Genomic DNA, 230686 nt, shown 5'->3' with positions numbered 1-230686 from the left:
GCTTAAAAGTTCTGGTATATTTTTTAACAGGGAGACGTAAGACATAGCTTTTATCGTTCACTCGGCTCGGTTGCAGTTGACTAGCAAAAAATTTTATTTTGATGGCAATAAATGCGCCCTTTTAAAAATAATAACTGTCTACGATGGCACTCAAATCACAAGAATTGCCTCTTTTTTAACTCTTTAATTTCGATGATTCACTCAGAGTTTGTCAGTAGCAGATATAAAAATATCTAATCAATTGACAAAACTGCCGTTCTTTGAATTTGGTGATTTTCAGTATCAACTCACTGCTCCTAATGAGTTGCACCATCCAAACTTACACATAAGGTAGTGAGTAGTAGGAGCGATCGCATCAGTCTAAATGGGTATATATCAGCAGACAGAATTCATTCTACTTTAGTGCCATAAAATCAACCCACCTCTAATGACCCCATACACCCTTAATTTCCTCAAGTCTTGGCAAGCCGCGCTATCCTACCACATGAGTCTATTCTAAAAATGTGGCCTGCTTTGCTATTTCTTGCAGCGCTCATGGCTAATTATTTCCCACCCAACAACCTTAGCTGAAGATGCCATTACCCACAGTCATTGTACCGGGATATTTAGAAAGTGCGATCGCCTATCAGCAACTAACCCAATCATTAAAACAGTTCGGTTTTCCCACAGTTACAGTACCCTTACTGCGGCGTGATTGGTTCCCGTTAATTGGCGGTAGATCAGTCACACCGATTGTGCAGCAAATAAATCACACTGTTAAACAAGCCTTACAAGAACATAACACCACTCAAGTTAACTTGATTGGTCACTCTGCTGGTGGCTGGATTTCTCGCATTTATTTGGGAGAAAAACCTTATGCTGCCAAAGGTCAGATACTATCGTCTGTATGGAATGCTCATCCTCTAGTGGCCACTCTCGTCACTCTCGGCACACCCCACATTAGCCAAGAACGCTGGACACGCTGGAATCTAGATTTTGTCAACAACAATTATCCTGGTGCTTTTTACCAAAATGTGCATTATGTTTGTGTCGCAGGCAAAACTATTCTTGGAGAAAGGCGACGCGGTTCTTGGCTGGCTTACAGTAGCTATCAATTGACCTGTGGTACAGGTAATACTTGGGGTGATGGTATTACACCCATAGCAGCAGCTCATCTAATTGGCGCAACAAATCTCGTGATTGATGGAGTACGCCATTCTCCCCGCAGCCCTGGGATTTGGTATGGTTCACCAGAACCATTGAAGAATTGGTTGGAGTATTTAGCTTGAAAAAGAGTGGGGGATGTGGGTTGGGTGAAACGTTGTACAACTCAAGACTTTGATTTATTGGGGAATTTAGATTAAAGAAATCAATTATTTTTATGAGAAATACAAATATATTAATATTTCTTAAGTTAAAATTTAATAAAAATACATACTAAGCCAACAATGGGAGGGGTGAGCTATGCAAAGCACCCAATTTGATAGAATTCTGCGACGAATAGCAACGATATTATCGGTCGTAATTCTTTCCCTGTGCCTGATCTATGTGTCTACGGGAATTTTATTATCTTTCTATTACGAACCGACGGCAGGCGGAGCTTATAGATCATTAAAAATGATTGATACACAAGTAGCCTATGGTTGGTTATTCCATAGAGCGCATGATCTGGCGGGAAATGCCATGATTGTCATAGCCCTGGCACAAATTGTTGTCATGTTCTTGGGTAGACAATTCCGTAAAAGTTGGTTGATTGCTTGGGTAAGTGGCATTTTGTTTACCCTAAGTGCGATCGCTCTTGATTGGACAGCAATGATTTTAGACTGGACTCAAGAAGGATACTGGCGTTTTAATATCGAGTTAGGCAATATTGAAGCGATTCCTCTCATCGGTACACAACTGCGAGATATCATCACAGGTGGTGGAGCTATTAGCAGTCTCACAGTTCTGCATCTAGACACTTTACATAATTACCTGATTTCCCCTGTTGCCATAATTTTGGCAGTGATACATTTAGCAGCCTTAATTTGGCAAGAACGGCAAATGTATACAGAAGTCATAGAGGATCTGGATCAAATTCCTGGAACCTCACTAGCGGAAAGTTGAGGTAATCTTGCCAAAGGTCGTTCTTCCACTTCTGGCAACTTTTCTAGAACTAGCGGTGTGGATTGACTAGCACCAGATAGACGTTTTAATAAATTCGGTCTGGGATCGTGTAACAAGTAGATAATGCGATCGCCTACTTCCCAGTCTTGGTTGGCTGGTAAAATTTGTAGGCGTTCTGCCCTTTCTACCAACAAAGGCACTAATACCCCAGCCCGAATTTTGTCTTGGATATGCCCCTGTTGACTAGCAAATTCCGATGCGTTGAGGGTAGTTGTACCCAATTTCACCCGTCCATCATTTACATATTCATTCCAAGTTTTAATCGCTAAATCTGAGACAAAAGCTTGCTGAATTTTACTATTAGCAGCACCATTCGCTTGGGGATCACGGGGAAAAACAGCTAAAACTCGTGGGGGATTAAATTCCTCAGATGCTCGTTCTGCTAAGACAAAATTGACCTCACCATTACTAGTCATCGCTAAAAAAGTTCCCATAGAAGCTAGTCCCGCCTCTGCTAAAACCTCACCATCCAAGGCACTACTGGCAATTATGCGAATGTTTTGCGCTTCCGCTTGGGCGACACATTCAGGATCAGTGTCAATGAGGACAACATTTTCCCCCCGTTCTTGAAAGAATCGCGCAATCAACAAACTCAACGGATTGCAACCCACAATCACAGCCCCTTTAGCTTGTTGTGACGTGATTTGCAAGCATTTTGCCACCCAACCTGCTGTCAGTCCTTGACAAACCACCGTCATAATAATGGTCAAAAAGACCAAAGCTTTGATCGCATCACCACCATTGATCCCACGCTGGGTTAACAAAATCGCAAACAAAGAAGCAACCGAAGCCGAAACAATCCCTCTAGGGGCAACCCAGCTTAAAAATAGCTTTTGTCGCCAGTTTAAATCACTATTCCAAGTACACAACAAAATATTGATCGGGCGAACCACCATCATCAGCACTAAAACCGTCCATAAACTCCCCCAACCCAAAGCAAACACACTAGCAATTGACAAATCAGCCGCCAGGAGAATGAAGAGTACAGAAACACCTAGCGTCGTCAATTGACCTTTAAAACTACGTAAAGAACGTTCCTCCGGCACAGAGGAGTTAGCAAATACAATCCCGGCAACCACAGTTGTCATCACCCCCGCTTCCGAACGAATCATTTGCGCCAGAGTAAACAGACTCCACAAAACAGCCAAGACCACCAAATTTTTCAACTCAGATGAGAGAAAATTAGCGCGTTTGAAGATTAGACTCATGAAATAACCTCCAGCCGCCCCAATCGCCGCCCCAACCCCCAACCGCATGATCAGACCTATAATCGCATTAACTGGGTCTGCATCACCGTTAACGATGGTATCTAGGACAACGAAAGCGAGGATAGCCCCTACAGGGTCAATCAGCACACCTTCCCCTTCTAACAGCGTCGCCACTTGCCGATCAACATTAATTTGTTTCAGCAGAGGGCTGATCACCGTAGGCCCTGTCACTACGACGATAGAAGCGTAGAGAAAAGCAATATTCCAAGGAAACTCACCCAACCAGTGAGCCGCCATACTCCCTCCCAGGAGAGTAATCAACGTTCCCAAGGTGACGAGCAATTGTAGACTCAGAGAAACTCTACCCAACTCTCGCAAATCTAAATTTAGTCCACCCTCAAACAGAATGATTGCCGTTGCTAGAGCAACAATCACTTCTAGCCCCGTGCCTAGCAATTGGGGATGTAACAATCCCACCCCATCAGCACCAAGCACAATACCCAACAGCAGCAATAAAACGATACTAGGTACACGCAAATACGCCGCCAAAACTTGTGCGCCAATGCCTGCAAACACAGCGATCGCTATCTGTACAGTGACTTCAAATGATGCTTCCATAGGGGAGATTTTGAGCTATTCCTTTCAAAATCCTTTGTAAAGAACAGTAAACAACATTTTTACAGGTTACAACATTAGACCATGTATACCTGGAAAAATTTAGACGTTTTTTCATACCTAGTTGTTCACAACACTACATTTGTAACTGATTAGCCAGAGAAAGTGAAGATAATAGATGGTCAATGGTCAATAGTCATTAGTCAATGGTCATTAGTTATTGGTCATTGGTCAATAGTCATTAGTCATTTGCCTTGTCTCCTTGTTCCCTTATCCCCTTGTCCCCTTCTCCCATTTTGAATTTTGAATTTTGTTAGCGCAGCGTTAGCGAGTCCGCGATAGCGCAGCGTTAGCGACGCAGGAGCGTCGCGTCATTTTGAATTGATTTGACTCCCTCCCTCCCCCCGTCCTGCTGTTTTTTTCACCAAGGCTATTGACACAACCTAAAAAATCCGTTAATTTATAAAAGGTCTGAGATTGATGCCCCCATCGTCTAGAGGCCTAGGACACCTCCCTTTCACGGAGGTAACGGGGATTCGAATTCCCCTGGGGGTATTTAAAAACCTAATAGCAAAACGCAGAAAACTTACAAACCTCCTTTCATCTTCTGCGCTTACCTCAGCATGCCTCTGCGTTTAAAAAAAGCTCCCTCAAATCATTTTGAGGGAAACTTAAACCTAAACACTGATCTGAGCTAAATGCTCAACACGCCGATAAATCGCCAGCAAGTTAGCCTTTAAATCAGTACTAAGACGACGCTCAACAATAGCGATGGGCATAGTCATCCTTGGCCAAACTTGAATGGTGTAGCAGAGATTAGTCCCACTCACCTCACCAACTCCCAGAGGTTCCAGACACCAACTCCCCGAAAAACCCTTAAAATCTCCTTCTACCATCTGGAAATTAATTGCGTTTGGGAAGCATTCTTGCAAATCCAGAACCACGCGGGCGCAAAAATTAAAATTGAGTAAACGCTGAGAGCCGATTTGTTCGAGTCGGATACCGCCGTTGGGATGATCTAGTACACAACTCTTAGCCAAGTTGGGAATAAATTCAGCTAAGGCTTCATAATCCGTCAATACCTTCCAGACTTGTTCCACTGGTTGAGGAATGTGGACTCTGGCAGTAATCTGCCGTTGTCGTTCGGCAATTTTCTCCACTTGGATTTCTACAGATGGCAAATTATCTGCATCTAATTCGCCATCGACATCAGAGTTAAATTCCAAGTCTTCTGTGGTGTTGTATTGTTTAGTCACTTTCAGAATATGGTTTGCTTTCATCAGAAAACTGGGGCAAAGTCAGAGTGAAGCAGATTTCGCTCAGTTGAGAATTAGGGATAGGGGTACTCTCAACAGCGATCGCTCCATTTAAGTGCTGCACCAAGGACTTCACTAAAGCTAGTCCCAGTCCTGTCCCTGGAGTCCAGCGACCTCCTCTACCGCGACGGAACCTATCAAATATGTAGGTAGCCTCTTCTTCGGAGATGCCACGTCCTGTATTCGTCACTTTGATCATAACTTGATCGACAAGTTGATTAACTTGGTGACTAGTGTGCAGGTGAATGATAGTATCACGCTCTGAGTACGTATGAGCATTATTTAATAACTCTTGGAGGATGCGGTCAACACTCTCCAATTCTGTTTGCAGCTTTAACGGCTCATTTGTAATGTCTAAATTTATGGTTAATCCTTTACTTTCCAGTCTTGGAGCTAAAGAATTGCTTATTTCTTTAATTCTGGTATTTAAATCAATAGTTTCAAAGCGTGGTGGTTCTTGCTCTGACTCTAACTTTTGCAGCATCAGCAAGTCATTGATTAAATTAATTTCCTTAGTACATTCGTTTTCGAGAATATCTAAGTATCTTCCTTGGCGTTCTGGAGTAATTCCCGGTAAACGTAAATTCTTAATCGACATCCGCATATTTGTCAGGGGATGACGCAAGCGATCGCTGATATTGCTGATAAATTCATCTTTAAACTGGTTCAGTTCCCGGAGTTGTTCTACATATTGCTTTGTTCTTTCACGCAATCTGTTTTGTAATTCCAGGCTACTTTGCAATTTTGCTGTCCGTTCGTCTACTAGAGTTTGCACTTGCCGCAACGTTTTTGATTGAATAATGGCATTGCTGACTTGAGCGCAAACCATTTCTACTAAGTTGAGTTCGGCTGTTTGCCAGTTACGTGCCACAGATTGCTGTAGCACTAAAAAACCGAGGATTTTACCTTGATTTTCCAGTGGCATTAACAATACAGCTGGCAATTGGGTAATAGAAAACAGTGGGGCTACTGTAGAAGTATCTTGTAGATGAGTGTAATCGTTAATAATAACTGGTCTTCCCGGCTCGACAAACACCCGTTGACATAACCCACAATCAGCCAAGAAGAAAGATTCAGATGAGATATCAGAGGAATTAGTTTTTTCCCGTCGCCACTCACCGACAACATCAGCTTTGGCTTGGGGAATTTGTCTTCTCGCTGGAGTTCTAAACAATGGATCTGTATACTTCAACAGGATGAGTAAACCCCGATCTGCTTGTAAAGATTCGGCTGTAGATGCTATTGCCAGTTGGAGCATTTGATTTAACTCCAAGTTGCTACGACTTAATACAGTTAATTGTCGAATTAAACTTTGGTGTTGGTTGCTCTTTTGTAAATATTGTTGCTGAGAAGCAATCAACTGTGCTTGTGTCACTTGAGAGAAAGCGATCGCACAAGACGATTCGATTGTCTTGAGGATTTGTTTTTCTGACTCATGCCAATCATAAGGTTGGAACTTAATCAGACTAATTACACCATTATTTATCCCACCAAATTGAGTCGGTATGGCTAAAACTGCCTTGACTGGTAAAGGTAAATTTTGACATCCAATGGCTAAACTCTCGCGGATGACAGAAATCTCATCGATACTGCGTGGTTCTGCTGCACATTGCAAAACTAGTAATTCCATGAGAAATCGTTCCATTGAGAACATTTCATGGGGAAGCGGTATTCCTAGATATTCATCAGAACACCAACTAGCGGTTGTAGGTTCGGTTGATTCATCGTTAGTCACTGTCACCAAGCAGCAACAATCTACATTTGCGGCAAGCCCTACCAATTCGGCAATTTCTTGCAGCATCAATGCCGTTGCTCGACTATTAGCAATGATGTGATTAATCTTGTGTGCCAACTCTGGGGCTGTTTGTTCCTGATGCTGCATCAGTTTGACTGGGTATGGTTTTAGTCGCTCTGGGTGTTCGGGGGACTGTGGCGGCAATAATAAACGCTTTTTCATTTCTAATATGCTCTTAAATAATGACCCCATTGTTTATGCACCCAACTTTTTGGCATATTATTCACCGTTAGTTGTGTAGCTGCACCTGATAGATGGGAAATTTTTGATGAAAATTTTCTACCATCTGTTATAGCCCCTTTCTATCCCAGATGACCAAGTTACCAGTGTATTAAACTAATTTATACATAATCTATAATTGTTTTCCAAGTTTACCAGAATGCCTTAGCCAAAGGATATTTGGCTGGATAGTACAGAACCGATAAAATGACTTGGAATCAGAATATCTTGTTTATAACTATACATAAACCGTAATTTCTCTGGATTTCAGACCCTAATAGCGTTTCGACTAACCGCATTAGTACTGTTGAAGGAACATGGGTTTAGGGGTGTAGGGGAAGCAACAGTGGTGCTTTCATTTATTTTTTGAATAGAATAGAGATAATTAATAAAAAAATATTATTTTAATATTTAATTTCATTGGCTTGATATCAGATGAAGTGGTAGACGCAGCGTAATTACTATGTTCAATTACGCTACATCTACCTGAATCCAGAACTAGCCAGCTAAACTCTCGACACTTAAAGGAACCATATCGCCATTTCTGGTTAGTCCTAGTAACATTGGTTCTTGGGGTTGGATTAGTTGACCTGTAAGTACACAACGTTCTTCTTGTTGAGCTGTGGCGGCTATACTTGCTCGAATATCGGCTCGGGAAAATCGCGGTTTCCACTCACCTGATTTTTGCTGCACATAGTTCCAGAGGATATCGCGGATGAGTGCCTGATATCCCTGATTGCCAGCTATTTCTTTGAGTTTTTCTTTGAGTTCTCGCTCTAAACGGATGCTAGTAACTTCCATATCGGTGGTTGGGGTGCGAGCGATCGTGTGCATGATTTTTCTCCTTGAAGTATGGACAGGATAGTAATACAAGTGTAGTATGTTTAAAGGAATGTTCAATAGGTGAAATTTTCTGTGAAACCCATTTACTCAAACTCTACTTCTTTGCGCCCCACCAACTACCGAGCCAGTTGGGAATCAAGCGCTGTGGGAGTGGAGTATTTATTTATGGGCGATGGTAGCCAAAATATTGGGCAAATCACATATGAGAATCATGACTTTATATCGGTCATTATTGATGGGCTGAATGCCAAACCACAACTAGACACAAGAAGCGGGAGGTACAGACAGAGAGATGCTGTACCAAAATAAGACCGAAAAACTGTTAGGTCAATTTTTCACCCCCGCTTCACTCAAACCAGAAGCGGGGGTTTTTTATTCAGGAGTGAAAGTAAAGCTGTGGCTATCGCAATGCCAGTGTTAGAGCAATCTGTGGTGGTATTTTCGCAAAATTACTTACCACTGTGTCGAGTCAATATCAAGCGAGCGATCGCACTATTAATTACCAACAAGGCTGAACCTTTAGTTGGTTCTACAGACAAGGGATGGCGAGTTCATTCACCTAGTTTGATAGTTGATGTTCCAAAACATATTCGCTTAACAATCGCTTCTATTGAACGGACATGGAAAGTTCCACCTGTGAATCGGCGGGAGGTTTTGCGACGAGATCATCATAGTTGTCAATATTGCGGTAGCAATAAACGTCTGACGCTAGATCACGTCATTCCTAAGTCTAGAGGTGGTTCTCACACTTGGGATAACGTAGTTGCAGCTTGTGCTAGATGTAACTCACGTAAAGGCGATCGCACTCCCACAGAAGCGGGGATGCCATTACGTCACAAACCGAAAGCACCAGTCCATCCGGCGGTAGCCTTTGCAGTTAGTGAAGCTTGGCGTGACAGTGCCACACAGTTCTGGATCGATGTGCAAGCAAACCTGGAATAACAGGAGAGCAGAAGGAATGCTGAAATTAATTTACACGGAAAACAGCTTTTATTTAGAGTGTTCAACAATGTCCCTAGAGGAATGGGTAGGACAAAGAGTCATCTTAGCACTACGTCTTAGTCAAAATTTATGTGTTGCACCTAGCACCGCGTCCTTTTTGCTACCTGTGGATTTACCAGGAATTGAAGCACTCAAGGCAGAAGCTAAACGTGCTGACAGTGAAATCATTGATCTGTCGGTTTGTGATCCTGAGTATCTAGAGGTTACTCTGCGTGGTAGTTGGCTATCAGATGGTGCAGAAGATGCTGATGGTGTGTTCGTCACGATGATGAGCGATCGCACAGAGTTCTTCTTACATAAACTATGGCAAGCTGCTCAAGCTTGTGCTTCAGTGATCAGTGAATAAGGATAAGTCCGTGCTGAGTACTGAGTGAGGATCTTCACTCGTAACTCAGCATTAATTACACCAAACGAAAAATAAACGGATAGCGATACGGCACATTCGGCTCATTGAGAACTTTGATAATGGCGATGATTGGCATGATAATACTGATCACTCCTAAGCCAATCAACAGAAAAAAGCCAATGACTACGAAAATCAGCAAAGCAAAAATAATTCCGTAGATGTAAAGGTTGATGTGAAAATTCAACGATTCTTTAGCATTAGCTTTGACAACAGAATCTTCACTCAGCAACAAAATGGCAATAGGTATACCAATAGACACTATCGTCGAACTAAAAAATATCGCCCCATGACTCAGTGCAGATAACAACTTGCGTTGCTCTAAGCTTTCCATACCATAACCCCTCTGTGAATCACAATCAGTGACCATATCAACTCAATCATAATTCTCTAGTCTTAATTACGAATTGAGACAACGCACTTAAACCAAATAATAAAGGGGTCAACCAATCCCCCCAACGCACGTATAAAGTTTGTGTTTGGCGGCGATAAATAGTTGCTGCATGAGTTGCGTAAACATTGTATCCAGACATCCACAAAGTTTTACCGTGGGGATCAACAAAAGCTGAATAGCCTGTATTTGTTGCCCGCACTGACCATCTATCAGTTTCAATTGCCCGCATGATATCCTGAGCATGGTGCTGGAATGGCATAGCCGCACTGTAATGAGCATCATTGGACGCACTCAGGATAAATTCTCCACCAATTGCTGCTTGCCGACGAAAAACTTGGGGAAAAGCAGATTCGTAACATATCCCCACAATCGCCCGACCAAAAGGCGTGTCAAAAACTTGATTTGGTGAACCGGGAACTTGATGTTCATCCAGTGGAGACAAGCGCTGAATCAAGCCACCAATAATTCCTTCAAAGGGAATATATTCTCCTAAAGGTACTAGTTTGGCTTTATCATAGCGGCTAATAACTTCGCCTTTACTGTTGATAGTAAATAAGCTGTTGGTATAACTGCGTCCTTTTTCACCAAAAGCTCCTACCCAAGCAACGATGCCTTTTTTCTGAATAGCCGATACTAGAGGAGTTGTAGCTAAATCACGTTGAAAAAAAGGTAATGCTCCTTCTGGTGTTAAAACTGCCTCTACGCCTTGATTTACCAAAGTTAAATACCCTTCTGTGTAACCTGTAATCGCCCGGCGAACTCCTTGGGGCAACAGCTTCATTTTGTTGGGGATATTGCCTTGAACAATACCCACTTTTAAAGCTGTAGCTGGGGGTTGGGCAATCGGACGAGTGTATAAGATAAAACCAATTAGATGTAGAGTAATTAATAATCCTACCGCTACTGCTAAATATTTATTCACTAGGCGAATGGGTGCGGCATCTTGACGATTGATCCAAGCTTCAGCAATTAAACCATTGACACTCACCAGTGCTGCTGTGACAAAATTCGGCCCGGATAGTTGCCCAAGGTGTAAAATGACTAAGTTGTGAGGAGATTGGGTATAAGCTAGGGAACTCCACCACAAAGGCCCCGCACTCCAAAGGCTCTCTAATCCGCACCATATAGCTGTAGCCACAAGGATACGTGACCAGGTTTTTTGCTGGGCAAGACGCACCAAACAAGCTGCCCAAATAGCAACGAATACTCCTCCGTAAAGGCTGACGAATGACCAGCAAAATCCTGTGATGGCCAAGCTTGGCCACCAGGGAACGCCTAGCCAATCCATAGGATGAATGCCAGTGATCCAAAATAGGGCAACGCTGTGATAACCGATACCCCAGAGTAGGCCAAGGAGAAGGGGAGGGGGAGATGGGTTTTTTCTCTTGGCGGAAATAACTATGAATATCCACAGGGGAGTTAGGGCAATCCACGCTAGGAACCATGCGCCAAAAGGGGCTACGGTTAGCCCCATGAAAATGCCACTAGTTAAGGCAATTAGAGCAGGGAGTAAGGATATTAGCCGATCTCCCTGATATTTATTCAGCTTCTGCCGCATCGCCTGTATCGGGGGGAACTATTGCTACTCCGGTAATTGCATCGTCTTCGTCGAGGCGTTGGACTCTTACACCAGTGGCCGATCGCGATTGGATAGAAATTGCATTCACAGCTTGCCGAATAATGATCCCCCGATTTGTCACCATCATGATTTCATTATCGTTGTTGACGATACCGAGAGTGGCTAATTGGTCTTTAGTTTTGCGGTTTTTAAATTTGGTAGCCATCAAACCTTGACCAGCTCGATTTTGTAGGCGGAATTGCCCAACCGGTACGCGCTTACCGTATCCTCCTGTTGTGATTACCAACACCCAAGGGCCACCACTATTGTTATCGGCAACTTCTGCCACTTCTGCAGTTTCTTCGGTGGTTTCGATCTCTTCGGTTTCCATCTCGTCGATTTCTACTTCCTCGGTGTTCAAGGTCTCTAAAATTGCCGCCGGGAGAATATCCATCCCCACTAATTCATCACCTTTTTTCAGTTTCATGGATTTTACGCCACGAGTCGCTCTACCCAGAGGACGGAGTTGTTCGTGGGTACATCTAAAGTGAATGGCCATACCTTGACGAGAACCAACAATTATGCTGTCTTCGACTCTGGCACGACGTACCCACCGCAGTTGATCACCTTCTTCTAAAGAGATAGCAATTAAGCCGTTGGCGCGAATATTACTAAAGGCTGCTAATTCTGTTTTCTTAATGTTGCCGCCTTTGGTGAGCATGACCAGATATTCTTCACTGGTAAACTCATCCACAGGGACGATGGAGGTGATTTTTTCCTCTTTGGGAATGGGGAGTAATTGGACGATGGGTGTACCGCGACTGGTGCGAGAACTAACGGGGATTTGATAGGCTTTCAAGCAGTAGACGACACCGCGATCGCTAAAGAATAAAACGCTGTCATGATCGCAACAAGTCAAGAAATGTTCAACAGTATCATCATCTTTGACTTTGGCGGCGGCTTTGCCTCTGGTGGCACGGCTTTGAGCTTCAAAGGTGTTGACAGGCATCCGTTTGATGTAACCTTGCTCTGTCACCAAAATTATGGCTTTTTCGTTAGCAATTAGGTCTTGATCATCGATGTCGCCTTCACCATGAGTAATGACTGTCCGCCGAGGTGTGGCAAAGCTAGTTTTGATTTGGGTAATTTCGGTTTCAACAATGTCTAATACCCTTTCCCGTCGTGCCAAAATATCTTGTAAATCGGCAATTTGGTTTTGTAAATCTTCGTGTTCTTGACGGATTTTGTCGGCTTCTAGAGCAGTTAACCGCCGTAGCTGCATTTGTAAAATGGCATCGGCTTGCACTTCCGACAGTCCGTAGGTGGTAATTAGCTCCCCTTTGGCTGTGGGTGCATCGGGTGCATGACGAATCAAATTAATGATTGCGTCTAGCTGTGCCAGGGCAATTAATAAACCTTGTAAAATGTGGTCGCGTTCTTCCGCTTTCCGCAGTTCGTAACGGGTACGCCTGTTGATGGATTCGATCCGGAAGTCGAGGAAGACTTCTAAGAATTGCTTGATGGTGAGGGTTTGGGGTTCACCGTCCACGAGGGCCAACATATTCGCCCCAAAGTTGGCTTGGATTGGTGTTTGCTTGTAGAGGTTGTTCAACACCACACGAGGATAAGCATCGCGCTTGAGTTCGATGACGATACGCATCCCATCGCGATCGCTTTCATCACGGATATCTGCAATTCCTTCAATTCGCTTGTCGTTCACCAACTCGGCAATTTTTTCGATCAGGGCAGCTTTGTTGGTTTGGTATGGTAATGCTGTAACAATGATGGCTTCTCTATCTGGCCGTCCCCGTTGTTCCACTGTTTCAATATTAGCGACACCACGCATGGTGATCGAACCGCGTCCGGTGGTGTAGGCTTCTTTAATCCCGGCTGTCCCCAAAATCAATGCCCCTGTCGGGAAGTCTGGCCCGTGGATGTGTTGCTGCATCAACTGGATATCGGTGATTTCTGGATTATGAATCAGTGCTACTAATCCATCAATCAATTCGCCTAAGTTGTGGGGAGGAATATTGGTTGCCATACCCACAGCAATCCCAGAGGAACCATTGAGTAGTAACTGGGGGATGCGGGACGGTAGAACTGTTGGTTCTTGTTGGGAACCGTCGAAGTTGTCAGCAAAATCTACTGTTTCCGATTCGATGTCTTGCAGGAGGGCAGCACTGGTTAAGGCTTGCAAGCGACATTCTGTATAACGCATCGCCGCCGGGGGATCGTTATCTACAGAACCGAAGTTACCATGTCCGTTAATCAGGGGCGATCGCATGGAAAAATCCTGCGCCATCCGCACCAAGGCATCATACACTGCTGTATCGCCGTGGGGGTGATATTTACCCAACACTTCCCCCACCACACGGGCGCATTTCCGAAACGGGCGATCGTGAGTTAATCCCAGCTCGTGCATAGCGTAGAGGATGCGACGATGCACAGGTTTTAGACCATCCCTGGCATCTGGTAGCGCCCTACCTACTATCACACTCATGGCGTATTCCAGATAAGACCGGGACATTTCGTTCCGCAGATCAGTTGGGATAATCCTCTCCTGTGAGGTTGTCATAACCTAAAAAACTCCAAAAAATTTAGATTTTAGCCTTCTCACTTGACAAAGCGCAAAATTATGCCAAATTTCTCTTGAATAATTGCCATATTTTGCTATAATTCTAACACAATATTGCCGTAGTCTGCCGGGTTAGTTCCTCATCAAAACCGTCAAAAATGTTGTTGTAATTAAGTTGATTGTGTTTACTTAATTACAATTAAAAATTAAAAGACTTTTTTGTCTGTAAAATTTTATTTTTCTACTTCTTCAAAATATTGCTGTGTCTTGAGTTGAGATGCTATTAAAGGAGCTTTTGGCGCTAGAAAAAATCCCACTAAGCTAGCAAAAAGGATTGGCGTGAAAGGATGAAAATTAGTCAATTTTGCTAACAATAAAGTTGTACTTATTGGTGTGCGGGTCACGGCTGCATTAATAGCCGCCATTGTGCAAATCATCGCCAGTGCTGGATTCAGTCCCGGAACTAAAATTGCTACGGCTTTACCAATACAAGCACCAGTGAAAAATAAAGGGATAATAAACCCACCACGCCATCCACCAGTGACTGTCACACTGATGGCTGTCATTTTACCCAACGCTAGAACTAAGAGAAAAACTCCAGAAAAACTAGTAGTCAGAACTGCATCTAATTCTTCATGTCCAAAATAACGAGTTAAGGGTAATAAAGCTGCTAAAATCCCTAATCCTAATCCTGCTACAGTAGTACGTACATATACAGGGCTGGGAATCATCGTCAACAGTCTGTCACAGCCACGAAAAATTACCATAAACACCCATCCGGCGATCGCCCCTACAACCCCCAAGAGAACTGCCACAATAAAATCATCGACATTTTCTAAACGGTATTGGGGAAAGTGCCAAGTGGGCGCAATTCCTAAGTGAGTGATCAAAGCAAATACCAGATAACTAGCACAACTCGATACGATAGCTGGCATCAAGGCTTCGTAGTACTCGACAATATGCTGATGGTGCAGAATCTCTAAGGCAAACATCGCCCCACCCAAGGGTGAACCAAACAAGGCAGTAAAGCCAGCCGCCATCGCCGCTAAACTCATGGAGCGAAAATCTTCGCCTTGGAGTTGCAAGCGATCGCCTACCCACGTCCCAAAAGAACCCGTAACTTGTACCAGTGGCGCTTCTGGGCCGGCGCTTCCTCCAGCCGCTATACTCACCAAAGAAGCCAGAAGCATGGCCGGGTTTTTACGCGCATCCAAGCGCCCACCGCGAAAATGGATATTATCGACAATCACAGCAATTTCCCCTGGATTGCCTAAAAAATGAATTACCAAGCCAATAATTAATCCTGCTATTGGCATGACAATTAGCAGACTCACACCCTCAAATCGTTGCAGTTGGTGAGTCATGAATTCCAAAATATTCCAGTACAAACCAGCAAATAAACCACAAACAATCCCTACCACCACCCAGCGAAACACCCACCGCGAAATTACCAAAGGATTACGCCTTACTAGTCCAAAAAGTTGCAAAAACTTCCAGCGTTGAGGTTGATCTGGGCGATCGCTATTGTTTGGTAGCACTACTGATTTCCTAACGTAATAAATTAAATGTTACGGATTCTTGATATTTCTTATGGTAATACTCTTTAACCTGGATACAGTATCTTTAGCCTCAAGATAGTGAGTTGATCAGCCTTCAGACAGTGTGTGTCAGCAATACCAAAGTTTAAGCTAGTGCGTGTATGTTTGAGTTAATAATCATGAATCAAGAGACTGTTCCGAGCCAAGCACAGAACATGAATCCAGATGACTCACAATTAAGTCCAGAAGTCTTGGACAAAATTAAGCATCCTGCAAAAATGGATGATGTAATTCGAGAACAGCCTCCCGAAGAACGCAAAACTAACCCAGCGTTAGTACCAGAAATGTTGGATGAACCAAATGATGAGATGACTGGTTTCGCAAAAGAGTAGTAAGGATACAATGTCATTCAGTATCTTGCTGCCAATCTCCCACTTATGCTACCAGTCATTTATTCTGATGAGTTTTTAGATCATAAAACTGGAAACTACCATCCAGAAAAACCAGAACGTTTGACAGCAATTGTTTATGCCCTAAAGAATGCTGTCTTTGCTAAAAAAATTGCTTGGTATGAGCCGACACCAGCACTAGAAAACGCCTCTCTCATGCCGCTTTTGGTAAAAGCTCATAGTCCAGGATACATCAATAAGGTCAGGGAAATCGCTACTACTGGTGGTGGGTATTTGGATGGTGATACTCCCATATCTCCTCGTAGTTATGATGTGGCGTTACTCGCTGTGAGTGCTTGGTTAGATGGAATTGATACCGTACTGACAACAGCAAATTCGGCTTTTGTTCTCGCACGTCCACCAGGACATCATGCTGAAAGTGATGCAGGGATGGGGTTTTGTTTATTTTCTAATGCGGCGATCGCTGCTTTTTATGCCTTAGAACAACCAGGAATCAATCGCGTTGCTATTCTCGATTGGGATGTACATCATGGTAACGGTACTCAGGCGATCGTGGAAACTCACCCGCAAATTGCCTATTGTTCTCTCCATCAATATCCCTGTTATCCTGGTACTGGCAGAGCTACAGAGCGTGGTTTTCATGATAACGTACTGAATCTACCCGTACCGCCTGGTAGTGATATCTCAGTCTATCAGCCATTGTGGGAAAAAAAGATTATCCCATTTTTAACTGATTTTCAACCAGATTTACTCATTGTTAGTGCTGGTTATGATGGCAATGCTGATGATCCTCTAGCCAGTGTTAATTTGCAACCAGAAGATTATGGTTTATTCACTAATTATTGTTTAGGAATAACGCGAAAAATTTTATTTGGTTTAGAAGGTGGTTACGATTTTCACACACTAGCAAAGTCGATTTTAGCTACAATTGAACCTTGTTTAGGTTAGCAATTCATCTTTTACATAAGTTAAAAGTCATCTATGTCTTAAACTCTAATTTTCCCTGTGATCAACAATTTGATTCAACTCAGATTTATTAGTATCCACAGGTGAGGAGCGAGGATTTTCTAGAGGCAATAGCTGTTCTTGAGTTTTTATTGTATCTGGAATACCTTTTAAGATACTACTTGGAGACATTAGGCTTTTATGAAATAAAAGTCTGATTTCTGCTTCAAACTGTTCTCTACCCTGGCTAAAAAAGTTTGGTTCTCTGGGAAGTAAACCATTAGATATCTGTGGGTTATCAATAGCAAATACGGGTGTATTGACTATCAAAGCCACAAAATAGATTCCCCAAGACACAGATATACTTGAAAATATTGTGTTAAAAATGCTTTTCATTTTTTTATATCAATAATCAAGTTTACTTAACTGCTGTCTAAATCTTGTGCATTTGCATTGACAAAAGCTGCTAGTTTAGCTCTGGCATTGTCTAGTAAGGATTTTCATTCTCTACTAAAAAATCTTTAGGGTTCTTGTTCAAGTTGCGATCGCAGTCTTTGTTGTAATACTAACACCACTTGAGTACAAGCCTCATATGATACATAAATGAAAAAAGTTACACTCGAATCTTGCAACAAAGGTTTTTGAATCTCATTGCTAAAAAACATGAAGTTTGATACTTCAGTTTTACACACTTATTTTAACTCCCCAGGCCGGATTCGAACCAGCGACCAATCGATTAACAGTCGATCGCTCTACCACTGAGCTACTGAGGAAAGTTTGCTCTCACGATTTATCATATTAACGTAGGTCATAGAATTTGGCAAGTACTTGAACGATCTTTTTTGCCAATGCTGTTTTGTCTGGAATATTGCAGCCAAAATCGTCTCTGATGAGAGATTCAAGATTGTTGAATGCTAGTATCTACTTAAATCCCATCCGCAATTCAGCTAGTCGTTGCCGTGCTTGAGCATCGATGGCACTAGCCAAAAATCTGCTCTTAGATTGTTTGCGAGTTTGATATTTTTGCCGCATCCGACAAACTGTAGTTTCCACTTCCCCACAGAGTTGTTGTGCTGACAACCATTCAGCCCCATACCCTTGTACGGTTAACTGCTGTGCGCGATCTGATGTAGCAACAATAACGCGAAAAATCCTCTGTGAGGACATTTGAGGGCGCAAAGACGCACAAATTTTTTCAATATAGGTATCTGCGGTTTGTCCAAAATCTGTGTAATGGACTGAAACTAATTCTGTAATAACTTCCTTATTACTGCCAGTGTTTTGGTAATGAGCATCAAAAACTATTTGCGTCTCATAACCTTGAAATGAGCTGTAGCTGGTCATTGCTTCCACAAGTTCCAAACGTGCAGCCTCTAAGCCATCTTTATCACGTGTTTTTTTCAGACAAGGCCAAGCGCCTATTATATTGTAGCCGTCTACCAACAAGACGGCTGGGAATGAGGAACGGGGCATGGTTTTCAATCACGATTTTATAGAGTTAACAAGATCCATTCATAAGTTTTATAGTAATTGAAGCATTAGCTGTAACACTATGTTACAAATAGCTAAAAAACGCAATTTTATTGCAAACTTTACGCTAAAAAGCTCTAATCACAACAAACGCGCCATCAAGCAGCGCGTTGCAGTTGTTATAAATTACTGATTAATAGTCAATGGTCAATGGTCAATGGTCAATGGTCAATAGTCATTAGCAATTCTTACTCACTCCCTTACTCAGCACGGGCTGCATCGCCCCGCTACCGCTAACAGCACTCAGCACTACCTCACTCTCTCACTTGTTCAACTTCCATCAAGCGTTGTTTAAGGCGTTGGGGTTCGCCTTGGTCTACTAAACGGCCTTTTTCTAACAAGAAAGCGCCATCACAGTAGTTTAATTCGTCTAAGCGGTGAGTAACCCATAACGCTGTGATACCCCTACTTTTCACAAGGCGGCGGACGCTAGCGACTAAATCCAGTTGGCTATCTGGGTCAAGTAAGGCTGTGGGTTCATCTAATAAGAGAATCTCACAGCGACGAGCGATCGCACCAGCAATAGCAACACGCTGTTTTTGTCCTCCACTCAAGGCATAAATTGGACGTAGCTGGAGAGCGCTCAAATTGACTGCACTCAAAGCCTCATCTACTCTGGCTCTCACCATCGTCACTGGCAGTTTTTCTTCTACCAGTCCAAAAGCCACATCAGCACCAACAGTCGGCATCACCAATTGGTGATCAGGATTTTGGAAGACAAAACCCACGGGATGTAAAACCTTAATTTCTCCAGATTGAGGAGCCAAAAGCCCAGCTAAGAGTCGGAGTAATGTAGATTTACCACTGCCATTAGTCCCCAAAAGCATCCAGAATTCACCTTGAGGTACTTTCAGAGAGCAAGATTGAATCGCTATCTCACCATTAGGCCAACTGAAATTTAAATCTTTGACAAAAATGCCCACGTCCGCCATTTGTCTACCTTGGGTTATTCACCAGCTAGAGCAAAAAATCCAGGTGGTCTACCACTGCTTGTGGTAACACCATCTTTCTGAGTAATCTGTACCCCAGAAATTTCACTAGCACGGACAGCAATCTTTTTCTCTGTTTTGCCCTCACATTTCAGTTCCACAATGTCAGGGTTGCCAGAACGGATGGCTGCCAAGATAAGCTGATAAACAGCCTCCGCGTCCTCTGCTGTCTTACGTTGCACTGATATGGGGAAAGCAGTATTTCTGATGCTCAAGTCAATGTTAAACATTTAGCAGTAATCACATATAACTGTAGGACTCATTTTAGCGTTATGAGAATAGAGAATGGGGGAGTGCTGAGTGCTGTTAGCGGTAGCGGGGCGATGCAGCCCGTGCTGAGTAAAGAGTGAGGGTGTGAACAGTGAACAGTGAACGTTTATTAACTGGTAACTGATAACTGTTAACTGGTAACTGATTTGGCAGGGGTGCAGGGTTGAAGAAGAAATGCTAATGACCATTGACCATTGACCATTGACTAATGACTAATGACCATTGACCAATGACTCCTCATCCACTGATCTTCGATAATTTTCGTATTCCCAGATTAAATTTTCCAGAATATTTACTGGAAAAATTAGCGATTTGCATCTAGAATTATTAGAGTCAGTAAAAAATTGTAAACTAGATTGACAATCTAGTTTGTTTTCTGTATGTGATCGGGTGTTAACGCCTGTCTATCTACAGAGCAGTACTTATAATATCTGGAGATTTTTTGTAATGACCATCGCAGTAGGACGCGCCCCCAGCAGAGGGTGGTTTGACGTACTAGACGACTGGTTAAAGCGCGATCGCTTCGTATTCGTAGGCTGGTCAGGAGTATTACTATTCCCCTGCGCCTTCCTAGCACTAGGCGGTTGGCTAACCGGCACAACCTTCGTCACCTCCTGGTACACCCACGGACTAGCATCATCCTACCTAGAAGGAGCCAACTTCCTGACAGTAGCAGTATCAAGTCCAGCAGACAGCATGGGACACTCGCTATTGCTGTTGTGGGGACCAGAAGCCCAAGGAGACTTTACCCGTTGGGTTCAATTGGGAGGATTATGGCCATTCGTAGCGTTACACGGAGCCTTTGCATTAATCGGGTTCATGCTCAGACAATTTGAGATTGCGCGGCTAGTAGGGATCAGACCATACAACGCCCTAGCATTCTCAGCACCCATCGCGGTATTCGTCAGCGTCTTCTTGATGTACCCATTGGGACAATCGTCATGGTTCTTCGCCCCCAGCTTTGGAGTCGCAGCCATATTCCGGTTCTTGCTATTCCTGCAAGGGTTCCACAACTGGACACTCAACCCCTTCCACATGATGGGCGTAGCAGGTGTCCTAGGTGGAGCGTTACTTTGCGCCATCCACGGGGCAACAGTAGAAAACACCCTGTTTGAAGACGGCGATGGTGCAAACACCTTCCGTGCCTTCAACCCCACCCAATCAGAAGAAACCTATTCCATGGTGACAGCTAACCGATTCTGGTCACAGATATTCGGGATTGCTTTCTCCAACAAACGCTGGTTGCACTTCTTCATGTTGTTCGTACCAGTCACAGGTTTGTGGATGAGTGCTGTCGGTATCGTCGGTTTGGCACTCAACCTGCGGGCTTATGACTTCGTATCGCAAGAATTGCGTGCGGCAGAAGACCCCGAATTTGAAACTTTCTATACCAAGAACATTTTGCTGAATGAGGGTATCCGCGCTTGGATGGCTCCTCAAGACCAGCCTCACGAAAAATTTGTATTCCCCGAAGAGGTACTACCTCGCGGTAATGCTCTCTAAGCATGATTTAAGATTCATTGCTTGCCATTGTGTTAAAAGCCTCCGCGTTTTGGCGGAGGTTTTTCTTTTTTTGGTTATTGTCTCCAAATTTGTATGTTATATTAATCGAAGGCTCAAGCCCAGAGATAAATTCTCTGCCTTTTTGAAACTAAGACCGTTTAGGCAACAAGGAGGTGATGCCCATGATAGAAAGTAGTATAACCATGGGTCATCAGGTTGCAGTTAGCCGGCTGTGCGCCGGGGCTGTTCTCTAAAAGTTAGCCTTAGTCTTTTGGACTAAGTTAGCTCAAAAGCTAGGCTAAAGCTCGGAGTTCCTTCCGGCAGTCTGGTTGCAACCTGAAGACCCGCTAGACCGCTCTGACTTAGATTACCTGATCTAAATCAGAGCGGATAGTTTTTTGTAGGCAAATTCCAATTTTTATTGATAGTCATATCAAATTCGTGTCATTGCATATTTTTCTCTCAAAAGAAAGAAAATATGCGCAAAGTGTAAGCGGAAGATACACGAATATGTAAATAGGAGATGGCAATGGCTCAACTACTAAGTGATGCAGAAATCCAAGCCCAATCTGGTCATTTGTCTGGGTGGACGGTAGAAGGTTCTAAGTTGCAGACTACCTATAGATTCAAAGACTTTATTACAGCGATCGCATTCGTTAACAAGATTGTAGAACCTGCGGAGTCAGCAGGCCATCATCCAGACATAGAGATTTCTTATAACAAAGTCAAGGTATCACTAACCACTCATGATGCTGGTGGTTTGACACAAAAAGATTTCGACCTGGCTGAGATCATTTCTCAAATCAACTAAGTTATCTTCTGGTAAGAGGAGACTATTTTGTACTCGATATTCGAGCAAATATCACAATATCTTGTGACAGTTGATGAGGCGATCACTGGTTGCTTGCCATCTGGTTGAAATACTCTATAATAATAAGCTATATGGGTATGTTTTTGCATAAGTTAATTGCATCGATTTTTAACATAAAGTTAATCAGTTGTTAGCTTGGCAAAAACTAGAATTGTAGTAGTGGTAACTACCCCTCATCAAAAGATGTCTATCAGATGTCAGATTTTTGAGAACAGTTGCAACGAAAACATTTGTCTATACAAGGTGTGAGGAGAAAAGTAAAAATGTCTAATCTCTTGTGGAAATCCCTGGTGGTTAGCCCGGCAGTTTTAGGAGCGTTATTAGTATCGTCAGGTGCGATCGCTGCTCCCAGTACTAGCCCAGAAGTATCAACCAATGAAACAGTAGTTCCGACCGAAGTTGCTCAACAACCAGAATTTGTAGCTCAAGCAGCTCCAATTACTGATGAGACAAAGGTTATCGACCAAGTTAACCGCTATAGCAACGAAGGTAGAAATACCACCCAAGGTCAAGTTACATCAGTTTCTCAGTTTTCTGATGTCCAACCTACGGATTGGGCATTCCAAGCATTACAGTCCTTGGTTGAGCGTTATGGTTGTATCGCTGGTTATCCCAACGGTACATATCGTGGGAACCGTGCTTTAACCCGTTATGAATTCGCTGCTGGTTTGAATGCTTGTTTGGATCGAGTCAATGAATTGATCGCTACAGCTACAGCAGACTTAGTAACTAAACAAGATTTAGCCACCTTACAACGCTTACAAGAAGAATTTTCAGCTGAACTCGCCACCCTACGCGGTCGTGTAGATGCTCTAGAAGCGCGGACTGCGGAATTGGAAGCTAACCAATTCTCTACCACCACCAAACTAGTCGGTGAAGCGATCTTTGCTGTTACTGATGCTTTTGGTGATGATGCAGGTGACAGAAACAATACAGTATTCCAAAACAGAGTCCGTTTAAGCTTGCAAAGCAGTTTCACAGGTAGAGATGTGTTAACAACTCGTCTGTCTGCTGGTAATGCGCAAAACTTTAACTTGGGTGACGACAACCTGGGTAACACTATTGGTTCTGGTGACAGTGGTGAAGGTCTACAAACTTTCCAAGTTGGTAGCACTGGTAACAACTCTGTCAGAATAGACAGATTGACATACGAAGCACCCATCGGCCCAGCCCAAGTTTACCTTGCGGCTGCTGGTGGACAACACAGCCAATACGCTGCCGTTAACAACCCTTACTTCTTTGATAAGACTGACGGTGGTAACGGTTCATTGTCTACCTTCTCCTCAGAAAACCCAATTTATCGGATTGGTGGTGGTGCAGGTATTGCTGTTAACGTACCTTTTGGTAAAGGTGGCGGTATTTTACGCCCCAGTTCTGTAACTCTAGGTTACTTGGGTTCAGAAGCCAATAATCCTGGTGTTGGTGCAGGGTTGTTTAACGGTAACTATGCAGCATTGGGTCAATTGAACTTTAGTGTAGGCGATCGCCTAGCTTTAGCAGCAACCTATGTTCATGGTTACAGTGGCGGAGGTAGCACCCTATTTGATGGCGGCAATATCTACAATACTGGTAACGCCTTAGTTGGTACTAGAATCGCTAATGAGCTAAATAGCGCATCATCTACTAACTCCTACGGTTTGTCGGCGGCATTCAGACCCAGTGATAAATTGTCAGTGAGTGGTTTCGTTTCTTACACTGATGTCACCAGTGTTGGCCCAAACAACGACAAAGAAGTTTGGAGCTATGGTGTAGGGGTAGCTTTACCTGACTTTGGTAAGAGAGGCAACGTTTTAGGTATTTTCGCAGGCGCTCAACCTTACGCGCTTGGTGTAGAAGCTGGTTCTAACGAAGTTCCTTACCAAGTTGAAGGCTTCTACAAGTATCGCGTTTCCGATAACATTTCCATTACTCCTGGCGTTATCTACTTGACAAATCCTGGTCAAGATGGTAGTAACTCAGATGCGTTTATCGGTACTCTGAGAACCACCTTCACTTTCTAGGACTGGCAAAACTCATTCAAGATTCTTAAATAAGCAAAACCCCGTTTAATAGCGGGGTTTTTTGCTGGCAAGAGTACTAATCTTAAAACCCCAGTCATGAACCGGAGTATACTGGAGAAAGTTAAGACTACTCATATTTTTGCTTGTGGAACTATCTTGTAAATCGGAATATGCCATTCTTGCCTTATTAGAAATGGCGACGCATTATCAAAGTGGCGAACCAATGCAAATTCGCCAAATCGCTGCCCAACAAAATATACCTGATCGCTATTTGGAGCAACTATTAGCAACTTTGAGGCGTGGGGGTATCCTCAAAAGTCAACGGGGATCAAGAGGTGGCTATTTTTTAGCGCGAGAACCTCGAAGAATTAGCGTTTTTGAGATATTAGAATGTTTAGAAGGTTTAGATGCTCAAACTGGAAATGAAAATGCCAAGTCTCAGACTTTAGATGTTGCAGTTATAGAAGAAATTTGGTGTGAAGCTAATCAGGCAGCAAAATCGGTGTTGCAAAATTATAGCCTTCAGGATCTTTGTGACAGGAGAGATTCTCGCAAGCAGTTAGATGTTATGTATTACATTTAGTCGAGAGGGAGTGAGGGAGTGAGGGAGTGCTGAGTGCTGAGTGATGAGTGCTGTTAGCGGAAGCGGGGCGTTCAGCCCGTGCTGAGTGAGGGAGTGAGGGAGTGAGTGAGCAAGTGAGGGAGTAAGAATTGCTAATGACTAATGACTAATGACTAATGACTATTGACTAATGACTATTGACTATTGACTATTGACCATTGACTAATAACTAAGGAAAAATTATGCGGGTTGCTCGTAATATTACAGAACTTGTTGGTCGTACCCCTTTAGTACAGTTAAATCGCATTCCTCAAGCTGAGGGATGTGTGGCAGAGATTTTGGTGAAGTTGGAGAGTATGAACCCATCCTCGTCGGTGAAAGACAGAATTGGGGTGAGTATGATTAATGCGGCGGAGAAAGAAAAGCAGATTACTCCCAGCAAGACAGTATTGGTAGAACCAACATCGGGAAATACTGGTATTGCCCTGGCAATGGCAGCTGCAGCGAAGGGTTATCGGTTAATTTTAACTATGCCAGAAACGATGAGTGGTGAACGTCGAGCCATGTTGCGGGCTTATGGGGCAGAATTAGAACTGACACCAGGAATGGAAGGAATGAGTGGGGCTATACGGCGCGCGCAGGAGATAGTTAACACTACGCCTCATGCTTATATGTTGCAGCAGTTCCGCAATCCGGCTAATGCGAAAGTGCATAACGAAACCACCGCCGAAGAAATTTGGGAAGATACTGATGGCAAAGTGGATATGATTGTCGCTGGGGTGGGTACAGGTGGTACGATCACAGGTGTAGCGGAAGTAATGAAAGAGCGAAAACCTGATTTTAAGGCGATCGCTGTGGAACCTGCCAATAGTCCAGTTTTATCTGGAGGTAGGCCAGGCCCCCACAAAATCCAAGGAATTGGGGCTGGGTTTGTCCCGCAAGTACTTCAGTTACAATTGATTGATGAAGTAATTACAGTCACTGATGAAGAAGCGATCGCTTATGGACGGCGTTTAGCCAGAGAGGAAGGGTTGCTATCTGGTATTTCTACCGGGGCTGCTTTATATGCAGCAATTCGTGTTGCACAACGTCCCGAAAATGCAGGACGATTAATTGTGATGATTCAGCCTAGTTTTGGTGAAAGGTATTTGAGTACTCCGTTGTTCCAAGACTTAGAAGCAAAGATCACTGCTAGCATTAGCTAACGATAAATTTTAGATGAATGGTCGATTCTCAGCAAAATTCCAATCACTACGAAACTCTCAATGTCAAGTCTGACGCAAGCCAAGCGGAAATTAAACAAGCTTATCGCCGCTTGGTAAAATTATTTCATCCTGATAGTCAGCAGGAAACAGCTAATCACGAAGAAATTATCCGCATTAATGCTGCTTATGAAGTTTTAGGTGATAATCAAAGTCGGCTTAATTATGATCAAAAACTGCTAGATCAATCGCAAACATTTAATAGCGATCGCCTAAAACGCACAGCATCAGCCGGGAAAAATTATCAATCAAAACGTAAGAGTGGTAAAGATGTAGATGAGCAGATAGAAGAATGGCTACGCCTAGTTTATCAACCAGTTAATCGCCTACTAGGAAATATTCTTGATTCCTTGGAAGAACAAATCGAAGAACTTGCTGCCGATCCTTTTGATGATAAATTATTAGATGAGTTTCAAGAATACTTAACAGCCTGTAGAGAAGATATCAAACAAGCCCAAACGATTTTTCGTTCTCGTCCCAATCCCCCCAGTCTAGCGAGAACTGCGGCTCACCTATATTACAGCCTAAATCAAGTCAGCGATGGTTTAGATGAGTTGGCTTACTTTCCATTGAACTACGATGAGCGATATTTACACACAGGTCAAGAATTATTCCGCATTGCTACAAGATTGCACTATGAAGCACAAGTGTCTGTAAATAGTCAGTAGTTAATTTAACGTAAGTTCGATGATGACTGTTTTGACCTCACCCCCAACTCCTCTCCGACTAAGGGACTTCCAACTAGAAAAATATACAATCACTTTGGTGAGTAGGGGAGGTAGGGGAAGCAGGAGAGGAAAAATCCCATGTTCATATTTGCTCTCACCCATTGAATATTTTATTTTCTGGAAGTCCCTAATTAATAATTAGCAATTAAAAGAAATTCCTACCCGTGACCCATAATTTAGGAAAATAGATATTGTCCAATTTCCGGTTGTTGACGACGCAGAATATTCATAGCTTGTTGCTGGATTTGGCGAACTCGCTCTCGACTGACATTTAGCTGTTCTCCAATCTGGGCTAAACTTCTCTCCTGATTATCCAACAGTCCGAATCGCAAAATTAGTACTTCACGCTGCACGGGTTTAAGTGATGCTAACAAATTATCTAAATCCTGACGCAGCATTTCTTGAGTGATATGTTCGTTGGGTGAAACGCCTTCATCGCTGAGAAGTTCACTCAATTCTGTATCTTGGTTATCTCCCACCTTTAAATCTAGAGAAATTGTCCCACTAGCAGCTCTCAAGTATTCTCGCACTTGACTAGATTCTAGGCCTAATTCTTGAGCAATTTCTGTGACAGTAGCACGACGACCTAATTTTTGAAATAATTCGCGCTGGATCTTCTTAATTTGATTGAGTTTTTCGTTCACATGAATTGGTAGGCGAACAGTGCGAGATTTTTCAGCGATCGCTCTTGTGATAGCTTGAGTTATCCACCAATATACGTAAGTTGATAATTTGTAACCCCGATTGGGGTCAAACTTCTCTACACCCCGTTGTAAACCGATGGCTCCTTCTTGAATCAAATCCAAAAATTCCAAATTGCGACGCTGATACTTTTTGGCAACGGAAACCACCAGCCGCAGGTTGGCTGTCACCATCTTTTGTTTTGCTCGTTGACCAAGCTGAAGTATTTGATTGACTTCAGTTTCACTCTTATGTACATGAGTCGCTAATTCTGTTAACGTTGGTTGCCGATGCAATTCTTGACAAAGCGCAGCTTTGTCTCGCTCAATGGCAATCATTTGCTGTACTTGCCTGCCATAAGTTATTTCTTGGTCTGATGTTAATAAGGGGAACTGACCAATTTCTTGTAAATAAACGCGCACCATATCGGAACTTAGGCTAGACATACAACTTTAACATTTCTCCATAATCAAACGAATCTAAAAGTATAAATCAAATAGCTGCATAAATCTCCTTAATTTCGATAGTGGGAAAAATTAGCCTCAAACTACGACTAGCAAAGAAGGTTATCTCACAAAAGTGATTAGACAAATTAGTTGACAAACGAGATTCAGTAAGATAACACAATAAAATCAAGGATAAGATTGTCAACAGTCAAAAGTAATAAGTACTCACTTTGTTACGTACCCTACGGGAAGGCTTGTGCCAATGCAATGACAAATGTATATTTAATTTTGCACGACTACTTAATTTGGTCAATGATAAACTAATGACTGATGACATTCATTTACTCCAACTTACTCACCAGTTTAGCGATACACTAAGAAAAATTCCTTGAGGAAGCATGAATGGCAAAGTCAAACGGAGTTAAAATTGAAACAACTACACAGGAATCATCTGTGGTTGATACTGAAGATACAGGAGAAACTCAAGATTCATCAATACAAGTTGAAGATGTTCAAGATATTGATGAAATACTCAACTCACTTAAAAGCCTACTAAGTAGTGTCGAGAAGTTGCAAAAAGTTCGCCAAGAAATAGGTGATATCAAACCGATAGTTGAGCGCATGCTAGATGGGGAGTTGGTAGCAGGTGTCGAACTTGAGCAACTGAAGACAGGGGTAAGTAGTCTTTTACGCCTAGTTCGTGCTTATAGTGATCATCAAGCAGCTTTAGCTAAAGCACAACCTGCCAGAAACCTTTTAGATCAAATTCTCAAATAGTTTCTAGATGAGTCAAACACTTAACCCCTAATGGGACGTTTTCTGGAGAGAAAACCAATTATGCCCAGTAAAGCAGCGCCAAAACCAGATAGCGGTGTTGGTTCTGGGACAGTGATCAGGGTTGGTGTCGTCGGTGTTGCAAAGACAAAATCATCGGTAGCAACTAGATCAATACCATTTGCTAAATCTTCACCACCAAAGGACTGGATAGTTGTACCATCAAAGCTAAACAGTGCATTAGTGCCAACAGTCAATTGTACTTCGGTGACGATAGGGTTGTCGAAAAGAACTCCCAGAAACTGTGGCTCTCCGGATGCACCTACAGGAACGAAAAATTTACCCAGACTGATTTTTGCGCCACTAGTTGTTGTGCCAAAGTATTCGATACTGCTGCTGTCGGAATTTTCTGTATCAACGAAGATAGCACCAAAACCTCTTGTCCCAGCAGCAATGTTAGCTCCAGGTAAGACGAAGCTTTGCTCAATGAAACGATCATCGAACTGGCCGGAGTTGAAATCGAACATCACAAAGGTATTTTGCGGACTGAAAGCGGGAAACTCTCCTGTGGTGTCTGGATTGACGCTAGCAAACCCATCGCCACTTACTGCATAAGGATCAGCAAACAGCGCACCTGCACCCAGGAAGCGATCAACTGGAATTGCCACTGTTTTCCCAGGGTCAATTACTTGAGTGTTAGGGTTAACATCCGTACCATCAAGACGGACAGCATCCCAATTTATCCGACTGCCACCACCGATCGCTGTGCGAAAATCATTGAAAGCATTAGTGGCTGTCGTTCCTGATCCACTAAATACCAGAGTAGATGCTTGTGCTGATTCGGCAGCAGTCGCTAGTAAGCTCAATACTATGCTGCTGGCAATTGAAGTGACAATTCCATGTCTAAACATAACTTGTGTTCCTATAGCTGTTAGTGATTATTGGGTAAAGTTGAGAACTCAGAGGTGAAAATCCAGGTAACTCCCAAAAAAAATCAAGAAGTCATGATGACTCTTGTTTTATTCACAACATGAAGCTGGAATATCACAGTGATCTATAGATTTATCGGATGATTATCAGAAAAATATGCAATTAAATAAATTGCTGTCGAACTCACATTAAAGCAATATGAACTAAGCTAAAACTCTTATTCCTCCTGCTCTTCATCTAAATTGAAATCTTCTTCTGTGAGTTCTTGGTGGGGAATGGCAGCGATAATTGCATCTATGACTTTGGAAACTGGAAGAATTTCAATGTTCAAGTTGGGGAATTTTTGCCCCTTGGGAACGATCGCTCTTTTAAATCCTAATTTAGCTGCTTCTTTTAACCGCAGTTCCATCTGAGAAACGGCTCGTACTTGTCCACCCAAGCCGACTTCACCAATTAATACTGTACCAGGATCAACGATGCGATCGCGGAAACTGGCAACGATGGCGATCGCAATTCCTAAATCTACGGCTGGTTCGGCGACGTTCAATCCTCCCGCCGAGGCGACGTAGGAATCTAGTTTGGACATGGGAATCCCGACTCGCTTTTCTAATACCGCTAAGATTTGCACTAGACGGTTATAATCTATACCTGTGGCAGCCCGGCGCGGTGAGGGATAACTGGTGGGACTGACTAAGGCTTGTAATTCCACAACAATAGGACGTGTACCTTCACAAGCTACGACAATTGCTGTCCCAGGAGCCGGATCATCACGGTTGCCTAAAAATAACTCACTGGGGTTGGGGACTTCCCTTAGCCCGTGTTCTACCATTTCAAAGATGCCGATTTCGTGTGTCGCGCCAAAACGGTTTTTGACGGTACGTAACAATCGATGAGAGGCAAAGCGATCGCCTTCAAAATACAGTACTGTATCTACTAGGTGTTCTAAAACTTTCGGCCCGGCGATCGCCCCTTCTTTGGTTACGTGTCCGACAATTAGCATGGTAATATCTTCGTGTTTTGCCACCTTCATTAAGGCGGCTGTGCATTCTCTTACCTGAGCGACTGAACCAGGTGCTGAGGTCAAAGCAGGAAAAAACACGGTTTGAATACTATCGATGACTGTCACATTTGGCTTGAGAGAATCTACTTCTCGCAGGATTTCTTCTAAATCTGTTTCCGGTAATACGTATAAATCAGAACCTATAGTCTCAACAATTTCCGGTACTGATGCCTCTGTGACTGTTGTTTCATTCTCATCACTAACAACATTGAGAGGCTTGGAAACACCCAAGCGAGAAGCCCGCAATTTTACTTGTTGTCCTGATTCTTCACCTGTGACATATAAAATGCGATATCTTTGCGCCAGTTGGTTTGATACCTGCAATAGCAAAGTAGATTTACCGATACCGGGATCACCACCAATCAGCACCATTGAACCAGGAACCACACCACCCCCTAACACTCGATCTAGTTCACCGTAACCAGATTCCCATCGAGCAATTTGGCGATCGGTAATTTGATCAAATGTGAGGGAAGCCCTTGGTTTAGCTGGCTTTGCCCCAGGTTTACCATTACTTTGACTTTGCCAACCACCCACACCCCGACTAGGCACATCTACTGAGGATTGAATGGTAATCTGTTCTTCTAAAGAGTTGTAAGTACCACAAGCGGGACACTTACCAAACCACTGGGGAGATTCTGAGCCACATTCGTTACAAATGTAAAAGGTTTTGGGCTTTGCCATTCTTAAATCTTAAGTAATATTAAATATCTTAATTTTTCTTTAATGATTGCTCAAGTGAAAAATCCAATTAATAGCCATATTTAGAGCATTTTCCAAATCATTTGTGGGAATGATATCTTAATATTATGGTATTAAAAATTAATCATGAAAAATTTTAGTTAAGGAGCGTTGAGAAACTTGGAAAGTCATAAAGAAAAAATTCTGGTAGTAGATGATGAAGCCAGCATTCGCCGGATTTTGGAAACACGCCTGTCGATGATTGGCTACGATGTAGTCACAGCTGGCGATGGCGAAGAAGCTTTAGAAACTTTTCGCAAAGCCGATCCTGATTTAGTAGTTTTGGATGTAATGATGCCAAAGCTAGATGGTTATGGTGTTTGTCAAGAATTACGCAAGGAATCAGATGTCCCTATTATTATGCTAACAGCCTTGGGGGACGTAGCCGATCGCATCACAGGATTAGAATTGGGTGCTGATGACTACGTAGTTAAACCATTCTCCCCCAAAGAGCTAGAAGCGCGGATTCGCTCAGTGCTGCGTCGGGTAGACAAAACAGGTGCTTCCGGTATTCCCAGTTCCGGCGTGATTCATGTTGGTAACATCAAAATCGATACCAACAAACGGCAAGTCTACAAAGGTGATGAGCGCATCAGATTAACAGGTATGGAATTTAGCCTGTTGGAATTATTAGTGAGTCGTTCAGGAGAAGCTTTTTCTCGTTCAGAAATTTTGCAAGAAGTCTGGGGTTACACACCAGAACGTCACGTAGATACCCGTGTCGTTGATGTACATATCTCCCGTTTACGAGCAAAATTAGAAGATGACCCCAGTAATCCAGAATTAATCCTCACCGCACGCGGTACTGGTTATCTATTTCAACGCATCATCGAACCAGGAGAAGAGTAAAAAATGGGGAGCAGGGGAGGTAGGGGAGAAGAAGAAATGCTAATCCCGAATTTCTCACGAAATTTATCAAACCGAAGTCCAGAGACTGTAGGGGCGGGTTAACCAGATATTCGTGAATGATTGAAGCATATTTGTGAACCCGCCCCTACCGTTTTGTGAGAAATGCAGGTAATGACTAATGACCAAACCTGATCCCAATCGAGTTTTGCGGCGTTTACCCTTAGTAGTAGGTGGGTTAGGCGCTGTTCTTTTGCTGATTAATCGCTTACTGACACCTCAACTTACAGATTCGCAAGCGCGAGGTGATGTACTGGGAGTAATTTTGAGCGCTGTGCTAATTTTAACTGGTTTAATTTGGCAACAGGTGCAGCCGCGATCGCCTGATGCAGTAGAACTGATTGGGGAAGAAGGTTTTGTGTTAGCAGAGGACTTACCCACAGCCGTGAAAACAGAATTAGCCTGGGCATCTCATTTATTATTGACGAACACGGTAACGCGATCGCTAGTAATTTATTATCAAGGCAAAGTTTTGTTACGTCGCGGCATTCTGGGTTCTCAAGCAGAAGTTATCCCCGGTGCAATTGTCAAACGGGTTTTGGAAAAACAACAACCTGTTTATTTAGTAGCTCTATATGTCTACCCTGGCAGAATTGAATTTGATTATTTACCCGAAAATACTCAAGGGGTAATCTGTCAACCTCTAGGCAATCAAGGAGTACTAATTTTAGGCGCAAATGCCCCTAGAAGTTACACAAAACAAGATGAAAACTGGATAGCCGGAATTGCTGATAAATTAGCAGTAACACTCCAAGAAAATTTATAAACTTGAGGCTATAATCTATATAGAAAAATGGCTAAAGATGTTTTTCATCAACAGGTAAAAAAAGCATTAATAAAAGATGGCTGGATAATTACTCACGACCCTTTTACAATTCGTATTAGCGAAGTGGTTAAATTACAAATAGATTTAGGTGCTGAAAATGCGATCGCCGCAGAACGTAACACAGAAAAAATAGCAGTTGAAATTAAAAGTTTTATTGCCGATTCAGATATTAGTGAATTTCATACTGCACTTGGGCAATATCTCAATTACCGTCAAGCATTAGAAGAACAAGAGGTAGATAGAATAGTTTATTTAGCAGTTCCTATCGAAACATATACAGATTTTTTTCAACTTTCCTTTATCCAAGGCGCTCTTCATCGTTATCAAGTTAAGTTAATAATTTATGATCCCAAACAAGAGGAAATTCGATTATGGATAAAATAGAACTTTATCGACAATTAATCAAACAAATTTTAAGCGAACATCAGCAAGAACAATCTCATACTGATACTGTTCAATCCCAATTAATTTTAGACCATGAAAATGACCACTATCAATTAGCTTATGTTGGTTGGCAAGGAGACAAGCGGGTATTTGGCCCCATCATACATCTTGATATTAAAAATGGGAAAATATGGATTCAATATAATGGTACAGAAGAATCTATTGCTGAACAATTGGTAGAATTAGGTGTTCCTCCCTCAGATATTGTGATTGGGTTTCATTCTCCTTTCAAACGCCAATTTACCGCTTATGCTGTTGAATGAAAATTAACTATGCCAAATACAAGTCATTCATCCAGGTGGGTCTCGTTTAGTGCTGCACTTTACTAATCTATGCCTAATATATTTTTCTTGTTATGCAAATAGTCTATTGGTTGCTGATTGCTGTAATGATTGTGGGTGTGATTGGTGCTGTAGTTCCGGCTATTCCTGGAACCAGTTTAATTTTAATTGCCATCATTATCTGGGGAATTGTCAGTAGTTCCTTTGCGGCGATTAAAATTCCGTTGGTAGTGACAGTTATTGTTTTAATTTTAAGTATTGGTGTTGATTTCCTAGCTGGTTACTTGGGAGCAAAGCAAGCAGGCGCTAGTAAATGGGGACAAATAGGTGCGTTTGTCGGTTTAATCTTAGGATTTTTCGGATTATTACCCGCTTTGCCTTTTGGTGGCCCTCTGTTAGGGATTTTACTAGGCCCATTATTAGGAGCGATTATTGGTGAGTATATTTACCGCCGAGAACTTTGGCTGGCTGTGAAGGCTGGTATCGGTATTGTTGTCGGTACATTAGTCGGGAATTTGATTCAAGGCGTGCTAGCGATCGCTGCTGTAGCCGTATTTATTTTTACAACTTGGCCACAAGTATTTGGTAATTAAACTCATCATCCATGTCATTTGATAATCTTTGTAAACTGTTATCAGAAAAACATCCCGAAACCTTTGCCAGTTGGGTGTTAGGAACACCACAAACTGTCGTCAAAGTCCTGAAAACCGAATTGAGTATCGAACCCATACGCGCGGATTACGTCACATTCCTACAACTAGAAGGACGCATTCTGCATCTAGAATTTCAAACCCAACTCGAATCCACACCACCATTACCACTGCGAATGCTGGATTATTGGGTGAGATTGTATCGGCTATATCGTCTACCAATTACGCAAGTGGTAGTACTATTACTTCCACCCGCACCAGGAACAATCATCGAAACAGCATTCACAGTCGAAAACACCCGTCATGAGTATCGAGTGATTCGGATGTGGGAAGAAAACCCAGAGATGTTTCTCAATGAGCCAGCATTGTTACCCTTAGCACCACTCACAGCAACAACTCAACCACAACAATTACTCCAACAAGTTGTGCAACAAGTAAATCAAGTTGAACCCAGACAACGACCAGAAATATTGGCTTATACGCAAATATTGGCAGGGTTAAAATATAGAAAAGACTTGATCAGACAACTATTTCGGGAGGGTATGATGCGCGAGTCAGTTATTTATCAAGAAATTCTCTCAGAGGGTGAGCAAATCGGTCAGCAACGTGGTGAGCAAAGAGAGCGATCGCTGATTCTCCGATTAATAAAACGACGAATGGGAGAATTACCACAAGATATCAGCGATCGCCTAAATACTCTCTCCCTAGAACAATTAGAAAATCTCGGTGAAGCACTGTTAGATTTTACCAGCTTGGCTGATTTAGTCTTATGGTTAGACACTCACTAATAAAATATTTCTGAGTCTAAGTTGACGAGATGCGATCGCCAACTCATCACAGCAACTTAAGTACCAGAAAAACAGGATAATAGTCAAGCTGCATTAAACTGACACTCATCATCAATGTCATTTGATAATCTTTGTAAACTGTTATCAGAAAAACATCCCGAAACCTTTGCCAGTTGGGTGTTAGGAACACCACAAACTGTCGTCAAAGTCCTGAAAACCGAATTGAGTATCGAACCAATAAGAGCTGATTACGTCACATTTCTACAACTAGAAGGACGCATTCTGCATCTAGAATTTCAAACCCAACTCGAATCCACACCACCATTACCCCTGCGAATGCTGGATTATTGGGTGAGATTGTATCGTTTATATCGTCTGCCAATTACGCAAGTAGTCGTCTTATTACTTCCTCCCGCACCAGGAACAATCATCGAAACAGCATTCACAGTCGAAAATACCCGTCATGAGTATCGAGTGATTCGGATGTGGGAAGAAAACCCAGAGATGTTTCTTAATGATCCTGCATTGTTACCCTTAGCACCACTCACAGCAACAACTCAACCACAACAATTACTACAAAGAGTTGTCCAACAAGTGAGTCAAGTTGAACCAACACAACGACCAGAAATATCGGCTTATACGCAAATATTGGCAGGGTTAAAATATAGAAAGGATTTGATTAGACAAATATTTCGGGAGGGTATGATGCGCGAGTCGGTGATTTATCAAGAAATTCTCGCTGAGGGTGAGCAACGTGGAGAAGAACGCGGACTGCAACGTGGTGAGCAAATCGGTCAGCAAAGAGAGCGATCGCTGATTCTCCGATTAATAACACGAAGAGTGGGAGAATTACCACAAGATATCAGCGATCGCCTAAATACTCTCTCCCTAGAACAATTAGAAAATCTCGGTGAAGCACTGTTAGATTTTACCAGCTTGGCTGATTTAGTCTTATGGTTAGACACACACTAATTGATAACATATCTTAAATACTTAACTCTCAAGACGGATATCATTTTTCGATACAATCAATAATCCGCGCTTCCTCATTCAATCTCTTATGCTAAACCCCAATCTGGATGAAATCCAGTTGACTAAAGACGACTACGAACGCTACTCACGCCACCTAATTTTACCGGAAGTGGGCGTAGAAGGGCAAAAACGCCTCAAGGCTGCTAGTGTGTTGTGTATTGGTACGGGTGGACTGGGTTCACCATTACTCTTGTATTTAGCAGCCGCAGGTATTGGACGTATCGGGATTGTCGATTTTGATGTTGTTGATACTTCCAACCTCCAACGCCAAGTGATTCATGGGACATCCTGGGTAGGTAAACCCAAAATTGCATCAGCAAAAAACCGGATTCATGAGATTAATCCTTACTGTCAGGTTGATCTTTATGAAACTCGTCTCAGTTCGGAAAATGCCCTAGATATTGTGAAAGATTACGATATCGTGGTGGATGGGACAGATAACTTCCCTACTAGATATCTTGTGAACGACGCTTGTGTGTTGTTGAACAAACCTAACGTTTACGGTTCTATTTTCCGTTTTGAAGGACAAGCAACGGTATTTAACTACGAAGGTGGGCCGAACTACCGCGACTTGTACCCAGAACCACCACCACCAGGAATGGTTCCTTCCTGTGCAGAAGGTGGAGTTTTAGGGATTCTGCCAGGAATTATTGGTGTGATTCAAGCCACGGAAACTGTGAAAATTATTTTGGGCAATGGCAATACTTTAAGTGGCAGGCTTTTACTGTACAATGCCTTAGAGATGAAATTCCGGGAGTTAAAGCTGCGTCCTAACCCCATCCGCCCAGTCATTGAAAAGCTGATAGACTACGAACAATTCTGTGGTATCCCTCAAGCCAAAGCCGCAGAGGCGCAACAGCAGCAAGAAATTCAAGAAATGACTGTCATTCAGTTAAAAGAATTGTTGGATAGTGGCGCTAAGGATTTTGTCTTACTAGATGTTCGCAACCCCAACGAGTACGAAATCGCCAAGATTCCTGGTTCTGTGTTAGTACCTTTACCAGAGATTGAAAACGGTACGGGTGTAGCGAAGGTAAAAGAAGTACTCAACGGTCATCGTTTAATTGCTCATTGTAAAATGGGTGGGCGATCAGCGAAAGCCCTGGCAATTCTTAAAGAATTTGGAATTGTGGGGACAAATGTTAAAGGTGGAATCACAGCTTGGAGTCGAGAAGTAGACTCATCTGTTCCCGAATATTAAGCCGGAAAAGTGCGAATATAAAATATAAATAGTTTAGAGGGGAAAGATAATTCTACAGAATTAACCCCTCTATTTTTATGATGAACGGTTTAAAGTTATCGTCAAATATTTTATGGGTTCGGGTTTGGGTATTAGCCGGATTACAGGCAGCAATTACCCTTTGTTGGTTAGTTTATCATGCTTATCTACCCCAGCTTCTCGTTCAGTTTGGTTTTCCCCCATCTTTAGCCGTCAGTTTGTTAGTCATTGAAAATGCCTTGAGTGTGATTCTAGAACCACTCATGGGTGGACTTTCTGAACAAAACCAACGTTGGGTAGGTAGTCGATTTCTCTTTATTTCCGCAGGTGTGATCCTGTCAGCGACTTTGTTGATTGCCATACCATGTATTGTCACTTTTGTGGAACCGAAATCTGTTTGGCGATCGCTCTTACCAATCACCTTAGTCGCTTGGGCGTTAGCCATGACAATATTTCGTAGTCCAGCGATGGCTTTACTTAATAAATACTCCACACCTGCTGAATTACCCTTAGCATTTAGCGTTGTTACCTTAGCTGGGGGAATAGTTGGGGCTTTTCGACCGATCGCCAATAAGTTTATCCTCAGTTTAGGCTCAATATTTGCCTTTTTGATCGCTTCTCTAGTCTTACTGGCGACTGCATATGTGTTGCGATTAGTCAACTATCAAGATCCACCAGTTGATGAATATCCCAAAAAAACCGTATCCCTACCTTGGTTTAAATTGAGTCTAATTTTGACTACAGGTTTTAGTGTGGGGTGGGGTTCTCGGTTGCTGATGGGTGTTTTAAGCCAGATTTTACTTACCCAGTTTCCTGGTAATGATTGGTTGATGGTGTGGGTAGGATTAGCGATCGCCATTGCTAGTTTACCTGCTGGGTGGTTGAGTGTGAAGATAGGCGATCGTCAAGCCATGCTGCTGGGTATTGGTATCACCCTGATTTCACTGCTAGTTATGGTTTTCGTCAGTTTGCAAGTTCCTTTTCTGTGCCTGCTCATATTCGGCTTTAGTCTCATCATCAACGGCACAATACCTTTTGCTTTCAAGTTAGTATCTCGTCCTTGGGAAGGTTTAGCAATAGGCACATATTTTGGTGGTTTTGCTTTAGCAATGAGTATATTTGGGGCAATTTTCCTCCAACCCCAAGCAATTACACCGATTGCAGGTACATTGGGTGCGACATTGGCGTTTTTGCTAACGGGTGGATGTATTTTTGCTGGTGGGAATACTAAATAGGAGTTGTTAAGCCAGAAAACAGTTTTTCCCAATCAATCACAGATGGCCTTGTACCTTGATTGATTAACTCAAAAACTTGCCCTGTACTAGATGGATAAAAGATAGATTCCACGCAAGCTGCGGCGACATCAATTCGACTAGCATCACCTGCAATAGTATCACCTTGACCCAAAACTACATCCAGCTTACCGCCAGTTGTCGCCTTCAGCAGAGTATTGAGGTCATAAGAAGTGTAAGGGCCGTCAATCAAGCGTCCTGGACGGATAATAGTGTAAGGTAATCCCGAATTGATCACAACAGTTTCACCCTTTTGTTTGGCATCCAGCACACCAAACCCATTGAGAATCTTAAACGGTAGCTGATGTTTGCGGCGAATGCCTAAAGAAGAAACAAACACAAACCTTTTTAAATTACGTGGTGCGGCGGCGACTAAATTACTCACACCATCTGCATCAAGCTTGGCTGGGCTATTCTTGGCTTGCGCTTCCCTATAATCAGAATCGAGAAAAAATTTCCCCCATTCTAATAAATTAGGTTCTGGCTCAAACTCCCATCTAGCTGAGGGAAAAGCGGTAGTGCCAGTACAAGATATGATGTGAGTCACACCGTTTACTGCTGCGGGGAGTGTATTGGGTTTGCGGATATCACCAACCACAACTTCCACTTGATTGGCAAACATCTTTGTTGCTTTTTCCACACTCCGCGTCAGGATGCGAACCTTCACATTTTTTTCCAACAACTTAGCTACTACCAGTTGTCCTACTCCACCAGTAGCACCAACAACCAGCACCAAATCTTCACTGTTCACAAAAGTCATAACTGCCCTAGAGATAGCCTGTTGTTAATCTACTCAAAAATGTGAGTACACTGTTTGCTACTACAGGCAGATATCAAAGCCAAAAGCCCAGTTTTTATAACCGGGCTTTGGTGAAAGCAGTGGGGATATCCCCCAGAGGGTTCATTATAGAGTTTCTGTATAATTCGCTGTACTGATAAGTAATACCACGGCGCTGTTGGCAATTCCGGAAAACTAGCAGAAATTTTTTATGATTTCAATGAGGAATCTACTGATAGCGGCAAGGCGTAAGATAGAGGATAGAGAAGATTTTGTGGTGATTTGCCGCATTTTTACTGATGAATAATTTATTGACTAACTGGCAAGAGTGGTTAACTGTATCAGCTTATTTAGGGTTGACGGTTTTTGTCATCTGGGGTTTGTTTACTGCCAAGAATCGCCAAGGATAAGTAGTTGTGCAAAATAAATTATCTAGCTGAGAGAGGCAATAGGCAATAGCAATGAGATACAGCGATTTCAGTATTGTTGAAAAATACATAAATACTTATGCGTAGGTACTTAAACTTTGGCAAACCAGAAATGAAGAAGAATTCAGCAAGTTTGGCGCAGGAGTTACTGAAATCAATTCACTTAGCACCTATGCTGCTGTTGAGAGAAACTTGTTTATTTCTAGTCCTGCGTTTGCGTTGCAGCGACAAACTATGCTATTTCGCCAACTTTTCGACCAAGAATCAAGTACCTATACTTACCTGATTGCTGATTCAGAAACTAAGGTGGCTATTTTAGTTGATCCGGTGATCGAACAGGTAGAACGTGACTTACAGGTACTGCGAGAATTAGGACTGACTTTGCAATATTGTCTAGAAACCCATATCCACGCCGATCATATCACTGGTACAGATAGACTCAGGGGGCTGACTGGGTGCTTGGGTGTTGTACCAGAGAACGCCGCCGCTAGTTGTGCCGATTTTGCGCTGGGGGATGGTCAGAGATTAAGATTGGGGAATGTAGAGATTCAAGTGATCGCTACTCCTGGTCATACCAATAGTCATTTAGCTTATCTCGTCAATGGTACGCACTTGTTAACCGGAGATGCTCTATTGATTCGTGGTTGTGGTCGTACTGACTTTCAAAGTGGCGACCCTGGAGTATTATACGATGCTGTCACCCAAAAATTATTTACCCTACCAGAAGATACATTAGTTTATCCTGGTCACGATTACCAAGGGCAGACAGTTTCTACCATCGGTGAAGAAAAACGTTGGAATCCCCGGTTTGCTGGACGCGATCGCTATGAGTTTATTGAGTTGATGAATCACCTAAATTTGCCCAAACCCAAGAGGATGCTAGAAGCTTTACCAGCGAATCAACAGTGCGGTAAAGTATAGATGGTATGAGACTATCAAATTTGAACGTAAAACTATCCAAACATATCGCCTTAATACTACTATTAATTGTCTCAAACACTATTGCATCTCCTGCTTTTGCTCAAGTATGTCGTAACTATCAAGGTCATCGGATTTGCATAGTTAGCATTAATCGTAGTGCTAAAAATTATTGGGAATATAGAGCAAGTGTGAGTGTTGATGGCAAACAAACTCCCATTGAACTTTATAACTGTCGTCAAAAAGTCAAGGTGCAAAAAGATGGTACTGTAGTAGCATTTAAAAACCAAGATCCTGGTGAATTAATCTGTAAGTTTTTTAAAAATTAACTAAGACAAAAGGGGGCATACAAATTTTTATTTTTTAACAAGATAATAAAAAAAAGTGAGATGCTCCCGAACAAAACTCTTATACCTATTGTCTATTGCTGGCAATCTTAACTGTGATGAATTGTGATACCTCGGCTTTGCATAGCTTGGATAAATAAATCTGTCGATAGCGCTGATTCTACTGCCCAAACTCCTGGTTTTTGCAACTTACCTTCTAATAAAAATTGAGCAATACTACCTGTACCACAACCAGACGCTACTGCTGTATTTTCATGTACTAAAGTTGAGCAATAAATATCCTTTTTACCTGCTTTTATACCTGTAACTTCCGAGCGTACCGCAACACCAATCCCACTAAAAGGATTAGTCACATCTGTCATGAAATGACTCACATGAGATAAGAATTCAATCGCCCCATGACGTTGCATTAACCATTTAGGAAAAATATGTGCAGCAATCCAAGTTAAGTGATTATAAAAATCGGGGACTGAGCCAAATTTAGTGATCACAGTTTTCACTGTGGGGAAAGCTGCGGGTAGAGTAAAAGTTTCTGGCATATCAAACCAATAAACCCCAGTGTTTCCATAGGGTGAAGGAAAATTCACCACTTCTCTTTGACTATAGGGTTTAACTGTTTGCCATTGACCATCCAACCAAGCCGTAAAAGGATATTGCAAACCGAGAAATGTAGTCCGCATGACTGTAATTCCCGCACCACCAGAACCAGCTACTAAATAACTTAAATGAATCTTTTCTGGCTCGTCAAATTGCTCAACTCCCTGACGTACCATACTATTAGAAATACCAGGAAAAATCCCTGTATTGACTATTGCCGTTACACCCGCAGCAACGGCTTGCTGATGATATTTTAAAGCCTTACTAGTAAAAGAACGATGATCACTAACATCTAAATAGTTAACGCCTTGTTCAATGCAGATTTTCAGAACATTGGCATCTCGATAGTGAAACGGCCCCGCACAATGAATAACTAGATTAGAGTTGGCGATCGCTTCCCGTAATTTGTCAACCTCAGCCAAATCTAACACCAAAAACTTCGCTCTCTCTCCCAAATCCCAGCTACTACTTTTAGCAGTTTGTGGAGAACGTCCCGTAATAGTAATCTGCGCTTGGGTATAGGTGGCTATATCTTGAGCAACACTACCACCAATTCGCCCCCTGCCTCCAAGAATTAATACGCGATCTGTCATTACTCCGGTGTAAGCAACGTTACTTCTATTTGACCAGCTTTTTGTCTTCTTGGCATCAGTTTATGGGAAGAGTCAATGGTCAATGGTCAATGGTCAATGGTCAATAGTCAATAGTCATTAGTCATTAGAAACATAGTGAAAATTTACTCATCACACCCTTCGGGAACGCCAAGGGCGAACAGCACTCAGCACTCCCTCACTCCCTCACTCAGCACGGGCTAAACGCCCCGCTTCCGCTAACAGCACTCAGCACTCCCTCACTCTCTGACTTAAAAATTCTCATGGGGTAGGTTGTAGCGATCGCACTGGGACTTCAGCGTTTAACCAATTGAGAAAACTTTGATTCACGGCTACAGGTGAAATTTCAGCCATAAAATTAGTATAGGTAATATTTTCTTGAATCACTTGCTCTATTTCTAAAGCATAACCATCTTGAGTCTTGACAATCAGAACTACTTCTGCTTCTTCAGTAATTTCTCCTTGCCAATTATAAGCACAAGTAATTGGAAACCAGTTGACACAAACTGCTAACTTACGCTCAAGTAATGTGCGACCAATTTTTCGTGCTTCATCTGTATTATTTAAAGTTATATAGTAAATTTTCATCACTATCTCCTGGTTGTCATATGAGGTTAGTCTGGGTATTTAGGATGGGAAAGGCATGGTAAAACCTAGTAAGCGTCTTTCTCCCACCGATAATCGAGGCAAAAATTCCCAAGCTTCATCATTCGCGGAGCGTTTTCAAAGAAAGGTGGGTGTTCTGCGATCGCATCATGTCCCAATTATCTCCAAATTTATCACTTGGGCAGCAACACCTAAAGGTCTGTCATTGATTATCCACGGCAAGATGGCATTTAAAATGGGTGTCGCTGCTGCACTGGCGCTTGTAATTGCCCAAAAGTTGCAATGGGAATATCCATTTTATGCAGTGATTGCGGCAATTATTGTTATGTCATCTACCCACGGTAGTACTTTTAAGCAAGGTGTGCAGCGATTAATCGGAACGGTGACTGGGGCTATCGCTGGTGTCATATTTGTTTCTGTTTTGGGGAGTAATTTTTGGTCATTAGGAATATGTGTATTTATTACTTTATGGCTGGCTTATTATTGGCAATTTAACGAAGCAGCCAAGTTAGCAGGTTATGTATCAGCGATCGTGATTTTGAGTCATAGTAGTTCACCTTTAATATATGCTTGGCATAGATTTTTAGAAACTCTTTTAGGTATTGCTGTTGCCTTACTCGTTAATAATTTAATTTTTCCTGCTCATGCGGATACAGAACTGAGGCGTTGCTTATCGCAAATCTTGGTAAACTTGCAACAATTTTATCACCTAGTTATAGAATGTGCGTTAACAGGAACATATGATCGCCAATCTGTAGATGCTTTGAAAATAACTATCATCACGTCTCTAAGAACAAGCAGAGAACTCTGGCAAGAAGTTAAACAGGGACAAACAAATGAATCATCAGAAACACAGCTTAATGAAGCTGGGGAATTTCTCATCCGCAGAATTTGGGAACATATTTTGGCGATGGAGCATACAGTATTAGCCAGAAAACAGGATACTTTTTGGCAAATGTTATCACCCCAAATTACCGCACTATCAAATGAAACACAAAATTCTCTCCTCACCTTAGCAATGGCAGTTAAATCGAGGGAAACTCACATATCTTTAACAGAAATAGATGTTGCTCTTTTTCAAGCTACAAAGGAATTGGAACAACTCAAAACCATACCGCAAACAGACTATTCCATAGATGAACTACTCAGATTTTTTACCTTCTTTTATATAATGGAAGAAGTCGCTAGAAAACTGCAAAGAATGGCAGGTATGATATAATTCAGTAATGACTTTCGATTATTCTTTGGATTATCAAAATATCAATTTTCGCCAACATCCTGAACTTTATCGAGTCGGTAAAGGTGAACAAGGTGTACTTTTAGTAGAGCCATATAAATCAGAAATTCTTCCCTATTGGCGCTTTAAAACTCCTGAGATTGCTAGAGAATCCAGTGAAAAAATCTACCAAATTTTTCTTGATTATTTAGAAAAAGATGACTTTATTGGTGCAGATATGGCACGGAAGTTTTTACAAATGGGTTATACGCGATCGCGTCGTTATGCAAATCATAAAAGTGGTAAAAAGTATGAGCGATCGCCTGCCACTGATCAGAAAGAAATCCTACCCTATGATGTAGATCCAGTCAAGGCTGAGTCAGCAGCAATATTCAAAGCCAAGTGGATAGAAGCAAAAACAAATGCAACATACCGTCAGCTTTTAGCTAGGCATAAACAAATTTACGAAACAGCCAATAGATAAATTAAATCACTTTTGATGCGATCATACCAATCAAGACGGCAAGACCTAGCGCTCTACGAAAATAATTAACGCCTTGAAATAATTCCATCCACGCCCAAGTAAATAGGGAGCCATTTGCCACAAAATCTAAGACTGCATTAATCTTGCCATTTGTCAAAACTAAACTTAGTAAACTAGCCACTACCCACACAATTAGTGGTGGGTTAGGCATCTGAGCGATGACTATATTACCATCGCTGTCACGAAAGGTTTTATCAACTAATGTATTTTCCATCATTTTTCATTGCCACCATTTAATATATCAAAACATGAAGATAAATCTCATTTCCAGCATCTAATAGCTGAGATTGGATAGGAAAAACATATTCATATAGAACTATATCTAGAGACAGACACACAATGGAAGAAGTTGCTAGAAAACTGCCAAGAAGAGCCAATATGTTATACCATTTCACTAAAAAAATGATAAAAATAGTTAAATCAGAAATATGAGTAGAAGTTCATGGCTGGAGTCACAAAAGTAAAAATACAAGAGTCAGCAGAAGAATTACGTGAACTGCTGAAAAAACAAAAAACTGTATTAGGGAAAGAACGTATTCAAGCATTGTATTTACTGAAAATACAGCAGGTAAAGACAATCCAAGATTTGGCAGTAGTGAAGGGATAAGGAAGTGCCACAGTGCAAAGGTGGTTAAAGGCTTATGCAGAATCGGGAATTGACACTCTGGTATCAAGAAAAAAAGGTTCAGGGCGACCACCAATTATTAACACAGATGTTCAAGAGCAACTTTCAAAGGAACTAGAAGACCCCCAGGGATTTAAAAGTTATGAAGAAATCCGAACATGGTTAAAAGCGGTAGAGGGAGTAGAAGCTTCATACAAAGTAGTACACGATACAGTGCGTTATCGAATGAAAGCGAAGCTAAAAGTACCGCGTGCAGTAGGTATAAAACACCAACCAGAAGCGGAAGAGGAGTTTAAAAAAAACTTCCACAATACATAGAAGTAATTCAGAAATATGTCATACCACCAATAGATAAGCAAAGAAGAATTAGATACTGGTGCGAGGATGAAAGCCGTGTGGGGTTGAAGACTGAAGCGGGTAGATTAATTACCAACTTTGGGACTAAACCTATCGGTATCATGCAATGGAAACGGGAGAATTTTTATTTATACGGATTAGTAGAACCGTTAACGGGCGAATATTTTATTTGGGAGTTTTCTCATTTAAATGCGGCTTGTTTTCAGATTTTTTTAGAAAAATTCTCTGCTACTTATTCCCAAGATATACATATTATTCAATTAGACAACGGTGCTTTTCATTTTAGCCAACATCTTCAGATACCAGAAAATATAATTTTGTTATTTCAACCCCCACACACACCGCAAGTTAATCCAATTGAGCGGTTATGGGAAGAAGTTAAAAGACATTTGGCTTGGGAAAGTTTTGCCACGTTAGATGAATTAAGACACTTTATCTGGAAACGTTTGGAGAAATTAAACACATTAACCGTTGCTTCTATAACAGGGTGGGATTTTATTCTTGATGCTTTATTTGAATCAAATTTTTCGTGAATTGGTATTAGAGGGTGTTGGAAAAGTTTCAGTAGGTATAAAAATGTCATTCTGACTGGAGCGGAGCGTCAGGAAGAATCTAGGTTTTGTGGCACATACCGAGATGTTTCATTCCGCTACGCTGCATTCAACATGACAAAGAAACAGACTTTTCAAACGTCCTCTTAAATGGAGTGGAGAAAGTGCGAAAAATTAGTTTATTTATTGCTTCTAGTCTTGATGGATATATTGCCAGAGAATCAGGAGATATAGATTGGCTTTTCACTGATCAAGATTATGGTTACACTGAGTTTTTAGCCAAAGTTGACACTATCATTATGGGGAATAAAACTTATCAACAAGTCCTCAGTTTTGGTGATTACCCATACCATGAAAAGGAAGTTTTTATTTTTTCTCAAACACAACAACAAGAACCTAGCAACAATGCTAAATACGTGAGTAGTAATTGGCAAGATTTTATTAATGACCTACGTCAATCAAGCGGTGGTGATATTTGGTTAGTTGGTGGCGCACAGATGATTTATTTTTTTCTCAAACACAATTTTATCGACGAATTAATTCTTTCAATACACCCCATTATTTTAGGTAGTGGCATTCCCTTAATCTTTAGCGATCGCACTCTAGAAACAGCACTAGAGTTAAAAAATATGGAGACTTTTAACACTGGCTTAGTGCAATTATCTTATAACCTAAAAAGTACCGGAAAAACAAAAAGTAAGTTGAGTGGAATATAGTAGAACCCAACATCTATATTGCCAGAAATATTGTTACAGCAGTTAAGAGTCAGATGAGTTACAGTCTACTCTCTAGCCTCTAAATTCAACGAAATGTACTTCACTAAAGCGAGAAACGCTATATCTTTTCAGATGAATAAAAGAGTGATTCAATCATCCATCAATATAGATTACGGTAAGAATCTATCTAAGGCAGCTTTTAATTGTTCCATTTCTGCATCTATGTTACCTTCCTTGGCTGCTCTAGCAACACACTCAGTTAAATGCTCATCCAAAACAATTCTGGCTACTCGATCTATTGCACCCCTAACAGCCGCAATTTGTAACAAAACGTCAGGACAAGGGCTACTTTGTTGCACCATTGTCTTGATACCACGAATATGACCTTCTATACGTGACAATCGATTAACAATCTTTCTTAATGATTCTTCAGAATGAATGTGAGAATGAACCGTATTGATCTCCCCATGCGTATGACCTGAGAGGTTATATTCATGATCATGATCGTGGTCATCTTCCATTTTTGGCGATACAGGCAAAGGTTCTTGATCTAATCGGTTTGATCCATTCATGGGTAAATACTAAAGACTGATAATACTTCAGATCCTAGCCTAGAGAGGGTCAATCGGGATGGAGTGAGAGAGTGAGGGAGTGCTGAGTGAGAGAGTGCTGACCACTGACTATTGACTAATGACCATTGACTAATGACTATTGACTAAATAATGGGTAAAACCCGAACCTTGGAAGTAGAAATCTCCATAGTAGCTATTGGGCTAAATATTCAATTAATTTTAATTACAGATGGTTTGTTTCAGGTGTAGGAGAGAGATTGCGGTATAAATGGCGAAACTTCAGGTAGGAAGCCAACGTCAATATCGGGGGATTGTCAGCAAATTTGTCAAAATAACAATGGATACCATTGTCATCAACAAGTAAAAATTAGGCTTTTAGATTAGGTTGTAAATATGCGATTCTCCAAAGTACGACGGTCTATACGCCAACTCGGTACTCATGTATTAGCAATAATTATAGGAGTGGCACTGACGGTTAGCACTCTGCGTGTGTTGCCATCACAAGCGGAACCTGCACCCAATCCTAATACAACTGTAGCTGTGCCAGAACTAGTTGCTCAAAAACAATCACCAGCAACGGTAGCTGTAGGTAACAATAGCTTTGTCACAGCAGCAGTCAATCGTGTTGGTTCAGCAGTAGTCAGAATTGACACAGAACGGACGATTACTCGTCGTGTCGATCCTGTTATGGAAGATCCTTTTTTCCGGCGCTTTTTTGGTGATAGCTTCCAAGGGCAATTACCACCAGAACAAATGCGGGGACTGGGTTCTGGATTTATTATTGATAAAAATGGCTTAATTTTGACCAACGCTCACGTAGTTGATAAAGCCGATCGCGTGACAGTTCGTCTTAAGGATGGTCGCACTTTTGATGGCAAAGTTCAAGGGATTGATGAAGTCACAGATTTAGCTGTGGTGAAAATTAACGCTGGGAATAATTTACCCGTGGCTTCCTTGGGTTCTTCCAACAATGTGCAAGTGGGAGATTGGGCGATCGCTGTTGGTAATCCTCTGGGTTTTGATAATACTGTTACACTTGGTATTGTCAGTACTCTCAAGCGTTCTAGCGCTCAAGTGGGAATCACTGATAAGCGTTTGGACTTCATTCAAACTGACGCAGCTATTAACCCTGGTAATTCTGGCGGCCCCTTATTGAATGACAAAGGTGAAGTCATCGGGATTAACACCGCCATTCGGGCTGATGCTATGGGTATCGGCTTTGCTATTCCTATTGATAAGGCTAAAGCGATCGCAACTCAATTACAACGTGATGGTAAAGTTGCTCACCCCTACTTGGGTGTACAGATGGCAACTTTAACACCCCAGCTAGCTAAACAAAACAACACTGATCCTAATTCTGCTTTCACTATCCCTGAAGTCAACGGGGTTTTAGTCATCCGAGTTTTACCAAATTCCCCAGCTGCAAATGCTGGTATCCGACGCGGAGATGTGATTCTGCAAATTGATGGGGTAGCAATCACTAGTGCAGAACAGTTGCAAAACATTGTAGAAGATAGCCGTCTGGGGCAAGTTTTACAAGTGAAAGTGCAACGGGGTAATCAAACACAACAGTTGTCAGTACGTACGGCTGAGTTACAGAATGCCAATTCGTAATTCGTAATGACGCGACGCAGGAGCGTCGCTAACGCTGCGCTATCGCGGACTCGCTACCGCTACGCTAACGTAATTCAACGTTAGCCTCTATTTTGACCAAGGTTGGGACGGTCTACTACTTCTCTTAAGATACAAGGTTGGGTTGTAGCTTGCTTCCCGAAGGGTACGAAGTGAAACCCAACAAATCCGCGAAAAGGTTGGGTTTCGTTCCTCAACCCAACCTTTGGTGAGCAGGGGAGGCAGGGTAAGCAGGGGGAGCAGGGCAGGAAAAATTCCATGATCATGCTTGCTCTCACCCATTGAATATTTTATTTTCTGGAAGTCCTGGAACAACTTGATATTTAAGGCTTGCTCCTAAATAAATTATTCATCTTGTAGAGTGATGAGGATAGGCAAGATGCCCATCCTAAAAGGTAAACTCTTAACTTACCAAATCAGGAAATACCTCTTGCACGGCGGGATGTACTAGGTGATGATTCTGGACGTTGACACCTTTAGCAAGAGCAGAGTTAATATCTAGTGCTTTAATTCCCTGATTTGCCAACTGCACAACATAAGGTAATGTACTGTTATTTAAGGCTTGGGTAGCTGTCCAAGGTACTGCTCCCGGCATATTGGGAACACCGTAATGTACAACACCCTCTTCTATGTATATCGGGTTAGTGTGGGATGTGGCGTGTAGGGTTTCTACACAACCACCTTGGTCAACAGCAACATCAACTATTACTGAACCAGGGTGCATTTGTTTGACTAATTGGCGGGATACTAGAATTGGCGCTCTCCGTCCTAGTACTAAAACAGCACCGATAAGCAAATCGGCTTCTTGGACAGCTGCTTCAATGTGGGCAGAATTACTATAAACTAATTCAACTCTAGAACCAAAGAGAGTTTCTAAGTAAGATAAGCGTTCCACATTTACATCGAGAATTTGCACAGCAGCACCCATACCAACAGCGATTCTGGCCGCTTCTGTACCAACTACACCACCACCTAAAATTACTACTTTGCCTGGTTTGACTCCAGGGACACCACCCAACAGCACACCTCTACCGCCTTGCTGACGTTCTAAGTATCTAGCACCAAATTGGACTGCTAGCCGACCAGCAATAATACTCATGGGGGTAAGTAAAGGTAATTTATTCGCCCCTGATTGCTCTACGGTTTCGTAAGCGATCGCACACGTGCCACAATCAATTAAATGCTCCGTGAGTTTGCGATCGGCTGCCAAATGCAGATAGGTAAACAATATCTGCCCTTTCTGCAAAAATTTGTACTCGCTACTTAGCGGTTCTTTAACTTTAACCACTAATTCTCGGTTCCAAGCTGACTCTACCGTCGGGACAATTTCTGCCCCCGCACTGCGATAATCATCATCTGTAAACCCTGCACCATTACCTGCTTGAGTCTCCACAAAAATGCTATGCCCATTTTCTTGCAATACCCGCACGCTGGAAGGACTCAACCCTACTCTAAACTCTTGGTCTTTAGTTTCTTTAGGAACGCCAATTTCCATGTAACGCCTCTGATAAATTTTTTTGTTTAATTTAGACTGCCAGTCTCTGACTGATACTTCCGTATTATTGATAGCTATCTAAAACTTTAGTTCTCCGGACTTTAATTGAATATCTCAACCTCAAACACTTATCCTTGACTATTGGCCTAGTACCTCTACAATGTATAAAGAATAATTAAAATTTGTTAAACAGCCTTTGCTGAATCACTTAGGCATAAGCCAATAACCCAAACAGTTATTTTGGTATTCCAGCCTAACACTTAGTTCAAAATTTGTTATCAAGTCCCGTTTGCCAAAAAGAGGTTTTTTCCCAATGTCACAAACACAACCAACGGTTACACCCAAACTAGAAGAGCCAAAATTTGGCTTCAACGAATACGCTGAACGCTTGAATGGACGGGCTGCCATGATTGGTTTTTTGTTGATGGTATTAATTGAGTACGTCACTAATCAAGGCGTTCTCTCTTGGCTCGGACTTAAGTAAAGAGGATTGGGGATTGGGGATTGGGGATTGGGGAAGAATTACAACTCAGCACTCCCTCACTCAGCACTCAAAAATGCCCCATATCCAATTCCCACTCTAAAGTTGTAAGCTAGTAGTTACATAGACTTAAGACCAGCTGGAATATCTAGCTGGTTTTGACAATATGGATTTACAGGAACTACATCACAAGATTTACCTTCGACAGCTTTGGGTCAGACTAGAAGACTAAAAAGTGTGAGTTATGTCTTAAACTTGCAAAGACTTTATGTAAGAGAGTTAAATACTACACGGAAAATACCTGCTAAAAAAATTATAATCTACCTAAGCTGCCTCTGATCTGAAAAAGGCAATTCTCAAGTGAAGTATTCTTAAGTAAATTAACGCAAAAGGTGATTTGGACAAATCAAGCTGTGATGAACGCTGTATTACCCCGTTTTTTAAAGTCAGCCTACAGGAAAGAACCCATAATTAGTGTATTGATCACCATGGGCGTGGTGGATGCTCTAATTGGTGGGTTAGATGATAGCTGGTCATTGTTCGCTGTTGGTTTAGGAACAGCAGGTGTTAGCCTTGCTTTTAAACTGTGGCGCAGCAATCAGCAGCGCCGCCCCATAGCGGAAGAGCCTGTAGTGCAACATTACTTACCCTCTCGCTCATCTAGTCCGACTTTACCCATGCTGACTGTGAATAAGAAAAAACCACCTTATTAGAGAGTGGGGGAGTGAGGAACAAGGGGACAAGGGGACAAGGGGACAAGGGGACAAGGGGACAAGGGGACAAAGGGTTGGAAGCTATAACCTAATTACGCATAGGCGGCAAGGACAAGGGGACAAGGGGAAAATAATTTTGACTGTTGACTAATGACTATTGACTATTGACCAATGACTATTGACTAATAAATTGAATCAGGTGAGGAAAAACAGTGGGTAGTGTGGGAAAAGGTGGGGGCTATATCTGGGTACGCCCACATTTTATTGTGGCATTGCTAGCAGCGATCGCTCTGCCACTAAATCTAGGGCCAGGGTTAAAAGTCACAGCTGCTGATGCACCACAGGTAGTCAATAGCACCAGCCAAACAGGAGGGTTTGCTGCTTCTCGCCTACTGTATAGCCTCGCAGCCCATCCAGGGACTGTAAAATCTTTGGCTTTTAGTCCTGATGGCAAAACTCTTGTCAGTGGTGGTGCGTATAACGATGGTATAATCCGTATCTGGAATCCCTTGACTGGGAAGAGATTGGCAACAATCAACAAAGCCCAAAAGACGGCGGTGGAATCTTTGGTAATTTCCCCAGATGGCCAAACTTTAGTTAGTTGTGGTAACGATAATATTATCAATCTCTGGAATCTGAGGAATAATAAATTCACACGCTCTTTTGTGGGACATACAGCGAGTGTATTGTCTTTAGCGGTGTCTCCTGATAGTAAAGTTTTAGTCAGTGGAGCTTTGGATGGTATTCGCGTTTGGGATTTACTGCAACAACGCCCATTAGCTACCTTAGTCCGCTTTGATAATAGAATTTATACATTAGCATTGAGTCGTGATGGTCAGACTCTAGCCAGTGGTGATAAAAGAGGTGTGATTAAACTGTGGAACTTAAGCACAGGTAAATTCATTCGGGGATTTGCAGCTCATAGTGGTGCAGTTACAGGTATTGCTTTTACTCCCGATGGGCAAAATTTAGTCAGTTCTAGTAGCGATCGCACAATTAAAATTTGGAATATATCATCGGAACAACTCATCCGTACCCTCACAGGACATAGTAATTGGGTAAATGCGATCGCCATTAATCCCGATGGCAAAACTCTCGCTAGCGCCGGCAGAGATGGAATTAAGTTGTGGGATTTAACCACGGGTGAATTATTAACCACATTATATGGACATAGTGATTGGGTAAGTGCGATCGCCTTCAGTCCAGATGGGCAACTTCTCGCCAGTGGTGGATTTGATGGCCGAGTTAATATTTGGGGTAATCCAGCCACCACAGTCCGCAGGTAAGACACATATTTTTCCGAATTACGAATTTGTATTACATCTTGTAAGAAAACCTGAAATGGTACAGATTCCTGCCACTACTCTAAGTCTAAACGAATTCCTCAAACTGCCAGAAACAAAACCAGGCAGTGAGTACATTGACGGGCGTACTATCCAAAAACCGATGCCACAAGGAGAACATAGCGCCATTCAGACTGAGTTAGCACCTGCCATCAATTTAATTCTCAAACCCAAACAAATTGCCAGAGCTTTTTCAGAACTGCGTTGTACTTTTGGTGAGAGATCAATCATCCCTGATATTTCTGTGTTTTTGTGGCATAGAATTCCACGACAGGAAAATGGTAGAGTTGCTAACGTCTTCTCCATAGCCCCAGATTGGACAATCGAAATTTTATCTCCTGATCAAAGTCAAACTAAAGTCACCAAAAATATTCTCCATTGCCTCAAATATGGAACTCAGATGGGGTGGTTGATTGATCCCCAAGAACAATCTGTATTTGTTTACCCACCAGATCAGCCAACATCTTTTTACGATCAGCCAACAGCAGTATTACCAGTGCCAAAATTCGCCCAAGATTTCACCCTCACCGTAGAAGGATTGTTCAGTTGGTTATTGAGATAGATAAGAGGAGTGAGGGAGTAAGGGACAAGGGGACAGTGAGATAAGAATAATGACCATTGACTATTGACTATTGACTATTGACCATTGACTATTGACCAGACTTTTGGTCAACAACCAAACTGGGAGGGATTTTTTCAATGGGGATGAGTGCTTCCATCACAGACTTGACAATTGGCGCTGCAACAGTAGAACCATAGGCATTTGCGCCCTTTGGTTCATCTACTAGAGCTAAAATTACGTAGCGGGGTGATTCAACTGGTAAAATAGCCACAAAACTAGTGATTCTCGCACCAGCGATATAGCCGCCGTTGGGACTAGCTTTTTGGGCTGTACCAGTTTTACCAGCGATGCGATAGCCAGCAATTTGGGCAGGTTTACCAGTACCTTCGGTGACTACAGTTTCCATCATTTCTACGACTTTATGCGCTGTTGTCGCAGAGAAAATTTGCCTGGGTGCTGGACGAGAGGGTGTGTAGTGCATTTGTCCTTTGGTATCAATTAGTCCTCGGACAACATGGGGTGTGACTAATTTACCACCGTTAGCTAGCGCTCCCTGCATTTGGACTAGCTGTAATGGTGTCAGAGAAAAACCTTGTCCAAAAGAGGTAGTTGCAGGTTCAATTGGCGAGTTGATAAATTCTTCTTGACTTTTGAGTCTACCGCCAACAGCAAAAGGTAAATCTGTATCTAGCGGCTGTCCTAGTCCCAAACGTTCTAGCCAGTTGTAGTAAATTGAAGGCTTGAGGCGTTGGATGATTTGCACCATGCCAATATTGCTAGAGTTTTGCAAAATTTGCGCGATGTTGATCCGCCCGTAACCGTTGCGTTGAGCATTTCTGATAGTGTAGTTAGCTACTTGAATTGAGCCAGGATCATTAAATACATCATCTGATTTAATCACACCATTTTCAAGTGCGATCGCCACATTTAAAGGTTTAAAAGTTGATCCTGGTTCATAGAGATCCGCTACTGTCCAGTTTTTGAACAGTGAGATATTAGCTTTGGAATATTCATTAGGATTATAGGTGGGCTGAGAAGCCAGTGCGAGGATCGAGCCATCCATCGCATCCATCACAATCACTGCTCCCCGTTTCCCCCCAAACTTATCTAGTTGTTGTTTGAGTGCTGTACGAGTAGCCCGTTGCAAACGACTATCAATAGTCAATTGCATCCGCAAATCATCAGAATTCAAAAAACCTTCAGGAGCATAATCTGGCATCAGCGCCCCATTACCAGAACGACTCAGTCGGACAGTTTTGACAGAGCGTTCTAGCCATTTTTCCTGGCTATATTCCACACCAGCTTGACCGCGACGGTCAACATTGACATAGCCTACCACATCGGCTACTAAATCATCTTGGGGATAATAGCGGGAGTATTTGGGAATTAATTCTAAACCATCTAAGTTTAATGCCTTGACGCGATCGCTAATTTCTTCAGGTAAAGATGCAGCTAAGGTAATTCCCGTTTTTTGACTTTGAAAAATTTTGACTAAATCAGCAGGATTTCTATTAATGATAGGTGCTAAAAGTTCAGCGATCGCTTCATTAGTCTTTTTAAACAGCTTCGGGTGAGCATAGACAGTAAATACAGGACGGTCAACAGCTAATACATTATCATTGCGATCGACCACCAAACGCCGGGGCATATATGGACGCAAATTTACCATTTGCTGATTGCGGGCTTTCTCAGTCAGCTTTGAACCTTGGACAATCTGCAAATTATACAAATTAATCGCCAGTCCTACTCCAGCCGTCATTAATATACCCCAAACAATCAAAAGTCTGCTTCTCGGACTAGATACTTGCTCTTGGGGGTTAGACGCAATTGTCTGATTAGGGATTCTTCTAGAATTCCTTTGCCGCCTCGTAAAATCTGGCTTTTGAAACTTTCTGAACTTTAATCTACTTGGTGACTTTTGCATTACCCTGTTCAGTGTTAATGGTCATTGGTCAATAGTCATTAGTCAATAGTCAATAGTCAATAGTCATTAGCATTTCTTCTTCTCCCCTGCTTCCCCTGCTTCCCCTGCTTCCCTTGCCTCCCTAACTCCTTCCCTAATATCCCAATGCTGAAGAGGCTGGCTGTTGGGGTTGAGAGGTTGGTTTAATGCTGAGTGGTGCTACTTCAGCAGTTTTGGGTACTGGAGAGAGGAAGATAGTTCTAGAAGGAGTTGGTGATACTAATCCTGCTGATTGGCGCTCTGCTTCCTCCGCCATTTTGTTGGTTAATATGGCGTTAGTTGTGGTGATTTGCCGTTCATCACGTTGTAATTTTTGTAGTCTATGGTAGCTCTGACTCCATAATTCTTGGGTGTATACAGTGAATCCATAAACAGCCAAAGTTGTGGTGACTAGAGCAAAACCTGCAATTGAGGAATAACGATGTATGGCGTAAAGTCGCTGCAACCACAAAGGTGTTGTCTTAGCAGTAGAAACAACAGATGTGTTAGGAAACTCTGACTTAGGATTTTTCTGTTGTTGACTTGCCTTGACTTTAGCCTGAGAAGTTTTTTGTGTATCTTTCGAGAACGGACGTTGTCTTGTTGATGCGCCAGATGGAGCCTTAGAGGCAAATATAGAAGCATTGCCCACTCCTGATTCTGGACGTACTCGTCTTTTCTTGATGGATGGGCGAGAACCTCTTTGAAACCAAGTGCCAGAAGCAGAAACATGGGATGTGCGAACAGCAGCCATAAGTTTTTTAAAATAGAAAATACTGTATTTTAGACTGATTATTTGATTTTGCTAAGATCCAGTTCGTATTTTTTGTAATAAATATATCTAAGCTTCTATTCGTTGTCCAGTACCTCTGTGTTGAGGCTTTTTAGAGCGAAACAGTGTAAATTAGAACTAATTTACATAACTTTGAGCCTTAATTGAGCCATATTGATATTTAAAGCGGTTTTTGTGTCGGTATACCAACAGTACGAGGAAATTTAGTGGGTGTATTCCTTATTTTTCGTAAATACAAACAGTGACGAACACTATTAGTTAAAGGCGTTGTGAATTGTTGTATTAATTCGACTTCACCACCCAACTGTTGTACAGCATTTGATAAAGTTATAGTCTCTGCCTCTGTCCAAGTGCCTCGGTAGATAATGGCTAAACCACCTTGTTTGAGCAATGGTAAAGTATATTCGGCACAAGCAGATACATTACCAACGGCCCGGATTAAAGCTAGGTCATATTTTTGTCGATGCTGGGTTTGTTGTCCGATTTCTTCAGCTCTACCAACAAGGGTTTTGACATTAGCTAAAGCTAGTTCACTAACAACTTGCTCAAGAAAATTGATTTTTTTTCGAGTTGAATCTAAAAGCGTAATTGTCGAGTTAGGTGCAACAATAGCGATGGGAACACCAGGAAATCCCGCACCTGTACCAATATCAACGACAGATGCACCAGCTACAAGAGAAGAAATAAATTGTTGCTGTGGTATGATTCCACGCAAGGAATCCCAAAGATGTTTTTCCCAAAATTCTTGAGGTTCGGTGATGCGCGTCAAGTTTAACTGACGATTACCTTCTAGGATTAACTCATGAAGCTGCTGAAATTGCGTTTGTTGTTCGTCAGTTGGTTGCCATTTCAGGGTTTGCTGCCAAATTTGTGCCATTTCAGGCAATAGGTTAGTCATTAGGCATTAGTCAATAGTCAATAGTCAATAGTCAATGTTTCTATACTCAGCACTCAGCACTCAGCACTCAGCACTCTCTATTCTTTGATTTCAAACAGCTGGTAGGGGTTCTCTGATTTTTGCTTCTAGTAGTGTTGCTGGTTCTACTGATTGTAGTTCACCGTGGTTGAGTGTCCAACAACGATCTGCGATCGCTAACAAATCCCCGGCATCATGTGTTACTACTAATAGTGTCCAGTCTTGTTTGAGTTTGGCTAATAAGTTTACTAGTTGCCGACGCATTGACCAATCTAATCCTGCTGTCGGTTCATCTAATAACAATATATTTGGTTGACGAATTAATTGTACTGCTAAAGCTAATCTTCTTTGTTGACCGCCACTTAAGGCATAAGGTGCGGCGGAGAGGGATAAATGTTCTAGTCCGACTTCGCTTAAGGCTTGTCTGACTCGTTCTGTTCCTAACTCTGGATGCCCTAAACGTAATTCTTCTAAGATTGTACCGCCACAAAAGTGTCGCTCTGGAAACTGAAATACTAACCCAGCCAATTGTTGTATTTGTTCTGCAATCAGTTCTTGTTCTCGCCAGAAAACTGCACCGGATGTTGGTTCAGCCAAGCCAGATAAAATTTCTAGTAATGTACTCTTACCGGAACCGCTAGGGCCGATAATTAATCCCATCTGTTGTGGTGCTAATTCTAAGTTGATGGATTTGAGGATTGCTGTTGGGCAGGCTGTAGGATGATAAATCAAATTTCGGAGATAGAGCATTTGTTAAGATTACCGATGGGGCATGGGGCAGTTTTTGGTATTGAGTATTTTTTACTCTCAACTTGGTACTCAGCACTAACTTGTCTCTAGTGAGAAAGCAATGATTCTTGTTTCATTGTGACAGAATACCCGTGAACAATGGCTACAACAACTTGAGGAACTAGAAATTCTGATCTAAGTCTAAATGTGTGGAGTATTTTAGCTATGAAATATAGAGATTATCATCAGTTTTTTTATATTTTAGGTAATAGATATCACTGTTGTAACCGTAATTACTCTAGGGCTGACAATGAATAAAAGTTTTTTCTCTCCTCACTCAATCATATTTTCGCTATTGACTAAGCTTGCTCCGGCGACTTTTGGTTTGGCGATCGCATTTTATCTGGGTATCACCCCATCTTTGGCTGGTGATCCGTTTCGCACCAGTGAACAGCGTAAAATTGGTGACAAAACAGAAGCAGCTTTTAAAGCAGTTTTTCAACAGGGTGATTATCCAGCAGCCGAGCGTTACCTGAATCAAGCCATATCTAGCGAAGCAGATGAACCGCTAGCTTATGCTATGAAAGCATCCCTAGCATACATTAATCAAGACTTGAGCGCACTGGATAAATATAGCCAAAAAACGCTAGAAACTGGACAAAAGTTAGTTGCTACTGATGAATTACGCGGCAATATATACACGGCTGTCGGGCATTTTCTAGAAGGGGGAGCAGTTTTGACTCGTCAAGGTACACTCAAAGGCGCACCCCAAGCTTTGAGTCGGTTACGGCAAGTTTACGATTATTTAGATAAGGCGGAGGCTATTTCTCCCAGAGATCCAGAACTGAACTTACTCAAGGGTTATATGGATTTGATGTTGTCTGTGAGTCTACCTTTTGCTAATCCTGATGATGCTATCAACCGCTTGGAAGCAAACGCAGCGCCGCAGTATTTAACAAATAGGGGTATTGCTTTAGCCTATCGTGACTTAAGACAATACTCTCAAGCTCTAGATTACACAAATCGTGCCATCAAAGTTGCATCAGATAATCCAGAATTGTATTATCTGAAAGCGCAAATCTTGAAAGAACAGGGTAGACAAGAAAAAAGTCAGCAACTAATTCAAGATGCGATCGCTAATTTTGACAAAGCCTTAACGAAAAGATCCCAACTTCCCAAAAATTTAGTCAGACAAATTGAGCGTGAACGCAATAGTGCGGTTAATAGTCTTAATAGGCAATAGGCAATAGGCAATAGAAATAAGGGTTTTAGCTTAGAAATGTAGGTAGAGCATGAGACATTTATTATATGTTCATGCTCTTTTATAACTGAGTTAAAGTGCAATACGGTTCAGCTAGCGTTAAAAACCTTAAATTGTGTAGCGATTGTATATTTTTTTAGTTGGAAGTTCCTCCAGTAGTTCAGTCCTATGAAGTATAGTATATAAAAAAACAACTAATCTTCTTAATTACGAATTAAGAACTACGAATTATTCTTACATGGACGCTTTTGCTCCCATCCCGCCTGAATGGACAAATAAGGCAGTTCACGCTTATGAGTTTTGCTGTCCTAGCTGTCATGCTAGTAGCTTAGAGGCTTTACAAGTTTGGATTAACCGGCGATCGCCTGTACTAACAGAAGACCATCGGCGCAAATGGCAGGAATTTTACCACTGCCAATGTGGTAGTGTGTGGTGGGCATGGAGTAGCGATCGGCCTCCATCAAATTTATCTAATCAACATGACTAGGACTTACGCACTCAACCAATAAACCCTTCTAAGGGTGGTCAATAGTCCATAGTCAATTGTCAAAATCAAGTTTTCTGGGACTGTTGACTATTGACTGTTGACAAAAAGCCAGAAAATTTAGTGACACCGAATAAGTCCTAATAGATATTTTGTCAACAAAAACCCGCCTGAAGGCGGGTTTTTGTCTATTTAACTGTTATGGTACTTACGCAAGATTTGGCGAAAAATCTTATGATTACGTAGTGGTAATTCATGAATTACCGCTACTTTCGTGCTGTTTTGCGTAAGTCCTGTGTTATGCAAACAGTCTGTCAGCACCCCTTCTTAGAAGGTGAAGGTGGTACGCAGAGTACCTACGTAAACTGTGTCATTGTTATCGTTGTGTTCAGGATTGAAGATTACCAACAAACCAGGTGTTACTTGAATGTTATCAGTCAACTGGATTTTGTATAAACCTTCTAGGTGGTAAGAAGTATCATTATCTTCTCTAGCACTGATATCGTTGCTGGTAACTTTGGGTGGTTGACCAAATATCACACCTAAAACGTTACCTTCTCTACCAAAGTCTTTCAACCCAAGACTAGCAGCCCAATACCAAATATCTGCATCTCTACCTTTGTTTGGACCAGACTCAGAAGTGGCAGTAGTGTAACCTGCCCATCCACCAATTGTAAACTTGGAGCTTGGTTGGAAGCTAGCTTGAATACCGTAGTTATTAGCTGAAACAGCGTTACCGTTACCAAATGGGCTGTTGGCAAAACCACTTCCTGTGCTACCAAATAAGTTGATGTTGTTAGGACTATTTTGATAGGTGCGCGCGTAGGCAAAAGCAACGTTAAACTTTGAGCTTGGCTTGAAGGCTACTTGACCGAAGATGGTATTGGCACCGTTGAACAGACCATTATCATCATTAGGGTTATTAGCTGTATTACCCAAGTAAGCAGCAGACAGTGTGAGAGGGCCAGTTGGATTCACAGTCACTGTTACACCAGCACCACCTTGACCTTGACGATAGATGGGGCTGAAGCGTCCGTAACGGGAAAGCGCACCTCTACCAGAGCTAGCAAAGTCAGGGTTGAAGGTGTTGACGTTTTCGTACAATTCACCACCAGTTGCATCAACTTTCACTCGAATTGCATCACTGAAGTTGAAAGCGTAGTTGACTTTATCTATGGCAACAGCGTTGGTAGTATCAGATACATCAAATCCCAAACGGGTCATGTTAGTACCTGAAACACCAGCATTGGAAACAAGATTACCTGAGTTCAACCGAATTTGTAGTTGGTCTTTACCTGTGAAGCTGCTGTACAGGTTCAAGCGCACCCGGTTAGAGAAGGTGGTGTTACTTTGTAAATCGGCGTTGTTGTTGGGGTTGTTGTCTGTATCAGCTCTTGTATCCCCAAAAACTTGAGAACCTACAAAAATTGCTTCCCCAACTAACTTGGTAGTTGTCGAGAATTGGTTTGCTTCCAACTCAGCTGTGCGCGCTTCTAGAGCATCGACACGACCGCGCAGGGTAGCTAGTTCCGCAGAAAATTCTTCTTGTAAGCGTTGTAAGGTAGCTAGGTCTTGCTTGGTTACCAAATCAGCTGTGGCTGTGGCAATTAGTTCGTTAACTCTGTCTAAACAAGCATTCAAACCAGCCGCAAATTCATAACGGGTTAAAGCCCGGTTACCACGGTATGTACCGTTGGGATAACCTGCAATACAGCCGTAGCGCTCAACTAGTGATTGTAAAGCTTGGAATGCCCAATCTGTTGGTTGTACATCAGAAAACTGTGAGACGGATGTTACTTGACCGATGTCTTGAGATTGAGAAGCTTGAGTTAACTGAGCAACGCTGGTTGCTGGTTCATTTGCTTCAGCCGCTAACACGCTATTGGTAGCCAATAGTGTCGCTGCAAAAACAACTGGACTAACTTTTAAAGCGTTCCAGAATAGTTTTGTCATAGTTTTACTTTCACTCACACCAACTAGTTCACTCTCATGGTAAAATCTCTAACTTTAGTATTAGTAAGGAAGTTTACACATGATTTTCAGTACCGATTATACATCTTTGACATTACTTAGCACAAGACAATCAATAATCTTTTGAACTCTTATTCATAATTTTTTTATTTGTTAAACATAGAATAATTCGACGTTTGTATCTGACTAGCATTCCTTCTGTTTCAAATTGCTGTAGCAATCGCGTCACTGTGACTCTTGTCGTGTTCAAGACTTCAGCAATTTCTTGATGGGTAATGTGGATCTCGATTAAGTTACCTTGTTCTACATTCCGTCCGAATTTTTCACTTAACCACACCAAAAATTGCCACAAACGTAAGGCGATGGGTTTACGATGAACTATGCTTAAAAGCTCTTCAGAATGTTGAATATGAGAAAATAAATTATTAATATACTGATGCCAGAGATGAGGAGGTATGATACTAGCCTCGACGCTGGTTAAGCATTCAATTTGATACGGTTTAACTCTGGATAAGGGATAGCCAATCACATCTCCTGGCCCCCAATAACCCAAGGTGATATATGTTCCGTCTTCACTCCAAGTTAAGGTACGAACAGCACCACGCTCGATCTGCCAAAGCACATCATTTTTTGGGGGAATGATTTCTCGTCGAGTAAATAGTTTTTGTACTAACTGTTCATTGAAGTGAGAGTCATTCAAGATGACAGAAGTATTTTCTGTGAAAATTATAGAAGACATTATGGAAGAGTTTTTGAGTGTGGTAGTTGTGTATTTAGAAATTGATTACAGATAATTGATGTTTTTCATGATTGATTGTGGGAAATTTATATGCGGTACAAAATTTATTGCTTATTCGATAATTTCATTGCTAATATGTAGTACTTTTACTCTCAATTAAGTTATGTAGATTTTATTAGGAAACTTGGATGATATTTTAATATGAATTGATGAATAACCCTAATAATACTATTCCTAACATTCTAAAATTGAGATATTCTAATAACAGCCATGAGGTTGCAATTGTGATTCTAAATGTTGTAGCTGTATTTGCGACTACTATTTAAGTCAGGACAAATCCAACGTTTGTTAGAAACGCTCCACTGTATTAATTGATATTTAATGCTATATAAATACTACTAGACTAGGTGATGTTTTTATCTACCTATATGACAATCTAATTGTCTAAGTTTAAGAAAAGGTAAACCTTTTGTAAAAAATAACTATGATTAATTAACTTTTAATTATTTACAAATTGTGAATGTGATTAATAATTTTAATGTATCAGATGTCGCTAGAGCAGAGCGTAACCCAAGACCCTAAACTACCAGGACTTACTTGTTATAGAGGCGTTAGGGCAAAGGTCAAAAAAACTTGTCGAACTCACGTCACGTTAAATTAGCACTTTGGTGAAGTAACAATCTAGCGTTTCCCAGTTGAGTGAGGTACATATTTTTAGTCAGCAGAGGCTACCCACATTGCTTACAAGCAGTAGGGGCGGGTTAATACAGTTATCAGTTATCAGTTAACGCTGATTCAATTATATTGACTGATAACTGTTCACTGTTAAAGTGGGAGACTTAAACCCAATTATCTTGACTGATAACTGTTTACTGATAACTGATAACTGATTTAACCCGCCCCTACGACCTCTGGACTAGACAGGTGTACTTCATCGGCATGAAAATCGCCATACATCACCAGAGTAATTTTAAAAATGCGATCGCCTAATTAACCCTCTTTAATCACTCTTGCCAGATAAAAATCTAAACCTCTTATTTTTCAAGACTAGGGTTAAGAACGTTGACCTGTGACGATATACGCTACTCTCTGACCGATGTTAGTTGCATGATCTGCCATGCGTTCGAGACAGCGAATTGCCAGTGCTAGTAATATAATCGGCTCAACTACGCCTTGTACATCGCGTTGTTGAGCTAAAGTTTGGTAGAGGTGATCGTAAGCATTATCGACAACATCATCCAAATGCTTGATGTTGCGTCCACCGGCTTCATCTAAGTCTGCCAAAGCTACTAAGCTAGTTGCTAGCATAGCTTGAGCATGGTGAGACATGACTGCTATTTCTGGTAAAGATGTGTGAATGGGATAGGGAAAGAGTTTCACGGCGATTTCGGCTAAATCTTCGGCATAATCACCAATGCGCTCTAAATCTCGCACCAACTGCATAAAAGCACTCAAGCAGCGCAAATCTTGTGCTGCCGGGGCTTGTAATGTCATGATAGCAGTACAGTCTGATTCTATTTGTCTGTAAAAGCGATCAATCTTTTTATCTAATCGGGGCAGTTCCTCAGCAGCTGTCAAGTTGCGGGCAAATAACGCTTGATGGCTGAGGCGAAATGATTGTTCTACCAAAGCTCCCATGCGTAAGACATCCCGTTCTAAGCGCCTAATGGCGCGTGCTAAATGGGGACTTTCGGGGTTGGGACTATAAACAACGGCTTTCACACTTGTAGTCTCAAACGTGAAGATATCTCTAACTATAGTCTTGGCATGAGGAGTTTGCCATAACTTCGGGAATTTGTAATTGTATCCATGCACCTCCGGTTTCTGGGTGATTCATGGCTTTGATCGAACCACCGTGAGCGAGAATTATCTGGCGAACGATCGCTAAACCCAAACCATTACCAACAATATTATGATCTTTTAAGGCTGAATGAGTCCTGGCTTTATCTCCCCGGTAAAATCGCTCAAAAACATGGGGTAAATCTTCGTCAGCGAAACCCTCACCGGCATCAATCAGATTAACTTCGATGATAGGGGGTTCATGGTTTGAGGGAGAGATTTTGGCTTGGATGTGAATACTGGTAGCGGGAGAACTATACTTGATGCTGTTGTCTAATAAATTGAGAAATACCTGATAAAGTCGGGCAGGATCAGCTTTAATCCAGAGATTTTCTGGGCCAGAATAAGCAAAAGACAGATGTTGACGCTGTGCTAAAGGTTCTAGGGTTTCCCAGACTGAAGTGATGAGCGATCGCAATTCTACAGCTTCAGCTTGCAATTGCATTGTGGGATTTGCTTCCATTTGCGTCAGTTCTAACCAACTTTGGACTAAATTTACTAGTCGGTCAACTTCTTGCATCAAGCGGTCTACCCAACGATTTAAAGGCGGTTCTAACCGATTTTGTAGGGTTTCGACAACTAACCGAATGGAAGTTAGGGGTGTTCTCAACTCATGAGCTAAATCGGAAAATGATCGTTCCCTGACTTGATTCATATCCAGTAGAGGTTGGCGATTTTCTAAAAAAACGCCCACTTGACCATCAGGTAAGGGTAAGCTAGAAGCCCGCAACATCAAAGACTTGATTGTCAGCAGTTCTGCGGCGTTATCGCAAGAGGGATGAAACACCCATTCTTTAGTTTGTGCTTTTTGGCGATCGCGTGTTTGTTCAATTAACTGATCCAGTTCATAAGAGCGTACCAATTCTAGCAACAGACGTACCTGTCCTGGTTGCCATCTTTGTAAGTACAAAATGGTTCTGGCTTGCTGATTACACCACAACAGTTGATTTTCTTCATCAACTTGCAAATATCCCACAGGTGCATAGTCCAGCAAGTCTTGGTGCGTTTGTAAAGACTGCTGCAAATCTTGCCTCTGCTGCTTGAGAGTGGCAATTTCTCGGCGCAAACGAGGCAGCAATGGCAAAGCCACCTTCATTTTAGAAGGGCGAGAATTGAGAGGTTGGAGTAATCGCTCCAGGTAGCGGTTTAGTTGAACCTGTTGCCAGATCCAAAACCCAATGCCTACGGTTAAACCCAGCAGAAATCCCAATAAAAGCATTTGAGTTTGAGTTGTTAGTTGCAAAAGGTCTAATAAAAACTAACAACTATCTCAATAGATTATCCGAACCGATAGCCAAATCCTCTGACAGTCACAATATATTCAGGATGACTGGGGTCTTGTTCCAGTTTTTCCCGTAACCAACGAATGTGAACATCTACAGTTTTGCTATCACCGACAAAATCTGGACCCCACACTTGGTCTAGTAGTTGCTCCCGTGACCATACCCGGCGAGCATAACTCATAAATAATTCCAATAAACGGAATTCCTTGGGTGAAAGATTTACTTCTTGCCCACGTACTAGCACTCGACACTCTTGAGGATTTAAGGTAACTTCTTTATACTTCAGTACTGGTAATTGAGGTAAGGTACTCAAGCGCTGGCGACGAAGTAAAGCACGACACCGAGCTACTAATTCCCGCATACTAAAGGGTTTGGTGAGATAGTCATCTGCACCTACTTCTAAACCTAACACGCGATCAGTTTCACTGCCTTTAGCACTGAGCATCAAAATCGGTACTGGGTTGCCTTGATGACGTAGCAAGCGGCAAATATCAAGGCCGTTGATTTGCGGCAACATCAAATCAAGAATTACTAAATCGAAGGGAAAATCACCCCCATTCGGTTCAAAACTTTTGAGATACTCTACAGCTGATCTCCCATCAGCCGCAGTCACCACCCCATATCCTTCTTCTTCTAGGGCGACTACTAGCATCTCTTGAATAAGCTCTTCATCTTCAACTACCAGAATCCGACTTGTTTGTCCAATCTCGGTTCTGGCCGAGTACTTGATTGATTCGCTGGTGTACATTGATATCACAAAAGTCTGACCCTGTGGTTGTATCAACTATTTTTGTTAAGTTAATTGTCTATTTTTGCTGCATCCACACTTTTGCTTTTGCTTTGGCGATCGTGGATAGTTTGGCAAAAAGTAATATATGTAACGATGCTCAATATATCATAGATCACTCTCGTTGCACGTTTGCATTAATTTCTCTAGCAACTACTATACAAAACTCAAAATACCTTAGAAGATGCACATAATGCTACAAAGTTCCAAAAGTTTACAGGATCTCATTGCTTTATACCATTTCACGTTAATCATGATACACATAAATTATGTAGAGACGTTGCAATGCAACGTCTCTACTGTTCACTAGCATTTCTGCATCCTTCATCTGAAGAGCGTAGCCTGCGCTTACGCATACAAAACTCAGTACACCTTTATTCTTTCTTCCCAGTCCCCATTGCCCCTTATCCTCAGAGGGGGTTCCGAGTTCCCCAATTCCTTACCTCTAGGAGTGATTCAGAAATCAAATCGGATTACTATATACTCATCAAGTCTGCTGCTTCTTGTAAAAGCTCTTTTTGTTCCTGTTGAATTATCTCTAAGCGGCGAGAAATTTCTGTTAATCTTTGTTGTTTATCGGTATAAATAGTTTGAGGACTTGTAGCGATTAAATCTGAATGATCATCTAGCTTTTGATGGTTAGTCATTTTTTGTAGAGCAAAATTGCTCACTTTCTTCATAGATAAAATACTAACTTTAATTAACGCCTGGATTAATTTTAAAGGGACTTGCAATATTGACCAGCTAGCTGTCTCAATCAAACGCACCATTGTTTTGATAAGATTCCCCAAGAGAGCTATGGCAAATAGCAAAATTATTAAGCTGATGATGGGATGATTAGTAGCCCAAGCTAATATTTGTACTAACCGTAAAAACGTCGGGTGTTGTACTAACCAATCATTGATAGATGAAGAAATAGCTGTTTTGACAGCAGCAGATGTTGTACTCTTAACCTGTTCAGCTGTTTGCCAACTTTGTTGTAATGTTTGTGTAACTACATCAATGGTCTGATCAGTTGTGGTATTGGCTGTTTCCTGTAATGATTTACCAAATTGGTGTGCTGAGTTGGTGAGAGAACTCACTTTTTGACTAACCTGATCTTTGACTATTTGCCAGTTTCGGAACAACTCTTCAAGCAAGTTTACGTCTGTTGGCGGCATCATAGAAAAATTTTACCGATGCTAGAACTAAATCAGCAACAATCCTTGTTTCTATTTTGGCAAAGGTTCATCAAAAAATTGTAGGACTAATAGGTAATGGGGTAATAAACATCTGGTAGAGATTTATGCTGCGTTACCGAAAATCCTTGTAAAGACGTAGCAATGCTACGTCTCTACTTTTGCGGAAATGAGTAATAATTTTCTCCCGATGATCAATTCACCATTACCAATTACTGCGACCAGAGACTACATATAAATCAGCTAGTAACTTGAGTTATTGGGGGAACAAGTCTAAATCTGTAACAGCACCGAGACTACTAGAAGCCACTAACTTAGTGTATTTCGCTAGTATACCTTGAGTGTAACGGGGTGGACGGGGTTGCCAATTGGCACGACGATGAGCTAATTCTGCATCAGAGATATTTAGCTGTAACAAGCGTGCATGAGCGTCGATAGTAATACTATCACCTTCTTCTACCAGAGCGATCGCCCCACCCACAGCTGCTTCTGGGGCGACGTGTCCGACTACCATGCCGTAAGTACCGCCAGAGAAGCGTCCATCGGTAATTAAGCCGACGGAATCACCCAAACCCGCACCAATAATGGCTGAGGTTGGTGCTAACATTTCTCGCATACCGGGGCCGCCTTTGGGGCCTTCGTAGCGGATGACAATCACATCACCAGCTTGAATTTTCCCTGCTAAAACTGCATCTAAACAGTCTTCTTCCGATTCAAATATTCTTGCTGGCCCAGTAATCACAGGTTTTTTCACCCCAGTAATTTTGGCCACAGCCCCTTCTGTCGCTAGATTACCTTTGAGGATCGCTAAGTGACCTTGGGCATATAATGGATGATCCCAAGGACGAATCACATCTTGGTCTGGGGATGGTGCATCTGGGATATCTGCTAAAACTTCAGCAATGGTTTTACCTGTGATGGTGAGACAGTCACCATGCAGCAAATCATGCAATAATAACATTTTCATGACTTGGGGAATACCGCCAGCTTTGTGCAAGTCGGTAGCGACATATCTACCACTGGGTTTTAAATCGCACAAAACCGGCACACGTCCCCGAATTGTCTCAAAGTCATCTAAGTTTAGTTCTACACCAGCAGCCCTGGCGATCGCCAGAAAATGTAGTACGGCATTTGTAGAACCACCCACGGCCATAATCACCGAGATGGCATTCTCAATAGATTTACGGGTGATAATTTGTCTGGGTAAGAGTTGATGACGAATGGCTTCTACTAAAACTTTTGCTGATTCTTCTGTACTATCGGCTTTTTCCTCATCTTCTGCTGCCATTGTGGAAGAATAAGGTAAACTCATACCCATCGCTTCAAAGGCAGAAGACATGGTATTTGCGGTATACATCCCTCCGCAAGAACCAGCCCCAGGACAAGCATTGCGTTCTACGGCTGTGAGTTCGGCATCATCAATTCTGCCTGCACTGTATTGTCCGACCGCTTCAAAGGAACTGACTACAGTTAGGTCACGGCCGTTGTAGTGTCCGGGTTTAATTGTGCCACCATAAACAAATATAGCCGGGATATTTAACCGGGCGATCGCAATCATTGCCCCTGGCATATTCTTATCACAACCACCGATGGCAATCACCCCATCCATCATCTGTCCATTACAGACTGTTTCAATGGAGTCAGCAATCACTTCCCGTGACACCAGGGAATATTTCATCCCTTCGGTTCCCATAGAAATCCCATCACTAATGGTAATTGTGCCGAATATTTGCGGCATAGCCCCAGCGTGTTTAATCCCGATTTCTGCTCTTTGTGCTAGTTTATTAATCCCCATGTTGCACGGGGTAATGGTGCTGTAGCCATTGGCAACACCCACAATGGCTTTGGTAAAGTCTGCATCTTGAAAACCTACTGCCCGCAGCATAGCTCGATTAGGCGATCGCTGCACCCCTTGTGTGACAACTTTACTTCTGAAATTTTCTGACATTGTTTTTCCTTCAGCGCCTGCATCGCTTGTATGGCGATTGTATTACTGATTGTCTCATGCCGATGCGGCAATGAGAGATGAGGGATTTGTAAACAGTCAATAGTCAATAGTCAATAGTCAACAGTGACCAGTTAATCCCCATCAATAAATTGAGGGGCTTTGTATAACAGTGAACAGTAAACGTTTATTAAATACGTCTGATGTGAATTACAAAAATCAACGATATGTCGAGGATTCTGGTGCGGTAGAGACGTTGCATTGCAACGTCTCTACAACGATAAATGTAGGGTTTTCGTCTTTAATACACATTAGGCGTTAAATGGTAACTGGTAACTGATAACTGTTAACTGATTTGGTCATGTACTTGGTCTGAGTCTTTCTCGCCAGGACGGGGTAGGTGCGGTAGAATTACCAGAACCAGAACTAGTTCCTGGGGATGTAGACCGTCGTGATCTCCGGGGGGTAGTAACTTCCGAGTCTACAGTTTGTCGAGACTGCCTTCTTCTGCGAGGTGTTTCATCGGTTTGCTCTGAAGTAGATACTTCACTCCGATAGCGTCGTCTTCTTCTGGGTGTATCAGATGACGTGTTTTCATCTGATTGTTGGTAGCGTCTTCTACGCCTTGTCGATGACCTAGTTTCCTGGTTTGATTCGTCATCATCATTAGAGTCGATGACACCGTTGACTATTTTTCCGGGCTTGATGGGTTTTGCTTTGATACTACCTTTACGTCCTTCGAGTTTGGGTCTTTCGGGAAACTTTTCTACAGGCATTCCCTCCACGGCTTTTTCCATAAACTCATGCCATGTATAAGCGGCACTACCACTACTACCATAGGTAGGACGATTGTCATCATTGCCTAACCAAACTCCGCCGACCACTTGGGGAATGTAGCCAATAAACCACAAATCACGGGCTTCGTCAGATGTACCTGTCTTGCCGGCTACAGGACGATTATCTAGTTGGGCTGCTGCACCGGTTCCCGCTTCGACGACGTTGCGTAGCATCCAAGTCATGATAGCAGCGCTGTCGGCATCAAGGACTCGCCGAGACTGAAAATTAGCTGACCAAATTACTTGTCCTTTACGGTTCAGGATGCGGCGGATACCATGAGCTTCATTGTATAAACCTTGGGTGGCAAAACTCCCGTAAGCATTGGTCAATTCTAAAAGATTGACTTCATTGGAGCCAAGTGCTAAAGAATACGTTGGTTTCAGTTCCGACTTGATCCCCATGTCACGGGCTAGTTTAATTGTTGGCTCAAATCCCACATCCAGCAATATCTTCAGCGCCACCACATTCACAGAACGGGTCAGGGCTTGACGCATATTGATCATCCCCCGGAAAGTTTCACCGTAGTTTTTGGGTTCGTAGCCATCAACTACAAAGGGGGCATCTAAATAAGTATCATAGGGGCTTTTGCCTGTGGCGATCGCTGCCGCATAAACAAAACCTTTAAATGTTGATCCTGGTTGCCGTTTGGCTTGGGTAACACGATTAAATTGGTTTTTACTAAAGTCTTTACCCCCTACCATGGCTTGAATTTCACCATTGCGGGGGTCAATTGCCACTAAGGCGGCTTGTTTAAAGTTTTCCCATTGACCTTGATTACGCAGGGTTTTGGCGACTGCGGCTTCTGCGGCTACTTGCCAAGTTGGGTTTAAGCTAGTTTCCACTGTTAAACCCCCGGCGGCTAACACATCAGGGGCTACATATTTTGGTAATTCTTGTTGAACGTAACTATTAAAGTAGGGAAATTGTACTTGTAAGCGCTTGGGGGGACTCGGTTTGAGCGCTAGGGGTTCTTGAATTGCGGCTTGTCTTTGGGCTGGGGTGATGAATCCCTCTTTTTCCATCCGTTGCAAGACTAAATTTCGTCGTTGTTTGGCAGCATTGGGATTTTTATCTGGTGCGTACAAACTAGGCGCAGGTGGTAAGCCAGCAATAGTTGCCATTTCTGCTAGAGAAAGTTTATCTACTGGTTTACTGAAATAGACCCAAGCTGCATCCGCTACACCATAAGCGCCAGCACCCAAATACACCAGATTCATATAACGTTCTAGTATCTGGTCTTTGGTCAATTCTGCTTCCATTTTTTGCGCCAGACGCGCTTCTTTGAGTTTGCGCCAAACTGTGCGTTCCTGTTTCAAGAACAGAATTCGCGCTAACTGTTGTGTGATAGTGCTACCACCTTCTACCACATTTTGCGATCGCAAATTATTAAATATTGCTCTGACAATTCCTTGAGCATCAACACCATTATGTTGCTTAAATCTGCTATCTTCAGCCGCAATGAAGGCTTGTTGTAAAGTATCCGGGATCTGTTCTAAATTAACTTGTTCTCTGGTCGCTTCTCCTTGCTGTTGTAATATACTGCCATCAACAGCTTTGATAGTTAATGTTTGCTCACGAACAACAGCTTGTAATTCAGATTTATCCGGCAAAGTTCTATCTATTTTGCCTAAAAAATAGTTGAAGGCGATGATTCCGCCACCTACACTTAAGCCAGCCCAAAACCAGACACGGCGATAAAGTGGTTTCTCGCGGCTCGTAAACCTAGTAATGATCCCAGACGTTACACCACCTATTTGGTTGAGTAACCGCTTGGGTTTTACCTCTGTTGTTGGAGGCAAGCTCTCAACTGTCGATTCTTCATGTTCATACTGATTACTAGGCGGCAAGTGGGGTTCCTCCTTGTCAGAGTCACTCAAGTTAATTACTCATTGCTAGAACCAGGAGGTAAATTTCTCCAAATTAGTTCTTCGCTGCATATTTTGTCATCATCCTGAAACAAGATATTCCAGGTGAGAACAATACATTCGTGTTAGTATAATATCTCATAAACAATTAACTGAATTCATTGCTACTCAAAAATGTTTTTTAGTAGTTAAAATATACTTTCAGTAAAGAAAAATACAACATTCAATTGATATATTGAGAGTAATCAAACTATTAAAAGTTACTCAGGAAAGCAGATAGTTAAAGGTAGTGCCATTGCCCTTGGTAGTAATTTGGGTGATTCCTTGGCAATACTCCAAGCTGCCACAACAGAATTAGCAGCGATCCCCGGCATTCAACTAGATGCCATTTCTAGCTGGTATAAAACTAAAGCAGTCGGGCCACCACAGCCAGACTACCTCAACGGCTGTGTGACATTACAAGTAGACATGAGTCCCCAGCAGTTGTTAGCAACTTTGCTAGCAGTCGAGCAAAAATTTGGGCGCGTGCGTCAACAACGTTGGGGGGCGCGATCGCTAGACTTGGATTTGTTATTGTATGATGACTTAATCTTGAATACACCGACTCTTCAGATCCCCCATCCGCGAATGTGCGATCGCGCTTTTGTATTAGTACCCCTAGCAGAGATTGCTCCTGACTGGGTAGAACCAGTTTCCGGATATGTGATTAAAGAGCTGGTAAAACAGGTAGACTGTTCTGATGTACATTTGTTAAAGGGCAGTTAAAACCATTACCCATAGCAGAAAACACGGGTACATCAAATTAATTGCGTATTGTCACCCATTGTTTATCTGCACTATTTAGACAAAACTATTTAACTATGCCACTAGGTAGAGAATTACCACAGCTTTTAAAACAACGCCTGTTCCATAAAGGGCGCAAGTTTGATTTTGAAGTCAATCGCTTGCGTTTACCCAACAAAGTCGAAGGTGAATGGGAGTGCATCCGTCACCCCGGCGGCGCTCTAGCTGTACCCGTGACGGCGGAAGGTAAACTAGTACTTGTACGTCAATACCGTTTTGCTGTTCAAGGACGAATACTAGAGTTTCCCGCAGGCACGTTAGAACCCAGTGAAGATCCTTTAGCGACAGTCCAGAGAGAAATTGAAGAAGAGACAGGTTATAGCGCCCAGAAATGGGATAAGCTAGGGGAGTTTTTCTTGGCTCCTGGTTATTCCGATGAAATTATCTATGCTTTTTTGGCAAGAGATTTAACAAAGCTAGATACACCACCCCAGCAAGATGAAGACGAAGACATTGAGACTATCTTGTTAACTCCCGAAGAACTAGAAAAAGCCATTCTGGAAGGAGAACCCATAGATGCTAAATCAATCACCAGCTTTTTCTTAGCACGGCCTTTCCTAATTTAAGGATAAGAACAGTTCAGCAAACTTCATAGCTGTTCCAACTTCAAGTTGCATATCTTTATTTCATGGAGCAGAATTGAAATTTCTGCTCCTTTTGTGCATGAATGTGTAACTGACTACCTTTGCTAATTTTTCTACGAGCTTCAAGTCAAGGGAAAACTCTATCTTTATTTGTAATATGGCGAAAAATGGCGTTACTTTGTTAACGCACATATTCACAATTTTTGACTCAACAAAACAACACTTGTGCCTTGAGGTGGACATTGCCGATTGTTTTAAGCTAAAGTTGTAATGAGTTTGTTTTAGATGAAGGTACGGCGAGTAATCCCCCAAAAAGACTAAAATATATCTCCTCATACTGTGGTTTCCCCAGCATTTACCAATCGGCCAGAGGTGACATGGTGATATATAGGATTCTGGCATATACAAAACAGCAATAACCATCAAAACGGGAAAAATCCCTCATAGTAAATAGACTTAAATATGCAACAACAGGCAGTATCGACAAAACCCATTCGTTCTCTAGAAGATGCACTTGAGCGCTGTCAAATGCTGGGTATGCGTGTGAGCCGCCAACGCCGCTTTATTCTAGAGTTGCTATGGCAAGCTAATGAACATCTTTCTGCTAGAGAAATTTACGATCGCCTTAACCAACAAGGCAAAGAAATCGGACATACATCTGTATATCAAAACCTAGAAGCGTTATCCAGTCAAGGGATTATAGAGTCTATCGAACGCTGTGATGGTCGTCTTTATGGTAACATTAGCGACTCTCATAGTCATGTCAATTGTCTCGACACTAACCAAATCCTCGATGTACATATCGAACTCCCAGAGGATTTTGTCAGGGAAGTTGAACAAAGAACAGGAGTGAAAATTACTGACTACAGTATTAACTTCTATGGCTACCGCCATCCCCAAGAAGATATTTGAAGTAGGGGAGGCAGGGGAGGCAGGAGAGGCAGGGAAGGCAGGGGAGGCAGGAGAGGCAGGAGAGGCAGGGGAGGCAGGGGAGGCAGGGGAGGCAGGGGAGGAAAAATGCAATGATTATATTTGCTTTCACCTATTGAATATTTTATTTTTTGGAAGTCCCTAACTTATGTGATTGTTTCAACACAAAAACACAAATTTGCCTAAAACCCTTATATACACGTAGAGATGCAGAGACGTAGAGACGTAGCACTGCTACGTCTCTACCATTACCAATTACCCATTACCAATTACCCATTCCCTACTCATCATAAGAATAATTACCGCTAATTGTAGAGACAATTGGCTCACCCTCTAAGCTTTCCATTAAGGCAATATCAGCAGAATTATGTTGCCAAACACTAGTATTATCTGTTGTCTTGGAGACACTAAAATGTGATTGCTGAGATAGCAGACCTTTCATTTCTTGGAATTGTTCTACAGAAAATAACGCCCCGTTGAGCGCTGCGATTTCTCTCTCCGACTCAGTTAAAATAGCATCAGATAAACAAGCATTCGAGAGATTGACAGTTTCTAAATTCACACCAGTCAAATTAGCGCCAGTTAAATTAGTACAAGTTAAATTAGCGCCAGTGAGATTAGCATGGGCTAAATTAGCATTTACTAATATGGCGTAGGATAAATCTGCTTGTGCAAAATTTGCCCCAGTTAAAACAACTTGTGATAAGTTTGCGCCTTTGAGATTGATTTTAGTTAAAGATTGGGGACAAATGCAGTTCATGACAATGTTATTTGGTAACAAAGATGCTTTAGTAATGAGTGTCAACATTGCCTGGGGATGAAATTCTGTTAAATTAACAGGATTACCACAAGGATAAAATGGTGTAGCAATTTTCTGGGAAATAGCAGCCATTAATAAAAATATATTTACTCCCACATTTGTATTTACCTGTTCAACATTTACCGGATTTTGTAAGGTGTGAAAATTAGGTAAAACATTGTGAGCAATTCCCATATCTAACCAACGCCCTTGATACCAATCATGCCAGCAAGATGCTAGACGCTGGAAAAGAGTTTTTTGAGAAAAATCACTTTTAGGCTGATGTTGAAAATCGGCAATTAATAACTCGGTGATTTCTGGAGTGAGAATCCCATAACCGAGTAAATGATAGAGGTGTTGAGCGACTTGATGAGGAGTATTTAAGATAAAAGTTGCTACTCCATAAATATCTTCTTGGCACTGTGTTAATATTTGCAATTGTTGAGCCAAGGCTCCCGCAAAGAGGTAATTGCCTAATTTGGGATGAGAAAATTCAATTTTGCTGGTAAAACAACGAAAATAAAAAGCGGGTAAAGTATGGGCATTTAATCCTTCAGGAATGATAACTTGATGACGATCGCTATGCAATATTTTGAGTGCGATCGCTTGCATTTGGGTAATTAAATCTTGGGGGTGATGAGCTGCGAGTAAATTGGCGATCGCTTCTGATGTACGATGGATATGAGCCGAACCGGGACGATATAAGGTTGTTTTTATATTCCCATCTAAGGGATAACCCAACAACCACAAATTTAAGCGTCGATAAATCTCTCCAATGAGAGATTGATGAGAATTTTCTGGGTTTTTAACGGCTAATTGTAATAGTTCATGATCTAATAGTCCGTCGCGGTGTAAAATGCCCAACAAATAGAGCATTAATGGTTGACGGACTAGATGAGAGATTTCTGGTAACTTGGATGGATTATTAAAGCAACCTGATTGTTTGAGGAATGTAAAAAAGTTTTGCGCTACAGGTAACGACTGGACTAATGCCCATTGTTGAAACCAATTTTTTAACTCATTCACTTCCCAAGGCAAAATAGTAATTCTTTGCCATTGTAGAGATATTTCTGAGCTAATTTCTGAGAGAGTTTCTCTACGACTAGTCAACACAACTTTATGTTTTAGCTCAGACTGAAATTGTAATAGCTGTTCCAGAAAAATTTCCTTGTGCCTACTTACTAGATTTGTTGGTGGCAATTCATCCAGTCCATCCAACAGCAATACACATCGGCTATGCTCTTTATTTAGCCAAGCTGCTAAGTTAAAATCAATAGGAAATGCGAAACCAGAATTGAGAGTTTCTAGCAAATTTTTGCCATACTTAATATCTCGCAAACGAATGACAATTGGCATCCAATCGGGATACAGTTCCCAGGCTATTTCTGCTGCCCAAATCTGACAGAAACTAGTTTTGCCATAACCAGGTTCTGATTCAATCACAGTGATAGATTCTAAATCAGTTAATTGTTGTGTTACCCATGTTTTTAAATCCACTGGTTGACTATGATTAGCTGCTTGTGGCACACCCATTAAGGGAATATAAATATCTTTCAGCGCAAAAGATTCTATCAATAATGGTGTACTCAGAGATTGTATTAAACTAGCTCGATACTTTTCTTTAGACAAATCAATAGTTGAGATTTCCCCCAGACTTCCCAAGTGGAAGAACTTTTGCAGTTGGGCTAGAGGTGCAGCATTTTTGGCAATCACTGTTAGTAAATATCCTGGCAAGGAATGCTGTAAACGTTGAGTTAATAATTTAGCTTCAAATTCTTCCGCACCATTGGCAACTAACCAAGCTACAGTAGCATTGTTCATCTGCTGCACTAGTAAGGAATCACCAACTACAGACAGGGCTTGTTCAGCTTGAGTATCAGTTAGTTTACCAGGGGAAAGGGTTTTCAATAGTCCTTGCAGTTGTGTATCTTGAAGAATTGTTACTGTTTGGGAAGGTATTCTGGCACGGTTCAGCCAAGGTTTTTGTAAGTCGTCTTCCTGGTGTAAAACTTGTTCTAACGCCAAAATATAAGCAATTTGGAATGTTAACCATGTACCCTCATTGCGTTTCAGAGCTTTTTTTTGACTCAGACTATTGAGGAGGTGTTCAGTCAAGGAAGCAATAATCTTAGCTTCTTGCTCAACTTTGTCTAGGGGTAGTTGCAGTAGTTCTGCTAAGGTACAAATATCCAAAGGCATCAGGCTTTTAACTTCCATATCCTGAACAATGCGATAGGAAACACCTGCTAATTGCCCAAGTGTAAAGCTTTTGATGTGGCTAATTTCTATCTGGCGTTCTGCCAACCAATGCCGGATACTGAGATTCATTTAATCTAATGGTGAACTGCTGCCTATGGCAATTATGATTCATTTATTAGCTGACGCAAACAGGTAAAAATCAGGAGGACGGAAACTTTCACCAGATGCAAATCAGACGGTGCTGATATACGTGATTAAATTATGAGCGATCGCCCTCTAAAATTATTACTAGTAGACCAAGATCCCATTTTCCGCTTAGGATTACGGGTAGCATTGGATGCAATACCTGATGTGCAAGTGGTATCAGAAGCCATAACCGATACAGCCGCCTTGCAAATACTAGCAGAACTGCAAAATGAAGCTAATTCAGTCAACCTAGTAGTGCTGGAATTGGGCAACAGTCGCTTTGCCAACAGTCAACAGCAAGGTTTACAACTCTGTCAGCAACTCAAAGTTTTATATCCCACACTGCCGATTTTGCTCCTCAGTTCGATTCAAAAACCAGAACTACTGATGGCAGCTAGAGTTGCTGGTGTAGATGGCTACTGTCCTAAAGGTACTGCTGTGAGCGAATTAGTCACCGTCATGCAAGCAGTCGCTGCTGGTAATGCCTACTGGCTGACTGATAGCTTAATCACAGACAATCCTACCCCTATTGCACCACCCCGCAATTTTCTCACTAGATGGCAACAAAATTTACGTTTATCAGGCACTAATTATATTAATACTACTCTGCAAGAAGTCACAGCCCAACTCCAAATCCCTGGTTTGCCAATATTAGATAGAGCTGTGTTAGCTGGGAAAAGAAGAGAACTGCTAGCTAGTCGTTGGCTACTCCAACAACTATTAACCTCATCAGCCGAACAGCCAGAAATTATCTCATCTGTGCCTGTCATCGTATCACCCAGCCCTCCCATTGTCACGACTTTGCCACCATCATCAAGTCCCAGGGCGCTGCAATCTACTTTGTTTGCTACTTGTATTAATAAACTGCAATTTTCCTTAAAAAATGTTGCCAATATTCCTTTAGAAATTGACATATTAAATGAAGACAAGAAACGAGAATTACTCTATTTAATTTTGCAAAAACTAGCCCAACAATTAGATGATATTCGGACATCGCAAATTACAGTCAACCAATTGGCTAGTTTGCAGTCGAGAATCTTACTAGATTTATGGCAATCAGCGACTACAGATTTTTTTGGTAAGTTTTCTAGAGTCCGTATTGCCAATCAAGACGTGGAAATTGTCAATGTAATATTACATAATCCTCAAATTATCCAGACAGCAATATTGAATAAAATCCCTTTGGTATTAGAACTATTATCTTATTTACTATTTAAAACAGATTTACAAGTAGAAAATTCTACATACCCAGCAAATAGTTCTGAAGCCAACTCACAAGCAGAAATGTTGCTAGAAAATTTATTAATTCAGATAGCCAATGCTGTATTACAACCATTATTAAATAATTTAGCCGACGTAGAAACAATTAAGCAAAACTTTTATGATCGCACATTAATTTCTACCAGAGAAATTGAACGCTTTAGAAATGAATTATCCTGGAAATATCGTTTAAATAATTACGTCAACGAAGCCAAAGCAATTTTTGAAAGTCGCTATGAACTATGGGTATTTGCACCACGAGGTATTGCTCAAATCTCAATTTATGCCCCCCGTAACAACGAATTAGCCCAACTTTCTGGTTTACCCTTAGCAGTCACACTATTACTCGAATTTCGAGATGCGATCGCTCCCCGTCTCCAATCAATAGTATCCTTTATAGGTAGTGGCATTGTCTTTGTACTGACACAAATAATCGGTAAAGGTTTAGGTTTAATCGGTCGGGGAATTCTGCAAGGTATTGGTAGTGTATCCTTAGACAAAAATTTTAAACGCAACAATGAACGACAGAAGTAAGGGGGAAGAGTCAATGGTCAATGGTCATTAGTCAATGGTCAATGGTCAATGGTCAATGGTCAATGGTCAATGGTCAATGGTCAATAGTCATTAGTCTTATACTCACTACTCCCTCATTCATCAGTCATCACTCAGCACTCTCTCACTCATCACTCATCACTCAGCACTCAGCACTCAGCACTCCCCCACTCAGCACTCAGCACTCCCCCACTCCCTCACTCCCAAGTAGCCACATTTCGCAGCAAATCAGGAATCTCTCCTTGGGATAAAGGAAACTCCAAGATGGTTTCTCGATAACCCAAATACCCAGACTCAGCAAACGACAACAGCATTCGTGCTAGTGCTAGCCAGACTTCTGGTTCATACTCCCAATCACGATAGCGTGAAGCGCGACCAGCAATGGAACGTAGCGCCCAGAAATAAGAATTTCTGACGACAGAACCACCCTTTTTAAACTCTGGTAAATCTTCGTGATTTAAACACAGTACTTGATTTTCAATTCTGGCTCTCATTTATCAGATAGTAGCTAAAATTTCTTGCGATCGCTCAATATTTTTGCGTACAGATGCGGCAGAATGATGCAAAGCTATTCTTTCATCTTCAGTAATATTTAATTCCAAGACACTTTCAATTCCACTTAATCCCAACCTGCAAGGAACACCAATGACAACATCATTTAAACCATATTCACCTTGCAGATATGCGGCTACAGGTAACAACCGTGATTGATTCAACAAAATCGATTCCACCATCACACTTGTCGCTGATGCTGGGGCAAAAAATGCCCCACCAGTCTGCATTAGTTCTACAATTTCAGCACCGCCGTTGCGGGTTCTTTCTACTAAGCGTTCGATTGTAGCTGTATCCAATAATTCTGTGATGGGGATACCATTAACTGTGGCATAACGAGACAAGGGAACCATCAAATCCCCATGACTACCTAATACCATTGCTTTGACATCAGCAGGTAACACGCCTAATTCCAAAGCGATGAAAGTTTCAAAGCGTGCCGAGTCTAACACACCAGCCATGCCCATAATGCGATCGCGTGATAACCCGGTAGCTTGCCAAGCTAGATAAGTCATCACATCTAAGGGATTGGTGACTACGATAAAAATAGCATGAGGAGAATAGGCGATCGCTTGCTTGGCTGCTTCCACAACAATCTTGGCATTAACTTTTAACAAATCATCCCGACTCATCCCTGGTTTACGAGGTAGTCCAGCTGTAATCACTACAATTTGCGAACCGGACGTATCAGCATAATTATTCGTACCAATAATCTGACGATTATGTAGTTCAATTCCCCTAGCCTCTAGCAAATCCAGTGCTAATCCTTGAGGCATTCCCTCAACAATATCTAATAACACCACATCAGCCAGATTTTTCTCAGCAATACGTTGGGCGAGAGTACTACCAACCCTCCCAGCACCAATGATAGCTACGCGGGGTAAACGACATAGATTCGGGGAGTCAATAGAGGAAGACATACATTTGCCAAGAATGCAACCTTATACAACTTAGATTAGCAGCTGGGAATAATTCGTAGAGGTCTAATGAGTAATGACTAATGATTAATTTACGGTAAGTACTTCTGCACCACACTCCAGCCAGTGAGTGATACCCAAGCTAAACCCAAAAATAAAATTATATTTAAACTAATATGTAAAGGTCTAGCCCAAAATCTTCTAGCACTAATTTGCGTGGCACTCAAAGCAGACAGCAAAACTAATCCAACAACAATTAATCCAGCCCATAAATGAGACGATTGACCCAAAGTACCAAAATGACCCAAAGTCCCAATAATACCGATCGCTAGCAATAATAGTACCAAACTTACCATACTAATACCCATCAGATAGTGAAGCGATCGCACCTCTGTCCCACTCCACAGCAAAAAACTAGGTGCTTGTCCCGAACTCCTCAATCGCCACATCCAAAAACCACTGATAGCCAACAGCAAATACGCCACCAGCGCCAACCCCATCGACCACGCAGCTATTTTCCACAACCAAAGAAATGATGGTAAGTTCATAAGTATTTATTATAGTGCTGAGTGAGGGAGTGCTGAGTGCTGAGTGAGGGAGTGCTGAGTGAGGGAGTGCTGAGTGCTGAGTGAGGGAGTGATGACTAATGACTAATGACTAATGACTATTGACTATTGACTATTGACTATTGACTATTGACTATTGACTATTGACTATTGACTATTGACTATTGACTATTGACTATTGACTATTGACCAATGACTAAAAAGGCTGCTGAACCCAGCAACCTTTTTATTTTAAGAACATTGTTTTTTTATTCAACGGATGCCAGACTAGCAACTGTTAAGGGTTTTGTTGTATCACCGGATTTTGTATTATTTGACTGGACAATGGGTTTTGTACTAATAGGGTCTGCCCCGATGGAGCTTGTATTAAAGTCGTAGCTGCTAGGCTCGTCCATGACAAGGCGATCGCACGGAATGGTATCCGACAAAATTGCACTTGCCATCATGCCAGTATGAATCTCCATGTGAGCTTGAATTGGAGCTTCAAAAACGAGGCGTTGTCCAGGAAAAACCACCCTTTCAAAGTACCAATTGGGGATATTGGAGATGCGAGCTACCTGGATTTTGCTCGTGGCATTGATGTAGCAGCAGAGAGATTTTCCCGATTGCTCAGGTGGTAGAGGGTCTAATATTTGAGCCATAACTGCTGAGGAGCTTATCGCCACAATTTTACATTACAACAGCAAAGTTAACACCGGCTGATCCCCAGATGCTGTAACTCCGACTACCAACTGAAATTTTCTACGCTATTTCTATCTAAAGTTATGTTCAAGTTATGAAATTTTTATAAAAAATTTACTTTTCATAAAATTATACACTATGAAGGAATTTTTTGAAATTTTCCCCTTAATAGATTAACTATTGACTTCATCAGATCATCGTCTTTCACAAGCACTAGGCGATCGGCAATTTCCCACATTTCAGCCACAAGTGAAATTTTTGAGTTCATCTATCCCTAGACTTGATAGTAGGGATCATCGCTGAAGGAATGAACTCAATGTTATGGTAAAGATATGTGAAATTTTTCTTTATCAAGGAAATCTATATTATCTGATGTCAATAAGCTGTGAATATCAAGAATCTACCTCAATGTCAAGCTAGATACCCACAGGCTATTCCCTACAAAGAAAGTCCGCAAAACTTTCTGTTCTAGTCTCTAATTTCCAGGTAGCTGGTAATAAATACCTAAATTCCCACAAACTTAACAAATCAACTATATTCTTTAATTTCTCCAACACACGGCAAGATGGAAGTTAAAACCCCAATGATGGACAATCGAATTCTCTATGTTCGCCTTCCTTGTAACCCCATCTTTCCTATTGGGGTCGTTTATTTGAGCGATCATGTTCACAAAATGTTCCCTCATATCGAACAACGGATTTTTGATTTGGGAACAGTTCCACCTCTGGATTACGCCTCCGCCCTAGATCGTTGTATCGACGAGTTCAGACCTACATTGTTGGTATTTTCTTGGCGAGATATTCAAATATATGCCCCAGTTGGCGGACGTGGTGGTAATCCCCTGCAAAATGCCTTTGAATTTTACTACGCCAAAAATCCTCTAATTAAATTACGTGGCGCATTAGGGGGATTGCGTATCTTCATTGCCTACTACGTAGAGTTGTGGCGCAACTTGGGCTTAATCAAACGTGGCTTGAAGCGTTCCCAAAAATATCATGCTGATGCGCGTGCGGTTGTTGGTGGTGGTGCAGTTAGCGTATTTTATGAACAATTGGGTAAAAGCTTGCCCAATGGCACAATCATTTCTGTAGGTGAAGGCGAAACCCTACTAGAAAAACTCTTGAGTGGTAAAGAATTTCGAGACGAACGCTGCTATGTAGTAGGAGAAGCCAAACCCAGAACCCGCTTAATTCACGAACAACCAACCCCACTAGAAAAAACCGCCTGTAACTACGACTATATTGAGAATATCTGGCCAGAGTTTAACTACTACCTACAAGAACAAGACTTTTACATCGGCGTACAAACAAAGCGCGGTTGCCCTCACAACTGTTGTTACTGTGTTTACACTGTAGTTGAAGGTAAACAGGTACGCATTAACCCCGCCGATGAAGTTGTAGCAGAAATGCGCCAACTATACAATCGTGGCATTCGTAACTTCTGGTTCACAGATGCCCAATTCATCCCCGCACGCAAATTTATTGATGATGCTGTCGAACTGTTACAGAAAATCGTTGATTCTGGGATGACAGATATCCACTGGGCAGCATACATCAGAGCCGACAACCTGACACCAGAGTTGTGTGACTTGATGGCAAAAACCGGCATGAACTACTTTGAAATCGGTATTACTAGTGGTTCTCAAGAACTCGTGCGCAAAATGCGGATGGGTTACAACTTGCGGACTGTCTTACAAAACTGTCGTGACTTAAAAGCTGCTGGTTTCAACGATTTAGTTTCTGTCAACTACTCATTTAACGTTATTGATGAACGTCCAGAAACCATCCGCCAAACCATCGCCTACCACCGCGAATTAGAAAAGATTTTTGGTGCAGATAAAGTCGAACCAGCTATCTTTTTCATCGGACTACAACCACACACCCATTTAGAAGAATACGCTTTCAAGGAAGGCATTCTCAAACCAGGTTATAATCCCATGAGTTTGATGCCGTGGACTGCCAAAAAACTCCTCTGGAACCCCGAACCACTTGGTTCGTTCTTTGGCGAAGTCTGCTTACAAGCTTGGCAACAAAACCCCAACGACTTCGGCCGGGAAGTCATGAAAATTCTAGAAGAGAAACTGGGATGTGCCGATTTAGAAGCAGCACTTTCTGCACCAATGGACACTAAAGATAAACAATTAGTAGGAGTTTAGGTAATTCGTAATACCCTACGGGAAGGCTTGCGCCTACGTAATTCGTAATTCGTAATTGTCTAAGTCAATTACGAATTATTCTTAATAAAGTTGTTTAGTTGCTCGTTCTGACTCTATTGTTCTCTGAATTCCTGACACCATTGTTTTTGAAATTGCTCTTGAATTTCAACACTTACAGGCTCTACATCATCACTAGTTTTAAATATATCTACACGAGTTAATTGGCCATCTTCACCAACTTTATAAACTTTTCGTCCCAATGCCATATCGATTGCCATACCCGTTATTATGATTTTTCTATTTGCTCCGTAGCAAATAGGTAAAAGACCGTGTAAAGCAAGTTTCTCTCGAACCCGCTTAAAAGACTCAAAAAAATGCCAATCTGTGTCTTCGATTACACCGTTAGCCCACTGTAATTTAATACGACATTCGGTGCGTCGTCCACCAACTTCAGTCCAATCTCGGCAACCTAATTCAATCTTTGCTGGAAGCAAATTATTATCTGCATCTTTCAAGAAGATTTCATACTCACCAACAGCCTTTTCTGGTGCTTGTGACATTTAACCTTCCGAGTTTAGGTTTTCAATAATCTCTTGAAGCCATTATCGCGCAATCAAGGTGCGTGGTTGGGGCTATCTATAAAAATAAATATTTATACTTATTGCTCGAATCAAGAAAAAAACTGTTATATTGTATGTGAGGTTAAATGCCGTACATAATTGACGGTGTTAATTGTTAAATTACTCAGAGTTCTGAAAAGTTAATGTCTGGCAGTGTATAACTAGCTAGACACTTGCATGATTATTACACTTTTATCAAAGTCTATCATTCTAATTATGTAGAGGTTATTATGACCGTTGCAGTGACTAAAAGCTCCAAAGTAAATTCAGAGCGCTCCAAAGCTGAACGTTTGGAAGCTCGTGTCACAAAAGAGCAAAAAGAATTGTTTCAGCGTGCTGCTGATATTCAGGGTCGAACACTAACAGATTTTGTTGTGAGCAGCGTTTTGGATATTGCCAAAAAAGTTATTATGGAACACGAAAATATGATCTTAACTAAGCAAGATCAAGAAGTTTTTGTTGCGGCATTGTTAAATCCGCCAGAACCAAGTACAAAATTACGAAATGCAGCCCAACGTTATCAACAAAAAATGGATGTATAAGTGACGTTCTCAAATAATTCTGATACTTCTATTAATTATTTAATACAGCCGCTTGCTAAACAAGACCGAGCGGCTTTTTCTTGTGGAGTTGAGCCACTGGATCTTTATTTGAAACAACAAGCAGGGCAGGATATTCGTAAGCGTATGGCTGCTATCTTTGTTTTAGTTGAAGAAGGTTCTAATGCAATCATTGGATATTATACTTTGTCTTCAACTAGCATTATATTTAATGAATTACCAACTGAGATAACTAAAAAGCTCCCAAAATATCCAAATGTTCCTGCAACTCTTTTAGGTAGATTAGCCGTTGACCAAAGATATCGCAAAAAAAGATTAGGAGAAATGCTTTTAATGGATGCGTTATACCGAAGTCTTCAGAATGAAATAGCTACAGTAGCTGTAGTCGTTGATGCTAAAGATGATAAAGCTCGTTCGTTTTATGAGTATTATGACTTTATTCAGTTTCCTAATTTTCCTTATCGACTATTTTTATTAATGGATACTATTGCCAAACTTTTTAAGTAAATACTTTATAAAACTATAATTTTCAGCACTTAATTTCTTACAAGAGTTATGACAATCAATCTATAGCAATGATTTTGAGAGACACTTATTCGCATCTCTATTGCTTTCGCTCATCGTTTGCTTTCAACCCCTGCTCAAATTCATCAATAGCCTGAATTGAATCCGAAATTGTCAGACATTGTTCTAGCAAAGAAATATCTAATTCTAGCAATATCTCACTTCTAGAGATTGCTTCATACCCATAAGTATCAGGGTAAACAGTAGCTTGTTCTTTCTGGGAATTGTCTCGTAAATGGTATAGCTTGAACTGGTTTCTCTCCCAAAACCAGACTTCTGCAACTCCTAATCTTCGGTAGATTTCCAGTTTGCTGACACTACCACTTGTCAAAACTACTTCTATAGCTAAATCTGGTACTTTTTTCTCTTCGCCTATGCAGTAACACTCGTCTGGTTCTGCACCAGCTTTTTTTGCTTTGTTTTTAAAAGTAGAACTTCCCATAGGTACAAACCGAATGCGCTGGCTATAGAAAAAACGCTCTAACAGCATCCCTAAATTGGTTTTGATTTTTTCATGTCTGATTGATGGCGACACGATTTCTAATATTCCATCTAAATAATTAACATGGTAATGAGAGTTGTTTTCTAGTTTTGTCAGTAGCGATTCATAGCTTTCCCAACTCACACCACTACTGATAAACTTTTCTTCTGGGTCGTTACCATGACCCAATTCTGGCTCATCAATTAGTTCTTTAAGGCTGCTGACCATTGTCATCTCTCCTGTTAATTTTTGAGATAAAGGTGAGTTGTGCGTTTATTTCATACTGATTTCTCCATCACATCTGTTTAGATATTATCGCGAAATAAAGCGATCGCCCTTGGTACGACCGAGCAAGGAAGTTGCGACATAATGGCTCTTAAAAGGTTTATAAATAAAAGTTCTGAATAATTTGGAATTTCTTTGCTTAGTTTTGTTTCTTACTTAGACTTTATAACATCAATAATATCTTTTCTGTGGGCAACCCACTTGATATCACAATTGAGCAAAATTTTCAACCGTCCATTTAATAATATTTAGGTAATTCGTAATTCGTAATTGTTAAGTCAATTACATAATGATTCAGTTTGTAGTTAAGAGGTTGTTTGAAAAGTCTAAAAGTATACTAAAAACCCCTCTCCATAGAGCGAAGCTCTTCTCGTAGAGTACCTCTCCCCGAAACGGAGAGAGGCTTTGAAACCCTGATTTTCCTGTTCCCCTTCCCTCTCTTCGAGACGCTGCGCGAACGTAGGGAAGGGGTTAGGGGTTAGGTTTTTGAGATTTTGGTGTTACGCATGATACTTTTCAAACATCCTCTAAGGCACTAGGCAAGGATGGGAAAAAGCGATCGCCTCAAGATAGTACATAGTCACAATGCGAACTATTGCCCAAAAGTAACAAAATTTAGAACAGCCAGTATCCGCCAAGATAACAGTAATGTTATACGCCACTTCCCCAATACTGTAACCGACCATTCTCCTTATAACTGTCTCCAAGACGCTGCTAGTGTTAGTAGAGAAGTATATCTCCTTCTTTCTTATCCCGTTCACTTACTCTGGGGTATAGCATAATTCATCCGACAAAAGTACACTAAATAATATTCAGAAACAATTTATATTCTTATCCCTCTATCCAGCGCTTGTGCGTTTCACTTAACCAAACCCCATGTTAGAAGGTTCAATTCTACAACAGCTAGAAGCATCTCATCGCCATAGTACCAGACCAATTCGATTGGGAGTATATTACAAGAATACCCTGGTTGCTCTTTGTCATGCTTTAGAAGATCATATACTGACTGATGACAGTACACCCCTGGTAATTACTGCCTTCCAACGGGGGAAATGGTATTTGCAAGAAGCAGAAAGATATGCAGATATCGCCAAGTGTAGCCAGCAAATTGTGATTATGGCAGCACCTGATACAGGTTTTGCTGAACATCCTACCAGCCAACTAGCAAATGTAGATTTGATAGAACTAGAACCAGCTGATTCAGTAGCTCAGGAATGGCACTTAATTATCTTGTCACCAAAATACACAGCGATGGTGCTTTGTCAAGAGTTATCTGCGGCTGATTATGGTGTAGGTGGAGTACCGACTGCTGATTTAGAACGGAAATTTTATGGGTTATGGACATTCGAGCCAGAATTAGTCAGAGAAACAGCAGAGTTAGCGATCGCTCACATCCAAAAATATAATCCAGAACTAGCCCAAAAACTCATTACTCATCAACAGCAAATTCCCAACGCCGACATCACATCAGCAGACCTTAGTCAAGTCGTCTCTCGCGTTGTTGATTACCTCAAAACAGGGCAAGAAAAACTAGATATCCCCGTAGCACTCCGTCAACAGGCTCTAGATAATAACTTGGTTTCTAACGAAATTCAAGCATTTTTACGGATGGCTCAACTAATGGACTTGGCTGATGTCAACAACCCCAAAGCCGCCGCCGAAGTAGCCGCCCTAGCCGAGACAATGGCACAGCTATTAGATTTACCCGCATGGCAAATTAAAAGATTAAAATTGGCTAGCTTATTACATCGCATAGACCCTCTACAACCAGCAGCAAGCATTTTTACCCCTAGCGTACCTCAACATGATCAAGAATCAGCTCCCAGTTGTCCCCTAACTTGTTCTCTAGTCCCAGGGGCGCAAGTCTTACGCAAAATGTCTAGACTCCGCGCTGTAGCTCAAATTATCACACACCAAACTGAATGGTGGGATGGTACAGGAGAACCAGCAGGATTAGCTGGTGATGAAATCCCTTTAGAATCGAGAATCCTGGCGTTAGTGACGGATTTTCAATGGCAAGTCAACCAGAGAAAATCTTCTGTGCAAAATCGGCAAGAAATATTTGTGCAAGCTTTAGAACAGTGTAGGCAACAATCAAACCGTTTTGACCCTAAACTAATAGATGCCCTAACTTTATTAGTCATGGGCTTACAACAAGGATTAGACTTACCCTTAATGACACCCAAGGCCAGCACTGGAATATGGCTACTTGATTCGCGGTGGGATAGCCACAGTAAGACTAGTGAACAGATGAGTAGTTACCTCCAATGAATATCGAAGCGATTAGACTAGGAAAACTTAAACAACTTCCAGGAGCGAATTTAGAAGATGAGGAACTCTCGCAACTTGATTTAAACCGCATCAATCTTGCTGGGGCTAACCTTGTCGGTACTAACTTTGTCGGTTCTAAACTGGAAGGTGGGCATTTAGAAGGTGCAAATTTAATGGGAGCAAACCTTCAAGAAACTGACTTGCGGGCAAATCTGATGGGAGCCAATTTAATGCAAGCAGATTTAACAGGTGCGGACTTAAGAGGTAGTAACCTGCGTGGGGCTAACTTAATGGGAGCCAGATTAATCGGTGTATCTTTAGTCGGTGCTTTCTTGAGTGGTGCTAACTTAATGAACGTCAATTTACAAGGCGTTGACTTGCGTGGTGCTGATTTGCGTGGCGTGAATTTGACAGGAGCAAATCTGAAAGGCGCAGACTTAAGCCGTGCGGATTTACAAGGAGCATCTTTAAGTGAGACAAATTTAGAAGAGGCCGACTTACGCGGTGCAAATCTAGCAGGAGCGAATTTGACAGGAGCAAACTTACTTTGTGCAGAATTAGAAGGGACAAATTTAAGTGGTGTGAAATTAGATAAAGCTTGTATGGTCGGTACAGTACTAGAGACAAGTTTGTAAATTAGCAATGCTACATTTTGTAGCTGACACTTATACAGTCATCTGGAACATTTTTAGTGATTTACGAGTAGCGATAATTAGTCTCGACGGCAAAATTCGCCTGTCTAGTGTAAATACCATTTGGTAAATAATCAAGTGATTAAACTGACTTTATCAACCAGTCTTTATACTGGATGTTTAAGATTCTGTCCTCGCATCCATAGTGCCAACACACTCATAAACAATACTCCCATTACTCCTTGTAAGGGATTATTATTTACCCCAGTCACCCAATCAGGAACTTGCCCAGAATGTTGAACTAATCCTCCCACATTAATAATGTAGTAACCCCAAACCAAACCACCATGCAAACCCATTGGTAAACCCAACCGTCCCCTACGCCAACGCTTACCCCATACCTGCGTTAACCCCAACAACACTAAAGCCGGAAATTGTGGCAGAGTGTGAATAATTGCTGCTAAGGGCTTGACAAAATGCAAAGCAGCAAATGCAGTTGCATCTATTCCTAACGCTACAGATTTACTGTAATCTCGTTGCAACTCATCCAATAGCCAACCGCGAAATAACAATTCTTCAGCAAAGCCTACACCTAAGCTGACAATAAAACCTTCTAAAATAATTTTCCAGAAAAAAACTTGTGGCTGTTGCCATACTAGCCAACCCAAAAGTCCTTGTATCCCAAACAGAATAAAAATATTAATCAGCCCCATCCCCAGACCGCACAACAGCTCTACACCGTTGCGTCGAGTGAATTCTAAGCCATAATGGTGAAATATCTGGGGTTGGTGGTAAACATTTTTACCCCATAGCCTGAGCAGAAAGATAAACTCTAAATATAGCAGAACCATTGTTATGATACTTACCAAGTTAGCATCTCGCACTAGTAAGTAAATGGGTGCAGCTATGGGCAACCACAATAACAATAAAATGAAAATAAAATAACCCAGCCGAACAGGGGCAGGGCGTTTAGATAGAGTTAGAAGTCTGTCTTGCATTTTCAGTCAGAAGTCATTACTAAAAATTATGACTCATGACAGATGATTTAGCGCATCGCCATTGTTCATCACAAATTATCTTGCTTATTCATCAGGTTCTATTGTGCTACTTAGACCGTGAGTTTTTAAAGTTTCACAATAAAACTCTGCGTGTTCTTGAGCGCAGGTAATCACCAAGGCTAACCCATTAGTATGGGCTTCCATCATGATACTAACAGCTTGAGGCTGTGTGAGACTCGGCACTGTGGTGATTAATACTTGTACCACATACTCCATAGAGTTGTAGTCGTCATTATGGAGCAAAACGCGATACCGAGGCGCGAGCTTGCGGGATGTGGAACGCTTCTCAATGGTTTCGACTGACACAACTTTTGCTCTTTGATGGTTGAGTTACTACAACTGAAATTCTGTTAAGCGATCGCTTAACGGTTGTTCATCCATTTTAGGGTATTTTCATCAAAATTCTATGGCATAAAAAACTTTTTGCCAATACTGATGAGACCATAACAACACGGTTAAGCCGCAAATCTCATAATTTTTTTAGCATAACCCCACTGAGAATATCCCACTTTCACTTTTAAAATAAAGGTATACAAAAAACTGCACCCACAAGTGCATGAAACTTGTGGATGAGAATTTAATCTAAAATCCAGGCGTTAAATTGCCTTATGCCCTAACTGATTATGGACACGACTTTTAACTTTCAACCAGGACAAATTGTGTCTTTAGAGCATGGCAACATAAATTTGTATGCAGAAGTCATTCAAGTGGTAATTTCCCGTCATTTATGCTGGGCGCGTCCTTTGCTACTGGTTAATAGTAATCAGGAACCACCATCAGTTACAGACTTACGAGACAGTTCAGACTTACTCTGGCCTAGCCAGTTATTTAGACCAGCCTTAGATACAGAAGTAATTGATTTACTCAGTCAAATTTTAATCAAAGAACCAAAGCCAGAACTAGACCAACTAGCTAAACAGCAGCTTCATCACTTCATTCACCAACTGTGGCAAGCTTATCAGCAAGGGTTGGATGGAGATGTAGGGGTTTAAGGGTTTAAGGGTACTGGGGTACTGGGGTACTGAGGTATAGAGGAGAAAACCTTAGTCATTAACTCAGCACTGTCAACTAATGACTAATGACTAATGACTAATGACTAATGACCATTGACCATTGACTATTGACAACTCAACAATAACGAATACCTGAATCCTGCATTCGTTGAATGGCTTCCGCTAATCTTTCATCAGCAATAGTTAAAGCAATACGAAAATAACCTTCACCCGATGCACCGTAACCGTTCCCTGGGGGAACTAGTATACCGCATTTGTCTAGAAGTAAAGTAGCAAACTCAGTGGAAGAATATCCAGCAGGGACAGGAACCCAAACGTAAAGAGTAGCTTTTGGTGGTGCAATTGGCCATCCTAGAGATTGTAATCCTTTAACAATAATGTCACGACGATTTTGGTAAACTGACATGACAGCTTTTAGTTCTGCTTCATCAGTAGAGTATGCGGCGATCGCTGCTTTTTGAATAGCTTTAAATACTCCAGAGTCCACATTTGTCTTTACCTGACTCAAACCACTGATGGCATAAGCATTACCCACCGCAAAGCCAATGCGCCAGCCAGTCATATTATATGACTTTGATAAGCTATGAAATTCTATCGCTACATCTTTTGCACCAGGAATTTGCAAAATACTCGGCGGTTTGTACCCGTCATAAGCCATTTCTGAGTAAGCATGATCATGGCACAGTAAAATATCATACTGCCGGCAAAAAGCCACTAATTCTGCAAACAACTCCCATGTAGCTAAAGCCCCAGTCGGATTATTAGGATAATTAATCCATAACATTTTCGCCTTGCGCGCAATCTCTTCCGGAATTATACTTAAATCAGGGAGAAACTGATTCTCTGCTTTTAAGGGCATGGTAAAAGGTTCGCCCCCAGCAAAAATCGTCGAAGTGCGATACACAGGATAGCCAGGATCAGGTATCAATGTATAATCGCCAGCTTCCACAAAAGCTAAAAAAGTATTATGTATGGCTTCCTTGGAACCAATAGAACAAACAACCTCTGTATTTGGGTTTAATTCCCTCACCCCAAACCGACGTTCCATCCACCTAACTACTGCTTCTCGGAATTCTTGTGTACCCTGATAGGGTGGATAGTTATGATTTGCCGCGTCGTCAATTGCCTCACGCATTGCTTGAAGAATACTAGCAGGAGTTGGCTTATCAGGATCACCCACTGCCATATTGATAATGTCAACTCCTTGGGCAATAAGTTCTTCCCGTTTGCGGTTAAGTTCCGCAAATAAATAAGGAGGAATTTTTTCTAAACGTTTAGCAAGCTGCATGACGACTGGTTACTAATGCAAATGTGAAGGCTCATTAGCACAGTTTACGTCACACCAGTACCACGAGGCGGAATTTTGAGAGCAAAATTTAGACTGAAAAAATTAGAAAGTGTCTGACTACCAGACTTAATATCCTAATCCCAGACTGGGAACCAACTGAATACGTCCAGCATCCATCTCTGCCATCAGTAATTCTAAAGCTTCATAGTCAACATCAGAGATGTGACCCATTGCTGTCAGTTCTGAGTTGATTTCGTTTTCGATTTCTGGGGTCAATTTTTTTATATCCAACGCTTTTTCTACTAATTGACGAATTGCATACCTAGTTCTCATGGTTTTAATCAACCTATAACCTAGTTTCAGTGATATTAAATTATCCAAGATAGAGTTAAGTATAAAATGTGATCCAAACACAGGCATAATTGTGATTTAGATCACAATTGAACTAAGTAGATATTTCCTGGGTCAATTGGCAACTAGCCATGAATATGAATAATGATTGCGGTACTGCACACACTGTAGACTTTAGCTCTATTCCTTGACCCAGACTCAAGGTGAAGTTATCACCACAACTCTAGATAATTACTTTAGCTCTTGGGTTTTCCTTGTCAATCTTTTTTTAACTAAGATTAAAAAAAAGTATATATAAATACATTTCACCCGGAAATTATGAGAATCTTTAAACATCCCCTGGAAAAAAATAAAGATTCAGCAAAGAGGGTTAGGACATATGGTCGATGTGGAACCAAAAAGTTTATGTTCTAATAAATTCAAGCTTTCAGGTTCAGTCACTCTAATTAGGATTTTCAATATGCAAGCAGTACTGAAGTGTGCAAAAATTCAGGTTGTTCATCCGCAGGGTTGCCTGAATGCTACCAATGCTTTGGAATTGGAACGGGACTTAACGACAACTTTGACACAGGATGAGGTGTCAGGTTTGCTATTGGATTTAGCCAAGGTAGAATCTATAGACAGTGCTGGACTAATGGCTCTAGTATCCGCACTCAAAGTAGCCCAGACTTTAGGTAAGAGTTTTCAGCTTTATTCAGTTTCCCCAGCCATTAGGATTATTTTTGAATTAACCCAACTTGATGACATTTTTGAGATTTTTGTAGATCAGCCAGAGTTGATTTTAACGTAATTATAGAAAATAGGGATAGATATAGCAGCATATAAAGTAAATAAATACCAACATCCTGTAAAAGAGTTGTAAGTTGCCAAGATAAACCCTGTGAAAATAGCTAATCAATGCTAATCTTGGAGGTGAGTAACTGTAATTAAAGTAGCTCAAAGTTAGCACAGTGGTTGTTGCATTTGAAAAATTAGTCACACCGGATATTCTCAAGCCAGCGCGTTATCTCGGTAACGAGCGCCTAGCAGTACACAAACCTTGGGATACCGCAGTCATACGCTGGGTGTTAACCTACCCCGAAGTGTATGAAGTCGGCTCTTCTAATTTAGGGCATATCATTTTATACAACATCTTGAATGCCCAACCTGGACAATTATGCGATCGCGCTTACCTACCAGGCACAGACTTAGCAGCCAAACTCAGGGCAACTCATACACCCTTGTTTGCTGTTGAGTCTAAGCGATCGCTCACAGAGTTTGATATTTTAGGTTTTAGTCTCAGTTATGAACTGGGAGCGACCAATATCCTAGAAATGTTAGATTTAGCTGGAATTCCTCTGACATGGCAAGAAAGATCACAAGGGAATTATCCGCTAATTTTTGCTGGGGGACAAACAGCCACATCCAATCCGGAACCCTACGCCGATTTCTTTGACTTTTTTGCCTTGGGAGATGGTGAAGAACTCTTACCAGAAATCGGTTTGGTTTTGGCAGAGGGGAAACAAGCAGGGTTGAACCGAGAGGATTTACTTCTTGATTTAGCACAAATTCCCGGTGTGTATGTGCCACAATTTTACGGCATCACATCAGATGGTTCAGTCCAACCCTTGCGTCCAGATGTGCCAAAACGGGTTTTGCGGCGAGTAGCTACCCCCATACCAGCGTATTCCATCGGCTTAGTTCCCTATGTCGAAACTGTACATGACCGTCTAACAATTGAGATTCGCCGGGGTTGCACCCGTGGCTGTCGCTTTTGTCAACCAGGAATGCTGACTCGTCCAGCTAGAGATGTAGAACCAGAACAAGTAGTTACCGCTATTGCCGAAGGAATGCGGGCAACTGGTTATAATGAGTTTTCCTTGTTGTCTCTGAGTTGTTCTGATTATTTATCTCTACCAGCTGTAGGGATGGAAATTAAAAATCGGTTAAAAGATGAAAATATCACCCTGACTCTCCCTAGCCAACGAGTAGATAGGTTTGATGAAAACATCGCCAATATCTTGGGAGGCACAAGACAAGGTAGTTTGACCTTTGCACCGGAAGCCGGAACCCAAAGAATGCGGGATATTGTCAATAAAGGCTTAACAAATGAAGAATTATTAAGAGGTGTGAAAACTGCCTGGGAACAAGGCTGGGATAAGATTAAGTTATACTTCATGATTGGTTTACCAGGTGAAACAGATGTTGATGTGGTGGGAATAGCCGAAACAGTCAGTTGGTTACAGCGAGAATGTCGAGGACAAGGTAGAAGACCACTCAACTTCAACATCACAATTTCTAACTTCACACCTAAACCTCACACACCTTTTCAATGGCATTCAGTAGCCACTGGGGAATTTAAACGCAAGCAAAATTTACTCCGGCAAGAATTTCGGCGACTTAGGGGTGTAAAAGTCAACTTTACCGATGTTCGCATATCGGCCATGGAAGACTTTATTGGTCGGGGCGATCGCTCTTTAGGTAAAGTAGTGCGTAGAGCCTGGGAACTAGGCGCAGGAATGGATTCCTGGTATGAAAATCTAGACCAAGCTTTCAGTGCTTGGGGAAATGCGATCGCCCAAGCCGGACTAGATTGGAAATACCGTCTAGTGGAAAATGGCGAGTGGAATTTGTTTTCTGGCGAGGAGTTTTTGGAGGACAAGGAGACAAGGGGACAAGAGGACAAGGAGACAAGAAGAACAGAAAATTCTTTCTCCCCATCTCCCACTCCCCCCATCTCCCACTCCCTCGATGCTCCTCTCCCCTGGGATCATATAGATACAGGCATTGATAAAAAATGGCTACAAGCAGACTTAAAACGAGCGCTAGAGGCAGCGATCGTTCCGGACTGCTCTTTTGAGGGGTGTTCTCATTGTGGTGTATGTGGAACTGATTTTGGCCACAATATTGTCATTGAGCCACCGCCAATTCCAGCATTTGCTGGTAATTTTGTTCCCAACACCACCAAATCACAACGCTTACGAGTTTGGTTTGGCAAACAGGGGGACATGGCTTTAGTTAGCCATCTGGATTTAATGCGATTGTTTGATCGAGTGATGCGGAGAGCCAGCTTACCCGTCGCCTTTACTGGTGGCTTTCATCCCAATCCCCGGATTGCTGTAGCTAGTGCCTTAGCTTTAGGCGCAACTAGCACTGGGGAAATTGTGGATTTTGAATTAACTCAGCCAATGGACGTGGCTATATTTCAGCAAAAACTAGTGGCCGAATTACCTCCAGACATCCCCATATATTCTGTAGAACAGATAGATTTAAAATCTCCATCTGCTAACCAAGTGTTAGAGCAAGCCGAGTATGTGATCACTGTGGGAACCTCAAGTGATGTCACATCTGGACAATGGCAAACTTGTCTAGATAACATTCTCTCAAAAGACGAAATTTTCTTAGAACAAACAACCAAGTCTGGCAAGATTCATTTAGTAAATCTGCGCTCGCGGTTGTTTGAGTTAGAATTAATTGCCGCCAACAACAGTGAAACTGCATCCCAAGCTGTTTTACGTTACGTCGGTAGCTGTCGTCCGGATGGGTTGCTGTTGCGTCCTGAACAAATGCTATCTATGCTGGAGATAGTTGCTGGGGAAATTCTCATAGACTTTACAGAAATTCATCTTCTGCACATTCACCGCAATCGGCTGATTTTAGCAGTATAATCCCTAAAGGGTGACTTGCTAGTAGTCACCATCTTACGGTACATCGTGGGAATTGATTTTTAGCAAGGTTGCGTTAGAATGGGATGAAGAGAAATTTTCTGACGCTGCATTTGACAAACTAGTTCACTCTTACCCTGATCATCAGGGAGCAAAGATAAAGATATTAGAGTGGGAATTCTAGGATTTTATCCCAGACAAACTCAGACAGACTAAAGAACACTCTCTTTATAGCTACCTTGTGAACTAGTGATTAACAGCAGGCTCCGTCGGCAACTCTTAGTCTATGCTTTTAAAACAACTGCTGAATGCCCAATCCCTAGATGGTGAAGGTGTAGCATGAAAAATCAACCACGGACGGTTGATTTATTTGCTTAAACAGTATGCAGCCGTTCTGGAATAATCAGGCGTGTCAACGCAAATCTCTAGTCAATAGCTCTTTAACTTTGAAGCGCAGCTTCACAATTTTTATTACCAGCAGCGTCTTTGGAGGCTGGCAGGGGCGAGAGGCATACAAACTTCCAAGCCTGTTGACGCTGCCGATTTTTGAGGAAATTGAATGCCAAAACAAATTATTATCGCGGAGCAGCATCAAATTGCTGCAGTTTTTTCGGAAGATCAAATACAAGAACTCGTTGTTGCCACAGGCCATCACCAAATTGGTGATATCTACTTAGGTGTAGTAGAAAATGTGTTACCTGGGATAGATGCGGCTTTTGTGAATATTGGTGATCCAGAACGGAATGGTTTTATCCATGTTACAGATTTAGGCCCTTTAAGGCTCAAGCGCACAGCCGCAGCCATCACCGAACTATTAGCACCACAGCAAAAAGTGCCTGTACAAGTGATGAAGGAGCCAACGGGAACAAAAGGCCCCAGGCTCACAGGTAATATCACTCTGCCCGGACGCTATGTGGTGTTGATGCCTTATGGTAGAGGGGTAAATTTATCTCGGCGGATTAAAAGTGAAACTGAGCGTAACCGCTTGCGGGCGCTAGCAATTTTAATTAAGCCCGCAGGTATGGGTTTGCTAGTACGTACAGAAGCAGAAGGCAAGCCAGAAGAAGCCATTATTGAAGATTTGGAAGTGCTGCAAAAGCAATGGGAAGCCATTCAGCAAGAAGCACAATCTACTCGTGCGCCAGCCCTACTCAACCGAGATGATGACTTTATCCAGCGTGTGTTGCGGGATATGTATGGTGCGGATGTAAACCGAATTGTGGTAGATTCCAGCACCGGGCTGAAGCGAGTTAAACAGTATTTACAAAACTGGAGTGGTGGACAAACACCACAGGGATTGTTGATTGATCATCACCGCGATCGCTCTCCCATTTTAGAATATTTCCGGATCAATGCAGCGATTCGAGAAGCCCTCAAACCTAGAGTAGATTTACCTTCTGGCGGTTACATTATCATTGAACCCACAGAAGCATTAACTGTAATTGATGTTAACTCAGGTTCCTTCACGCGATCGGCCACAGCTAGAGAAACAGTGTTGTGGACAAACTGCGAAGCCGCAACAGAAATTGCCCGTCAACTGCGTCTGCGGAATATTGCCGGAGTCATAGTTGTGGATTTCATTGATATGGAATCCAGACGTGATCAATTACACGTACTTGAACACTTTAACAAAGCCTTGAGAGCAGACAAAGCTCGTCCCCAAATTGCCCAACTTACCGAACTTGGTTTGGTCGAACTGACACGGAAACGTCAAGGTCAAAATATTTACGAATTGTTTGGTGATACCTGTCCTACTTGTGGTGGTTTAGGACATACAGTGCGCTTACCCGGTGAAACTGAAAGTCGTTTACCCACACCATCTGCAGTAGAAACACCAGAGCGTTTTGTATCTTTGCCTCACAGGGAACCACGTTTACCATCGACACGGCTGACAGAACCACGAGAAACTTACGATGGATTTGGTGAATCATTTGAGAATGAAGCTGATTTAGGTGCTTTAAATTTAATTAATCATCCCAGCTATCAAGACTTAAATGATAACAAACGCCGTACCCGCACTCGTCGGAGTCGAATTGGTATCAATGGGGCAAATGGTAAAGATGAATCCAGAATTTCTCCCACTCCTTTAGGCTTTATCAACGAGCCAGACTTAGATATTGACACTGATGTGGAATCAGGCTCATTACCAGAATTACCCACACCCAATTTAGGTAAATCCGGTTGGGGAGAAAGAGGAGAACGGGCTAAAGTCACCAAAGTAGAACCAGTCAAACCAGTGGTAGAACCACCGGAGATTAGGACTGTCGAAATGACTCCAGACGAACAGGATATGTTCGCGTTGATGGGAATTTCGCCTTTGATTAAGTTAGAACAAGAGGTGAAAAATCCCAAATCTGTGATTATTAATATTGTGCAGCCAGGACAAGCAGCAAATATATCACCGGAAATCGTATCTGAACCTGTAGCCACAGCGACACCAAGCATTGAAGTCAGTACACCAAAAATCAAATTAGAAGCAAAATCCTCACCAGTAATTCCGCCTGAGCCAGTAATTTCACCTGAGCCAGTAGAGGAATTAAGCGTAACTGTTGAAGATAGAGCAACTGCGGAAGATAATGAAGTTAGTGCTGCTACCGTAGCTAACCGTCGCCGTCGTCGTCGTTCCTCTGCGGTAGGCTCAGACAGTTCTGGGGATGATAGTTAAGTGACTATTTATGGTAGAGACAGAGCAAAGTATTGATACTCTGCGGTTATCCATATCCCTAGATACAGCTGGTTGGCTAGAGTTTTCTCCAGCTTTGTCAAGTATTTCTGGTTTGGTCGCTGGAGTAGACGAAGTAGGGCGAGGCGCTCTCTTTGGCCCTGTAGTTGCAGCAGCAGTTATCTTACCAAGTTGTGCTTTTCCTGAACTCATAGCAGCTGAGATTAATGATAGTAAAAAACTATCAAGTATTCGGAGAGTTCAGCTAGCGCAGCAAATTTGCACCTTGGCAACAGACTGGAAAATTGGTTATGCCTCAACTACCGAAATTGACCAAATAAATATTTTGCAAGCAACGCTGTTAGCAATGAGGCGGGCTGTCCAAAAATTAAAAGTACAGCCTGTACTCTGTTTGGTGGATGGCAATCAATTAATCAGAGATTTAACTGTACCACAACAAGCGATCGTTAAGGGAGACGAGCGATCGCTTGTGATTGCTGCTGCCAGCATTGTGGCTAAAGTTTGGCGTGACGATTTGATACTGCGTCTAGCAGCCAAATATCCCCTGTATGACCTCAAAAATAATAAGGGTTATGGTAGTAAAAAGCATCTATTAGCTCTGCAAAAATACGGTAGTTCAGTCCTACACCGTCAATCTTTTAGTCCCTGTCGTCAGGTGCAAAGCTAAAATTCACCAGTGATTATTTCCGGGGGATGTATGTTCATTCCCCTATACAATAAGTATCACAACTAATCAGTGTTCAAAATGGGTAATTGCGGCTCATCATTAGCTAAAGTTGGTGCTTGAGTTTGAGAGACAACCCACTGCCGATAATCCACCAATAACTGATGTAGTAATCGTTGCTTAACGGTCATTAAAACACTTTTGAGTAAACCATTGCCAGTGGTTTCGAGAATTGGCTTAGGTGTGAGAGAAAAAGGTGGTGGTAATTCCACCTGCACCTCTAAATCAGCCTTACCTTGTAAGCGAGTACCAGTGCTTAACTGATAAGGCGATAAATAACCTCGTAAATTTAGAGAGAAACGCTGGTTAATATACTCAAAGCCGAGAATTTCACAACCTACTGATCGCAAATAAATGATGCCATTAGATTCTGCCCATACTCTCATGTCTACAGTGGGTTGAATGCTTAAAGACATAAAAGCTAAAGGACGCATTTTCAGGCGAAATACTTCCTCAGAAAGTTGGTGAATACGTCTTTGATCAACTAACGCATTAACTAGACGTTGAGGCTGACGCAAGTAATGCTGAATAGGAATAGGTTGCTGTGGCACAGCAATTTCTACCGATTGGGAGGCAGTAAACTTGGTAGCCATGAGTTAAGGGAAGTAATTGTTTAATACTTTTATTATTAATTAATTTAGTAACTTTTTGACTTGGATGCAGTTAATTATTTTTTAATCAAGCCTATTAATGATAACAACTAAATTTACTTATGGTTAACCTACACCAATAAGATGATTTGCACAACTATAATTGGGCATTTTTAAGAATGATCAATAATTGTTTGTCGCATTGCCACTACTAAAGGATAGCAAGAGAACAATCTATGTTAATATTATAACCTGTTTGCTCTACATTTAAATCTACCTCTAAAAGAGGAATCAATCAGTAAAAGTTTTTAAATATGCTCACACGATTAATTTTCACATAGTTAGGAATCAGCGATCGCCCTAAAAAGCATAGCGATTCTGCATAAAAATTACTTGATATCGCCTCAATGAAAAACCACCCCCACCTACTGCTATTAATGCTATGGTTAGCAATTGGCGTTGGTTTACGCTTCCTGGGTTTAGCTACTCTTCCCCCTTGGACTGATGAGTGTGCCACGATGGTTTTTAGCTTGGGGCATAGTTTTCGCACAGTGCCACTTAACCAACTCATTAGTCCGGATGTGCTGCTGCAACCACTACAAATCCTACCCACAACAGGAGTAAGTCAGGTTGTAGAAAATCTGTTAAATGAGAGTAACCACCCACCAGTTTATTTTGTCCTGGTTCACTTCTGGCTGAAAATGTTTTCGCCCACGGGAGAGATAGCTTCAATTTGGGTAGTGCGATCGCTCAGTGCTTTACTAGGAATTATCTCAATTCCCGCGATGTTTGGTTTGGGCTATGTGACTTTTGGTTCCAAATTAGTTGGTCAGATGGCAGCTGCGATGATGGCAGTCTCACCTTATATAGTTTTTTTAAGTAGGGAAGCCCGTCATTATAGTTTGGCCATGTTATTGGTGATTGCTTCTTTATTTTGTCTGGTGAAGGCCATCCAAGGGATTCATCGCCAACAATCTCTACCGATTTGGTTAATACTAGTCTGGATAATCATCAACAGTTTAGGAGTAGCAACCCATTATTTTTTTAGTTTCACCCTACTTGCTCAAGGCATAGTTTTGCTGGGGCAAATTTGGCAAACTCGCCAGGAGGTTAGCGTTAATTGGCGGCGTATCGCCATAGTTGCCGTAGGAACCTTGATGGGATGCCTAGTTTGGGTTCCTGTTCTCCAAAATATACCCGGTAGCGATTTAACAACTTGGGTAGCTAGCAGTAACCCACAAGTCAGATGGCTAGAACCATTAGGACGCTTACTACTTTGGCTATTGAGTATGCTGTTACTGTTGCCATCAGCTTTGACAAGTTTACCCTTAACGGTGGCGATCGCTTCTGGCGTGGTGACATTATTATTTTTGGGCTGGAGTGTCCCCCACCTGATCAACGGGCTAAAAGTCCAGCAGCAAAATCCGCATACTCGCTTAGGAATACAAATTATTAGTGGGTATATTGTAGTGGCGATCGCTTTGTGTTTGTTTTTTACCTACGTTTTAGGACAAGACTTAACCTTAGCAGCCCGGTTTCAATTTATTATCGCACCGGCTGTCATTTTACTATTGGGGTCTGCCTTGGCTGGTTGTTGGGTTCAAGCACAGGAATTTAAGTTTTTAGTCAATGCCAAAGTTGCTACCAGCATAATTTTACTTATGGCTACTCTTGGTGGAATCACAGTTGTCGGGAACCTGGGTTATCTGCAAAATCAACGTCCTGATATTCTTGCTGCCATCATTGATAAAGCATCCCCAAATGATGTATTGATTGCCACAACACACCTACATCACGGTCAAACTGGTAGATTGATGGGGTTAGCTTGGGAATTGCCAAATCAGCCTGGGAAAAATTTGCAGTTTTTTCTAGCTCGTCAAGATGCAGCAAGTAAAACTTACACTCAATCCACACAAGTTTTGTCTCAACAGTTGACTAAATTACCACGACCTTTAGACCTATGGTTAGTGGAATTTCGCACTCCAGTAGATTTGGCATCTCAGAACTGTATCTGGGACAAAAAACCTGGACGATTTGCTGGTGAATACAGTTATAGAGTGTATCGCTGTGCAGCAAAAACTAACAATATTTAGTCGAATATTTTAGTTTAAAAAAAGACTGGTTGTGCCTATGATACAGTCATTGACAATGCCAAATTTAACCTGACAGTCAACAATTAACTAAGAACAAAAAACCGTGACTATATCGATCGCTCATTTAGGCCCCCCAGGAACTTACGCTGAACAAGTAACTATTTTTTATGCCAAATGGCTGGCTGAAAATGCGGGAATTGCTGCTAACTTATGCCCTTATCCCAGTATTGCTCAATCTCTGCAAGCCGTTAGTCGAGGCCAAACCCACTTAGCTGTCGTCCCGGTAGAAAATTCTATTGAAGGCAGCGTCACAATGACAATGGATTCACTATGGCAATTAGACAGTTTACAAATCCAGTTAGCCTTAGTGATGCCCATCGTCCATGAATTAATTTCTGGCGCTGCTAGCTTAGATGCAATTAAAACTGTCTACTCTCACCCACAAGCTTTAGCTCAATGTCAAAGATGGTTAGGTGAGTTCTTACCCAATGCACAACTGATTCCCCGTAATTCGACAACTGAAGCCTTGCAAGGACTAGAACAGGATTTAACCACAGCTGCGATCGCATCTAGCCGCGCTGCGCAAATTTATAATTTGCCCATACTAGCCAATAATATTAATGACTACCCAGAAAACTGTACCCGCTTTTGGGTAATCAGTCAGGCACAAGCAGATATAATTGAGCAACTACCACTACAAAGTCATAGTCACACTTCCATTGCTTTTAGTTTACCTGCCAACATCCCCGGCGCATTACTGAAACCACTACAAACATTCGCTCAATTAGGTATTAATCTTAGCCGGATTGAGTCACGACCAACAAAGCGATCGCTAGGAGAATATTTATTTTTTATCGATTTAGAAGCTGAATCTAGTACACCACAAATGAAATCTGCATTAGCAGAATTAACCACCTGCACAGAAGTTTTGAAAACTTTTGGTAGTTATGGTGTCTTATCAGTTAGTACTCAATTAAATTGACTATTGCTCACTTAGAGTTTGGGATTGAAGGTATCTTTGAGAACAGAGCGAGCTGCTAAGTGATTACGAGTAGTGGTCAAAATTTCGGCTTCTCGCTCTAAACGAGCAACTGTATCTTGCATTTCTAATAGTGCCTGTTGCTCTCCTGCCACACCGTAGAGATTACTGGCTACCCAGTAAGATAATTCTGTTGGTAAGTCAGGTAACTCTTCTGGAAGTTCGATATTTTGTTCTGTTAATTTAGCTGAAAGACGAACTACATCCCGTAATAGTTGTTCTACCTCAGCCCCTAAAGGACGTAAATCTTTACTAGGTGGTTGATCTTCTAACCACTCTACTAAACCAACACGATAGGGTTTTTCCCGGACATATTCTAAAACGCGGAATCTTTGTTGTCCCAAAGTCAGCATTTTCATCCGGTCATCTGGTAAACGCTGGTATTGAACAATTTCTGCACAGCAGCCGACATTAGCAATTGTGCCTGTAGCCGGGTCAACCATCAACACACCAAACCTGCGATCGCTATCCAAAATCGTGTTCATCATGATCCGGTAGCGGAATTCAAAGATGTGCAGGGGTAATGGTCTGGTGGGGAAGAGAACTACTTCGGGTAACGGGAACAGAGGTAGTTCACGGACTGCAATTCTAGAAGAAGATGTCATTGTTACCTAAGTATAAATTTAATCTTTTAAAATTTATCAATCTACTTTTCTCTGATTTTCCCGTACTTTGTTACATTCTATCACTTGATTTACAGCTAATAAAAAGCCCCGAAAGAAATTTTTCAGGGCTGAGTAAATATTCATACAGTAGTCAAAAGTCATTAGTTGATAAATTCTTACACAAATTTGTCATTTTGACTATTGACTGTGGACAATTGACTAATAACTTATTAAAGTTTTACTTCAATGTCTACACCTGAAGGTAAATCTAACTTCATCAGAGCATCAATAGTTTTAGAAGAAGGCTGGTAGATATCAATAATGCGGCGATGGGTGCGGGTTTCAAAGTGTTCCCGTGAATCTTTATCTACGTGAGGCGATCGCAGCACGCAGTAGATTTTCCGTTTTGTTGGGAGAGGAATTGGGCCTATAGCTGTAGCGTTAGTCCGGTTAGCTGTGTCTACAATCTTCTCGCAAGATGTATCTAATAATCGACGGTCAAAAGCTTGTAAACGAATTCTAATCTTCTGCTGCTGTAAAGTAGCCATCTTGAGTTTTCCAGGTTCTGATTTATTTAGGGGAGTGGGGGATAGGGACTGGAACTGGGGATCAGGGACTGGGTTACATTCTTTCATATACCCAATCCCCAATCCTTCAAGCCAGATAAAAGAGCAGAGAGGCTGTTTGGCATCTCTGCTCTGATTTATACTAATCAACAGGTGCTATTTGAGGATTTTGGCGACGACACCAGCACCAATGGTGCGACCACCTTCACGAATAGCAAAACGCATCCCTTGCTCAATAGCAATGGGGTTGATCAATTCTACTGTCATCTTGATGCGATCGCCGGGCATGACCATTTCTGCTGCACTACCATCATCAGAGGTGAAGGTTGTAATTGTCCCTGTCACATCTGTTGTCCGCACGTAGAACTGAGGACGGTAGCCAGGGAAGAATGGTGTTTTCCGTCCACCTTCTTTTTCGGTGAGAACGTATACTTCACCTTCAAATTGGGTATGAGGAGTGATAGAACCGGGTTTAGCTAACACCATACCCCGTTCAATATCAGCCTTTTGGATACCACGCAAGAGTACGCCAGCGTTATCCCCAGCCATACCTTGGTCGAGACTCTTCTTGAACATCTCAATCCCAGTTACGGTGGTAGCGCGAGTATCTCTGATACCCACTAATTCAACGTTATCGCCGACTTTTACTACACCCCGTTCAATCCGACCAGTAGCCACAGTACCACGACCAGTGATGGAGAATACGTCTTCCACTGCCATCAGGAAGGGTTTGTCTACATCACGCTCAGGGGTGGGGATGTAGGAATCTACAGCATCCATCAATTCGTAGATTTTATCTACCCACTCATTTTCACCCCGTTGGGTCTTGGGATTTTTGGTCATTGCTTCTAAGGCTTGCAGACCAGATCCCTTGATGATGGGGATATCATCACCAGGGAAATCGTAGCTAGTCAGCAGTTCCCGCAATTCTAGTTCTACGAGTTCCAGAAGTTCTGGGTCATCCATCAAGTCTTCTTTATTTAAGAAAACAACCAGACTAGGAACACCAACCTGTTTTGCTAACAGGATATGTTCACGAGTTTGGGGCATAGGGCCATCGGTAGCAGCAACTACGAGGATACCTCCATCCATCTGAGCCGCGCCTGTAATCATGTTCTTCACATAGTCGGCGTGTCCTGGACAATCTACGTGAGCATAGTGCCGTTTTTCGGTTTCATACTCAACGTGAGCAGTATTGATGGTGATACCCCGCGCCTTTTCTTCAGGTGCGTTGTCGATTTGGTCGTAGCCTTTAGCTACAGCTTGACCAAGAGCTGCCAAGGTCATGGTAATGGCTGCTGTCAAGGTAGTTTTACCGTGGTCAACGTGGCCAACTGTACCAATGTTAATGTGGGGTTTATTCCTTTCAAACTTTGCGCGTGCCATGATTCCTAGTTTCCTTTTTTAATTAAGCGTTCCCTTTACTTTTGGCAATGATAGTTTCAGCTACGCTGCGAGGCACCTCTTCGTAGTGGCTGAACTCCATCGTAAAGATACCCCGACCTTGGGTTTTCGACCGGATATCAGTGGCGTAGCCGAACATGGTCGCCAGTGGCACTTTCGATGCTACTTTAGCGAGTCCCTGTTCAGTGCTTTGGCTTTCAATCTGCCCTCGCCGGGAGATCAGGTCACCAATGACGTTCCCGATAAAGTCTTCAGGAACTTCCACTTCTACTTTCATCACAGGCTCTAACAGTACTGGTGAAGCTTTCAGTACAGCTTCTTTCATTGCCATTGAGCCAGCAATTTTGAAAGCCATTTCCGAAGAGTCTACATCGTGGTAAGAACCATGAACTAGCGTTGCTTTCACATCAATCAGTGGATATCCAGCTAAAATACCAGATTCACAGCTTTCTTTCATACCTTGTTCAGCTGGGCCAATGTACTCTTTCGGTACTACACCGCCGACAATTTTAGAAACGAATTCAAAGCCTGTACCGGGTTCACCTGGTTCCAAGTTGATGACAACGTGACCGTATTGACCTTTACCACCACTTTGACGGATGAACTTACCTTCCACGTTGGTAACTTGTTTACGAATCGTTTCTCGGTAAGCTACTTGTGGCGCACCAACGTTCGCTTCCACTTTGAATTCCCGTAACATTCTGTCTACGAGAATTTCTAGGTGGAGTTCTCCCATCCCTGCAATCACGGTTTGGTTGGTTTCTGGGTCAACGTTGACACGGAAGGTCGGGTCTTCTTCTGAGAGAGATTGCAACGCCTTGGACAGTTTGTCCATGTCGTTCTTGGTTTTGGGTTCAACCGCTACCGAGATTACAGGCTCAGGAATAAACAGTGATTCGAGAATTACTGGTGCATTTTCATCAGTAATTGTATCACCAGTCAAGGTGTCTTTTAAGCCTAGTGCTGCGCCTAAATCACCCGCACGTAGTTCTTCAACATCTTGCCTTTCATCTGCTTTCAAAATCACCAAGCGGGAGATCCGTTCTTTTTTGTTCTTAGTAGCATTGAGAATGTAACTACCTTTTTTCAGAACACCAGAGTAAACTCGAACGAAGGTCAGGCGACCATAAGGGTCAGCCATAATTTTGAATGCTAGAGCTGATAGGGGTTCGTTATCGTCAGCACGACGTTCTACAGTATCACCATTAGGCAGTGTGCCTTGAATAGCTGGTACATCGATGGGTGCTGGTAGATAATCTACTACCGCATCCAGCATCAATTGCACGCCTTTGTTTTTAAAGGCTGAACCACACAATACTGGGACAATTGTGCCAGCAATTGTTCCTTTACGTAGAGCAGCACGGATTTCGGCTTCGGTCAGTGCTTCACCCTCAAAGTACTTATTCATCAAATCGTCATCAGTTTCGGCAACTGCTTCTACCAATTTGGTGTAGTACTCTTCGGTTTGCTCTTGCATATCTGCTGGGATATCCGTCTCTTGGATATCTGTACCTTGGTCGTTGGTGTAAATATATGCACGCTTGCGTACCAAGTCTACAATGCCTTTGAAGTCGGTTTCACTACCAATTGGTAGTTGAATGGCAATAGCATTTGCCCGCAGGCGATCGCGCATTTGTTCATGAACTTTGTAGAAGTTCGCGCCAGTGCGATCCATTTTGTTAATAAAAGCAATCCGAGGCACTTTGTAACGGTCTGCTTGCCGCCAAACTGTTTCTGATTGGGGTTGGACACCACCTACGGAACAAAATACCGCAATTACACCATCCAACACCCGCATAGAGCGTTCAACTTCAATTGTGAAGTCTACGTGACCCGGAGTATCGATAATGTTAATTTGATGATCTTTCCAACTGGTACTGATTGCCGCCGCCGTGATGGTAATTCCGCGCTCACGCTCTTGATCCATCCAGTCAGTAACAGCAGTTCCTTCGTGAACTTCACCAATTTTATGAATTATTCCAGAGTAAAACAATATTCTCTCTGTTGTAGTTGTTTTACCCGCATCTATATGCGCCGCAATACCGATATTGCGTACCTTCTCTAGCGGGTTAGTACGTGCCACAATAACCTCCTATAGTTTTTGCCTCATGATATCTTGTATATTACTCTTTGTTAAGATTCTATACTTTTACGGAAAACCGTCTGCATTTTTGTAATTATGCGATATATCGCTCTTAAAAGCATGATATACCGCTTTTGTACTTAGTAACGATAGTGTGCAAATGCTTTGTTTGCTTCCGCCATCCGGTGTGTTTCTTCCCGTTTGCGAATAGCATTTCCGGTTTCGTTGGCAGCATCTAGTAATTCATTAGCTAATTTGCCGGCCATTGTGCGTCCGGGTCTACTCCTTGAAAATTGTACCAGCCAACGTAATGCGAGGGTAGTACCTCTTTCTGAACGGACTTCCATCGGTACTTGATAAGTTGCACCACCAACACGACGCGCTTTTACCTCTACAAGAGGGGTGGCGTTCCGGACTGCTCTTTCAAACACTTCTAGAGCATTATTACCAGTGCGTTCTTCAACAGTTTTTAAGGCATCGTAAACAATGCGTGCAGCTAGTGATTTTTTGCCGTGACGCATAATCCGGCGGATGATCATACTCACAAGCCGACTGTTATATACAGAGTCAGGCGGAACAGGCCGCCTTTGAATAACACCACGACGAGACATACTTTACCCTTAATTCGGACTTGGCAACGAAATTATATGCTATCAAACAACGGATTCCCTCAACTCTAGAAGCCGCATTTTAGACTTCGGCAATTTTGGTTTTCCGGTTGCAGCGACCCTAATTTATAGACTTGTTACCTTTTATGGGAGTACAAAGCGACAACGTCTGAGCAACTTAATTATCTGAATCCAAATGCTGCTGTCGCTTACAACATTTTTTACTCTGCCTACACTTGCTCGCTGAGTGCAGGTTGGAGGTAGAAGCTGGGACTAAATTGTCTTGGGAAATTACTCAGTCAAGCGACTAATCGCATCAAGCACGATTAATCACTTTACTTATTTCTTGGCTTCTTTTGGGCGTTTTGTTCCATACTTGGAACGACCTTGTTTACGGTCTTTAACTCCGGCTGTATCCAAGGTTCCCCGGATAATGTGGTATCTCACGCCTGGTAAATCTTTTACCCGACCGCCACGAATCATGACAACTGAGTGTTCTTGCAAATTGTGACCAATGCCTGGAATGTAAGCTGTTACTTCAAATCCAGAGGTCAGCCTCACCCGCGCTACTTTACGTAGGGCTGAGTTCGGCTTTTTCGGTGTGGTTGTGTAGACTCTGGTACAAACACCCCGACGTTGTGGGCATTGTTTCAGAGCCGGGGACTTAGTTTTTTGACGCGCTTTTTCGCGTTCACTACGGATTAATTGCTGTATTGTTGGCATGAGTCACAGCGCGTGAAGCTGCTTATTATAGGTCTAAGTTTTAACAAATCCTGATTATAGCTTTTTTTATGAGTTTATGTCAAACGTTAAAATGATGGTAATTTTTATGTTAGGAAGTAAAAATTGGTGCTGTCACAGAAAAGGAATTACCACAACCACAGGTAGCAACGGCTTGGGGATTTTGAAAACGAAATCCACCCCCCATCAGATCCTCAGCATAATCTATTGCTAGACCATGAATATAATTATAGCTTGCCTGATCAATGACAATTTGAATGTTGTTTAGGTCAATAATGCGATCGCTCACTTGAATTTGCTCATCAAAAGACAGATCGTAAAACCAATCAGCACAACCACCTGGCTTAACTGCTAGTCTAAACAGAGCATTCGGCTGTTGCTTGGATTTTAAACGATTGATTTCACTAGTTGCGGCTTGGCTCAAATGAATCATGAAACTAGTTTAGACAACTGAAAAGACCATATCTAAAGTATTGCATAAGACTTACTCAGAAAGATTCTTTGTTGTGTAAGGGTTTTAAATACCTACACCCCTTTTTCCCAGACTTCACAAACTATCAGGATTTTCTCCCAGTTCTCTCAATCTAGCTGCTAGACGATCTGCCTTTGCGGCTAAATCATTCACTTTTGCCGCAGCAGCTTCCTCTGGTAACAATAGCAAATTGCCAGCTACATCATAAAATCGTAACCAGATTGCCGTTTCTCTGTCTATTGTTCCCTCACTTGTTCCCAACCATAAACTTAACTTTTGACACCACAACCATCCTTGCTCATTCGGTGTCAAAGGCTGGTACTGCTGATTATGGTCTAAATGCCATCCCCGCAAGGAATTAGGGTCAAAGGGGTCATAGATAAAATAATCTGAAGTATGAAAAGTTTGTTCGTAGAGGGCTTTTTTGATTCCCTTGTCTATTGTGGCTGTAGAAGGAGACATTAATTCTACAATTACATCAGGATAACGACCATCTTCTTCCCACACTACCCAACCCTGTCGAGGATGATTACCGTTGACATTGAGAACAACAAAAAAATCTGGGCCACGGAAATCCTTGTTACGTACTTGGGTGCTGCTGTAATAAATAAACATATTGCCCCCAGTGAAAAAGTCATAGCGATCAGCCCAAGCTTGTTGTAGAGACCGAATCAGCACATTCATTGCTATTCTGTGACGATTTGATTCCAAAGGTTCTCCATCATCAAAAATTAAATCTGTAGGGGGTGTGGGGTGTTCCCAGTCTACAACGGCTGCGGCCTTGTTTTCGGTAGTCATGAGCGATCGCCTTTTTCCTGGAGCCTCAGATTACATCATAGCTCTCTTAAATCAAGAGGCAAGAATCTGAGATTTTGAAGGACTGGTAATGGGTAATAGGTAATGGGTAATAATTTCCTCTCCATTACCAATTAGCAATTACCGATTACCACTACATAGCTAGCAACTTAAGTTACTCTGAGATTACCTCATTAACATCAGACGATTCATCAATTCTCTGCTTACCTCAAAGCCAATAGATATGGCTTTAATTAGATGTACGAGCATAATCATCTTGATAGCGAATAATGTCATCTTCACCCAAGTATTCACCATTCTGTACTTCAATTAGTACCAAAGAAATCACACCAGGATTTTCTAAACGGTGAGCTGTACACTGAGGTACGTAAGTTGACTGATTATTACTCAGTAATATTTCTTTGTCGCCACACACAACTCTGGCTGTACCAGAGACAACAATCCAATGTTCACTGCGGTGATGGTGCATTTGCAGACTGAGGCGATGTCCGGGCTTAACTTCGATCCGCTTAATTTTATAGCCACGTCCCTCTTCTAAAACTGTAAAAGAACCCCAAGGACGCAATTCAGTCGCAGCCACACCACGGCTAGTAATGGTAGTAGGTAGGGGCAAAGAGTGAGTTTTTGTAGTGGTTTCTGGAGATTGGGCCATAGTTACCTCATTTAAAAACAAAACAAACCGTCATTAGTCTTAACAATTGATGGAAAATTTTCGGCAATCTTACAACCGTGAAAATTAGCAAATTAGTTTCACTTGCTAAACATAGCAAAGGGAAACTTCATCGCGTATGGAATCTTTGTTTAAATTCCAGGTTTACACCAAGTCTTCATCTAGCAGAATGGCTACTTATTCTCAGCTTTAAAAAGGGGAGTGGTCATTAGTCATTGGTCAATAGTCAATAGTCAATAGTCATTAGAAAGCACTCTCCGACTTCTGACTTCCGACTTCCACTCAGTACTCAGCACGCGGCTCATCGCCCCGCTACCGCTAACAGCACTCAGCACTCAGCACTCTCTATCGTGCTTGCAGGAAAATGCCGATGCCGTTGTGGACACGGGCAGCAGTGTTAGGATAACGGTCGAGTAGTTGTCCACTTAGGTAGAGGCTGGTGGAACTGCCACCGTCTAGGTTAAGAGCATTAACACAGCCTAACAGCTTCATGATTTGGGCGTGTTCTGCTAGGGTAGCACCCAATCCACCGGCACGATTGTGGGTGGCTGTAATTAGCAGGTTATTGTTGGCGGTTGTACAAATACCACTACGTACGGCTTTTTCTGCAATAAAAGCATTGCTGAATTTTTCACCTTTAGCATCGAGGACGATTTGACTATTTTGCAGTAATAAAGGCCCAGCGCCGATGATGTTGGGGTAACGGTTGAAATCGCTGGGTGTGGTGCTACTGGTAATTTGCACATCAGTACCATTGGGTAATTGTGATGCTAGCGTGGTGGAATTACCGCGTAATACTAGTAAGTAGCTGTCTGGGGGAATGGGAAAGTTAGTTTGACCGGCTTTATCCCCGGCAAACTGATTGGTAATTTTGTTGTTTTGCACAACGAAAACCCTTTCATTGTCGGTTAAAGATGTGTAAAACTTTCCCCAAGCTGGGGTGTAACGTGCAATGCCACTCTGGACATAGCCACTGTTGAGAAATAAGATTGGCACTCGCACATTACTCGATGTCGTTAAAATTTCTTGTAAGGTGAGGCGACCGAAGTAAAATTGCCCAGAATTATTCCAAGCGATCGCTCCTCTATTTAAAATGGGGCTGGACAACCACTGGTTATCCTGACGAATTGCGCCCAAGGGTAAGCGATTATTCCGGTTAAAATAGCCACCATTAATTGCGCCGACAGCTACGTAGCGTTGTGCTGTTTGGCTGATGGGGGCTGTACCAATGAGGGTGTCAGGGTTGGTGACGATTGGTTTTAAGGTGATGCCGATAGTTCTGGGGTTAATTTCTAACCACACTACAGGAAAGCGGTCTGTCCCTAAATTGACATACTGTTGTCGCCAACGTAGACCTTTTGTCCAAATAATATCTCGTGGTTCTAGTGTATCGGGACGTAGGTCAATAATCAGGCGATGGGGTTGATTGATGGTGCTAACTTTGGGTGATAAACCCAAGGGAACACTAAGACGAATCAGGGTTTGATTATTAACTACCTCTACTTGTTTGACTGGTGATTGGGGTTCTGGTGTGGGGATTAATTGTTTGATGAGATTTGGTAAAGATGTGGGTGGGGGTGTTGCTGGTAAGGGGGTGTAGCGTTGAATTAAACCAGCATCAGCTATGCCATCTAAAACAATTGTCCACTCTCTGTTGACAGGTGCAGGAGGTTTGGCATCAGGTGTGGTGGGATCAGGGGAAATTTTTATTGGTGATCCTTGTCTGACTTGCCAGGGGGTAGGGTTATCTAAATCTACGACTATGCGGGATGCTGTGAGGCTAAGATTTTTGACTTGGGCTTTGGGTGTAGCGATCGCCAAGATGTTACCCTGAGTTTGAATTTGCCATCCTGCTGTTTGGGCAAAATTAGTGATGTCGAGATAGCGATATCCTCCTAGAAACTTCGTAGCTAAAATGACAGGTTTGGTAACTGGTGCAAACCAAACAATTGGCTGTCTGGCTGGATTAACATTGCTTAAAAGGTCTACGCCAATTAATTGTCTGAGCGCACCATCACTGACGTAAATTGCTACTTGGTTGTTTCCTTGTGGTTGCTGTAACCATGCTCCGGGTAAGCTCCGGCCATTGAGAGAAATTTGGCTACCTGATAATGTTCTGGCTGGTAAAGGAGATACTGGTGCTGGTGGTGGTAACGGTTGAGCGCTGATGCTATGGTTAACAGACAAGCACAGTGATATCGTCGTCATCGGTAAGATAACGGCTGAGTATAACCTGCAATTGAATGTTTGAGCATAGGCAAAACTCGCTCTAGGCATTGCATGAGGATTTTTTTGTCGGTAGTATTTGGGCATCTTGACCATAATTTACATAGGTACTTTTGCAACCTAACATCCTTGGTGCAAGTTGGCTAACAGAACTGAAGCTGTCCCATTGATTTTCTAGCTTTTTTGTCAAAAGTCAAGGTTCAAAATGAAAGTTGGACTGTTGATTACCCTCATCAGGGTTTGTTGGGTACGTAAGTCTGAGCTAATTTTGGGGAAATATGAAAAAATAGTGACTCAATTTTTTAGTAAATATGATAGCCTATATATTGGCTAGTTATCTCTTACAAATAATTGGCAAAAATTTTACTCTAAAACCACTATAGAATTCAACACTTTAGCTAGCATTAGTTACGGCCAGACTATCGACAGTAGTTTTGGTGAGCAAATTTAGATAACATATAAATCCTTATACATTGTTGCTGCTGTTGCTACTTGTATAGGAGCTAGATATTTAGTGACTTTAGTGGCAACAGTCAAAATCTGAACAACAACAAAGATATTTAGGAATTGTCAAATGGGTATATAGTGTACTACGCTGATTTTGCTGGTAAATCAGGATAATTTTGACTCGAAAAACAGTAGAGTGTGTATTCCGGGTTTCTTTTGCAGAAACTAAAGCTAGAGTCTGCCTAAAAAATAGATTTCATTTAGTACACAAGAATTGAGAAAATATACAGTTAACGATATAAATAGAGGACTTTCAAGGCAAAGAGATTTTTTCTGACACCAAAGATAAACACATAAAAATAGCGTAAACATTTTAACGTGGGTGATGACAAGCGCCGAAGTTAAAATTTTTTTTCTCTAAATTTCGGTAATTTATGTATTTATGTCACTCGAAGTTTAGAAATCTTACTGACCAACAGTGGCAAAATTCGTGACTCAAATATCTCAGGGACAGGCTATGAATGATAAACCGATGAATCAAAATCCAGAAATCACAGCAAAAATTAACTCAGGAGATACCTATCAGGGGCAAAAGTGGTTAGTAGAAGAACGGGATGCCTGTGGTGTAGGTTTTATTGCTCATCGTCAAAATCGTCCTAGCCATGAAATTGTGGATAAAGCTTTAACAGCTTTGACCTGCTTAGAACATCGGGGTGGTTGTAGTGCCGATCAAGATTCTGGTGATGGTGCAGGGGTGTTAACCGCTATTCCCTGGGAATTGTTTCAACAAGAATATGCCTGTGGAGAGATAGACTTTTTATCCAGCAATAATATTGCTGTAGGGATGATATTTCTACCCCAAGATCCAGCAATAGCGCAAACAGCTAAAGCGATTGTAGAAAAAATAGCTACTGAAGAGAAATTAACTCTACTGGACTGGCGAGTAGTCCCAGTCAAACCTGATTTATTGGGGGTACAGGCCGCATCTAATCAACCCCAGATAGAACAAGTTTTTTTAGCATCAGCCCAAAGTGGTGATGAATTAGAAAAGCAACTTTACATTGCTCGTAAACGCATATTCAAAGCAGCCAAGAGCATCTCGGAAGAATTTTACATCTGTTCCTTATCTAGCCGGACAATTGTTTATAAAGGCATGGTGCGTTCGGCAGTTTTAGGTGAATTTTACGAAGACTTAAAAAATCCCGCCTATAAGAGTGCCTTTGCCGTCTATCATCGCCGCTTTAGTACTAACACTATGCCCAAATGGCCTCTAGCCCAACCAATGCGGCTATTGGGTCACAATGGAGAAATTAACACTCTCCTCGGTAATATCAACTGGATGATGGCAAGAGAAGCCAACTTAAATCATCCGGTCTGGGATAGCCGCTTTGATGAACTGAAACCATTGGTTCACATTGATAACAGCGACTCCGCAACCTTAGATAACGTGTTGGAGTTGTTGGTGCGTTCTGGACGTGCGCCGGAAGAAGGCTTGATGATCATGGTTCCAGAGGCTTACCAAAATCAACCATCTTTGCGTGACTATCCAGAGATTGTGGATTTTTACGAATATTACAGTGGTTTGCAAGAAGCTTGGGACGGGCCAGCACTGTTGGTATTTAGCGATGGCAAAAAAGTCGGTGCAACACTTGATCGCAATGGTTTAAGACCAGCACGTTATGTGATTACTAAAGATGATTACATTGTGGTGGCATCTGAGGCGGGTGTGGTTGACTTACCAGAGGCAGACATTATCGAGAAAGGTAGACTAGGCCCAGGGCAAATGATTGCCGTGGATTTGGTCAACCATGAAATTCTCAAGAATTGGGAAATTAAGCAACGCATCGCCAAAAAACAACCTTATGGGGAATGGTTGCGCCAGTATCGTCAAGAATTGCCGCAGTTAGTTGTGAGTGAGTCTCCATCAGTCAATGGCAATGGTAATGGTCATCACGCAGCAGATAACGGCAAATTGACAACAGAAAAACTGGATCAAGAAACACTACTACGTCTGCAATTAGCCTTTGGTTACACAACAGAAGATGTGGAAATGGTCATTGAAGAAATGGCTAAAAAAGGCGCGGAACCGACTTTTTGTATGGGTGATGATATTCCTTTGGCGGTGCTGTCCAATAAACCCCACCTGCTCTACGACTATTTCAAACAACGGTTTGCTCAAGTCACCAATCCAGCAATTGACCCATTACGGGAAAAATTGGTGATGTCTTTGAAAGTGGAACTGGGTGAAAGGGGTAACTTACTCGAACCAAAACCAGAATATGCCAGAAGACTAAAGTTAGCATCGCCAGTATTGACAGATGCAGAGTTAGAAGCCATTAAGCTATCAGGTTTTGCCACGGCTGAGTTGTCAACGCTGTTTGCAATTGATCATGGCCCGAATGGGTTGAAAATCGCTGTAGAAAGTTTACAAAGACAAGCAGCTGAGTCAGTCCGCGCCGGGGCGAAGATTTTGATTTTGAGCGATCGCTCAGGTGCAGGTATCGGTACAGAATATAGTTATATTCCTCCCTTGTTAGCTGTGGGTGCAGTGCATCACTATCTGATTCAAGAAGGACTCAGAACCAAAACATCCTTGGTAGTTGATACTGCTCAATGCTGGAGTACTCACCACTTTGCTTGTCTGATTGGTTATGGTGCTGGTGCGGTTTGTCCTTACATGACTTTAGAAACTGTGCGGGCTTGGTGGTCTGACCCCAAAACCCAAAAGTTGATGTCAATCGGCAAAATCACTAACATCAACCTCCAAAAAGCTCTCAGCAACTATCGCCAAGCTGTAGAGTCGGGTTTGTTGAAAATTCTCTCAAAAATGGGGATTTCGCTACTTTCTAGTTATCAAGCCGCCCAAATCTTTGAAGCCATTGGTATTGGGGGCGATTTATTAGAATTGGGCTTCCGAGGAACTGCTTCTCGGATTGGGGGATTGAGTGTCAGTGACTTAGCCCAAGAGGTGCTTTCTTTCCATAGCAAAGCTTTCCCAGAACTGAAAACCAACAAGTTAGAAAACTTAGGCTTTGTGCAGTATCGGGCAACCGGTGAATATCACATGAATAGCCCGGAAATGTCCAAAGCCCTACATGAAGCGGTAAAAAGTCAGAGTTATGACCATTACGAAGTCTATAAGCAATACCTCCAAGGCAGACCAATCACCGCCTTACGCGACTTATTAGATTTCCAAAGCGATCGCTCACCCATTCCCTTAGAAGCAGTAGAATCAGTCAGCGAAATTGTCAAGCGCTTTTGTACTGGGGGAATGTCCTTGGGTGCATTGTCACGAGAAGCCCATGAAGTTTTAGCGATCGCCATGAACCGTATCGGCGGCAAATCCAACTCTGGAGAAGGTGGCGAAGACCCTGTCCGTTATAAAGTGTTAGATGATGTAGATGGGTCTGGTCACTCACCAACTCTACCTCATTTGGCAGGTTTACGGAATGGTGACACAGCGTCCAGTGCCATTAAGCAAGTCGCATCCGGCCGCTTTGGTGTGACACCAGAGTATTTAGCCAGCGCCAAACAAATCGAAATCAAAATTGCCCAAGGTGCAAAACCAGGTGAAGGTGGACAACTACCAGGGCCGAAAGTGAGTCCTTACATTGCCATGTTGCGGCGTTCTAAAACTGGTGTCACCTTGATTTCTCCACCACCGCACCACGATATTTACTCGATTGAAGACCTAGCGCAGCTAATTTTTGACCTACACCAAATTAACCCCAAAGCGCAGGTGTCGGTAAAACTAGTATCGGAAGTTGGTATTGGCACAATCGCAGCTGGTGTGGCCAAAGCAAACGCTGATATCATCCAGATTTCCGGCCATGATGGTGGCACTGGGGCATCTCCGCTTAGTTCGATTAAGCACGCTGGCTCACCCTGGGAACTGGGATTAAGTGAAGTCCATCGTGTCCTGATGAATAATAGTTTGCGCGATCGCGTAATTTTGCGCGTCGATGGTGGACTCAAAACTGGTTGGGATATCTTAATGGCAGCATTAATGGGAGGCGAAGAATACGGCTTCGGTTCCATCGCCATGATTGCTGAAGGTTGCCGGATGGCCAGGGTTTGTCACCAAAATACCTGTCCTGTCGGCGTGGCAACTCAAGACGAAGAACTGCGGAAGCGGTTTAAGGGCATCCCCGAACACGTCGTCAATTTCTTCTACTTCGTAGCCGAAGAAGTGCGGAGTTTGTTGGCTAGACTAGGCTATCAGTCTCTATCAGAAATTATTGGCCGGGCTGATTTACTCAAACTACGCCAAGACGCACACCTGAGTAAAACCCAAGCCCTCAACTTAGATTGCCTACTCAAACTACCAGATACCAAACAAGACCGCAGCTGGTTAGTTCATGAAGAAGTTCACAGCAACGGCCCAGTTGTAGATGATCAATTGCTGGCTGATGTCAATATTCAAGCAGCAATTCGTAACCAATCGAAAGTGACAAAAACCATACCCATAGTCAATACTGACAGAACAGTAGGAGCAAGACTAGCAGGAGCGATCGCTTCTCAGTATGGCGACAGTGGTTTTGAGGGACAAATTAACCTCAACTTTACAGGCAGTGTCGGACAAAGCTTTGGTGCTTTCAACCTCCCAGGTATTATTCTGACACTGGAGGGAGAAGCCAATGATTACGTAGGTAAGGGAATGCACGGTGGTGAAATTATTATCAAACCCCCAGCAGATGCTACTTACGATCCCGCCGAAAACGTCATCGTCGGTAACACCTGCCTCTACGGTGCTACAGGTGGTGTATTATTTGCCAATGGTTTAGGGGGAGAGCGCTTTGCTGTCCGAAACTCTAAAGGTGTAGCAGTGATTGAAGGAGCCGGGGATCATTGCTGTGAATATATGACTGGTGGTGTCATTGTTGTTCTTGGTAAAGTTGGACGCAACGTAGCAGCAGGGATGACTGGTGGACTTGCTTACTTCTTAGATGAAGATGGTTCATTCCGCCAATTAGTCAACCAAGAAATTGTCACCATCCAACGAGTAGTTACCACAGCCGGGGAAAAACAACTGCAAGACTTAATCAAAGCTCATGCAGAACGCACCGATTCACCAAAAGCTAAACTGATTTTGCAAAATTGGTCAGAATTCTTACCAAAATTCTGGCAATTAGTCCCACCTTCAGAAGCAGAAAATCCAGAAGCAAATCCCCAATCTGTACCGGAAAAATATCTCAGTTCAGTTTAGTCATTAGTCATTAGTCATTAGCTAGTGACTAATACAAACTCTTAACTCTGTGGCTTTGTGGTTAAATAAATTATTTTTTATTTGCCATAGAACCACAGAGAAACTTTTTGTAATGAATTAGTAACGATGAAAACTACTTTTTATTAGCAATTATTCGTTGATTTTTGTCCTGCATTTCTAAGAGTTCGGGAATAGTTACAAAGCTATAACCTTGCTTGCGAAATCTGGAAATAATTTCCGGTAATGCTTGTACTGTTTGAGAGCGATTACCACCACCATCGTGCATCAGCACAATTCCACCAGGTTTTGCTTGTCTAAATACATTATTAATTAATCTCGGTGTACCAGGACGTGAGTAATCAATCGAGTCAGATGACCACATAATGACTGCATACTTATTATTTCTGGCGTAACTAACTAACCCATTGTGCATTATTCCCCCTGGTGGGCGAAATAAATTAGTTTTCACACCTGTAACCTCGTATATCAATTCTGTTGTATTGTCAATTTCATAAGCAGCTACTTGGGGATTCATAAAATGATACCAATGATGCCAAGTATGATTACCAATAGTATGACCTTCAGCAACTATTCTTTTAATCAAGTCTGGATAGTGCTTAACATTTTGACCAATGACAAAAAATGTTGCTTTGATATTATTTTCTTTGAGAATATTTAGGACTTGAACAGTAGTCTCAGGCCAAGGGCCATCATCAAAAGTTAAGGCAATGACTTTTTGATTGGGGCTAAGTGTGGCAGCTTGAATGGTAGCTCCTTGGAACCGTGGTGGTATGGGATAAGACAAGCCTTTAACTTTTGCTTGTTGCTGCCAACTTGTCAGCATGGTTGCTTTTAAGTTCTCAACTCGCTGACGAGTTCCAGCTTTTGCAGGGGTTTTTGGGAGATTTATGCCATTCGTGCTTTGCTTGATTTGAGCATCTGAAGCATTGGGTTTGAGCAACATCATCACCCCTAAACTCAAACTAGCGCTCACAGCTAACAGCGCAATCAATATTCCCTGTGGCCAAAGAAAAGATTTATTGTTTTTTTCCACTTCGCAAGCTCCTTGAGGATCGCACTATCAATCACGATGGGAATGGTAGTTTTTAACACATTTATTTAGCAAATTTAGATACCTAGACAATTCCTGATAATCCTGAAATTTTGCATATAGATTCACAGAAATTAAAAAATATCACTTATTATCTACAACTGCACCTCTGCTTTTAGCTTTCAGGCTGGCAGATTGTACGTATCTAGCAGAGAACAGAATTGCCAGCCTTTTGGTTTATGCTTTACTCTTAAATCTTGTAACTTATTTACCCACAATCTGCTGTAATAATATTTACTATAGATTTTCCATAGATTTATTTACATGGAGTGGAGTTTTTAGTTCTGACTACTGATAGTGGGTTGTGAATACAGCACAATCAGTTAAGAGTCAAAATTTAGAGGATTGCTGAATGGATTTATTGCTAGCTTCTCATAGTTTATTGTTCACATACTGTTTCTATCCATAAATAAGTTTGATGAACTTCATAGATTTCGCCTAGGGATAAACAAGTCAGTATTGAATGAGAAAAGTTTATCCATAGCAAATTTTAATTAAAATAAAGTCTGAAATTTATTAGCTATTATTCTACTGTTGACTGTTACTACTCCCTTTGAAAGAAAAAATTAAATTTTTAGTGAATAACATTTCTAGTTCCATATCAAGCAGGTAGACTGCACTCACTTAAATATAGTTTCCCATTACTGTAAAGTGATCATTAGTTAATTCCTATACTCTTTGAAAAGTTTTATTACTTATGTCATCAAATAGTGAACTTTGCTATTGATGCCAAAATTTGAGTCACTAAGTATTACAGAATTTAGTTAACAGTTCTGATAGCTTGATATTTGCTGTATTGAATTCTCCAGCATGAAGTCATCACCTTAATTAATATGAAAATTAGATATATGTTGTCACAGTATAATTACTGAATTAAAGCAAATTTGCGACTAAAAATCAATAAAAAATATACGTAAGATTGTGAACTAAGTCAATTATAGGACTCACGCAGTCTTAGGGAGGTTTGTGGTAAGTGCGTAGCTCCTAATTATTTTCTTTAAAGAAAATTATATACATTAATTGAAGATGAAGAAAAGCGATTTAGAAATTATCAGGATTTTCATACCATGCGTCCATTCCCAGACAAAGAATGGCTATTGAGCTTGTTGGTGCTGTCTCTGTTACTGTGGCTAATGTTTTTGGGGAATTCTCCCTTAAGAGATTGGGATGAAGGGACGATCGCTCAAGTAGCTCGTGATATTTGGCGCGCTCCTGATGGTACAATGCGTTGGCTTTATCCTACTTTAGCTGGAGAACCCTACTACAACAAGCCGCCTTTGCTGCACAGCTTAATTGCTCTAACTTATTCCCTGGGTGGTGTGAATGAATGGACAACACGCTTTCCTGGTGCAGTTTTAACAGCCTTGGGTGTGCCTTTACTTTTTTTGGTGGGTAGGCAGCTTTTTAGCAAAAGTTTACCAGCATTATTTACAGCTTTGGTTTACTTAACAATGTTACCTGTGGTGCGTCATGGCAGATTGGCAATGTTGGATGGTACATTGGTGACTTTTTTTCTCATCGTACTGTTTTGTTTACTGAAAGCGCGTCAGAACCAAAAATATGCTTTGGGTGTAGGATTGGGTTTGGGACTAATTGCCTTAACTAAAGGTCTAATAGTTTTGTTGTTGGGGGGAATTGCTGGTGTATTCTTATTAGCAGATAAACAATTAGTTTTATTGAAGAGTCCTTATTTATGGACGGGTTTATTTTTAGGCAATGCTCCAGCGATCGCTTGGTATACTGCTCAATGGCAACATTATGGAAACATTTTTGTCCAAGTAAATTTGCAAGCACAAACATTTAACCGTCTTGTGCAACCTGTTGAGGGGAATAGCGGGAATATTTTCTACTATTTTATCGAAATAATTAAATATAGTTTTCCTTGGCTGGTATTTTGGCCAGGAGGCTTTTATTTAGCTGTGAAAAAACGCCATACTTCTTGGGGAAGTTTAGTTTTAGTTGGCACAATTATTTACTTGCTAACTATTTCTGTGATGAGAACAAAACTACCTTGGTATGTGATACCCATATATCCATTTCTGGCTCTGGCAATTGGTGCTAAACTCAGCGATATTTGGCAGCATCGTCATTTTTCCACAAAAGCTGGGACATTATTATTTGCAGTGTTAGCGATCGCAGGTTTATTTGGTTGCGTCTACTTCGTGACTACAGATCCCCAACCTATGTTGATAGTCATGAGTCTGGTTCTCGCAGTCAGTATGGGTATAGTAGCATGGCTGGTGAAGATGAGCGATCGCCGGTTTATTGCCGTTTTATTTGTCGGAATGTATGTGGTTTTGGCATTGTTAATGAGTTCCCAATCATGGATTTGGGAATTAAATGAAGCCTTCCCAGTCAAACCAGTGGCTACATTAATTCGCACTCATGTTTCACCAGGAACTAAAGTTTATACTTCTTTTGCCTATAGTCGTCCTAGTTTAGATTTTTACTGTGATTGTCGAGTGATCCCAGTAAACAGCGAAACCCTAAAAAAGATGGCGGGAACTAAATCTTACCTATTATTAGATAATCCCACTTTCCAGATGTTAAATTTACCAAATGCTCAACTATTAGGAGCTTCTGAAAAATTTAACTTGATTCATACAAACATCTTAAACTAAGACTCATCTACTTTTTAGTAAACAAATAGACATGATCTTTTTGATAAGACAATTTAAATGATGAATCATTTTGGAGTGTCGTAATTAAGCTAGGATGAAATTCTGTTTTTTTAGCTAAACTTAAATTTAGTGAATCCAGCAGTACATATTTAAAAGATTGATAGTTATTGTTTAAATATTCGCTGTTTGGATTAGTTAGCTTAATAATTTGACGATGACTTAAGTGAGGGGCTATTCTTGATGTTGTTAAAACACTTTCATTAGTTTGTACTAGACTCACAGCAGTATATAGAGAATTTAAATTTGGTAGACTTGAAAGATAACGTGTAAAGAAAAATTCATACTTGGCTAAAAGCAAAAATGCAATCATAGACCAAATAACTAAAAAACGTGGCTTCAGCCAACGTCTTTTTTGTTCTTGCTGGTATTGGGGTATCGATTGTATCAGCCAGACAATAATAAATGGAAAAATTGCCAAAGAATAATGATGAATTAAGTCTCGCTGCGCCCAATAATCAGAAAGAATATTGAGTAATAACATTGGTGAAGCTGGCAGAATTGCCATGATTTTTTGCCAGTGTAACCCAATAATTACTGGTAAGATTAGCAACAAATAGTAAAATATTGTGTCAGGTAAAAAGAATTTTCCGAAAATTAATTCTGGTTGGGTAATAATATTCCAGAGAATTTGCACGGGAGTGTTGCCAAGAGAACGATAAAACACAACTCCACCTGCTTCACTACCTCGCAGCATAGGAACAAGATGACCAATTGTGATGAAATACCAAATTACACCCGTGAAGATACATCCAATGCCATACCAACGCCGACGTTGAATTAACCACAACCAAAAACCTAAAGCAATTACAGTTAAACTCAAGATATCTTTGCAACTTAAGACTAGAGCAACAGCTAAAATTATTTGCCAAGTGTGTTTACCAATTCCAGCCCACATTGCCCATAATAAAGCGGGAATGGCGATCGCTTCAGGGCGGAAGTCTGTAAAAAAGTTGATATTGAACAATGCCGGATAAAGTAAATATGTAAGAGCAGTTGCTTGAGCATAAGCAATGGATAAGCCAGCTTGCAAACTTAAGGCATATATGGGAACTACTCCTACAGCTAGAGCAATAGCCTGTACTGCAAATAGCCAGTGTACATTAGGGTGAATTTTATATAGTAATGCGATCGCATACAAAATAAAAGCAGCATGATCTCCTAATATGTGAAATCCCAAGAATGATGAAATGGGTGGTAGTCCTTGACTAGTTAAATATACCCATTGATCAAAGACAGCTAAATCAAGAGCTGTTGATTGAAATAAAGCGTGTCTCAGACTGCTAGCAGCAAATAAAATTAACGCACTTACGCCAATCATCAGCACTATAGATATAGAGTGATTTGGTTTTTTGATTTGGTCTTTTAACCCACCCATTGTTCTTGTGCAAATCCTACAGCTAACTTCGCCAGTAATGTAATGAATAAACCTAAGACAAAATAGCCTTGTCGGGGATAGCGAGATAGCAGCATCCCGATCGCTATACTTAAAGGTACTATGCCATAGGCCAATCGGCTCAAGGATATTGTCCCGCCAGAAGCTAGCAGCAACCCAATACCGCAAAATCCATACACTGTAGTTACTAAAGTCATTTGCTGCCGGAAACGCCACAAGATATAACCACCACCCAAAATCATCACAGCATTGAGCAAGCGATTAATTAGATTTTCTTGTGCCAATAGCAACAACAATAAAACTAAAGTATAAAAACCGTAGATAATCTTGGCAGAATTCCAGTGTTGACGGAAGCGATATAAACAATATCCACCGCCCACAACTATAGTAAACAGCAAAGGATGCCAAGGATCATTGATCAGCCCAGAAGCAGCCGGTAGCCAGCCACCTTGCCAGTTTTGGGAACCAACAGCAATCAGCATCAGCATATTCAACCAACCCTGCCAATCAAATCCCAAAGAAGGCCGCCAGCCGCGTTGGGCAGCGATAAAAGCTAACGGATCGTGAAATTCCATAGCACAATATAGACTAAATAGCAAGACACCTGTAGCAGTTGCTAAACCTGCAATGTAGGCAATGGGGGGTCGGCGTTCTTGCCAAGCAGCGATCGCAAATGCGGGTATCATGGCCATACCTGTAGGACGGGTGGCTGTCGCCATTGCCCCCCAAATAGCCATCCATCCATACTGCTTTTGATCAAAAGCCCTTAAGGCGGCTGTACTCAAAAATAAATACAATCCCTCTGTATACACTACTCCGGTAAACATCGAAGAAGGATACCAAGACACCACAGCCGTTGCCCACCTGGCAACACTAATACCATAGAAATCTTTCAGCCAAAAATAGAGCCAGTAAAGTGCTGCTAAAAAAGCTAAGTTATTAATCAAAAGACCAGCAGCTTCAAAAGAGCAACCCAAGTTCATCAAGAATCGAATGCACAGGGGAAATAAGGGGAAGAAAGCTAGATTGTGTTGTTTGCCATCATTAACAAATTCATATCCAGTAGTAGCGATCGCCCGATAATGTACACTATCCCAAGCATCAAAAACTTCCCAACCCCAACCAGATGAATTATTCTCAGCCGATGGCAAATTTGGCGCTACCAGTAACATAGTAATCCCGATAAAGATGCGACTAAAAAACCACATCAATATCGGGAAGAGAAAATCATTTTTCCATAAGAATTTTTTCATCAATATTGGCAATTTAATCATAGACTTGAATATTTCCTGCAATTCCCCTCGGCATTTTCTGATTGATGTTGATAATTCTGTAATTTAACAGTAATATTTTGCACCTACATGGCGAAAATGGATTTTTCCTCCCCTGCCTCCCCTACTTCCCCTACTTAACCTGCTTCCCCGACTCACCAAAGCGATTGTATATTTTTTTAGTTGAAAGTCCCTAATGTGGCGATCGCTGTTCGTAATGAGTCCCCAGCAATTTATAGTGAGAGTTATCTGTAGATCCTGAAGCAATTGTGAAAGCTATTACTCTTGTTGGTTCCACCGGCTCAATCGGTACTCAGACTTTAGATATTGTGACTCAGTACCCAGATCAGTTTCGGATCGTGGGGTTAGCAGCTGGGAGCAATGTAGCAATGTTGGCAGAGCAAATTCGGCAATTTCGACCACAAATAGCTGCCATTTCGGCTGCGGAAAAATTGCCAGACCTGCAAGCAGCTATCAAAGACCTTGATCCCCAACCCATTTTACTGGGTGGGGAAGCAGGCGTGATTGAAGTAGCTCGCTATGGCGATGCTCAAACAGTTGTCACCGGAATTGTCGGTTGTGCTGGGTTACTGCCAACCATCGCCGCCATTGAAGCTGGTAAAGATATTGCTTTAGCAAATAAAGAAACTCTCATCGCTGGCGGCCCTGTAGTTTTACCCTTAGTTGCCAAACACGGTGTTAAACTACTACCTGCCGATTCTGAACATTCAGCGATTTTTCAATGCCTCCAAGGCGTTCCCAAAGGCGGCTTACGCAAGATTCTACTGACGGCTTCTGGTGGTGCATTCCGAGATTGGGATGTGGCTAAGTTAGCAGAAGTGACCGTAGCTGATGCCCTCAAGCATCCTAACTGGTCAATGGGGCGAAAGATTACAGTAGACTCAGCCACCTTGATGAATAAAGGTCTAGAAGTGATTGAAGCACACTTCTTGTTTGAGTTAGACTACTCAGACATTGAAATTGTCATTCATCCCCAAAGCATTATTCACTCCCTGATTGAGCTACAAGATACTTCTGTACTAGCGCAACTGGGCTGGCCAGATATGCGTTTACCCTTGTTGTATGCCCTATCTTGGCCAGAACGCATCCACACTGATTGGGAACGCCTAGATTTAGTCAAAGCTGGCAACCTCACCTTCCGTGAACCAGACCACCAAAAGTATCCTTGTATGCAGTTAGCCTATGCTGCGGGGAAAGCAGGTGGTTCCATGCCAGCAGTATTAAATGCTGCCAATGAACAACTAGTGGCATTATTTCTAGAAGAGAAAATCAAATTTTTAGATATTCCTCGGTGTATTGAATTAGTGTGCGATCGCCATCAAAATGATAACTGTGCAAATCCTTCTTTAGATGACATTTTGGCAGCAGATCAATGGGCAAGACAAACAGTTTTAACCATGACTAAAAATCTCGCCTCCCCATCACAGGTAATTTCTGTGAGCTAAATAATTAACTAAAATTTACTTTTTGTCTAACTGGGGACAATTAAAATCCCCAGATACATAACTATTCCTGAAGCTGCTTATCAAGACTTTTTTCTTAAACCAGCAATTCAAGATATTTTGAGTGACCAGCAAATTAACTATCTGATTTTTGATCCAAACCAGGAGGTAATTGTGCAATGGATAAGTTAGAGAAATATAGACAAGTCGTAGCAAGTGTTGTGGAAAAGCACGCCAAATATAAACCTAGTCATGGTCAGATTGACAGCCTATCTATTTGTGATGAAAAATCTGATAATTATTTATTGATAGATACTGGCTGGGATCAAACAGGTAGAGTTCATGCAGTAGTAATTCATGTACGAATTTTTGCAGGTAAAGTATACATTGAATCCGATGGCACAGAAACAGGAATAACTGACGCTTTACTTGATTTAGGGATAATGAAAGATGATATTGTTCTAGGTTTTATTCGTCCTGAATATCGTCAGGTTACAGATTTTTCTGTTGCTTGATTTTGACTAGATTAATTTGGCGATCGCACTCCACTCACGGTTGGTGTTTGCTGCAACTTGAGCGCATCAACGGCTGATATACCCTCACCTTGAGTTCCAAAATACCACAAAGTCGCCGCCGCTTCTGCACGAGTTACAGGTTTCTTGGGCTGAAATAAAGTGGTGTAGCCAAACACCCGACGAATATTCGCTTGTTCACCATTTTGAAAATCAGCTAACACTGCTCTTAAAGCCTTGGGATCTATCTTGCCTGCATCTTGGAAACCCCAAGTTTCCTTAACTGCTTCCAAGTTAGCGGTGGGTAAACCTTGCCGAGTATCCAAAGGTAATTTCCACAAAATCAACTGTTCCCGAATCAACGGTGCATCAGGACGAAACAAAACTGTCGTCGCATCTCCTGATAAAGGACTGGGAATTAACCCTGCTTCAGCTAAACCCTGAATAATTGGGAAATCTGGATCTTTGGCAGGTACATCACTAAAAGCTGGTTGTGAAGTTTCTGCCGCCAAACGAATCTGTTTGCTCAGATTGTTAGCATACATAGCATTATTAGCAGCGACTAACCAGCGAGCATATTCTCTCCGGGTAATAATTTTATTGGGTTCAAATTGATTAGTTGTAGGACTGGAATTATTTTTAGTTGATGCAGAATTTAAATCAAATATATCCAACGCAGCTAAATCTTGGATGTATTGCCGTAGTTGTTGCGGTGCTTTATTTAAATCGCTAAATGTCGATGTCGTGGGGGCAGGATTCACGGCTGTGTTTGTTGGTTGTGTTGCCCAATTGGCTGGTGGTACTGGGCCAATAAACTGTGGTTCACCAGGTTGGGGAATATTATTGCCTGTTGCCGTGGGACTGTTAGCTGAGTCAGGTTGGGCTGTAGCTGTACTAGCTGTACTATTAGGTGTATACTCAATTTTCAACAACGTAGATGTTTGTGGTTGGTTTGGTGCGGCGTTAGTCACAGATTTAGGTTGAATCGCAACTTTCACCAACAAATCATTACGCCGTGCCTCAAATGTACCTTCCGCATCATCAGTCGGCTGTTGCAAAATTTGCCAGTTGTTCGTCTGCAACTGGTTACGATAAAAGCCAATGATAAAATTGCTCGGTTCAGAACTCAGCCAACGAGCTGAAACTCGATTGTCTGAACCCGTAGCAGGTGTGACTTCCTGTAATTGAGCATTTGTATATATGGGAATCTCTTTGGGAAAGTCGGCTGGTAATTGCACAGAAGGCTGATTTTGCCCTACTTGACCTGCACCCTCTTTCCTACCACCAAAAACCACAGAATTATCCTGCAACTGCGGATCAGCTGCCAAAGACTGCTCCCAATTTTTAGCACTAGGAGAGCTAGAACAGGCTGTTAGAGCAGTCATCAAGACAGCCAAACTCAAAAATACAGTTGGTCGTTTACAAGCAAACACACAAAATCACAAATCACGTGTCAATTCCTACCCTAGCGCAAAGTGATGATAATTCGTAATACTCGCCAAAGGCGAGAAGCAAGCTACGTAATTGAGTCAACAGACAGAGTCAAACACAGAATAGAGAGAGTAGCCAATGACCAATGACCAATGACTATTGACTATTGACCAATGACTATTGACTAATAACTAATTTGCGGCGCAGGTAGTTCGTTTAAAACTCGCCATAGAATTGTATAACTGCCATCAGTACGGCTGCGGACTGGTCGGAAAGCTAAAATGATGTCGCTACTGCGGATTTGTTTTAATTGGTCTATGTAGCGGCTTTGTTCTAAATTTGTTAGTTGACGATTGAGGAGAATTTCTGGTAGTTGGAATTGCAGCGATCGCACTATATAAGTATGATGCAATTTAGCTGTGGCACTGGCTAAAATCACCTGGCTTTGATTCCAGTTTTGGTCTTTGCCAGTAATAAACCGCCGTCTTTCCACTGGTAAAGCTGCTAACTCTTTTGGTGGTTGATAGTTGAGAAAAAATTCTCTTGTGGGCAAAGCTACTGATTTTAACTGGTGATCCAGTTTTTCCAAAGGAATATCGCCCACATCCACCATAAAACTGTAATCTACTCCTTGATCCTGTAATTTAAAGCGATCGCCTACAACCTGAAGTGCTAGACTAGGATTAAATCCTCCCTGAGTATTACCCAAAGCCGGAAAAGGATAGCGTTCACTCACACTAGGCTGTAATCGGTTCCACAGCGTATTTAATGGACGCTGGTAAGCCAATGTGGGTAAAGCTCGGAAAATCCCCGTATGTGGTAATCGCAAAAACTTGGCATAGGTTTGCGGTTCTTGGGGGTCAAGTCCGTAAGCAAAACGGTCAAGGGCTGTGGTTGTTTCCTGGGAATCTCTAAACTTGGTTCCGGCGGGAAATTCCGTTTGTACTGCTGTTAACATCTGCTTCGCCGTTGCCAAAATAGTTAGCACTGTTTCTGGTGCAGCGATCGCAGGTTGAATTGGTGGTACATAGTTAGCTATGGCGGTTTTGGTAATTCTACCAATTATTGGTAGTGTAGATGGGGAGGTAATTTCCGTAGACTGTCTGGGTGTTGGTTGGTTTGTCAATTCTAAATTTGGTTCTGTTGTCGAAAAAGGTGTTGCTGGCTGGTTCAGATAGGGACGCTGTATGGGTTTCATCGCCATTACTGGATCTGATTGACGTTCACCATTAATCAGAGGTAACTTTCTGACTAAAGCTAATTCACCCCGTCGAGATAAAAGTTGATCTAGCACTGGAGCTAGTTTAAGTAATTCCTGGCTAGCAGCAGACAAAGAACAATAAATTTTTGTTTGTGAATTATCTAACTGTCCAGGTAGAGGGGAAGCATCCGTGGGGTTACATAAAACTGGACTACTCCGATTTTGACGCTTGAGAAAACCTTCCACAATTTTCGTTTGGACAGTTAATTGTCCCCTGACAGCCCTCATTCGATTGGCATCTGGGGAAATCAAAGCCTGTTCAATACGTGTAATCAAATCCAGTTGTTGTTGGAGTAACTGATTTGCCTGGGTATAAAAATTTTCATCTGTTGACACTACAGCCAGAGTATGATTAAGAGAAGATGAAGACTGATATTGCACGGCTAAGGCGTTTCTCGCAAAACAAGTGACAGCAAAAGGAAGTAACCAGCTAAAAAATATGTACCTCATGTCAAAAACCTTGTATAGATAGGTGTAAGAAAAATCTAAAATAGATATTAAATTGAGAAAAACGAACGACCACCGACAACCGTCAGTCTATTCTAATTTCTGCAAAGCGTCGCCGGGTTGTTACCAGTGCCGAAACACGATTACATGCAAGTTTCCCAGGATCAGCCTATTTATTCTGAGGCTCCACTCCAGCTGTTGCTATTTATTGATGGACGACCTAAGTCCAAACAACAGGTGCAGCGTATCCGTGCTTACTTAAAAGAATTAGAGGCTGAGTATAATTTTGAACTCCAAATCATTGACGTTGGACAACAACCTTATCTGGCAGAACACTTTAAACTAGTGGCAACGCCAGCTTTAATCAAAATTCACCCAGAACCCAGACAAGTCCTGGCTGGAAGCAACATCATAACTCAACTGAAAAATTGGTGGCCTCGCTGGCAAACAGCCGTCGAATCCTACTTAAAGTTGCAAGAAGAGTTACAAGAACGTGCAGATGACAATGGTCGGGCATCCCCATCGAAATCGACAATCCGGTCTGTTGCCGTTTCTGCCGAACTGATGCGACTTTCAGACGAAATTTTTCATCTCAAACAAGAAAAAGAAAAACTTCTAGAGCAGTTGCAATTTAAAGATAGAGTCATTGCTATGCTTGCTCACGATCTCCGCAATCCTTTGACGGCGGCGGCGATCGCTATCGAAACACTACAATCCAACTACAACCCAGATACAGGAGAATTTACCCGCTTAAAACCAGCCTTAACCGCCCATTTATTAAAACAAGCCCGCACTCAAACTAAGACAATTGATAAAATGATTGCGGATTTGTTGCAGGTGGGTAGAGGTAAAGATACTGAGTTCACCATTATACCCCAAAAAACCGAATTGGGTAGACTGTGTTTAGATATATTAGAAGAGTTGCGCGATCGCTACACCACCAAAGCGCAAAAAATCGAAACAGACATCCCCAAAGACTTACCATCTGTTTATGCCGACCCTGAACGCATCCGCCAAGTACTGATAAATCTCTTGGACAATGCTATTAAATACACACCCCAAGGCGGCAAAATTAGCATTGCTGGATTACACCGTACCACGCAAAAAGTGCAATTTAGCATAGGTGATACTGGCCCCGGTATTCCTGTAGAAAATCGAGAGCTAATATTTGAAAATCATTATCGCCTAGAACGAGATGCCGGAACCGAAGGTTATGGGATTGGTCTTTGTCTTTGCCAACGTATTATCAGGGCGCACTATGGACAAATTTGGGTAGACTCCAACCCTCATGGCGGTGCATGGTTCCATTTTACACTCCCCGTCTATCCTGCTTAAACAATTCACAATCAGGGTGAATCACAAATTATGTAAGCGCAAGCCTACTCTTCTCCTGACGCAGACGCTACGCGAACACGGCGAACCCGTAGGTATTACGTAGCTTGCTTCCGCATAGCGGTATTACGAATTACGTAGGCGCAAGCCTACTCTTCGAGAACGCCTTACGGCGAACCCGTAGGGTATTACGAATTACGAATTACAAATTATTTCCCCATTGACAAATCCGATTCCGTCCTGTGGCCTTTGCTTGATAAAGCGCTTTATCAGCCACAGCAATTAGGTCAGCCGGTGAAGAATCCCACGTAGGAGTTATCGTAGCTACGCCCATACTCAGAGTAATGTGTGAACTCACAGCAGATTGATGATGAGGAATGCGTAAATTTCTCACACTAGCTTGCATGACATTAGCGACATACATTGCACCATCTGCATGGGTATATGGCATGATCACAGCAAATTCTTCACCACCGTAACGGGCTACCAAATCTCTATGTTTTTGTGCCTTGTGGTCTAAAACTACACCTACTTTTTGTAAGCAAACATCTCCCGCCGGATGTCCATACTCATCATTATAAAATTTAAAAAAGTCGATATCACACAAAATTAGAGATAAAGCCGCACCTTCTTGCGCTAAATTAATCCATTGTGCATTGAGGTAATTATCAAAGCGTCGGCGATTAGCTAGACCAGTCAGTCCATCTACATTAGCTAACTCTTGTAAAGCTAAATTTGCTGCTTCTAACTGTTTATAAACTTGTGCTTGTTGTAGCAATCTACGTAATCGCTGACGTAAAACTGCCCAATGAATAGGCTTAGTAATGTAATCAGTTGCGCCTGCTTCAAAAGCACGATCTACAGATTCTGGATCATTCAAACTAGTAATCATCAATATAGGAGTACGTTCCCATAATTTAGAAATCACAGTATTACCCAAGCCAGAATCAGTATCTAAATTTGCTAAAGCAGAAATTAATTTATTCCGGGCGACTTGGAGTAATTGGCGACAACAAGTAAAACCATCCATGACAGGCATCATCGCATCCAGCAAAACTATATCTGGTTGAACAGTCTCGTAGGCATCTAAACATTGCTTACCATCTGTCACTTCTATGACTCGATAACCTTCTTGCTCCATAGCTTCACGCAACAATACTCGGATGGTTTTGTCATCATCAGCCACCAAAATTACCGGAGGTTGTTTAGAAAGAGAATATGGGCTTATGCCTGACATGAGTTGCGTTCCATAGAAAATCAGCGTTTTGATGGTTAAAAAATGGGGAAAAGCCTCCCTTAATAGCTAAACGGCCTGTAAGCGATCGCATTTTGAAGTTGGTCGAAATTGATCATTGCTTCCGTAAGTTAAGCTAATATTTACCCTCATCTTGTTACACATGATCAAGAAGTGTTATTTTATATTTCCCTACTGATAAAGCTTAATTGCCAGATTCAGCAAAACTTCAAATGTTAACTATAGTTCTTTACTAATGAACTGACGGGAGATATTAAGGTCACACCACGCAATGAAAACTAACTTCACACCATTTGCAGGATGAAGCCTTGTCAGTATTCAATAGTCAGTAGCAAAGATATTTTAAAACCGCACTAAAGCGTAGTCATGATACAAAGAAATAAGGCTTCAGTCCATTCCACTACTGCGCCGTAGGTGTCACCAGTATGTCCACCTAATTTGTGATTGAACCATGCACCAGTTAAAGTAGCGATCGCACTCCCAGCCGCAACCATAATAATTGAGGTGAGCAAACGCCGACCATTTATTAGCCAGAATAAACCACTGACAGCGAGCATTAACAGCAATCCTGGTAGTAAATCTGTGTATGACTTAATTGCTTGTTTGTGAAATGCCCCTTTACCGGTGGGTTTTAAATAAGGATAGCAGGCGATCGCTAGTTGTTGTCCCCATCTTCCCCAGCCACAAGTTGCCATTAATATCAGCCATCGATGTTGCCCAATATCCGTTAAGGCAGATGTTTTGAGTACAATAATAGCGATCGCTGCCATAGCCCCAAATGCACCTGTAGCACTATCTGCCATTACCTCCAACCGCCGTTCTGGATTACCCACGGCTAAACCATCAGCCGTATCCATTGCCCCATCTAAATGTAATCCTCCGGTGATAGCTATCCACAGTCCTACGATTAAAGCACTACGAGTTAATACTGAAATACCGAAGTAGTTTATACCTAAATCAAGCAGTCCTAAAATTCCTCCGATCAATAAACCTACCAATGGAACAAGGCGTGACACTGCTTGAAAATCTAACCCATTCACATAAGGCAGAGGAATACTAGTATAAAAAACAATACTTGCGACAAAATTCAATAGCAGCTTTTGCCACCACTGAGGCTGCTTTTCCATGTTCTTATCTCTCAGTTTGAAGAGAAAGGATACTATCTTACTAGATTCAAGTCAATTGATGAGAAATCGCTGGGGAAGTGCTTGTAGTACTTATTTAAAGGTAAAGTAACGCGGTGTGCAAATTTCTCTCAAACCTAACCCCCAACCCCTTCCCTTGTAGGGAAGGGGAGCAAGATTCAAAGCCTCTCTCCGTTTCGGGGAGAGGTTTGGAGAGGGGTTTTCAGAATAAGTCGCACATCGCGTAAAGTATTGAAAAGATAAAAGTATGGTGTTTTCTAGCGATTTAGTTAAATCAAAATGCTTGAGAGTAGATGGTAAGCGGATAGTAAATTCAGTATTCATGGTTTTGCTAATAGTAGGAGCGATCGCTGACAAACCTACTGTTAGTTTTGCCGCAACTACTCAAGACGTGCTTACCTTAGACAAGTCTACATTTAAACCTGTGTCACAAAACCAGGCGATTTACCGGAGCGATCGCTTGCGGTTACAGTTTAATTATTCTCTGCCAGATTTTGTAGTCGAGGACAAAACGTTTAGTTCTGGAAATAATGTTAACTCACCCTTACTTGCTATAGATATTTGGACTAAAAATCACGCGCAAAAAATTCGCGCTGGAGACTATGCAGGTGGTACAGAATACCCTGCTAATGTACATATAAATGTATATAATAATCCGCGAAAATTGACTTTACAACAGTGGGTGAAACAGAGTAACCAATTCTCTATTACCCGTGATTTTAAACCTGCCAAAATTGCTAGACAAACTGGAATAAAATTTCAATCTAGCGGCTTGTATGAAAATGAACACGTAGTTTTTGTCAACCCTAGAGACTCGCGGATTATTGTCGTGACATTATCAAAAACTGGTTATGGCAATAACGATGCTATTTATCGTCGAGCGTATCAACAGATTGTCAACTCATTTGTATTTTTAAATAAATAAATAAATAAATAAATAAGAGCGCACAGATATCTGTGCGCCTTTAAGTTTAATGAATAATTCGGGTTAGTGTCCTAATAATTTATCTCGCAATTGTTTGATGCGATCGCGTAATTTTGCTGCCTCTTCAAACTCTAAGTTTTTTGCTGCTGCTTTCATCTGGACTTCGAGTTTTTCAATCAAGTTAGGAATCTCTTCTAAGGGTAGTTCATCTAGATGTTCTTCCACAACTTTTAAGTCTGTGGCATTTAAACGTCGAGACACTTCTAAGAAAGACAAGATTGCATTACTCGATTTTTTCACAATTGGTTGTGGTGTAATCCCATGCAGACGATTATAAGCGATTTGAATATTACGTCGTCTTTCTGTTTCTTCAATAGCTTTAATCATGCTGTCTGTTAAATTATCAGCATATAAAATTGCTTGTCCTCGGATGTGACGCGCGGCTCTACCAATAGTTTGAATTAAAGAACGTTCCGCCCGTAAAAAACCTTCCTTATCAGCATCCATAATTGCCACTAAGGAAACTTCCGGTAAGTCTAAACCTTCCCTTAATAAGTTGACTCCAACTAATACATCGAAGCTACCTTGACGCAAGTCTTGCAAAATTTCAATGCGCTGAATAGAATTAATTTCTGAATGCAAATAGCGTACACGAATACTATGTTCTTGCAAGTATTCTGTTAAGTCTTCTGCCATGCGTTTAGTCAGAGTGGTAATCAAAACCCTTTCATTCAGGTCTACTCTGTCTTTAATTTCTCCTAATAAATCATCAATTTGTCCCTCTGTAGGACGCACGGAAATATCTGGATCAATTACACCCGTAGGACGAATAACTTGTTCAACTATCTGATTTTGCGAAACTTCTAATTCCCAATCTCCTGGTGTGGCAGAAACAAAAATACATTGACTGACCTTTTGCCAAAATTCCTCTGCTTTCAAAGGACGGTTATCAGCCGCACTAGGAAGTCTAAATCCATGTTCAATTAAGACTTTCTTTCTGGCTTGGTCGCCATTATACATTCCCCGAATTTGGGGAACGGTGACGTGTGATTCATCAATCACTAAAAGCCAATCTTTAGGAAAATAATCAATTAAACATTCTGGTGGTTCCCCAGCTTTTCTCCCAGCTAAATGACGAGAATAGTTTTCTACACCGTTACAATAACCAACTTCACGCAACATTTCTAAATCGTAGCGTGTCCTCTGATCTATACGTTGCGCTTCTAATAGTTTACTGGCTACTTCTAAATCAGCTTTTTGCTGTTTTAATTCAGCCGCAATATCATCACAAGCTATTTCTAAACGTTCCTCTGGGGTGACAAAGTGTCGTGCAGGGTAGATATTAATAGCTTCCAAACTGTTGATAATTTCCCCCGTTACTGGGTCAATGTAGCGAATTGCGTCAATTTCATCACCAAAAAATTCTACCCGAATAATTCGATCTTCATAAGCGGGGCCGATTTCTAAAACATCACCCCGGACACGAAACCGTCCTCGTCCCATTTCAATATCGTTACGACTGTACTGCACAGAGGCTAAATCTCGCAGCACTTCACGCTGGTTCACTTCCATGCCAATTTTTAGAGGAATAGCCGCTTTCAGGTATTCTGCGGGAATTCCCAAACCGTAGATACAGCTAATAGAAGCAACGACAATCACATCCCGACGCTCAAATAGCGATCGCGTAGCAGAATGTCGTAACATATCTATCTCATCGTTAATTGCCGCAGTTTTCTCAATATATGTATCAGTGACGGGAATATACGCCTCCGGCTGATAATAATCGTAGTAGCTGACGAAATATTCAACAGCATTGTGTGGAAAGAATTCTCGCAATTCATTACACAGCTGTGCCGCTAGGGTTTTATTATGAGCTAGAACTAGAGTCGGCTTACCTATTTTCTCAATTACTGCTGCTACTGAGAATGTCTTACCTGTTCCTGTTGCACCTAATAAGGTTTGGTAACGATTACCAGATTGAATGCTAGCAACTAACTGAGCGATCGCTAATGGTTGATCACCCGTTGGACTAAAGGGAGCTTGCAGACCAAATTCTCTCATACATTTGTACTAAGAAATACCCTATCTCATAGTAACGATATTGCGCTGTTCTTGGGAGAATAGGGAAAGAGCGTTTGTAGTTCCCGTTGTTGATTCATGATGAGGAGGTTAAGAGTATGGATGAATTTATGCAAGCTGCCATTCAAGAAGCACAGCAAGGTAGACAAGAAGGGGGAATTCCCATCGGTTCTGTGCTTGTCAAAGATGGCAAACTGGTAGGCAAAGGACACAATAAACGTGTACAAGACAGTGATCCTGTTACCCATGCCGAAATCGATTGTCTCCGTAACGCAGGGAGAATTGGCAGCTACAGAGGCACAACTTTATACTCAACACTTATGCCGTGTTATTTGTGCGCTGGCGCTGTAGTCCAGTTTGGGATCAAAAAAGTCATCGTTGGTGAATCAAAAACTTTTCCCGGCGCTAAAGATTTTATGGTGTCTCACGGGGTAGAAGTGATTGATTTAAATCTAGATGAATGCGAACAAATGATGAGTGAATTTATCGCTAGTAATTCAGAGTTGTGGAATGAAGATATTGGCAAATAGTCATTGGTCATTGGTCATTGGTCATTGGTAAAACTCTCACCCATTACCCATTACCCATTCCCCTTTCCTTGAGAAAAGCATCAAACCTCACCCTATCAGGCAAAGAAGTTTGTGCGCCTATTTTTGTTGTGGCTAATGCACCTGCGGCTGTACCCCACACAACTGCTTGATGTAGGGAAAGTCCGTTGTAAAGTGCGGCTGCTAAACCAGCATTGAAAGCATCACCAGCAGCAACGGTATCAATAGCATTAACCGAGAAAGCTGGAACAAAAAATGTTTCCTCAGCAGTTGCACAGACAACACCTTTTGCACCTAATTTAGCGATCGCACACTTTACCCCCCGTTGCAATAAAACCTCAGTTGCTTTCACTGCTGTATCTTCTTCATCCACGGTAAAACCTACTAATTGACTTGCTTCTACTGCATTGGGTGTGATGATATCGACCAATGGATAAAGTTCTGCTGGTAAATTAGTGTGAGCAGGTGCAGGATCTAAAATAACTGTAATCCCGGCATTTTTTGCTGCTTGGGCAGCTGCTATAACGGCATTGATGGGAATTTCTAATTGTAAAAGTAATGTTATAGCTGTTGGTAATAAAGATGATAATCGCTCTACATCTTCTTGATCGACACGCCCATTTGCACCAGGAATCACCACAATTTGATTTTCCCCATCACTATCCACATTAATAATTGCGACTCCAGAACTCACACTTTCATCTATCAAAATTTCCTCAGTTTGTACACCTGCTTCTTGCAAATTTTGCATCAGTTCTGCACTAAAATTCTGTTTGCCAACACGCCCTACCATGTGGGTAGGAACACCCAATCGCGCTAATGCTACTGCTTGATTTGCACCTTTACCTCCAGGAATTTTAAAAAACTCTTGTCCTAACAAAGTTTCCCCAGCCATAGGTAATCGAGGTACTATTGCTACTAAATCTATATTGATGCTGCCAAAAACAATAATACCCATAATTAATTCGTAATTCGTAATGACGCTCGTTCGCTCTTAGAGGTTGTTTGAAAAGTCTAAATTAATACTAGCCTTGGCGATTAGAAATCGCGGCTACACAGACAAAACCCACCTTCGTGGGTTAAAAAACCTAATTTTATGTTAGTCCGCGTAGGCGGACTTAGCTTGTGTAATAGCGAATTATATTCGCCCAAAACTTTTCAAGACGAATTTTGAATTGGTATAACCTATTATTTATCAGCTAGAACTTGATCTGTTACCTGTTCTAGTAATTGCCAAATATCCTCCACCCATTCCAGATGCTCTGGTTTCATTAAGCATGAGCGTAGACAAGTTACTTTGTCTTGATCAGGCTCCATTTCTGGATGGACATCAGTGAATAATTCTACATTGAGATGGGCGATCGCTAAATGGAGATTTTTTTGAGCTGCGGCAGTAAAAATATCTTTTGCCAATTGGGAAGCAATACTAGCACTCTTGGCGCGGGGAGTCCAAACTAAAATATCGAGTTCTGGAGAAAAGGGTATGACAAATCTGCCATCAGCTTGAATTTTTTGTGCCAAAGCCACCGCCGCCGTGCGACAATGGCTGATTTCAGTCGCAAATTCTCCCTCACGAGTGTAAGGTAGCAAACGCTGTGTTGCCCAGAGTGCCACAGCCGAGGCTCCAGGTCGAGAACATTCTAAGCTAATTTCACCGAGATGTAGTTCTGATGAGGTGAAGTAAGTAAAAGCACACTCATGTTGATAAAATGTGCCTACCGTCGGATCTGCAAAAATGACACAACCACAACCATAGGGCTGAAGACCGTGTTTATGAGGGTCGATGACAATAGAGTCAACAGCTGACAAACTATCATACGCAGCTCTAGTAGTCTCGGTTAAATTATTTGCCAAAGTAAAATAACCACCATAGGCAGCATCAGCATGAATACGGAAATGGTATTGCGATCGCAACTCCAAAATTGCTGGTAGAGGATCTACAGAACCAGTCGCCGTAGTTCCCATTGTGACAACAACAGTGCCAATATCACCAGCTTTGAGGAGAGTTTCTAGCGCCTCTAGATCCATTCGGCCAAAGCAGTCGCTTTTGACTGGGGCAAAAGGCAAACCCAGCACACCACAAATCCGTTCGTGTGTATAATGTGATTGCTCAGAAGCGACAATCTTTAAGCCAGGCTTGACTTTTCCTGCTACCCACAAAGCTTCTAAGTTAGCGATCGTCCCACCACCGCACAGATGACCAAGAAAAGTTTCCCAGCCAAACATCTGGGCTATTTCCTTGACTGCTTCTTTTTCCATGAAGGTACTAGCTCGTCCTCCATCCAAAGCATGATTATTCGGATTAATCCACATGGAGAGCATATAAGCCAAACGTGCGATCGGATGAGGCGGTTTGAGCATTTGTCCTACATACAGGGGATGAGGATAAGGAAAGTTATCCTGCATTCGGGTTGCCACTTCCAATAAAACAGTCCGCAGACTCTCTAATTGGTATGGAGAGTTGAATTCTGGCATCCCTTGAAAACCCAATTCCAATTTATCAAGAGCCTCGAATAGTAATTGCAAACTCTCTTTTTCTAGCATCTATTTTTAAATACTGATAATTTGCTTGTTTACAAGTTAGCATTAATTGGCTGATGAGTGATTTTCTGTTTAGGTTGGGTTAAAAATGCACACTTGGCACTGGCACAATTGGGAAGGACTATCTTATTTAAGTTGTAGCCTTTTAAAAGATTGGCAACACGGCTTTTTTACTCACCAGTTTTGGCCGATGTTGCCTCCAGAATTGACAAAGCTGCTGCACCCAGAAGCATCAGCATATCGCTTGAAACAAGTACATGGAAATACAGTTCTGACACCCCAAGAAATAGATCAGCAACTTTGTCTGATTGAAGATGATTTAGCCTTGGCAGATGGTTTAGTTAGCGAACAACCCCTACAAGCAATCTGGGTAGCCAGCGCCGATTGTACACCAGTTTTAATTGGCGATGTCCAAACTGGACAAGTGGCAGCACTCCATGCAGGTTGGCGGGGTACAGCTAAACAAATTGTTCCCCAAGCGATCGCTCGTCTGCAAGCCCAAGGCAGTAAATTAGATGATTTACGAATTGCTATGGGGCCAGCCATTGCTGGTGAAGTTTACCAAGTCTCGGTGGAGGTAGCAGCAGAAATTGGTGCTAGCATCATCTCTGGTGATGATCCTCACAAAATTGTCCAAGCATTACACGCATTACCCCATTCTCCCTTACTAGCTGATCCCGAACCGGGTAGAGTCCGAGTTGATGTCCGTCAAGTCAATACTTTGCAACTACAAAACTTAGGTATCAGTGTCGAGCAAATAGCGATCGCACCTTACTGCACATATCAAACCCCAGAACATTTCTTTTCCTATCGCCGTGAACAAGAGAAAAAAGTCCAGTGGTCAGGAATTGTTAGTGGGAGAATAGGGGAATAGGGGTGCAGGGGGGCAGGGGAGGCAGGGGAGAAAATACAACCGACTATTGCCTATTGACTATTGACCCTTGACTATTGACCATTGACTATTGACCATTGACCATTGACCATTGACCATTGACCAATAACTAATGACTTCTGTTAGAATGCAGAGCTGCGGCATTCGCTCTCAGTCTTAGCGCTATTGCCCATCCAGCTTTAGAAATTTTGTTTATCTGCCTTAGACTGATGCCGCCAGTGGCGACAGGCCGATGTTATTTATGGAGTTCTATGTCTTTTTCTCATCTCGGCTTGTCCCCAGAAATTATTCGTGCAGTCACCGAGCGGGGGTACACTAAACCCACGCCAATTCAGATGCAAGCGATTCCTGCTGTCTTGTCAGGTAGCGATCTTTTAGCCGGCGCACAAACTGGTACTGGCAAAACAGCCAGCTTCACCTTGCCACTCTTGCATCGGTTGTCAGAAAACAGTGTTAAAAGTACATCGAATAAAAGCTCGGCAATTCGAGCGCTGATTCTCACCCCGACTCGTGAACTAGCCGCACAAGTGGAAGAAAGCGTGCGTGACTACGGCAAGTACCTGAAATTAAACCCGATGGTGATGTTTGGTGGAGTCAGCATTAATCCGCAAAAACGGCTTTTACAGGGTCGCGTGGATATTCTAGTCGCAACCCCAGGACGATTGCTAGACCATGTACATCAGGGTACAGTCAACCTGTCACAGGTGGAAATTTTAGTTCTGGATGAAGCAGATCGAATGTTAGACATGGGTTTTATTCGTGATATCCGGCGCATTCTTTCCCTGTTGCCCAAGCAACGCCAAAATTTGCTATTTTTCGCCACCTTCTCAGACAAAATTAAGGAACTAGCCACCGGACTATTAGATCGTCCGAAGATGATCGAGGTAGCACGCCGCAACGTTACCGCCGAAACAGTGGCACAGAAAATCTACAAAGTAGAACGCGACAGAAAGCGCCAATTACTTGCTCACTTGATTCGGAAGGATAATTGGTATCAAGTACTAGTCTTCACTCGCACAAAGTATGGTGCTGATCGTTTAGTCAAGCAATTGGCTGATGAGCGTATTCAAGCACTAGCTATCCACGGGAATAAAAGCCAGTCGGCGCGTACCCACGCTCTAGCAAAGTTCAAGAATGGCAGTTTACAAGTGTTAGTAGCAACCGACATTGCTGCACGAGGTCTTGACATCAGTGAATTACCTCATGTCGTCAATTTCGATCTGCCCAATGTCCCAGAAGATTATGTTCATCGTATAGGTCGTACTGGCCGCGCTGGCGCGTCGGGTGAAGCCATATCCCTGGTATCTGTTGATGAATACCATCTGTTAGCAGATATCGAAAAACTGATTGAAAAACGATTGCCTGTGGAAGTAGTTACTAATTTTGGTGTCACTTCCCACACCAAACCAGAACCAATTGCCGATGAACGCAAGCATACACCCAAAGATAGCCCGCGTCCACCCCGATCCAATACTAAATCCTTGCCCCAAAAATCAGCGAAAAAATCAACACCAAGAAGGGTGACAGGTAGTAAAAAGTTTGATGCTCGTCCCAGCTCATCCCGTCGTGGAGCTAAACGAAGCGATCGCTAGTATATCATTTTTACCAAACCCCGTTGGGGCGGGTGTAGAGGGGTAGGGTTGTAGGGAAAAAAGATGTCAATCCTATCTGTAGAGGCATTGTCAAAATATCTCTAACCCGTTACTAGATTAGTAACGGTGCAAAAAACTTAAGCAAGAAGCATGGAAACTAAACAGCTAGGAAAAACCGATGTCTTTGTGAGTGCCATTGGTTTAGGTGGGATGCCAATGTCAGTATATGACCGCCCTCCAGAATCGCAGTCCATCCCAGTGATTCACCGCGCTTTGGATTTGGGTATTACATTTATTGATACTGCCGACTCTTATTGCAAAGATGAGTCCGATAAGCACCACAATGAAAGACTGATTCACAAAGCACTTGCTAGTTACCCTGGTGATGTCAGCCAAGTAATTGTCGCCACCAAAGGCGGTTTAATGCGTCCTCATCAAAACTGGACACGCAACGGCAATCCCGAACATCTGCGACAAACAATTCGTGCCAGCTTTGCAGCCTTGGGTGGTGAAAAACCCATCGACCTTTGGCAATACCACTCTCCAGACCCGCAATATACCATTGCCCAATCCCTAGCACCAGTAAAAGCAGCTGTAGAGGAAGGTTTAATTCGATTTGTGGGAGTTTCTAATTTTTCCGTAGCACAAATTAAACAAGCACAAGATGTAGTAGATATTATCTCCGTCCAAAATCAATACAGTCCTTGGGAACGACAACCAGAAACCGATGGTGTATTGGAATATTGTGAGCAAGAAGGATTGACATTTTTACCTTGGAGTCCTTTTGGTGGTCGTCGTCGCTATCAAGACCTACAAGATATTCCGGCGATCGCTCAATTAGCTAAAGACAAAGGCGTATCTGTATACTGTATTGTACTAGCGTGGTTGCGTGCCAAGTCCCCATCCATTTTACCTATCCCCGGCGCAAGCAAAGTTTCCAGCATCGAAGACACAGTCCAAGCTATTGGAGTCAAACTATCTGAAGCAGAAGTACAAAAAATTAGTGTAGTTAGGTAATGGGTATTGGGTATTGGGTATTGGGTACTGGGTATTGGCTAAGAGTTTTACTAATGACCATTAACCATTAACCATTGACCATTAACCATTGACCATTGACCATTGACCATTGACCATTGACCATTGACCATTAACCATTGACCATTGACCATTAACCATTGACCATTGACCATTAACCATTAACCATTGACCATTAACCATTAACCATTGACCATTAACCATTAACCATTGACCATTAACCATTAACCATTGACCATTAACCATTAACCATTGACCATTAACCATTAACCATTGACCATTGACCATTAACCATTGACCATTGACCATTGACCATTGACCATTGACCAATAACTACCCGCAGTTCCTCAATTTGGGGTAAGATCGAAAGCCTGCCAATAAATGATGCTTGCTGACAGGAGATACTTGTATGGCCCGGTTGTATTATGACACAGATGCTAATTTAGACCTTTTAACAGGAAAAACCATTGCTATCATCGGCTACGGTTCCCAAGGTCACGCCCACGCCCTCAACTTGAAAGATAGTGGTTTGAATGTCATTGTGGGGCTATATCCAGGTAGTAAGTCAGCAGCAAAAGCCCAAGCAGCTGGGTTGACTGTGAAAAATGTGGCAGATGCTGCCAACGCTGCCGATTTCATCATGATTTTATTACCTGATGAAGTCCAAAAAACAGTTTATCTCAACGAAATTGCCCCCAACTTAGAAGAAGGCAATGTACTGGCCTTTGCCCACGGGTTTAATATTCACTTTGGACAAGTCGTACCACCTGCCAATGTAGATGTAGTGATGGTAGCACCCAAAGGCCCTGGACATTTAGTCCGTCGGACTTACGAACAAGGTGAAGGTGTCCCCGCCCTGTTTGCAGTGTATCAAGATGCTAGTGGTAAGGCACGCGATCGCGCCTTAGCCTATGCTAAAGGTATCGGTGGGAGTCGTGCTGGTGTTCTAGAAACAACATTCCGCGAAGAAACAGAAACCGATTTATTTGGTGAACAAGCTGTATTATGCGGTGGTTTGAGTGCTTTAATTAAAGCCGGTTTTGAAACTTTATTAGAAGCAGGTTATCAGCCAGAGTTGGCTTATTTTGAATGTCTCCACGAAGTCAAGTTAATTGTGGACTTGGTGGTAGAAGGTGGTTTAGCAAAAATGCGTGATAGCATTTCCAATACTGCTGAATACGGTGATTATACCCGTGGTCCTCGCATTGTCACCGAACAAACCAAAGCTGAAATGCGGAAGATTCTCAGTGAAATTCAATCAGGTCAATTTGCACGAGAGTTTGTTTTAGAAAACCAATCTGGTAAGCCTGGATTTACTGCTTTGCGTCGTCAAGAAGCTGAACATAAAATTGAAGAAGTTGGCAAAGAACTACGAGCAATGTTTAGCTGGTTAAAGAAAGCTTAAAAATTCTGGTAATTTGCATATATGCTCTATAAAAGACGTGGCCTAGCTACGTCTTTTAATTTACGGCTGGATTTTTTAATGGTAAATTGTCATTAAAAATATCAGTTTAAATTTTTTCTCAAAAATACTGTTGTCTGCGACGCTAACATTATAAAGTCTCAAAGACTATCCCGATCAAGGCTGTGGTGGCAAGTATTATTTCTCCCACATTGAAAATTATTTTGGCAAATGCAATTTTAAGTGACTGCAAATACATTCGATAGTAACAGCAACTGCTTCACAGCTTTTGGTTATTTCGATATAGGAGGTCAAGATGGCTAAGATGGCACTAGTGATTGGGGTCAGCGATTACGAACCTGGTTTGACACCCTTGCCTGGAGCTGCTAGAGATATAGAGGCAATGCGGCAAGTATTACAGCAGCCCGATGTGGGTGCTTTTAATGAAGTCAATACATTGTTAAATCCTACACCTCAACAGATGCAGGAAGCAATTGAAACGTTGTTTTCCGGTCGCAAGAAAGACGATTTAGTACTGCTGTTTTTCTCTGGTCATGGTGTCAAAGACAACAATGGTAAGCTGCATTTAGCTACTCGCATCACTCGTAAAACCCCACAGGGAGAACTAATTCGCGCCACAGCAGTTTCAGCCAGTTTTGTCCAAGACATTATGAGTAATAGCCGTTCTAAGCGACAAGTTGTTATTCTGGATTGTTGCTTTAGTGGAGCATTTGCGGAGGGTTGGTTAGCAAAAGATGATAGTTCTGTAGATGTTAAAAGCCAATTGGGAGGAGAAGGACGAGCTGTGCTTACGTCTTCGACTTCCACCCAGTATTCCTTTGAGCAGGAAGGATCAGACCTTTCGACTTACACTCGTTATCTAGTCGAGGGAATTGCGACTGGAGCAGCAGATATTGATAGCGATGGTGTAGTTTCCATTGATGAACTGCATGAGTATGCCAAAGGGAAAGTTCAAGAAGCTGCGCCAGCAATGAAACCAGAAATTTATGCCGTGAAAGAAGGCTACAAAATCCGTCTTTTTCAAGCACCCATCGAAGATCCAAAACTAAGGTATCGCAAAGAAGTTGAGCATTTTGCCATTCGTGGCGTGATTTCTGTCGTAGGGCGTAATACCTTAGATGCCTTACGAGATGGGTTAGGACTGCTACCAGAAGTTGCGGCAACAATTGAAGATGAGGTACTCAAACCTTACCGAGAGTACCAGAAAAGATTGCACCGTTATCAGCAAGTTTTAGTTGAGGCGATTGGGCGTGAGCATTCTCTCAGTCGCCACACTCAATACGAGTTAAAACATTTACAACGGGTTTTACAACTCAGAGATGAAGACATTGCTTTAATTGAAGCACAAATTACTTCTCACAAAAAAGCAATTCAACCTTCAGGTGAAGCGGAGAAAGAGATGTCGGTGCAAACTTCCGACGGATCTGAAGATGTGACACTTGTCAACCCGTCAAACACAGTTCTTTTAGCTACAAGCCCAGATGAACTTCCTTTGCCACCGAGAATTAGACCTCCACAGGCTATTTCTGAGACATTTGTGCGAAACCCTAAACTCCTGATGGGAGTAAGCATTGCTGCTGCTTTAGCTTTAGTCGCTTATTTACTGGTGACATTATCCCGCGAGCAACCAATTAAATCACCAACATCGATCGCCAGTCCTACTTCTGCTGATGCAACCAAGAATAGTTCATTAGACCTCTATAATCAGGCATTTGACAAACAAAAGCAAGGCAATAACCAAGGTGCGATCGCAGATTACACTCAAGCAATTAAAATTAATCAAAACTGGGGAACAGATAATCCTGATACTAACTACTATGGTATTGCCTCTGCCTATTTCAATAGAGGTTTTGTTCACTATTCATTGAGCGAATTTCGCCCTGCTTTTGACAATTTTCAGCAGGCAGTTAATTTTAAGTCTGATCTAGCTATTGCCTATTACTATCGGGGACTTGCTCGCTACTTCTCAGATAAAGATCGCCAAGGAGCGCTCAGAGATTTAATGCAGGGAATTACTATCAACAAAAACTGGGGAGCTATCAATCCGGCAGCTAACTATTTTGGTAAAGCCTCTGCTGTCTTTAGCTTGGGAGATATCAACTCTGAACTAGGCAACATACCAGAAGCTATTAAAAATTACCAAGATGCCATTTCTCTGTTTCAGAAAAGGGGCGAGATATTCAATGCCCAAAAAGCACAGGACAGAATTAAAGAACTTCAAAAGCGCAATAAGTAATACCATTTCACGTTAATCACGATACACATAAATTAAATTATGTAGAGACGTTGCACTGCAACGTCTCTATAAGGATTTCGGGCAACTTAAATTACACAACAAATAGGGGTAGGTTTGAAACCCACCCCTCTGTTTTTTGATATTCTCCGTCCAACGGCTAAGGCGACAGGCTTTAAACTATCAACTAAACTCACCATATCCTCCAGAGATAAAGCTTGACGAGCATCAGATACAGATTTTTCTGGTTCTGGGTGACACTCAATAATTAACCCATCAGCACCACAAGCTACAGCCGCCTTGGCTACTGGTGCAACTAGTTCCCGTTTACCAACGGCGTGGGAAGGATCAACAATCACAGGTAAGTGGGTAATTTGCTTGAGTGCGGCGACTGCACCTAAATCTAAAACGTTGCGGGTGTAATTATCGAAGCTGCGAATACCTCGTTCGCACAGCACCACATCAGGATTACCATGACTGACAACATATTCAGCCGCCATCACGAATTCTTCGATTGTGGCTGCTAAACCACGCTTGAGGAGTATGGGTTTACCAGCTTGCCCTAAAGCTTTGAGCAAGTCGAAGTTCTGCATATTCCGGCTACCCACCTGCAACATATCCGCATGAGTTGCAATTACTTCAATTTGCGAAATTGCCATAACTTCGGTGATGACTGGAATATTATAGTGCGATCGCACTCGCGCTAAAACTTCTAATCCAACTTCTCCCATTCCCTGAAAAGCATAGGGAGAAGTACGCGGTTTGTAAACACCACCACGTAAAGCATGGACAGTTTCTCCGCCTAGTTTTTGAGCTACTGTCTGCATTTGCTCTAAACTCTCTACCGCACAAGGGCCACCGATAATCACCAATTCCTCTCCACCGAAAGCAACGGTGTCTGAGAGTCGAACAATTGTTTGATGACCAGGGTGAGATTGGGCAACAAGTTTGGCATTAATCATGATTTAATTCTCCTAATAGGTTGGTCATTGGTCAATAGTCAATAGTCAATAGTCAATAGTCATTAGTCATTAGTCAATAGTCATTAGCAATTCTTACTCCCTCACTCGCTCTCTCACTCCCTCACTCTTTACTCAGCACTCAGCACTCAGCACTCCTCACTCCTCACTCACTCACTAAAAAAAAGCCCAGAACCTCTCGTGTTCCGGGCGCGTATGATTTATCAGCATGACGCTATTTACCCGGAATTTGCTCTGGGCCAAAAGTAAAAGCTATAAAACCAATTACTGAAATAGGTCGTCATGATGAGATTTTGCTCCTAAAAAACAAAAACCGCAGAGTCTGCTCTGCGGTTCACTGGGCGGTTTCCAACGGAAAACTCGACTCACTCCCAGTGAACCGCCTTGCACCAAAAATAAAAATAGTAGGTTTTGCTGAACATTTGTATAAATGTAGGGTAAAAGATATATATGTGCGCTATTGTAAAACGAATATATCAGAAGAATTTGCTAGTGTCAAGACCAATAAAACCTCTCAAAAAACGATAAACTCAGTACAAATCTAGGACTAAAAACCTGTTACTGATAGAGATAGACAATAAGTTTCTTGTTAGTAGACATCAGCATATGGATATAGATTTTATTTTTTAGGTAGTGGTAATAAATGAGAAGAATTATCAGTGAAATAGGCTGTAAAATTAATCTATTTTGGTAATTCTTTGAGAATTTGACATTTCCACAACAATCTTGAATCACAACCTAACTTGATTATGCCCAGGTCTAAACTCTTCACTAAATCTTTTGATCCTCATGGTGTTTATCCTTGCCCAGTTTGTCGAGTAGGTAAAATTTCTCATATACCCTTGATGGAAGCAATGGGTTGTGATTTTTGCCATGAGATTTTTACTGTCAATGTAGAACAACAGCAAATCAAGATGCCTTCTCGACAACCCCCGTTGATTTGGCGATGGAATGGTTTTAATTGGGCAGAAGCGCAATTAGAAGGTGTGGAGTTAGGTTGGGGGTATGGTTTAGCTGCGGCATCTTTTATCTTGCTGCCGACAACTTTAATTGGCATAGTAGCTTATTATTTTCCCCCCACGCCTGGGGATATTTTTACCTGGTTCCCATACATTTGGACAATATTAACTTTTTTGTCGCATTTATCAATTATTATTTGGATTTTTATAGAAGTCTATCAGATTCCTGTGGCTGCATATTTACGAGCTATGAATAGATGGAGAAATCGGCAAATGGAAAGATAATAAAAAGGAGTCAGAATACAGGAGTCAGAATACAGCACTAGGGGCGAGATTTTAAACCAAGATTCATCCGCCAGTCGGACTCCAATTCATGCTGACTTCTGACTCCTGACTCCTGTATTTTGTTAGATAAAATCTGGCAATGGTAAGAAGTTTCATTGGTTTGCTGATGAAGGGCAAATTTTATTTAGAAATAATCAAGGTGTCAGGTGTACATAATCCCCACTCAATTCTGACTCCTGAAGGTTTTCTTGATAAAAAATTGTTGATAGACTGAGTACGCTGCGATAGGCTTATATAATGTCTAAGGACTGAATTTTCCCCGCAGAACTACTACTGCCCAGTCCTAATCTACAAATAGGGAGGGCTAAATCTTTCTTTATTAAGTTGATTCTCCACTAAAATATCTTATGAGCGAGTTGGAGCGATATTATCGGGTTTTGGAATTGGAACCTGGAGCCACCCTTGAGGAAGTTAACCAGGCTTATAAAGATTTGGTTTTTGTGTGGCATCCGGATCGCCTTCCCAAAGACAATCTTCGCTTGCAACAAAAAGCACAGGATAAGCTCAAAGCAATTAATGAAGCGAGGGAAAAGTTACGCTCTTTCAACGGCAAACAGCAAACAATCTATCCCTCTTCACCATATCACCCGCCAAAATCATCGGCTAATACCTATCCACCACCAAAGCAAAGTTCCGATTTAAGTGGTAAGGATTTTAGCAAAGCCAATTTAAGTAACAAAGATTTATCTGGCAGAAACCTCAGTTACGCTAACCTTAGCGGTGCTAATCTCAGCGATACTTTTATGCACAAGGTAATTTTGCGCGGTGCTGATTTATCGGAAGCTAATTTATTTAGAGCTAATTTACTGTTGGCTGACTTGAGAGAAGCAAATTTACGTTCTGCAAACTTAATTGGTGCTGATCTCAGTGGTGCTGACTTACGAGGAGCAGATTTGACGGGGGCGAGGATTCGCTCAGGCGATCGCCTGCTGGTAAAATTAATAGGGGCAAATTTAAGCGGTGCAATTATGCCTGATGGGCTTGTACACCGTTGATTTTGGTCTGTTTTGACCACTCCATAAAATTTATGATGAATATTGCAGTTATCGGTTGTGGTTATGTTGGTTGTGCGATCGCTCAATATTGGCAGCAAAATTCTAATTTTACAATCACCGCTACTACCACTACACCTGAACGTATACCCACATTAGAAAAAGTAGCACAGAAGGTTATTTTAACTCCAGGAAATGATCTCGATAAACTCATAACTGTCATCAACAATCAAGATACTGTACTACTGAGCGTTGGCGCGAAAGGTGCAGATGTCTATCAAGCAACTTATATAGAAACAGCTAAAGCTTTAGTTGCTGCATTACAACAAAATTCTTCTGTTCAACAACTAATCTACACAAGCAGTTATTCAGTTTATGGTGATAGAAATGGTGAGTGGGTAGATGAAACCACACCAGCCATACCGACAACTCCTAATGGGGAAATTCTCAAAGCTACAGAAGATATTTTACTTGCAGCCTCTAGTCCCCATCTCCGTGTTTGTATTCTGCGATTGGGAGGTATCTATGGTATTGGTCGAGAACTGATGAAAATATTTGCTAGAGTTCCTGGCACAACTCGTCCTGGTGATGGCAGTGATATCACAAACTGGATTCATTTAGATGATATTGTAGGGTCAATAGAGTTTGTTCGTCAGCATCAATTACAGGGAATTTATAACTTGGTAGATGATGCACATTTATCCAGCAAAGAATTACTAGATACTTTATTGGCAAAACACAATCTCACTCCAGTAACTTGGGATAATACACTCAAAAGTAATCGCCCTTATAATACTAAAGTTTCTAATCAGAAAATCAAAGAAGCTGGGTACAAATTAATTCATCCACAGTTAATATTTTAGTTAAGAGAACACCAAAAAATAAATTATCCCAAATTGACGGTTGGTAGGGTGCGTTAGTAGGAAAAATTTCTTGGTGTAGCTAGGTTTTCTCACACTGACACACCCTACATTTTGGATATTTTTTTTATAGGAATCGGCTTTGATTACTAAACTGATTTGCGTAGTCAGGCAATAGGTAATAGGGTTCTAGTGGCGTGTCTAGGCTAAAATAGTGCAATAGTAGTGACGTGACAAGGCTAAAATGTGGCAATAAAGTTGTAGGTTGGGAAGCCACTCACATGGGCGGGTTTCCCACGCTGGTCCGCCCAATGGGGGGAACCCCCGCAAGCGGCTGGCTCGACAGTGATACCAATTCACGAAAAATTTGATTCAAATAAAGCATCAAGAATAAAATCCCACCCTGTTATAGAAGCAACGGTTAATGTGTTTAGTTTCTCCAAACGTTTCCAGATAAAGTGTCTTAATTCATCTAACGTGGCAAAACTTTCCCAAGCCAAATGTCTTTTAACTTCTTCCCATAACCGCTCAATTGGATTAACTTGCGGTGTGTGTGGGGGTTGAAATAACAAAATTATATTTTCTGGTATCTGAAGATGTTGGCTAAAATGAAAAGCACCGTTGTCTAATTGAATAATATGTATATCTTGGGAATAAGTAGCAGAGAATTTTTCTAAAAAAATCTGAAAACAAGCCGCATTTAAATGAGAAAACTCCCAAATAAAATATTCGCCCGTTAACGGTTCTACTAATCCGTATAAATAAAAATTCTCCCGTTTCCATTGCATGATACCGATAGGTTTAGTCCCAAAGTTGGTAATTAATCTACCCGCTTCAGTCTTCAACCCCACACGGCTTTCATCCTCGCACCAGTATCTAATTCTTCTTTGCTTATCTATTGGTGGTATGACATATTTCTGAATTACTTCTATGTATTGTGGAAGTTTTTTTTAAACTCCTCTTCCGCTTCTGGTTGGTGTTTTATACCTACTGCACGCGGTACTTTTAGCTTCGCTTTCATTCGATAACGCACTGTATCGTGTACTACTTTGTATGAAGCTTCTACTCCCTCTACCGCTTTTAACCATGTTCGGATTTCTTCATAACTTTTAAATCCCTGGGGGTCTTCTAGTTCCTTTGAAAGTTGCTCTTGAACATCTGTGTTAATAATTGGTGGTCGCCCTGAACCTTTTTTTCTTGATACCAGAGTGTCAATTCCCGATTCTGCATAAGCCTTTAACCACCTTTGCACTGTGGCACTTCCTTATCCCTTCACTACTGCCAAATCTTGGATTGTCTTTACCTGCTGTATTTTCAGTAAATACAATGCTTGAATACGTTCTTTCCCTAATACAGTTTTTTGTTTTTTCAGCAGTTCACGTAATTCTTCTGCTGACTCTTGTATTTTTACTTTTGTGACTCCAGCCATGAACTTCTACTCATATTTCTGATTTAACTATTTTTATCATTTTTTTAGTGAAATGGTATGACGTGGCTCTGTAGGCTTTGCGTAACCTAACATTCTGATCTCTGTTGGGTTGCGCTACGCTACCCTATGAGAACTCCACAGGAGTACACCCAACCTACGCCTAAACCTACATCTACATCAGATTTTTCGTGAATTGGTATAAGCTCTTTCTCCTGACAAAGTTTTTAATACTTTTCTCAGAGCTTTTATGCGAGAATCTGTTAGATGAATATTGATTATGGGAACTCTTAAAATAAGAGTCTGTGCGAAATAGCGCGAAATAACTTTGATTGTAAATGATAAAAATGAAAATCATCTCAATTGGGAATTATCTGAGTAATATCAATTCAAATAAAGTCTTTAAGTTTTTAATAATTAGTATTTTAGCTCTAGGAATATTTTTTAGGTTTGTTCATCTCGATAAAAAAGTATTCTGGTATGACGAGACTTTTACTTCTTTGAGAGTATCAGGCTACACTTATGTAGAGGCAGAAGCAAAACTAAAGCAGAAAACTGCTGCTAACGATGTGATTACGGTAGAAGATTTACAACAATACCAGACATTTCAACCAGAAAATGGTTTAAAAGGACTGTTGAATGGTTTGATAAAAGAAGAAGCTCAACTCTCACCACTTTATTTTATGGCTGTACAATCATGGGTGAGATTATTAGGTGATTCAATATCAGTCACTCGCAGCGTCTCTGCATTCGCCAGTTTATTAACTTTACCTGCAATTTATTGGTTGTCCCAATTATTATTTAATTCTCCTGGAGTTAGTTGGTCTGCTGTCGCATTAATAGCTGTTTCTCCCTTCCATGTTTTGTATGCTCAAGAAGCACGTCCATCTAGTTGGTTAACACTATTTGTTCTATTATCAAGTGCGACATTTCTTAAAGCAGTTCAGTCAGGTAAAAAACTAAATTGGGCTATCTATGCTGTTACTCTGTCACTAGGCTATTATACACATCTTAATATTATAATATTAGCTGCGGGACACTGTATTTATATTTTATTTAACAAAAAATTCTGGCATAAAAAAATATTATTCAGCTATTTTGGGGCTTCATTGGTCAGCCTAATTCTATTTGTGCCTTGGCTGATAGCTTTATATATTAACTTATCATCTGCTCAAAAAATGACTTCATGGTTGAGTGATGATGTTTCTATTAAATCTCTTGTTAAAGCTTGGCTGTTAAACATTAATCGTCTTTTCATAGATTTTAACTATGCTTTTGTATATGCTGATTTATTATCATACTTGAGTATTACACTTACCACTTTACTGGTTGGTTACTCTATATATTTTATTATTCGCTCTACTCAGAAACAAACTTGGTCTTTTGTCATCATTATCATTGCTATTAATGTCTTACCCTTATTGCTTCCAGATTTAATTTTTGGCGGTAAACGTTCTGCTATTGCTAGATATTTAATAATTGCTTACTTAGGTATTCAGCTTGCTGTGGCATATTTAATTGCTAGATTAATATTTAATTTGCATATTAAAAAGTCTTACCAAACTTTCTGGAGAGTAGTTGCTGGTTCTTTAGTTTCTTTATCTATTATCTCTTGTTTAACTTTATCTCAGACTGATGCTTGGTGGAATAAACTTAGTAGTTTTGATATTCCTAAAGTTGCGGCAATACTTAATCAGACTAAAAATTCATTAGTTATATGTCAAGGTGTTATTCCCTTTGACCTCAATCATAGTTTGAAGAGCAATATTTATTTCTTATATCCAAACTCTAAAAAACAAAATAACTTTACTGAATATGAGTTTGAAAATCAAATTTTAGATAGTTATAAAAATATATTTGTTTTTAGTCATAGTGTCGATAGTTCATCTCTCTTAGATTATGTCATCAAAGTTAGCTCTAATCTTCGTATTGCCAAAGAATATACATGGAGAAGATATCATGACCCGACGTTCTTTAGCGTTATAAAATTGTGGCAGCTAGAAAGAAGAAATGGTACTAACTAATTTTGATGGACTATATCTTATACCAATTCACAAAAATCCTGATACATGTAGCTTACTCGTTGGGTATTGTCCGCCCACCGTTAAAACGGTGGTCTCATAGCTTAAGTCCATTAAAATGGACTCTGATATTCAGTCCTTTTGAGAGGACTTTAGCTATGAGACAGGGATTTACAATCCCTGACGGACTGACGGACTCACGTATTTGTATCATTATTAAAGTGAAATGGTATTACCGATGGGGTTATTGACTATGCTTACCTGTGATGATAAAAGCTGCCCAATAGTAAGGATGAGAGTATGGTTGTTTATCGGCTGGCATTTTACTGATGCGATAAAGATGTGTAGCTAAGTAAGCTTTGAGTTTTAATTCTTCTGGGTTTAAATTAGTGAGTAAATCTTCATACCATTTAGTTAGTTCTACTGCTGTTAATTCTTTTAACCATGTTGTCGCTTCAGCTAAAGCAATGGTGGGTGATGATACTAATTGTAGGCGGCGATAAAACTCAATCATGACTGAAGCACTGGCGGATGATTCGACAGTCCATAAGGTACTGACTACATAAGGTACACTATTAATTAGCAAACCACTGACCAAATCTACATATTCAGGAGTAATGGTTGGCTGAGAATTAGTGACAGATTCACAAGCAGAGAGAGTCACCAAATTGTAACTATCTAACCTGCCTTGACTGATTTCTGGTAAGGTCAGTCTATCTTCATTTGCTAAGATTAATGCTGATGCTTTAGGCTCAGTTAGATGATTAATTACTTGCCCAGTAAAATGAAATATATCATGATTACTAAATAAAGCATCTTTAACATTATTATGATCAGCGTCTTTACCCTGAATACGTTGGGTATGACTAAACATCTGGCTGATGATTGTGGCTTCTAAATTAGCAAATCTGAATGTGGGATATGCGATGTTATCTGGATATTCCACACTCAATAATGTCTGATTAGCTAACTGCCAACTATCTACATTGCGTGTTGATAAACCAACTTGGATACTGGGTAGATAAGTAATATGGAAATTTGTTTCTATGTTGGGTGTTGAGGCTGGTGCAAAAGCAGAGTTTTGCCATAATACATGGAGAGGCAATCTAAATAAATCGCGGTGGGGAACTAAAATTAATTGCGTGATCCCTTCAAGTTCCTGCTGAATTGTCTCAATTTCTAAAATATTTTTCAGATGTAATAACTGAGATTCCATCTGGACACGCCAAGGATGATGGCTTTTGCTTTGTTGGTCTTGAATTTGGCTACGATATTCTTGGTAGGTTTGTTGCCAATTTTCTAACCAATTTTCAAATGCAATTAAGCGTCTGGTGGCTTCTGGTAGAGGTAAATCTTGCAGAGGTGTAGCGTTGTTTGTACCTAAATCTTGTATTGGTGTAAATACGAGAATGGGTGATGGGGCTTGGTCTTTGATGATAAATGTGTGTAGGGCAACTGGGCTAAGATGCCAGTAAATAATTGCTGTATGAGGGTTTAGTAGTTTTTGAACTGAGCGATAATTGAGTGATGGAATATCTGTATTCCACTCTAATAATAACCAAGTTAAACAAGAATTTTTACCTTGTTCTGCTATTTCCCAAGCTTCTACTAAATCACCATATTCGACAGCAATATCAACGGCTAATTGTCCGAGTCCAGCAAATTTGAGTGCTAGTTGTTTTTTGCTTTCTTCTGAACGATTTGCTTCACTCAATAATTGTTGTAATAAGTTACAGCCTCGTTGGTGTAATTCTTGGGCTTGTGTTGTTTGTCCCAGTCCTAGAAGGGCTTTGACGAGTGATTGTAAAACTTCTATATGGAGTTGAGAAAAATCTGTACTGGTGAGAGTGAGTAAGGCTTGATTATATTCGCTGACAGCTTTACGCCAGTAGTTACGAGATGTGGAATTTTGCTTACCTTGTTCATAGTAAGTATTACCGATCGCCAAATGCAATCTCCCCCAACCTTCTGGGTGAGTGTCGGGACGAATATGTTTTAACCCTTCTTGATAACTAGCCAATTTACCTTCATAGCCAGCCTGCTGTAAATCAGGGTTATTTGTGGCGACGGTGGTGATTAAATTTAATGGTGTTTCTGGATGATCTAAACTACCAATAGCTGTACCCCGACCAATCCATGCTTCCCAATAGTCGGGTTTAATTTGTAATACGTTGTCATAACCAACGATCGCTTCTAAATATCTTTCTAAATAAAACAGGGCGACGGCTTGATTATACCAAGCTAGGTGAAAATCTGGTTTAATGGCGATCGCTTGTTTATAGGAAGCAATTGCTTCTTCACGATGACCTAAATTATCTAAAGCTATGCCCCGATTGTACCAAGCTAGGTAAAAGTCTGGTTGAATAGAAAGGGCTTGATCCCAGGATGCGATCGCATTTGACCATTGTTTTAAATTAAATAAAACTACACCCCGATCAATCCACACCTCATGGAAGTCTGGTTGAATTTCTAAAGCTTTGTCATAGGAAGCGATCGCTTGTTCGTATTGTTCATCTATACCCAGGGCAATTCCTCGATAATACCAGTTCTCTTGGTCTTCTGGTTGCAAATTTAAAGCTTGTTCGTAACTGGCGATGGCTTCAGCAATGTGTCCCAACTTTAACTCAGCCCAAGCCTTACTCGACCAAGCCTCCGGCATATCACTTTGAATAGCGATCGCTTGTTTAAAAGAGGCGATCGCTTCATCAAATAGTCCCAATTGACCCAAAGTTCCACCCCGATTATACCAAGCTTTGTAATAATCAGGTTTCAGTTCTATGGCTTGATCATAAGAGGCGATCGCTTCGGAGAATCGTTCTAAATGAAACAGAGTTAAACCCCGATTAAACCAGTATTCATAAGAGTTGGGGTGTAATTGAATCGCTTGTTCATATAAGGCGATCGCCCCTGACAAATTGCCACTTTTTGCTTGTTGTAATCCTTGATAAAATAGTGCTTGTGCTTGAATAAAAGCAGTTGATTTTTCAGTAGTAATAACTGGCACTTGGTTTGCTTGTACAACTAAATTAGCCGCCAATTGCTGAACTAAATTAGCACTTTGATCCAATCTTACCAATAATTCATCTAAGGTATAAGCGACATGAGGATCTATATTTACTAAAGATTGATCCCAATTGCCTGGGACTGATACTATAGCTGAAGAAACTGAGTTTTGCCCTCTATGTTCCAATACCAATTCGCTTAAGTTACTGATGACATCTTCCTGGGCTGGCATCAGTAAAGCTGGTGTTGGTGTAGTCAATTCTTCTGGAGATTCCCAACTTAATTCTTGTAAATTTTCCGTTGGACTTGCATCTGCTGTAGCGACAAAATCTTCTAAATATCCCCAACTTAATTCTTGTAAATTTTCGATGACAGCATCATCAGTTGCGGTGACAACAAACTCTGGTTGATATCCCCAATTTAACTCTTGTAAACTTTTGATGGTATTTTCCTCAAGAGTATCATCAGTGTTTGGTGCTATTGATTCTATTGTTGTCGGAATCACTTCTGGTTCTTGTGATTCCCATAATAGTTCACCCAAACTGCGGATTAACTCTTGTCCTGGGGAATCGCTGAAAGTCGCGCTAGTTTCCTCTTCTGTAATTGACGTTTCTGACTCCTCATCAACCTCATATAAATCTTCAAACTCTCTATTTAACAACTGGATACCAATGTCATAAGATAGTTCTCCGACTTTGCCAATCCCCAGTTCACCTAGCTGCACCATCTGAGTTGCTAGCTGATGATTTGGCGCAGGTGACAACAGTAATTTTTCCCCAAAAACTAGTAGCCAATCTATCCAACGATCCAGACCAATACGGTCTTCCATTCGTTGTAAATACTTAATTGCCCACTGTTGCCCCCGTCCCTGATGTACACCTGCCAGCAGTTGCGTAAACAACAGTTCTAAATCCCCATTAGTTAGCGCAGGTGGTTCTTCTGCCACCTCTTCCTTCACACCCTTGAAAGAACCAGCCTGCTGATAATCAACTGGGTGTTTATCAAACGTTTTAAGCCAATGTAATAACCGAGTGAGCATTTGCCATACTCTTGGATGTTATTTTCCCTAGATTGTAGCGATCGCTGTGTTAAAAACCCCATGATAAATCATCATTTACGTGAAATCCACTGGAATTAACAGAGTTTTCCGCATTAGAGTCCGAAAAAATATACAAAACTCATCAATTCAAGGAGTGGAAGGGGACAAAGAGAGAAAACTATATTTTTTTCATGGTCAAAACGTAGTGATTTTAGCTCATGCCATCATTAAAAATTACATCCTAATTCAGAAAGTAAAATAAAATTATCCTCACTTAACCCTTCCATCATGGTTATCCCAGAACTTGAAAAACAACTGCTTCAACTTTCCCCCAACGATAAACTGTATATTATCCAACTTCTGGCCCAAAGCCTGACTATACAGAACACCCACCCAGAAGAACCCACCACACTTATAGAGTTTTTCCGTCAATCCCCCTTGGTTGGAATCGCCGAAGAACTCGACTTTAGCCGCGATCGCAGCTTTCCCCTCGACGACTTCAACCCATGACCAATGATTTTGCTGAGACAGGGGTTGTGATTGTTAATCCTTGGTCTTTTCCCCTATCTCCCAATCCTTCTACTCATTCCCCGATTGACTAGCTGCATAATATTGATTCATCAGTGTCTCAACGATGACTTGAGGATCATCTGTCTCAATGGCTAGTTGTTCGGCTATTTGTTGGCGGAGATTTTCATCTTGCTGCAACATCACAAACAACTGATCCAGGGTGACGGTTTGGTAGTCTCCTTCTGGGGCTGCTTCTGATGTAGAAATGTTCTCCCCAAAATATGATATATTTGTACTATCGGCATCGGGGCCGTCATATTCCCAAATTGGTTCGCCTTGGTTGCGGGTTAACACTTGCATCCCTATGTCATAGGCAACATCACTGAGTTCCTCGATGCCTAATTCGCCTAGTTGTACTAGTCGAGATGCTAATTCATTATTGGGTGTAGGTGCTGCTACGAGTCTTTCGCCAAAGCGGCTTAACCAGTCTATCCACTGTGCCGTTGTCACACGATGTTCAATATTTTTCAGCCATTTGACAGCCCAAGCTTGGCCTCGTGCTTGATGAACTCCTTCGAGAAGTTCGGTGAAGAGAAATTCTAAATCTGTGTCGGTGAGTGGGGCTGCTGGTTCCTTGGGAACATTCACACTGGTTTTGGGGGAAGTTGTCTTTTGTCTACCTCCGCCAAACAAGCGCTGAAAGAACCTTTTCCACAACTGCACTAACCGCCTGAGCATTTGCTGTACCATTTACTATTGTTTCCCCGCAGATTGTAGCGATCGCCTACAGTGGCAGCAAACTGCCATTCCACTGTACTATCGCCTTAGCCAAGTCAATAAAATCTATATCAGTGAATTTCACAGTCTCTTCTAGGGTATGTCACAGTCCACAATATAGGTGGCAAAGTTTAAAATGGTTTAACCTTAAACTTGACTGAGTGCATAGGCGATTAGAAATTCCAATGGTAAGACTCTTTGGTGGTGAAAATTCTGATGATTGGTTGTAGGCAAATTAAAAGACAAGACAACTTAACAAATCAACCCTAGAAGGTATTGACTTTTTGCACTCATGTCTTACGAACCCCTGCACCACAAGTATCGTCCAAAGAGTTTTGCTGAACTGGTGGGGCAAGAGGCGATCGCTATTACGCTCACCAATGCCATTCAGACAGCAAAAATTGCGCCTGCTTACTTGTTCACTGGCCCCAGAGGTACAGGGAAAACTTCTAGCGCCCGGATTCTCGCTAAATCTCTCAATTGTCTCCAAGATGACAAGCCCACAGCTAAACCCTGTGGTATTTGTGATGTTTGTCAAGGCATCACCAAGGGTTACACTCTCGACGTAATCGAAATTGATGCCGCCAGTAATACTGGTGTAGATAATATCCGCGAATTGATTGAAAAAGCCCAGTTTGCCCCTGTACAGTGTCGCTATAAGGTTTATGTGATCGATGAATGTCATATGCTCAGTAATCAGGCATTCAATGCGTTACTCAAAACCCTAGAGGAACCACCTAAACACGTAGTTTTTGTTTTAGCCACAACCGACCCCCAACGGGTGTTACCGACAATTATTTCCCGTTGTCAGAGGTTTGATTTTAGACGCATTCAACTAGAGGCGATGGTCAAGCATTTAAATGCGATCGCTTTTCAAGAAAACATTCACATTTCCTCAACCGCAGTTACCTTAGTCGCCCAGTTATCACAAGGGGGACTGCGAGATGCCGAAAGTTTACTGGATCAGTTAGCATTATTACCCGGTGAAGTTACCCCAGATCAAGTCTGGAATTTAGTCGGTTCCGTCAGTGAACGGGATTTATTAGGATTATTAAAGGCGATCGCTCAAGATATTCCAGAAGTAGTTTTAGAATGTACCCGGCAAATTCTTGAACGTGGCCGAGAACCGCTAATAATTCTGCAAAATTTAGCCGCCTTCTACCGCGATTTACTCATCGCCAAAACAGCACCAAATCGCCATGATTTAGTTGCTTGCACCCCAGAAACCTGGCAAGCACTAGTTGAGAACGCCCAATCAATGCCCATCAACACAATTTTACTTGGGCAGAAACACCTACAAGCCGCAGAACTGCAAATAAAAAACACCACTCAACCACGTTTATGGCTAGAGGTAACATTACTAGGTTTATTACCCAGCGCCAATATTCAGTTAACTGCGACAAACTTCACCCCCAGCGATTATCGCCCATCATCCCCAAAACCAGCCCCACAAAACCTCACCCCCACCCCACAACAGCAACCAGCACCACAAAACCCCCCACAACAACTCACCCCCACATCCAACCACCATTCCCCCACCCCACAACAGCAACCAGCCCCACAAAACCCCCCACAACAAACCACCCCCACCCCAGAAAATTCCCTCCAGCCACCCGTCTCCCCATTTCCCAGTCCCCCCAATCACCGAGTCCCCCAATCTCCCTCCCGAATTTGATCTAGCTCAAATTTGGCAGCAGGTACTCAGCAATATTAAACAGGTATCCAGACAAGCCTTACTTGGACAGATGTGTCATCTGATCGAGTTTAACGGTGTTATCGCTCGTGTTGGTGTCAAACCTGCGTGGCATGACAAAGTTAAATCAGATTTACCAATGATTGCCGCAGCTTTCCAGCAAACTTGTCATCATGAAGTCCAAGTAACCTTAGAAAAAAGCACCGGAGCAAATTCCCCTACCACGAGGAGAGAACCCCCAGCCAACAGTTACGGTAATAACGGTAACGGCAATGGTTCCTCAACTGTCAAGCAACCACCTCCAGCCAATTACAACAACCACAAACCCCCAGCACCACAGCCAACCACACCACCACCAGCATCATCAAAAACTGAATCAGTATCACCCAATACCGGAGGGACAAGAACTCCACCCCCAACACCCAACAAACCACCCCTACCAGAATGGGAAACCGATGAAGTGGCGATCGCTGCTCAACGTCTGGCACAATTTTTTGATGGGCAAATTATCCGCTTTGGTGATGATGGCGAAGGATTATCAGAAATGGGTACATCTGAATGGACAGATGATGCCGATTTGGAAGATGAATAGAAACATACCAACGTAGAGACGTAGCATTGCTACGTCTCTACCCTAGATTAAAATCAAGATAACCATAAGTTCCCATCATAATTATGAGCCTCGCTACTATTAAACGTTTTACCATCAATGAATATCATCGTTTAATTGAACTCGGCTTTTTTGCTGAAGATGACAGAGTTGAGCTAATTAAAGGAGAAATATTGCAAATGGCAGCAAAGGGTAAACCTCATGCAGTGTGCGAAACTCGTTTAGAGCGAGAACTATACAAGTTAGTCGGAGAACTTGCAACACTGCGAGGACAACAGCCAATTACTATCCCATATTATAGTGAGCCTGAACCAGATAGAGTAATTGTAAAAAATCGAGATGATGATTATCTCAGTTCTCATCCCACTGCTGCCGATATATTACTGTTAGTTGAAATATCCGATTCTTCATTGAAATATGACCAAGAGACAAAATTATCTGTTTATGCAGAAGCAGGTATTGCTGATTATTGGATATTTAATTTAGTCGATAACTATTTAGAAACATATAGTGAACCTTATCAAGATTTACAAGGTAAGTTCGGTTATCGACGCAAGCAAATTTTTCTCCCAAATGAGTCAGTTATTTTGCCATATTTTTCTAATTTAGTTTTAGACTTATCAAAAGTATTTCCTGGTTAAGGCAAAAAAGCTTAGTTTAAATCAAGTTAGACAGAAATTTGAATAAACAGATATTTTGAACCAAGAACAGACTACTGATTACATAATCTTTTAAGAAATTGACCTAAATCAGTCTGTTCTAATTCTTGGATATTCATCTCTTTAGCTATTTGCCAATTTTCCGATTTTCCCCATCCGTATGTAGTATTTTTGAGTAATTGATACGGTTGAAGTGCTGAATATTTTTCTCCTTTTACTAATTTAACGGCTCTATCTGTAAAATAGTTTTCAGTAGCTCTATACTTCAAAACATGGTAATCTATTCCTATTTGTTTGCAAATTCTAATAAATGCTTGTCTCTCACTACTAAGTTCTGCATCGACAGATAAACGCTCACTATCAATTAGGGCAAAAATATTTTCACAGATTCTTTTTATTTCTTCCAGTTCTAATTGAAATGAACCATTAATTAAAGAAGAGCCGCCTAATGGTAAAAGTAAGAAGTGGTGGTCTTGTTTATACTTTCGGAGAAATTGTTGAATAGTCTTTATCTCACTAGGGCCTTCAACAAGTAAAATTTTATTAAAGCCAAACTCTCTATATGTAGAAAAACTTAACTCTCCAAGTAATTCTGGTAGACTAGGATTTTTTTCATAATCACTCACTTCGCTACCTTGAGATGTTTGGCGTACTGTATAAATATATTCTGCACTTGCTCTTGCTAGACCAATGCTGTGAGTTGCAAAGAAAACGCCTTGACTAGCATATTTACCTAATGTAGTCAAAAAGTCGAGTTGGAGGACAGGATTGAGATTGAGTTCTGGCTCATCAATTAGAATATACGAAGGTTGCTGTATAGCTGCATTCACAATAACTAAGATAAATTGAGCAATTCCAGAACCAAGCTCTGAAAGATTATAAACTTTTCTATTAATAAATAATTTGATAGATTGATCATCTTCTGACGCATTAATTTCTAAACTATCAAAGTTAAAAATACGTTTAATATCATCAGTAAGTTCGAGAGTAGCTATATTCATTGTTCTATTGTAACCTGTTTTAAATTGCCTCCATTGACGAATAAAACTCCTTCCAACCTTGATATCAAAGTAACTTAAGTGACTGCTATCTATACTGTTCATCAAACCAGGGTCTAAAACTGGTAGTACACTAATAGCATTTCTGAAAGGCCCAATATATAAAGTTTTACTTAAATGACTAAATGTTTCTATTATGTATGAAATATCATTTAAAGATATTCCATAATCGTTATTTTGAATAAAATTTTTTATGTTATTATAAATTTGATTATCTTCTTTATTAATATTATTTAAATTTTCACAAATATTCATTGACAGACTGTATATATTATTTCTGAAAAGTGATATATTTATTTCTAAGGGAATTACTTGTTCCATCTCTCCATCATCTGGTAAAAACTCAAAGTTTATTTCTAATGGTCGGTTATTGGCATTACAAAAGACTTCTTGAGGATCTAAAACTTCTTTAGGAAAATTTAAAATTTGCAAATTTCCTCTTTGGGCGTTTGTGAAATTATTAAAATCAGAGAGTGATTTAAACAGAAGACGAAACTCATAGAAAAATTTTAGTAGAGAAGACTTTCCTGAATTGTTGACTCCTATAAATGCCGTGAAGCCTTTTCGGATAATTAACCGAGCTGGTTTAGATTCAGGAAAACATCGATAATTTTGAATAGTTAGTTTAATTTGCATAGAGAATAAGTTCTTGTTTGAACAAAATTACGTTGGTTAAATATGTTAGGTAATAGCTTAATATGTTTACTTTAACGTGAATTCGACAAGTCTTTTTTGACCTCTCCCCCAACCCCTCTCCGACGCGGAAAGGGGAGTAAAGAGCAGAAATATCAACTAAAAATGATGGTTTTAACGCCTCTCTCCTTGCAGGGGAGAGGTTTGGAGAGGGGTTTTTCCAGTCGTCGAACTCACGTTACTTTAGGTAAACTTATAGGAGTTATAATTTTCAGTTACAACACCTATTTATGTCACTTATTATACGCGGGTTAGATATCAGTTAGTGAGATATTTATTGCTCAATCTCTTAAAGCAAACTTTCCATCGCCTGTTGTAAATCCTTCGTTAAATCTGCAACAGCTTGCCTTGCACCTAAACGACTTTCTTTATAAACCGAATAACGTTCCGAGACAGATAGAGGTTCACCAATAGTAATCTTGACTTTTTGCTCACCTAATTGGGGACGCTGAAAAGACTTTTCACCTTTGAGTTTTGCTAACATTTGCCACACAAGTAAAACTGTCTCGGCAAACCTTTCTACCGTTGGTTTTTCGCGGATATAATTACCAGAAACAGCCACAAAACTTTCCACTAATCTCATGTGCCACATTCTCGCATTGGCTTCTTCTGCCACCCGATCGCCTAATGCTCTCTCTACAGCCGATAATCCTTTAATATCCTTATACTCTTCTCTAAAGATATAATTCCATCCAGCCTGTTCTACCCGCCGACAGCGATCGCTCAACTCACCCTTTGGTTGTAAATTAAAATATTGCTCTGCTATTTGTAAAGCTGCATTCAACAAAGCTTGTAAGCGTAATTTTAACACTTCATTGCGATCGCTTACTTCTTCCGTCACCGTCACCAGCTTTTGATGATAAAACCGCGTGTAGAACACTTCCATCAAAGACAGTAAATGTTCTGCCAATGTCAACAAACGTGGATAAAGTGACTCTAAATCAGGATTTTTACTTCGCAAACTGGTATCTACAGGTAAACCGCTAGTACTTGCCAACTCATCTAAAAGTTGAGCGATCGCATTCCAAGGCTCATCCACATAACTATATTTAATCCCAACTGGTACAATTAAAACCTGTTCCGAGCGTCCTGCCTTTTGCAAGTCTTCAGCACACCAAAAACCCATTTGGGCTATTCCTGGTTCCAAAGCGTTGATGATTTCCGATAGTCCATTAGTAGCACCTTCCGGCGCAGCCGCCATCGGGAACTTTCCATTAGCGAACAAATCACGCGCCGAACGTAACCCAGTCCAATCAGCCTTACCCCTCTGAATAGGAGTACCACCTAATTGTGACGCAAGCCAACCCACATAAGCACCAGCCCATAGTGGAATCCCGCGATCGTAGATAAAATGAGCATGAACTGGAGATTGTAGTCCTATCCCCTGCTCTCGTGCTACCCTTGGCACGAGTCGAGACAGCAAATAAACCAAACAAAATGGATCTGCGGTACTAGGATGACGAAAAGCCAGCAAAAACCGGACTTTCTGATCTTGAAACTGGCGATACAGATTTACCAAACTCTCCACATTGTCTGCTTCAATTTGGGTAATGCCTGATTGAGTACGTAACCAAGTCGGTAGCAACAAATGCACACAGCGCAAAACTAGCGGGTTAAACGCCGGCGGAATAAATTCCAGAGGTGGTTGTGCTTGGTAAATCATGGGGATTGGGGATTGGGGATTGGGTAATGGGGATTGGGGATTGGGGATTGGGGATTGGGTAAGAGTTTTAGCAATGACTAATGACTAATGACCATTGACTAATGACTAATGACCATTGACTAAATAAATTCATACTTCATGCTCGATATTTCGTAATGTAGTTGATACAGAAATTAGTGATGTGACGTACCCATCGCCTACCCGAAGGGAGGCGATGGCTTCTCAGAGACTCCTTTATGAGGACATTATCTGAGCTTTTAGATCGTGCGTCCCACGATTCTTGATGTTGATAGCGGCGTTCAAATCTCTACACAAACTAACTTTACAATTAGGACAATCGTGCATTCTTTGAGATAGCGGCTTTTTGACTTTGTGACTACAGTTAGAACATTCTTGACTAGTACCGTTGGGATTAACAGCTATTACCTTCAAACCAGCATTTTCGGCTTTGTTTGAAAGTATGGTTATAAACTGTCCCCATCCGGCATCATTAATACTTTTAGCCAGTTTTGTTTTAACAAGTCCCTTAATATTCAATTTTTCAACAGCTACTACATCGTATTTATCAAGTAATGCTTTAGCTGTTTTGAAATGAAAATCCTTTCTAGTATCAGCTAATTTTTTGTGTTGTTTACTCAGTTTGTTAATAGCTTTTTTACGACGGTTAGAACCTTTCTTACGTCTTGACACTTTGCGTTGTGCTGACTTTAATTTACGTTCAGCTTTGCGTAAAAATTTAGGCGATACTATCCTTTCGTCGTCTGATGTAACAAGGAAGTCTATCAATCCTACATCAATGCCGACAATATTTAAGCCATCAAAATCAGGCTTAATTGCTGGAACTGTTCTGTCCTCTAAGCTCAATGTTACATAATAACCATCAGCTTTTTTAGTAACAGCAACAGTTTTAATATCAAAACCAACTGGTATTTGACGATGAACAATTACTTTGACTACCCCAATCTTTGAAAGTGTTATTTTGTCGTTCTGGAAATGCTCCCTTTTGAATTGCGGATAAATAAAAGTTTTATATTGACCTTTAGCTTTGAATCTTGGTTTACCACTACGTTTACCGTTAGCATCACCTTTAAGCCATCGGTCAAAAGCTATCTCTACTTTTTTAGGTACTTCTTGCAGTACTTGAGAGTGAATACCTTTGTACCAAGGTCTATCCTTTTTTAGTTGGGTTAATGAGGCTTGTTGGCTAAAGCGATTGGGCTTGTTTTTTAACTCTGGTAAATGACAAACAATTAGAGAACATCTATCAATAGAGCAACGATTTTGCTCCAACCACTCAAACCTTTGTCCAATCTGATAATTGTACTGACAGCGCAACATATCTAGTGTGTTGTCGATTATTTCAGCTTGTTGTTTTGTGGGCTTTAAGCGGTACTGGTAGGATATTCTCACTTACTCGACCTAATCAGTGTTGCTATTTTAGCATACACTGATATTCAGATGAATTCCAAAAAAAATGAAAAATGATTTTGTTTCTAAAGGAAGGTCAGTAAGTGACTTGAAAGTTCACTTGGTTTTAGTGACTAAGTATCGACGCAAAGCTTTTACGGCAGATATGCTAAAAAGACTGAATACTATAGTTGAAGAGTTACTAGAAAAATGGGATTGTAAGTTGATTGAGTTTAATGGTGAGGAAGACCACGTACACGCACTTTTTCAATATCATCCAGACGTTGAACTTAGTAAGTTGGTAAATAATCTCAAATCTGTATCTTCTAGAAAGCTACGCCAGGAATTTTCAGAACACTTGGAACAGTTTTACTGGAAAGATGTATTTTGGAGTGGCTCGTATTTTGTTGCCAGTTGTGGCGGCGTTACTGTCTCTACTCTTAGAAAATATATTGAAGCGCAAGAGACACCAGAAGAAAAAACTTAGAAATTGTTCGTTTCCTCCACGTCCTCTTCCCTCGCCTTCGGCATTGGTCAGAGGACTGTCGTCAACTCACGCGCATTCATCCTACACTCACTCTTAGGAGTGTAGGATGAATGCTGAAAAAGTTAAAAATCAGGAGTAAAGAAATAAACGATGCGACTGTCACAAATGTTATTCGTCACACTGAGGGATGATCCGGCTGATGCGGAGATTCCTAGCCATAAGTTATTGCTGCGTGCAGGTTATATTCGTCGCATCGGTAGTGGTATATATGCTTATCTCCCTTTGATGTGGCGTGTGCTGCAAAAGGTTTCTCAAATTGTGCGGGAAGAAATGAACGCTACAGGCGCACAAGAGTGTTTACTTCCCCAACTACAACCCTCTGAGTTGTGGAAAGAATCGGGACGCTGGGATACTTACACCAAAGCTGAAGGGATTATGTTTTCCCTAATTGACCGACGTGAGCAACAATTAGGCTTAGGGCCGACGCACGAGGAAGTAATTACAGCGATCGCTCGTGATATGATTCGCTCTTACCGTCAGCTACCCCTACATTTGTATCAACTGCAAACCAAATTCCGTGATGAGATTCGTCCCCGGTTTGGGTTGATGCGCGGACGGGAATTTATCATGAAGGATGGTTACTCCTTCCACACTGATGAAGAAAGTCTGAAAAAAACCTACCAAGATATGTACCAAGCCTACAGCAATATGCTGCGGCGTGCGGGTTTAGCGTTTCGTCCCGTAGAAGCTGATTCTGGTGCAATTGGTGGTTCTGGTTCCACAGAGTTTATGGTGTTAGCGGAAGCAGGAGAAGACGAAGTTCTCTACACAGATGATGGGAAATACGCCGCTAACGTGGAAAAGGCTGTTTCCTTACCTGCTGATGCGGAAATATCACAGTTTACTAGTTTTGCAAAACGAGAAACACCGGGAACAGAAACCATAGAAAAAGTAACTCAGTTCCTCAAAGCTTCACCCACACAAATAGTCAAAAATGTTCTTTATCAAACAGTTTACGATAATGGTTTAACTGTTTTGGTATTAGTCAGTATTCGAGGTGATCAAGAAGTTAATGAAGTAAAATTACAGAACGAGTTAACTAGATTAGCCACTAATTACGGTGCAAACACAATTATTAGCTTAACTGTACCGAGTGCAGAAACACAACAAACTTGGGCAGCAAAAACTTTACCTCTCGGCTACATTGCCCCAGATATTGCTGATGACTACATTACTAAAAATAAACAAATTCATCCTCAATTTGTGCGCTTAGTTGATCAAACAGCCGTTGAGTTGAAAAACTTCATTACAGGTGCAAATGAAGCTAATTATCACGTCGTTGGGGCAAATTGGGGTGAACAATTTCCTCTACCAGAAAGTATAGTAGATGTGCGAAAAGCTAGACCAGGCGATCGCGCCATTCATCACCCCGAACAAACATTAAAAAGCGCCAGAGGCATAGAAGTCGGTCACATCTTCCAACTAGGAACTAAATATTCCCAAGTATTAGGTGCAACCTATACCAACGAACAAGGAGAAGAAAAACCCCTCGTCATGGGCTGCTATGGCGTAGGCGTATCCCGGTTAGCACAGTCAGCCGTAGAGCAATCTTATGACAAAGACGGCATCATTTGGCCAGTAGCGATCGCACCATATCATGCGATCGTCACCATTCCCAACATAAAAGATGCTCAACAAATCGAAATTGCCCAAAAACTTTACACAGAACTCAATCAAGCGGGAATTGAAACCTTACTAGATGACCGCGATGAACGAGCTGGCGTTAAATTTAAAGATGCTGATTTAATTGGCATTCCCTATCGTATTGTTACCGGACGAGCCATTAGTAATGGCAAAGTTGAAGTTGTAGAAAGAGCAACCCGCAACTCCCAAGAAATCCCGATTGATGAAGTTATTACTACACTCAAACAATGGATTACAACAGCAATAGCCAATAAAAAATAACCCATTCAGGGCGGAGGCTTCTAAACTCTCTGCCCTCCTCTGCGTTTTCCATTCAATTATTAAGAATTTCCAGAAAAATAACAGTTATATAATCTGACAGGTGACGAATTCCTCAAGCCAATTCTAGAATTAGAAATAAATAGGACTTACGCAGTGTCACTAAATTTTCTGGCTTTTTTGTCAATAGTCCATAGTCAACAGTCCAAAAAAACTTGATTTTGACCATTGACTATTGACTATTGACCACCCTCAGAAGGGTTTATTGGTTGAGTGCGTAAGTCCTAATAAAGTCTCTAGTAACGAGAAAGCGCAGCATTTGAACTTACAGAGCTATCCTTTAGGTTTTTGGAAACTCTCCATTTGTCAGTATCGTCTTTAACCAGGCTGCTCTTCACAACAAGACTATCTCAGCCCTCAGTCAGGAAGGTTTTAAACATGAATAACCAACAAGGATCAAATCGTATATCTTCAGGTGTAATTGCAGCCGTCTCAGCCGCCGTGATTGCTGTAGGTGGTGGAGTAGCTTGGTTGACTTCCCAACCCACCAACAATCCTCCCACACAGCCAAATCCATCCCAAAATGTCCAAAAACCAGAACAACCTACAACCAAACAACCGGGAAAAGAGCAAACAGCTAACGTTTATTGGCTCAAACCTACAGATAAAAATGTAGCTTTAGTTCCTCAACCAGTCAGAGTAGCGACTGTACGTCCCAACCAAGCCTTAGAAACAGCTTTTGAAAATTTATTAGCAGGCCCAACAGAAGGAACCAATTCTACCACGATTCCCAAAGGAACCAAGTTACTAGGGCTGAGAGTAGAAAATAATAACGAAGTTCACGTTAACTTATCTGAAGATTTTATCAAAGGTGGCGGTAGTACCTCAATGATGGGTCGTGTCGGGCAAGTAGTCTACACCGCCTCATCCTTAAACCCCAACGCCAAAGTATACATTGACATCAACGGTAAAACTTTAGATGTTCTAGGCGGTGAAGGTGTGGTACTAGAACAGCCCCTAACTCGTGACAGTTTCAAGAAAGATTATCCACTTTAAGAGTCATTAGTAGGACTTACGCACTCAACCAATAAACCATAAATGAGGGTCGTCAATAGTCCATAGTCCATAGTCAAAGGGAGCCAGCCGCTTGCGTATTTTCCTCCGTTGTGCGGACTAGCGACCAAAATCAAGTTTTTTGAACTGTTGACTATTGACTATTGACTATTGACTTTTTGACTCTTCCCTCAATTCTTACTTAGCACCCGAAAATTACGGGCTTGCTGTTCTAACCTTGTCGCCAAGCGATCGCAAACCCGATTACATAATTCAAAAATCATTTCGTCTTCCACCCTATAATAAGCACAAGTCCCTTCACTGCGGCGGCTAAGGATTCCGGCTTGCCACATTACTTTCAGGTGTTTAGACACATTTGCCTGTGAAGTCTGGGTTGCCTCTACCAACTCTTGTACGCATTTCTCTTCATCCCTAAGTAAGTGCAACAGGCGCAAGCGCATCGGTTCACTTAACAGGCTGAAGTATTCGGCTACTTGTTGCACCACTTCTTGAGGTACAGGCAACGCTTGTTTCATCAGGATTAACCCGCACAACTGACTGTTTTACCAATGACTCATTGATGGTAATGACTCACTTGTTATATAGATTAATACTTAATCAGGGTTAATTCGCATCAACGGTTGACCATATTCCACTGGTTCGCCATTTTGGACGAGAAGTTCCATAACTTTTCCCGATACCTCAACCTCAATTTCATTCATCAGCTTCATAGCTTCGATGATACAGACAGTTTGACCTTGACGGACGCGATCGCCTACTTCCACAAATGGCGCTTCACCCGGAGCCGGAGCGCGATAAAATGTCCCTACCATCGGTGAAGGTACTTCCACCCATTTCTGGTCGATTATTTTAGCTCCAGACTGTGTACCAGAACTAGCCACCACCTGCTCAGAAATACGGCTTGTCCCCACCTCCGATACTGGTGGAGTTGGGGTAGCCTGAGTAACTGATGGCAATCCCGAAGCAACCACACTGCTCAATGGTGCTTGACTATTTGGCACAATATAATTGCTTGCACTGACAGCTTTACGGACTGTGAGTTCAAAGTCATCACTTTTGAGCGTTACTTCTGCAATATCTGTTTGTGCGATCGTTGCCAGCAGTTGACGGATTTCATTAAAGTCCAATGGCACAGTTTTTATTACCTCAACCTGTCCGTAAATAAGAATATCTAAGACTACTTCTTCAAAATCAAGCAACAAACCCAGAAACTCAAGTAAAATCTGACTTTCTTAATGTTGAATTTTGAATTTTGAATTAATATCTGGCAGGGATTTAATCCCTAGTGAGGGATTGAAATCGGGATTTGTTCTCAAAAGAGATAAAATCTATTCCCTGCCTAAGTATTTATCTTCACGAGTATCAATTTTGATTCGTTCCCCTTGAGAGATAAACAAAGGAACCATCACAATTGCACCAGTTTCTACCGTTGCCGGTTTAGTGCCACCTGTAGCAGTGTCACCTTTAACACCTGGGTCTGTCTGAATTACTTCCAAAACCACAGAGTTAGGTAATTCCACTTCCAGTACTTGCTCACCCCAACGAATGACGTTCACTTCCATACCTTCCTTGAGATATTTTACGCGATCGCCAATTTGTGTAGCGCTAAGTCTACCCTCTTCATAAGTTTCCATATCCATAAAGACGAACTCATCGCCCTCTTTATAGGTATGCTGCATTGTCAGTTTTTCCAAAGTAGCCTGCGGTACAGTCTCCCCAGCCCGGAAAGTTCTTTCTAAAACTTTCCCACTTTGGACATTCTTGATGGTCGTCCGTACAAAGGCAGAACCCTTACCAGGCTTAACGTGAAGAAAATCTATCACTCGCCATACAGACCCATCTAAGACAATTGATACACCGGGTCGAAAATCGTTACTAGAAATCATGAAGCTTTCAAAATTTGGAAGACAATCGGCATTTATTGTACCCTTCAAGGGTGGTAATTAGGTAATTAGTCATTGGTCATTGGTCATTGGTCATTAGTCAATGGTCAATGGTCAATAGTCAATAGTCATTGGTCATTGGTCATTAGCATTTCTTCTTCTCCCCTGCTCCCCTGCTCCCCTGCTCCCCTGCTCTCCTGCTCCCCTGCTCCCTGTCTCCTTGTCCCCTTGTCCCCTTATCCCCTTGTCTCCACTCCCCTGACTCCTCATGCTCGTACTGTGGGAAGATGATTGATGGGTTACGCCTGGTCAACCATTTAATGCTGCATTGAGCCAATTCCATGCTTAAGTTATTAAAATCCTGGCTGAAGAACAGCCTCGTGGCAATACTGTTGGTAACAATATTTTTAGGCATAAATACAGCTGGCTGGACTCCCTCCAGTAGAGCCGCCTTGCCATCTGGAAATGCAATTACTGACGGCAAAGCTCTATTACGTTATGCACTCCCGATAAATAATAAGCCAGTCCGTGAACTGCAAGCCAGTTTAGAAGATATTTCTAACCAACTGCGGGCGAATAAAAGATGGGGTGCAGTCTCTAAAGACCTGAGTAAAGCATCCCGCATTCTTGATAAACCTTCACAAATCCTAGCAAGCGTTCCGGAAGAACGCCAATCTCAAGCCGAGAGTTGGATTAATGAATTAAAATCTGGCGTAGCGAAAGTGGAAGAACTGACGCAAGCCAAAGATAAAGAAAAGATTCTGCAAGAAAGGGCCAAATTACTTAATTTAGTCTCTTTAATCGAAGAATCAATGGTGAAGGAATTTCCCTTTGAAGTTCCTGACGAGTACAGTAATCTGCCTCAACTCAAAGGACGCGCCACCATAGCCATCAAAACCAACAAAGGTGATTTGACTGTAGTGGTAGACGGTTACAGCGCTCCTGTAACTGCTGGTAACTTTGTGGATTTGGTGCAACGAGGTTTTTATAACGGGTTAGAATTTACTCGTTCCGAAGAATCCTACGTCCTACAAACAGGAGATCCCCCAGGTAAAGAACAAGGTTTTATCGACCCCACGACAGGTAAATATCGGGCTATTCCCTTAGAAATTCTCGTCGAAGGTGATAAAAAGCCAACATACGGCATTACTCTCGAAGATGCTGGTCGTTATCTCGATATGCCAGTTCTACCATTCTCTTCCTTTGGGGCATTAGCAATGGCTCGTCCAGAAAGCCAAGTTGATGGTGGTTCTTCTCAAGTCTTCTTCTTCTTGTTTGAACCAGAACTCACCCCAGCCGGACGTAACCTCTTAGATGGTCGTTACTCAGTTTTTGGCTATCTAACGGAAGGTAAAGATATTCTCGATACCCTCAAAGCTGGTGACAAAATTGAATCAGCTACCGTCACTCAAGGCATAGAAAACTTAGTCCAACCCCAAACAGCTTAATCCCTAAATATGAGTTGATAAATCTCTAATATTTTTTGAGTTTGGTAGGGTGTGTCAGTGTAATAAAATTTAACTACATGAATAAATTATTTATACTGACGCACCCTACATTTCTGCTGATTACTCAAAATGGCAAACTGATCGTGCTTTTGATAGAATTAGAAAATTTTGCTCCAGAACAATGGAATTTGCAACTTTCACCAGAATTTTGGCACATGATTAGCGATCGCATTTGCAGTAAACGCGATCGCTTATTCAATTCTTATCGATAGATTGCGGGCTTGAAGTTTTCTGCTGCATTATGGATTTTTGAATTGTTTTGTTGGTGAGACCAATAAGCTGCCCTTCTCGCATCTAAATAGGCATTGTCTCTGTCTGCTAATTTGTATAAAGCCATTTTTGTCCAAATGGGTGGTAATATTGAACTTGAAAATGCTAATTTATATCTCTCCACCCGATCTAAAAAAGATCAGTTATTTGCAATCAATCTGTTAGAGTAATTCTGTATTGAGGAGAAGTTCCAGTATCTACAACTACAAATGGTCGTAGTATATAGGGAGTAGTACAATCTTTCATGGGACGCTCACCAATAGAAAAGGTCTGTGTTGGATGTATACATAATGCTTTATCCCCAGTCCATCTTCCTCCCTGACTTCCCTCAGCATAGTAATAAACATACTGGGACATTACATTAGAACTGAGCGTTGAACATTGCCCTCGCAGAATGTTACGCCAACCTTCTTTTACCCATTTTTGACCATTATGGTAAGCATAAGCCACATTAACTTGCCGTTGTTTGCTTTTATTACAGATGGTCAATATCTTTGGAAAAGTTTGAGGCGAAGAACTGCGAGAGTCTGGTACTACAGGTATGATTGGATTTCTATCTCCACCATATATAGGTACTGGATTGATCCAAGGATCTACATACTGTGCCTGTACCTTAGCACCTAACCCTAGAAACGATGCTAAAGATAATAAGCTAACACATAAGGATTGATGTCTTTTCATATTTTACACCTACTGAATTGGTAAAAAATAAATGTGTGCCAAGGCTAGAGATATACTGAATCAAATGGCATTGACTCAATAACATTTGATTGATTAATCATGAAAAATAAAGCCTTTATTGAATGAAAATATGAATTATTTTCTCACAAAGAGTAGAGAAAGTTACTTTCATTTACTATGTTAAGATTCACAAGTCACCTTAAACGTATTATCTGGTTTGCGAGATATTTTATAAACGAGTTACAAGCTGAGTATAAAGCGATTAAAAACCCTACAAACAATAATGGACTTAGAATAATACACAAAGGATCTAAAAGTGGATTCCATGCTCGACTAATTTGCACAGATGATTTGCTAGTATCGTGCAATAAAATATCTAGTTCTTTAGCATCAGGGTCTTCGTTTAAACCGTATTGATGAAACTTGATACGTCCTTTATTTGTTTTTAAGTACAGTGTTCTAAATTCACCACCATCAGTATCAATGATTTCAACATCATTTCCTAATAGTTGTAATTCAGATATTTTATCAGTCCACAATCCCAGCAAATAATTCCGGGTTAATTGACAGCTAACATATTCCTGTTTGATTTTTTTACAATCAATAGTAGCAGACCTGCTTACTAACCATATATAAGAAGTGAATATATAGCATAAGTAGCATAACCATAGAACAATAAATATTCCACCAATTAACCCAAAACACCCATAAGATTTAGATGATGTTTTAGACATATGTTGTTAACTCTTTCAGAGACTATTTATAAAGTAAACTCAATATATCTGAAAAAACCGTCATCAGATCACCTGTTTTAGACAACAGTTGATGACTATTTTGTTGAGTTAATTCCTCAAAAACGATTTAGATTGCTCTATAATGCTCAACAAACAAACATCTTGAGTCACTGTATAGATGAGCATATATGAAATAGACTTGCAACAATTGAAGTATGCGATCGCTTTATATGAGCAACAGGGGCTTAATAGAACTGCTGAATATTTGAACATTGGCAAAGGCTTTTTAAGTTGATAGGGTGCGTCAGATTTCAATCTTTTCTAAATTGTTATTTGGTGTTTTTGAGTTAAACACATCGCTGTACTTTGTTCATAATAGGCGGCTTCATTTATGAATATAGGGTATGCTGGAGATTCACCTGCATAGGTTATTGTTTGACCATCAAATGTTAAAAACATAGGATCATTAGGATTTAAAGCTTGATAATCCTTAAACTGAATCTGAGGATGAATCATGGCTGTAATCTCTCCTTGTTCATTACGCGGATAATCAATTTTTTCTAGATATTTATACAAAGTAAAACTATTAGTAAATGTGGGTAATTTATTCTGGTTGTAAAGTTCCAGATAGTCTAAAACTTCGTAAACTATTGTTTGAGTTTTGAGAAATAAATCTGCGTTTACAACACCTTGAGGTATTGCACCTACTTCAATACCAATAGCGAATTTAGCAAGCGATCGCAGCCCATGTTTACCACGTCCAGAGCTTCCAGAACTATAAATTTTTATTTCAGGATCTAAAGAACTTAAATAAGCAGCTAATTGCAAATTAAATTGCTTATCATCATCTAAAAGAATAGTCACGCCCATTTGCGAAGTGGTACTATGCAAATCTACTATGAAATCCACAGGATATTTACCATTCTGTCCATACAAATAATTAAGTTTTTTAGCTAACAAATCTTCATAATTAACTAGACTTGCATCCTCTAAACTTTCCTCTGAAAAGGAGCGATTCAAATCTTTATCGATGTATCTTCTTCCGGCTTTAATGGCTTGAGGGTTGGCTAACAAAGTTAGGCTTTCAAAAGTAGCTCTATGAATTAGTTCAGGATGTTGTTGAACCCGTTTAACGAAACATACTCCAGTCAACTCATTTCCATGAGTTCCGCCTACAATCAAAACACTATTGATAGAATGATTATTAAGTTCCATTACTATTTTTTCTTTGACGAGTTGTTTTGTTGTCATCAACATATCTGAAAAAACCTTCATCAGATCACCTGTTTTAGACAACAGTTGATGACTATTTCGTTGAGGTAATTCCTCAAAAACGATTTAGATTGCTATATAATGCTCAACAAACAAATATTTTGAGTCACTGATAGATGAGCATATATGAAATAGACTTGCAACAATTTAAGTATGCGATCGCTTTATATGATCAACAGGGAATTACGAGAACTGCTGAATATTTGAACATCGATAGAGGCTTTTTGAGTAGAGAAATCACATCTCTAGAAAAACGCTTAGAGTTCCAAGTATTTAAAACCAGAACAAGTCCAGTGAAATTAACAGATGCGGGTAATGAGTTTTTAACTGTAGCTCGTCACATCATCAATCAATTTGAGCAACAATTTGAATTATGTCAACAATTAGATCGGGCTGAAAAAGAGCGAATCAATATAGGAATTAATATATCTATGTCTAACAGTTTATTACCCAGAATCATCAGGAAATTCAACCAACAGTTTCCAGCAGGAAAAATAATGTTATATGAAATGCCGTCCTACGAACAAATTGAGAAATTGCGACACCAAGAAATAGATTTAGGCTTCTTTCATCGACATAACTTAGAAAATACCCAAAGAAATAATGATATATTTGATTGCAAGAGTATTCTCAAAGAAAAACTAGTCATCGTTTTACCAGAAAACCATCGTTTTGCTAAACAAACCAGCATTTCATTAAAGACATTGGCAAATGAACAATTTATTTTGCCACCAGAACATCTATTAAATAGCTTACGCAAGCAGATTAATAGTCTTTGTCAAGAGGCGGGTTTTCCGCCTAAAGTTAGACAAGAAGCAGCTTGGATGTCAACAATTTTGAGTTTAGTTGCTGGGGAAATGGGGATTTCATTACTACCAGCTAATGTGGAAAATTTGGGACGAAATGGAGTAGTCTATCGTGATATTCAAGAACAATCACCAATATTAGAAATCGTTGCTGTTTGGCGTAAAGATAATGAATCTGTTGTTTTGCAAAATTTTTTGCAAGGGATTGAAGATGTATGAGTAATTTCTGAGTGTTAAATATTACCTGCTTTTAAAACCTGTGCCACTGCGATCGCTATTTCTGGAAACATCCGCGATATAATTTTTTCATCACCAGTAAATACTGTTTCTTCATACAATCCATCTTCCAACAGTAGCACCGAAATCTTTCTCTCTAACGGGTCTACAATCCAATATTCTGGGACTTCCACCGCCGCATACTCAGACCGCTTATAACGATAGTCGCGCTTAATAGAATCCGGGCTAACCACCTCTACAATTAACAATGGTGCTGACTCAAATACAGCCGAAGCCTTCAGCAAATCGCGTACTTGTTCCTGCATCGCCACACACAAATCAGTTAACCGAGATTTATTTTTCCCTGTCCTCACCCCAACTTCTCGACAAGTCAACCAAGGTAAACCTAACCGCTTGATTTCTTCATCCAGCAATTGTTCTAGAAATTTAGCAATAAAGCAATGTTCAAAAGTTGGAGGGTTCATTAATTCCAGTCTGCCATCAACTAATTCATGGTGAAAACCACTACCGTCATCATAAGCTAAGTATTCTTCAAATGTAAGCTTTTTTACAGGCGTAGCGACCATTTCAACATCCCTCTAGGCGATATTCCTATCCTAACTTGAGGGAGTGGGGAATAGGGATGTAGGGTGTAGGGGAGAATGACTAATGACTAATGACTAATGACTAAAGTTAAAGATATTGGCGAACAAGGCCTTTTAGAAAGATTACAGTGTTTCTGCCCACCAGAAATTGTTGGTGATGATGCGGCGGTATTGGTGACAGCACCAGAACAATCTTTAGTTGTCACCACAGATATGCTCGTTGACGGTGTGCATTTTAGTCAGATTACTACATCCCCAGAAGATGCAGGTTGGCGGGCTGCGGCTGCTAATTTGTCTGATTTGGCGGCGATGGGTGCTTCACCCTTGGGGATGACTGTAGCTTTGGGACTTCCAGGAGATTTAGAGGTTAGTTGGGTAGAAAGCTTATACCAGGGCATGACAGAATGCCTGCAACAATACAATACTCCAATTGTTGGTGGAGATATAGTGCGATCGCCCATCACCACAGTTTCCATTACCGCTTTTGGTCAAGTCCACCCCCAGAAAATTATCCGCCGTTCTACTGCTAAAGTTGGAGATGCGATCGTTGTCACAGGTATTCATGGAGCCTCTCACGCAGGCTTACAATTGCTCTTACACCCCGAAATAGGCAAAGACCTTACCACCACAGAAAAGACGGCTCTAATCACAGCACACCAGCGTCCCCAGCCACGATTAGATGTTCTACCCCTCCTCTGGAAAATCCTCGAATCCCCACTCCTTACTCCCATCACCGGCATGGATAGCAGTGATGGTTTAGCCGACGCTATCTTACAAATCTGTCGCACCAGTGGAGTCGGTGCTGTCATCGAAAGCGCAAACATCCCTTTACCAAAAGTATTTAATCACTGGCTCTCACCAGAACAAGCCATCAAATACGCTCTCTACGGTGGTGAAGACTTCGAGCTAGTCTTATGTTTACCCCCAGATTCAGCCAATATTTTATTAGAACACTTAGAGCAAAATGCCGCCATTGTCGGCACTATCACACCCGGTTCAACAGTCCTATTACACCATCAAAACGAAAAAATCCCTGACCAAGTACTCAAACTCAGCCAGGGATTTCAACATTTTGGCCAGTAGTTAGTTGCCAGTTGTCAGTAATTAGTTATACTCAAGGTGATTAACCAATGACTAATGACTAATGACCAATGACTAAGTTATTAAACCCACTTCTCGGCGACTAACTCAGCCAAATCGAGAACGCGCTGGCTATAACCCCACTCGTTGTCATACCATGCCATAACTTTTACTAGGTCATTGCCCATAACCAAAGTCAAGCTAGCATCAATAATGGAAGAAGCATCAGTTCCTTGGTAATCCGAGGATACTAATTGCAGTTCGCTATAGTCCAAAATGCCTTTGAGTTGACCTTCAGCTGCATCTTTCAGAGCTTGGTTAACTTCTTCCGTAATAGTACGCTTCTCAACCTGAACGACGAAATCTACCATTGAGACGTTCGGGGTAGGTACACGCAACGCAACACCATTCAGCTTGCCTTTGAGTTGTGGAATTACCAGTGCCACTGCTTTAGCCGCACCAGTAGAAGTAGGAACGATGTTGATAGCTGCTGCTCTTGCCCGACGGACATCACGGTGAGAAGCGTCTAACAAGCGCTGGTCACCAGTGTAGCTGTGGGTAGTGGTCATTGTGCCTTTGATAATCCCAAACTTATCGTTCAACACCTTGGCAATGGGAGCTAGACAATTGGTTGTACAGCTAGCGTTACTGATAACGTGGTGTACATTGTGGTCATAATCGTGATGATTTACACCCATCACAAAAGTGCCATCCTCGTTTTTACCGGGGGCTGTGATCAGTACCTTTTTAGCTCCAGCATTGACGTGCTTTAATGCTCCTTCTTTGCTGGTAAATACACCAGTAGCTTCGATGATTAAATCAATTTCCCACTCTTTCCAGGGCAAGTTTTCTGGGTTGCGATCAGATACGCACTTGATGGTCTTACCGTTAACGGTGATAGAGTTATCATCAGCCGTAATGTCAACATCCTTTAACTTCCCAAGCATTGAGTCATACTTTAGGAGGTGAGCATTAGTTCTCGGATCGGATGTGTCATTAACAGCTACAAGTTCTATATTGCTATTTTGTCGGCCTAGCCAGCAACGTGCAAAATTACGCCCGATGCGCCCGAAACCATTGATTGCGACTCTAATCACAGTGTCTTGCCCTCTGTATATATGCCTATAAGTTGATATCTTTGACCCCAATCATATCGCAAAGGGGGAGAGTATTAATAACCATAAAGTGTTATATCCAAAAAAAAACACATAATTTATTCAGATTTATCTGAGTAGAGGTCGTGATCAGCAATGTAATGTTTGACATCTTCTGGTACTAAATAGCGAATTGACTTGCCTGCTCGATAAAGTTTACGAACTAGACTTGACGAAACTCCCATTAAGGGTATATGCAATAAGTGCCAGTGTATAGCATCTGACTGATTTTCTAGTTGTTGCTTCACTTGCTTGCAGATCAGCTCGCTTTGAGCTATAGTCTCACCACCTAGCAATCTGGGTGCTACTAACCAATTACACATTTGTGCTAGTTCGTGTCCACGATACCAACGAGGTAAGGTTTGGAAGGTATCCAAACCCACTATCCAGTACCAATAAGTATTTGGATAGCCAGCAGATAAGTTGATCAATGTATCAATCGCATAGGAAGTTCCAGCGTGATTCATTTCCACCGAGGAAACAGTAAACGCTGGGTGATCTCTTGTAGCTAATTGCAGCATTGATAAACGATGCTCAAATGCGGCCGCTTTTTTGTGGGGTGGATTGCGGGATGGAACCCAAATGACTTTTTCAATGGGTATTTGCTCTAAAGCCGTCTCGGCTATCAGTAAATGCCCATAATGGATGGGGTCAAATGTACCGCCGAAAATTGCTATGTGCTGTATCTGATGATGCCTTGGCTCTATGCAATTGAAAATCATTTTCATTGCCAACGTCATATTTTAATTAATTCATGCCTTGGCTTGATGAAATATTAAAAGTGGTTCCGCTACCAATAAACTCATATACTCAACACCAGTAAGGAATTGAAAATATGTATTTCACATTACAAGAATTTATTTCCCGATGTGATGAAAATTCGCTGAATAATCTTAAAAACACTTTGAAAATAGCAAAAACCTCCAACCAAGGTAAAATCATTCTCAACAAACAAAACTACAGTAAAAATTTAAGAGAACATCAAGCTGGAAATTGATATAGGAGTAGTTACAGTAAAAATCAAAATCCTGTTATGATACCCGTGTTATTTGTGATTAATGGTGTGGTGTGGTGTTAAGAGGAGCAATCAATGAGTAATAGCGTAGATTTTGGCGGCAGACCATTTCATTTTATCGGAATCGGCGGTATAGGGATGTCTGCCCTGGCATATTTACTAGTCAAGCGCCATCTGCCGGTCTCCGGTTCGGACATTCGTCCCAACCACATTACTAGACAATTAGAATCTATCGGCGCACATATTTTTGCTAAACAAGAAGCTAGTAATTTTGAATTTTTTGATATTAATGTCGATGCTAATGGAGTAGAATCAAATACTCAACAAAAAATCCCTGCGGCAAAACTACCCCAAGTTGTTTGTTCGACAGCAATTAATACCAATAATTTAGAATACAAAGCAGCTTTGGAATTAGGCTGTCCGATTTTTCATCGTTCAGATGTATTAGCAGCTTTAATTGCTGACTACCATAGCATAGCTGTTGCCGGCACTCATGGCAAAACTACCACTAGTTGCATGATTGGTTATATGTTACTAGCAGCTGGTTTAGATCCGACAATTCTGGTGGGTGGAGAAGTAAATGCTTGGGAAGGTAACGCTAGACTGGGAGAAAGTCGCTATTTAGTTGCTGAAGCAGACGAATCAGATGGTTCTCTAGTGAAGCACGCCCCGGAAATTGGCATCATCACCAATATTGAACTAGATCATCCCGACCACTACGAAACCCTAGAAGAAGTAATTGAAACATTTCAAACATTTGCCAAGGGTTGCAAAACTTTAATTGGCAGTATTGATTGTGCCACCGTGCGCGATTTACTACACAACAGCTCTGCCGATCGCCTAAAATCCACAATTACTTACAGTCTCCATCAAGACACCAACGCTGACTACACAGTTAGTAATATCGACTACCGTGCTGAAGGGACTACAGCCCTAGTCTGGGAAAAAGGTAAGGCTTTAGGCGTGTTGAAATTAAAACTCCTGAGTCGCCATAACCTGAGTAATGCTTTATCAGCCGTAGCGGTTGGGCGTTTGTTGGGCTTAGAATTTGGGGACATTGCCAAAGGTATTGCTAGCTTTGAAGGTGCAAGACGGCGCTTTGAGTTTCGGGGCGAAGTCGATGGGATTACCTTCATTGATGATTATGCTCATCACCCCAGTGAGATTCGCGCCACCCTAGCCGCAGCTCGTCTGCAAGCTAGACCTGGACAAAGAGTAGTTGCCATTTTTCAACCTCATCGCTATAGTCGCACCTTGGCTTTTTTAGCCGAGTTTGCTCAATCCTTCAGTCATGCTGACTTGGTGGTACTGACAGATATCTACAGTGCAGGTGAACCCAACTTAGGGCAAATCAGTGGTGAGCAATTAGCTGAGGCAATTGCCAAAGCAGACTCACAAGTAGTTTATCAGCCAACCTTATCAGCAGTGAGTGAATACTTACTCCAAACTCTCCGTCCTGGAGATTTGGCCCTGTTCTTGGGTGCTGGTAACTTAAACCAAGTAATTCCAGAAATTATTACTACACTGTGCGAACCTGCTACAGCTACATTGTGACGATAATCACTGCTCACGAGTCTATCTAGAGCAAACCTTGAATTTAGCAAGAGTTTAATCGGTTTCGGATTACCGTAGTTTTACGGTAAATAAATGTCAAAATTTCACAAACACTATAGATGTAAAGATGAAAATTTCTCAGGCAGCTGGAAACGCCTGCACGGTTTCTGCTTCAAATTTAGATACACAAACCATAAATCGTTCAGAAAGTAAAGTTATTTGCTTACCCGGTACTAACTGCGAGATTAAATCCCAGGCTTTATTATCTGCTCATACCTCCTATAGGGTGGGTGGGGCTGCCGAATGGTATGTTGCACCTCGCAACCTAGAAGCACTCCAAGCCAGCATCAAGTATGCCAAAGAACATAATCTCAGAGTCACAACTCTAGGTGCAGGTTCTAACCTGTTAGTAAGCGATCGCGGTATCTCCGGGTTAGTAATTGCTACTCGCCATCTCCGTCATAGCCATTTTGACCCGGAAACAGGTCAAATAACAGTAGCGGCAGGTGAATCCATCCCTAGCTTGGCATGGGAAGCAGCCCAACAAGGATGGCAAGGATTAGAATGGGCTGTCGGTATCCCTGGAACTGTCGGTGGTGCTGTAGTTATGAATGCCGGTGCGCATAGTAGCTGCATTGCAGATATATTGGTGAATGCTCAAGTACTTTTACCCGATGGTACAGTCGAAATTATTACCCCAGATGAATTAGGTTACGCCTACCGGACTTCATTGTTACAGGGAGGCGATCGCATTATCACCCAAGCTACTCTCCAACTCCAACCAGGGTTCGATCCGGCCCAGGTAGTAGCCACCACCAAGCAACACAAACAACATCGCCTCAGCACCCAACCATACAACTTTCCCAGTTGTGGTAGTGTGTTCCGTAACCCCAAGCCTTACACAGCTGGGTGGTTAATCGAACAAACAGGGTTAAAAGGCTACCAAATAGGCGGCGCACAAGTAGCTCATCTCCACGCCAATTTTATCGTCAATCGCGGCGGCGCTAAAGCCCACGATATCTTCTGCCTCATTCGCCATATCCAGCAAGAAGTTCAAGAACACTGGTCAATATTGTTAGAACCAGAAGTAAAAATGCTTGGCGATTTTCAAGTAGCTGCTTGAGGGGCTAGAGGTTAGAGGCTAGAAGCTAGAATTTAGTGAAAAATTGTCTAGTTTTCAATGTCCATTATTTATAGTCTCTAGTCTCTATCCCCTAAAGTTTTAGTAAAAAAAGAGGCAATTTACCTACCGCATCTATAATTGAATTTGATTTATTACTCAACGCATACGCGAACAATCAGTTATGACAGGAAAAGGACAAGGATTTGGCTTTGGCTTGGGAAAAATGAAAGAACTAGCCGACGCTTTCAAAAAAGCCCAACAAGTACAAGAAGGTGCAAAGCGACTCCAAGAAGAACTGGAACAAATGGAAATCCAGGGAGAAGCCGGTGGTGGTCTAGTCAAAGTGATTGTCAGTGGCAACCAGGAACCCAAACGGGTAGAAATTTCTCCCGATGCCCTAGCACAAGGAGCAGATTTACTTGCCGATTTAGTAACAGTAGCAATGAAAGATGCCTACAACAAGTCTACAGCCACAATGCGGGAACGCATGGAAGATTTGACCAGTGGGTTAGAATTACCAGGATTTTAGTTATTAGTCATTAGTCATTAGTCATTAGTCATTAGTCAAAACCCTTTGAGACTATAGACTTTAGGCTATTGACTTTTGACATTTGTTAAGTAAGTAAGATATATAGCGTTTCTCATTTAAGTGAGGTACATATTTTTAGTCAACAGAGGCTACCCGCATTTCTCACAAGCAGTAGGAGCGGGTTAACAGATATGCTGTCATGATTCACCAATATCTCACTTAACCCGCCCCTACGATCTCTGGACTAGACAGGTTACTTCATCGGCCTAAAAATCGCTTTAGTACTGATTTTTGTCAGCAAAATTTACTTTCTGAATTACGAATTATGAATTAGTATTATGTCTTACAAACTACTATTTGTTTGTCTGGGCAACATCTGTCGATCGCCGTCGGCAGAAAACATTATGAATCATCTTGTCGAACAGGCGGACTTGAGCGACAAAATTTTTTGTGACTCAGCTGGTACATCCAGCTATCACATCGGTAGTCCTCCTGACAGACGAATGAATACAGCTGCACATACAAAATTAGGTATTAAACTGCGTGGTAGTGCTAGGCAATTTCAAAAATCAGACTTTCAAGAGTTTGACTTAATTTTAGCGATGGATCGAGACAATTATGACAACATTATTGCCCTCGACCCAACTGGAGAATATCACAACAAAGTACATTTGATGTGCGAATTTTGCTCTCACCACACCCTCAAGGAAGTTCCCGACCCCTACTACGGTGGTACGGAAGGATTTAATCAGGTCATTGACTTGCTAGTTGATGCCTGTGAAGGTCTACTCAAGTATGTTACTAAAACATTAGAAAGTGGGGAGTGAGGGAGTGCTGAGTGAGTGAAGAGTGCTGTTAGCGAAAGCGGGGCGATGCAGCCCGTGCTGAGTAGTGAGTGAGTTAAGAAGTTTTTCTCCCCTGCCCCTCTGCCCCTCTGCCCCTCTGCCCCTCTGCCCCTCTGCCCTGTCACCTGTCACCTGTCACCTGTCACCTATCTCCTGTCCCCTGTCCCCTCTTCCCCTACTCCACCAAACCATGCTTCATCGCAAAACGGACTAACTCAGCTCGATTGCTAGTGTCTGTTTTTCTCAATAAGCTACTGACGTATTTTTCTACCGTCCTGGGACTCAAGTGTAGTTGTAGTCCCATTTCAGCGTTAGATAGACCATGAGTTAGGAGTTCTAAAACTTCTTTTTCTCTGAGAGTTAGAGATGAGAGTAATTGTGATTCCTCAATTTGATTGAACAAAGAGTGATGATTTTTCACTGTTTGTGAGGAAAGCGAATTGCTGGTATCGTCTTTTTGAGAGAATCTGTATTCAGATTGGATAATTTGCGATCGCTCCAACAGATTGCGAATTGCTGCTGCTAACTCTTCTAGTTCAAAAGGCTTAGGTAAGTATAAATCACATCCTGACTGATAGCCCAGAATCCTTTCTTGGGTCTTAGTACGTGCTGTTAATAAAATTACAGGTAATAGACGGAACGCTGGTTGTTGACGTACCCGACGCACCAATTCATAACCATTCATTCTTGGCATGACAATATCAGTCACAATCAAATCGGGACGGTATTCTTCCACCATCGCCAAAGCTTCTTGCCCATCATTGGCCATAATCACAGAGTAGCCAGACAGTTCTAGATAATCACTAATAGACAGACGAGTGCCCAAATCGTCATCCACAACAAGAATCGTCAAGGGCATGAACGGTACACCCCTAGCATGATTTTTTACTGATAAATCGACTTCTACAAGCTCCATACCATACTGAAACACCAATTCAATAGTGTTCTTATGTTTCATACTATGACAGGATTCACAGCTAATGACTGCACTAAGGGTGATTTATAAAGAAAATCTTAAATCTATCATCAGGTTAACGAAGTTCTGCACTACTGCAAGCCCTAAAGACAAAAAAGCCAAGATAATGTTGTAATTCTTAACAAAAGACCAAGGATGCCTAGTCAGTCAATCGAACTCCAATTCATGCTGAATTCTGACTCCTGACTCCTGACTCCTGAATTCTGTTAGATAACAGAGAAAAGCTAAATGATTGAGATAATACAGAGATTTCGTGAATCATTTATAGTGGTTTAATACCCCCTGCGAAATTAACCAGCTAATCCCAACGATTTTTGCAGTCAGTCTAAAAGTAACCTAATTCTCAATGAGCGATAAAAGCGAAAGTTACAAAGTTATCACCGATAACCGACAAGCCCGTTATTTGTACGAAATCCTAGAAACTTATGAAGCGGGGATTCAATTAACAGGAACCGAGGTGAAGTCAATCCGCGCGGGTAAAGTGAATCTCCAAGATGGTTATGGTTTGATTCGAGATGGTGAACTATGGTTAATTAACGTGCATATCTCTCCCTATAACGCTAGTGGACAATATTTTAATCACGAACCGCGCCGCACACGCAAGCTGCTACTGCATCGCCAGGAAATTCGTAAGCTGATTGGCAAGGTAGAACAGCAGGGTTTGACTTTAGTCCCATTGAAAATGTATCTTAAACGCGGCTGGGTGAAAATCAGTCTTGCCCTTGGTAAAGGTAAAAAACTCCATGATAAGCGAGATGACCTGAAACGCCGTCAAGACCAACGTGATATGCAACGGGCAATGAAAAATCACTAATTTGGTAACGGGTAATGGGTAATTACTAATCGAGAGAAAATTCTAAATAAATTACCCATTACTTAATATTTGACCACTTATTCGCTACCACACTAGAGTCATACACTGATGGCTACCAAAGTAGCTATTGTATGCCTTCAGCGTGAGTTAACTAAACAACTAGTTTATAGCCACAGATTGATTTTGCTGGGTATGGGACTGGATAGAGTTGTGAGTATCTTGTGGAAGTACCAAGGAACTCATACCATGAAACGTGACTATACCAAGATTGTTAGCGCTGCTGTTCTGACTTTAAGTATGGCAATGTTGTCTCTCACTCTACCTGCGAAAGCTCAAATCAACCCTACACCTGGAACCAATAACCCTCCAACTACAACGTATGATCGCACTAGCGATGGCAATGATTCTAACTGGGGTTGGTTAGGTTTAATCGGTTTGCTGGGTTTAGCGGGGTTAGCAGGGAAAAAACGTGACGATGAACCAACCCGCTATCGTGATCCTAATTCCCCCAGTGCTACTAGCTACAGAGAGTAATATTTACAGGGGCTAGGGGTTTTTCAATTTCAGGTGATAATGTCCATAACACCAATCAAACCAGCAAAAAGCCTTATTTCTTCTACCCTCATACCCCTATACCCCCACACAGATAAGTCTGACGTTAATTTGTTGCAGTTTCTGGATTGGGTGAATCAAGTTCTGGATTTTGGTCTGGATGCACGGGTGTCCAATAGCTAGCAATTAAGGCCACCATCAGCCACCAAAGTGTATTGACTTCAGGACGAAACCAGATTGTATCTACCGTACCGTGAGCCAGCATCCCCAACAAGCTGGCAAACGCGCCAATTAACCAAAATCCTTGTCTATTGGCAGATTGTCGTAACCGTGCTAGTTGGATTAATGCCGCATTAAAGGTGACAATGATTAGCCACAGAAAACAGGCTAACCCAATCAAACCAGTTTCTACCGCTACCTCTAGGAAAATGGAATAAGCACTCAACGCGGTGTAACGAGGACGCTGGTACAGTGGATAGACTTTATTGAAAGAATTATGTCCAGGGCCAATGCCAATGATCGGGCGATCGCCAATCATCTCAAATACAGCATCCCACACATTCCGGCGAAAATTATTGCTACTATCCCGACGATCAGCAAAGATACTCAAAACTCGAAAGCGGACTGGCTCAACAAAGATAACAGCGATCGCCAATACTCCAATTAAACTCCCTAAAAGTATAGGCAATGACCAAGTTTGCCAAAAAGGTGGCATTTCTAAACCCCACCAGTAAACTAGTAATGCTGCCACAGCCAAAACTGCTACTAGTAAACCAATCCAACCACCACGACTAAAAGTCAAAATTAAACAAGTACTATTGACAATTAACATTGTCAATGCTAATGCTTTTTTAATCCAGCCTTGCCAAGCAAAAATTGCTACTAAACTAAAAACTACTCCAGGTAGTAAATACCCAGCTAGAAGATTAGGATTTCCCAAATAACTATAAACTCTGGTGGTTTTCGACAGAGGAGATTCCGGATCAACCCAGGTAGCCAATTGTGCTGCGCCAAAAAACCATTGCCGCAACCCGTAGACACTCACAATTAAGGACACGTGTAAGTAAAGGCTAATAATCCAAGACCTGAGACGAGGCGATCGCAACACCCTAGCACAAAGGGTAAACAGCAGCAGATACAACGTCAAAGTTGCCAAGTCATTCAACGCTGCTTTTTTGACTGGGGATAATGCTGTTGCTATTAATGCAACTCCCCAATAAAGCAACACTAATAGGTGAATCGGCGTAAAAAGTGAAGCCCTTGTTGGGGATGGTTCATCGGACAAAGTTAGTAGTAACCAAAATCCCACACAAGCAACCAGTAAAACTCCTACAAGGGTGCTAGAGGCAAAGGGGGCCAGAATGTAGACCAAGCTGAGTAACGCAGCTGCGATCGCATCTCCCCACTGTAGCAAGACACTAGTTTGCCGCCAAGAGGACAATAGTCCCACCAGATAACGGTGTACGTAACTGGTCGCCAGATATTGTTTTAACGGTAAAGTAGATAAAGTAAATTGTTGCCAGACTAAATTCATAAAACAAGCTGCCATTAATTAGCAAGACCACACTGCTCTTGGACTTGATCTTAATGCGGCTCATTATAAGAAGGTAATCACACAGATTGCAAATTAGTTGTGCTGTCCTGATGAGCAGTAACTCCAGTCCCAGCACATCATATCTCATTATTTATTTACCTAATGACTATAACTAGCTTTTATGGAATTTCACTGACTTGAGAATTAGTAGCTAATTGTAATGGTAAAGTCAGTACATAACGATGCCCTGATTCTGGGGTTCCTTGAATAGAAATTTGTCCACCATGTAATTCCGCTAGCTGACAACTCAACAATAAACCCAAACTTTCACGAGACAAATTACTCTGACCGGAAATCGTATCTCCATCAGGATTAACAGCTAAAACTTGAGCATAAGCATCAGTTAAAGTTTGTAACCTCTCTAGTGTTATTGGTAAGTTTCCTGATTCTTGAGGATTTTCTGATTGCTTAGTGTAAATGGCTGTTTCAGCTGTCAGCTCATATAAAGATAAGGAATTAAGTCGGAAATATGGGTCAACATCAGTAATCCCATCTCCTAACCAGGGATGAGAAACCCAAACAGTAATACTGAGTGTATTTTCTTTATAAGAAACATGAATACGTACAATACTACCAGTAGCAGAGAGTTGAATCACACTAAAAATCAGGTGATACAGTATTTGTCTAACTTTATCTTTATCTAAAGGCCAAATACGACCATGCCCCGGTTCTATCGACAAGCGAATATCTTGTTCACGGCGGTTAGCCGCTTCTTCTAAAGTATTAATGGCTTGTTGACACAGCATTTCAATATCTACAGGAGCCAGATTTAGTACATTTGGTTTTTCATCGATTGCTCCTAGTTCGGTAATTTCATTGACTAAAGAAAGCAAGTAGCGACCGCTATGTTGAATGATATCTAGATATTCTCTTTGCTTTGTGGTTAATGGGCCATAAATTTCCCGTCCTAAAACACTTGCCATCCCTAATACAGATGTCAATGGTGTACGTAATTCCTGTGTTAGTTGTGCTAAAAGTTCTAGTTTGACTTGCTTGGTTGAAAGAGATTCTGTTTCTAAACTAGATGGAGTAACTTTGACCTCACGTGGCGCTTCTTCTGGCAGTAACAAAGTAGGAGCGTTTTTAACACTACTTTGTTCTGGTCTTCCTTGCATCAGTAATCGATTCCGCTCAAACTCGCTCATGCTCCAACGAGCGATAATTTGCAAAAACTCAGCATCTCTGGTCGTAAAATTACGTGGTACTAAATCCATCACGGCTAGTACACCTAAGCAATTGCCTTCAGCATCAGTCAGTGGCGCTCCTAAATAAGCCCGGATGCCATATTCTTGGATCAACTTGCCAGTCGCTAATATTGGGTCTGCAATAGTTTTTGTATCGTTTATGACGATAACTTGAGAATTTTCCACTACTTGCGTACAGAAAGATTCTTGACGTAATAATTGGCGACTTTGAGCTAAATTATTCATTAATCCCAGCCTGGATAAGCCCACTGCCGATTTAAACCAATGACGTTCTTGGTCGATGAACCCCAATATGGAAATTGGTGCTTCCAAAAAATGAGCCGCAGTTTGAGTAGCTTCTTCAAAAACTGGTATCGTTTCTGGTTGTCGCAAACCTAATTCCAATAATGCTTTGAGGCGTTGCTGCTCTCTTGTTTCCTGAGAAGCCCAACCATCCTTAATGGCAAAAAATTTGTTTTCCGGCTCTACCATTGACACCGCTACCTTAATAAATGCTCGATACTGTAATTTATATAACCGCTAATACTGGGTTATCGAACAGAATTCAGGAGTCAGGAGCCAGAATTCAGTATGAATTCTGTGCGACTGGCGGATGAATAAATGGGTCTAAAACCCCCTCCAAATCTACGATTTGGAGTTCTACCCTTCGGGAACACCAAAGGCGTACAATGAGTCGCGGTCTGAATTCCCGACTCATTGATTCTGACTCCTGAATTCTGACTTCTGAATTCTTCTTCAAGATGTACTATTTTTAAGCATTCCCCAATTTTGCTGCGGATAAACAAGCTGGAAATAAAAATTTTCTACTCCTAAATTTAAATAAGTGAAACCTGTAGTTTAAAGTACTGATTTTACGCTTAACACGTAAGTACCATCACTAAAACATCTCTGACAGTACGTTAGTTTATGAGCTAATTAGGGTATCTTAACAGGCAACAGGTAACCTGAAAGCAGATTTTTCAATTTTTATAGCGCAGCGCTTATCTGTTGTTTGGGATCTGGTTTCATCCCTTCCTTGTGAGCGGTTGTCAGTTGTTTTGCCACTGGCTACTGACCACTGACAAAAACTCTATCGGTTTGTGAGTGGAGTTTTTCATTAAATTAGGTTTAATGTTTATATTGATTTCGCATAATCAACTACTAGCTAAAAATATAGATAATTACACTATTTGCCCATAGATTTACGTTAAGCGATCGCTGTTTTTCATAAAAATTAAAATGGGGGGAATAGATAAAATCACATATTTCATGAAAATAAAAAGTTCATGAAATATTTACAAGTTTTTGATAATTATGGTTTGTACAAAGATGAATGTTATGTCATAAAGGCATCATACAGCAAAATTAATAACTCAGCATAACCTGCCTCTAGGCAATGCTTACACAAGTAAAACAAACTCTGTATCTGGTTTTGAGGGTTAGATAAGGAAATTCACTTTGATTACACGCTGCTGTAGGTATGGATAGAGAAAATGCTCGTATTTTATTATTGGAGCTAACTAGTAATGGATAAAATGACTGTCAAAATTCCTTTTGTAGACTTAGCATTACAACACCAACCAATTCAAGCTCAAATACAACAGGCAATTGAGAAAGTATGTAACCAGGGAGATTTTATTTTAGGAAAAGCAGTTGCAGACTTCGAGTCAGCATTTGCAGCTGCATCTGGAGCAAAATATGGTGTAGGCGTAGCATCAGGAACAGATGCGATCGCTTTGGGTTTGCAAGCCTGTAATATTGGCCCTGGGGATGAGGTGATTTTACCTGCCAATACTTTTGTGGCCACATTGATTGGTGTCGTGCAAGTAGGGGCTAAACCCATTTTGGTGGATTGTGATCCTCAAACAGCGTTAATTGACTTACAAGCAGCAGCCAAGGCAGTCACAGCCCAGACAAAAGCTATTATCCCCGTCCATTTGTATGGTCAGATGGTATCACCCCACCAGCTACTAGATTTTGCCGATACCTACAAAGTCTTAATTTTTGAAGATGCTGCACAAGCACATTTAGCACACCGCGATGGATATCAAGCTGGTTCTGTGGGAACAGCCGCAGCTTTTAGTTTCTATCCCAGTAAAAATTTAGGGGCATTCGGTGATGGGGGAATACTCCTGACTCAAGATGCTGATATTGCCAGTAAAGTTGCCCGTATCCGTAATTATGGTTCATCTCAGAAGTATGTTCATATCGAGATGGGGACAAATAGCCGTTTGGATACATTACAAGCAGCCGTGTTGCTAGAAAAATTACCACATTTACCACAGTGGAATAGCGATCGCCTCAGCATTGCCCAAACATATGATATAGAATTAGCACCACTGGCATCGGCAGGGATTATTCCCATGCACAACCAAAGTGGAGATGGTCATGTTTACCATCTTTACGTGATTAAAATTGATGATTCATGTGCTGTAGAACGCCAAGAAATTCAAGCACAACTAACAACAGCAGGTATCCAAACGGGCATTCACTACCCAATTCCCTGTCATTTACAACCAGCATTCAGGGATTTGGGTTATCAACCGGGAGATTTTCCCCATGCGGAACAACTAGCCAAACAAATACTATCTTTACCAATGTACCCTGGTTTGAACCATAGCCAAATTAGAGAAGTCGTAGCGACTATCGCCAAGGCAGTTGGTAATTTTACCGAAAAACCTACATCTATTACCAGACAAAGTAAAGTAGCATAGATGACAGATAGATGAAGTTACGAGAGCGATCGCCTCTTGTGGTCATAGTGAAAAACTAGAGTTATTCACTGCCAATCTCAAATTAAAGTCTTTAAATCAATGGTCAGTGGCACTAACACTGACCAGTTTGTATGTAGAATCTCTGGTTTTTGAATTGTTAATCTTGAATTTTTCTTATGGCACTTCAGCAACAGATTAAAAACCGCAGCATAGACCAACTAATTGGTATAGGTATTTTCGGTGTACTAGTCCTACTTTACGCACCTATTTTATGGCATTGGCTGGACGGCTGGCTTTACAAAACTATCAGCACAGAACACGAATATTTTAGCCACGGAATTATAGGTATCCCCTTTGCTGCTTATCTTGCTTGGGGAAATCGCAAAAAATGGCAACGTCTAGCTAATAAAACTCATCCTCTGGGCGGAACTTTACTTGTTCTGGGGGGAATATTTTATTTGACTGGTGTTACCGAGTGGGTGAATCTCTCCTTACCGACGATCTTAGCAGGATTGTGCTTATGGTTTAAGGGTTTACCTGGGTTGAGATTGCATGGTTTCTCTCTGTTGCTAGTATTATTAGCCACCCCGACAGCTGTACCTTATCTGATTGCACCTTATACGTTTCCCCTGCAAAGCTTCATCGCTGGGACAGCAGGTTTTATACTCAATCAGGTGGGTATAGTAGCGATCGTGGATGGGATAAATATTTATGTCAATGGCAGAATTGTTGAGGTTGCTCCCTACTGTGCTGGGTTGAAGATGTTGTTTACAACTATCTACGTCAGCTTAATGCTGCTTTATTGGACAGGAACCTTAGCCTCACGCCGCATCACTATTTGGTTTTTATCTACCGGTGTGATCATTAGCGTGATTGCTAATATTATTCGCAACACTTTACTCAGCTACTTTCATGGCACTGGCCAAGAAGGGGCTTTTAAATGGCTACATGATAGTTGGGGTGGTGATCTTTACTCTGCTTTGATGCTACTGTCCTTAGTGCCATTGTTAAATTGGATGGATAGTTATTTCTCAGTACTGCCAGACACTGAACCAGAAAAAGATACCGAAGTAGGAGTAAGTGAGTAGCAACTCATATTAACTTGCATAGAGACGTAGCATTGCTACGTCTTTATTTTTTCCGGCTCTCATAGTGAAGAAAATTTATCAAGACTTTATACACCTAAACACAGTCAATAAAATTGCTGTGCAGGTTCTATTGTATAACCATAGGTAGACTGAGAATTTTACTGAACCCACAGTGTCATTTATTCAAGTAAAATTTTGCGTAAATATAGCAATTTTTACGAATGACTTACTTATCTAAACTTTTCCCAGAAAAGCATTTATCTTCCATCGGTGTGCTTTTACTATTGCTAGTCTTACTGATAGTAGGAGCTGTTCCTGGGTACTTAAGTGGCAAATGGCAATGGCAAGAACCTCTACCCATTACCAACCTAAAGGAATTAAAAGAAATTCGGAACCAAGGATTAAATTTACCTGGTTGGCAAACTGTTGATCAAGTAGAACAACCCATTGGTGAACATAAATGGTCTTTACAACTCCTGAAACAAGAAGGAACAAAAAATCAGGCGCTACTTTTATTGCTGCCCCAAAATGGCCCCAAAGATCAACCAGAAATTGAGTGGACAGATATTAGTGGTTGGGGAAAAGCTCGCTGGGGAAAATGGGACATAGCACAATCGCGTCCAGCGCAATTAACTATTGCGGGTAAAAATGGCAAAACTCAAGTAGAAGCCACATTTTATCGTGTTTCTACTAATCAAGAGACACTAGCTGTTTTGCAATGGTATGCCTCGCCCAATGCCGGTTATGCCACACCTTTTCGCTGGTTTTTGGCAGATCAAGTGGCACAATTACATAAACATCGCGCTCCGTGGGTAGCAGTGAGTATTCTGATTCCGATGGAGCCTCTAGGCCAGGTGGAAACTACTTGGCCTTTAGCGCAGTCAATTGGTGAAATTGTTCAAGCCAGATTAATGGCAGGGCCTTTAAAAATCAGTTCATGATTGGCTCTTTGCAGTATATCCTGAATTCAGCAATGTTCATAGTTTCCAGTGCTTATATGCGTGCATTTAGCGCCCTATGCTTAGTAAGTTTACAAGTAGGGCTTTTCTTCACTACCAATTTTCAGCCTGTTGTAGCTCAATCTTTACCATCTTCAGGAGAATCACCAGGAAAATTCCCCGCACCTCCACCAGAGGCTGATGTTGTACCGCCAGGAACAAATAACGAAACTTCTCCCCAATTTAGTCGTTATTTACTGGGGCCTGGTGATGTGATTAATGTCACATTTCCCCGTCCTCCTGGGGCTTATCGCTTGGGGCCAGGAGATGTGATTAGTGTGGTTGTCCAACGGTTTCCTGATTTGAGTTTTCAAGCGCAAATTAATCCAGAGGGTAATATTATCGTTCCGCTTTTGGAGACAGTACCACTCCAGGGTTTAACTTTGCCTGAAGCGCAAACCAAAATTCGCTCCTTGCTTAATCGTTATGTGGTTGATCCGATAGTGGTTTTGTCTTTATCCTCACCACGTCCAGATGCCAGTTTTCAAGCGCAAGTTAATCCAGAGGGTAATATCATCGTTCCCCAAGTTGGCAACTTGTCGGTACAAGGCTTGAGCTTGGAAGAAGCACAAGAAAAAATTCGCTTGAGTTTAAGTCGGATTTTGACTGACCCAATTTTAGTGGTGTCATTGGCAAGTCCCAGACCAGTACAAGTAAGTATTAGCGGCGAAGTTTTTAAACCGGGTATTTATAATCTGAATGCTTCCTTGCCCAGAATTGCTGATGCTTTGCTGGTGGCTGGGGGGTCTACAATCGGTGCAGATTTGCGGCAAGTGCAAGTTCGTCGCAGGTTGATGGATGGTTCAGCAATTTCTCAAACTATTGACTTGTACGCCACGTTGCAAAATGATGGTTCAATTCCTAGTTTACGCTTACAAGATGGCGATGCACTGATTATACCCCGTCGAGAAGTGGGTACGGAAGATGGTTACGATCGCAATTTAGTCGCGCGTTCATCCTTGGCTGTACCACAGATTCGCGTCCGGGTGCTGAATTATGCTGCTGGTGGTTTGGTGACACAAACTCTGCCTAACGGTAGTACATTTATCGATGCCTTGGGAGGGATAAATCTGGATACTGCTAATGTCCGAGAAATTGCTCTTGTCCGCTTCGATCCGGAACGAGGTAAGGCCGTCACCCAAAAACTTGATGGGAAAAAAGCTTTATCTGGTGATGTCTCGCAAAACGTGCCACTACAAGATAATGATGTTATTGTAGTTGGACGCAACTTAGTGGGTAGGATTACTAATTTCCTCAGTACGATTACGCAACCTTTCTTTAATGTTCGCTCATTTTTAAACTTTTTTGAAAACTTTGGTAGGTAGTCAGTCTCAAAATGAGCAGGGCAGGGTTAAGCACTATGAGAAAATCAGAAGATTACAAAAGAACAAATCTAGGTGACTAATGAATCATGAATGATGAATAATAACTAGTAAGTAACTGAGCAAAATTAATTTCCCAGATATTTTTGCTTAGACCCATGTCCGAATTTTACCCAGGTATTGATTTTGTTGAGCTACTTAACTATTGTGATCTCTGCTCGTTGACCAGTACATAAAGTTCCGTCCATCTTTCATCTGTTTCTGTTATGACCCCACCAATTGTTAAGCGTTATATTATTGCTTTCGAGAAGTATAAATGGATTGGATTAGCCGGCTTTGCATTGGTGGTAGCGGGGTCAACAGTTGTGGCTCTCCAACCAGAACCACCAACTACATATACAGCAAGCGGTGCGCTGACCTATTCTCGTCCTCCGGTATCATTTTCAACTACAGGTAGTGAAATTCAGCAACAAGGACAGGAATTAAACGAGCAAGTTTTACTATCAGATCAAGTGCTAGCGAGTGTAGCAACCAAGGTCAATCTTTCACCCAAAAAGATTGGTTCAAGTGTAGCAATTACACTACCGAGAAAAAATCCCCGGACGGGAGAGCTAGAGTCTAACGTCATTTCTCTAGCATATAAAGATACTGACCCCAAAATTGCTCAAACAGTCTTACTAGAACTGATGCAGGCAATGGTCAAACTGAGTAGTGATATTAATACTGGACGATTAAGGGCAATTATTGAAAAAATTAATGAACGCATCCCCCAAGCTAGATCAGAGTTACAAGCAGCAGAGTCGAGGCTAGAATTGTACGATCGCCGGGAGCGTCCAGCTATATTAGCCGCAGAAAATGGTAGTTTATTGGGTGCGGTTACCAACAGTCAAAATCAACAACGAGTGATTCAACAGACAATCACCGGCATCGATGCCCAAATTCGCAGCTTACAAAATAAATTGGGCTTAAATGTTGGGCAATCTTACGTTTCCTCAGCTTTGAGTGCTGACCCGATTATTGGCAACCTGCGATCGCAAATCTATCAAACCGAGTCACAAATCGCCCTCTTACGGAAAGATTTGCGTCCAGAACACCCAACGATGATCCAACTGCAACGCCAGAAGCAAGCTACTGAAGAATTACTCCAACAACGAGCAGCAGAAGTGATTGGTGGTGGTGGGACAACAGCACCCCTAGCGGGTAGTATTGAGGGCATCCGGACGCAAAGTAGTCTAGATCCAGCCCGTCAGCAATTAGCTAACCAAATGGTATCTTTGCAAACCCAAAAAGAAACCTTGCAACAACAGTTAGCCCAGCAATTTCGGGAAGAAGTCCAATTACGGCAAGAATATTCGCAGATACCCAACAAACAATTAGAGCGATCGCGTCTAGAACAGGCAGTAGGACTCAAGAAAGCAGTTTACGATCAAATGCAGTCCAAGTTAACTGATGCCCAAACTGCTGAGGCGGAAACAGTCAGTAGTTTCGGGATTGCTAGACCTCCCGCCGTCTCAGCTGATGCGAAAAAACCCAAGAGTGTACCTTTAACTTTGGCTGTGGGTGGTTTCCTGGGATTGATCGTTGGTGGTGGGGTAATCTTCTTATTGGGTGCTTTGGAAGGCACGCTCAGAACCAGAGAGGACATCAAAGAAAACCTCAAACAACGAGAGGTGGCAATGTTGGGAGAAGTCCCTCTCATGCCAGTGGATGATTTACCACCAGACGCATTACCTGTAGTGCTTTCTCTAGATTCTGTGTACTTAGAATTTTACGAGAAGTGCCGGAGTAATCTGCGCCGACTCGGTGGTAGAACATTGAAAGTATTATTGGTGACTAGTACTAGTAGTAAAGAAGGTAAAACAACCAGCGCTTACAACTTGGGTATAGCCTCAGCCCGTGCTGGCAAGAGAACCTTAATTATCGAGACAGATTTGCGATCGCCCTCTAAGTCTTCATCTCTGAGAGTCACACCAGACCCAGATGCCACCATTGAACCCCTACGTTACTACGCTAGCCTAAGTGAATGTATCCGCTTAGTACCGGAAGTGGAAAACCTCTACATTATCCCTAGTCCAGGGCCTGTACGTCAATCTGCCGCTATTTTAGAGTCTAGCGAAATGCGGCGACTCTTAGAAGATGTGAGGGAGCGATATGATTTAGTGATTTTAGATTCCAGTCCTTTAAGTGTATCTAACGATCCTCTGTTAATTCAACCTTATAGCGATGGTATTGCTCTGGTATCACGAGTCAACTACACTCAAGAAAATATGTTAGGTGAAGCGATCGATCAACTAGTCGAGGCAGAACTAGGATTGTTAGGGGTAATCATCAATGGTGCTGATATGCTGATTGCTGTACCTCAATCTACAGAATCCGATTCTGTAACGGATGAACAAAGAGTCAATCCAGAATCTGAAGAGATTTCTGTGGGTGTCAATCAAAATTAATACTACAAAAGTCAATAGTCAAATGAAATTACGTAGCTTGCTTCTCGCCTTTGGCGAGTATTACGAATTACGAATTACGAATTACATAACCTATGGATACGCTGCTGAATAATCGCTATCGAGTGATTCGGACTTTGGGGAGTGGTGGATTTGGCGAAACTTTCTTAGCGGAAGATAGTCAAATGCCTTCTCACCGTCGCTGTGTGATTAAACAGCTCAGACCAATTCATCATAATCCCCAGATTTATCAACTAGTCCAAGAAAGATTTCAAAGAGAAGCAGCGATTTTAGAAGATTTGGGTGGTTATTCAGACCAAATTCCCAGCTTGTATGCTTATTTTCAAGCTGATACACAATTTTATGTAGTTCAAGAATGGATTGAAGGAGATACACTCACAGCCAAAATTCAGCAGCAAGGCTTGTTGAGTGAAAGCTCAGTCAGAGAAATATTAATCAATATCCTACCTGTTTTAGAATACATTCATGGCAAACGGATTATTCACCGTGATATCAAGCCAGACAATATTATTTTGCGTCATCGAGATGGTAAGCCTGTACTGATTGATTTTGGTGCAGTACGGGAATCAATGGGAACAGTGGTAAATTCCCAAGGCTTACCCACCAGTTCGATTGTCATTGGTACACCTGGATATATGCCGAGTGAGCAAGCCGCAGGTAGACCAGTGTATTCTAGTGATTTATATAGTCTAGGGATGACAGCAATTTACTTGCTGACTGGGAAACAACCCCAAGACTTAGAAACAGACTCCCACAGTGGAGAGATTATCTGGCGCAGACACGCCTTGAGTGTTAGTCCTACCTTAGCAGCTGTGATTGATCGAGCGATCGCCTATCATCCACGAGAACGCTTTGCCACTGCTAGAGAAATGCTAGAAGCCTTACAAGTCGGGATAGTCAACTTTCCCGCTACAGTTGCCTATCAGCAACCAGCCGTAGCACCGACATCGCCAGTTTCCCATCTACAACCAAGCAACACTCCATCATCTCCTGCTACCTTAACAAATACAGTTGCTGTCAGTCCCAGAGCAGTTGCTACTTCTGCACCTGTAAATCAAAGTAATAACCAGAAAGGAATTGTCCTGGGGAGTATCATTGCTGGTAGTTTGATAGGTACTTCCATCATGATTGGTTTAGCTTTGAATAAACCAAATCAACCTGCTACTCAGAATGTCGAGCCAGTAGCTAGTTCTCCAGTCGCCACCACTCCTGCAACATCAATAAACGAGAATACCACACCACAAACTCCCATCACCCAACAACCAGTACAGACTACACCATCTCAAATCCCTACCTCAACCGAGTCAGTAGTTGCTAGACCATCACCAGCAGAAGCTGTAGAGAATTATTATGACACCATTAATCAAGGTGAATATCGCTCTGCGTGGAATTTGCTATCTCCTAGCTACCAAAATAATCGACAACTCCACCCCAACGGTTACTTATCATATCTTGATTGGTGGGGCGGACAGGTGCAAAGTATAGATGTTGAGCAAGTCAGTTTGGTTGAGGCTAATTCAGAAATAGCCACAGTTGACGCTCAATTAAATTACTCATTAAAAAATGGCAAACAAGTACCGAGTTCTGTGCGTTTCTCGATGTTATGGGATGCAGACAATAATCGATGGGTAATTAGTGGTGCTAAGTAATGAGTTTTCCACTCCACTTACTCGCTTTTATTCAAACGCATCAGGTTCTTCACGAACAATTCGGTCGTAAAGTGGCTGAAAACTAAACCACCCTGCCTTCGGTGCGCCTACTTGACTGTGTGTTAACCGGGCAGTTTCATGACCAATCACTTTAGGTTTACCCGCAGCTTCTGCTAAGAGTTGGGCTTGACAAGAACGCTCTAAAGTGATGTACCAAAAGACAGCTTCATCGACTGTATGTCCTACTGTCAGGATACCATGATTACGTAAAATGATGGCTTTATTCTGCCCTAGAGTTGCAGCTAAACGTTGACCTTCCGAAGAGTCTAAAATGACACCTGTATAATCATCTAATAATGCGTGGTCTTCATAAAAAGCACAAGCATCTTGAGTCAGGGGGTCAAGTAAACGACCTAAGCTAGACCAAGCTTTACCATAAATAGAATGGGCATGAGCAGCCGCTACAACATCAGGTCTAGCTTCATGAATCTGCGAGTGAATAGCGAAAGCGGCTTGATTTATCTGAGCATCACCTTTAACTACATCACCTTCTCGATTAACTAATATCAAGTCGGATACCCGAATATGACCAAAGTATGTTCCTAGTGGATTTACCCAGAAGTGATCTGTAAACTCTGGATCGCGAGCTGTGATGTGTCCTGCTATACCTTCACTAAAGCCAAACCTGCCAAATAGGCGAAAGGCAGCCGCTAAACGTTGTTTGCGGTGTAGCCGTTCTTCTTCAAAGTTATTAAATACTGGGAGTTGGGATTTACTAAATACGGACATTTGATTTTTTCCCTTGACTATAGAGGTGGAGGGATGGGGAGAGGGAATCAGTTACCAGTTAACAGTTATCAGTTACCAGTTAATAAAAGTTCACTGTTCACTGTTTACACCCCTGCTTGCCTCCTTCCCATGCCCAAGCAAGAATTATCCTGGGTAAGGATTATGGATTGTGTCTACAAAAACATTGTGTGATAATGGCAGGCGACCAGGATTTAAGCGGGGTTCGGCTGCATAGCCTACAGGAACTAAGACAGCGATCGCTAAATCAGGCTCATCTGCTGCACCAATCACTTCTTTAACTTTATCTTCAATCCAGCCATTCATAAAGCAGGTAGACAAACCCAAACTTTCGGCGGCTAAGACTAGATGAGTAGAAGCAATAATTGCATCTTTAATCGCATATTCCCGGCGCTTGTCTCCCAATCCTGCTTGAAATTGGGGGATAGAGCTTTTAAAATAATTGACTGTGCCTTCATTCCATGCTTTATTTTCTAAAGCTATTTCAAAAATCGGCGTTAAGTCTTTTTCCCCGGCGTTGGCATCTGCGGCAAACACAAAGGTAACTGGCGCTTCCGCAACTTGTTTTTGGTTCCAAGCGGCGGCCGCAAGGGCGGCTCTTTTCGCCTCATCTTGAACCAGAATTATCCGCCAAGCTTGAACATTAAAGCTACTAGGTGCAGCTACGGTTAACTCCACTAACTGCTTGAGTAAATCTGGGGCGATGGGATCTGTTTTAAAAGTTTTAATGGAACGACGCTGAACTATAGCACTCGGTACATCTAGAGGTTGAGTTTTAGTGATTGTACTCATGAGATTCTCCTCTTATGTGATTTAAATATTGTAATTGCACTTATCTACTAACTAGCCACCGACCAAAAAGGATAATCTGTATAACCCTTTGCTCCACCACTATAAAATGTTGTGGGATCTGGTTGATTTAATGGTGCATTGGCAGCCAAGCGTTTTGGTAAATCTGGGTTCGAGATAAATAGAACACCAAAAGCAACTAAATCTGCGGCTTGATTTGCCAGTACTGTATCACCTTTTTCACGGGTGTAACCACCATTGACAATTAGTGTACCTGTATAACGTTCCCTGATATGACTAGTAGGAACAACTGTTCCACCATGTCTGATATCTGCGTCTATGGCTTCAAAGATGTGTAGATATCCTAAATTAAATTGATTGAGTGCTTGAGCCGCGTAACCAAAAGTTTCTAAAGGATGGGAATCACGCATATCGTTAAAGGTTCCACTAGGAGATAGTCTGACTCCTACTCGTTGGGAATCCCACACACTTGTCACCGCTTCAGTCACTTCCCATAACAATCGAGCGCGATTTTCAATAGAACCACCATACTTATCTGTACGTTGATTCGTACCATCCCTGAGAAACTGGTCTATTAAATAACCATTGGCAGCATGAATTTCTACACCGTCAAATCCTGCGGCTAAAGCATTGGCAGCCCCTAGCCGATATTGTTCTACAATGGCTGGAATTTCAGCAGTATCCAAAGCGCGGGGTGTCACGAAGGGTTTTTTGCCTTCATAAGTTGCTGCTTCACCTTGGGGTTTAATGGCAGAAGGTGCTACAGGTAATGTTCCATCCGGTTGTAAGTCAGGGTGAGAAATTCTACCAACGTGCCACAGTTGCAGAAAAATTTTGCCACCTTGTTGATGCACTGCTTCCGTGACTAATTGCCAACCTGCTACTTGTGCTGGTGAATGAATGCCCGGTGTATGGGGATACCCTTGCCCTTGGGGTGAAACCTGTGTAGCTTCGGCAATAATCAATCCAGCTGACGCACGCTGAGTATAGTAAGTAGCATTTAATTGATGTGGTACATTCCCCTCACCTGCTCTTTGTCTAGTCAAAGGAGCCATAACTATCCGATTGGGTAGTTCTAAATCACCTAATTTGTAAGGTGAGAACAAGTTGATATTTGTAGACATAATGTTTTTGGAAAAATTTAGTTATTGGTTATTGGGCAATGGGCAATATGGAAGAGTCATTAGTTATTAGTCATTAGTCATTAGTCAATGGTCAATGGTCAATAGTCAGCACTCCGACTTCCAACTTCCACCCAGCACTCACTCCCTCACTCCCCAAATCAGTTACCAGTTATCAGTTACCAGTTAATAAACGTTCACTGTTCACTGTTTACTGTTCACTGTTCACTGTTTACACCCCTCACTCCCTACTCAGCGCGGGCTGCATCGCCCCGCTTCCGCTAACAGCACTCAGTACTAAACAATTGATCGCACAACGCCACCATCTACGCGCAAGGCTGCGCCATTGGTGGCTGAGGCTAGGGGACTGGATAGATAAACTACAAGGTTTGCTACTTCTTCGTTGGTAGCAAAGCGTTGGATTAAGGATGTAGGACGGATATTTTGGAAAAACTCTTTTTCTACTTCAGCAGGTGTAATATGGCGATCGCTTGCTATTTTACTAATAAATTCTTCCACACCTTCTGAGCGTGTCGGCCCTGGTAAGACTGAGTTGACTGTCACTTGCGTCCCAGATGTTATCTCTGCTAAACCTCTGGAAATGGCTATTTGAGCAGTTTTAGTTGTGCCGTAGTGAATCATCTCGCTGGGAATTTGCACGCCAGATTCACTAGAAATGAAAATGATCCGCCCCCAGTTTTGCTCTAACATTTTTGGCAAATACTGGCGACTCAGGCGCACACCACTTAAAACGTTAACTTCAAATATGTGCAACCAGTCTTCGTCTGTGATCTCAAAGAATGCTTTCGGTTCGTAGATTCCTAAATTATTCACGAGGATATCGATTTGAGGAATCTGCTGCCCTATTTGCTCTATTCCTGTTTTTGTCGCTGCATCAGCTACCACGCCTAACACTTGAGCATGGGGATGACTGGATTTAATCTTGGCGATCGCCTGTTCTACTCTCTGTTGTGTGCGACCATTAATAATTACTGATGCACCTTCCTGGACTAGTGCTTCGGCTATGGCTAAACCAATACCTGCTGTTGAGCCACTCACTAGTGCAGATTTACCCTGTAATTTTAAGTCCATTGGATTTATTTCCTTTGGGGATTGGGGAGAGGATATTAGCCCGAAATCTTTATAGAGACGTTGCACTGCAACGTCTCTACAATCATTTTTACCAGATGTCTATTACTCTTCTTGGATATGTTGTGTTAGTGTTTTAGTCAGACTTGTCTTAGGGACAGCCCCTACGACTGTATCGACTTGCCGCCCTCCTTTAAATACCATGAGTGTAGGGATGCTGCGAATTCCGTAATGACTGGCAACTGTGGGATTTTGATCTGTGTTCAGCTTCACGACTTTTACTTGTCCTTCGTATTCGCTAGCCACTTCATCCACAACCGGCGCTACCATGCGACAAGGGCCGCACCAAGGGGCCCAAAAATCTACGAGAACGGGAATGTTACTATCCAGCACTTCTTGTTTAAATGTGGCTTCTGTGACGTTTGTAACGAATGACATAATCTTTTCTGCCTTTATTCGTTTGTTCGATTTTATCGAATAATAAAAATATAATTCATTTTTAGAGATAATGCAAGTATGAGATTTTTATATCACCCAGACCGAAAAGACATTTTTTTACCGGGGGTACTGTATGCTTTGGGCGATCCAGTACGCTTGGAGATTGTGCGTTTGCTAGCTAATAAGGGAGAGCAGTGTTGTGCTGACTTTGATTTTGCGATCGCTAAATCAACCATGTCTAACCACTTCAAGATTTTACGCGAATCTGGGGTGGTGATGAGTCGGAAAGAAGGGACACAGCATATCAATTGGTTACGAAGGGAAGATTTAGACTTGTTGTTTCCCGGATTATTAGATGCTGTATTGCGATCAGCTAAACCATTGTTAGTTTGTCAACAATCAATGGTGAATAGACAATAGGTAATATTGCGGAAAGAAATTAGTCATTTCACAGTATGAGCGATCGCTTATATTTGGCAAAGAAGCAATATTGCATACTGGCAAAAATACTTACCTATTTAGTCACTTCTGTCAATAGTTCCAACCTATAATCGTTGACCATTTTTGAATTCAAAATGCAAAATGCAAAATGCAAAATGACTCATATCTTGCACCAAGTGACTGGAAGTCGCACGCCACTTGCTACAAGTCGGGAAACCCGCCGACACTTGCTTCAATGGGGGGAACCCCCACAACGCAGTGTCTCCCCAACGCAGTGGCTTGGCTACACAGGCAAAACCCGCCTGCGCGGGTTTCAAATTGATAAGTACCTAAACAAAATTAATTACACATATCGTCTTCCTGTAATACCAATTCACAAAAATCCTGATACATATAGCTTACTCGTTGGGTATTGTCCGCCCACCGTTAAAACGGTGGTCTCATAGCTTAAGTCCATTAAAATGGACTCTGATATTCAGTCCTTTTGAGAGGACTTTAGCTATGAGACAGGGATTTACAATCCCTGACGGACTGACGGACTCACGTATTTGTATCATTATTAAAGTGAAATTGTATAACCTGTTCCCTCTCTTCACAAATGAATTTAATTTTGTGCGACTACTTATCAAAAGTTAGCCAATTTACTAGATGAGTAAAAGGTAAATTTTTACCTTTATAGAATTATTTATTAACCAAAGCTTAATCTTTCTTGTCTAATCTAATCTTAGTATTTTTACGGAATACACTTAAGTAACTTAGCGATAAGCTTTTAACCTAAAAAATTTATCCTAAACTAACTGATGAGGAAATTTAATATACACAAAGTTTAAATAAATATAAGGATATTGTAGGTGAATAGCATACCATCAGGTTTCTGCCTACTTGCGGGACGCTAGGCGAACCCTCAACTTATCCATAACTAGATAAAAATTTCTTTTCTGTAGTCTCTAACTTGCATTTTTCACAAACCGGTAGGGTCTGGTTGGAGCATATTTGTGAACTTGCTCCTACAGCCTCTGGATGTCGGTTTGATAAATTTCGGGAGAAATTCGGGTCTAACTGTGAGTCTCCATCGGTTTTGTTGCAGCTAAAGTTTTTGCTGTTGTGATTTGCTTGCTAACTCAAAAATAATTCAGGGATTCTTCATGAGCGAACTAGATTTAATTGTCTCTCCTTTAACTGTGCCAACATCAATTGCTTTGAATGAAAGCTTCGATGTATCTTGGATAGTCCGTAACTTAGGTAATGGTTTCGTTTCGGATAACAACTGGTATGACTCTATATATGTTTCTGATGATGAAATCTTTGATACTAGCGATATCAACATCAACGATATATATGCAGGTAGCTATCCAGCAATCACCGCAGCCGGCAGCAGTGGAGATAGTTATGTAGTCTCGACTAATGTAACTTTACCTTATTATATCAGACCGGGCGATCGCTTCCTGTTATTTGTTGCCGACAGTTACAATGAGCAGAGCGAAAGCAATGAAACTAATAACGTCGCTTCAGTGGCAATTACAATTCCTGGCCCCGACCTAGTTGTTAGTAATCTGAGCATTCCTTCCTTAACAGTTGGTCAAAACGTCACCGTAAACTGGACTATCACTAATCAAGGTAACGCTGCTACTACATCTAATTACTGGTATGATCGCTTTGTTTTTTCCCTAGATGATGTTATTGGTAACAGTGATGATATTTATGCTGGGGACTTTTACAACAATCACAACATTTTAGCTGCCCAAGACCCGAACGATCCCAATCAAACTAATAATTCGTATTCGGGTAGCAACAATATTGATGTTTCCAGTGGGGTGAACAGTAGTTATAAACTGTTCATGGTTAGCGATATCAACAACTATCAAGCAGAGAGTAATAAAGATAATAATTCGCGTTCAACGTCCATAACTGTTTCTGGATCTGACTTAGTGATCAACACTGCACCAATTGCTCCAGCTACGGCAGTTGTTAACAGCAATATCACAGTAAATTGGACTGTCACCAACCAAGGAACGATCGCTACTTCTGCATCTTATTGGTATAACCGTGTAGTCCTTTCTCGTGATACTCAATATGGCAATAGTGATGATATTACCTTGTCAGAGAGTTATGAGTATTACAGTCCCATTGCGGCTAATGGTGGAACAGTTAATGCTGGCGGGACGTTTTCTTTAACTAGTAATGCGGTTGGTACTTACAATTTATTTGTGGTTGCCGATATTTACAACTATCAACCGGAAACTAATGATGCCAATAATGTGAGTTTGGCGACGCAAATTACCATTGCAGCACCAGATTTAGTTGTTAGTAATGTAACTGTCCCGGCAAATGCTGGTGTTGGTGAATCTGTCAACATTACTTGGACGGTAGCTAACCAAGGAACAGTAGCTACCACACAAAATTATTGGTATGACAATTTTGTGCTTTCTTTGGATGATCAGTTAGGTAATAGTGATGATATTCTCCTGGCGCAAAACTATCGCTATCATAATGGTTTAGCGGCTGTTGGCAATAGTGGAAATAGTTATCAAGACAGTATCAATCTAACTTTACCCAACAGCATTAATGCTATTGGTAATTACAATTTATTTGTAGTTGCTGATGGTATTTATAACTATCAAGGCGAAAGTGACGAGACTAATAACTCGGCAATTAGTGCGACTAAAATTAATATCAGTGCGCCGAATTTGCTTGTTAGTAACATTACTGCGCCAACTACGATTACTCAAGGTAGTGGGTTTGATGTAAGTTGGACAGTGAATAATGATAGTACATCTCGTGCTGTAGCAGATTGGCGCGATCGCTTGTATCTTTCCACTGATAATATTTGGGATAGTAGCGATCGCCAGTTAGATAGCGTCGATATTAATAGCCAAACTCCCTTAAATGGTGCAACTAGCTACACAATTAATCGCACCAATTTAAAATTATCTGGAGTGACCGATGGCACTTATTATCTGATTGTGAAAACAGATGAAGCTAATAGCCAAGCGGAAACTAATGAAGATGATAATAGTTTAGCTTTGCAAGTTACTGTTAACTCTGCTGATTTACGATCTGATAGTGTTGCTGCTGTTGATAGTGAAAACAATCTCCTCGACTCAGTAGAATTTGGTCAGGCATTTAATGTTAATTGGTCTGTTACCAATATTGGCATAGGTGCTGCTAATACTACATGGAATGACCGCATTTATTTATCTACTGATACAATTCTCAGCAGTGATGATGTGGCAGTTTTCACCAAAGGACAAACTAAAAATTTAACCAGTAATGGCAATTATTTAGATAGTGCTACTGTCACCGTTGACTTTAATAATCCTTTACCTACAGATGCCAATGGTTATGTAAGTGAGAGCGAGCCGAATGATGCGATCGCTCAAGCTTTAGATTTACAACAAAACTTTGTGCCGACGGCGGGAACTAATAGTTATTTAGTGAAGGCTAAAGGTACAGTTTCTACATCTTTTGAAGGTGATTACTACCGAATTTATGCTTCCCCTGGTGACCAACTCAGATTATATGAATATGGTTTTGATACTTATCTCTATTTATATAATCGGAATGGCACTCTTTTAGCGGCAGATGATGACAGTGGCGGTAGCCTTAATTCTTTAATCAACTATACCTTTGCTAGTAATGCCTATGCTGGGGATTATTATGTACGAGCAGCAGGATATAGTAGCCGCACTGGTAACTATGGACTAGATATCACGCTGCAAACTTCACAGCCAATTATCACTGGGAATTTAGCACCAGGAAATTATTACTTGTTGTTGAAAACTGATAGTGATAATACTTTCCCAGAGAGTGTAGAAACTAATAATGTAGTTGCTGCAACTTCCCCCATCACACTGACAGCAATTTCTCGTCCAGATTTAGCGATCGCTGGTTCGACATCGGCACAAAATGTTTATATAGATAGTACAGTTACTGTTTCTTGGACTGTTACTAATCTTTCCACTATTGATGCTGCTAGAGCCGGTTGGTTTGACTCAGTTTATTTATCTAATGACAACGTTTTTGATAACAGTGATATTGCCCTGGCTTCGATTTCTCGTGCTACAGGAGAACCAGATTTAGCTCCAGGTGGTAGTTATAGCCGTGATGTCAATATCACTTTACCGACTGGGGTGACAGGGAACAAGTATTTAATATTTATCACCGATCGCACCAATAATCGGTTAGAAAGCAACGAAACTAATAACCAGTCTCTTGTCGCTATCAATATCGTCGCCCCAGATTTAGTAGTGACAGCGCCAGTGACAGCCCCAACAATTGCCAGCAAAGCCCAAACTATTGATGTGAGTTGGCAAGTCAAAAATCAAGGGACGACGGCGACTAATACCTTCTGGTATGATCGCGTTTATTTATCTAGTAATACAACTTTAGATAATGGGGATATTTTCATTAGCGATCACTACAATACTACACCGCTAGCCGTCAATGAAACCTACAGTGCAACTCAGTCAATTATCATTCCCAATTCGGCCAGTTTAGGCGCGCAATATTTACTGTTTGTCGCTGATGGTTATAACTATCAAAAAGAAGTCAACAACGATAATAATGTTTTTGCCACAGCAATTACCATTAACGCCCCAGACTTAACCATTAGTCAAACCACAGCCCCCGACTTTGCTAGCATCGGGCAAAATGTCAATATCAGTTGGCAAGTGACAAATCAAGGTGATGGAGTTGCCAATGGTGATCACTATGACTATGTTTATCTCTCCACGAATACAACCCTGGACGGTGGCGATACCCTAGTTTACTCAGAATATGTCACCACGGATTTAGCTAGTGGTGGTAACTACACCATTAGCAACAAGAACTTTATTCTCCCCAACACCGCAACAGGCGATCGCTATCTATTATTCGTCACCGATGGTTCAGGAAGTCAAGGGGAAACCAACGAAAACAATAACTTGACATTTAAGGCATTTAATGCACGCTTCAACTCTTCCGACTTAACTGTCATTGGCACACCGACAGCCCCCAGCACCATTAGTTTAGGTGAAACGGTGAATGTCAGTTGGCAAGTCAAGAACCAAGGACAGGAAGCCGCAACAGCTGATCGCATCGAACGGGTTTATATTTCTGATAATGCCACCTTAGATGCAGGTGATACCCTACTCAATCAAATCACCGTCACCACTGATTTAGGGATTGGGGAAACTTCTACTAATAATCAAAGCTTTGAAGTTCCTCTCACTGGCACAGGCGATCGCTACTTATTATTTGTCACCGATGCCACAAACACTCAAGCCGAAGTGGACGAGACGAATAATGTCACAGCCAAAGCCGTGAGAGTGAACGCCGCCGACTTGCAAATAAATTCCTTCACAACTCCAGTTAGTGGCGTGTTTGGTAGCGACATCGATATAACTTGGGCGATAAATAATGCCGGAGAGGGCAACACCACAAAAGCTTGGCGCGATCGCTTATACTTATCTCCCACCAACACCATCGGTAATGATGCCATTCTCCTGAGTGATTTACCTGGAACTAGTCTCACCACAACGCAGACTTATCAACGCAGTGCCAGCATAACCCTACCCTTAAATGTCAACCTCGCTGCCGGCAATTACTATTTAATCCTGAAAACAGATGCCGACAGTACCCAACCAGAATCATTAGAAAATAACAATACCCAATTCCGGCAAATTGCCCTGACAGAACCACCCCTGCCGGATTTAGTTGTCAGTAATATTACTGCACCTAGCACAGAATTTTCTGGAAGAAAAGTACAGGTAAGCTGGACAATAACCAACCAAGGTACAGCCGCTACTACAGGTACTTGGTACGATAACCTCTACGCCTCCAGCGATAATCAGCCAGGAAATGATACCTTCTTCGGTAGTTACATTTACACAGGCACTCTCGCCCCAGGACAGTCAATCATTCGTTCCCAAGAAATTACCTTGCCCTTTGACTGGAGTGGCGATCGCTATTTTGTCGTCACCACCGATAGTAATAATCAAGTTTACGAGCATAATAAAGAAGGGAATAATACAGCGATCGCTTCCCAACCCTTGACGGTGCAGTTAGATAACTTCCCCAACTTGGTAGTATCAAGTATTACACCCCCTACCTTGGCTTTCTCCGGTTTAGGTACAGAAGTCGTCTGGACGGTCAAGAACCAAGGTAATGCCGCTACCAATTCTCCCTACTGGCGGGATGATGTCTGGCTGTCTCGTGACTCAGTACTGGATACCCAAGGTGACTATTTCCTCGGTAGCGTCACCAACCCCACATATTTAGGCATCAACGAAAGCTATACCAGCCGCCTCAACGTTGCCCTACCCCGTGATATCAGTGGTGATTGGCGATTTATTATCCGTACTGATGCCTACGGAAACGTGAATGAATACCCCAATGATGGCGATAACACACTCAGCGCCAGCACCATCACCAACGTAGAACTCACTCCCCCCGCCGATCTCCGCGTCACCAACATCACCCTAGCCCCCACCCGTCCTTTCTCTGGACAGCAAGCCACAATTACTTGGCGCGTGACTAACACAGGTACGGGGGCCACACCGCCAGATCAAACACGCTGGAATGATGAAATCATCATGACAGAGAATGCTGACGGTACAGGGGAGTTATTTGTTTTAGGGACTTACCAACGTCAAGGTAGTCTAGCACCAGGCGCATTTTACGACAGAACCCAAACTGTCAACTTACCCATTGGTAAGTGGGGAAATTATTTCTTTGCCGTGCGGACAGATCGGAATAATCAGGTATTTGAAAGCGCCTTTGAGAACAATAACACCCTAGTTTTGGATGCCGATCTTAACGATGCTGGCCCCACCCCCTCAACAGTGCTACTAACACCACCCCCCGACTTAGTAGTAGATAACATTACAGTACCGGCAAACATTGTCGCCGGGCAACTGCTGACAGTCCGTTACCGAGTGGTGAATGAAGGTTTGACAGCTACCCCCGGTAGTACTTCCCAATGGACTGATGCCGTTTACCTCTCACCGACAGCAGCATTCAACAGTAGCACTGCCATTGCTTTAGGTACAGTCAACCGCCAGGGAATTTTGGATACCCAAGGCAGCTACGACATTAATACCACCTTCCAAGTCCCCAATGATTTGGCAGAAGGCAACTATTACCTGATTGTTCTGGCTGATGCTTACAATCGCCTGTTTGAGCAAGATGACGTGGATGTGGTGCAGGGAAGCAACGTTGCTTTACCAAACGTCTTGGCTTCCACAACCCCCATCAACGTTTTATCTCGTTCGGCTGACTTGATAGTCAGTGAAGTGACAACACCACAAGTTGCCGCTAACGCTGGTAGTACAGCCCGGTTAAGCTGGACAGTACGGAATATTGGCGCTGGTGCTACCCCCGTTTCTCAATGGCGCGATCGCCTAGTCGCTTCCGTAAATACCACATTGGGTGATGCAGATGATGTGTTACTGGCGACATTTGAACGGACGGGTAGCTTGGGAGTTAATGGGACATACACCCGCACAGAAGATGTGTTAATTCCCTTCGTTTTGAATACGGGAACCTACAATCTCTTTGTCACCACCGATGCAGATAATGTAGTTTACGAAAGCCTGAACACGAATAACGTCAATAGTGCCAGTTTCTTAGTAAATCGGCAAACACCAGATTTGGCAGTCATAGCAGCCAGTGCCGCGAGTAGTGCCAGTTCGGGTAATCCCTTGGCGGTGAGTTGGACAGTGAAAAATATCGGTGCTGGCGCTACCAATGTGGATTACTGGTATGACGAAGTATATTTATCAGCCGACACCACCATTAACAGTGGCGATTTATTCTTAGGTTCAGTCCGGCGTGGTGGCATACTAGCAGCCAATGATACTTACACAGTCACTACATCCTTTGGATTGCCAATCAACCTGCAAGGTAACTATAACGTCATCGTCCGTACCGACAACACCAGCCGTTACGGGGAACCATCCAATCGAGTCATCGAGATATCAGAAACCAATAATACAGCGATCGCCTCACCAACCACCACCATCATCCTGTCCCCCGTTGCCGATTTACAAGTTACCCAAGTCACCGCACCGATTAGCGCTATCAGTGGTCAAACCTTCGCCCTCAACTGGCAAGTGAAGAATTTAGGCGCAGCAGCCACAGGCGATCGCACCTGGACAGATAGCTTTTACTTCTCCGCCGATCAAGTATTTGACCGCTACACCGACACCTACTTGGGAGGACGCAACTATACAGGTAATTTAGGCGTGGGCGCTGTCTACAACGGTAGTCAGATATTAAATGTACCGCGTGGTCTGGCTGGTAATTATTACGTCTTTGTGGTGACGGATGTCAACAACACCGTCGAAGAACGGACAAACGAAACAAATAACTTCAGCTTAAGTGCTACTCCTACGCAAGTCATCATCCCGCCACCTTCCGATCTCCGACCAGTGGCTAACAGCATCACCCTACCAACTAGCGGTGTCGTCGGGCAACCCCTGACAATTGGTTACACAGTTGAGAATATTGGCAGTTCAGCAGCGATCGGTTCTTGGTCAGATACAGTGTATCTTTCCCAAGACACAGTGTGGGATGTCAACGATTTGGCAGTGGGAACTTATACCCGCAGTGGTGATTTAGCTTCCGGGGCAACTTACAACGGCAGCGTCACCAGCAACTTACCGGGAGTAGTTCCAGGCAATTATTATGCCCTGATTCGCAGTGATTCCCGCAACCAAGCCCCAGAATCCAACAAAACCAACAATACCGTCACCTCCTTGGGACGAATTAATGTTGATGTCCCAGTTTTAAACATCGGTGGTACAGTCTCCGGTACTTTGGGCGCAGGACAAGCCACATACTACAAACTCCAAGCCACCGCCGGGCAAGCGATTCGCCTCCACTTCGACAGCGCCGATAATACCAGCACCAATCAGGTATATGTGCGCTACGGCGAAATGCCCACCCGTGGACAATTTGATGTCACCGACAACGAACCCTTCACCCCAGACCCAGATTTTGTTCTCCCTGCCACCCAAACCGGCACTTACTACATCTTGGCTTACGGCAACACCGCCACAGCCACACCCAATTACACCCTCACCGCCACCGAAATTCCTTTCTCAGTATTTGATGTGTCCTCTGATGTTGTGGGTAACGATGGTATCGCCACAATTAAAATTGATGGGGCGAAATTCGGCAGCAACACCACCTTTGAACTAATCGATAGTCAAGGAAATGCGATCGCTCAAACCACATCCCGCACCCAAAACACCACAACCGCCTTTGCCACCTTCAACCTGACAGATAAAGCCATTGGTAGCTACAGCCTGCGCGCCACCCAAGGCAGTGAAATCGTCACCCTGGCCAACGCTATCCAAGTACAGCAAGGTGATTTAATCGATGACTTTAGCACCAACATCACCGGGCCACGGGCAGTTTGGGCAGGACAGAAATATCCGATTAATATTGCTTATGGAAACGCTGGTGATAGCGACATCACCGCCCCATTACTCTTGGTACGTACGGTCAATAATAATGCAGCGATCGGTTACACCCCCCGCTACAACGCCAGTGAAGCAGCCGGACAGACACTACAGTTACTAGGCGCAGGACGGGATTTAGGCTTAACCCAACTACGTCCTGGGGAAAGCTACACCTTACCCGTGTTTTACACCCATCTCGGTGGCGATGAATCCGCCGGCTTAGAAGTTGTTCCCATCAGCCGCTACGACAGTACCGCCATTAGTGCTAGCGATTGGACAATGTTGCGCGACACCGCCAAGCCCACCAGCGTTACAAACACCGATTGGCAGAACTTCTGGCAGGCAAAACAATCCGGTATAGGTAACACCTGGGGCGATTATGTGGAACTGGTAACAGAACTTTCCACCGCCTACAGTGGTACTAGCAATCCCATCACCGATGTCCAAGATTTATTTAGTCGCTGGTATAGTGATCAGGCGGGTGTGTATAACTTCCAACCCAAATCTACAATTTCCGGTCGCTTACTTGGCCCCGATGGCACTCCCTTACAAGAAGTTCGTTTAGATGTAGTGCGGGTATTGGCAGATGGCACTCGTGTGGGAGTGCAGAACAGCACCGATATTATTACCGATTTGAATGGACGCTTCACCTTTCAAGGATTGGAAGCTGGGAACTATGAAGTCACCCAGGGAGGCAGCAATCTCAGCTTGACTTTCCTACCTACTACCGATGGTTTAACCGACCTCACCCCTGGCCACTTGTCCTACGGCTTTACGGTTGCATCTGGACAAAATCAAAACAACTTAGATATTCAAACCTATCAACCAAGCAACCCTGATTTTATCGCCGATCGCCAAGTCGGGCAAAAGCAAGTTTCCTTGGTGCGTGATGCCAATGGTGTCTCTCATGTGTTCTGGGTTGAGGACAATCAACTCTGGCACAGTTACTTTAATGGTTCACAGTGGATTGATGCTGCGCCCATCTCTGCGGCTCAACCTGCCGGAACATACAAAGTCCAAGCTTCCTCCGCTTTGTTGGGTGGCAATGCCGGCTTGATTGTCACTTGGGATGAACGCACCGATGACCCCAACAACCCTGTAAACGGTGATACAGAAGTTTTCTACGCCCTGGGTCGAGTCAAAGCAGGTGGCGGTTATGAATGGTCAAATCAGATAGCGGTTACTCAGAACGATAACGTCGTCGGGGCTGCACCAACCTTGTTAGTAGATAGTGCAGGTAATCCATTTTTTGTCTATCAGCAATATGACGGCAATGTGGAAAACGACGATACTGATTTGTACTATCAACAGCGCAATCTTAGTGGCGATACAATTACCTGGGACATTGGATCTGGACAAAACGGTAGTATTTCCTGGTCTTATGCGGCGGGAGCAGAAATTAACCTTCCTGATGCTTTAGGACGCTTTATTCCCGTTACACATATTAAAATTTCCGGTCAGTACTCTGGTAGCAGCGTCACCAGTTGCGATCAAACCGTGATTCAAGGAGGTTGGAGTGGTCGTATAGACGTGAGTAACAAGGGGAACATTGGTAATGTTAGAGACCCCAAAGGCAAGGGTGAGTTTAAGGTCACGGCAAGCGGTGGCGGCAGCTATGGAGCAGTCTACAAGAAAACTGTCGGTATGACCCAAAAGCGCAGCCAAGCTGGGGGTAACTTAGGCTTTGAAACAACCGTAGTTCCTTCCTTCTTGGGGCCAGTTGCTAACGTGCTAAGGGCTGCACAGAGTGTGGTCAGTTGGTTTGGCGGCGATCTCGAAACTGGTATCAACGGTGGTGGTGGTGTCAACCGAGTAAATCTGCAAAGTCCTACAGGTTGGCGCGAAAATTGGGGGGTAAATGTCAATGCTGGGATCTACGGCAAACTGAAGTTTGGTACAACCAATGGTCTGTGGTCTGCCAAACCCCCGACGTTCTTTGAGTTCAAACTGACTGGTGGTGTCACTGGTTCCCTTTCTTTGACTACAGGTTCATCTGAGACTGCCAGAGTAGGAAGAATTACGGGACGGGTTGGTGCTAGAGCCGTAGCTGAATTGAAAGTTGGTCAGTTTTCTCTAGGGCCAATCAAGTTTGAACCGATTATTCTTTCTGCCGGCATTGAAGGGTTTATTTCTTTCCCCGATTGCAACGCCGTCTGGGATGTTTGGTCAACTCCCCTCACCGCCGCCAGCAGTCAGCCGACGATAGGAACAACTACGATTTATGGCAGCAATGCGATCTTATCGGGGGTTGGCTCGGATGTCTACAACGATAGTAGTGCTGTTTTAACCAAAGGGCAGAATGGCTTAACTTACACGGCTTGGTCGAAGCAGTTCTATGATGTGAACGCAGGCGCTGGTGAAGCAGTGACAGTCGCCACCTTTGATGGGACTAACTGGAGTGATCCCGTCACCTTAGTTCGCAATGCTATGTTGCGCGGTCTGGATATTAGCACAGCCGCTAACGGTCGTCCCTTGGCGCTGTGGTCAATGGCAGATGAAACCGCTTTTGTGCTGCCGCAAGACCCCTCCACCATCGACAGTATTGAAGAAGTAGCAGCTTTAACTCAAGCAGTAGCTAACTCCACTAATCTGTTCTATGCCACCGTCGATGCAGCAGGCAATTGGAGCGCTCCCGTCCGTCTGGCCAACCTCAACGGCATTGATCAAGGAGTGAAACTGGGACAAACCAGTGATGGCAAAACGATCGCCACTTGGACAAATACCAACGGTACTGTCACCACCTTACAAACTGCCTTCTGGAATGGTACAAGCTGGACAACACCAACAGCGATCGCTACTGGTAATCTCGCTGCCCCAAGTGTCGGGCAACTGGGTTCTCAAACCAGCATATTCTGGAGCCAATTGCAACCAGTCCAGGGTAGCACCGAGTCGGAAGAAGTTCTCTTCTACAGCTTGCTCGATAATGCTACCGGGCAGTGGACAACCCCCAGCCTGTTTACACCAGTCCTCGCAGGCGGTCAAGGATCTAACCTCAGCGAAAATCCCAGTGATGTCATTTCCCTGTTGGGTGAAGACCGCTTTGCTCCACCCCCGGAAGGTTGCGAACCGCCATACAATCCACCCAGATTGCGATCGGCTGATCCCAACGATATCTTAGGCCCTGTGGGTTTTGGTGCGGAAAACTGGGTCACACCAACTGAACCCTTCGGTTATACCATCCGCTTCGAGAACATGGCGACAGCCACCGCACCCGCCAAACTAGTGACGGTGACACAGCAATTAGATCCTGATTTAGATTGGCGTTCCTTCCGTTTGGAGTCATTTAGCTGGGGCGATATCATCGTTGAGATTCCCGAAAACCGATCCTTCTACAGCGAACGGCTGGATGTCCGAGAACAATACGGTGTGTATGTGGACTTTACCGCCTTCATCGACATCACCACAGGTATTGCTTCTTGGGAACTGCGAGCTATTGACCCTGCAACAGGTTCTCTACCGACCGATCCTCTCCTCGGCTTCCTCCCCCCCAATGGCACAACCGCCGAAGATAAAGGTCGGGGTGAAGGGTATGTTGCCTACAGTATCAAGTCCAAGCGGAATGTCACCCACGGGGCGCGGATTGATGCGGAAGCGGAAATCATCTTTGACAACAACGAACCGATTAAGACTCCGGCGATTTTCAACACAATTGATGCCATCAAACCCACAGCCACAATTCAACCCCTACCCGCCAATGTTGTCGGCGATACCTTCACTGTCAATTGGGGCGGTAGTGATAACGCAGGTGGTTCTGGTCTGGCTTACTACGACATTTATATGTCAGTGAATGATGGTGCTTACGAATTGCTGTTGGGTAAAACCACCCAAACTGAGGTGACAATTACTGGTGATTTGGGTAGCAAATACAACTTTATTGCGGTGGGCAAAGATAATGCCCAATCGTTGTTCTGTTACCGTTGTGAAGGGCTAGTTGATCCCGATGCCCCGACTTTAGAATCGACACCCCAAGCCTCAATTGTCTTGGGAACTGCTGGGGAAATTGCCTTTAGTCAAACCCAATTCCAAGTTAACGAAAGTGGCGGAGCGATCGCTGCTGTCACCCTCACCCGTACAGGTGGTAGTTTTGGCGAAGTTAGCGTTACCTTGACCCCCAGCAATGGCAGTGCGATCGGTGGCAATCAACCATTTGCGCCTGGGATAGACTTCAACAACCAACCGCTAGTTGTCACCTTTGCCAATGGGGAACAAAGCAAAATTGTCAACCTACCCATTAATGCTGACAATTTAATTGAAGGGGCAGAAACTCTGACACTGGCTTTGGGTAATGTCACAGGTGGCGCTACCTTGGGTAGCCAAACCACAGCAAGCTTGACAATTGTGGATGACACTAGCCAGATTGCCTTTGCAGATACCAGTTTCCGTTTAGGGGAAGGGGCAACAAATTACATTCAGCTAGTCCGCACAGGCAGTACTGCCAACGCCGTCAGCGCTACCTTGACTTTTACCAATGGTACAGCCACAGGCAACAGCGATTTTGACAACAGTGACATCACCGTCAACTTTGCTGCCAACGAAACCAGCAAAACCATCGCCATCCCCGTCACAGATGATGCGATCGCTGAAGGCATCGAAACCTTTAACCTCAGCCTGAGCAACCCCACAGGCGGCGCGGCTTTGGGTAGTGTGAGTAGTGCGATCGCCACCATCGTAGACAACGATACCAATCTCAAGCTCAACCTCACCGCCGATGCGGGGATGTCTGCTCAAGTGGTCGCTGCCTTTACCCAAGCCGCTAACCGTTGGGCCACACTGTTAAATAATGATGTCACCCTCAACCTCAACATCGCCTTCCGCGATATGGGTACGGCTACAGTTGGTCAAACTAGTTCCCTGCGGAATAACTTCACTTACACAGAAGTCCGCAACGCCTTAATTGCTAAGGGAAGTAGTGCAGATGATAGTTTAGCGATCGCTAATTTACCCACCGGTAACGCCCTCAATTTGTTACTCAACCGCACCACCAATAGTCCTTATGGCAGTGCCAGTCCTACCTCTTACCTCGATAATGATGGTGATGCTAACAACACAACTGTGCGGTTGAACCGAGCCAACGCCAAAGCGCTAGGATTAATTGCTGCCGATAACGCCAATCCAGATGCCACAATCATCTTTAACAGCAATGCGGTGGTAAATTGGGATTTCGACCCCAGCAATGGCATCAGTGAAGGAGCTTTTGATTTTGTGGGGATGGCAACTCACGAATTTGCTCATGCCCTCGGCTTTGATAGCGGCGTGGATGTGCTAGATACCAACCCCCCCACCACCGACGATAAATTAACTTTCGTCTCCACCTTGGATCTGTTCCGCTTCTCCACCATCAGTTATGGCTACGGTGCAGGCACAATCGACTGGACAGCCAACAATACAGATAAATACTTCTCCTTGAATGGTGGTGCGACCAAAATTGCCAGCTTTGCCACTGGACGCACCTATGGCGATGGCTATCAACCAAGCCATTGGAAAGACGGTCTGAACTTAGGACTGATGAACCCCACAACGGAGACAGGGGCAGGGCTACAGATTTCGACCTTGGATTTACGAGCGTTAGATGTCATTGGTTGGAACTTGAGTAACCCCGCATCCGGTAATGCACCCACAGACTTGAGTTTGAGTGCTAGTAGTGTGAATGAAAATCAAGCGATCGCCACTGTAATTGGCACATTCACCAGCACCGACCCAGACCCCAATAATACTTTCACTTATACCCTTGTTCAAGGTACAGGTGATAATGATAACACCGCCTTCACAATTGTCGGTAATGAACTGAGACTGGCAATTGTACCGGATTATGAAACCAAAGACAGTTACAGCATCCGCGTCCAAACTAAAGACCAAGGTGGTTTGAGCTATGAGAAAGTCTTAGCGATCGCTATTAACAATATCAATGAAGCACCCACAGATCTAGTGATCAGCGCCGCTAACATTGATGAAAATAAAGCGATTGGTACAGCGATTGGTAATTTCACCACCACCGACCCCGACGCACCCAAAACAGCCCAAACCTTTACCTACAGTCTAGTCACTGGTGCAGGCGATACAGATAACAGTCTGTTCACCATAGAAGGTAATCAACTCAAAGCCAATGCTGTCTTCGACTACGAAACCAAGACCAGCTATAGCATCCGCGTCCAAACCACCGACCAAGATGGCTTGAGCTATGCCAAACAAATAGCGATCGCCATTAACAATATCAATGATCAAACGGGTACACCTGGTAATGATATCCTCCAAGGCACAGCCAACGATGACCAAATCAACGGCTTAGGTGGCAACGATCAACTGTTTGGTTTAGCCGGCAACGACATCCTTGATGGTGGTACTGGCAAAGATACCATGACTGGAGGTTTAGGCGATGACATTTACATCGTCGATAATAGTGCAGACAAGACAGTGGAAAATGCTAACGAAGGAATAGATACCGTTCGTTCCTCAATCAGCTACACCTTGTCTAATCATGTTGAAAATCTAGTTTTAACAGGCACAAGCAACCTCTCCGCCATAGGTAATGACCTCAACAACCAAATTACAGGTAACAGTGGCAATAATACCCTCGATGGCAAAGCAGGTGACGATACTTTATCGGGAGGACTGGGCAACGATACTTATATAGTTGACAGTGTTGCAGATGTCGTTACGGAAAACGCCAACGAAGGCACAGATAGCGTCACAGCTTCAGTTACCTACACCTTGAGTAATCACGTTGAACGCTTAACCCTGAGTGGTACAAACAATATCAACGGTACAGGCAATAGTCTCAACAACACCATTACAGGCAACTCTGGTAATAACACCCTCATCGGTGGCGCAGGTAACGACAGCCTCAGTGGTGCGGCTGGCAACGATATACTTAACGGTGGTGCTGGCAATGATAGCCTCAACGGTGGCACAGGCGATGATACCCTAATTGGTGGCACAGGTGATGATAGTTACAACGTTGACAGTGTTGCAGATGTCGTGACTGAAAATCTCAACGAAGGTACAGATAGCGTCACAGCTTCAGTTACCTACACCTTGAGTGACAACGTAGAAAAACTTACCCTCACAGGCACAGCCAATATCAACGGTACAGGTAATAGCCTCAACAACACCATTACAGGCAACGCTGGCAATAACACCCTCATCGGTGGGGCAGGTAACGACAGCCTCAGTGGTGGAGTTGGCAACGATATACTCAACGGTGGTGCTGGCAATGACAGCCTCAACGGTGGCACAGGCGATGATACCCTAATTGGTGGCACAGGTGATGATAGTTACAACGTTGACAGTGTTGCAGATGTCGTGACTGAAAATCTCAACGAAGGTACAGATAGCGTCACAGCTGCAATTACCTACACCTTGAGTGACAACGTAGAAAAACTTACCCTGACAGGCACAGCCAATATCGACGGTACAGGTAATAGCCTCAACAACACCATTACAGGCAACGCTGGCAATAACACCCTCATCGGTGGTGCAGGTAACGACAGCCTCAGTGGCAATGCTGGCAACGATATACTCAACGGTGGTGCTGGCAACGATAGCCTCAACGGTGGCACAGGCGATGATACCTTAATTGGTGGTGTTGGCGATGATAGTTACAACGTTGACAGTTTGGCTGATGTCGTGACGGAAAACGCTAACGAAGGCACAGATAGCGTCACAGCTTCAGTTACCTACACCTTGACTGATAATGTTGAAAAACTTACCCTCACAGGCACAGCCAATATAGACGGTATCGGGAACAGCCTCAACAACACCATTACAGGCAACGCTGGCAATAACACCCTCATCGGTGGCGCAGGTAACGACAGCCTCAGTGGTGGAGTCGGTAATGATACCTTAATTGGTGGACTTGGTGATGATAGCTACACTGTTGACAGTGTTGGAGATGTCGTGACTGAAAATGCCAACGAAGGTACAGATACTATTACGGCTTCAGTGAGCTACACCTTAAGTGATAACGTTGAAAAGCTCACCCTCACAGGTACAGCCAATATCGACGGTACAGGCAATAGCCTCAACAACACCATTACAGGCAACGCTGGCAATAACACCCTCACAGGTAGCATAGGTAATGACAGTCTCAGTGGTGGCACAGGTGATGATACCCTTGATGGCGGTACTGGAACTGATACCCTTGTTGGTGGTAGTGGTAACGATATACTGGTAGGTGGTTTTGGCAGCGATCGCTTAATTGGTGGTACTGGCAATGATAAATTTGTTTTTACCAGCCTGGGTGAAGGCATCGATACTATTACTGACTTTAGCAGTGCTGATGATGTCTTAGTAGTGCAAACACTCTTGACTAACTTGAACTACACAGGTACAAAGCCAATTACTGACGGTTACATCAGAGGTATCCAGTCTGGTGCAAATACTCTGATCCAAATTGACACTGATGGTTTTGGCACAAGTGCAAGTTTTAGTACCTTAGTCACACTCAACAACTTCAATGCGAATAATTTCAGTCAGAACAACTTGATTAGTTAACAAAACGTAAACTACCTAAGTGACGGTTCACTTACACTGTAGGTTTTTAGCTGAAACAGCAAGCAGCCTATCGCTCACCGGAGAGGAGCGATGAGATGAATGCCAGCGAGTTGATGATTCCACCCCAGAGTCGAATTCTCAGCGTAGCTTGGAACAGCGCTGGGGTGGATGATAGCGAACGAGCGTTGGAAGGAGCAAATTCCGTGGTATATTTGAGTCATCTTGACCCTCATTGCCATAAGCGAAAACCAAGCTAACAGGTACAGGTTGCAAGAAAAAGTATGAGTCTTAGAACGACTCCTGCCTTTGGAAGGAATGCAAGACCAGGAGAACTTCGGTTCTGGCGGCAATTCCCGATCAATTGGGAAGCCCACACCATACCGTAGGTCAGTGTGTTGTGGTTCACATACAGTAAAGAGTGAAAGGTAAAAGCAAAATTGTTTACTTTTCTCAAACATACTGTTAAGTTTTGTAACCTTTGTGACTAAAACTACTCCAGATGACTTAACGATACCTCGGTTGTATAAAGGTATTGCCTTGTTTACACCAGGAGGTGATTTAATTTATTGCATCGACCCTCATAAGCAGGGTCGATGGCATTCTCATTTGTGTGGTGCGTTGCAGGAAATTTTGGATTTACCAGAACCACCGCATTTTTTAGTTCCTTGTTACACAGCGACTATTGACCACTGGTTAGATCATCAAACTCAGCAGGTAAGAACTTTTGCGGAAGCGTATCCCGCAGTGCTTAAACATCAAGTCATACTCAACGCTATTTTTAATACGGGTGATTTGGTTTGGCAACCAGCCCCGTGGGAAGATGGTTTGTGCGATCGCATGGTTTTAGGAACCTATCGTGCTGCATTTCCGCAATTATGGGAAGATCATGACTTAATTGTGAATTTAGACCTTTCCGAACAGATAACAAAATATCATCCACCAGTCAAAACAGTTGCCAAAGCGCCACTTAAAACCTATGTTTTGCGTTTGTTTGTGGCTGGACATAGTGCCAATACAGAACGTATTTTGCAAAATTTGCATGAATTGTTGGAGCGATCGCTCGGATATCCTTATACTATGAAGGTGGTGGATGTGTTAACTAATCCAGAACAGGCAGAAATTGATCAAGTTTCCGCAACTCCCACCCTGGTTAAAGTCTGGCCTCTACCGATTCGGCGGTTGGTTGGCGATTTAGATAATGCAGGTAAAATCTTACAAATGTTGGGAGCTATAGACAAAGTTTAAATCCCAACTTTCATCCTGCTTGCCGTTGCTGTTTATAGTCGTAGTCTGCATCATAGTCGATTTCACCAAACAGTTCCAAAATTTTTAATTGTTTGCGTCGCTGCACATATTCCTGCAACGCTTCTTCAACAACTGCTTGCTCAGTTTGATGTCCGCCCAGCATTAATGCTTGTTGGATCAATGTGTCATCAATTTCGAGATTATTCACCATAGTTTCCCATCTCCACTTACTTCCAATATTCCATCTGAATTTTTGCTGATCAAGTCTGAGCAAAATTCTGGTAGAAGCTTGCACAGTCTTTAATTTCATTATCCAATCCGAAAGCTACTTTGCCTGCAATGATTTCGCAAATCTCGACTGCGAATTTTTATAAAAAAACCTTAGTTTTTAAATGAGGGGCTAAGTTGTTGTGAGAAATTGAGCGATCGCCTGATACTGAGTTGTATTTCATCTCAGGATTAAATGTAAACATACTATATTACAAAATAATTCAGAGACTGGTATGAGTAATTTAACAGAATTAACTGAGCGATCGCTTCATGTATTGCCTAGATATTCTCAGTCAAATTTGGTTTTAAACACCTAAAGACGGCAAACACCACACTAACATTACGGTTGACCCTAATTACTCACAGTATTAATTCTCATAAATTAGACAGAGTGAAAGCAGTTTAATCCATGAATCAACTAAAAACAATTTTTAACATTGACCGTCCTAGACAAGGTTCGGGAAACCACCCTTCATGGACTGGCTATCATTGAAGCTCTCAGTATATATATCAGAATAACTTCGAGTTTCCTTCCCAGGAAGACCAAAGCAAAGGTTATGGATATCGAACTGACTGATTTCAAACTAGTTGGTTCAAAACTTAGTCCTTTATTGTCCCATTCATTTGTAGTTATACGGACCCAGCACCTAAAATGGCAAAAGTAGTTGGAATTGACTTAGGTACAACTAACTCCTGCGTCGCAGTAATGGAAGGTGGTAAACCCACAGTAATCGCTAACGCAGAGGGTTTCCGCACAACACCGTCGGTGGTGGCATTTGCGAAAAATGGCGACACCTTGGTAGGACAAATTGCCAAGCGCCAAGCGGTAATGAACCCAGAAAACACTTTCTACTCTGTGAAACGCTTTATTGGTCGTCGCTATGATGAGGTCACCAACGAAGCTACAGAAGTTTCCTATAAAGTGTTGAGTAGCGGTGGTAACGTCAAGCTAGACTCTCCAGGCGCAGGCAAGCAATTTGCTCCCGAAGAAATTTCTGCGAAAGTTCTGCGTAAATTAGTAGAAGACGCTAGTAAATATCTGGGCGAAACTGTCACTCAAGCCGTTATCACCGTTCCCGCATACTTCAATGACTCCCAACGCCAAGCCACCAAAGATGCTGGTAAAATCGCGGGGATTGAAGTCTTACGGATTATCAACGAACCTACAGCCGCTTCCTTGGCATATGGTTTTGATAAAAAGAGCAATGAAACCATCCTTGTATTTGACCTTGGTGGCGGTACATTCGACGTATCTATCTTGGAAGTAGGCGACGGCGTATTTGAAGTACTAGCAACCTCTGGTGATACTCACCTTGGTGGTGACGACTTTGATAAAAAAATCGTTGATTACCTAGCTGAACAGTTTAGGAAAGACGAAGGTATCGACCTGCGTAAAGATAGACAAGCACTGCAACGTCTGACTGAAGCTGCGGAAAAAGCCAAGATTGAGCTTTCCAGCGTTACCCAAGCGGAAATCAACCTACCATTTATCACCGCTACCCAGGATGGCCCCAAGCACCTGGATATGACCTTGACTCGTGCCAAGTTTGAAGAACTGTGTTCTGACTTGATTGACCGTTCTCGCATCCCTGTAGAACAAGCGTTGCGTGATGCCAAGTTAAGCAAGAATGATATTGATGAAGTTGTGTTAGTGGGTGGTTCTACTCGTATCCCCGCCGTACAACAACTAGTTAAAAGTCTCTTGGGTAAAGATCCCAACCAAACCGTTAACCCTGATGAAGTTGTCGCAGTTGGTGCAGCAATTCAAGCGGGTGTATTGGCTGGTGATGTTACAGGTATCTTGTTGTTAGACGTAACACCCCTATCCTTGGGTGTGGAAACCTTGGGTGGTGTGATGACCAAGATTATTCCTCGCAACACCACAATTCCTACCAAGAAATCAGAAGTATTCTCCACCGCCGTGGATGGTCAAACCAACGTAGAAATCCACGTCCTGCAAGGTGAAAGAGAATTCGCTAACGATAACAAGAGTTTAGGAACCTTCCGCCTCGATGGTATCCCTCCCGCACCCAGAGGTGTACCACAAATTGAAGTCACCTTCGACATCGACGCTAACGGTATCCTCAATGTCACTGCGAAAGACAAGGGTACTGGTAAGGAACAATCCATCAGTATTACTGGTGCTTCCACTCTTGACAAATCCGACGTTGACCGCATGGTGCGAGAAGCTGAACAAAATGCTTCCTCTGACAAAGACCGTCGTGAGAAAATCGAACGCAAGAACCAAGCCGATTCTTTGGCATACCAAGCCGAGAAGCAGTTACAAGAGTTGGGTGATAAAGTTCCAGAAGCCGATAAGACCAAAGTTGAAGGTTTGGTAAAAGAACTGCGGGAAGCTGTAGCCAAGGAAGACGACGAGCAAATCAAGAAGTTGACTCCCGAACTACAACAAGCATTGTTCGCCGTTGGTAGCAACATCTATCAACAAGCCGGTGGTGGTGCTGCGCCTGGTGCTGCTCCTCAAGATGGTGGTACTTCTACATCCTCTGATGGCGGTGATGATGTGATTGATGCTGATTTCACTGAAACCAAGTAATAATCGTACTCAGGTAAGGTACATTAAATTGTACCTACTCAATATTGCCCACTCAAGCTGATCTTGAGTGGGAATTTTTTTAGCGTGGTTAATTAGGCATTAGACATCTGGTAGAAATTAATTTTGCGTTACCTGAAATCCTTGTAGAGACGTTGCACTGCAACGTCTCTACATTCATTT

197 protein-coding genes and 2 tRNA genes (1 of these 199 only partly in view) are annotated in these 230686 nt (G+C 42.0%); 101 read left to right on the top strand and 98 right to left on the bottom strand.

What is annotated here, in order from left to right:
* Positions 1-45, bottom strand: the 5' end (the start) of a protein-coding gene (locus FD725_RS07195; RefSeq protein WP_179047486.1) for a hypothetical protein. The gene continues 1401 nt to the left of window position 1, outside the view; only the first 45 of its 1446 coding nucleotides appear in the window; the start codon lies at positions 43-45; its stop codon lies off the left edge, out of view.
* A 527-nt stretch (positions 46-572) separates the two neighbouring features.
* Here FD725_RS07195 and FD725_RS07190 point away from each other — a divergent pair.
* Both FD725_RS07190 and FD725_RS07185 read left to right on the top strand, forming a co-directional pair.
* Positions 573-1268 (top strand): triacylglycerol lipase, encoded by a 696-nt coding sequence (locus tag FD725_RS07190; protein ID WP_179047485.1) that lies wholly within the window; start codon positions 573-575, stop codon positions 1266-1268.
* A gap of 175 nt (positions 1269-1443) precedes the next feature.
* Positions 1444-2085 carry a cytochrome b N-terminal domain-containing protein gene (locus tag FD725_RS07185; RefSeq protein WP_179047484.1) on the top strand — a complete coding sequence of 214 codons (642 nt, stop codon included), beginning with the start codon at positions 1444-1446 and terminating at the stop codon, positions 2083-2085.
* On the opposite strand, the gene FD725_RS07180 is transcribed toward FD725_RS07185, so the two are convergent.
* Positions 2052-3971, bottom strand: coding sequence for a sodium:proton antiporter (locus tag FD725_RS07180; RefSeq protein ID WP_179047483.1), 1920 nt, complete (start codon positions 3969-3971; stop codon positions 2052-2054). The genes FD725_RS07185 and FD725_RS07180 overlap by 34 nt on opposite strands.
* A 479-nt stretch (positions 3972-4450) precedes the next feature.
* Here FD725_RS07180 and FD725_RS07175 point away from each other — a divergent pair.
* Positions 4451-4523: transfer RNA gene (locus tag FD725_RS07175), tRNA-Glu, on the top strand.
* Between the two features lie 122 nt (positions 4524-4645).
* Here the strand turns inward: FD725_RS07175 and FD725_RS07170 are convergent.
* From FD725_RS07170 to FD725_RS07160, 3 genes are all read right to left on the bottom strand, one after another.
* Positions 4646-5248, bottom strand: a complete 603-nt coding sequence (locus tag FD725_RS07170; RefSeq protein WP_179047482.1) for an SRPBCC family protein — start codon at positions 5246-5248, stop codon at positions 4646-4648.
* Positions 5217-7241, bottom strand: coding sequence for a GAF domain-containing sensor histidine kinase (locus FD725_RS07165; RefSeq protein WP_179047481.1), 2025 nt, complete (start codon positions 7239-7241; stop codon positions 5217-5219). The genes FD725_RS07170 and FD725_RS07165 overlap by 32 nt, the downstream gene beginning before the upstream one ends.
* A gap of 555 nt (positions 7242-7796) precedes the next feature.
* Positions 7797-8132 carry a hypothetical protein gene (locus FD725_RS07160; RefSeq protein WP_179047480.1) on the bottom strand — a complete coding sequence of 112 codons (336 nt, stop codon included), beginning with the start codon at positions 8130-8132 and terminating at the stop codon, positions 7797-7799.
* A gap of 69 nt (positions 8133-8201) precedes the next feature.
* On the opposite strand from FD725_RS07160, the gene FD725_RS07155 reads away from it, so the two are divergent.
* The 3 genes from FD725_RS07155 to FD725_RS07145 all read left to right on the top strand — a co-directional run bounded on the left by FD725_RS07155 (position 8202) and on the right by FD725_RS07145 (position 9489).
* Complete coding sequence (locus tag FD725_RS07155) at positions 8202-8450, top strand: hypothetical protein (RefSeq protein WP_179047479.1); 249 nt, start codon at positions 8202-8204, stop codon at positions 8448-8450.
* 87 nt (positions 8451-8537) lie between these two features.
* Positions 8538-9083, top strand: a complete 546-nt coding sequence (locus FD725_RS07150; protein ID WP_179047478.1) for an HNH endonuclease — start codon at positions 8538-8540, stop codon at positions 9081-9083.
* 16 nt (positions 9084-9099) lie between these two features.
* Positions 9100-9489 carry an alr0857 family protein gene (locus tag FD725_RS07145; RefSeq protein WP_179047477.1) on the top strand — a complete coding sequence of 130 codons (390 nt, stop codon included), beginning with the start codon at positions 9100-9102 and terminating at the stop codon, positions 9487-9489.
* A gap of 55 nt (positions 9490-9544) precedes the next feature.
* Here the strand turns inward: FD725_RS07145 and FD725_RS07140 are convergent, their stop codons facing one another.
* The 4 genes from FD725_RS07140 to FD725_RS07125 form a co-directional block, all read right to left on the bottom strand.
* A complete protein-coding gene (locus FD725_RS07140) occupies positions 9545-9880 on the bottom strand; it encodes a DUF4870 domain-containing protein (protein WP_179051462.1) in 336 nt (111 codons plus the stop codon).
* 46 nt (positions 9881-9926) lie between these two features.
* Positions 9927-11498 (bottom strand): apolipoprotein N-acyltransferase, encoded by a 1572-nt coding sequence (lnt, locus tag FD725_RS07135; RefSeq protein ID WP_179047476.1) that lies wholly within the window; start codon positions 11496-11498, stop codon positions 9927-9929.
* Positions 11479-14073: a DNA topoisomerase (ATP-hydrolyzing) subunit A gene (gyrA, locus tag FD725_RS07130; RefSeq protein WP_179047475.1), complete on the bottom strand. Its 2595-nt coding sequence runs from the start codon at positions 14071-14073 to the stop codon at positions 11479-11481. The genes lnt and gyrA overlap by 20 nt, the downstream gene beginning before the upstream one ends.
* A gap of 233 nt (positions 14074-14306) precedes the next feature.
* A complete protein-coding gene (locus tag FD725_RS07125) occupies positions 14307-15611 on the bottom strand; it encodes a chloride channel protein (protein WP_179047474.1) in 1305 nt (434 codons plus the stop codon).
* A gap of 179 nt (positions 15612-15790) precedes the next feature.
* Between FD725_RS07125 and FD725_RS07120 the strand changes: the two genes are divergently transcribed.
* Together FD725_RS07120 and FD725_RS07115 are read left to right on the top strand one after the other, a co-directional pair.
* Positions 15791-16003: a hypothetical protein gene (locus FD725_RS07120; protein ID WP_179047473.1), complete on the top strand. Its 213-nt coding sequence runs from the start codon at positions 15791-15793 to the stop codon at positions 16001-16003.
* Between the two features lie 45 nt (positions 16004-16048).
* Entirely contained in the window at positions 16049-16969 is a 921-nt protein-coding gene (locus tag FD725_RS07115) for a histone deacetylase (RefSeq protein WP_179047472.1), read from the top strand.
* A 45-nt stretch (positions 16970-17014) separates the two neighbouring features.
* Here FD725_RS07115 and FD725_RS07110 read toward each other — a convergent pair whose 3' ends face one another.
* The 6 genes from FD725_RS07110 to FD725_RS07085 all read right to left on the bottom strand — a co-directional run bounded on the left by FD725_RS07110 (position 17015) and on the right by FD725_RS07085 (position 19715).
* Positions 17015-17362 (bottom strand): hypothetical protein, encoded by a 348-nt coding sequence (locus FD725_RS07110; protein WP_179047471.1) that lies wholly within the window; start codon positions 17360-17362, stop codon positions 17015-17017.
* 125 nt (positions 17363-17487) lie between these two features.
* Positions 17488-17631 (bottom strand): hypothetical protein, encoded by a 144-nt coding sequence (locus FD725_RS07105; protein ID WP_179047470.1) that lies wholly within the window; start codon positions 17629-17631, stop codon positions 17488-17490.
* A 36-nt stretch (positions 17632-17667) separates the two neighbouring features.
* Positions 17668-17739, bottom strand: a tRNA-Asn gene (locus FD725_RS07100).
* 148 nt (positions 17740-17887) lie between these two features.
* Complete coding sequence (locus FD725_RS07095) at positions 17888-18439, bottom strand: NYN domain-containing protein (RefSeq protein ID WP_179047469.1); 552 nt, start codon at positions 18437-18439, stop codon at positions 17888-17890.
* Between the two features lie 311 nt (positions 18440-18750).
* Positions 18751-19428: an ABC transporter ATP-binding protein gene (locus tag FD725_RS07090; RefSeq protein WP_179047468.1), complete on the bottom strand. Its 678-nt coding sequence runs from the start codon at positions 19426-19428 to the stop codon at positions 18751-18753.
* Positions 19429-19442: 14 nt separating this feature from the next.
* On the bottom strand, positions 19443-19715 hold the full coding sequence (locus FD725_RS07085) for a hypothetical protein (protein ID WP_179047467.1): 273 nt from the start codon (positions 19713-19715) through the stop codon (positions 19443-19445).
* A gap of 487 nt (positions 19716-20202) precedes the next feature.
* On the opposite strand from FD725_RS07085, the gene psbD reads away from it, so the two are divergent.
* From psbD to FD725_RS07055, 6 genes are all read left to right on the top strand, one after another.
* On the top strand, positions 20203-21258 hold the full coding sequence (gene psbD, locus FD725_RS07080) for a photosystem II D2 protein (photosystem q(a) protein) (RefSeq protein ID WP_179047466.1): 1056 nt from the start codon (positions 20203-20205) through the stop codon (positions 21256-21258).
* A gap of 529 nt (positions 21259-21787) precedes the next feature.
* Positions 21788-22069: a 4a-hydroxytetrahydrobiopterin dehydratase gene (locus FD725_RS07075; protein WP_179047465.1), complete on the top strand. Its 282-nt coding sequence runs from the start codon at positions 21788-21790 to the stop codon at positions 22067-22069.
* Positions 22070-22392: 323 nt separating this feature from the next.
* Complete coding sequence (locus FD725_RS07070; protein WP_179047464.1) at positions 22393-24129, top strand: iron uptake porin; 1737 nt, start codon at positions 22393-22395, stop codon at positions 24127-24129.
* 145 nt (positions 24130-24274) lie between these two features.
* Positions 24275-24712, top strand: a complete 438-nt coding sequence (locus tag FD725_RS07065) for an Rrf2 family transcriptional regulator (RefSeq protein WP_179047463.1) — start codon at positions 24275-24277, stop codon at positions 24710-24712.
* A gap of 221 nt (positions 24713-24933) precedes the next feature.
* Positions 24934-25896: a cysteine synthase A gene (gene cysK / locus FD725_RS07060; protein ID WP_179047462.1), complete on the top strand. Its 963-nt coding sequence runs from the start codon at positions 24934-24936 to the stop codon at positions 25894-25896.
* Between the two features lie 17 nt (positions 25897-25913).
* A complete protein-coding gene (locus tag FD725_RS07055; protein ID WP_179047461.1) occupies positions 25914-26621 on the top strand; it encodes a J domain-containing protein in 708 nt (235 codons plus the stop codon).
* Positions 26622-26857: 236 nt separating this feature from the next.
* On the opposite strand, the gene FD725_RS07050 is transcribed toward FD725_RS07055, so the two are convergent.
* Positions 26858-27808: an RpoD/SigA family RNA polymerase sigma factor gene (locus FD725_RS07050; protein ID WP_179047460.1), complete on the bottom strand. Its 951-nt coding sequence runs from the start codon at positions 27806-27808 to the stop codon at positions 26858-26860.
* A 402-nt stretch (positions 27809-28210) separates the two neighbouring features.
* Here FD725_RS07050 and FD725_RS07045 point away from each other — a divergent pair, with 402 nt between their 5' ends.
* On the top strand, positions 28211-28585 hold the full coding sequence (locus tag FD725_RS07045; RefSeq protein WP_179047459.1) for a hypothetical protein: 375 nt from the start codon (positions 28211-28213) through the stop codon (positions 28583-28585).
* 20 nt (positions 28586-28605) lie between these two features.
* On the opposite strand, the gene FD725_RS07040 is transcribed toward FD725_RS07045, so the two are convergent.
* Together FD725_RS07040 and radA are read right to left on the bottom strand one after the other, a co-directional pair.
* Positions 28606-29493 (bottom strand): PEP-CTERM sorting domain-containing protein, encoded by an 888-nt coding sequence (locus tag FD725_RS07040; RefSeq protein ID WP_179047458.1) that lies wholly within the window; start codon positions 29491-29493, stop codon positions 28606-28608.
* 236 nt (positions 29494-29729) lie between these two features.
* A complete protein-coding gene (gene radA / locus FD725_RS07035; RefSeq protein ID WP_179047457.1) occupies positions 29730-31256 on the bottom strand; it encodes a DNA repair protein RadA in 1527 nt (508 codons plus the stop codon).
* A gap of 177 nt (positions 31257-31433) precedes the next feature.
* Between radA and rpaB the strand changes: the two genes are divergently transcribed.
* The 9 genes from rpaB to FD725_RS06990 all read left to right on the top strand — a co-directional run bounded on the left by rpaB (position 31434) and on the right by FD725_RS06990 (position 38694).
* Complete coding sequence (rpaB, locus tag FD725_RS07030) at positions 31434-32162, top strand: response regulator transcription factor RpaB (RefSeq protein ID WP_017742704.1); 729 nt, start codon at positions 31434-31436, stop codon at positions 32160-32162.
* A 178-nt stretch (positions 32163-32340) separates the two neighbouring features.
* Positions 32341-32985, top strand: a complete 645-nt coding sequence (locus FD725_RS07025) for a cofactor assembly of complex C subunit B (RefSeq protein ID WP_179047456.1) — start codon at positions 32341-32343, stop codon at positions 32983-32985.
* A gap of 27 nt (positions 32986-33012) precedes the next feature.
* Positions 33013-33429, top strand: coding sequence for a XisH family protein (locus tag FD725_RS07020; RefSeq protein ID WP_179047455.1), 417 nt, complete (start codon positions 33013-33015; stop codon positions 33427-33429).
* Positions 33417-33752 carry a XisI protein gene (locus FD725_RS07015; protein WP_179047454.1) on the top strand — a complete coding sequence of 112 codons (336 nt, stop codon included), beginning with the start codon at positions 33417-33419 and terminating at the stop codon, positions 33750-33752. The genes FD725_RS07020 and FD725_RS07015 overlap by 13 nt, the downstream gene beginning before the upstream one ends.
* A gap of 92 nt (positions 33753-33844) precedes the next feature.
* Positions 33845-34363, top strand: coding sequence for a DUF456 domain-containing protein (locus FD725_RS07010; protein ID WP_179047453.1), 519 nt, complete (start codon positions 33845-33847; stop codon positions 34361-34363).
* A gap of 11 nt (positions 34364-34374) precedes the next feature.
* On the top strand, positions 34375-35208 hold the full coding sequence (locus FD725_RS07005) for a DUF4351 domain-containing protein (protein WP_179047452.1): 834 nt from the start codon (positions 34375-34377) through the stop codon (positions 35206-35208).
* Positions 35209-35322: 114 nt separating this feature from the next.
* Positions 35323-36180 carry a DUF4351 domain-containing protein gene (locus tag FD725_RS07000; protein ID WP_179047451.1) on the top strand — a complete coding sequence of 286 codons (858 nt, stop codon included), beginning with the start codon at positions 35323-35325 and terminating at the stop codon, positions 36178-36180.
* Between the two features lie 88 nt (positions 36181-36268).
* Positions 36269-37441, top strand: a complete 1173-nt coding sequence (moeB, locus tag FD725_RS06995) for a molybdopterin-synthase adenylyltransferase MoeB (RefSeq protein WP_179047450.1) — start codon at positions 36269-36271, stop codon at positions 37439-37441.
* 80 nt (positions 37442-37521) lie between these two features.
* Positions 37522-38694 (top strand): MFS transporter, encoded by a 1173-nt coding sequence (locus tag FD725_RS06990; protein WP_179051461.1) that lies wholly within the window; start codon positions 37522-37524, stop codon positions 38692-38694.
* Here the strand turns inward: FD725_RS06990 and FD725_RS06985 are convergent.
* Positions 38687-39511 carry an SDR family oxidoreductase gene (locus FD725_RS06985; protein ID WP_179047449.1) on the bottom strand — a complete coding sequence of 275 codons (825 nt, stop codon included), beginning with the start codon at positions 39509-39511 and terminating at the stop codon, positions 38687-38689. The genes FD725_RS06990 and FD725_RS06985 overlap by 8 nt on opposite strands.
* A 680-nt stretch (positions 39512-40191) precedes the next feature.
* Between FD725_RS06985 and FD725_RS06980 the strand changes: the two genes are divergently transcribed.
* On the top strand, positions 40192-40878 hold the full coding sequence (locus FD725_RS06980; protein WP_179047448.1) for an MBL fold metallo-hydrolase: 687 nt from the start codon (positions 40192-40194) through the stop codon (positions 40876-40878).
* Between the two features lie 20 nt (positions 40879-40898).
* A complete protein-coding gene (locus FD725_RS06975) occupies positions 40899-41204 on the top strand; it encodes a hypothetical protein (RefSeq protein WP_372726708.1) in 306 nt (101 codons plus the stop codon).
* Positions 41205-41311: 107 nt separating this feature from the next.
* On the opposite strand, the gene FD725_RS06970 is transcribed toward FD725_RS06975, so the two are convergent.
* Both FD725_RS06970 and cutA read right to left on the bottom strand, forming a co-directional pair.
* A complete protein-coding gene (locus tag FD725_RS06970) occupies positions 41312-42412 on the bottom strand; it encodes a saccharopine dehydrogenase family protein (protein WP_179047446.1) in 1101 nt (366 codons plus the stop codon).
* A gap of 279 nt (positions 42413-42691) precedes the next feature.
* Positions 42692-43018, bottom strand: coding sequence for a divalent-cation tolerance protein CutA (gene cutA / locus FD725_RS06965; protein ID WP_179047445.1), 327 nt, complete (start codon positions 43016-43018; stop codon positions 42692-42694).
* A gap of 55 nt (positions 43019-43073) precedes the next feature.
* On the opposite strand from cutA, the gene FD725_RS06960 reads away from it, so the two are divergent.
* Together FD725_RS06960 and FD725_RS06955 are read left to right on the top strand one after the other, a co-directional pair.
* Positions 43074-44255 carry an aromatic acid exporter family protein gene (locus FD725_RS06960; RefSeq protein WP_179047444.1) on the top strand — a complete coding sequence of 394 codons (1182 nt, stop codon included), beginning with the start codon at positions 43074-43076 and terminating at the stop codon, positions 44253-44255.
* Between the two features lie 7 nt (positions 44256-44262).
* Positions 44263-44736, top strand: coding sequence for a DUF4385 domain-containing protein (locus FD725_RS06955; protein ID WP_179047443.1), 474 nt, complete (start codon positions 44263-44265; stop codon positions 44734-44736).
* Position 44737: 1 nt separating this feature from the next.
* Here the strand turns inward: FD725_RS06955 and FD725_RS06950 are convergent, their stop codons facing one another.
* A complete protein-coding gene (locus FD725_RS06950; RefSeq protein ID WP_179051460.1) occupies positions 44738-45010 on the bottom strand; it encodes a hypothetical protein in 273 nt (90 codons plus the stop codon).
* Between the two features lie 228 nt (positions 45011-45238).
* Between FD725_RS06950 and FD725_RS06945 the strand changes: the two genes are divergently transcribed.
* The 4 genes from FD725_RS06945 (at position 45239) to FD725_RS06930 (ending at position 47045) form a co-directional block, all read left to right on the top strand.
* Complete coding sequence (locus FD725_RS06945; RefSeq protein WP_179047365.1) at positions 45239-45403, top strand: hypothetical protein; 165 nt, start codon at positions 45239-45241, stop codon at positions 45401-45403.
* A gap of 12 nt (positions 45404-45415) precedes the next feature.
* Complete coding sequence (locus FD725_RS06940; protein ID WP_179047366.1) at positions 45416-45739, top strand: helix-turn-helix domain-containing protein; 324 nt, start codon at positions 45416-45418, stop codon at positions 45737-45739.
* The gene (locus tag FD725_RS06935; protein ID WP_306296904.1) at positions 45736-46311 is read left to right on the top strand and encodes an IS630 family transposase; all 576 of its coding nucleotides are present in this window, start codon (positions 45736-45738) and stop codon (positions 46309-46311) included. Before FD725_RS06940 ends, FD725_RS06935 begins: the two co-directional genes overlap by 4 nt.
* A gap of 182 nt (positions 46312-46493) precedes the next feature.
* A complete protein-coding gene (locus FD725_RS06930; RefSeq protein ID WP_179047442.1) occupies positions 46494-47045 on the top strand; it encodes a dihydrofolate reductase family protein in 552 nt (183 codons plus the stop codon).
* 170 nt (positions 47046-47215) lie between these two features.
* Here the strand turns inward: FD725_RS06930 and FD725_RS06925 are convergent, their stop codons facing one another.
* A complete protein-coding gene (locus tag FD725_RS06925) occupies positions 47216-47617 on the bottom strand; it encodes a metal-sensitive transcriptional regulator (RefSeq protein WP_179047441.1) in 402 nt (133 codons plus the stop codon).
* Between the two features lie 393 nt (positions 47618-48010).
* On the opposite strand from FD725_RS06925, the gene FD725_RS06920 reads away from it, so the two are divergent.
* On the top strand, positions 48011-49231 hold the full coding sequence (locus FD725_RS06920; RefSeq protein WP_179047440.1) for an HhoA/HhoB/HtrA family serine endopeptidase: 1221 nt from the start codon (positions 48011-48013) through the stop codon (positions 49229-49231).
* A 421-nt stretch (positions 49232-49652) separates the two neighbouring features.
* On the opposite strand, the gene ald is transcribed toward FD725_RS06920, so the two are convergent.
* Positions 49653-50744, bottom strand: a complete 1092-nt coding sequence (ald, locus tag FD725_RS06915; RefSeq protein ID WP_179047439.1) for an alanine dehydrogenase — start codon at positions 50742-50744, stop codon at positions 49653-49655.
* A 313-nt stretch (positions 50745-51057) separates the two neighbouring features.
* Between ald and FD725_RS06910 the strand changes: the two genes are divergently transcribed.
* From FD725_RS06910 to FD725_RS06895, 4 genes are all read left to right on the top strand, one after another.
* Positions 51058-51228, top strand: a complete 171-nt coding sequence (locus FD725_RS06910) for a chlorophyll a/b-binding protein (RefSeq protein ID WP_179047438.1) — start codon at positions 51058-51060, stop codon at positions 51226-51228.
* Positions 51229-51641: 413 nt separating this feature from the next.
* Positions 51642-51938, top strand: a complete 297-nt coding sequence (locus FD725_RS06905; RefSeq protein ID WP_179051459.1) for a hypothetical protein — start codon at positions 51642-51644, stop codon at positions 51936-51938.
* 212 nt (positions 51939-52150) lie between these two features.
* Positions 52151-53224, top strand: coding sequence for a WD40 repeat domain-containing protein (locus FD725_RS06900; protein ID WP_179047437.1), 1074 nt, complete (start codon positions 52151-52153; stop codon positions 53222-53224).
* A gap of 55 nt (positions 53225-53279) precedes the next feature.
* Positions 53280-53843: a Uma2 family endonuclease gene (locus tag FD725_RS06895; RefSeq protein WP_179047436.1), complete on the top strand. Its 564-nt coding sequence runs from the start codon at positions 53280-53282 to the stop codon at positions 53841-53843.
* Between the two features lie 88 nt (positions 53844-53931).
* Here FD725_RS06895 and FD725_RS06890 read toward each other — a convergent pair whose 3' ends face one another.
* The 4 genes from FD725_RS06890 to FD725_RS06875 form a co-directional block, all read right to left on the bottom strand.
* Positions 53932-55767 carry a penicillin-binding protein 2 gene (locus FD725_RS06890; RefSeq protein ID WP_179047435.1) on the bottom strand — a complete coding sequence of 612 codons (1836 nt, stop codon included), beginning with the start codon at positions 55765-55767 and terminating at the stop codon, positions 53932-53934.
* A 133-nt stretch (positions 55768-55900) separates the two neighbouring features.
* On the bottom strand, positions 55901-56539 hold the full coding sequence (locus tag FD725_RS06885) for a hypothetical protein (RefSeq protein WP_179047434.1): 639 nt from the start codon (positions 56537-56539) through the stop codon (positions 55901-55903).
* A 199-nt stretch (positions 56540-56738) separates the two neighbouring features.
* The gene (rsmG, locus tag FD725_RS06880) at positions 56739-57476 is read right to left on the bottom strand and encodes a 16S rRNA (guanine(527)-N(7))-methyltransferase RsmG (RefSeq protein ID WP_179047433.1); all 738 of its coding nucleotides are present in this window, start codon (positions 57474-57476) and stop codon (positions 56739-56741) included.
* A gap of 90 nt (positions 57477-57566) precedes the next feature.
* Complete coding sequence (locus FD725_RS06875) at positions 57567-58244, bottom strand: ABC transporter ATP-binding protein (protein ID WP_179047432.1); 678 nt, start codon at positions 58242-58244, stop codon at positions 57567-57569.
* Between the two features lie 289 nt (positions 58245-58533).
* Here FD725_RS06875 and FD725_RS06870 point away from each other — a divergent pair, with 289 nt between their 5' ends.
* Positions 58534-59466 (top strand): Sll0314/Alr1548 family TPR repeat-containing protein, encoded by a 933-nt coding sequence (locus FD725_RS06870; protein WP_179047431.1) that lies wholly within the window; start codon positions 58534-58536, stop codon positions 59464-59466.
* Positions 59467-59722: 256 nt separating this feature from the next.
* Complete coding sequence (locus FD725_RS06865; RefSeq protein ID WP_179047430.1) at positions 59723-59971, top strand: hypothetical protein; 249 nt, start codon at positions 59723-59725, stop codon at positions 59969-59971.
* A gap of 324 nt (positions 59972-60295) precedes the next feature.
* Here the strand turns inward: FD725_RS06865 and FD725_RS06860 are convergent, their stop codons facing one another.
* From FD725_RS06860 to FD725_RS06825, 8 genes are all read right to left on the bottom strand, one after another.
* On the bottom strand, positions 60296-61921 hold the full coding sequence (locus tag FD725_RS06860; protein WP_179047429.1) for an iron uptake porin: 1626 nt from the start codon (positions 61919-61921) through the stop codon (positions 60296-60298).
* 130 nt (positions 61922-62051) lie between these two features.
* On the bottom strand, positions 62052-62678 hold the full coding sequence (locus FD725_RS06855; protein ID WP_179047428.1) for a Crp/Fnr family transcriptional regulator: 627 nt from the start codon (positions 62676-62678) through the stop codon (positions 62052-62054).
* 1053 nt (positions 62679-63731) lie between these two features.
* Positions 63732-64400: a phosphate signaling complex protein PhoU gene (phoU, locus tag FD725_RS06850; RefSeq protein ID WP_179047427.1), complete on the bottom strand. Its 669-nt coding sequence runs from the start codon at positions 64398-64400 to the stop codon at positions 63732-63734.
* Between the two features lie 28 nt (positions 64401-64428).
* Positions 64429-65736 carry a cell wall metabolism sensor histidine kinase WalK gene (locus FD725_RS06845; RefSeq protein WP_179051458.1) on the bottom strand — a complete coding sequence of 436 codons (1308 nt, stop codon included), beginning with the start codon at positions 65734-65736 and terminating at the stop codon, positions 64429-64431.
* A 59-nt stretch (positions 65737-65795) separates the two neighbouring features.
* Positions 65796-66548: a winged helix-turn-helix domain-containing protein gene (locus FD725_RS06840; RefSeq protein ID WP_179051457.1), complete on the bottom strand. Its 753-nt coding sequence runs from the start codon at positions 66546-66548 to the stop codon at positions 65796-65798.
* A 515-nt stretch (positions 66549-67063) separates the two neighbouring features.
* A complete protein-coding gene (locus FD725_RS06835) occupies positions 67064-67750 on the bottom strand; it encodes a hypothetical protein (RefSeq protein ID WP_179047426.1) in 687 nt (228 codons plus the stop codon).
* Positions 67751-68021: 271 nt separating this feature from the next.
* Complete coding sequence (gene ilvD / locus FD725_RS06830; protein WP_179047425.1) at positions 68022-69713, bottom strand: dihydroxy-acid dehydratase; 1692 nt, start codon at positions 69711-69713, stop codon at positions 68022-68024.
* 356 nt (positions 69714-70069) lie between these two features.
* Positions 70070-72394, bottom strand: a complete 2325-nt coding sequence (locus FD725_RS06825) for a transglycosylase domain-containing protein (protein ID WP_179051456.1) — start codon at positions 72392-72394, stop codon at positions 70070-70072.
* A gap of 270 nt (positions 72395-72664) precedes the next feature.
* Here FD725_RS06825 and folK point away from each other — a divergent pair, with 270 nt between their 5' ends.
* The 3 genes from folK to FD725_RS06810 all read left to right on the top strand — a co-directional run bounded on the left by folK (position 72665) and on the right by FD725_RS06810 (position 74751).
* The gene (gene folK, locus FD725_RS06820; protein WP_372726728.1) at positions 72665-73177 is read left to right on the top strand and encodes a 2-amino-4-hydroxy-6-hydroxymethyldihydropteridine diphosphokinase; all 513 of its coding nucleotides are present in this window, start codon (positions 72665-72667) and stop codon (positions 73175-73177) included.
* Positions 73178-73272: 95 nt separating this feature from the next.
* On the top strand, positions 73273-73821 hold the full coding sequence (locus tag FD725_RS06815) for an NUDIX hydrolase (protein ID WP_179047424.1): 549 nt from the start codon (positions 73273-73275) through the stop codon (positions 73819-73821).
* Positions 73822-74301: 480 nt separating this feature from the next.
* Entirely contained in the window at positions 74302-74751 is a 450-nt protein-coding gene (locus FD725_RS06810) for a Fur family transcriptional regulator (protein ID WP_179047423.1), read from the top strand.
* Between the two features lie 298 nt (positions 74752-75049).
* Here the strand turns inward: FD725_RS06810 and FD725_RS06805 are convergent, their stop codons facing one another.
* Positions 75050-77896 carry a pentapeptide repeat-containing protein gene (locus FD725_RS06805; RefSeq protein WP_179047422.1) on the bottom strand — a complete coding sequence of 949 codons (2847 nt, stop codon included), beginning with the start codon at positions 77894-77896 and terminating at the stop codon, positions 75050-75052.
* 132 nt (positions 77897-78028) lie between these two features.
* On the opposite strand from FD725_RS06805, the gene FD725_RS06800 reads away from it, so the two are divergent.
* Entirely contained in the window at positions 78029-79747 is a 1719-nt protein-coding gene (locus FD725_RS06800) for a DUF3685 domain-containing protein (protein ID WP_179047421.1), read from the top strand.
* 215 nt (positions 79748-79962) lie between these two features.
* On the opposite strand, the gene FD725_RS06795 is transcribed toward FD725_RS06800, so the two are convergent.
* The 5 genes from FD725_RS06795 to FD725_RS32350 form a co-directional block, all read right to left on the bottom strand.
* Entirely contained in the window at positions 79963-80259 is a 297-nt protein-coding gene (locus FD725_RS06795; protein ID WP_179047420.1) for a hypothetical protein, read from the bottom strand.
* 3 nt (positions 80260-80262) lie between these two features.
* A complete protein-coding gene (gene mdh / locus FD725_RS06790) occupies positions 80263-81237 on the bottom strand; it encodes a malate dehydrogenase (protein WP_179047419.1) in 975 nt (324 codons plus the stop codon).
* Between the two features lie 89 nt (positions 81238-81326).
* Positions 81327-81782, bottom strand: coding sequence for a DUF4079 domain-containing protein (locus FD725_RS06785; RefSeq protein ID WP_179047418.1), 456 nt, complete (start codon positions 81780-81782; stop codon positions 81327-81329).
* 266 nt (positions 81783-82048) lie between these two features.
* Complete coding sequence (locus tag FD725_RS06780; protein ID WP_179047417.1) at positions 82049-82441, bottom strand: DUF1830 domain-containing protein; 393 nt, start codon at positions 82439-82441, stop codon at positions 82049-82051.
* A 176-nt stretch (positions 82442-82617) separates the two neighbouring features.
* On the bottom strand, positions 82618-82749 hold the full coding sequence (locus FD725_RS32350) for a hypothetical protein (RefSeq protein WP_256871867.1): 132 nt from the start codon (positions 82747-82749) through the stop codon (positions 82618-82620).
* A gap of 297 nt (positions 82750-83046) precedes the next feature.
* On the opposite strand from FD725_RS32350, the gene FD725_RS06775 reads away from it, so the two are divergent.
* On the top strand, positions 83047-84636 hold the full coding sequence (locus FD725_RS06775) for a photosystem II high light acclimation radical SAM protein (protein WP_179047416.1): 1590 nt from the start codon (positions 83047-83049) through the stop codon (positions 84634-84636).
* A gap of 113 nt (positions 84637-84749) precedes the next feature.
* Here the strand turns inward: FD725_RS06775 and FD725_RS06770 are convergent, their stop codons facing one another.
* Entirely contained in the window at positions 84750-85196 is a 447-nt protein-coding gene (locus FD725_RS06770; protein ID WP_179047415.1) for a hypothetical protein, read from the bottom strand.
* Between the two features lie 290 nt (positions 85197-85486).
* On the opposite strand from FD725_RS06770, the gene FD725_RS06765 reads away from it, so the two are divergent.
* Both FD725_RS06765 and FD725_RS06760 read left to right on the top strand, forming a co-directional pair.
* The gene (locus FD725_RS06765; RefSeq protein WP_179047414.1) at positions 85487-85798 is read left to right on the top strand and encodes a DUF1778 domain-containing protein; all 312 of its coding nucleotides are present in this window, start codon (positions 85487-85489) and stop codon (positions 85796-85798) included.
* Positions 85799-86323, top strand: a complete 525-nt coding sequence (locus FD725_RS06760; protein ID WP_179047413.1) for a GNAT family N-acetyltransferase — start codon at positions 85799-85801, stop codon at positions 86321-86323. It abuts the gene before it with no gap.
* 97 nt (positions 86324-86420) lie between these two features.
* On the opposite strand, the gene FD725_RS06755 is transcribed toward FD725_RS06760, so the two are convergent.
* Entirely contained in the window at positions 86421-87089 is a 669-nt protein-coding gene (locus tag FD725_RS06755; RefSeq protein ID WP_179047412.1) for a Uma2 family endonuclease, read from the bottom strand.
* A 584-nt stretch (positions 87090-87673) separates the two neighbouring features.
* Positions 87674-87832, bottom strand: a complete 159-nt coding sequence (locus FD725_RS06750) for a hypothetical protein (protein WP_179047411.1) — start codon at positions 87830-87832, stop codon at positions 87674-87676.
* A gap of 190 nt (positions 87833-88022) precedes the next feature.
* Here FD725_RS06750 and FD725_RS06745 point away from each other — a divergent pair, with 190 nt between their 5' ends.
* Positions 88023-89417 carry a DICT sensory domain-containing protein gene (locus tag FD725_RS06745; RefSeq protein WP_179047410.1) on the top strand — a complete coding sequence of 465 codons (1395 nt, stop codon included), beginning with the start codon at positions 88023-88025 and terminating at the stop codon, positions 89415-89417.
* Entirely contained in the window at positions 89414-90052 is a 639-nt protein-coding gene (locus tag FD725_RS06740; RefSeq protein ID WP_179047409.1) for a pentapeptide repeat-containing protein, read from the top strand. Before FD725_RS06745 ends, FD725_RS06740 begins: the two co-directional genes overlap by 4 nt.
* Before the next feature lie 164 nt (positions 90053-90216).
* Here the strand turns inward: FD725_RS06740 and FD725_RS06735 are convergent, their stop codons facing one another.
* Positions 90217-91047, bottom strand: a complete 831-nt coding sequence (locus FD725_RS06735) for a CPBP family intramembrane glutamic endopeptidase (RefSeq protein ID WP_179047408.1) — start codon at positions 91045-91047, stop codon at positions 90217-90219.
* Positions 91048-91131: 84 nt separating this feature from the next.
* Entirely contained in the window at positions 91132-91413 is a 282-nt protein-coding gene (gene clpS, locus FD725_RS06730) for an ATP-dependent Clp protease adapter ClpS (RefSeq protein ID WP_179047407.1), read from the bottom strand.
* Positions 91414-91730: 317 nt separating this feature from the next.
* On the opposite strand from clpS, the gene FD725_RS06725 reads away from it, so the two are divergent.
* Positions 91731-92099 (top strand): hypothetical protein, encoded by a 369-nt coding sequence (locus FD725_RS06725; protein WP_179047406.1) that lies wholly within the window; start codon positions 91731-91733, stop codon positions 92097-92099.
* A 136-nt stretch (positions 92100-92235) separates the two neighbouring features.
* On the opposite strand, the gene FD725_RS06720 is transcribed toward FD725_RS06725, so the two are convergent.
* Positions 92236-93408, bottom strand: a complete 1173-nt coding sequence (locus tag FD725_RS06720; RefSeq protein ID WP_179047405.1) for a pyridoxal phosphate-dependent aminotransferase — start codon at positions 93406-93408, stop codon at positions 92236-92238.
* A gap of 126 nt (positions 93409-93534) precedes the next feature.
* Positions 93535-93741 carry a hypothetical protein gene (locus FD725_RS06715; protein WP_179047404.1) on the bottom strand — a complete coding sequence of 69 codons (207 nt, stop codon included), beginning with the start codon at positions 93739-93741 and terminating at the stop codon, positions 93535-93537.
* A 478-nt stretch (positions 93742-94219) separates the two neighbouring features.
* Here FD725_RS06715 and FD725_RS06710 point away from each other — a divergent pair, with 478 nt between their 5' ends.
* From FD725_RS06710 to FD725_RS06695, 4 genes are all read left to right on the top strand, one after another.
* On the top strand, positions 94220-94549 hold the full coding sequence (locus tag FD725_RS06710) for an STAS domain-containing protein (RefSeq protein ID WP_179047403.1): 330 nt from the start codon (positions 94220-94222) through the stop codon (positions 94547-94549).
* A gap of 160 nt (positions 94550-94709) precedes the next feature.
* Positions 94710-97406, top strand: coding sequence for a TIGR03960 family B12-binding radical SAM protein (locus tag FD725_RS06705; RefSeq protein WP_179047402.1), 2697 nt, complete (start codon positions 94710-94712; stop codon positions 97404-97406).
* Positions 97407-97962: 556 nt separating this feature from the next.
* On the top strand, positions 97963-100068 hold the full coding sequence (locus FD725_RS06700; RefSeq protein ID WP_179047401.1) for an Rne/Rng family ribonuclease: 2106 nt from the start codon (positions 97963-97965) through the stop codon (positions 100066-100068).
* 10 nt (positions 100069-100078) lie between these two features.
* Positions 100079-100753, top strand: coding sequence for a ribonuclease HII (locus FD725_RS06695; protein WP_179047400.1), 675 nt, complete (start codon positions 100079-100081; stop codon positions 100751-100753).
* Between the two features lie 62 nt (positions 100754-100815).
* Here the strand turns inward: FD725_RS06695 and FD725_RS06690 are convergent, their stop codons facing one another.
* Positions 100816-101403: a DUF1997 domain-containing protein gene (locus tag FD725_RS06690; RefSeq protein ID WP_179047399.1), complete on the bottom strand. Its 588-nt coding sequence runs from the start codon at positions 101401-101403 to the stop codon at positions 100816-100818.
* A gap of 404 nt (positions 101404-101807) precedes the next feature.
* Between FD725_RS06690 and FD725_RS06685 the strand changes: the two genes are divergently transcribed.
* Both FD725_RS06685 and pheA read left to right on the top strand, forming a co-directional pair.
* Positions 101808-103493 carry a phospholipid carrier-dependent glycosyltransferase gene (locus FD725_RS06685; RefSeq protein WP_179047398.1) on the top strand — a complete coding sequence of 562 codons (1686 nt, stop codon included), beginning with the start codon at positions 101808-101810 and terminating at the stop codon, positions 103491-103493.
* A 103-nt stretch (positions 103494-103596) separates the two neighbouring features.
* Positions 103597-104475 (top strand): prephenate dehydratase, encoded by an 879-nt coding sequence (gene pheA / locus FD725_RS06680; RefSeq protein WP_179047397.1) that lies wholly within the window; start codon positions 103597-103599, stop codon positions 104473-104475.
* Between the two features lie 11 nt (positions 104476-104486).
* Here the strand turns inward: pheA and FD725_RS06675 are convergent, their stop codons facing one another.
* From FD725_RS06675 to FD725_RS06630, 10 genes are all read right to left on the bottom strand, one after another.
* Complete coding sequence (locus tag FD725_RS06675; protein ID WP_179047396.1) at positions 104487-105137, bottom strand: LON peptidase substrate-binding domain-containing protein; 651 nt, start codon at positions 105135-105137, stop codon at positions 104487-104489.
* A 230-nt stretch (positions 105138-105367) separates the two neighbouring features.
* On the bottom strand, positions 105368-105685 hold the full coding sequence (rpsJ, locus tag FD725_RS06670) for a 30S ribosomal protein S10 (protein WP_010998474.1): 318 nt from the start codon (positions 105683-105685) through the stop codon (positions 105368-105370).
* A gap of 174 nt (positions 105686-105859) precedes the next feature.
* A complete protein-coding gene (tuf, locus tag FD725_RS06665) occupies positions 105860-107089 on the bottom strand; it encodes an elongation factor Tu (protein ID WP_179047395.1) in 1230 nt (409 codons plus the stop codon).
* 22 nt (positions 107090-107111) lie between these two features.
* Positions 107112-109190, bottom strand: a complete 2079-nt coding sequence (gene fusA, locus FD725_RS06660) for an elongation factor G (RefSeq protein ID WP_179047394.1) — start codon at positions 109188-109190, stop codon at positions 107112-107114.
* Positions 109191-109330: 140 nt separating this feature from the next.
* Positions 109331-109801 (bottom strand): 30S ribosomal protein S7, encoded by a 471-nt coding sequence (gene rpsG, locus FD725_RS06655; protein WP_179047393.1) that lies wholly within the window; start codon positions 109799-109801, stop codon positions 109331-109333.
* Between the two features lie 336 nt (positions 109802-110137).
* Complete coding sequence (rpsL, locus tag FD725_RS06650; protein ID WP_015140400.1) at positions 110138-110521, bottom strand: 30S ribosomal protein S12; 384 nt, start codon at positions 110519-110521, stop codon at positions 110138-110140.
* A gap of 109 nt (positions 110522-110630) precedes the next feature.
* On the bottom strand, positions 110631-110972 hold the full coding sequence (locus FD725_RS06645; RefSeq protein WP_179047392.1) for an iron-sulfur cluster assembly accessory protein: 342 nt from the start codon (positions 110970-110972) through the stop codon (positions 110631-110633).
* Positions 110973-111086: 114 nt separating this feature from the next.
* Positions 111087-111809: a Uma2 family endonuclease gene (locus FD725_RS06640; protein WP_179047391.1), complete on the bottom strand. Its 723-nt coding sequence runs from the start codon at positions 111807-111809 to the stop codon at positions 111087-111089.
* Between the two features lie 247 nt (positions 111810-112056).
* The gene (locus FD725_RS06635) at positions 112057-112479 is read right to left on the bottom strand and encodes a phosphomannose isomerase type II C-terminal cupin domain (RefSeq protein ID WP_179047390.1); all 423 of its coding nucleotides are present in this window, start codon (positions 112477-112479) and stop codon (positions 112057-112059) included.
* A 363-nt stretch (positions 112480-112842) separates the two neighbouring features.
* On the bottom strand, positions 112843-114819 hold the full coding sequence (locus FD725_RS06630; RefSeq protein WP_179047389.1) for a phosphodiester glycosidase family protein: 1977 nt from the start codon (positions 114817-114819) through the stop codon (positions 112843-112845).
* 868 nt (positions 114820-115687) lie between these two features.
* On the opposite strand from FD725_RS06630, the gene FD725_RS06625 reads away from it, so the two are divergent.
* The gene (locus tag FD725_RS06625) at positions 115688-120376 is read left to right on the top strand and encodes a glutamate synthase-related protein (RefSeq protein WP_179051454.1); all 4689 of its coding nucleotides are present in this window, start codon (positions 115688-115690) and stop codon (positions 120374-120376) included.
* A gap of 133 nt (positions 120377-120509) precedes the next feature.
* Here the strand turns inward: FD725_RS06625 and FD725_RS06620 are convergent, their stop codons facing one another.
* Positions 120510-121430: a polysaccharide deacetylase family protein gene (locus FD725_RS06620; protein WP_256871866.1), complete on the bottom strand. Its 921-nt coding sequence runs from the start codon at positions 121428-121430 to the stop codon at positions 120510-120512.
* Positions 121431-122554: 1124 nt separating this feature from the next.
* Between FD725_RS06620 and FD725_RS06615 the strand changes: the two genes are divergently transcribed.
* Positions 122555-124108, top strand: a complete 1554-nt coding sequence (locus FD725_RS06615; RefSeq protein ID WP_179047388.1) for a glycosyltransferase family 39 protein — start codon at positions 122555-122557, stop codon at positions 124106-124108.
* Positions 124109-124115: 7 nt separating this feature from the next.
* Here the strand turns inward: FD725_RS06615 and FD725_RS06610 are convergent, their stop codons facing one another.
* Both FD725_RS06610 and FD725_RS06605 read right to left on the bottom strand, forming a co-directional pair.
* The gene (locus FD725_RS06610; protein ID WP_179047387.1) at positions 124116-125543 is read right to left on the bottom strand and encodes a DUF2079 domain-containing protein; all 1428 of its coding nucleotides are present in this window, start codon (positions 125541-125543) and stop codon (positions 124116-124118) included.
* The gene (locus tag FD725_RS06605; protein WP_179047386.1) at positions 125531-126835 is read right to left on the bottom strand and encodes a mannosyltransferase family protein; all 1305 of its coding nucleotides are present in this window, start codon (positions 126833-126835) and stop codon (positions 125531-125533) included. Before FD725_RS06605 ends, FD725_RS06610 begins: the two co-directional genes overlap by 13 nt.
* 266 nt (positions 126836-127101) lie before the next feature.
* Here FD725_RS06605 and FD725_RS06600 point away from each other — a divergent pair, with 266 nt between their 5' ends.
* The 3 genes from FD725_RS06600 to FD725_RS06590 are packed head-to-tail and all read left to right on the top strand — an operon-like array spanning position 127102 to position 128810.
* The gene (locus tag FD725_RS06600; protein ID WP_179047385.1) at positions 127102-128298 is read left to right on the top strand and encodes a 1-deoxy-D-xylulose-5-phosphate reductoisomerase; all 1197 of its coding nucleotides are present in this window, start codon (positions 127102-127104) and stop codon (positions 128296-128298) included.
* A 30-nt stretch (positions 128299-128328) separates the two neighbouring features.
* Positions 128329-128487, top strand: coding sequence for an element excision factor XisH family protein (locus FD725_RS06595; RefSeq protein ID WP_306296903.1), 159 nt, complete (start codon positions 128329-128331; stop codon positions 128485-128487).
* Entirely contained in the window at positions 128475-128810 is a 336-nt protein-coding gene (locus tag FD725_RS06590; protein WP_179047384.1) for a XisI protein, read from the top strand. Before FD725_RS06595 ends, FD725_RS06590 begins: the two co-directional genes overlap by 13 nt.
* Before the next feature lie 11 nt (positions 128811-128821).
* Here the strand turns inward: FD725_RS06590 and FD725_RS06585 are convergent, their stop codons facing one another.
* Both FD725_RS06585 and FD725_RS06580 read right to left on the bottom strand, forming a co-directional pair.
* A complete protein-coding gene (locus FD725_RS06585) occupies positions 128822-130240 on the bottom strand; it encodes an S-layer homology domain-containing protein (protein ID WP_179047383.1) in 1419 nt (472 codons plus the stop codon).
* 182 nt (positions 130241-130422) lie between these two features.
* The gene (locus tag FD725_RS06580; protein ID WP_179047382.1) at positions 130423-131949 is read right to left on the bottom strand and encodes a hypothetical protein; all 1527 of its coding nucleotides are present in this window, start codon (positions 131947-131949) and stop codon (positions 130423-130425) included.
* A gap of 126 nt (positions 131950-132075) precedes the next feature.
* Here FD725_RS06580 and FD725_RS06575 point away from each other — a divergent pair, with 126 nt between their 5' ends.
* Positions 132076-133281: a histidine kinase gene (locus FD725_RS06575; RefSeq protein WP_179047381.1), complete on the top strand. Its 1206-nt coding sequence runs from the start codon at positions 132076-132078 to the stop codon at positions 133279-133281.
* 199 nt (positions 133282-133480) lie between these two features.
* Here FD725_RS06575 and FD725_RS06570 read toward each other — a convergent pair whose 3' ends face one another.
* Both FD725_RS06570 and cobS read right to left on the bottom strand, forming a co-directional pair.
* Entirely contained in the window at positions 133481-134515 is a 1035-nt protein-coding gene (locus FD725_RS06570) for a PleD family two-component system response regulator (RefSeq protein ID WP_179047380.1), read from the bottom strand.
* Between the two features lie 371 nt (positions 134516-134886).
* A complete protein-coding gene (gene cobS, locus FD725_RS06565; RefSeq protein WP_179047379.1) occupies positions 134887-135660 on the bottom strand; it encodes an adenosylcobinamide-GDP ribazoletransferase in 774 nt (257 codons plus the stop codon).
* Between the two features lie 265 nt (positions 135661-135925).
* Here cobS and FD725_RS06560 point away from each other — a divergent pair, with 265 nt between their 5' ends.
* Complete coding sequence (locus FD725_RS06560) at positions 135926-136603, top strand: hypothetical protein (RefSeq protein WP_256871865.1); 678 nt, start codon at positions 135926-135928, stop codon at positions 136601-136603.
* A gap of 63 nt (positions 136604-136666) precedes the next feature.
* Here the strand turns inward: FD725_RS06560 and uvrB are convergent, their stop codons facing one another.
* Positions 136667-138664, bottom strand: a complete 1998-nt coding sequence (gene uvrB / locus FD725_RS06555; RefSeq protein ID WP_179047378.1) for an excinuclease ABC subunit UvrB — start codon at positions 138662-138664, stop codon at positions 136667-136669.
* 116 nt (positions 138665-138780) lie between these two features.
* On the opposite strand from uvrB, the gene FD725_RS06550 reads away from it, so the two are divergent.
* Positions 138781-139212 carry a nucleoside deaminase gene (locus FD725_RS06550; RefSeq protein ID WP_179047377.1) on the top strand — a complete coding sequence of 144 codons (432 nt, stop codon included), beginning with the start codon at positions 138781-138783 and terminating at the stop codon, positions 139210-139212.
* 43 nt (positions 139213-139255) lie between these two features.
* Here FD725_RS06550 and rbsK read toward each other — a convergent pair whose 3' ends face one another.
* On the bottom strand, positions 139256-140188 hold the full coding sequence (gene rbsK / locus FD725_RS06545; RefSeq protein WP_179047376.1) for a ribokinase: 933 nt from the start codon (positions 140186-140188) through the stop codon (positions 139256-139258).
* A 230-nt stretch (positions 140189-140418) separates the two neighbouring features.
* On the bottom strand, positions 140419-141774 hold the full coding sequence (locus FD725_RS06540; protein ID WP_179047375.1) for an aminotransferase class I/II-fold pyridoxal phosphate-dependent enzyme: 1356 nt from the start codon (positions 141772-141774) through the stop codon (positions 140419-140421).
* An 85-nt stretch (positions 141775-141859) separates the two neighbouring features.
* On the opposite strand from FD725_RS06540, the gene pgeF reads away from it, so the two are divergent.
* The 3 genes from pgeF (at position 141860) to FD725_RS06525 (ending at position 145272) form a co-directional block, all read left to right on the top strand.
* Positions 141860-142645: a peptidoglycan editing factor PgeF gene (gene pgeF, locus FD725_RS06535; protein ID WP_179047374.1), complete on the top strand. Its 786-nt coding sequence runs from the start codon at positions 141860-141862 to the stop codon at positions 142643-142645.
* Positions 142646-142914: 269 nt separating this feature from the next.
* A complete protein-coding gene (locus FD725_RS06530) occupies positions 142915-144255 on the top strand; it encodes a DEAD/DEAH box helicase (RefSeq protein ID WP_179047373.1) in 1341 nt (446 codons plus the stop codon).
* 150 nt (positions 144256-144405) lie between these two features.
* Positions 144406-145272 carry an aldo/keto reductase gene (locus FD725_RS06525; protein ID WP_179047372.1) on the top strand — a complete coding sequence of 289 codons (867 nt, stop codon included), beginning with the start codon at positions 144406-144408 and terminating at the stop codon, positions 145270-145272.
* A gap of 81 nt (positions 145273-145353) precedes the next feature.
* Here the strand turns inward: FD725_RS06525 and FD725_RS06520 are convergent, their stop codons facing one another.
* A complete protein-coding gene (locus FD725_RS06520; RefSeq protein ID WP_179046222.1) occupies positions 145354-145599 on the bottom strand; it encodes a hypothetical protein in 246 nt (81 codons plus the stop codon).
* A gap of 100 nt (positions 145600-145699) precedes the next feature.
* On the opposite strand from FD725_RS06520, the gene ilvC reads away from it, so the two are divergent.
* Complete coding sequence (gene ilvC / locus FD725_RS06515; protein WP_179047371.1) at positions 145700-146695, top strand: ketol-acid reductoisomerase; 996 nt, start codon at positions 145700-145702, stop codon at positions 146693-146695.
* 313 nt (positions 146696-147008) lie between these two features.
* Positions 147009-148949 carry a caspase family protein gene (locus tag FD725_RS06510; RefSeq protein ID WP_179047370.1) on the top strand — a complete coding sequence of 647 codons (1941 nt, stop codon included), beginning with the start codon at positions 147009-147011 and terminating at the stop codon, positions 148947-148949.
* Positions 148950-149035: 86 nt separating this feature from the next.
* Here FD725_RS06510 and aroF read toward each other — a convergent pair whose 3' ends face one another.
* Entirely contained in the window at positions 149036-149908 is an 873-nt protein-coding gene (gene aroF / locus FD725_RS06505) for a 3-deoxy-7-phosphoheptulonate synthase (RefSeq protein WP_179047369.1), read from the bottom strand.
* A 767-nt stretch (positions 149909-150675) separates the two neighbouring features.
* Between aroF and FD725_RS06500 the strand changes: the two genes are divergently transcribed.
* The 3 genes from FD725_RS06500 to FD725_RS06490 all read left to right on the top strand — a co-directional run bounded on the left by FD725_RS06500 (position 150676) and on the right by FD725_RS06490 (position 153085).
* The gene (locus FD725_RS06500; RefSeq protein ID WP_179047368.1) at positions 150676-151170 is read left to right on the top strand and encodes a hypothetical protein; all 495 of its coding nucleotides are present in this window, start codon (positions 150676-150678) and stop codon (positions 151168-151170) included.
* A 407-nt stretch (positions 151171-151577) separates the two neighbouring features.
* Entirely contained in the window at positions 151578-152225 is a 648-nt protein-coding gene (locus FD725_RS06495; protein WP_179047367.1) for a pentapeptide repeat-containing protein, read from the top strand.
* A 35-nt stretch (positions 152226-152260) separates the two neighbouring features.
* Entirely contained in the window at positions 152261-153085 is an 825-nt protein-coding gene (locus tag FD725_RS06490; protein ID WP_179051451.1) for an SDR family oxidoreductase, read from the top strand.
* Between the two features lie 353 nt (positions 153086-153438).
* Here FD725_RS06490 and FD725_RS06485 read toward each other — a convergent pair whose 3' ends face one another.
* Genes FD725_RS06485 through FD725_RS06475 form a run of 3 tightly spaced genes read right to left on the bottom strand, consistent with a single transcriptional unit; the run spans position 153439 to position 154511 of the window.
* A complete protein-coding gene (locus tag FD725_RS06485) occupies positions 153439-153963 on the bottom strand; it encodes an IS630 family transposase (protein ID WP_256871940.1) in 525 nt (174 codons plus the stop codon).
* A gap of 47 nt (positions 153964-154010) precedes the next feature.
* Positions 154011-154334: a helix-turn-helix domain-containing protein gene (locus FD725_RS06480; RefSeq protein WP_179047366.1), complete on the bottom strand. Its 324-nt coding sequence runs from the start codon at positions 154332-154334 to the stop codon at positions 154011-154013.
* 12 nt (positions 154335-154346) lie between these two features.
* Positions 154347-154511 carry a hypothetical protein gene (locus FD725_RS06475; protein ID WP_179047365.1) on the bottom strand — a complete coding sequence of 55 codons (165 nt, stop codon included), beginning with the start codon at positions 154509-154511 and terminating at the stop codon, positions 154347-154349.
* A 344-nt stretch (positions 154512-154855) separates the two neighbouring features.
* Here FD725_RS06475 and FD725_RS06470 point away from each other — a divergent pair, with 344 nt between their 5' ends.
* Positions 154856-156532: a glycosyltransferase family 39 protein gene (locus tag FD725_RS06470; RefSeq protein WP_179047364.1), complete on the top strand. Its 1677-nt coding sequence runs from the start codon at positions 154856-154858 to the stop codon at positions 156530-156532.
* Positions 156533-156773: 241 nt separating this feature from the next.
* Here FD725_RS06470 and FD725_RS06465 read toward each other — a convergent pair whose 3' ends face one another.
* The gene (locus FD725_RS06465) at positions 156774-160571 is read right to left on the bottom strand and encodes a tetratricopeptide repeat protein (protein ID WP_179047363.1); all 3798 of its coding nucleotides are present in this window, start codon (positions 160569-160571) and stop codon (positions 156774-156776) included.
* A 288-nt stretch (positions 160572-160859) separates the two neighbouring features.
* On the opposite strand from FD725_RS06465, the gene FD725_RS06460 reads away from it, so the two are divergent.
* A complete protein-coding gene (locus FD725_RS06460; protein ID WP_179047362.1) occupies positions 160860-161081 on the top strand; it encodes a hypothetical protein in 222 nt (73 codons plus the stop codon).
* Between the two features lie 69 nt (positions 161082-161150).
* Here FD725_RS06460 and FD725_RS06455 read toward each other — a convergent pair whose 3' ends face one another.
* Positions 161151-161831 carry a hypothetical protein gene (locus tag FD725_RS06455; RefSeq protein WP_179047361.1) on the bottom strand — a complete coding sequence of 227 codons (681 nt, stop codon included), beginning with the start codon at positions 161829-161831 and terminating at the stop codon, positions 161151-161153.
* Positions 161832-162150: 319 nt separating this feature from the next.
* Here FD725_RS06455 and FD725_RS06450 point away from each other — a divergent pair, with 319 nt between their 5' ends.
* The 3 genes from FD725_RS06450 (at position 162151) to FD725_RS06445 (ending at position 164802) form a co-directional block, all read left to right on the top strand.
* Positions 162151-163533: a DNA polymerase III subunit gamma/tau gene (locus FD725_RS06450; protein ID WP_256871864.1), complete on the top strand. Its 1383-nt coding sequence runs from the start codon at positions 162151-162153 to the stop codon at positions 163531-163533.
* Complete coding sequence (locus tag FD725_RS32345) at positions 163457-164143, top strand: hypothetical protein (RefSeq protein ID WP_372726727.1); 687 nt, start codon at positions 163457-163459, stop codon at positions 164141-164143. The genes FD725_RS06450 and FD725_RS32345 overlap by 77 nt, the downstream gene beginning before the upstream one ends.
* Before the next feature lie 83 nt (positions 164144-164226).
* Positions 164227-164802 (top strand): Uma2 family endonuclease, encoded by a 576-nt coding sequence (locus FD725_RS06445; protein ID WP_179047360.1) that lies wholly within the window; start codon positions 164227-164229, stop codon positions 164800-164802.
* A 71-nt stretch (positions 164803-164873) separates the two neighbouring features.
* On the opposite strand, the gene FD725_RS06440 is transcribed toward FD725_RS06445, so the two are convergent.
* From FD725_RS06440 to FD725_RS06430, 3 genes are all read right to left on the bottom strand, one after another.
* Positions 164874-166514: an AAA family ATPase gene (locus tag FD725_RS06440; protein WP_179047359.1), complete on the bottom strand. Its 1641-nt coding sequence runs from the start codon at positions 166512-166514 to the stop codon at positions 164874-164876.
* Between the two features lie 346 nt (positions 166515-166860).
* On the bottom strand, positions 166861-168234 hold the full coding sequence (locus FD725_RS06435; RefSeq protein WP_179047358.1) for a 1-acyl-sn-glycerol-3-phosphate acyltransferase: 1374 nt from the start codon (positions 168232-168234) through the stop codon (positions 166861-166863).
* A 234-nt stretch (positions 168235-168468) separates the two neighbouring features.
* A complete protein-coding gene (locus FD725_RS06430) occupies positions 168469-169644 on the bottom strand; it encodes an RNA-guided endonuclease TnpB family protein (protein ID WP_179047357.1) in 1176 nt (391 codons plus the stop codon).
* A gap of 64 nt (positions 169645-169708) precedes the next feature.
* On the opposite strand from FD725_RS06430, the gene tnpA reads away from it, so the two are divergent.
* The 3 genes from tnpA (at position 169709) to FD725_RS06415 (ending at position 173146) form a co-directional block, all read left to right on the top strand.
* Complete coding sequence (gene tnpA, locus FD725_RS06425; RefSeq protein ID WP_179047356.1) at positions 169709-170128, top strand: IS200/IS605 family transposase; 420 nt, start codon at positions 169709-169711, stop codon at positions 170126-170128.
* A gap of 150 nt (positions 170129-170278) precedes the next feature.
* Entirely contained in the window at positions 170279-172093 is a 1815-nt protein-coding gene (locus FD725_RS06420) for a proline--tRNA ligase (RefSeq protein ID WP_179047355.1), read from the top strand.
* Positions 172094-172528: 435 nt separating this feature from the next.
* A complete protein-coding gene (locus tag FD725_RS06415) occupies positions 172529-173146 on the top strand; it encodes a GerMN domain-containing protein (protein ID WP_179047354.1) in 618 nt (205 codons plus the stop codon).
* A 188-nt stretch (positions 173147-173334) separates the two neighbouring features.
* Here the strand turns inward: FD725_RS06415 and FD725_RS06410 are convergent, their stop codons facing one another.
* The 3 genes from FD725_RS06410 to efp form a co-directional block, all read right to left on the bottom strand.
* A complete protein-coding gene (locus tag FD725_RS06410) occupies positions 173335-173679 on the bottom strand; it encodes a metalloregulator ArsR/SmtB family transcription factor (RefSeq protein ID WP_179047353.1) in 345 nt (114 codons plus the stop codon).
* Between the two features lie 78 nt (positions 173680-173757).
* On the bottom strand, positions 173758-174297 hold the full coding sequence (gene accB, locus FD725_RS06405; RefSeq protein ID WP_179047352.1) for an acetyl-CoA carboxylase biotin carboxyl carrier protein: 540 nt from the start codon (positions 174295-174297) through the stop codon (positions 173758-173760).
* 195 nt (positions 174298-174492) lie between these two features.
* Positions 174493-175050 carry an elongation factor P gene (gene efp, locus FD725_RS06400; RefSeq protein WP_179047351.1) on the bottom strand — a complete coding sequence of 186 codons (558 nt, stop codon included), beginning with the start codon at positions 175048-175050 and terminating at the stop codon, positions 174493-174495.
* Between the two features lie 338 nt (positions 175051-175388).
* On the opposite strand from efp, the gene FD725_RS06395 reads away from it, so the two are divergent.
* A complete protein-coding gene (locus FD725_RS06395) occupies positions 175389-176495 on the top strand; it encodes a peptidylprolyl isomerase (protein WP_179047350.1) in 1107 nt (368 codons plus the stop codon).
* A gap of 77 nt (positions 176496-176572) precedes the next feature.
* Positions 176573-176767 (top strand): hypothetical protein, encoded by a 195-nt coding sequence (locus FD725_RS06390; RefSeq protein ID WP_179047349.1) that lies wholly within the window; start codon positions 176573-176575, stop codon positions 176765-176767.
* 211 nt (positions 176768-176978) lie between these two features.
* On the opposite strand, the gene FD725_RS06385 is transcribed toward FD725_RS06390, so the two are convergent.
* The 3 genes from FD725_RS06385 to FD725_RS06375 form a co-directional block, all read right to left on the bottom strand.
* Positions 176979-177506 (bottom strand): DUF1036 domain-containing protein, encoded by a 528-nt coding sequence (locus FD725_RS06385; RefSeq protein ID WP_179047348.1) that lies wholly within the window; start codon positions 177504-177506, stop codon positions 176979-176981.
* A gap of 194 nt (positions 177507-177700) precedes the next feature.
* Complete coding sequence (locus FD725_RS06380) at positions 177701-178240, bottom strand: hypothetical protein (RefSeq protein ID WP_179047347.1); 540 nt, start codon at positions 178238-178240, stop codon at positions 177701-177703.
* Between the two features lie 321 nt (positions 178241-178561).
* Positions 178562-179536 (bottom strand): aspartoacylase, encoded by a 975-nt coding sequence (locus FD725_RS06375; RefSeq protein WP_306296894.1) that lies wholly within the window; start codon positions 179534-179536, stop codon positions 178562-178564.
* A 92-nt stretch (positions 179537-179628) separates the two neighbouring features.
* Here FD725_RS06375 and FD725_RS06370 point away from each other — a divergent pair, with 92 nt between their 5' ends.
* Positions 179629-180537, top strand: a complete 909-nt coding sequence (locus FD725_RS06370) for a LysR substrate-binding domain-containing protein (RefSeq protein WP_179047346.1) — start codon at positions 179629-179631, stop codon at positions 180535-180537.
* A gap of 14 nt (positions 180538-180551) precedes the next feature.
* Here FD725_RS06370 and FD725_RS06365 read toward each other — a convergent pair whose 3' ends face one another.
* Positions 180552-181121 carry a Uma2 family endonuclease gene (locus FD725_RS06365; protein ID WP_179047345.1) on the bottom strand — a complete coding sequence of 190 codons (570 nt, stop codon included), beginning with the start codon at positions 181119-181121 and terminating at the stop codon, positions 180552-180554.
* A 96-nt stretch (positions 181122-181217) separates the two neighbouring features.
* Here FD725_RS06365 and thiL point away from each other — a divergent pair, with 96 nt between their 5' ends.
* Complete coding sequence (gene thiL, locus FD725_RS06360) at positions 181218-182222, top strand: thiamine-phosphate kinase (protein ID WP_179047344.1); 1005 nt, start codon at positions 181218-181220, stop codon at positions 182220-182222.
* 80 nt (positions 182223-182302) lie between these two features.
* Here thiL and FD725_RS06355 read toward each other — a convergent pair whose 3' ends face one another.
* Positions 182303-183316 (bottom strand): type I glyceraldehyde-3-phosphate dehydrogenase, encoded by a 1014-nt coding sequence (locus tag FD725_RS06355; protein ID WP_179047343.1) that lies wholly within the window; start codon positions 183314-183316, stop codon positions 182303-182305.
* 116 nt (positions 183317-183432) lie between these two features.
* Positions 183433-184059 carry a nicotinate (nicotinamide) nucleotide adenylyltransferase gene (gene nadD / locus FD725_RS06350; protein ID WP_179051448.1) on the bottom strand — a complete coding sequence of 209 codons (627 nt, stop codon included), beginning with the start codon at positions 184057-184059 and terminating at the stop codon, positions 183433-183435.
* Positions 184060-184208: 149 nt separating this feature from the next.
* On the opposite strand from nadD, the gene FD725_RS06345 reads away from it, so the two are divergent.
* From FD725_RS06345 to FD725_RS06325, 5 genes are all read left to right on the top strand, one after another.
* Positions 184209-184370 carry a hypothetical protein gene (locus FD725_RS06345; protein ID WP_179047342.1) on the top strand — a complete coding sequence of 54 codons (162 nt, stop codon included), beginning with the start codon at positions 184209-184211 and terminating at the stop codon, positions 184368-184370.
* A 93-nt stretch (positions 184371-184463) separates the two neighbouring features.
* Complete coding sequence (gene murC, locus FD725_RS06340) at positions 184464-185942, top strand: UDP-N-acetylmuramate--L-alanine ligase (protein WP_179047341.1); 1479 nt, start codon at positions 184464-184466, stop codon at positions 185940-185942.
* 127 nt (positions 185943-186069) lie between these two features.
* The gene (gene murB / locus FD725_RS06335; RefSeq protein WP_179047340.1) at positions 186070-187065 is read left to right on the top strand and encodes a UDP-N-acetylmuramate dehydrogenase; all 996 of its coding nucleotides are present in this window, start codon (positions 186070-186072) and stop codon (positions 187063-187065) included.
* 181 nt (positions 187066-187246) lie between these two features.
* Positions 187247-187594 (top strand): YbaB/EbfC family nucleoid-associated protein, encoded by a 348-nt coding sequence (locus FD725_RS06330; protein WP_179047339.1) that lies wholly within the window; start codon positions 187247-187249, stop codon positions 187592-187594.
* 338 nt (positions 187595-187932) lie between these two features.
* Positions 187933-188421, top strand: coding sequence for a low molecular weight protein-tyrosine-phosphatase (locus FD725_RS06325; RefSeq protein ID WP_179047338.1), 489 nt, complete (start codon positions 187933-187935; stop codon positions 188419-188421).
* Positions 188422-188614: 193 nt separating this feature from the next.
* On the opposite strand, the gene FD725_RS06320 is transcribed toward FD725_RS06325, so the two are convergent.
* Entirely contained in the window at positions 188615-189298 is a 684-nt protein-coding gene (locus tag FD725_RS06320; protein WP_179051447.1) for a response regulator transcription factor, read from the bottom strand.
* Positions 189299-189761: 463 nt separating this feature from the next.
* On the opposite strand from FD725_RS06320, the gene smpB reads away from it, so the two are divergent.
* Both smpB and FD725_RS06310 read left to right on the top strand, forming a co-directional pair.
* Positions 189762-190229, top strand: coding sequence for an SsrA-binding protein SmpB (gene smpB / locus FD725_RS06315; protein ID WP_179047337.1), 468 nt, complete (start codon positions 189762-189764; stop codon positions 190227-190229).
* A 246-nt stretch (positions 190230-190475) separates the two neighbouring features.
* Positions 190476-190763, top strand: coding sequence for a WGxxGxxG family protein (locus tag FD725_RS06310; RefSeq protein WP_179051446.1), 288 nt, complete (start codon positions 190476-190478; stop codon positions 190761-190763).
* 124 nt (positions 190764-190887) lie between these two features.
* Here the strand turns inward: FD725_RS06310 and FD725_RS06305 are convergent, their stop codons facing one another.
* Positions 190888-192315 (bottom strand): IctB family putative bicarbonate transporter, encoded by a 1428-nt coding sequence (locus tag FD725_RS06305; protein WP_179047336.1) that lies wholly within the window; start codon positions 192313-192315, stop codon positions 190888-190890.
* A 179-nt stretch (positions 192316-192494) separates the two neighbouring features.
* Positions 192495-194051: a GAF domain-containing sensor histidine kinase gene (locus tag FD725_RS06300; protein WP_179047335.1), complete on the bottom strand. Its 1557-nt coding sequence runs from the start codon at positions 194049-194051 to the stop codon at positions 192495-192497.
* A 1043-nt stretch (positions 194052-195094) separates the two neighbouring features.
* Between FD725_RS06300 and FD725_RS06295 the strand changes: the two genes are divergently transcribed.
* The 6 genes from FD725_RS06295 (at position 195095) to FD725_RS06270 (ending at position 203795) form a co-directional block, all read left to right on the top strand.
* On the top strand, positions 195095-196273 hold the full coding sequence (locus FD725_RS06295) for a DegT/DnrJ/EryC1/StrS family aminotransferase (protein ID WP_372726726.1): 1179 nt from the start codon (positions 195095-195097) through the stop codon (positions 196271-196273).
* Positions 196274-196449: 176 nt separating this feature from the next.
* Positions 196450-197361, top strand: a complete 912-nt coding sequence (crtB, locus tag FD725_RS06290) for a cyanoexosortase B (RefSeq protein WP_179047333.1) — start codon at positions 196450-196452, stop codon at positions 197359-197361.
* 221 nt (positions 197362-197582) lie between these two features.
* Positions 197583-198302: a cyanoexosortase B system-associated protein gene (locus FD725_RS06285; RefSeq protein WP_179047332.1), complete on the top strand. Its 720-nt coding sequence runs from the start codon at positions 197583-197585 to the stop codon at positions 198300-198302.
* 32 nt (positions 198303-198334) lie between these two features.
* On the top strand, positions 198335-199684 hold the full coding sequence (locus FD725_RS06280) for a polysaccharide biosynthesis/export family protein (RefSeq protein ID WP_179047331.1): 1350 nt from the start codon (positions 198335-198337) through the stop codon (positions 199682-199684).
* 263 nt (positions 199685-199947) lie between these two features.
* A complete protein-coding gene (locus FD725_RS06275; RefSeq protein WP_179047330.1) occupies positions 199948-202128 on the top strand; it encodes a polysaccharide biosynthesis tyrosine autokinase in 2181 nt (726 codons plus the stop codon).
* A gap of 92 nt (positions 202129-202220) precedes the next feature.
* Positions 202221-203795, top strand: coding sequence for a serine/threonine-protein kinase (locus FD725_RS06270; protein ID WP_179047329.1), 1575 nt, complete (start codon positions 202221-202223; stop codon positions 203793-203795).
* 27 nt (positions 203796-203822) lie between these two features.
* On the opposite strand, the gene FD725_RS06265 is transcribed toward FD725_RS06270, so the two are convergent.
* From FD725_RS06265 to trxA, 5 genes are all read right to left on the bottom strand, one after another.
* The gene (locus FD725_RS06265) at positions 203823-204584 is read right to left on the bottom strand and encodes a class II aldolase/adducin family protein (RefSeq protein WP_179047328.1); all 762 of its coding nucleotides are present in this window, start codon (positions 204582-204584) and stop codon (positions 203823-203825) included.
* 144 nt (positions 204585-204728) lie between these two features.
* A complete protein-coding gene (locus FD725_RS06260; protein WP_179047327.1) occupies positions 204729-205394 on the bottom strand; it encodes a nitroreductase family protein in 666 nt (221 codons plus the stop codon).
* Positions 205395-205441: 47 nt separating this feature from the next.
* Entirely contained in the window at positions 205442-206536 is a 1095-nt protein-coding gene (locus tag FD725_RS06255; protein ID WP_179047326.1) for an alkene reductase, read from the bottom strand.
* Between the two features lie 294 nt (positions 206537-206830).
* A complete protein-coding gene (locus tag FD725_RS06250; RefSeq protein ID WP_179047325.1) occupies positions 206831-207625 on the bottom strand; it encodes an SDR family NAD(P)-dependent oxidoreductase in 795 nt (264 codons plus the stop codon).
* Positions 207626-207727: 102 nt separating this feature from the next.
* Positions 207728-208060, bottom strand: a complete 333-nt coding sequence (trxA, locus tag FD725_RS06245; RefSeq protein WP_179047324.1) for a thioredoxin — start codon at positions 208058-208060, stop codon at positions 207728-207730.
* A gap of 78 nt (positions 208061-208138) precedes the next feature.
* Between trxA and FD725_RS06240 the strand changes: the two genes are divergently transcribed.
* The 4 genes from FD725_RS06240 to FD725_RS06225 all read left to right on the top strand — a co-directional run bounded on the left by FD725_RS06240 (position 208139) and on the right by FD725_RS06225 (position 227679).
* The gene (locus FD725_RS06240; protein ID WP_179047323.1) at positions 208139-208480 is read left to right on the top strand and encodes a helix-turn-helix transcriptional regulator; all 342 of its coding nucleotides are present in this window, start codon (positions 208139-208141) and stop codon (positions 208478-208480) included.
* Between the two features lie 1166 nt (positions 208481-209646).
* Complete coding sequence (locus FD725_RS06235) at positions 209647-226434, top strand: NF038122 family metalloprotease (protein WP_179047322.1); 16788 nt, start codon at positions 209647-209649, stop codon at positions 226432-226434.
* A 95-nt stretch (positions 226435-226529) separates the two neighbouring features.
* Complete coding sequence (locus tag FD725_RS06230) at positions 226530-226691, top strand: hypothetical protein (RefSeq protein WP_179047321.1); 162 nt, start codon at positions 226530-226532, stop codon at positions 226689-226691.
* Positions 226692-226914: 223 nt separating this feature from the next.
* Positions 226915-227679 carry a circadian clock KaiB family protein gene (locus FD725_RS06225; RefSeq protein WP_179047320.1) on the top strand — a complete coding sequence of 255 codons (765 nt, stop codon included), beginning with the start codon at positions 226915-226917 and terminating at the stop codon, positions 227677-227679.
* Positions 227680-227689: 10 nt separating this feature from the next.
* On the opposite strand, the gene FD725_RS06220 is transcribed toward FD725_RS06225, so the two are convergent.
* Entirely contained in the window at positions 227690-227989 is a 300-nt protein-coding gene (locus tag FD725_RS06220) for a type II toxin-antitoxin system VapB family antitoxin (protein ID WP_306296893.1), read from the bottom strand.
* Positions 227990-228601: 612 nt separating this feature from the next.
* On the opposite strand from FD725_RS06220, the gene dnaK reads away from it, so the two are divergent.
* The gene (gene dnaK / locus FD725_RS06215) at positions 228602-230506 is read left to right on the top strand and encodes a molecular chaperone DnaK (protein WP_179047319.1); all 1905 of its coding nucleotides are present in this window, start codon (positions 228602-228604) and stop codon (positions 230504-230506) included.
* The last annotated feature ends 180 nt before the right edge of the window (positions 230507-230686 follow it).

The sequence above is a fragment of the Nostoc sp. TCL26-01 genome (assembly GCF_013393945.1).
In the GTDB taxonomy this organism is placed as follows: domain Bacteria; phylum Cyanobacteriota; class Cyanobacteriia; order Cyanobacteriales; family Nostocaceae; genus Trichormus.
The sequence above is the reverse complement of the archived record's forward strand: the minus strand, read 5'-3'. Positions and strand labels throughout refer to the sequence as shown.

What these genes read in the sequence shown, in the direction of transcription:
- FD725_RS07190 (WP_179047485.1), top strand. Translation starts at nt 573, where the DNA reads ATGCCATTACCCACAGTCATTGTACCGGGATATTTAGAAAGTGCGATC.
- FD725_RS07185 (WP_179047484.1), top strand. Translation starts at nt 1,444, where the DNA reads ATGCAAAGCACCCAATTTGATAGAATTCTGCGACGAATAGCAACGATA.
- FD725_RS07180 (WP_179047483.1), bottom strand. Translation starts at nt 3,971, where the DNA reads ATGGAAGCATCATTTGAAGTCACTGTACAGATAGCGATCGCTGTGTTT.
- FD725_RS07170 (WP_179047482.1), bottom strand. Translation starts at nt 5,248, where the DNA reads ATGAAAGCAAACCATATTCTGAAAGTGACTAAACAATACAACACCACA.
- FD725_RS07165 (WP_179047481.1), bottom strand. Translation starts at nt 7,241, where the DNA reads ATGAAAAAGCGTTTATTATTGCCGCCACAGTCCCCCGAACACCCAGAG.
- FD725_RS07160 (WP_179047480.1), bottom strand. Translation starts at nt 8,132, where the DNA reads ATGCACACGATCGCTCGCACCCCAACCACCGATATGGAAGTTACTAGC.
- FD725_RS07145 (WP_179047477.1), top strand. Translation starts at nt 9,100, where the DNA reads ATGCTGAAATTAATTTACACGGAAAACAGCTTTTATTTAGAGTGTTCA.
- FD725_RS07140 (WP_179051462.1), bottom strand. Translation starts at nt 9,880, where the DNA reads ATGGAAAGCTTAGAGCAACGCAAGTTGTTATCTGCACTGAGTCATGGG.
- lnt (WP_179047476.1), bottom strand. Translation starts at nt 11,498, where the DNA reads ATGCGGCAGAAGCTGAATAAATATCAGGGAGATCGGCTAATATCCTTA.
- gyrA (WP_179047475.1), bottom strand. Translation starts at nt 14,073, where the DNA reads ATGACAACCTCACAGGAGAGGATTATCCCAACTGATCTGCGGAACGAA.
- FD725_RS07120 (WP_179047473.1), top strand. Translation starts at nt 15,791, where the DNA reads ATGAATCAAGAGACTGTTCCGAGCCAAGCACAGAACATGAATCCAGAT.
- FD725_RS07115 (WP_179047472.1), top strand. Translation starts at nt 16,049, where the DNA reads ATGCTACCAGTCATTTATTCTGATGAGTTTTTAGATCATAAAACTGGA.
- FD725_RS07110 (WP_179047471.1), bottom strand. Translation starts at nt 17,362, where the DNA reads ATGAAAAGCATTTTTAACACAATATTTTCAAGTATATCTGTGTCTTGG.
- FD725_RS07105 (WP_179047470.1), bottom strand. Translation starts at nt 17,631, where the DNA reads ATGTTTTTTAGCAATGAGATTCAAAAACCTTTGTTGCAAGATTCGAGT.
- FD725_RS07095 (WP_179047469.1), bottom strand. Translation starts at nt 18,439, where the DNA reads ATGCCCCGTTCCTCATTCCCAGCCGTCTTGTTGGTAGACGGCTACAAT.
- FD725_RS07090 (WP_179047468.1), bottom strand. Translation starts at nt 19,428, where the DNA reads ATGGCGGACGTGGGCATTTTTGTCAAAGATTTAAATTTCAGTTGGCCT.
- FD725_RS07085 (WP_179047467.1), bottom strand. Translation starts at nt 19,715, where the DNA reads ATGTTTAACATTGACTTGAGCATCAGAAATACTGCTTTCCCCATATCA.
- psbD (WP_179047466.1), top strand. Translation starts at nt 20,203, where the DNA reads ATGACCATCGCAGTAGGACGCGCCCCCAGCAGAGGGTGGTTTGACGTA.
- FD725_RS07075 (WP_179047465.1), top strand. Translation starts at nt 21,788, where the DNA reads ATGGCTCAACTACTAAGTGATGCAGAAATCCAAGCCCAATCTGGTCAT.
- FD725_RS07070 (WP_179047464.1), top strand. Translation starts at nt 22,393, where the DNA reads ATGTCTAATCTCTTGTGGAAATCCCTGGTGGTTAGCCCGGCAGTTTTA.
- cysK (WP_179047462.1), top strand. Translation starts at nt 24,934, where the DNA reads ATGCGGGTTGCTCGTAATATTACAGAACTTGTTGGTCGTACCCCTTTA.
- FD725_RS07055 (WP_179047461.1), top strand. Translation starts at nt 25,914, where the DNA reads ATGGTCGATTCTCAGCAAAATTCCAATCACTACGAAACTCTCAATGTC.
- FD725_RS07050 (WP_179047460.1), bottom strand. Translation starts at nt 27,808, where the DNA reads ATGTCTAGCCTAAGTTCCGATATGGTGCGCGTTTATTTACAAGAAATT.
- FD725_RS07045 (WP_179047459.1), top strand. Translation starts at nt 28,211, where the DNA reads ATGGCAAAGTCAAACGGAGTTAAAATTGAAACAACTACACAGGAATCA.
- FD725_RS07040 (WP_179047458.1), bottom strand. Translation starts at nt 29,493, where the DNA reads ATGTTTAGACATGGAATTGTCACTTCAATTGCCAGCAGCATAGTATTG.
- radA (WP_179047457.1), bottom strand. Translation starts at nt 31,256, where the DNA reads ATGGCAAAGCCCAAAACCTTTTACATTTGTAACGAATGTGGCTCAGAA.
- FD725_RS07025 (WP_179047456.1), top strand. Translation starts at nt 32,341, where the DNA reads ATGACCAAACCTGATCCCAATCGAGTTTTGCGGCGTTTACCCTTAGTA.
- FD725_RS07020 (WP_179047455.1), top strand. Translation starts at nt 33,013, where the DNA reads ATGGCTAAAGATGTTTTTCATCAACAGGTAAAAAAAGCATTAATAAAA.
- FD725_RS07015 (WP_179047454.1), top strand. Translation starts at nt 33,417, where the DNA reads ATGGATAAAATAGAACTTTATCGACAATTAATCAAACAAATTTTAAGC.
- FD725_RS07010 (WP_179047453.1), top strand. Translation starts at nt 33,845, where the DNA reads ATGCAAATAGTCTATTGGTTGCTGATTGCTGTAATGATTGTGGGTGTG.
- FD725_RS07005 (WP_179047452.1), top strand. Translation starts at nt 34,375, where the DNA reads ATGTCATTTGATAATCTTTGTAAACTGTTATCAGAAAAACATCCCGAA.
- FD725_RS07000 (WP_179047451.1), top strand. Translation starts at nt 35,323, where the DNA reads ATGTCATTTGATAATCTTTGTAAACTGTTATCAGAAAAACATCCCGAA.
- moeB (WP_179047450.1), top strand. Translation starts at nt 36,269, where the DNA reads ATGCTAAACCCCAATCTGGATGAAATCCAGTTGACTAAAGACGACTAC.
- FD725_RS06990 (WP_179051461.1), top strand. Translation starts at nt 37,522, where the DNA reads ATGAACGGTTTAAAGTTATCGTCAAATATTTTATGGGTTCGGGTTTGG.
- FD725_RS06985 (WP_179047449.1), bottom strand. Translation starts at nt 39,511, where the DNA reads ATGACTTTTGTGAACAGTGAAGATTTGGTGCTGGTTGTTGGTGCTACT.
- FD725_RS06980 (WP_179047448.1), top strand. Translation starts at nt 40,192, where the DNA reads ATGCTATTTCGCCAACTTTTCGACCAAGAATCAAGTACCTATACTTAC.
- FD725_RS06970 (WP_179047446.1), bottom strand. Translation starts at nt 42,412, where the DNA reads ATGACAGATCGCGTATTAATTCTTGGAGGCAGGGGGCGAATTGGTGGT.
- cutA (WP_179047445.1), bottom strand. Translation starts at nt 43,018, where the DNA reads ATGAAAATTTACTATATAACTTTAAATAATACAGATGAAGCACGAAAA.
- FD725_RS06960 (WP_179047444.1), top strand. Translation starts at nt 43,074, where the DNA reads ATGGTAAAACCTAGTAAGCGTCTTTCTCCCACCGATAATCGAGGCAAA.
- FD725_RS06955 (WP_179047443.1), top strand. Translation starts at nt 44,263, where the DNA reads ATGACTTTCGATTATTCTTTGGATTATCAAAATATCAATTTTCGCCAA.
- FD725_RS06950 (WP_179051460.1), bottom strand. Translation starts at nt 45,010, where the DNA reads ATGGAAAATACATTAGTTGATAAAACCTTTCGTGACAGCGATGGTAAT.
- FD725_RS06945 (WP_179047365.1), top strand. Translation starts at nt 45,239, where the DNA reads ATGGCTGGAGTCACAAAAGTAAAAATACAAGAGTCAGCAGAAGAATTA.
- FD725_RS06925 (WP_179047441.1), bottom strand. Translation starts at nt 47,617, where the DNA reads ATGAATGGATCAAACCGATTAGATCAAGAACCTTTGCCTGTATCGCCA.
- FD725_RS06920 (WP_179047440.1), top strand. Translation starts at nt 48,011, where the DNA reads ATGCGATTCTCCAAAGTACGACGGTCTATACGCCAACTCGGTACTCAT.
- ald (WP_179047439.1), bottom strand. Translation starts at nt 50,744, where the DNA reads ATGGAAATTGGCGTTCCTAAAGAAACTAAAGACCAAGAGTTTAGAGTA.
- FD725_RS06910 (WP_179047438.1), top strand. Translation starts at nt 51,058, where the DNA reads ATGTCACAAACACAACCAACGGTTACACCCAAACTAGAAGAGCCAAAA.
- FD725_RS06905 (WP_179051459.1), top strand. Translation starts at nt 51,642, where the DNA reads ATGAACGCTGTATTACCCCGTTTTTTAAAGTCAGCCTACAGGAAAGAA.
- FD725_RS06895 (WP_179047436.1), top strand. Translation starts at nt 53,280, where the DNA reads ATGGTACAGATTCCTGCCACTACTCTAAGTCTAAACGAATTCCTCAAA.
- FD725_RS06890 (WP_179047435.1), bottom strand. Translation starts at nt 55,767, where the DNA reads ATGCAAAAGTCACCAAGTAGATTAAAGTTCAGAAAGTTTCAAAAGCCA.
- FD725_RS06885 (WP_179047434.1), bottom strand. Translation starts at nt 56,539, where the DNA reads ATGGCTGCTGTTCGCACATCCCATGTTTCTGCTTCTGGCACTTGGTTT.
- rsmG (WP_179047433.1), bottom strand. Translation starts at nt 57,476, where the DNA reads ATGACTAACCTATTGCCTGAAATGGCACAAATTTGGCAGCAAACCCTG.
- FD725_RS06875 (WP_179047432.1), bottom strand. Translation starts at nt 58,244, where the DNA reads ATGCTCTATCTCCGAAATTTGATTTATCATCCTACAGCCTGCCCAACA.
- FD725_RS06870 (WP_179047431.1), top strand. Translation starts at nt 58,534, where the DNA reads ATGAATAAAAGTTTTTTCTCTCCTCACTCAATCATATTTTCGCTATTG.
- FD725_RS06865 (WP_179047430.1), top strand. Translation starts at nt 59,723, where the DNA reads ATGGACGCTTTTGCTCCCATCCCGCCTGAATGGACAAATAAGGCAGTT.
- FD725_RS06860 (WP_179047429.1), bottom strand. Translation starts at nt 61,921, where the DNA reads ATGACAAAACTATTCTGGAACGCTTTAAAAGTTAGTCCAGTTGTTTTT.
- FD725_RS06855 (WP_179047428.1), bottom strand. Translation starts at nt 62,678, where the DNA reads ATGTCTTCTATAATTTTCACAGAAAATACTTCTGTCATCTTGAATGAC.
- FD725_RS06845 (WP_179051458.1), bottom strand. Translation starts at nt 65,736, where the DNA reads ATGCTTTTATTGGGATTTCTGCTGGGTTTAACCGTAGGCATTGGGTTT.
- FD725_RS06840 (WP_179051457.1), bottom strand. Translation starts at nt 66,548, where the DNA reads ATGTACACCAGCGAATCAATCAAGTACTCGGCCAGAACCGAGATTGGA.
- FD725_RS06835 (WP_179047426.1), bottom strand. Translation starts at nt 67,750, where the DNA reads ATGATGCCGCCAACAGACGTAAACTTGCTTGAAGAGTTGTTCCGAAAC.
- ilvD (WP_179047425.1), bottom strand. Translation starts at nt 69,713, where the DNA reads ATGTCAGAAAATTTCAGAAGTAAAGTTGTCACACAAGGGGTGCAGCGA.
- FD725_RS06815 (WP_179047424.1), top strand. Translation starts at nt 73,273, where the DNA reads ATGCCACTAGGTAGAGAATTACCACAGCTTTTAAAACAACGCCTGTTC.
- FD725_RS06810 (WP_179047423.1), top strand. Translation starts at nt 74,302, where the DNA reads ATGCAACAACAGGCAGTATCGACAAAACCCATTCGTTCTCTAGAAGAT.
- FD725_RS06805 (WP_179047422.1), bottom strand. Translation starts at nt 77,896, where the DNA reads ATGAATCTCAGTATCCGGCATTGGTTGGCAGAACGCCAGATAGAAATT.
- FD725_RS06800 (WP_179047421.1), top strand. Translation starts at nt 78,029, where the DNA reads ATGAGCGATCGCCCTCTAAAATTATTACTAGTAGACCAAGATCCCATT.
- FD725_RS06795 (WP_179047420.1), bottom strand. Translation starts at nt 80,259, where the DNA reads ATGAGAGCCAGAATTGAAAATCAAGTACTGTGTTTAAATCACGAAGAT.
- mdh (WP_179047419.1), bottom strand. Translation starts at nt 81,237, where the DNA reads ATGTCTTCCTCTATTGACTCCCCGAATCTATGTCGTTTACCCCGCGTA.
- FD725_RS06785 (WP_179047418.1), bottom strand. Translation starts at nt 81,782, where the DNA reads ATGAACTTACCATCATTTCTTTGGTTGTGGAAAATAGCTGCGTGGTCG.
- FD725_RS06780 (WP_179047417.1), bottom strand. Translation starts at nt 82,441, where the DNA reads ATGGCTCAAATATTAGACCCTCTACCACCTGAGCAATCGGGAAAATCT.
- FD725_RS32350 (WP_256871867.1), bottom strand. Translation starts at nt 82,749, where the DNA reads ATGAACTCAAAAATTTCACTTGTGGCTGAAATGTGGGAAATTGCCGAT.
- FD725_RS06775 (WP_179047416.1), top strand. Translation starts at nt 83,047, where the DNA reads ATGGAAGTTAAAACCCCAATGATGGACAATCGAATTCTCTATGTTCGC.
- FD725_RS06770 (WP_179047415.1), bottom strand. Translation starts at nt 85,196, where the DNA reads ATGTCACAAGCACCAGAAAAGGCTGTTGGTGAGTATGAAATCTTCTTG.
- FD725_RS06765 (WP_179047414.1), top strand. Translation starts at nt 85,487, where the DNA reads ATGACCGTTGCAGTGACTAAAAGCTCCAAAGTAAATTCAGAGCGCTCC.
- FD725_RS06755 (WP_179047412.1), bottom strand. Translation starts at nt 87,089, where the DNA reads ATGGTCAGCAGCCTTAAAGAACTAATTGATGAGCCAGAATTGGGTCAT.
- FD725_RS06750 (WP_179047411.1), bottom strand. Translation starts at nt 87,832, where the DNA reads ATGGTCGGTTACAGTATTGGGGAAGTGGCGTATAACATTACTGTTATC.
- FD725_RS06745 (WP_179047410.1), top strand. Translation starts at nt 88,023, where the DNA reads ATGTTAGAAGGTTCAATTCTACAACAGCTAGAAGCATCTCATCGCCAT.
- FD725_RS06740 (WP_179047409.1), top strand. Translation starts at nt 89,414, where the DNA reads ATGAATATCGAAGCGATTAGACTAGGAAAACTTAAACAACTTCCAGGA.
- FD725_RS06735 (WP_179047408.1), bottom strand. Translation starts at nt 91,047, where the DNA reads ATGCAAGACAGACTTCTAACTCTATCTAAACGCCCTGCCCCTGTTCGG.
- FD725_RS06725 (WP_179047406.1), top strand. Translation starts at nt 91,731, where the DNA reads ATGGACACGACTTTTAACTTTCAACCAGGACAAATTGTGTCTTTAGAG.
- FD725_RS06720 (WP_179047405.1), bottom strand. Translation starts at nt 93,408, where the DNA reads ATGCAGCTTGCTAAACGTTTAGAAAAAATTCCTCCTTATTTATTTGCG.
- FD725_RS06715 (WP_179047404.1), bottom strand. Translation starts at nt 93,741, where the DNA reads ATGAGAACTAGGTATGCAATTCGTCAATTAGTAGAAAAAGCGTTGGAT.
- FD725_RS06710 (WP_179047403.1), top strand. Translation starts at nt 94,220, where the DNA reads ATGCAAGCAGTACTGAAGTGTGCAAAAATTCAGGTTGTTCATCCGCAG.
- FD725_RS06700 (WP_179047401.1), top strand. Translation starts at nt 97,963, where the DNA reads ATGCCAAAACAAATTATTATCGCGGAGCAGCATCAAATTGCTGCAGTT.
- FD725_RS06695 (WP_179047400.1), top strand. Translation starts at nt 100,079, where the DNA reads ATGGTAGAGACAGAGCAAAGTATTGATACTCTGCGGTTATCCATATCC.
- FD725_RS06690 (WP_179047399.1), bottom strand. Translation starts at nt 101,403, where the DNA reads ATGGCTACCAAGTTTACTGCCTCCCAATCGGTAGAAATTGCTGTGCCA.
- FD725_RS06685 (WP_179047398.1), top strand. Translation starts at nt 101,808, where the DNA reads ATGAAAAACCACCCCCACCTACTGCTATTAATGCTATGGTTAGCAATT.
- FD725_RS06675 (WP_179047396.1), bottom strand. Translation starts at nt 105,137, where the DNA reads ATGACATCTTCTTCTAGAATTGCAGTCCGTGAACTACCTCTGTTCCCG.
- rpsJ (WP_010998474.1), bottom strand. Translation starts at nt 105,685, where the DNA reads ATGGCTACTTTACAGCAGCAGAAGATTAGAATTCGTTTACAAGCTTTT.
- tuf (WP_179047395.1), bottom strand. Translation starts at nt 107,089, where the DNA reads ATGGCACGCGCAAAGTTTGAAAGGAATAAACCCCACATTAACATTGGT.
- rpsG (WP_179047393.1), bottom strand. Translation starts at nt 109,801, where the DNA reads ATGTCTCGTCGTGGTGTTATTCAAAGGCGGCCTGTTCCGCCTGACTCT.
- rpsL (WP_015140400.1), bottom strand. Translation starts at nt 110,521, where the DNA reads ATGCCAACAATACAGCAATTAATCCGTAGTGAACGCGAAAAAGCGCGT.
- FD725_RS06645 (WP_179047392.1), bottom strand. Translation starts at nt 110,972, where the DNA reads ATGATTCATTTGAGCCAAGCCGCAACTAGTGAAATCAATCGTTTAAAA.
- FD725_RS06640 (WP_179047391.1), bottom strand. Translation starts at nt 111,809, where the DNA reads ATGACTACCGAAAACAAGGCCGCAGCCGTTGTAGACTGGGAACACCCC.
- FD725_RS06635 (WP_179047390.1), bottom strand. Translation starts at nt 112,479, where the DNA reads ATGGCCCAATCTCCAGAAACCACTACAAAAACTCACTCTTTGCCCCTA.
- FD725_RS06630 (WP_179047389.1), bottom strand. Translation starts at nt 114,819, where the DNA reads ATGGTCAAGATGCCCAAATACTACCGACAAAAAAATCCTCATGCAATG.
- FD725_RS06625 (WP_179051454.1), top strand. Translation starts at nt 115,688, where the DNA reads ATGAATGATAAACCGATGAATCAAAATCCAGAAATCACAGCAAAAATT.
- FD725_RS06615 (WP_179047388.1), top strand. Translation starts at nt 122,555, where the DNA reads ATGCGTCCATTCCCAGACAAAGAATGGCTATTGAGCTTGTTGGTGCTG.
- FD725_RS06610 (WP_179047387.1), bottom strand. Translation starts at nt 125,543, where the DNA reads ATGGGTGGGTTAAAAGACCAAATCAAAAAACCAAATCACTCTATATCT.
- FD725_RS06605 (WP_179047386.1), bottom strand. Translation starts at nt 126,835, where the DNA reads ATGATTAAATTGCCAATATTGATGAAAAAATTCTTATGGAAAAATGAT.
- FD725_RS06590 (WP_179047384.1), top strand. Translation starts at nt 128,475, where the DNA reads ATGGATAAGTTAGAGAAATATAGACAAGTCGTAGCAAGTGTTGTGGAA.
- FD725_RS06580 (WP_179047382.1), bottom strand. Translation starts at nt 131,949, where the DNA reads ATGAGGTACATATTTTTTAGCTGGTTACTTCCTTTTGCTGTCACTTGT.
- FD725_RS06570 (WP_179047380.1), bottom strand. Translation starts at nt 134,515, where the DNA reads ATGTCAGGCATAAGCCCATATTCTCTTTCTAAACAACCTCCGGTAATT.
- cobS (WP_179047379.1), bottom strand. Translation starts at nt 135,660, where the DNA reads ATGGAAAAGCAGCCTCAGTGGTGGCAAAAGCTGCTATTGAATTTTGTC.
- FD725_RS06560 (WP_256871865.1), top strand. Translation starts at nt 135,926, where the DNA reads ATGGTGTTTTCTAGCGATTTAGTTAAATCAAAATGCTTGAGAGTAGAT.
- uvrB (WP_179047378.1), bottom strand. Translation starts at nt 138,664, where the DNA reads ATGAGAGAATTTGGTCTGCAAGCTCCCTTTAGTCCAACGGGTGATCAA.
- FD725_RS06550 (WP_179047377.1), top strand. Translation starts at nt 138,781, where the DNA reads ATGGATGAATTTATGCAAGCTGCCATTCAAGAAGCACAGCAAGGTAGA.
- rbsK (WP_179047376.1), bottom strand. Translation starts at nt 140,188, where the DNA reads ATGGGTATTATTGTTTTTGGCAGCATCAATATAGATTTAGTAGCAATA.
- FD725_RS06540 (WP_179047375.1), bottom strand. Translation starts at nt 141,774, where the DNA reads ATGCTAGAAAAAGAGAGTTTGCAATTACTATTCGAGGCTCTTGATAAA.
- pgeF (WP_179047374.1), top strand. Translation starts at nt 141,860, where the DNA reads ATGCACACTTGGCACTGGCACAATTGGGAAGGACTATCTTATTTAAGT.
- FD725_RS06530 (WP_179047373.1), top strand. Translation starts at nt 142,915, where the DNA reads ATGTCTTTTTCTCATCTCGGCTTGTCCCCAGAAATTATTCGTGCAGTC.
- FD725_RS06525 (WP_179047372.1), top strand. Translation starts at nt 144,406, where the DNA reads ATGGAAACTAAACAGCTAGGAAAAACCGATGTCTTTGTGAGTGCCATT.
- FD725_RS06520 (WP_179046222.1), bottom strand. Translation starts at nt 145,599, where the DNA reads ATGGTCAATGGTCAATGGTTAATGGTCAATGGTCAATGGTTAATGGTT.
- ilvC (WP_179047371.1), top strand. Translation starts at nt 145,700, where the DNA reads ATGGCCCGGTTGTATTATGACACAGATGCTAATTTAGACCTTTTAACA.
- FD725_RS06510 (WP_179047370.1), top strand. Translation starts at nt 147,009, where the DNA reads ATGGCTAAGATGGCACTAGTGATTGGGGTCAGCGATTACGAACCTGGT.
- aroF (WP_179047369.1), bottom strand. Translation starts at nt 149,908, where the DNA reads ATGATTAATGCCAAACTTGTTGCCCAATCTCACCCTGGTCATCAAACA.
- FD725_RS06500 (WP_179047368.1), top strand. Translation starts at nt 150,676, where the DNA reads ATGCCCAGGTCTAAACTCTTCACTAAATCTTTTGATCCTCATGGTGTT.
- FD725_RS06495 (WP_179047367.1), top strand. Translation starts at nt 151,578, where the DNA reads ATGAGCGAGTTGGAGCGATATTATCGGGTTTTGGAATTGGAACCTGGA.
- FD725_RS06490 (WP_179051451.1), top strand. Translation starts at nt 152,261, where the DNA reads ATGAATATTGCAGTTATCGGTTGTGGTTATGTTGGTTGTGCGATCGCT.
- FD725_RS06475 (WP_179047365.1), bottom strand. Translation starts at nt 154,511, where the DNA reads ATGGCTGGAGTCACAAAAGTAAAAATACAAGAGTCAGCAGAAGAATTA.
- FD725_RS06470 (WP_179047364.1), top strand. Translation starts at nt 154,856, where the DNA reads ATGAAAATCATCTCAATTGGGAATTATCTGAGTAATATCAATTCAAAT.
- FD725_RS06465 (WP_179047363.1), bottom strand. Translation starts at nt 160,571, where the DNA reads ATGCTCACTCGGTTATTACATTGGCTTAAAACGTTTGATAAACACCCA.
- FD725_RS06460 (WP_179047362.1), top strand. Translation starts at nt 160,860, where the DNA reads ATGGTTATCCCAGAACTTGAAAAACAACTGCTTCAACTTTCCCCCAAC.
- FD725_RS06455 (WP_179047361.1), bottom strand. Translation starts at nt 161,831, where the DNA reads ATGGTACAGCAAATGCTCAGGCGGTTAGTGCAGTTGTGGAAAAGGTTC.
- FD725_RS06450 (WP_256871864.1), top strand. Translation starts at nt 162,151, where the DNA reads ATGTCTTACGAACCCCTGCACCACAAGTATCGTCCAAAGAGTTTTGCT.
- FD725_RS06445 (WP_179047360.1), top strand. Translation starts at nt 164,227, where the DNA reads ATGAGCCTCGCTACTATTAAACGTTTTACCATCAATGAATATCATCGT.
- FD725_RS06440 (WP_179047359.1), bottom strand. Translation starts at nt 166,514, where the DNA reads ATGCAAATTAAACTAACTATTCAAAATTATCGATGTTTTCCTGAATCT.
- FD725_RS06435 (WP_179047358.1), bottom strand. Translation starts at nt 168,234, where the DNA reads ATGATTTACCAAGCACAACCACCTCTGGAATTTATTCCGCCGGCGTTT.
- tnpA (WP_179047356.1), top strand. Translation starts at nt 169,709, where the DNA reads ATGAAAAATGATTTTGTTTCTAAAGGAAGGTCAGTAAGTGACTTGAAA.
- FD725_RS06420 (WP_179047355.1), top strand. Translation starts at nt 170,279, where the DNA reads ATGCGACTGTCACAAATGTTATTCGTCACACTGAGGGATGATCCGGCT.
- FD725_RS06415 (WP_179047354.1), top strand. Translation starts at nt 172,529, where the DNA reads ATGAATAACCAACAAGGATCAAATCGTATATCTTCAGGTGTAATTGCA.
- FD725_RS06410 (WP_179047353.1), bottom strand. Translation starts at nt 173,679, where the DNA reads ATGAAACAAGCGTTGCCTGTACCTCAAGAAGTGGTGCAACAAGTAGCC.
- efp (WP_179047351.1), bottom strand. Translation starts at nt 175,050, where the DNA reads ATGATTTCTAGTAACGATTTTCGACCCGGTGTATCAATTGTCTTAGAT.
- FD725_RS06395 (WP_179047350.1), top strand. Translation starts at nt 175,389, where the DNA reads ATGCTTAAGTTATTAAAATCCTGGCTGAAGAACAGCCTCGTGGCAATA.
- FD725_RS06390 (WP_179047349.1), top strand. Translation starts at nt 176,573, where the DNA reads ATGAATAAATTATTTATACTGACGCACCCTACATTTCTGCTGATTACT.
- FD725_RS06385 (WP_179047348.1), bottom strand. Translation starts at nt 177,506, where the DNA reads ATGAAAAGACATCAATCCTTATGTGTTAGCTTATTATCTTTAGCATCG.
- FD725_RS06380 (WP_179047347.1), bottom strand. Translation starts at nt 178,240, where the DNA reads ATGTCTAAAACATCATCTAAATCTTATGGGTGTTTTGGGTTAATTGGT.
- FD725_RS06370 (WP_179047346.1), top strand. Translation starts at nt 179,629, where the DNA reads ATGAGCATATATGAAATAGACTTGCAACAATTTAAGTATGCGATCGCT.
- FD725_RS06365 (WP_179047345.1), bottom strand. Translation starts at nt 181,121, where the DNA reads ATGGTCGCTACGCCTGTAAAAAAGCTTACATTTGAAGAATACTTAGCT.
- thiL (WP_179047344.1), top strand. Translation starts at nt 181,218, where the DNA reads ATGACTAAAGTTAAAGATATTGGCGAACAAGGCCTTTTAGAAAGATTA.
- FD725_RS06345 (WP_179047342.1), top strand. Translation starts at nt 184,209, where the DNA reads ATGTATTTCACATTACAAGAATTTATTTCCCGATGTGATGAAAATTCG.
- murC (WP_179047341.1), top strand. Translation starts at nt 184,464, where the DNA reads ATGAGTAATAGCGTAGATTTTGGCGGCAGACCATTTCATTTTATCGGA.
- murB (WP_179047340.1), top strand. Translation starts at nt 186,070, where the DNA reads ATGAAAATTTCTCAGGCAGCTGGAAACGCCTGCACGGTTTCTGCTTCA.
- FD725_RS06330 (WP_179047339.1), top strand. Translation starts at nt 187,247, where the DNA reads ATGACAGGAAAAGGACAAGGATTTGGCTTTGGCTTGGGAAAAATGAAA.
- FD725_RS06325 (WP_179047338.1), top strand. Translation starts at nt 187,933, where the DNA reads ATGTCTTACAAACTACTATTTGTTTGTCTGGGCAACATCTGTCGATCG.
- FD725_RS06320 (WP_179051447.1), bottom strand. Translation starts at nt 189,298, where the DNA reads ATGCCCTTGACGATTCTTGTTGTGGATGACGATTTGGGCACTCGTCTG.
- smpB (WP_179047337.1), top strand. Translation starts at nt 189,762, where the DNA reads ATGAGCGATAAAAGCGAAAGTTACAAAGTTATCACCGATAACCGACAA.
- FD725_RS06310 (WP_179051446.1), top strand. Translation starts at nt 190,476, where the DNA reads ATGAAACGTGACTATACCAAGATTGTTAGCGCTGCTGTTCTGACTTTA.
- FD725_RS06305 (WP_179047336.1), bottom strand. Translation starts at nt 192,315, where the DNA reads ATGAATTTAGTCTGGCAACAATTTACTTTATCTACTTTACCGTTAAAA.
- FD725_RS06300 (WP_179047335.1), bottom strand. Translation starts at nt 194,051, where the DNA reads ATGGTAGAGCCGGAAAACAAATTTTTTGCCATTAAGGATGGTTGGGCT.
- FD725_RS06295 (WP_372726726.1), top strand. Translation starts at nt 195,095, where the DNA reads ATGACTGTCAAAATTCCTTTTGTAGACTTAGCATTACAACACCAACCA.
- crtB (WP_179047333.1), top strand. Translation starts at nt 196,450, where the DNA reads ATGGCACTTCAGCAACAGATTAAAAACCGCAGCATAGACCAACTAATT.
- FD725_RS06285 (WP_179047332.1), top strand. Translation starts at nt 197,583, where the DNA reads ATGACTTACTTATCTAAACTTTTCCCAGAAAAGCATTTATCTTCCATC.
- FD725_RS06280 (WP_179047331.1), top strand. Translation starts at nt 198,335, where the DNA reads ATGTTCATAGTTTCCAGTGCTTATATGCGTGCATTTAGCGCCCTATGC.
- FD725_RS06275 (WP_179047330.1), top strand. Translation starts at nt 199,948, where the DNA reads ATGACCCCACCAATTGTTAAGCGTTATATTATTGCTTTCGAGAAGTAT.
- FD725_RS06270 (WP_179047329.1), top strand. Translation starts at nt 202,221, where the DNA reads ATGGATACGCTGCTGAATAATCGCTATCGAGTGATTCGGACTTTGGGG.
- FD725_RS06265 (WP_179047328.1), bottom strand. Translation starts at nt 204,584, where the DNA reads ATGTCCGTATTTAGTAAATCCCAACTCCCAGTATTTAATAACTTTGAA.
- FD725_RS06260 (WP_179047327.1), bottom strand. Translation starts at nt 205,394, where the DNA reads ATGAGTACAATCACTAAAACTCAACCTCTAGATGTACCGAGTGCTATA.
- FD725_RS06255 (WP_179047326.1), bottom strand. Translation starts at nt 206,536, where the DNA reads ATGTCTACAAATATCAACTTGTTCTCACCTTACAAATTAGGTGATTTA.
- FD725_RS06250 (WP_179047325.1), bottom strand. Translation starts at nt 207,625, where the DNA reads ATGGACTTAAAATTACAGGGTAAATCTGCACTAGTGAGTGGCTCAACA.
- trxA (WP_179047324.1), bottom strand. Translation starts at nt 208,060, where the DNA reads ATGTCATTCGTTACAAACGTCACAGAAGCCACATTTAAACAAGAAGTG.
- FD725_RS06240 (WP_179047323.1), top strand. Translation starts at nt 208,139, where the DNA reads ATGAGATTTTTATATCACCCAGACCGAAAAGACATTTTTTTACCGGGG.
- FD725_RS06235 (WP_179047322.1), top strand. Translation starts at nt 209,647, where the DNA reads ATGAGCGAACTAGATTTAATTGTCTCTCCTTTAACTGTGCCAACATCA.
- FD725_RS06230 (WP_179047321.1), top strand. Translation starts at nt 226,530, where the DNA reads ATGAATGCCAGCGAGTTGATGATTCCACCCCAGAGTCGAATTCTCAGC.
- FD725_RS06220 (WP_306296893.1), bottom strand. Translation starts at nt 227,989, where the DNA reads ATGAAATTAAAGACTGTGCAAGCTTCTACCAGAATTTTGCTCAGACTT.
- dnaK (WP_179047319.1), top strand. Translation starts at nt 228,602, where the DNA reads ATGGCAAAAGTAGTTGGAATTGACTTAGGTACAACTAACTCCTGCGTC.